The following is a 230,686-nucleotide window of genomic DNA, read 5'->3' on the forward strand; positions in this document are numbered from 1 at the left end:
TCAGCGGCGAGGGGCGCCGCGGTCCAGGCCATCGGCACGGCAGGCAACCCGATCGTCTTCACAACCGGTTGTGTGGTGGTGTCGATGACCTCGACGGCAGGCTCGGGGGGGTCGCCGTGGTAATGCAGCCACACGCCACGCAGTTCGACCGCGGTCGCCGACCGCGACGGTGGTTGCTGGATGACCAGCAGGCCACCGCGACCTCCGGGGAGGTGGGGGACCGCGTCGCCGGGCCGGAGGTCTACGACACGCTTCTCGCTTTCCCACTCGTCGGGTACGACGGTGCCCAGCTGGTCCACCCACCGAAGCGTCCGTTGCAGCTCGGCAGCGTCGGCGATGGTGTGGTCCTCACCGTGGAGGGCGACGTGGAGGATGTCGCGCAGCACTCGCCCGGCGGTGGTGTCGAGTTCTCGTTGGGTCCGGTACCAGAGCGGTGGCCGGCGCACATAGGTGAAGGCGGTCAGCCCTCCGGTGTACCGGTTGCGGACGGTGACGGCGTGGCTGAGCGTGGCCACACGGTCCCCTGACAGTCCGGGCTGGAACCAGTGCTGGTGGATGGTTTTCCACGGGATCACGATCTCGCGCGGGCTGGGGGGATCGGTGTGGATACCGCTGTCCTGTAGGCGGAGTCCGCGTGGGGTCATCAGGACGCCGCGGCCACCGCGGGCATGGCCGTGGGGTTCTTTCGCAAGCTGCCGGAGCAGCTGTGGGTCGGTGCTGGTCAGCGCTTCGATCAGCCGGGAGACGGTGCGGTTGGGAAGACGCTGGATCAGCTCGGCCACTTCGTCACCGGTGAACGGTGCCGCGGCACGGTCGGCTGCCGCACTGGATCGCTGCGGGCCGCTGTCCGCGAGGCTGAACAATCCCGCGGCGGGGCCGACGGCGTCGTCGTCCGGTTCGGGAACACGGTGATCGGCCGGGTTCGTGGCAGGCCTGGTGACCGGGGGCAGAGGGAGCTTCGGCAGGTGGACCGTGGCGACCGGGTCGTGGTCGCGCGAATCGAGCAATGTGGTGTCGGGGGCGCACACGGCCTTGCCGTGCTCGCGGTACAGTCGCAGCCCCTGGAGGTGGACGCCGGAATCGAAGTGCTGCACCTGTTGCACGGCGAACACGCCGCCGGTGAGGTGGCCGACCACGTCCCCGGGTTGCAGCGCGTGTGCCGGTTTCGTCGCCACCCATGCGGCGGGTGCTGTCGCGGCGAGCCGGTCGAGCTGGCCCGCCATCCTGGCGAGGGCTGCGGGGGAGATGAGCGCGGCGTCGCGATGTTGTGCGGCCCGCAGGATGTCGTCGCGGACGTCCTCGGCGATGAGATTCATGTCGCCGACGGCCCGAGCCCAGTACGGCCGCTGGTCGATCAGTTCGAAGGCTTCCAGACCGGTCCTGTAGTGCTGGGACAGCTCGACCGCGCGCAGTAGCAGGGTGCGCCGTTGGTCGGTCAGTCCGGGCCGGATCCAATGGTTGTACAGCTGCGGCCACGCGATAGTGACTTCGCGCTGGATCGGGTGGCCGGCTGCGGCGATGTCGCGGGCTTCGATGCGCAGCCCGGACCGCGCGATTTCGACGGTCACGCCGTGCCGGGAGATCGCGTGCTCGGTGGAGGTGAACTGCGTCAGGGCGTCTCGGCTCGGGTTCACTATCGCTTCGATCAGGCGAGCGAAGGTGGCGGCGTTGAACCGCCGAAGTTGTTCGGCGACTTCGACGGCAGTGAACGGTGCCGCCAGAGCTGCGGTGCGGGGATCGGTCTGCGCTGGCGCGTCGGCGTCGTGGCGGGCCGGTGCAGAGGTCGCGGTGACTGGTTCGGGCGCCGGTGCCGGTGCCGGTGGTGGTGCGGTGCTGGTCGGATCGGGATGTTTCGCCGGGTGATCCGGGCTGGTCGGTGGTGTGCCGGTGGGTGCGGGAACGATCGGTTCGTCGGCGGTGAGATCGAACATCTCCAGCTGAGATGGGTCCTTGCGGCGCGGCGGCCGAGCCTTGGTACCTGGTCCTTTCCGCGTCGAGGGAGACGGCGGCCGCGCCGGTGGCGTGAGAGAGGGGCGCGAGGCGGGCCGGGGCGGGGCTGGTGTTCCCGGTGCCGGGGGTGCCGGGGCGATGGGGCTCGTGCCCGGTGATTCGCCTGGTGACGCTGTGGTGGGTGCCGGTGTGCCGGTGCCGGGGAAGATCTCGGTGCGCTGGCGGCCGTAGGCGCGGATTTCGGGCATGATGTCGGCGGGCTGGTCGACCGATGCCACGGAGCTGGTGATCTCCCAGGACGTCGAGCCGTCCGGGCGGGGGCGAACGGCAGCGGTGTGGATGTGGTAGCCGCGACCATCGGTGAAGTCCGTTTCTTCGACGATGAGGTGGCCGGCGGTGTCGGTGTCGATCAGGTGCCAGGTGGTGCTGGCACCGTGCCCGTGGTATCTCTCCTGCGGGTCCAGCGTGATCGTGACGCGCTGCCACCGGGAGTCGATGACCTGGAACGAGTGTGCCGGTAAGGAGAAGTCGTCGGCTGGTGTCAGTAGCCCGAATTGTTCGGCGATGTCGGTGAGCGTCAGAGGCTGCACGATCTGCGGGCCGTGGTCGCCGGGCCGTTCGAGCATCGACGCCTGGTCATCGAACCAGTAGGCACCGTGGGTGCGGCGCCAGCGCAGCATGAGCGCCGGGGAACCGGGTGCGGACTCGTTGCGCGCGATGATCTGCCGGTGGCCGGTGATCGTGTCGATGTCCTCGTCGAGTGTCCAGCCCGCGGAGCGCGCGTGGTCCAGGAGCAGCTCGTGCGATCTCGGCAGCTGTGGCACGGCAGCGGGGTGGGGTGGGCCTGTGCGGGAGGGTGCACTCGGGTGAGGTGTTGGTGCCGGGTTCTCGGTGCCGATTCCGAGGATCGCTGCGGTCAGGCGCGCGAGGTTCTCCTCGCCGAGGGATTCGTGATTGGCCAGCTGCGCGCGAATGCGGGGATCCAATGCCCGCCGGAACGCTTTGAGCTGGGCTGGGGTGACCAGCACCCCTGCTCCCGGCGGTACTGACCCGTCGGCAGCCGTGAGCCTCACGCCGCTGCGATCTTGGCGGTAGCGGAAGGCGCGCCACTGCGGGCGATGGTCGAAGACCTCCGCGCGCAGGGCGCCGTTGAGGTGCACGAACGCGACGTATCTGATGTACCAGTCGGAATCGGTGCCCAGCGACTTCGCCAGACTCCATGGGCTCTCGGCGCCGAACAGCAGCAGTCGCTGATCCTGGGTGAGGACCGAGGCGGCGGCCGGCGTCAACGCGGGCATCGCGGCGGAGTCTGGCCTGTGGATCAGTGCCGCAGTACCCGTTCGGCTGTCGGTCTCGGAGGTGCCGTCGAGCACGGTGAGGTACCGGCGGATCGCTGCCATGACATCGCCGGTCAGTAAGACTCCCAGCTGCTGCGCGCTGGCTGTGCTGCTGCCGGTGGGGTCGGCGGTGTCGTGGACTTCCCAGCCGTAGTCACCGTCGCGCGGCGGGCGCACGGTGAAGCGGCGGCCACCGGCCTCGATACCCAGCGTGGGGCGTCCGTCCGGGTGGCGGTCGAGCTCGCCGAGCGACCGAGCGTCGGCACCGAGATCGAACAGCGTCGCGGCGTCGGCAGCCGGAACCTCGTTGAGGTCGAATGCTTCACGGATCGCGGCGTCGCGCACTCTCTGATCGGCGTCGGCTGCCCGCTCGAGCAGCTGCACAGACACCGTGCGCAGGAACTGCTCGAGGGTCGCGCCGTTGATGGTCGGTGCGTTGGGTGGCCGAGGATCGAGGCGGTACTCGGTGTAGGTGCGCACTGCCGCATCCCAGTGTGGACGGTGGATGCGGACCCTACTGGGAACCGAGCGGCCATCGATCTGCTCGTGGGTCTTGTCCTTGCGTTCGGCAGCGCCGGGGGATGCCAGGTCGACGATGTCGTGGTCGCGCACCGCGTAGAGCAGCAACCGTTGATCCAGCGTGAGCAGCGCGGTCGTAGCCGCACCGGCCGGCTCGGGCATACCGGTTCCGGGCGTGGCGTCGCCGTGCTCGCGGGGTGCGGCATCGGCGGTGGTCTGGTTGCCGGGGGGTGCGTCATGCGGGGGGTTGGGGATGGTTAGCGTCGGATCGCCTGCGGCCCATCGCTGGAGCGCGTTGCGGGCCTTCGCCACATCGAGCGGGCCACGGGGGCGGATCCGGTCGGCGGTGGCGGCGACTGCGGTCCGCTGGTAGACCGCGTGATCCACGGCGGCGATCTGCCGCAGCGCGGTCTCGGGGTCGACACCGGCGCGGGTGCGGCCGGAAAGCACTGTGGTGACCAGCTTCTTGACGGCCGGGTCACGGCGGTGGCGGCCCAGGACGAATTGTTCGAGCCCGGCGGTGTCGGTGATCGGCGGCACGATCGGGACCGGTGGCGCCAGCGGCACCGGTGCTGCGGTGGCGGCGAGACACCAGGTGTTGTCGTCGGTGCGGAGGAACACCTCCTGCCGCCGGGAGGGGTCGGCGCGGGTGCCCGCGGTGGCCATCGCGGCGGTCGGTGTCGCGGTCAACTGCCACAGCCCAGGTCGGTGAGATGCTTCGACCCATCCGTGCCGGCCCGTTTCGGCCAGCACTTCCCGGAACTCCGCAGCGGTGCTGATCGTCAGCTCGATCTGCTCCCACGGGGTGACGCCGGGCACCGGGTGCGAGTCCTCGTCGAACACGATGGTCTCGTGCTGTAACCACAGCGGAGTGACCAGATTGTCATCGGCGGTCCACGGGATCGCGGCATGCCAGTCGCCGCGATGCCATTCCTCGACGACGGCGCCTTCGCCCGGCTGGTGGTCGCCGCGATGCCACCCCCACTGTGCGGGATCGATTGCCCGGTCGGCTCCCGGCACGGCGACCAGGCCGTAGTCGGCTGGATCGTAACGGTCGCCCTCGTCCTGGTCCGCGACCGGATCACCGGGGACCGGGTCGACGACCGTGTCGCCCGATGGCGCCGCGCCACCGCCGAGGCCCGGATCGACGGTGGTACCGGTGGCCGGCCGCTCCGTTTCGGCACGCTCGCCTACGTCTTCGACCGGCTCCCGCTCCACCTCGATGCCGGGCGCGGCTGCGGGTGTCGTGGCCGGACCCGGTTCGGTGTTTGTGAGGTCGAAGACGTAGGCGAGCGTGCCCGGATCCAGTGCGCGCCGGGCCCTGGTGATCGCGACGTAGGCCAGCCGCAGTTCTTCTGCCGGTGGCACGACCAGTTCACCGCTGTCGGGATCGGTGGCCGGGTTCTTGAAGTCCTCGCCGATGCGTACCGAATCCCATTCCAGGCCTTTGGCTTTGTGCGCGGTGCTGACGACCACGTCCGGTGTGGGTACTGCGGCGAGTTCGCGGGCCCGGTCGAGAGCGGCCTGCCGCTCCGCTGGTGTGCCGAAGGCGATCCATGCCTTCTCCGGTTTGCCCGCGTTGGGGCCTTTCTTGAGGATCCGTCCGCCTGGCAGTTGCTCGTGCAGGAATCCCGCGCGGGCGAGGATATGCCGTGAGCCGTAGGTCTGTCCCTCGGCGACGAGACCGTATGCGGCGTCGCGGAATCGGACGCCGGGCAGGGCTTCGGCACCGAGTTCGTGGATGCTCTGGACCAGTTGATCGAGATTGTCCAGGCCGGTGCGGTCGACGATGCGAGCCAGCATCGCGATTTTCGGATCGTCACCGCGGTCGGCCTGGTCGACGACTTCGTCCCAGGTCCGGTACGGTGCGAGGTCGTCATGGATTCGCGTCGGCAGCGACCGCAGTCCTTTGAGGTAGCGCGCGGTGTCGACCAGTGCGGTGAGATCGCCCTTGGTGCCCTTGGGCACCCCGACGACCCGGCCCGCGCCCAGCTCCCGCGCGATCTCGGTGATCGCGCCGCTGTTGGACCGCACCAGGATCGCGTCCGGCGCCGCCAGCGTGCCGGGTTCGACGATTTCCGACTCCGGGCCGCCGCCTTCGATGCGCATCTCGGTACCGAGTAGTTGCAGGAAGGCGTTGCCCATTGTGGCGATCGCGGGGCCGAACCGGTACGACGTCGTCAGCGGTAGCGTCTGGTCTGCATCCAGCTCGGCGAGGGCGTTGACAGCGCCGGTGAACGCGTAGATGGCCTGGTTCTCGTCGCCGACGATCACCTTCTGCACACCGTGCTGGTCGCTGACCACCTTCTGCAACACCGGTGCGGTGTCTTGTGCTTCGTCGAGAAAAACCACCGTCGCCGGGCGTTGCAGCCCGGCTCCGGGCCGGCTGAAATCCGGTCGAGACAGCGCCCACATCTTCCGGATGTGGTCATGGGTCAATCGCAATCGCCCGTCGTCGGCGACGAGGTCGACCCACACGGCACGGGCGGTCGACAGCAGTTTCTCTCGGCTGGCCGGAGGTAGTCCGGACAACCGCTCCGGCAGGTGCTGACGCCCGATGTCGTCATCGGCGCTGGTGGCGTAGACATCGACGGTGCGCGACGCCGCCAGGGCCTGTTCGGCGGGGGTCAGCGGGGCGTCGCGACCAGCGGCCAGGTTGCTGGTGAGACGGAGGTGGGCGGCGATGTCGGGAGGTTTGCGCAAGGCGGTCTTGTCGTTCAGCCGGGCCTGCCGGTGGCGACCGCCCCACACCACCGCCACGGAATGTCCTGTCCGCGATTCCACGTTCGCGGGCATGTCGCGGTCGGCCTCCAACTGCACTGTCTTGTTGAACGCGAGGTAGATGATGCGGGCATCCGGGTCGGCCTCGCCGATACGGCGCGCACAGCCTCGGAGGGTGCTCGTCTTCCCCGCTCCGGCGCCGGCCTGAATCTTCACGGTGCGGCCGGCCAGTACCGCGTCGTACACGGCCTGCTGCTGCGGCGACGGTGCAAACTTCTCGCCGTCGAGCTTCACTGGTGCCGTGGCACCGGCTACCGGTTCGGTGATGGTGTCGGGGTCGAGGCTGACGGAGACCGGCGGCCGATCGCGGGGTGCATGGTCGGGACCGGCATCGGTGGTGAGGAGGTGGCGCGCCTGGCGGATGGCGGTGTGGAGGAACTCGCTGACCACAGCCGGGTCGCCGTCGTCGGAGTGCGAGTGCCAGATGCCCCGGGGGTACTCGATCTCCCGGTTGGTCAGCACGATCCGCGGCTCGAGCATCCCAGGCGAAGCGCCGACAGTGATCGTGTGGTGGTTGATCACGTGCAGGTCGGCGGGGACATGTCCCCGGCTCCGGAGCTGCGTGAGTAGCGCAGGGGCGAGCAGCTTCCGCAGGTGCTCGACGGCGTCGAATCCGGCGTCGGCCAGTTCGGCCAGCGGTTGAGCCAATGCGGGGATGCCGCCGAGCTGGTCGTAGGCATCGGCGAACGCTGCTTTGGTCAGCGCGGCGTGCAGTGCGCGGTCCAGGATCGGGCGCCCGTCCGGTGCGTCGCGGACAAGGCCCGATCCGGCGACCGCGGCGAGGACTTCGCTGTCGCGCAGCAGCGGCTCGATGGCGGGCCGGATCGGTTGCAGGGCGGCGGTGATCCTGTGCCGCCGCACGTCTTCCGCATACGCGTCTGCCTCGTGGCGGGTGCGCAGAAACGCGCGGATGGCCGCCATCGCGGAACCGGGTTCGTGCCCGCTGCGCCCGGCGGGTGCGGGCACGGCGACGGTCGCACGGTCGGTCAGGTCGCGGGCGGTGATCGACGACAGGTGCTCACCGGTGGCGGTGAGCTGGAAGGAGTAGCCGCCTGCCTCGATCGTGAGCCCGAGCGAGGTGCTTGTCGGCGAGATGTCGGTGAGGTCGCCGATTCGCTCGATCGACGGGTTGATGTCGAATCCGAGGTCGCGCCATTCGTTGTCGTGTAGCCGTCGCGTCGCGGCCTCGGTCTCCGGTGACCAGGTCGCCCGGGACCACCGGTCCCACACCGCCGCCGCGAGCCTGCGGGCGAACTCCTCCTGGACGAAGGGTTCTCGCGCGGCGGAGGCCAGCACGTTGGTGTCGGTGTTACGAAACCGGGGGTCATTGGCCACCGACAGGTACAGCGGTCCGAGCTGGCGGTAGACGGCCATCGGCCCGAATGTCGACAGGAACAGGTCGAGATTGCCCAGGGCCGCCAGCCGGGCCAGCGGGTTGTTCTCATCGATCCGGTCCGCGTAGATACCGACCGCCTGGTTTAGCCAGTGTGGTGCGCTCGCAGCATCGTGGTGGGCGGCGGGTGCGCGCGGGGTGTCGGTGAGGGTGGCTCGGTGGGCACGGATCATCGGCATGATCTGCGTGGTTGTCGCCGCTGTCCCGATCCGCTCGCCGGTACGGTGCCACGACGGCGGGCCGGCCGGGTCGCGGTCGGCCGGACGCTCCACCGTGTAGCGCTCGTCGAGAACCTGACCGCGGCGGTGGACGAAATAGCAGACCTCGCCGACGTCGATGTGGAAGTCGTCGCTGTACCAGGTGCGGCCGCTGGCGACGAACCGTTCCCGAGGCCCCCGCAGGTCGATACCACCAGGCAAGCGGACATCCGTCACGATGTGCTCGAGGGCGTCCGCTGGCTGCACCGGCACGGAATCCGGTGCCGGTGGTGGCTCGTCGCCGGTGGCGGAACCAGTGAAGTCCAGCCCGAGCTGTGATTCGTCGACCGGGTCAGGCGGGCGCTCCCGAGGCCGACCGGGTGTTGGGGGACCGATGTATCCGACGTAGGTTTCGTGCGGCGCGATCAGCCCGAGCGCTCTCTCCAGCTTGGAGGGAGGCCGCCGTGCGGCCGGTGTGTCGTCGAGTTCCGGATCAGACGCGGGGATGACCGGCGTGGTGCCGGATGTGATGGTGTCGGCCGGTTCTTCGTCCTCGGAGTCGGCGGGATCCGGGTCGGTGCGTGGGGTGCGGGGTGTGTGCAGTGCGCGGGCTTTGGCCAGGGCGGCGGCGAAGGATGTCTCGCGGATCGAGTCGTGTCGGCCAGTGGCGTCGACCCATAGGAACACGCCGCGCCGCTGGCCTTTCTCGCGGGCTTGCAATCGCGAGTCGAGTTCGATGTGGTCGCCGTCGGGGTCGCCGACCAGCACCGTGCCGTCCCAGGTCGGATGCAGGTCCGCGCCGAGGGGATCGATGTCGTTGGCGGGCTGCCGGTACCGGTCGACAAGGTCGCGCAGGACGGACTCCAGCACTTGATCGCCGAGGAACCCCGCAGGGTCGATCCCGGTGGCGACGAGATCGTCGATGACCCTGGGAGCCTGCGTCCGTACGTGATCGATGACCTGACGAATCGCAGTGCCGTGCAGCGGGCTGCGGCTCGCGCCCGACAGAGAGGAGCGGCTGAAGCTGTTTCCGATCAGCTCGCTCGAGCGGGCGATGGCATGCATCATCTCGTGCTTGAGCAGCGCGGGGGCTGCCAGGGCCGCCAGCGCTTTCCGGGCCGCGGCGACGCGGGTGTGGACTTCGATCGTGGCAGGCGGGAGGAGATCGCGTCGTCCTGCGCGCAGGCACGCTTCGGCGACCGCGGCGCGGTGGTCCGCGCCCCATCCGTCGTGATAGCCGATCCGATCTTCGATCGTGACAACCCGCCATTCGCCGGCGGTCCTCGCCACCGCGATGTTGCTGTCGGCGATGCGCCAACCCCGGTAGTCCACCGTCCACGAGGGGTCCGGTCGCGTCCCGGCGTGCCGGGCGAACAAGGTGGCGGTGGCGGCCGTGATCCAGTACCGGAGGTAGTCGTCGGTGAGGTCGTCACGCAATTGTGGTGTGTACTCGGCGATGTCGGCGAGGTTGATGTCGATGAGTTCGTCGAGCAGATGCGAATGTGGCTCCGGCCGGTTGCTGGTGTCGCGCAACGACACCAGCGGGTCCGCGTCCATCGCTGCGATGGCCGCGTCTCGCCAGGACCGCAGGTCGGTGTCGCTGCGGAACGGGTGCGGGGGACGGGGATCGGTGTAGGCGTCCGGCGGTGGGGAGGTGGTCCCGGATTCGGTGTCGCGAATCGTGCGGATCAGATCGCGCAGCGTGGCGTAGGTGTCGGGGTGATAGTCGGGCTGGTTACCGATGATCTCGCTGTTGGTCAGCTGCGCCTGATACAGCGCCCGCAATGCGCCGTCGTAGGCGCCGGCGTCCCGCAACGAATGGGCCTGCGCGATCAGTTGATCGGCGCGGGCCCGGCGTGCCTGGGCGCGCTGTTCGATCTTGTCCCAGGCGGTGGTGGGGTATCGCGGATTCGCGGCCAGCAACTCGGCGGTGACGGCATGCACCTGCCGGACTCCGTAGCGGTGTGTCAGGTCGCGGAGGTACGCCGACACGACGCTGGAGGCGATCATATCGGCGTCGGAGACGCCTCCCCAGCAGTTGCGGGACCAGTCAGCAACAGTGCAGTGAATCAGCGAGCGGTCCAACTCGGACACCCCGAAGTACGGCACCAGCGCGGACAGATCGTCCTCTGCCGCCGGTGGTGTGGGCGTCGGGCCGAGCGCCTCCACCGCAAGGGCGTCGGCGCCGGACTGCTCGAAATCCGAGGCGTCGGGACAACGGTCGCCGCCTGCCCGGTCGGTGTCGTTGCCGAGTTCGGGTGCCGTGGTATCAGGATCGGTGATCGTCACCGTCGCGTCGGTGGGCACGGTCGGCTCACCGTCCGATACCGGCTGCGTCTCGGCGGGGACGGTGAAGTTCGTGTCGTCGGCACCGTCCGGTGACATCGGGGGACCGGCGAACAACTCGGCGATCGGTATCTGGTCGGCGACGGGAATCGCGCCGCTATCGGCCGGGACAGCCGGAAGCGTTGGAATCTGTTGTATTCCAGCACTATTCGAGGAGATGAGGTGGCGGCGGGCCCGTGTGATGGCGTCGGTGAGTGTCGCCGGGCTGGGACCGATGTCCGGTGAGGTCGTCCAGCGATCGCCGACGGAGGTGATCCGCACGTGAGCGCCATCGCGATCGCCGACGATGACCGATTCGGTGGTGGTGTCCTCGTACAGATCGGCACCGAGAGGAACCGGCTCGAACAACGAATCGTCACGGCCACCAGCGGCGATGTGTGTGCGGCGCAGATCGTCGACGATGGCACCGGCGACACCGTCACGCAGCCATTCGGCCGCGTCGAGACCCTCGCCTTCCGCTGCGGCCACGAGCACGGGTTCCGCGGTGCGAATGGTGTCCAGCACCGTCCGGACGGCTTCTTTGGTGAGTCTCGAATAGGAGACCCAGCCTTGCGAGCGCGAGGGACGTGCTGCTGCGTGGAGCAATTCGTGGCCGGCCAGCGCGCGCCGTGCCCGGTCGGCCAGCGCGGTGCGCAGCGCATGAACACGCGCATGGGCAGCGCCTTGTTCAGGTGTGATCCGGGCACGTTGCCCAGACAGGATCAGTGCCTGGGCGAAGGCAGCGCGGTGATCGACACCCCAGCAGTCCAGCGAGTTGTCCTCGCTGCGCACGAACCACCGGTCGTCGATCCGGGAGACGGCCACGTCGCGGGTACCCGGGTGCCAGATGCCTCGTCGCTCGTACCACACCGTGTCGCGATCGCTGCTGGTCAGCGACGGGAGTACCTCCCAGAACAGGTCGGCCTTCACCCGGGCCGCGACGTCGGGGTCGCCGAGATCCACGCCCAGGTCCGGGCGCTGGTGCGGCAGTTCGGACAGGATCATGGCGACGACGGTCCGTGTGTCCTCGGCGCGCTGCCGGTCCGGGCGCCACCCGAAGGCCACCGACATCAGCGGATCGGAGGCGAACTGGGCAGCGGCCCAGCGCCGGAACGATGCGAGGTCCTGCTCGGTGGCGAAGGGGCTTGTCCATCCCCGGCGGGCGTGACCGAGGGCGTGGTCGGCGATGTCGGCGGCCAGCCGTTCGAGGGCGAGATCGTGCGGGGTGGTGTAGCAGTAGACGTAGCGAGCGACCCGGATCGCGGCCGCAGCAGCCGGGTCGGCCGCGGCGGCGCGCTGCAACCCGAGATCGACGAGATCGGTGAACTCCGCTGTGACAGCAAGGTATTCCGGCGACATGCCCAGAGTGCGGGCGGCATCGACGATCCGGGGATCGCGTGCCAGGCCATCGCGGATCGTCGTCCAGACCGCACCGGTGACCTCATGGGCGGCGGCGTACCAGCCGTCACGATAGGACTTCTCGATCCATTCGACCGTCCGTCTATGCCGGTGCTGCCGGCGGAGTACGTCGGCGACTTCGGCGTGATCGCGGGGGTTCGGTCCCTGCTGGAGGTGACCGGCGTCGAACTGCGCGCGACCGATCGCCACCCACGGGTTGAGTGTCCCGTCGGCCACTGGGGGCGGCACAGGCGATGGTGGCCAGCGCGCGGCATCGGCGGTGAGTTCCTCGGTGCCGGAGGCGCGGACACCGAGGTGGTCACGGACATCGGCGAGGGTGGAGATGAGGTTGAATGCGGTGGTGTAGCCGGGAATTTGGCGTCGATCACGACGCGTTTCGCGTCGTGATCGACGTCGATCTGATGGTCGAGGCGGGTGTGCCGCGGCGGTGGCAACCGATGCTCGATGCGGTAGCCCACCTGCTGATAGCCGACCACGGCCTGATGAATCCATCCGTCGTTCACCGGTGCCGACTCGGGCTCGGTCGCCGAATACCGGCGTCCGGTCTCCGGGTCGGTAGCGACCAGTCCGGCGAAGGTGGTCCACGCGCTCGGATCGTGGCCACCAACCGCCTGCGCCTTGGCACGTGCTCGACGGGCTTCGGCCACCAGCGCTTCGAGAGCCAAGCCGGCCGCCGGGCGGCGTGACGGTGCGAGCGCCGGTGGATCCTCGTCGGCGGCATCCCGGTCATCGGCTTCATCGGTCTCGGTGGGGGGAGTGGCGTCGGTGTGTGGCCGAATCTTGTTGTTTCGGAGTCTGTTCGGGCTTCTGAAACCGGTGGGAGTGAGGCTGGTGCGGAGCCAGTGTGGGCCGAGGGCGTTGCCGGTGTGGGTGTGGCGCCTACCGGTGTCGACATGTTCGATGACCACTCGGGCGGTCGTGGTGTCGCGGTCGCCTGGGATTGTTGAAGTCTTCAGCACGCGTACGATTTCCGGCTCGCCGCCGGCCTCGGGACTGCGGACGAGGATGTCGCCGACCTTGAGGGTGGTCGCGTCGGTGACGGCGGGACCACGAGCCGTGATCGCCTGCTGCTCGACCGGAGTCAGGCACCGCCATGTCAACGGCATTGCACCCCAGTAATATTCGCGTCGATCTTGGGATGCGAGGTCTTCGACGACCAACGGCGCTACCAGCGCCGTGGCGTCGGTCGGGGCTTCGAGCACCCGCACGAGCACGGGCCTGCGGGAGGCGGCATCGGTGAGCAGCAGAAGCTCACCGGAACCGACCTCGGTCAACGGCGGACGCTCGGCGAGATCGGCGAACGCGGTCCGCGGTGGCGACGAACCTACAGGCTGTAGTGCAGCCTCGGCATGCCCACTCCGGCCCGCCGCCGGTCCTCCTGATCCAGACCCCGGCGCAACTCGGTCATCATCCACTGATGCACCGGATCGCCTGCCGACGCGGGAAGGTCCATCCCCTCGGCCCGCATCGCTTGCAGCAGGTGGACCGCCGGCTCGACCGGGCTCGTCGCCGTGGCCGGGAACAGAATCTGAACCAGATCGAACAGGTCGTCGTCCTCGGCCGGGTCCGCCCACGGCGTCGCCCACCGCTGCATCGGCGGCTTCCGACTCCACACCATGTCGAGCTGCTCCCCGATCACTTGCTCCCGATCGGAGATCGTCGGCTCCGGATCCTGCTCCTCGTACCCCTCGAACAGCTGGCCCAGCGCTATCTGGATCGCCTGCTCCCGGGCCCGGATCCGCAGCCCGGTCACGACCGCGTCGCCAGGCTCGCTGCCATAGGCGTCGCGGTACAGAGTCAGAGCGTGCTCGAACAGCGGCCCGGTCGTTTGCCGGATCTGCTGCTCCAGCTGGTCCGTCTTCGCGGCGAGGAACGTTGCCCGCTGCTGCGGGCTCCACTCTATGGGCAGGTCGTCGCGGTAGCGGCGTTCTACGTCGTCGCGGATCTCGCTCGTCATCATCTGCATCGCCATCGTTGTCGTCGAAGAGAGTCGGCTCGTCCAACAGTAGCCTCTTACGCCTGGGTCGAGGCATCGCCTCGGTCGCGGATGGGACATCACCTGCCTTCCACCCGGGCCGTCGCGACGGCACCGCAACGGCGGTGCACAGCGGCGAAACGGCTTACACGGGCATCGCCATCGCGAAGTGGCTGGAGGACTGGGGATTCGACGCTGTGCCGGAGATCCCTGCCGAGCGCCTCATCCGCTACCGCGAACTCAGGTAGCGGGGGCTTTCCATCGACGGTAACAGCCCGGCTGAGCTGCTGCCAGAAGTTCTGGCTCCCACTCGAGGCTTGGATCCTGGATGCTGCGGCACGACTGGGTGCTGGCCTGCTCGGACGCGGTGGGGCTGTGACAGTCGGCTCGAGGCGTCGGCCATCGAGGACTGCGAGTCGGACAATGGCTCTGCCATCGGATCGTTTCGGTGAACAGCCCTGGAGTGGTTCTCAGGCCCTGGGACCCCGCGGGCCACGAAGGGCGTCGTTCGGGCGGACTCGAACATGTATTGATCGGTCGGTCGCAGCGTCCAATTGTGTTGTACGAGTGTCATTTTCTTCATCCGGCCAGATGTCGCCGATCGAATCGTCGCCGGTTTCCCGTGGCGTTTCCGAGTCGTGACCGCCGTTGGTGGGCACGGCGCGGCGGCGCTGTTCGGTCACGGTGGCGTCCAGGTCGGCCTGTAATTGTGCAAGCTGCTGGTCGAGCTCGATACGGTGTTCGTTCTGGCGGTGAGTTCGTTCGGCGTCTTCGGTGATGGCACGTTGCAGGTCGGCCTGGAGCGCGCCGGCATCGGCGATGCGGCTGGTGATGTGTGCCCATTGGTCAGGGTATGCCCCGAGCGCGATGGCGGCGTCGGTTGCTGTGCGCAACGCTGCTCTGGCTTGGACGTGTTCGGCATGGAAGGCGGCGACGCGGCTGGTGGCTGTGGCGATGTCGTCGTCGAGTTGGTGCCGGGCAGCTTTGCCTCGAACGGCGTTGGTGTTCCGGCGGTGCGTCAGGGCGACCAGATCGGCGCGAGCCTGATGCCAGCGTGTCTCGGTATCCCGCGTGTTTTGCTCGGTTTCGAGCGCGGCGGCGACGATCGGGCCTTGGGTGTGCAGGCGTCGATGGTCTCGGCGTGTCTCGTCGGCCACGGCTGTGGGCGACAGATCGCTACCGGGGGCGCTTGTCTGCCGCATTCGGTGGATGGCGTCAGCGAGACGGGTGATCTCCGTTTCCAGTTCGCTGTCCGGCATCATCTGCAACCGCCCGCCGGTGGTGGTCGATTGTGGTGGACGGGGTTGTGGTGCTGGCGTCCGCACCACGATCGTCTTCGGGCTGATGCCGGGTTCGGATTCGGTCCGGCGGGCGGCGGCGCTTTCGGCGCGCAGGAGCTGGCCTTCGAGCAGTTCCTTATCCGCGTGGGCGGCGGCGACCACGTCACTGTCCATGTCGTCGGCGGCGATCCGGAGCGCGTCGACGTCGCCGGGGGTGACCATTCCCTGGTCGCCGGCATGGTTTTCCCACGCTCGTTGCGCGTGGTCGGCGGCGTTCTTGGCATCGTCGGCTCGGGACCGCGCGGCGGCGGCCTCCATCGCGAGGATCGCCACAGTCGGTTCGTCCGGCGCAGATTCAGCACCGGCGCCTGCGGGCCGGGCGGTTGCGGCAGCGTGCACCGCGGTGGCGTGGGCATGCTCAGCGGCCGTGGCGGCGCGGTCGGCATCCTGCCATGCCCGGTGGGCATCCAACGCGGCGACCCGGAAGGGCGCCTGGACGTCGGCTTGGTGCCGCATGGCGATCACCATGGGATCGGCAGCGCGTCGGTGCTGTCCTGCCCCAGCAAGGTGTATGGCCCACAGGTCCTTGGTGCGTTGCCTCGCGGCAGCCAGGTCCGCGCGTAGCCGCTTCACGCGTTCGTCCGATGTCGCCTCCGGGTAGGGCACGATCGGGGCAGGACCGGTGATGTCGAAATCGATCAGAATCTCGGCATCATCGACCCCGGATCGCGGCTGTGGTGAGGCGTCGGCAGGTTCGTCGGGAGCGTGGGCCAGTACCGCAGAGAGATAGTCCTCGTCGAGTTCGTCCGGGGCGAGTGTGCTGACCGGCCGATCGGAGTCGGCCGAAGAGGTCGGCACGGTATCGGATTCGGGCGGAATGTCACTGTCGGACAATGGTTCCGGCTGTACGTGCGGCGGCATTTCTCCGTCGAGGTGTTCGAGGAGGGCTGGGTCGAGGTGCCGGGTCAGCCTCCACCAGACAGCGGCGGCGGGCAGTTCGTCGGGCAGTGGGTATGCGGTGACCACGGACTCGAACAGCTCTGCGGCGTCGAGGCCTGTGCGCGCTGTGGCGGTGAGCCGGTCGGCGAGCACGGGCCAGTATGCATCGTCGACCAGCCGGGTATCGAGACGGTCGGCCAACGCGGCCCATCGTGCGGCTGCTCGGGTGGGATCGCCCAGAATCGTGGCCACGCGATCGTCCAGGCGCTGTTGGTGGCTGATTTCCCTGGCGAACATGCGATCCGGGCCGGTCGGGCGAGGGTCGACGGTGGGTACTGCGGTTGCGGCGCGCCAGACGGCGACATCGGCGATCAGCGTCGTGGCGTCGGCAGACAGTAGCGGCCGCGCCCAGCCGGGCGCGTTCGCCGGCGTCCATGCCACGGCGTCGGCTGCGATCCGGGCAGCCAGTTCGCTGACGAGCGCGGCGCGGGCTGCCAGGTAGCTGCCGAAGTGGGGGTCGTCGGCGATCGGGTCCGGGATGCCGGTCATCCAGGGCAGGGGGCCGGAACCGGTGGCGCGGGTGACGGTGGCGGTGAGCCGCCAGTCCAGGACTGCGGCGACATCTCGTGCGGTGCCCAGCTCCCGCTGGTTGCGGACGCGAGTCAGTGCCGGAATGGGCTCGATGCCGCACAGCGCCAGTATCGCCAGGTGCTGCCGAAGGGTCGGCCACGCGGCGGCGTCGGTGACTCCGGCCACCACAGTGTCGGCGGTGCGCTCGAGGTGTGCGAGTTCCTCGGTGCCGAGCAGGGTTTCCGCGGCGGTCCCGAGGGCGTGCACGTAGGCGTCGACGGCGGCGGCGAGGCGGGTGCGGGGGTCATGCAGTTCGGAGATCAGCGTGACGACGGCTTTCTGCGCGCCGTCGCGGGCCAGTACCCGGGTGAGCAGTTCCGCCGCGGTCTGCGGATGCATGGCCTTGTCGGTCACGATGGACTGCTCGTCACCGGTCTGCGCGGTGGGCACGTACAGGTGGTTGGTGAGGCTCCCGCGGGTGGCGGCCATGTAGATGTCGTTGCGGGTCTCGTTGCCGGACAGGACGGTATAGCCCGAGTCGGCGGTGATCCCTTGCGAGGTCATGATCGTTGACGCGTAGCCGAGGATGACGTGCTCGGTGACGTATTCGGCGGGCAGCGTCACCGCCAGTGAGGTGCGCAGATGGGTGACCGACAGTGCGCCGTCGGCGTGCACGGTGTCGACCGACCATCGGTCGCCGTTGCGGACCCAGTCGGTGCCCGACAGTGCCAGGCGGCGATCGTTCTGGGTGGTGCGCACGATGTCCCCGGCGCTGGCACGGGTGTCGTCGCGCAGGACCACCTCCGGTCCGGTGGTTCCCCAGACGGTGAGCCGGTCGGCGCGGGCACGCACGTTCAGCGACCGGGTGATCTCGTGGGTCGGGGCGAGCATCACCGCGTCGAGCCCGGCACGGCGGTCGGTGGCCCAGGCGCTGTAGGCGCGGTCTGCCAGTGCAGCCGGGTCGCCGCTGTGGATGCGGCCGTCGAGATAGAACGCGATCGCGGAGGGGTCGCCGTCGCGCAGCGCCAGCGAGGCGGCGGCTTCGTCGGTGCGGGTGTTGCCGTGTTCGTCGCGGAAACGGATGACGCGGCCGAGGCGGTAGGCGTCGTACTCGTCGACGATGGCCCGGACGATTCCGCCGGCCGAGATCGCGGCGAGCTGCCGGTCGTCGGCGGCGAGCTTGACCGAGCCGCCGCGGCCGAGCACGAAAGCGACCACGCGGTCCAGTTGCGCGGTCGACGCCAAGGCTGCCTCGTCGACGATGACCACTGTCGACGGGCCGATGTCGTTGACCCACTGCGGTATCCGTACCGCGCGCCCCGACTCGGCGGCGGCCGCGGAACGGTCCAGACTGTCGAGCAGTTTGGCGATCGTGTCGCAGGTGCCGCCGATCTGGTCACGCAGGACTGCGGCAGCGTTGGCGGTCGGTGCCAAGCCGAGGACGGTGCCGCCGTCGTTGCGCCATGCCCGCGCGAACACGCCCAGGGCCGTGGTCTTGCCGGTGCCCGCTGGTGCGAGGGTGACTTCGACCCGGCCGCCGGAGGTCGAGAATCCCCTGATCATCGCGATCTGATCGGGATTGAGGGGCTTGTCCGGTGCGTTCGCGGCGTACTCCAGCAACGCGAGGTCGACAGCCATGGCACTGACCTGCTGGCCGTCGCGGCGTCCGGCCGCGTCCAGGATGCGCTGTTCGGCGGCCATCACCGGTGCGCTGGAATAGCTTTGGGTACCGACCGGGACGAACACGCTGCTGCCGTCGTGGCGGGTGAGTCCGGGCGGTTCGTGGAACAGATCCGGCACCGGCAGGGCGAAGCAGCGTGACGGCGCCAGAGCGGCGGCCGCGACGGCGTCGGTGACCGGGTCGACGTCGGCGGGGTCGAGTTCGGCCGCCCGCACCAGGCGCAGCGTCTCGGCGGTGACGTGGTGGAGTTGCCAGGTCGCGCGCTCCTCGGAGACTCGTGCGATGACCTCGTCGGCGGCGGCTTCGACCCAGGCCTCGAGCTCATGCCGTGCCGGCGCCGACACCTCCGACGGTCCGGGGTGCAGGGCGGCGTAGATCATGTCGTAGACGGCGGCCGGGGAGCCGAAGAACTCCACCGCCTCGGCGCACCACGCCGCCCGCTGCTCGGCTTCGGAGCGCAGTTCGTGCTTCGCGGGCCGGTTCTCCAGCGCTGCCCGCTCGGCCAGGTCGTACGCCTCCCGCGGGGACGGTTCGCGCCCGTACTTGGCTTGGAACGCGTGGGCCAGCTCACCACGGCGAGCCTCGATGTCGTTGTTGCGCTGGGACCATCGGTCGCACAGTGCCCAATCGACGCCGACGATTTCCCGGGTGCCCCGCTTGTTCGGGTCCTTGTGCGGGCGCTCGACGAACCGCAGGCCCAGGCGGTTCCGCAGATGGGTCTCCAGGCGGATATTGAAATACTCCGACAACGTCACCGCGAACCGGTGCAGAGGGCGGCCGTCGAGAGCCAGCCACCGGCCGTCGTGCGCTCGCACCTTGTTGGAAAAGACGACGTGGCTGTGCAATTGAGGGTCGCCGCAGCGTGAATCGCGATGCGTGAACACCGCCACGATCAACCCCTGTGTGTCGATCTGAGCGACGCCGTTGGTGCCGGACCGCGTGTAGGCGACCAGCTGTTCGGCGCGGCGGATCGTGTCGTCGACGGCGGCGTCGTGGCACTGCCGGTAGACGTCGGCGACCGGGCGCGGTGCCAGCGCCCAGAACGCCGCGCCCGATTTCACCCCCGTCAGCGTGAAGTCGTATCCGGCGCACGCGGTCGTCTGCTGACGGGATTGGCGGGCAATGTAGCTCGACAGCTCCCGGTCGTCGAGCGGGTCGCGGTCGTAGTGGCCGCGGAACATCCGCAGACCGAGCGCGGTCCGCAGACCGGCCCGCACGTCTTCGGGGACAGGGTGATTCCATGGCTTGCCGCGTGTGACGTTGTAATCGCTGTAGGCCGCGGCGAGAGCCTGCCGGAATTGCGTGGGCTGGAACGTTTTGAACGGGGTGCCCAGGCGGCTGGACTTCTGGGCTTCGTCGGCGGCGCGTTGGCTGGCCATCTTCTCCGCGCGGCGCATGCTGTGGCCCCGGGCCAGATACTGCTGCAAGTACACACCGACGAGTGTCTGGAGCGCCTCCTCCTCGATCCGGCGAGCGTCGGGATGACGGCCGAGCCCGTACAGGGCGTGCATCTGCTCCTCGGTGACCATGTCGCCCGCAGTGATGGTGTCGAACGCCACCAGACCGGAGCCCATCCAGCGGCCGGGAGCTTCGCCTTTCGCGGAGTAGTAGTCGCCCAGGGAGGTGGCACCGCGGTCGCTGGCGTCCAAGGCAGCGACCTGCCGACTCAGGTAGAGGTACCCGTCACCGGCGCTCAGTTTGTGGAGATTGCCCGCCACCTCTTCCACCGTACGCGGATGTGATGTAGGTAAAACCGCAGTATTCCAACTGCGACTATTCGACCGTGGGTGCCGCCACTCGCACAACTTCGAGCTTGGCGACGATGACGGCTTCCCGTTGCCGGTCGCCGATGTCCCGGTAGATGTCGAGAGCCTGCTGATACAGATCGGCGGCCACCAGGTAGTTACTGGTGAGCCGATGTGCGTCGCCGAGGTTGTGGAGGGCGGTGGCTTGCCCGTGCCGGTCGCCGAGGTCGCGGAAGATCGCCAGCGCCTGGTGGAACAGGTCGGCGGCCGCCGGGTAGTCGCCGGTGCGCTGCCGTGCGTCGCCGAGGTCGTCGAGGGCGGTGGCTTCCCCGAGCCGGTCACCCAGGTCGCGGAAGATCGCCAGCGCCTGCTGATACAGATCGATAGCGGCGGGGCAGTCGCCCGTCGCTTCGTGACAGCGGCCGAGGTTGTCGAGGGTGGTCGCTTCCCCTTGCCGGTCGCCGAGGTCGCGGTAGATGGTCAAGGCCTGTTCATACAGGTCGGTGGCCGCCAGATAGTCGGTGGTGAGCTGCCGTGCGTTGCCGAGACCGCCGAGAGTGTGGGCTTCGCCGAGCCGGTCACCGAGGTCGCGGAACATCGCCAGCGCCTGCTGGTACAGACCGACAGCCGCTTGGTAGTCGCCGATGCGCTGCCGTGCGTTGCCGAGACCGTCGAGGGTGGTGGCTTCCCCGTGTCGGTGGCCGAGGTCGCGGTAAATAGCCAGCACCTGGTGGTAGAAGTCGATGGCCGCGACGTAGTCGCTGGTACGCTGCCGCGCGTTGCCGAGACCGCCGAGGGTGTGGGCTTCGCCGAGCCGGTCACGGAGGTCGCGGTAGATGGTCAGTGCCTGCTGGTACAGGTCTGTGGCCGCAGGGTAGTTGCCGGTGAGCAGCCGTACGTCGCCGAGACCGCGAAGGGCGCCGGCTTCCCCGAGCCGGTCACCGAGTTGCTGTGCGGCTGCGACTGCACGCTGGTGCATTCGAACTGCCAGTGGCCACGGCCCTTCCAGCTCGACCCTCCGGGCCACCGTTCGAGTGAACGTGACCAATCGCGTCAAATCGTGGTTGGCGGCATGGTCGAGACAGGCCATCAGATTGACCCGTTCGACCCGCAGCCACCGCAACGCCTGGACTCGATCCTCGAACATCGGCTCTACGATGGTGCCGTCGCCGACCCGGCTGGTGCCCGAGTCGAGGATCTGGTTGGCGATCGTCGCGGTGCTTTGGTAGTAGTTCAGCAGCCGGTTGATGGCGTGGTCAGTGTCAGCGGTGCTGCTGGTGGTGAGGGTGCGGGCGTAGTCGCGCAGCAGGTCGTGCAGCCGATACCGGCCGCGAGCTGTCTCGTCGATCAAGTGATCGGTGTAGAGGGCTTCCAACTCGGCCGCCGCCATAGTGCGATCTACGCCTGCCAGCGCAGCGGCAGCGTAGACGTCGAGGTCAGAGCCTGGGTGTAGGCCCAACCGGTGGAATAAGACCTGCCGTGCCGGTGGAAGGCCGCTGTAGGACATGTCGAAGGCGGCGCGCACGACCGGATCGTCGGGTCGGTCGACGGCGGCCAGCCGGTCGGTGGCGGCCGACAGTTCGCTGGCGCGGGTGGAGATGTCGGTGGCTGTCCATCGCGAGTGGTGGGCGATCTGGCCGGCGACCAGCCCGATCGCCAGCGGCAGGCCGCCGCATACGGCCGCCATCTGCGCCGCAGCGTCTCGCTCGCCCGGCGCGTGTGGGTCGCGATGGGTAAGGGCAAGGAACAGGTCGGTGGCCGGCTCTGGGGCAAGGACGTCCAGCGACAGCGGTCGGGTGGCAGCTAACAACAGGCGGTGCCGGCTGGTGATCAGGGTCAGGCATTGCGCACCGCTGGGCAGGAGCGGCTGCACTTGATGGCGGTTGGCGGCGTCATCCAACACCACCAGGGCCCGCTTGTCGGCGAGCACGTGGCGCCACAGGTCCCGCCGCCCGGTCATGGTGTCGGGCATGGTGCGGGGGTCGGTGCCGAGTTCGATCAGTAGCCCACCGAGGACGTCGAACGGATCCGCTGGTGTCTGCCCGGCTGTGTGAGCGTGCAGTTCGATGAAGAATCGGCCATCGGGGTACCGATCGGCCAGGAGGTGGGCGGCGCGGACGGCGAGGGTGGTTTTCCCGACCCCGGCCATGCCGTCGATGGCGTGGATGGCCACGACCTGCTCATGGCGGTCGGCGGCATCGAGGATCTGCTGCAACTCCCGGTCCCGGCCGTGGAACACCCGCGGCATCGGGGGAAGACTGGTGATGACCGCCGTGCGAGGCGGCGCCGGCGCTTCATGGTGGACGACGGTGATGTCGCCGTGGTGGTCGCCGCCGGTCTGCACGACAGCATTCCCGTTCCCGGTCACCTCCGCCGATTGAGACACTCCGATTGTCCGCGGGTCCCCGGTGATGTCGCTTCCCCCACTGCTCACGCCTCAAGTATCGGTCCCAGACCGTCACACGTCACACCCCCGACGGCGCCGGAATCGCGAAAGGCGGGGCAGCAGGTTCGACGGCCGTGGCGCGGTACTCCCCAATGGGATTGTCGTGGTTGAGTTCTCGGCGTTCCGCAGCGCGGTGTATCGGCGCAGCAGCGCCAGCCGCGGCACGATCGTCGCCTCCGCCAGCATCCGCGACTTCTGCTGGTTCGCCCAGCCGGTCAGCATGCCCTCGAACACCGCGGCGGGCTCGTCCAGATGACGCACACCCTCAACGAGAACCAGCCGCGCCGAACCCGGGATCTCGACCAACACCGCTCCCATCCCCGTCAACGGAAAAGCGACAATGCCGCCTTTCCGTAGCGGCGGAACAAGACACATCAACGACCCCGAGGTCACGCCCAGCGTGTCACCCGACCCGGCACCGACAGTCCCCCAGCCGAACTCCCCCAGCTGTCAACTTTCCGTGAATAGTCCAAGTTAAGCGCCGGAATGCAAGAGATTTGATGCAGCCGGGAGAGCGAGACTGTGGTGAGAATACGGCAGGGGATGGGCAGGGAACAACTCGCAGCCAGCAGGGGGACGAACGGGTGGAAGAAGACATGTTGCGGCAGGAGCAAAAGAAGGAGGGCGACGGCGCGAGGAGTGCGAGTCGGCGCAGTCGCGTGTGGCGGCCGGTCCTTCCACCCACCGCGGCTCGGTCGCGCGGCGCAACGCCAGGTGGCGACCGTGACAGCGGACCCGCCGTCGCGGCCGCCGGGAGCGTCGTCCGCTAGGCCTCGCCGGTGGTCTCGGCGGGCCGGCGCCGACGGCGATCGGTGGCCGGATCGGCCGCCACGCCGCGCCCTGGCCGGGCGTTGAGCCAGTCGACGACGACGCGGGTGCGGTAGAGCCGCCGGGCACCTCGGTCCTGGTAGTCCTCGGCCGCCACCGCAGCATCGATCGCCTGACGGTACTGGCTGACAGTTTTACGGTCCAGGCCGAGCATGCTCGCGATCGTTCCCAGCGTGCGGAATTCGTCGGGCCCGTCCAGCATCGAGGTGGTGCCGCGGTGCTCGGGTCGGTGAGCGGCGTAGAACGCGTCCAAGGCGGCTTCGCTGTAGACCTCGGCCTCGAATCGCCCACTGGAAGCAGAGCGGGGATGAGAGCTGGCCGGAGCCGGGAATCCGAGCAGTGGCGTCCAGAAGTTGCGGACGTACTCGGGGCTGTACCCGTGCTTGTCGGCCCACTGCGCCAATGTCACCCAACCGTCCACCGGCTGATTATCCGCCAGCCGGTGAGGAGGGAGCATGTGTGGCACGAGGACTCTGTTTCTCGGTGGACCGCGGCGGGGAAGCCCGCTGCGGCGGATAGGGTGTCGGGGTGCCCCGGAAGCGGGTGGGGCGCGCGGCGGCTGGTGTGTCCGGCCGTGCTCTGTCACGGTGCACCAGCCGCCACCTCGATGGAACGTGTGTGCAGATACGGCCGGGGGCCGGACACGGGAATCCCGCATCCGGCCCCTGGCGCGCGGGCTACCGGCGGTCGATCCGGGCTCCGTTGAGCTGTCCTTCGTCCCAGACGCAGTCCTCGACGTCCAGGTCCATGTCCCACCCGCCGGTCCAGTCATCGGGGTGTCCGGGCGTGCGCGGGCTATGGGGGTCGTCAAGGGGCAGGGTGAGGAAGCTGCGGAGGTTGTCGGTGAGGGTCGCGGCGAACGAGTCATTGGACTCGGGCTCGATGTAGAGCTTCGGGTCACCGCGGTAGCCGTGGCGGTCGAGACGGGGCCAGACCGCGAACAGGCATCGGCCAGTGATGCCGTGGAATTCGCCGGCGATGGCACGTACGCGCTCGGGGGTCACCGTGCCCGCGAGGGCGCCGCGCAACTCGGCCAGGCCGGGATACTCGGCGAGCACCGCGTTCGCGTACTGGCCGAGCCGGTCGGTGATCTGCTGCTCGGTCTGGAGGCTGAGCAGCAGCGCCAACTCGGCGGGCACCCCCTCGGCCTCGGCCGCGAGATGCGCTGCGCTGCGCCCCCATTGGTCCCCGGCGTTCGAGGCGTCGTACAGCGACACGTCACCGAGATAGTCATCGAGCTGGGTGTGGGTGATGCCGAGCGTGGTTACGAGCGCATGCAGTCGCGCTTGAGTGTCGGTGTCGATGATGTGGTTCATGAACGTTCGAGCTCCTGATGCCGGGTGTCCGGCTGAGAAGTGGTGCGGTCGTGCGGATTTCATCGGCCGCGAGCTGGTCCGGCGGCACGGCCGCCGGACCAGGTGTGACGGCCCGGCGGGTGCAAGACCCTGCCGGTTTACGAGCCGGCGGGCGTTCAGAGGCTGCGACCCAGCGTGGTGATCCACTCCCGCATCTGCGCCCGGGTCAGAACGACCGACTCGGAGGTGCCGTGGCGGCTGCCGTTGCGGTCGCACACCCTGATGCACTCCCGGTTCGAGTCGACGTTGATCACCTCGAGCCGGTGGCCCCGGCTGTCGACAACGACGGTGTGGGGTTCCATCTGGACCAGGTCGGGCAGCTCCGCGGGAGCGAGCCCGCCGCACAGGCTGGCGGCCTGCTCGATGGTGAGAGCGGTAGCCAGGGAGAGCTGGTCGGTGAGGCTGCCGCGGTCGATGTATGCGACCGGCACACCGTCGGCATCGTGCAGGTCGGTCCAGCACTCGCTGTCGTATTCGGTGCCCTGCATGGCGTCGTTGGTGACTCTGGCGACGAGGCCGTTGGCCAGTACGGCTTCGATGGCCCAGCCTCGTGGGCTACCGGTGTAGACCACGTGGATCGGTGTCGAGCAGAACTGGCTGACGGTCCGTATTTCGCGGTGGTAGCGGCCGCGGAGATCGGCTGCGTGATTGTGCTCGTTCATGATGTGTCCCTTCGGGGTTGGGGGTGGGGTGATGGTTCGGGGCGGGTGTCCGGTCCCTCCCTGTCCATTCAATAGTTTACCCCTTTTGCGGGGTGGGTCAACCCGGGCGTCGGGAAATATGTTGTCGCGCAGCTATTTTGATCGTCCGTGATGTTGCGGTTCATCGCGGCCAGAGTTTCGATTCGGTGCCGGAGGTACGGTGGTGGAGGGGTGCCGGGTCGACAGGGAGGAACGGTCGTGTCTCGACCCAAGCCACGCGAGGAGGCGCACCGGATGGTGTCGCAGCTCCGTGCTGCGGCGCTGGCCGCGCTGGACGCGACCGAGGAAGACCTCGCCGGCGTCGTCCGGCTCGATCGGCAGATCGAAGATGCCGTGGCGACAAGAGATTCCGCGATCGTCGACGCGGCCACTGCTCGTGACCGTCTGGTCAGCAAAGCGCTCACCGGTTACGGGGCTGCGGTGGTGAAGGCCGTAGCCGGGTCGTCGACGGGCGCAGGCGCCGGAGGTAACGGCGAGCGGGGAAGCGACCGGGTCGCGGCGCTGACGGCGGCGCTTGATAGTGCGCATGCGCGATTCCGGGAGGCGGTCGTCGCAGCGGTGCAGTCGGCGGAATCGGCGGTGGCGGCCGCGCGTCTCGGACAGGGGGCGGCCCTCGGGCGGGTCCGCGATCGAGGTGGTATGCCGGGGCGCGAGCTGGCGGAGATGGTCGGAATGTCGCCTGCGGAGATCTCCGCTCTGATCCGCGGTGCCGAGCGCGCACAAGCCGCTGGCGGCGGGCAAGGAAGCTCCGCAGCCATCTCCTCGTAACTGTGGCTGTCCGCCGGGGCACCCGAATGTTCAACCGACGTGCCGAGAGCGGGTGCGAACAAACGGATTTCACCGGCACCGCTCATGGCACCGCGCGGCGTGCAGGGAGGTCGGCACGGCGTCGGCACGGCGTCGTAGAGTCGGTAACGGACCGAGGGACCAGGCAGACTGCTGCTGTCTGGTCCCTCGGTCCACTGCGGGAAGCGCTAGCGGTCTCTACTCCACGCATCGCCGAATTCGGCGATGTTCTGCTCGATTTCCCTCTCGGCTTCCTCCTTCGTGCCGTGCCGGGTGAATCCGCCGAATTGGTTGGTCGCGTAGAAGTAACCGGACCGTGTTTCGATGTGCCAGAACCGCTTGGCTCGCTTCATCGTGAATCCTCTCGTGGTGTGTCGTGGTGAGCGTGCATCGCTCACGAATTCGATTTGGCTACAGAGGTTTTGATGACGTTGTGGTCGCCGATGAGTGCGGAATTCGTCGCTCTGACCTGATCCGGCCTGGGTCGGCGGCCCATCCATCCGGCCTCCGACATTCGCCCGGCGCGTCACCAGCAGTTGCCGGACGGTGTCAGAAGGGCGCCTCGGCGTGGTACCCGATGGTTTGTATGGCCTCGGCTGCACCGAGCTGCTCCAGAATGAATGTGATCTGCGCGTAGGGCCCCTTGCTGCTGATCGAGTTCGCGAATCGCTGGTGCAGGAGCGTCGTGAGCCAGTGCAGGACGTGCTCCATCGGCTCCGTCTTGGAGGCGGCCTCGATCAGTTCCAGCACTTCCGCGTCGATGCCTTCGACGGCCTCGATCTTCGGCCAGGACCTGAGGCCGGAGGTAGCCTCCTGCACCGCCGTGTGGGCCTGGTCGACAGTCAGTGACGCCGCCTGCACCCGGAGGTCGTGCAGATGACCTCGGATCTCGTTGACGTGTTCCAGGGTCGCCTGGATCGCGTAGAAATCCTCACTGCTCTCGCCGCCTTCGGCGGCAGCGCGGGAGGTGAGGTACAGCAATTTCGCCCGCACGAGTTCGGCGGTGGCGATTTCGTTCGCGATGCGCTCGGCGGGAAGCTGTGTGGTCATGAATTCCTCCATCGGAGTGGGTCGGCTGCGGCGTGCGTGCCGCGGTGACTGCGGAAATCGGTTCGGAACGGTGAAGTGCAGCATTCGGTCGGCTGGGAAGAAGCGGATTTCGCTGTGGGCGCGCCTTTGCGGCGACCCCTGCGGAGTGCGCTTCGCGACCGCCGTGGTGATCAGTGCGCGATCCACCACTTCTCGGCGGTCACGTCCGGGCCGCCGACCATGACGTAGTCGCGCAGGAGGTCGTAGTGCTCCTGGCGGTGGAGCCAGTCGGGATGGGCTGCGGTCCACGTCGTGAATTCGGGCGCCCCGGCGGCACGGATGTCGGTGACATCGGTGTGCCAGCGGCTCCAGCCGGCCGTGGAGGTCCGGTGCTCGCGCGCCACCATCGACACGATGAAATCGCGGTCGGGCTGATCGAGATGCTCCCACAAACCACGCACGACCACTCGCGTCCACTCTTCGCTACCGATCCCGTAATCACTGATCGACCACCCATCGACCTGGCCGTTCTCGAACGCCGTGAGGAACACCTTCCGGGCGTACCGGCCCGGCTTGGGGGCGTTCCAGAACTCCTCGGACCGACGCGGGTCGGTGGTCTGGGTCACCAGCCGGGACTGTCCCCGTTTCACGCCCCTGACCGCGGTCTCGACCCACGACCGCCGGGTACACCGCAGCCGGTAACCCCACGGATAGTCGGTGTCGATATGGGCGGTCTCGGCATCGGTGTGCCCGTACAGCACCTTGACGATGCGGCCGCGGTCTTCGATTTTGCTCATTGAAACTCCAAGATGAAACGGACGAGGGAATTGAGGCAGATGGGTACCTCGTCCGTCGCACCGGCCACCCGATGCGACGGGGCGGAATCCATCCACCGTGACTATGGAGTCGGGGTCCGGTTCAAGGTTGCATTCCCCAGCACAGTCTGCGGCTGACCGCGGAAGGATTTGTGTTTCTTGACCACGGCCCTGGGAATGCGAACCCGATCCCCGGGGTGGCACTGGAACGCCACCTTTTTCCGGGTCACGATCTTGACGATCGAGTTGTCCGGCAGAGTGATGACCAGGGTGCGGCGCTGGTCGCGGCGTTCCTTCGCTTTGTTGAAGTGGCTGGTTGTTGTCGCGAAGGTCACCTCACCGATGAGATGGGAAACGACCTCCCCCGGTTCTGTGGCGAGCATGGCCTTGGATAGGCCGATATTCGACAGCGGATCGGGAGTAGAGCTGAATGCAGACATGCGGGAACTCCGTGAGATGAGGGAAATGGAATGTCCGAATAGAATTCGTTGCGATGACGGCCTGAAAGCCGAATTAGCTAGGGCGATGTATGGGCCCGAATACCTGTCGGCTGAGTGAACCCGAGACGTAGCGCGCTGGTGAGGGTCGGAACTCCATACCGGGGAGTAGGGCATCCTGGTCGGGCTCGTCGTCGAGGCGACCCGAGGCGGTCAAATCGCTGCGGCGTGCCAGCATGCGGAACCGGCACCTGAGCCGCAGGATCTTCTGATCCTCCGTGAAGGATCGAGGTTCTGGTCAGCGGTCGGGCGTGAGTTCGCCCACGGTGACCTGGGAGCGCCCGGAATTCCCGGTGGGCGTCACACGCGCCAGTGGCGGCCACCGGTAGTAATCGCTGGTGGCGTGCGCAGCGCAGAACAGGAATGCCTGACAGACCGGGTGGTCCTCCCCGGGGCACGCGCTCCGCGAATCCACCCTGGCCGCGCCGTGTGTGGCCGGTGCGTGGCAGCGGCCACACACGATCGGCTGAGGGGTGACGAAGGTGCGGACCATCCCGGATTTCGTCCGTTCGCCGTGCCCGGTGGCCATCTTGTCTCCTATCTTTGCTGGTAAAAGTGGCTTGCCACTTAATCTACACCTGCTGCTTGATAGTGGCAAGCCACTTAGCGGAGAATTGTCGGCATGGCGACCAGTCGACACGCGAACCCGCCGCTCAACGTCCGTCCCGACGCTGAGCTGAAGGCGAAGGCCGAGGAGAAGCTGAAGGTCCGGGGACTGGAGATGACCGCGTTCGTAGTCGCGTGCCTCACTGCGGTGGACCAGGATCCCGACGGGTTCCTGGCCACCCTCGAGGCACACTGGCCGCCACAGGCAACGCGGGGCCGGCCGCGCAAGAGTCGCCACCCGACCGGGGAATGAGGCTCTCGTGGAACGGATTGCAATACAGGCCGTCCTCGTCGCGGTGCGCAGCGATCTGGCCGAGCCCGCGATAGCGGCTACCGCGCTCACTACCTGTAACTCGGTTGGCCTGACTGGTGGCATCGCGTCGTAGCCCCCTGGCAGACAGGCGCTATCCACCGTTCCTGGAGTTCCGTCATCGGGTCCAGATCAGACGACAAGGAACGGCATGCTTGAAATGCTCATCACCAGGCGCAAGCGCGGCGATAGACCGGTCCGGGTGTCTCCTCGGTACCGCATGGTGGCTCCTGCTCGCCGCGGGCCTACGGCGCGACACCGCGATCCGCCTCTACGCCGGCCTGGCGCGGTCGGGCACCCGAATTCGCGTCGACGCGCAGGCAGTCCTCGCCTGCACCCGCGGCTCCACGCTCACGAACCCGGCCGACGCCCGCGACCACCAGTAACCGCCGGACCGTGGCGCGACAACCTGTCACCCCGGGGGAAGCCTGGCCACGGACTCCTGGATCACTGGACAGCGACGCGACCGTGATGCACTCCGCGGAACCCACCAGCAGCCAGGTAGCCGTCCAGGTCGGCATGATTTCCCGACCACGCACGGCTCACCCAGTTAGCTAGCGGATCGGGGTTGCCGGTGGCTGGCAACTCCTTGAAAATTGACCCTGGGGTCAGAACTACTGATTCGCCTGGGGTCAGGATCAGCGAGTTGTTGACAACGACGTCCGACCGGGCGCGCTCAGCAGCCGGAACGTGATGGCTCAGAGAGGATCTGGCCGATACCGATGACCGCTCGGGTTCGATCATCGGTTGTCACGCTGGTGATCCGCTGTGCGGCCCGGGCTGGACCGGTGACGTGTCGGTGCGGTGCTGGCGGGCGCGGATGATCGCGGCGGTCTGCCGGAGGGTGGACGACAATGTCGCCGGGCGCAGGCATCCGCGCAGTGATTCCGCCGATCGGTCCGGCCAGCGGATGTCGAGGGTGTAGGCGCAGCGGGTCTGCCCGTCGCCGATCACACGGTCGGTGAGGATCCGGGTCGCCAGTTCGTCCAGGGCCCGCGAGTTCGAAAACCCTGGTCACGTTACGTCTTTCGTCGACGGCGGGGGTGCGTGGTGGCTCTCGCCGGGAGATGGACGAGGACATGCCGAAAAACCACGGCAATCGGCAGCGGCGCGCACGCGAGATCCAGGACTCCACGGGAGCCAAATACACACGTGCCCTGCACCACACCGGTGCACGCACCTCGCCGGCCGGGGAGATCACCCCCGCTACCGGCGGCGCAGTGGCCCCGGTCGACGGGGTGTCTCGGCGGCCATCGAAGGTCCAGATAGAGGGCCAGTGGCGGTATGTGCGCCGCCGCGACGCCGAGGAACTCGGCCAGGACGGTTTGGCCGACCCCGTCGGGGGCGATGTCGTGGCCGCGGCCGACGCGTTGCTGCCGCACCTCAGGGCCGTGTTGTCCGCGCCGATGGATCCGGTCACCGTGCCCGGCCGGGACGGGCGTCCCGGGCAACTGGTGCAGTGCCGGCGGCCCGACGATGTCCGCGAGAAAGTGCAGGGGCTGGTCGCCGATGTCGAGCGGGTACGTGACACCGCCGATATCGCGCACGTAGACGCGGTGACCGTCCGGGCGGCCCGGTGGGTCCGCTCGCGGATCAGCGGGCTGTGGGACGACACCGCCGGTCCGCTGCAGGACCACGTCGACACGGCGCTGACCGCAGCTGCGGATCTGGCCATCGTGGCCGAAGCGGTCTACAACCGGGGTTGTCTGCTCGGTGCCGGGGACAACCGCCCCCGCCGGCAGTGGGGGTATTCCCCGTGTGGCGGCGGCCCGGTGCGGGTGAGGGTGCGGATTTTCGACTTCGACGACACCATCGTCACTGTGCCGGGATGCCCCCGCCACGCCGCTGAGGAGCTGGTCCATTGGGATTATCAAGTCGACGACGGTGACGCTGGGGTGGAGATCATGGGCGGTGACGATCAGGATCTCGACCTGATCTACGCCCTCGCCGAGGAGGTCCGCTTCGAACGCCAGCGGCGCCGGGAAACGCAACCCGCGGGATCCCAGCGGCTGCCGGAACCACCGTGGATGGACCCCGACGCCCGGTGACGGCCGGCCACCGGCCTCGGGCCGCGGCCCGAGTGCTGCGGCTGGAAACGCTTGACGCAGTGGGGCAGTCGCCTCGGTCACCGCGCGACCGACACCACCGGCCCGTCACAGTGACAAAGTCGCCGGGTGCCCGGGATCGCCGGATCGGGGCCGGTGTCGTCGTCCGCTGCGGCGGACGGATGGTTCCAGCATCGCAATTGTTGCCGCGCACTCCTGCGGCGTACGAGATCGCACTACAGATTCGCGGGGGAACTTTGGAATGAGATTCACACAGAGACGGGAAATACTGAATTCATTACATCAGTAGATACGGATTCGAATTACCGATCTACGCTATGGTGGAACCACGCGAACGCAGTGCGGCCCGCCGATCGAACCGGCGGGCCGCACAAGATTAGGGCTAGCGATGCAACGCTTGCACTATCAGAAACGCTGTGACCAGCACGTTCACGTATTGTATGGGGACCTCGGCGGTGATCCTGATCGTCGCCGAGGGCCTTCTACGCCGTGCTCGAGGCACCCTTCACCTCCTTCCAGGGGACAGCGCGGCACCCACGGGATTGCCAGGATTTCCCCCAGGGTGACCACCGGGGAACCGAATACGATCCGGCGGCACCATGCAGGGTATCGTATTAACCCGGCGAAAGGTTCCCCGAAAGTAATTTCCCCTCGAAATAGGCAGTCTCGCGCCCGGCGTTTCGACAGCATCCCGGTCACGGAGAGCGAGCGAACCACCGGAGCAGAGCCGATCTCCGTCCGGGCGAGCCTGGCCCCGCCATGCGTGGCATGCACGGTCCGTGCACGCAGCTCGGGTGCGGAGGTGGTGCTGCAGGGCGTATTCCCGCGTGTGCGGAAATGTCAGGGAAGCGATCCGCAATGACACTGTCGCAGTGCAGGTCTCGGATCACGGATCGACCCGGAGTGGTCCGGCGATCTCGATGCCGCGATGATGACCGGCCGTGACCCTGATCTGACGCACGGTATCGAGAACACCTATCGACATCGGCATTGACGAACAGCCCACAGCGTCCTGGCCCGGTTATATGCTGTCCCGGCACCCATGCTGCGGTCCAGCCGCAACAGCCTCCGGCCGCCACGTTCCCCCTTCGTGGGGGCCGGAGGTGGTGTTCAGGGCAGGTAAACGGATGTATGTAGAGGCTATGCAAGGTGCCGCGATCACTGAATAGATAGGGCTATGCACACGATTTCCCCCGCCGCTGTCGCCCTCATCAACGAGTGGACCGAGACCCACGCGGGCGGCATCAACCCTGTCCACGACGCTCACGATCAGGCCAAGCTCGCCGCCCTCATCGAGGACATGACCGAGAACGGCTGGCAGGGTGCGCCTCTCGTCGTCGACGGCGAGCAAGCCCTCACCGGATCCCATCGCTACTGGGCGGCTATCGCCACCTGTACCGAGATCCCCCGCATCGACGTCACCGATCTGTGTCGCCTGTTCGACGTCGACTGGGACACCCACCGCGACGAGCACTACGAGATATACGACGCGTACCGCATGCTGCCGGATCTGTTTCCGGCAGACGTCGTCGCATACCTGGGCCTCGACCTGCACTGATGCCGGACTTTTGGCGATGGGCCGCTGAGGTGGTCGGTCGTAACCGGTACCTTTCTGGCCACCATCGGCCCTCGCGTGGCCCGTCGCATGGCCGATGATCACCGATTTGAACAGAGGTTCTGATGAATCCCCTTGCTTTGCTCGCTGAACACGCTCCCGGCGGACCGCCGTTTCACCGGCGGCGGGTGTTCCGATGGGAGTTGCGGCTCGACCGTGACGGCCGGGTCGTGGACCTGGCCGACCACCTCGAGAACCCGCTGACGCTGTTCGCTCCGTCGGTGAAACGTACCGTCGGCATCATCGCTCAACCGGCCTGCGACACCGCTGGTTACACGTTCGGCACCGGCGCCCGGGGCGAGAAATGCAAGGCCGCCGCGGCGGCGCAGGCCATCGCATGGGCGGATTCCACCGGCGACCCCGCCGCGGTGGCCGTCGCACGCTTCCATGCCTCCGGTGCGCGACCGCCCCTGCCTGAGACCCTGCAGCGGGATCAGAACGTGCTGATCACCGTCGACGGCACCCCGGCCTGTCTGTCGCCGTCGGCGGCGGGATTCTGGTCGGCGGTGGTCGAGAGACAGAAGGGAGTCGGCACCTGGGGCTTGTGCATCGTCTGCGCAGGGTCCGGCCCGCTGACCCGCACGATGCCGGACTCGGTGCCGGCATCACTGCTGCCCGGCGCGACCGCGCCTGCGGTGCTGTGCCTCGCCGAGGATCTGGCGCAGGCCCCGATCTGCCTGCCGTGCGCGGACGCAGCCACCAGCGGGTTGTCCCGCGCTCTGGCAGACGAGCGGCGTAGCGTCTGCTGTCCCGGGTCACGGTCTCGCACAGCCTGGTGGATCACTGGCGCCGCAGGCGACACTGTGGACCCGATGCAAGCGGTCATGTATCCGGACCGGGACCGGGTGGGCATGCTGATGGACGGTGAGGTCGACGTTCCCGACGGTGCCCGGTTCCGGGCGATCACGGTGAGCGGCAACGTCTCCCGGATATCGATCCGGGAGGTGGTGGATATGCCGCTGTCGCTGCTGGTGGACCGGGTCGCGCAATGGTTCGCCGACATGTCCACGGACACGGTCTTTCCGGACGATCACCCGTGGCCGCAGTTCGCCGGGATGCTGGCCGTGCTCGGGCGGTGGGACGGTCGCCGTTACCAGAATCCGAGAGTGCCGGCGGACGCGCAGGAGCTGTTGCTGCGCAGCATCATTCACGGTGACCCGGTGGCCCCTCGTTTGACCACGCATCTGCTCCGGCAGATGCGGGCGGACGGCCGCGTGTCACACGCGCGAGTCGCGGTGCTTCAAGCGCACGACCGCCGCGCCGCAAGTAGTCGCCAGCCGGAACAGGCCGTCCACTGATGGGCTTTCGGGCCGAGGGGAGGGTCAGGAGGCACCCGGGGACAAGACGTAGCCTGGGTTCGGGGGAGAGCCCGGCGCGCGAGCCGATGCGTGATGCCTCCGGCCATACCGCACCATTGCCTGCTGTCCGAGGTAGGCGAGTCCGCGGGCCCAGAGTCCGGGCAGCTGCCGCGCAGACTGTACGCGTATCCCAGCGCGGTGTGGTCGGTGATGTCTTCGCCGGTGAACGGGGCGTGCGCATGGCTGCCGGCGCTGGCTTCGGTGGTACCGCCGAAGCCCCAGATGTGCACGGCGACATCGGGAGTCCGGTCTGCGGCCCGGGTGATGATGATGCGCAGCAGCAGCGCCTCGATCCGACGGCGTGACCGGTAGCCCGACGCCGGGGTCGTGCCCGGGGTGTTCACCATCGGCGGCTCGTGCGGCTGGTGGTGAGCAGCGACGGCTGGTAGTACATGCCGGTGGCCAGCAGGTGCGTGACGGCGGCGGTGACCCAGTCGCCGAAGGCCTGCCGGTCGACACCGGTGGACAGGCGCAGCGGGATACCGGCGGGGTCGGTGCGCATGCGGGCATCGGTGTCGACGGTGACCGCGACGGTGCCGAAGGTGGTGAACGGGAGTCCGGCGGCGGCGGTCAGCGCCAGCACGGCGGCGGCGGGGTCGCCGGGCAGTTCCTCGGCGAACCAGCGACGGTAACCGGCGGCGATCGGCTGCGCCCACGGCGGCGCCTCGGGTGCGGCCAGCATCCGATAGAGCGGACTACCGGCGGTGACGGTCAGCACGGTGTCGGTGATATTCGAGGTCACCACCTGCACCGTGAGGTCGGGGTCGGTCCACACGGTGGTCGCGGCGGCGGGGTCCAGGCGGGGGTTGTCGGGGACCAGCCGGGGGTGGCGTAGCCGGTCGGCGGGCCCGCCGCCGGTCACCGTGATGTCCAACCGGCGGGTCAGCTCCGGGGCTTGCCGGTGCAGGGCCGCGAGGCCGGTCAGCGGGCCCAGCGCCAGCCACACCGCGCGCTCCTGTTCACGCAGTACCGTCGCCACCGTGTCGCGCAGCGGACCGACCGCCGACATCGACGGGAGCGGGAAACCCGCAGGCGTCGATCCGTCCGCGAGCCACCGATCCCGCCCGTCACCGGTGTCGGCGCCGGGCACGACGACCACACCGGTACGGCCGCACCGGTGCAGCAGGTCCTGCACCAGCCGCGCCCGGACCCCGCCGCCGAATTCACCGCTGGTCACCACCAGCCGTAACGGCAGCATGGCGGCGGCCAGCGCCAGCGCCAGCAGCGAGGCGGGGGTGTACCCGGCATCGAGACAGACACAGACGGGCAGCCGGCTCACCGCCGCCGACGCCGATACGGGACCAGACACCGCGGGTCGCTCCTTTCGTTCGGGTAAGTCGTTGCGCGACTTGGTGATTAACTATTTCTGCTGCGGGGGTGTGGCTGGGAGGGGATCAGGGATGCAGGCGGGCGGGGAGGTCGCGGTGCCCGTTGACGATCAGGCTGGGGACGCGTTGCAGGGTCGCGGGATCGACGGCCAGGCGGCCGTGCGACTGCAGCAACGCCAGCTCGGTCGGAAAGTCGATGCCGGTCGACGTGATCGGTTCGAGGTCGGTGGTCATCGGTGCTGCTGGGCACCTTGCCGGCGGTCCGGATCCCCGATTACCGGACACCACGCCCCGGCGAGGAACTGCCGATTGCTGAGGTGTGATCGCCGGATCTCGGGGGTCCGCCACCGGTGACGGGTGTCCGCTGGCGCTGCGGGCGTGTGGCCGGTCTGTGTGGTTATCGTGGCGGGTTGCCGTCGAGGACGGTGCGGGTGGCGTGCAGGGTGCTGCGTAGCCCGTCGCGCAGGCCGGTGGCGGGTGCCCAGCCCAGGCGGGCGGTGGTCCCGGTGAGGTCGGGCCGGCGGCCTGTGGTCTCGGTGGTGTCGGTGTCGGGGGCGGATACGATGCCGTTGCCGGCGAGGGCGACGATCAGTGCGGCCAGCTCGACGGTGGTGATCGCGGCATGGTCGATGCCGAGGTCGACCGGTTCGGGCATGTCGCTGGCGAGTATCTCGAGCAGGCCTTCGGCGACGTCGTCGATGTGTACGGGATACCAGAGCCGGTGGGGGTCGGTGACGGGCAGGACGTCACCGCGTAGCGCCGCGGTGCAGAACCGGGCGATCAGGCCGCCGTCATCGGATCCGTACACGGTGTACGGCCGTGCGATGACGGCGTCGACACCGCGGTGCTGGTAGGCCGCGGTCACGGTCTCGACGAACCGCAGGCCCTCGGTGCGGGTACCGGCGGTGGCGTGATCGCTGTCGTGATCGAGGCCGTCCGGAAGCGTCGGCGGGTCGTATACGTGGCTGCTGGAGGTGACCACGATCCGTGCACGGTGTCGTCCGGCGAGGTCGAGGGCGTGAAAGGTGCTCAGGGCCGCGGTGCGCAGCTGCGGCGCCGGGCCGTTTTCGACTCTGCCGGTCGGGCCGGGCAGGTGGACGATGCCGGTGACCTCCTGCAGGCCGGTGAACGCGGCCGTGGTCGTGATATCCGCGTGCCGGAACTTGAACCGGGGGTCGGGGCGGAGGGCGGTGAGGTTGGTGCGCCGGTCGTGTGACAGGGTGTCGATGGCGGTGACCCGGGCGCCGTCGTTCAGTAGTGCGGCGCACACCCGGCTGCCGAGGCTCCCGGTGCCGCCGGTGACGACCACATGGCTGCTCATGACTGTCTCCTGTAATCGTGGAAAGTATCGGGCTCGGCAGTGTTTCCGGTGCCGCCGCTGGTGTGCAGCGCGCTGCTCAGTCCCGGTGGGTGAGGACTGCGGCAGGGGATCGTGTCCGGCGGTCGATGGCGCCGCCCAGTGCTGTGGTGGTGGCCGTGACGGTGTGCACGGTGGTGCAGCGGTGGTGGCGTGGCAGGCCGAGGCGCGGCCACACTCCGGTGAGTGCCGCGGTGCGGGTGGTGGTGGGGATGGTGGGGAGGTAGGGGTCGCTGGTGTCGAGCCAGGTGTCGGTGTACTGGTCCAGGGTCCGGGTTTCGGTCCAGGTCGCGGCGGTGGTGACCCGGGTGGGTATGCCGTGGCTGGTCAGCCAGTCGATGTGGTGCCGGTGGCCGGGGTCGACGAATCGCTGCCGCTGGTGCCCGCGGCGGTGCAGTTCGGTGCGGAACGCGGTGTGCAGGCGTGTGAGTGGCTGGGGCCGCCGCTGGTGGGCAAGGACACCGATCAGGAGGCCGCCGGGGCGCAGCACCCGGGCGGCTTCGGTGATCGCGATGGTTGGTGAGTCGGTGACGGCCAGCGCGCCGTGGTCGAGCACGGCGTCGGCGTTGTGGTCGGGGATCCCGGCCAGCCGCATGGGGTCTGCGGCGTGGACGTCGACGGTGTCGGCGAGGTGGGTGGCCAGTGCCTTCCGGGCCGCGGGTGAGGGCTCGGCGATGATGAGCCGGCGGGCGTGCGCGGCGATCAGCGCGGCGACGGTCCCGGTGCCCGCGCCGAGCTGGATGACGTCGCGGCCGGCCAGGTGGGTGGTGGCGAGATCGGTGATCGTGTCGGTGACGTGGCTGGGCGGCTCGTGCCCGGCGAGGCCGGCGGTGGTGTGGTGGCTGTCGTCGATCATGGTGACGATCGACCAGGCTCTGTCGGCCTGGGCCAGCGCGCGGGGGTCGGCGCCGGGGTGGTGCAGGTGGTGGGCGTAGGTGGCCAGCCGGGCCAGGCACCATGCCCCGGCCGAGGGTGCCAGGTGCCGCGGCAGGCTCGTGCCGGTGGCCAGCACCGCGAACACGGGAGGCAGGTGCCGCCGCAGTGGGGACACCGGTGTGTGCTGGACCGCGCGGCGCATCCACAGTGCTTCCATGACCGGCACGATTTCCGTGGCCGCGGCCCACAGCCGGTGCGCGGGCACGTATCCGGGGTCGCGGACCAGCGCGGCCAGCAGTGACCAGGTGTCGCCTCCGACGGCGTCGAGCACACCGGCGAGTACTCGCGGTGTCCACGGCCGCACATGGTCGAACCCGGCGGCGGTGGTGCCGGGAGCGCCCGGCGGGGGTGCGGCGGTGGCACCTACGGTGTGGGCGGTGGTCATGGGAGAGTCCTTTCGGCGGTGACCGCGGTCACGCGCCCAGTACCGACGGTGTCCGGAATCGGGCGGCCTGCTGTGCGGCCGGCAGGTGTGCGATGTCGTTGGCGCGGACCAGTTCCGCGCGCCAGGGCAGCGGTGACCACGACGGGTGGCGCAGGCAGAAGGTGGTGATGCTGGTGTGGCCGACGGCGGGTTTCCACCGGATACGCGCGTCGGCGGGCAGGCCGAGCAGGACGTCGTACACGGCGAGGACGTTCTCGGTCGAACCGGCGAGCACCATGCGCTTGCCGCGATGCCGCCGTAGGAGCTCGGTGATCGCCTGCAGTGTCACAGCACGGACCTGGGCATGGGTTTCGGCGCCGTCGGCGATCGGGTGGTCCGGGGCCAGGGCCGGGTGCCCGGCGGGGTGCCCGGCATATACCTCGGCCCACCCACGTCCTTCGGCGGACCCGTATTCGGGGTAGCGCCAGTGGTCGAGGAACTCGACCTCGAGGCCGAGGGCGTCGGCGATCGGTTGTGCGGTCTGGTGCGCGCGGGCGGGCGGGGTCGAGTAGACGGCGGTCACGGCGGTGTCGGTGTGCTCGGTGCGGATCCGGTCCGCCAGCAGCGCGGCCTGCCCGCGGCCGATGTCGGTCAGTCCCTGGCACAGTCGCGGCCCGTGGATCTTCTGGAGGGAATTGCTGTGGGAGTGTCCGTGGCGGACGAGGTCGATCTGCGTGACGTCGGCAGCGGTGGTGCCGGTGATGGTCATGGGTGTTCCCGTCATGGGCGATGTTTCTCGTGAAGGGTTGTCCGGCAGGGCAATGCGCTGTCGGGAGGGGTTGCGGGTCATGGGCGGGCGGCGGGGCTGAGGTGGTCGTCGAGCCAGCGGTTGAAACTCGGGTAGTCGGCGCCGATGGACAGCCGGACCGGGCCGCCGGCGGGGTCCTCGCGCAGGTGACCGTCGGCGGTGATGGTGACGGTGCGGGGTTCGCACCGCACGAACGGCAGGCCCGCGGCGGCGGTGAGGGTGAGTGGGTCGTGCGGGTGGGTGCCGTCGTGATGACCGGTGTACCAACCGTCCAGGTGTGACCCGAGGATCCGTGCCCACCGTGGTGCGTGTGGGTCGGACAGTCGCCGATACAGCTGATGGTCAGCGGTGATGCGGGTGTCGGGGGTGGCGGTGACGTCGGTGGTCACCAGTGTGAGGGGGTGTGTGAGGTGGTGTGCGTGGTCGAGCACGCGGCGCGCGGCGTCGGGGTCGAGCCGGAGATTGTGTTCCGCGCGTGTGGATTCCGGGTTGGCCACAGTGCCGCCCATCTGGGTGATCACCAGTTGCTGTGCCAGGTCCGGTACGGCGGTGAGGACCTGGTCCAGGTTGGTCACCGGCCCCAGGCCGGCCCAGAGCACGGGCCCGTCGGTGCCCGCGCACACCGCCTGTACCGCGGACACGAGGTCCACCGGTTGCGCGGGGATGTCGGCCGGGATCAGTCCGTCGACGCAGTACCAGCGGGTGTTGCCGAGGTCGGCGCCGGCGACCACGGGCACATGGTGGCATCCGTGCAGATCGAGGACATGCCGTGCGAACCGTGCCCGCTGTCCGGCGTTCTCGTCGGCGGTGAGTACCAGGGCCAACTGCGGGAGCCCGCGCGCGGCGCAGGTGAGTGCGAGCGCATCGTCCGGGTCGCCGCCGATGTCGGTGCAGATGATCAGCGGGGCGTCGCGCAGCGACAGTGCGTCGTAGTGCCGCCGCGCCGCGGTGACCGGCCGCCGGGGGGCCGTGACTGCCGCTGCCGGCCGCCGCAGCACCGCCCGGGCGGCCCCGGCGCCGGTGGTGCCGTTCATGTGTTGCCTGGTTTTCACGTGTTCACCGTCTCCGGGGCCGGGGGTGGCCGAGGATCGCGATGCCGGCGTGCCCGGCGTAGTGGCACGGGTCGGCGGGGTCGCTGAGGTGGTCGGGGTGCCAGTCGGGTAGCCAGGTGACACCGGGTTCGACGAGGCTGAAGCCGTCGAACAGTGCGGTGACCGCGGCACGGTCGCGGAAGGTGATCGAGTCGGCGACCCGTTCGTTGTAGGCGGTGGCGAAACCGGTGGCGGCGCCGGGCAGGTGGTGGTCGAGTTCGGTGGCGGCGTGGCTGATCGCGATGTAGCTGCCCGGTGGTAGCCGGTCGCGCAGCGCGGCCATGATCCGGCGCGGGTGGTCGGTGTCGGGGACGAAGTGCCAGACCGCGACCAGCAGTACCCCGATCGGCGCGGTGAAGTCCAGCAGTGACGTGGTGGTGGGGTGGTCGAGGATGTGATGCGGGCGGCGCAGGTCCTCGGAGATGATCGCGGTGGTGTCCAGGACCTGCTGACCGGCGAGCAGGTCGTGGGAGCGTTCGACGGCGTCGAGGTCGTTGTCGACGTACACGGTGCGGGCTGCCGCGACGATCGTGCGGGCGATCTCGTGGGTGTTGCCGGCGGCGGGGAATCCGGACCCGATGTCGAGGAACTGGCCGATGCCGTGGCGGGCCATGTAGGTGACCGCCCGGGTCAGGAAGGCGCGGTTGGCGTGGGCGATCACGTCGGCGCCGGGGGTGATCTCGATCAGCCGGTCGCCTTCGAGCCGGTCGACACCGAACGGTGCTTCCCCGGTGAGCAGGTAATGGTAGATCCTGGCCGCCGACGGTCGGCTGGCGTCGAGCTCGCGGCCGTGGAAGGTGTTGTCGTCCATGAACTTTCGTGTCCGTCGAGAGGTGGTGGGTGACCGAGCGATCGGCCAGTTCCACACGGTGGTGGCCGGGTCGCTGATTCCGGGACTGTGGTGGTGAGCCGGGGCGCCGGGACACCTGAAGGGCGGCAGGTGTGTGTTCCCGGACCCTGATGCCCCGGCTCTCGAGGGGGGCGGTGCAGGGACACCGGTGGGAGCGCGGCGATACGGCGGAACTTGAGCGGGTTCGCCGCAGCGCCGCGGTGGTCGGTCTCCGGCGAGCTATGGCCAGGGGCAGTCGTCGGGGTCGCCGTAGCGGGCGGTGTGGTCGTCGGCGGCGCCGTCGGCGATGGCGGCGAGGTAGTCGTCGGCGAAGATCGGTGCGCCGGTGATCTCGCCGACGTCGAACGCGGCCAGCAGCGGGGGCAGGTGGTCCAGCAGTTGCTGGTGGAGGTCGACGAGGGTGTCCTCGATGGTGGTGACCTGGTCGGCGCTCTGGTGGCCGCGGCTGGTGTACCAGGCGGCGTCCTCGTAGAGGCAGCGGTGGGCGTAGGCGGCGGCGAGCGTGGTGAGCAGGTCCCGGGCGTGGTCGTCACCGGTGGTGTCGGCGGCGATCAGCAGCGCGGTGGCGGCCAGTCGCTGCCCGGTGGTGACGGCCAGCGCCATCGCGGCGCCGTCGCCTCCGAGGACCGGTCCGGCACCGCGGTACTCGCCGGTGCGCACGGCTTCGCGCAGCGCGTGTTCGCGGTCGGTGAGCGTGGTGATGTAGGGAGGCAGGCCGGTGGGTGTGCCCGGCAGTGTCAGGGGTGCGCCGCGGTGGGTGAGCCGGTAGCCGCCGGTGATGGTGAGGATCTCGTTGTCGCCTTCGGCGGTGACGGAGCAGTCGGCGTTGAGCAGCCACGAGGCGATCAGGTTGGTCAGCAGGGTGCCGTGGATGCCGGTGCGGTACCGGACGGTCGTCAGGGTGCGGGTGGCGGTGTCGACGGTGATCGGTTTGGCGATCATCGGCCACAGGCCCGACCAGTCCGGGTGCCCGTCGGCGCGCATGTCGAGCAGGCGCTGGGACAGCGCACTGGTCGCGTACACCGCCGCCAGCGCGGTCACCAGTTGCTGCTGCACGCAGGGCCGGTCGGACATACGGGTGGTGCCCGGCCGGCGTTGCGGTGCCCAGTTCCCGAGCCCGACCAGTGCGGCGCCGGCGGCTGCGGAGGCGGCCAGCGACAGGTGCAGCCGGCCGTCGTCGAGGACGGCCACCGATCGCCGGAAGCGGTCGGGAACAGGGACGTCGCAGAGCAATTCGCCGTCGGGGGTCAGGCGGGCCCAGTCCCCGCCCAGCATCGCCTCCCGCGGAAGAGGGCAGTGGTCGAAGCTGATGCGGGCGTGGTGCATCCCGGAGCCGGCTTTCGGGCCCAGCGGGGTCACTCGCACACCGTCGGCCAGCCCGGCAGCGGTGCGCAGTGTCAGCAGGAACAGGAACAGGCCCTCGTCGCGTCCGCCGATGCGCAGCCGGGCGCTGACGGCGACGATCTGCGGTCCGTGGTCGGCGACGTTGCCACCGAACTTCTCGGCGGCGACGTCGGGTGTGGTGAGCAGCAGCCGGTCGGTGGCGGGGTCGTAGTCGGCGACGGTGCGGCAGTTGTTGCCGTTGGTTCCCGCGGTTTCGGTGACCAGCAGAACCCCCAGGGCGCCGGTGTCGAGAGCCTCCAGGTACGAGTCGTGGTCCGGGCCGCCCAGTGTCCGGATCGCCTGCTGGACCAGCGGTAGCTGCCCGGACAACAGTGGCATCACCGTCGGCAGGTGCACGGCCGTCTCGCGATACAGGGCAGCCAGCCATCGCGGGCTGGAGGCCAGTTCCCGGCCGGGCAGCGGCAGCCTGGCCAGTACCTGTGGCAGCAGTGCCCGGCCGAGGGCGGCCCGGTCGGCGGGGGAGTCGGTGAGCCGGTGGGTGTCGTTGAATCCGGTCACGACGTCGCGGACCTGCCGTCGCAGAGCGTCGGGGTCGGGTCCGGACAGCGCCGTGCGCAGAGCGGTGATCGTGGAGGTGTGCGTATCACGGAGTGCGGTCATGACACTGCTGCCTTTCTGGCCGCCGGTGCGCCGTGTGCTGGTGCGGAGCGCCGGATCGGGGTGAAACGAGGTGGAGCGGGTGGAGCGGGGAGGAAATGGTCAGGGGCACCGCGGTCCGGTCCGGTCCGGGCACGGGCACAGCCCGACGGTGTGGAGCACCGTCACCGGTTCACCGTCGATGCGATGCCAGGCGCTGATCGCGTCCCGCACCACGAATGCCTCCTGCGGGGCCCACCAGGCACAGGCGGCGGCCAGCGCGTCGAAGTCGCACCCCCAGCGGGCGTTGTGGTGTGGTTGTGCGGCGGCGGCGCGGACCGCCTCGGCCATCGCCGGGCCCGGACCGGTGAAAAACGCGTGATCGCTGGGATCGACAGGGATGGTGAACACGTCGCACAGCGTCAAACCCTCGAAGCGGCCACCGAACGGACTGCGGGCCCGCACCTTCGCCGCATGCACTGCGGCGTGCAGCGTGTCCGTGGCAGCCGGGTCCACACCCGGCGCGACGCCGGGGAATGCCCGGCGGGCCGGGTCCGGGTAGCCGGTGAACAGGATCTCCAGCACAGGGTGCGCGACGTGGGCGCCCAGTGCCAGTTGTGGGGCGGTGGTGGTCATCGGTACTCCCGGAGACGATGGGGAGGAAGCGGGGAGAAGTGCACAGGCAGCGCGGCGAGCTGGCGGGCGAACGGGCCGGCGCGCCAGTGCAGGACCTCGGGGGCGACCGCGAGGGCGGCGTCGGGGAGGGCGTCGAGCAGGGTCTCGACCATAGCCACCGCGGTGATCTTGGTGATGTCGCGGGCGGCGGTGGGACAGCCGTGCGGGCCGGTGGAGAACGCCAGGGTCCCGCTCGTGGTGCCGGGGCCGCCGGCGGCGACAGCGGGGTCGGTGGTCGTGGCGGCGAGGCTGATGACCACCGGGGTGTGCGCGGGCACCCACACGCCCCCGACACGGACCGGGTACAGGGGATAGGAGACGCAGTAGTTGGCCATCGGCGGATCGGTGGACAGGATCGTGTCGTAACTGGCGCTGACCGTCTTTCCCATAATGGTGTGGCCGGTCGCGCTGGTGTGGCTGGTGAGGAACCCGCTGTCGGTGAGGTGCAGCCGCAGCATGAGGGTCACCAGCGAGGTGAGCGGTTCGATCGTGGCGCCGTAGAGGGTGACTAGCTGATGAACCAGCTCGGTGTCGTCCAGGCGTGGCTCGTGCCGGACCAGCCGGGTGGTGATGTCGTCGCCGGGGCTGTCCTTCTTGTCCCAGATCAGTTCCAGCAGTGCGCTGGTGAGGTCGCGGTTGACGCGGTCGGTGTCGGTGGCGTCGAACATCGCCGCCATCGCCGTCTGCACCTTGCTCCCGGTCTCGCTGTTGCACCCCATCATCGTGTTGAGCACCTGGAACACGGTCGGCAGTGCGTAGTCGTTGACGAGGTCGGCGTGCCCGCGCACCCGGTTGGTCAGGCCGCGTCCGCAGAACTCGCGGATCGCCGCGGTGGACCCGGCGATCACCTGACCGCGCAGTCGATGGAGGTTGACACCGGCCAGGGCCGCTTGCGTGGCTAGCCGGTACCGGGTGTGTTCGATGCCGGTGCTGCGCAACGCGTTCGGGCGCCACTCCAGCATCGGCAGTAACGGGCACGATCGCGGCACGGTCTTCTGCCATTCGCGTGGATCGGCCGGGAACGACTCCGGTTTGTTCAGGACTTCCACCGCGGTCCGATAGCCGATCACCAGCGCGGCGGGGACTCCCGGCGACAGCTCCACCAGCACTACCTGCCGCTGTCCCTTACGGCCGCGCATCAGCCGGTAGGACGCGTGCGGATCGTTCGCGAAGTCGGGTGTGTACAGCGGGAAGGAATTGAGGTCGTGCAGGTGCGACGAGGTGGCAGGTGGTGACGGCACAGATCGGTCCTTTGCAGGATCAACAGGCTCTGGGAGCGCTGCGGGGCGGGAAGGTGACGGGCAGGGAGGCGAGGGTGCACCGGGCCGGATCGGCGACCCAGAGCACCTGGGAAGGCCGCACGGCCAGTGCGATGTCGGAGGGTCCGAGGTCCTGCAACTGCGTGACAGCGGCCGCGGCGAGGATCATCGCGAGGTCACGGGCGGGGACGGGACAGGCGTGCACGCCGGCGCCCCACCCCAGGTGATCGCGGCGGTCGAGCGGGTCCTCGTCGCGGGGGAGGGCGGGCACAGCAGCGCTGGGGTCCTCGTCGCCGGTAACTGTGATCGCGGGCGGGCCGGGATCGGTGTTGGCGGCCGCCAGACTGGCCAGGACCGGATACCACGCGGGTACCCGGATCAGGTCGGCACCGGCGGTGGTGTGGAGGAAGTGCTCTCCGGTCGGCCATCGCGGACCGGCGATCGCCACCGGCGGGTGGGTCCGCAGCGTGTACTCGGCGGCATCCTGGGGCAGCAGGCTGCCGCTGAACACCCGCTCGCCGAGGTCGGCGCGGTCGTAACCCAGGATCTGCAACAGCGTGCCCGCGATCAGATCCACCACCGCGGCGGCACCGGTGGAGTAGAGCATCGCCACCTGGTGTGCCACCTCGATGTCGGTCAGCACGGCGGGATGGTCCAGCAGTCGCGAGAGCACATCCGGCCGGCGCGGTGCACCCCGGCGCTCGGCGACGACCTCGAGCGCGATGTCCACCAACCCCTGGTGGGCGGGCTCGGTGGACTCCGCGCCCCGCAGCATCCACAGCTCGTTTTCGAGGCGTGCCCGTGCCTCCGATCCCGGCTCACCGGCGCCGGGCAACCCGATCATCGGCGCGAATATGTCTATGACCAGGGGAAACGCGTACCGCAGGACCAGATCTGCGCCGTCGGCGGGGAAGCCTGAGATCAGTTCGGCTGCCCGCGTCTCGGCGGCGGCCGCTAGTGCGAACTGGTCGACGCCGGTGAGGGCGTCGTGAATCGCACGGCGCAGCCGCTCATGGTGCGCTCCGGAGGTGTGCCGCACATCCGCACGCCAGCGCCGGGCCGGCGCCGGCAACGGATAGCGGTGAACCCACGGCTGGGTGTCCATAGGGTCGGCTGGGAAGCGGCCCTCGTTGTCGAGGACCGCCATCACCGCTGCCCGGCCGGTGACGACGGTCACCGGTAGCCCGGCGGCGGTCACTGCGGCACCCAGCCCGCCGTCGCGCAGGCTCGTGTAGGCGGTCGCGGGGTCCGCGGCGAAGTGCGCACCGGCCAGCGGGCACCGGATGTCCGGCGGTGGGTCGGTCGAAGTCGGGACAGCAGGCGGGAGGGTCACCGATCGGCTCCAGGAAGACAGGTCACTTTCGCGGACCCGGGACGGGTCCGTGCGGGCGAGGGAGGACAGGGTCAGGCCGGCACGATCACGTCGGTGGTGCGCGACAGGCAGGTGTCGTAGGCGCGGGCAGCGGTCACCAGCGCGTTGGCGCAGCCCGGTGCCGCGTGGACGACGAAGTACGCCACCCGGGCGGCCAGGATCCCGGGCCTGCCCGCGATACCCGCGGCCGCCGCCGCACCGTCGATGTCGGCGACCACCTGGAGCTCGGAGTGACCGATGGTGGTGACCGGGCCTGGATCGGGCTGCGCGCAGCGCAGAATCACCGGCGGAGAGCCGTCGCGCACCGCAGCGTCCGCGGCATCGCGGTACTGCACCACCAACCGTGCGATCAGACCCAGCACCGGATGCCCGACCGGGGCATCGGCACCGTCACGCAGTGCCGTCCGGGCTGCCTCGATCACCGCGGACGCGTCCGGCCACGGCGGCACCACCATCGCGCCGGTCACGCCGCTGCATCCGAAATACTGTGCCCTGTACCATGTTCGGAGTAGGTAGGGTGGCGAGTCCGCGCCGCGGCCGTGCCGGCCAGCTTCTGCACACACGCCGGGCCGTGCCCGGCGTGCAACGCTGCCAGCATGCTCGCTGCCGCTCCGGACAGAGATGCCTCCAGCGGTGCCGTGCAGGCACGCTGCCTCAGCAGATCCCGCTCGTCCGGTGACAGCCAACCGGTATCGGGCATCGGCACGCTCCTTCTCGTGGTCCGGGCGCGAGACATCACCGCGTCCCGGCCGGTGCCGCGCCGCAGCGAATTCGGCACCAGGAAGCAACGCGAATAATGTTGGGGTGGAAGAGATTACGATCCGGAGAAGTCGATTCCGGCGTGGTTCCATCTTCGGGCCACTGCATGCGCACGGCAAGACCCGGCACCGTTAATATCGGTTGTCCAAGTTCTTTTCGTGCTGGTCACAGTCGGGAATTCGAGTTCCACAGAGCCTGGAGTGGCTGATTTCCGCTGCACTACGGGGTGTGGGTGAGGGCCCCGATCGCGTGACGCCGTGCGGCCGGTGCCGTGCGCGAGGTCGGTGGGGGAAGTTCAGGCCGAGCGCCAGGTGCCCGTGGGGGCGGTGGGATCGCGGAGGGTATCGAGGCGGTGACGCAGCTCGGTGGCAGCGCGAGTATCGCCGCCGGCGGCGCGGCGCCAGTAGCCGGTGAGGGTGTGCAGGTCCCGGATCCCGAACAGCACCGCGAACCCGGGCCAGGCGTGGAATTCGGCGGCGGGCAGGCCGTAGGTGTCGAGGAAGGCGGCGATCTCGGCCTCGCTGGCGCCGTAGCGTCGTTCGTGGCAGGTGGGGATGAGGTCCAGTTCCCGCGCGCCGAAGCACACTTCGTCCCAGTCGCCGAGGACGACCCGGTCACCGTCGGCCCACAGGCAGTTGCCGGGGTAGGCGTCGGCGTGGATGAGACCGGCGCCCAGAAGCGTGCCGGCCTGCTGGTAGCGCGTCAGCAGGTCGTCGGCGTGGCCTGCCAGCCAGCTCAGGTCCGTGTCCGGCAGTGCCCGCCGGTACAGGGGTGTGTGCAGGGTCGCGGTGAATCCCGCCAGCGGCGGCCAGGGCGGCAGCGTGAACGGCGGGGGCGGCAGTGCGTGCAGCTGCCGCAGGATGACCGCGAGGGCCGCCATCGGCGGCTCGCCACGCCCGTGCTGTGGGTGGTACCGCCAGAACGTGACCGTGGAGGTGCCGATGTCGATCGGCTCGTGCACCGGTTCGGTGACCGGGATACCGTGGCCGGCCAGCCATCCGGTGATCGCGACCGCGGCGTGTGCGCGCAGCCCCAGGTGCTCGTTGCCGCTGATCCGCACGACCACCTGCGGCCCGGCGAGCAGATATACCGCGTTGGAGTGGGCCCGGATCAGCCGGGCACCGGCGGGATCCAGGCCCGCTCGCGCGCACGCGACGGCGAGGACGTCCTCGGTGCCGGGCCCGGACGTCACCGGGTCACCGGCGGACCGGCGAGGTAGCCGGTGACCACGGCGTCGAGATTCTGCGCGGTGGGGGAGCCGGCGTAACGACGGTCCCGCAGCGCGGCGGTGACGATACCCATCCTGCCCATGATGGGGGAGATCCGGTGTTCGGGGGGAAGTTTCAGGACCGGGATGAGGACCTCGGCGGCGTCGTCGGCGTCGCCTGTCGCCAGCAGCGACAAGGCGATCGTCAGCTGTGCCAGTGCTTGGTCACCGTAGGATCGCTGATCGGCGGGCCCGTCGGTGTAACCGGCGACCGCCGCCGACGACCACCGCCGCGCCTGCCGGTGATCACCGATCCCGTGATACGCGTCGCCGAGATAGAACGCCAGCTTCGCGGTCGGAAAGCTCATCACGCCACCGACGGCCAGCTCGGTGCCGGACGCGGATTCCTGTGCCCCGTCCACGGCACGCTCCGCGGCGGCGCGGGCCCGGCCGGTGTCACCGGCACGGGCAGCGGTGCGCGCCTCCAGCGCATACAACCTCACCCGCTGTCCCCGCGGTGCCGTCGCCACGGCGTCGTCGAGCAGCGCCAGCGCCGTGCGCGGTGCCGGCCGCCACTCCTCGATCAGCGCGGCGGTGCCGGCGACCCACGCTTGCAGCGACGGGTCACCGGCTGCTTCCGCCAGCCGGGCGGCGGCGCGGGCGTGGATCATCGCCGCCTCGGAATCGCCGGTGAGATCGTCGGTCAGCTCCGCCAGCAGCTGGACCGCTGCCGCAGCAAGCCAGTACAACTCCCGGCGCCGGAGGGGATGCTGGCACAGCCGCATCGCCACCTGGATACGGTCGCGCACCCGAATCAGCCGTTCCACCAGCGGAAGCGGGGGTCGGTGCACATAATCCCGTGCGATCGCCGCGATCTCGCGGCCCAGTACCTCCGGCGACGCAGTGTCCGGCGGCTCGTCCACCGCCCACTGCGCCAGCTGCGCGGACTGCCGCGCCGCAGCCAGCAGACGCTGCTGCACGGCGGCCTGCGCTGCCGCGGCCAGCAACGACCCCCCGGCCCTGAGCGCCGCGTCCAACGCGGCGGTCACTTCCGACGACGGCAGCCTGCCACCGCGTTCGAGATAGCCCACGTACTCCGGCGAGCAGTGTGCCAGCCGGCCCAGCTCCCGCCGCGACAGGCCCCGCAGCTGCCGCCACCGCGACAACTCGGTGCCGAACACCGTGGTCGTCAACAGCTGTCACCCGTCCGGACCTGCCCGACCCCGGCCAGACAGCACACGTCGTCGTCGGACGTCGGCACGAGGCGCAATCGCGCACCTCGCCAACGGCGCCCGTCGACCGCCCGGCGGGGACCGTCGGGCGCGCGGAGATCCGGCCAGTGGTGCGGGGGGACAAGCCCCGGGGCGAGCATCCGGTAGCCGGACAGCAGGCCTGCGATCTCGCCGGGGAAGCGCGGCCGCATCCTGATCTGCGCGTCGCCGAGCAGCCGCGCCGCTGCCCGGGCGGCCGGTACCGTGTCGTCGTCGGTGATGTGGCTGACCACCAGCCACGACCCGGCAGGCACCGCGACAGCGACGGTGTCGAGTACCGCGGCCGGGTCGGGCAGGAATTCCAGCACCGACGACAGGCACACCGCGACCGGGCCGGCGCCTGCGGTGAGACGTTCGAGCAGATCCCGCAACGTCGGGATGTCGGTCAGGTCGGCGTGCACGATCCGGGTGCGGTGGTCGGCCAGGACCGCCCGGCCGTGCGTGACGACCAGATCGTCGTGATCGACATACACCGTCCGCGTGTCCGCGCGTACCTCCCGGGCGACCTGATGGACATTCGGCTCGCACGGCATCCCGCACCCGAGCTCGACCACCAGCGACACCCCGTGGTCGGCCACCAGGCACCGCACCGCCCGCAGCAGGAACTCCCGCGCCTCACCGACCGCGGTCCGGTACCCCCGCGCCAGCGGGTCCTCGGTTATCCGCCCGGCCACCGCACGATCGGCGGGATAGGCGTCCTTACCCAGCCCCAGCAAGTACCCGTGGACACGGGCACCACAGGCATTCTGGGCATCGAACTCGCCCACGCCCGACACAGCACCCCCGGGACCGGTCCAGTCGTCGCAGACGGTCAGCGCCGTAGCCTCGCCCGGAACCTGTGGCGGTGCAGCGTATTCCGGTGAGACCGCCGCTGGTGCCGCCGTGTGGTCACCGGGCATGCACGCGCTCCCGCCGGTTGGCTCGCGCATGTGCCGCGGCGGCGGCCTCCTCGGACTCGATCGCGGCCGCGATCACTATGGCGGCGTCGCCGGCAGTGATCGTCGACCCGTTCGGTGGTTGCAGCCACCGCCGCCGCGGATCACCGGGATACGGCAGCACGATCGGCGCCCCGCCTCGCACCCACACCACGCCCCGGCACCACAGCCGCCGTTGACGGACTCCGGCCGCCGTATCGACCCTGCCGCTGCGCTGCGGTGTCTCCGCCGCCGTGGAATCGGTCAGCAGCGCGACCACCGACGCGGTGTGGGAGACAGCCGGGACGGGCCGGCCGCTGTCACACAGCGCGGTGACCACCGAGACGCCCAGCGGCCTCGGCATCAGGACCGCCCCGACCGGCCCCGCACACACGACGATCCGGCCACGCGAATCCACCTCGGCGGCAAAGCCATACGCGCAGCGATATCGCCGCGCGCATTCTTCGGCCGTGCACGACCGGTCCATCGCGACCTCGGGTGCGGTCTGCCGATCGCAAGCCCGGACCGCGTCACCCGGCATCGGCCACCTCCGGCCGTGGTGCCCGCGAAACGCTGCCGTTCAATGCGTCGCGGAGGTCACGGACGGCCCTCACGATCTCGGAGATCTGGAACGCGCACAACAGCAACGCCCAGATCACCAGCGCCACCGTGACAAGCCTAACCTTCACGCAATTTCCTTTCTGTTCTGTTGGTGTGCAACAACTTTCATGCTCGTCGCCATCGAAATCGCGACGGCGGGTACTGGTCGATGGGTAGCGGATGTCCGGGGGTGAGGAGGGTGTCGGGGCGGGCGGAGACGTCCTCGGGGTTCTTCGACACCCGGTGGTCGGTCACCAGGGGGCTCCTCCAAATCGGTCAGGTTGCAGTGCAGTGCTTGTGATGTCAGATCCCGAGGCATTCGTGCAGCCAGCCGATCGCGGATCCGTAGTCGATGTGGCCGGTGACTTGGAGCGTCACGCCGAGGGGGCTGCGGCGCAGGGAGGCGTCTTGGGCGACGTGCACCCGCTCGGGTCGGAACGTGACGAACGACTCGCCCAGCGCCGCTCCCAGTACCAGAGGTGCGCGAATGAGACTGCACGCGGTGCTTTCCTGCCTGTCCAGGTACCGGAAGCAGGTGTTGTAGTGCTCGGCGATCTCCTGCGCCCACGAGGGCGCGCCGGGTGCCGACATGCCTGTATACAACGGGGTCCGCTCGGTCACTTGCAGCGCCGGATGATCGGTGTGGTTGCGGAGCAGCAGGCGAGCCCGTGTCAGCCGGATCGCCAGCCCAGTGGAGACCGGGTCCAGATCCAGGGCCTCCGCGGCGGATGCGTGCTCATCGCCTGAGTGGTCGTCGATTCGGCCGCTGAGCTGGGTGACGGTCATTCGGTCGGCGAGGGGTGGTCTGCCGCAGATGATCTCGGCCAGGTCGGTCATCGCGCCGGCGCCGACCCAGTGCACCGGCCCGGCGTGGGTGGCGCAGATCTGGATGATCAGGTCCAGGTCCGCGGAAGCTTCTTGCGGTTCTGCCCGGACCCAGTGGTCCATCAGGAAGCGGTGGTCGTTGCCGGAGTTCGTCGGTATGCCGGCGATGACGGGGACGTCCTCACGGCCGAGCCGCCGCAACAGTTTCCGCGCGAGTTGGGTGCGTCGGCCGTCGGGGTCGTGGGCGGCCAGAACCAGCAGTTGTCCCGGTTCTGTGATCAGGCGTGTGGCCAGGGCCAGAGTCACGGCTGCGTCGGGATTCCACCCGAGGTCGACGACGAGCACGTACACCGGGTCGTCGCTTTTGCGATCGGTGCCGGGGTACGGCTGGGTTCGTTCCGTGATGCCTGTCGGGGGCGTGGCGAGGAGAGGGGGCACAGAGGTCCTCGTTCAGGGCTCGAAGGGGTGGGCTACTTGTGGTGGCCTGTGGCGGAACTCGTCGTGCGGTGTGAGCGAGTTCCGGCCCGGGTGTGTCATGGGTCGGAGGTCACGGCGTCCGGCCTCGCCGGGCCGGGGCCGGAGGCGGCGAGCGAGTCTTCGTAGCGGCCGGTGGTGGCGTCGAGGGAGAGCAGGGTCCAGGCTTCGGCGAGCGTGGCCAGGTGCAGCCAGCAGCGGTGCACGAACTCGCTGCTGGGCTTGCAGACGCGTAGCGCGGTCGTCGCGAGCGCGGAGGTGGCGGCCATCTCGTCGACCAGTGCCCCCAGTGGTTGCGCGGGGCCGCCACCTCCCGGCCACCGCACCTGAGTGGCCGCGAACATGTCGATCGCTGTCATCAACACGCCACGCTGCGCGCCGGAACGCCCTCCGGGTGGGGTGCAGCGGTACAGCAGCCCCAGCTCGGCCGCGCACCAGGTGATGACATCCGTGTCGCTGGCGGCGGTGCGGCCTTGCATGGCCGCGATCAGATCGTGCCAGCCCGGCAGTATGCTCATCCGGTGCCGCCGAACGGTGTGATTGCCGTCGCCGGTGGCCGCAGCATGGTGATGTGTGTCGTCCGGGACAGCGCGGGCCAGCGCCGCGTGCCCGCCGTGACGTCGGCACACAACCTGTCGTAGACCGCGCACCTGTCGTGCAGCAATGATGGCCCCGCGGGATCGTCGCGATCGGTGATGGCCAGCCATGCGGTGACCAGCAAATTCATGTGAATTCCCGGGGAATCGGGGTGAAGGGCCACCCTGCGCGCCCGGTCCGGTGTCGCCAGCTGCACGGCCGCCAGCCTCACCACGGCCATGTCGATATCGGCGACGGTGAGTGCGATCTCGGACATCAGCGCGCTTGTCGACGCTACGGACGATTCCCGCTGCAGCGCGACCAGCGTGCGGAGATGCAGGACGAAGATCGGAGGACATCCCTGCACCACGTTCCCGGACAAGATCGCCACCACCGCGGCCGCGCTGGGCAATTCGGCCACGACTCCGAAATCGACCGTGCGGTGGCACAGCGCAACCTGCTCGGGGCATCGGAGGCCTGCCGGTGCGACACTACTGAACACCACGGCGACCTCCTCGAGGTCGATGTACCGCTGGTGACCTCCGCGGACCCGCGGTGGTGCCGGCTGAGGTCGGTCGACAGCCGATTACGTCCGGGAGATCAGTGACTGCAACCGATTTCGCGGCGACCTGAAAGTGCGTGGCGCAATAACTAGCGGACCACGGAATACCGCACCGGCTATCCGCGGGAAGAATTCGTGCCCGGAACCGGATATGCGGGCCACATCCTCCGGTGCCGTTCAGAGGCGGTATCGGTGGAGCGGTTGGTTGGTTGGGGATGATTCGACGTGCCTCGAACCGGTGCCGGAGAGGTGGTTGCTCTCCGATTCCGGCGAAAGGTGCGGCGAATGAGGTCATGCATCAAGTCAAGCGAGGTAACGCACGGGAAGCCACGGTACGAAAATACGTAATGCACAAGGCAAGTCACCGTGACAAAAGCAGAAAGTTCTACCAGCAGATACGCAATGCACATTACGCGCGCACGTAATGTGGCCTAGCGGTACGGATGCCAGACTGCGGAGGTGTCGCCGGATCGCAGTGACGCCAGTCGGTGCGCGTGCTCGGCAGCGACGCTGGGTCTGTGCCCGAGATCGGGGAGCACGCTGGTCACCATGATCAGTTCACGAATCCGGGCCAGCAACGGCCAGTAGGGTTCGTCGCGGACGTCGGCGCCGTAGGCAGCGGCGAATTCGATGTAGAACGGCATCCGGTCGAAACGGCTGGCGCCGACGGCCTGCGGCACGAGATCCCATGCCAGCGGGCCGATCCCGGTTTCGTCGAGGTCGCAGTAGATCACTCGGCCGGATCCGGTCGACAGCAGGTTCCCGATGTGCGGATCACCGTGAACCACTCCGACGGGGATCTCGGGGCTGTCGTGCCGGTAGGCCTGTTCGACGGCGGCCCACTGGTTCTGCAGCCATTCGAGATCGCTGCCGGTCATCACCGGGTCGGCTGCGGCGAGGCGGTGGTGACCGGTGGTGAACGGATCCCAGGCAGGCAATGCCGGGTCGGCCGCGATGCGGTGCAACTCCCGCAAGGGGGCCGCGAGATCGTGTGCAGTCCAGTCGTTCCGGACTTCTTCCGCGTGCCAGAAGGTGGCGGTGTAGTCGCCGATCGTGACGGGCTGGACGCCGTCGAGCAGCCGGACCGCTGGTGCGTCGTGTTCGGAGAGCCATCGTGCGGCGGCGACGGTGCGCTGCCCGCGTGCTCGGCCGGTTTCGCCGGTGGCGATGCGTACCACCACGGGGGCGTCGAGGCGGTAGACGGCGTTGACGGTGTACGCGATCAGCCGTGCTCCGTCGGACGGCAGCTGCATGCGGGCACAGGCATCGGCCAGCGCTGCTTGGAGGTCCGCGGCGAGGCGCGGCGAAATGGTGGTCGCCACGTCGACATCGTAGGCCGGATCGAAGGCTCTTACGGTGGCGGAGCCGCGGCGACCGGCAGGCTCAGCTGCTGTACGTCCTGGCGGATCGCGCGCACGTCCGGGTGGCGAAGGTACGGGGCGGCGGTGCTGCCCATCGTGTGCAGCCGGTCGATCGCCCGCGCGCTGACGACCCCGTCGGTCATGGTGAGTGCCGCGTGAGCTGCCTCGACGGCCGGGTCGATGTCACCGAGCCGGAAATGACCGGTCGCTGTGTTGATGAGGTCGAACAGGACACTGCGTGCAGGCCGGTCGCCCGGCTGGCGGGCCACCGAGTTCAGGGAGGCGCTGGTCTGTTCCAGCGACCGGATCGTGTACCGCTGGGCCACGGCGGGGGTATCGGTCGACTCGGCGAGCTCGTTGTAGATCACGGCGGCGAGCCCGGCTTGCTCACCGGCGGCGAAATAGACCTGTGTCCAGGGCGCGGGTTCCGTCTCGGTGCTGGCGGCGCGCGCGAGTTCGTGGTCGGCGCGCGCCAGCGCGTCGAGCATCCCGGTCTCACGCCCCATCATGGCGTGCGCCCACGCCTCGTTGGCGTGCAGGCGCGCTGACTCCGCGGAGTCGGCCGCGTCCTGTGCGCTGATCTGGCCCAGCTGGAAGATCTGCAACGCTGCCTGCGGCCGCTGTTGTGCCAGCGCAACCCGGCCCAGCGCATATAACACCGACGCGGCCAGGCTCGGCACGCCCGCGTCGTGGGCGAACTTCAACGCCAGCGCGAGGTAGCTGCGCGCGTGGCTCTGGTCACCGATGTCGTGGTGCGCCCACCCGGCTACCCGCGACAGGTCGGCCAGAGCCCCAGCCAGCGCCATGCCGGTCGCGGGGTTGTCGCACCGGTCGAGTAGCCGGCGTCCCCAGTTCAGCCAATCGGCAGCCCGATCCGCGACAGCGAAACCGCCGTGGCGCTGGTCCATGCCTCGCAGGTTCGCCGTGATCACCCGGACGAACTCCACGTCCGCAGCCCCCACATTGCCCGGCAATGGCATGGAACCAGCGGTGAGGTCGGGTAGCCATGGATCCAGATCCGCAGGGGCACCGACGGTCACGCCGGCAAGCGCAGCCACGAAGCCTGCGCTGTCGACGGCATCCGCTGACAGGGCCGGCGGCGCGGCGGCGGGCAGGGGCGCGCCGATCTCGCGCAGCGCGGCGAGGTATCCGGGTGTGATCTTCTCGACGCGGCCGCATTCCCACAATGAGATGTGCTGCTGGTCGCAGGCGAGGTCCACACCCAGTCGGTGGCCGGCGGCCTTGAGTTCGGTGGCGAATCGGCGCTGGGTCATTCCCTGCCGACGGCGGAATCCACGCAGCTGAGCGCCCCAGTCGAGCGCGGTGTCGACGGCGCTCGACGGATCAGACTGTGCTGCCACGATTTCGACCGCCCTCCACCTCGCCTACGTACTCCCTTTGATCGAGGCATTATCACTCCGAGCTCTCGATAATGCAGCCCAAAACGACTATCCCATCAGACAATTCACGGACAGCGGGCCGGCGCGGATCGCCTTCCGGTGTTCGTGGGAGCTATCGGTAGCTGTGCCACAGCGCCGGGTCGCCGGTGCGCAGGGTATGCAGCCGGTGTGCGTGCTCGGCGGCGATCGCGGGACGGCGGGACAAGTCCGGGACAGCGGAGGTCACCAGCAGCAACTCCCGGATGCGGCTCAGCACAGCCCACTCGGGAGAATCGGTGACCTCGCGACCGTATGCGGCGGCGAAATCCGTATAGAACCCGTTGTCCGCGAACCGCATCGCGTCCGTTGCCTGCACGGCCAGATCCCAGGACACCGGGCCCACACCGGCGGAGTCCAGGTCCGCCAGCACCGGCACAGTACCCTCGACTGCGGGGCACAGCAGGTTTCCCGGGTGCGCATCACCGTGCACGAGGCCGATCGACAGCGGCGGCAGTGCGCGGTACGCCTCGGCGGTCTGGTCCCACTGCGCGCGCAGCCACGCCAGATCTTCGGCCGGTAGTGCCGGATCAGCGGCGGCCAGCCGTGCGCCGGCTGCCTTGAACGGCTCCCACCGGGGTAGGTCGGAATCGGAAACGTCCAGTGAGTGAACAGCTTTGAGCGGCGAAGCCAGATCGGCGCCGGTCCAGGGGACCTCCTCGGCGCGGTGCGGCAGGGCCTGCCAGAACGTCACGGAGAAGTCCTGGCCGACGAACATCGGATTCTCGATCCCGTCGGCCAGCCGCACGGTGGGAGCGTCGCGGTCGGCGAGCCAGCGTGCGACCGCGGCGATGCGCGGCGCCCGGAACCGTCCCAAGCCACCGATGCCGATCCGGACGATCACAGGGACCTCGGCGAGCTGATAGACGGCGTTGTTGACATACTTCAGCAGCGCCGCCTCCGCAGGGTCCACGTGCAGACCGGCCCTCGAACACGCTTCGGCCAGGACGGCACGCAGCTGCCGGGCCCGGTGCGGCGACAATTGAGTCACGACGGTGCTCGGTCAGGTGCCGACGGCCGCGGCCGAATGCTGGACGATCACGTCACGGTAACCATCCATCAGATCGCGCAACGTCGAATTCCGTGCGACGAACGGCAGGGCCGCGGCGACGACCTGCGGCAACCGCTCGACAGCACGCGTGGAGTTCAACACCTTCACCTCGTCGAGCAGTTCTTCCGCGGAGGCCAGTCCGCCACCGACATCGCCAACCCAGAATTGGCAGGTCGTCCTGACTAGCCGGTCATAGACCCGGCTACGCGCCGGCCTGCCAGGATCGGTCGCCGCGAGAGAGCCCGTCGTCAGATCGATTGCGACGGAGGCCAGTCGCTGCGCCTCCACACGATCCTCGATGGTGTCCGCCAGTGTGCTGTAGACCAGAGCCCGATGGCCCTCCCAGTCGCCACGGGAGAAGAACACCTGATGCCACGGTTCGATGCGGTTCGGCTGGATTCTGCCCATCGCATGCTCGGCTCGCGCGAAACACTCCTCCACCTGATCTTGCAGGCCCATCAGCGCGTACATCCAGGCGGCGGTCGCATGGAGCTGAGCTTCCTCGCCGAGGTCGTTGGCATCCTGTGCGGCGATCTGCCCGAGTTGGACGTACCGCAATGCCAACTTCACGTGGTTGTGGTCGAGCTCCTCCGAACGTTCGCGCATGCTGCCCCGCCCACCCTGATATTGGTGAAGCGCAACGCGGCTCAGCCCGAAAAGCACATCCGCGCTCAAGCTATGCGCTTGAGCGGCAACCGTTTTCGACGAACGCAGCCATCCGAGTGCCTGCGCGAAGCAGCCCTCGGCGTGTTCTTGACGACCAGCATCGTGACAGGCCCATGCCGTGGTGTTGGCCAGTTGTGCCGCCGCCACCCGCAACTCGCCCTCCAGCGCTGGCGGGACCCTCTGATCGAGCAGACGCGCTGCCCAACCGAGAGCGCCCTGCGCTGCGTCGACCGATGCGGCCCCGCCGCTATCGCTGGACAGCTGATCGAGTGTCGCGGTCATCATACGAATCCGAGCAACATGATATGGCTCGACCACGGCCGGCACCGGCGCCAGCGGGGCCGGCAACGCGGGCAGCCACCTGTGCAATCCGGTGGTCTCGCCGACCACAGCTGCAGCTACAGCGCCGAGAAACCGTCTGCGTCGCACATCGGCCTCCTCGGGTAGGTCTTCACCAACGCTACCGTCACCCCCACCGACTGCACTCGCGCTCGCATAACGGGCTGATACGAGTGAGGGTTGAGCGTCCACGTGCACCACGGTGGGACCATCCGTGGTGCCGGGCAGCGGTGCACCGATCTTCCTCAGCACCTGCTCGTATTCAGGTGATATGCGCACCACGATGCCGCGTTCCCACAGAGAGATGTGCTGTTGCTCGCAGCCCAGCTCCAGGCCCAGCTCCCGGCCGACCGCTTTGAGTCCGTCGGCGAGGTTCTGCTGGCTTTCTCCACGTCGCCGGCGGAATGCACGCAGTTCAGCACCCCAATCGAGCGCTGTCGTGACGGCACTCGACGGATCTGACTGCATTGCCACGATTCGACCACCCTCTGCCTCATCGACATGTCCCCTCAATGGAGGAATTATCACCCCGAATGTCCAGATTCACAGCCCAAATCGGCTATAGCATTGGATATTTCGAGCCTCGGCGTGTTCCCGCGCTGTACACATCGGCCCGGCGCCCGCGGGAGCAGTCCGGGAGTCCGGGCAGACCGGTTCGCCGTAGCTGAGGACGAAACGACCCTCCCCGAGTCATACTGAGGGCACAGGGGCAATCAGATCAGGGGGAAATCCAATGCGCGCCAACACAATAGCCTGTGCTGTCGCAGCGGCAGCGCTGGCCGTCGGCGGAATGCTGATCGAGGCGCCGGCCGCGCACGCGGCGAAAGCCTGCGGATTCGAGTTCTACCCCTACAGTCGCCCCACCGTGCTCGACCGATTCCAGATCCGCGGCGACGGCCGGGCCGAATGTGACGCCCCACCCCAAGAACACCACCTCACACTCGCACTCCAATACCTACGCGCCGGCCGGTGGGAAACCTCGGTGTCCCGAACATACGACCAGATCCCCAACCCGAGCGCGGACTACACCATCACCGGCAACTGTTACGCAGGGACCTGGCGTCTCGCGATGGGCGTCACCGGCACAATGGACGGCAACCCATTCGTGTTCAGCGACTACTCGAATCCGGTGGACATCGGCCCCGACCGATGCCCCGCCCAATGACAGGAGACACCCCGCATGATGGACGCAACCACCGCCCGCGAGGTACGCGACCGGATCCAACCCCTCTACGAGCAGGTCGTGGCCGCGCTGGGGCGCGAACACCCCTCAGCGGTCGCGCTGGACCAGGCCGCTCGATCGCTGCCCGCCCACATGCCACGCCGGTACGCCGACCACGAGCCGCACTGACCGCCCGTCGCGATCAATGTCCGCGGTGGCCGCCGACATCGCCGCAGCCATAGTTCGGGTGGGCACGAACGTGCCCGAGTCCGGCGCAGATGTCGCAGTGGCCGGGGTAGCCGACGCGACCGCGTTCGGGGTTGGTGCCGACGTAGTCGCGCGTCGGCGGGTAGGCCGGATGGTAGCGGCTGCCGGGTCAAAGACCGGGCATTATGGATACCTAGGCTCGGTCGTCGGAACCCAGTCGGCCGAGCCCGGTTTTGTCGGTTCCGGTTGGTATGTCCCCTGCGCGAATGGAGGACACGGTGCGTTGGACATCGCCGGTGGTGATCGCACTACTCTGACACTCGACCGCTGTCAGCAGGAGAAATTGTCGTGTTGGACCGCGAGACCGTGCGATTGGCGTGGGATGGCGGCCGGTGGATCGTCCTCGCCGGGCCTCCCGTCGATCACACTCGGGCATCTGGAGCGCACCGGGTTATGGTCCGGGAATCCGTCGGTGTGGTGGTCGTTGAGCGCCACCCTGATCCCGGTGGGGGATCGGGCAGTCACCCGAGCCAGGGCTATCCAGCTGGTGATGGAGTACTCCGTGCGGTTCACCGGCACTCCGGTAGCCGACGATCGACACTGAACGAGATCGCGATCGTGCGTGAAGTGTCGAAGGCGAGAAATCTGTGCAGAGCCCTTCACGGACAGGGCAACTCGGTTATGCACACGGAATGCATCGGTTCGAGGGATCCGCAGGAACTCGGACGGGCCCCGCGCGTCAGGTCGGTTCGGGCCGGTGGCCGAGGTCGGTACCAACTGGATCAGCACAGCGCAATTGTGTCGATGGCTGGCAAAAGGCGAATCTTCGGCGAGCAGGCGGTCGGGCTTTCGGTAGCGGAGTCTGGTCTTGTGGGGCTCACCAGCCGTGGACGCTGAAGAACTGATTGCGGGTGATGGCGTGGACGGCGTCGGCGGAGAAGGGTATGGCGTCCGGTGGTGGCTGGTGGAGGGGGTACCAGCGTAGTTCGGAGCATTTGTGTGGTTCGGCGTTGACGATGTCGCCGTCCCAGCGGGTGGTGAGGAAGTGGAAGTCGATGCGGGACAGTCCTTCTGGTGTTCTGCGGTGTTGGACGTGGACGCAGTGGAGGTGGTCGGGGTGTAGCCGGATCCCGATTTCTTCGGCGGACTCGCGGATGGTCGCGGTGAGGACGTCTTCGCCGGCTTCGAGGTGGCCGGCGACGAGGCCGAACCGGCCGTCCATGAATCCGGTGTTGGCGCGGCGGCTCCACAGCAGGTGGCCGTCGAGGATCGGGAGCAGGGCGACGTCGACCACGCTGGTGTGGCGCGGCAGCATGAACGGTCGCGGGTCGTCGGTTCGTTCCATGATCGTCTCCCTCGAACGGGTGTGGTGGCACAGGAGATTGCGTCCCGGTCCGGGTGCGGCCGGTTCTCTACGCGGGATCGGTGTTGGGAGGGCAGCGGGACAGTAGGAGGTCGGTCATGCCGGTGATCGGTGTGGTCAGTGGTGAAGGCGTTGTAGGAGAGCGGATTTCGGTAGGGTAGGTGTGCGGCCGGTAGGAGTTGGCCAGCCGGTAGATGTGGAATCCGGTGTTGCGGAATGGTTGCAGGATCTCGTCGGCGGTGGTGCCGGTGCCGGTGAGCCGGTCGGGGCTGATTTCGACGATCAGTTCGCAGTCTGGTGCGAGCCGGTGGAGATGGCCGGTGAGGTCGGTGAGGGCGGTCGCTTCGGCGCCTTCGATGTCGATTTTGAGGATCCGGGCGTGTTCGAGGGTGCCGGCGGGAAGCAGATCGATCAGGGGTCGTCCCGGTGCGGTGGTGGTGACGGCGGGTGTGTGCGGGTTCGGTTCGAGGACGGTGGTGTTGCCGGTGTTGCTGGTGTCGGGTGTGTAGAGGGTGACGGTGCACGGGTTTTCGGTGATGGCGGCGCGGACGGTGTGGACGTGGCGGCAGTGGTTGCGGGCGAGGTTGGCCAGTAGCTGGTGGTGGGTGGCGGGTGCGGGTTCGACGGCGACGACGCAGCCGGTGGGCCCGACGAGAGTGGCCGCGAGGAGAGTGTGGTAGCCGTGGTGGGCGCCGAGGTCGATGACGGTGTCACCGGGCCGGAGCGTAGTGGTGAGGTAGGCGGTGATCGCCGGTTCCCAGGCGCCGGTCATGTAGAGCATGCGGGGCACGAAATCGCTGGTGTCGTAGTGCATGCGGGCACCGAAGCGGGTGCGGGTGACTCCGGTGCGCGGCCGCTGCCGTAATCCGGCGTCGAGCCAGGGCAGCAGTGTGGTGGCGATGCGGGTTCCCGGGCCGTACCGGGTCCACAGCCGGGCGGCGGTCAGCAGTGTCGGCCACGGCGGCACAGTGCGGGTGGTTTCCGTGGTGGTGATCGGTCGTGCGCTGATCATGGTCGCTGTCCCGGTTGCGGTGTGGCGTGTCGTGGGGGTGTGGCGGGGCTGGTGGCGAGGTGGTGTGCGAGGGCGCTGATCGGTGGCAGGGCGGTGTTGTCGGCTTGGAAGCGACGCACGGCGGCGGCGAGGGCCGGGGAGCGCAGAGCGGTGGTGGCGGCCCCGGTGATGGTCGCGGGGGTGAATCCGGTGTCCCAGTCGAGGATGACAGCGGCGTGGTGGCGGGCGCATTGGGCGGCGACGTGGAAGGTGTCGTTGTGGCGGGGCGCGATGATCGGGACGGCGCCGTGGGCGAGGGCTTCCAGGGTGGAGGTGGCGCTGCCGTGGCACACGAGGATGTCCGCGTGGGCCACGTGGCGGCGTACGTCGAGGTCGCCGGTGACCGTGACGTCGAATCCGGTTCCGGCAGTGAGGTTCTCGGCGTGGGTGGTGAGCGCGGTACGGGTGGGTGCGTGGCGGATCTTCAGGGCGACCGACGCGGCACCGGCGGCGAGCAGGCCGTCGAGGATCGCACGCCATGCCGGTGCGGGGGGTTCGGGCAGGAAGGTGCCGAAGGAGACGAGCGCTCGCGGCCGCGCGGCCGGTGCCGGTGGGTCGATGGCCGGGGGACTGTCGGGCTGGAACCGGTAGCAGGTGAGGGGTTCGGTGGGGGTGCCGGGGAGGAAGAACCAGCGTGGGCCGAAGGCGACCAGGCCGAGGTCGCCGTCCGGTGTGGGGTCCGGGGTGGGGTGGCCGCGGATGAGGGTGCGGCGGTGGGCTTCTGCGGCGCTGCCGGTGGGGGTGGCGGCGTCGGCGCAGGCGACGACCCGCAGGACGGGGATCCGGTGGTCGTGGCCGGCGAGGATGGCGCCGCGAGCGGAGGTGTCGGCGACGATCAGGTCGGGGCGTAACCGGGTGATGAGGGCGCTGGTGTCGGCGTGGGCGCGGCGGCCCATTGCGATGGTGATGTCCTCGCCGGTGGGGTCGTGGCCTGCGGCCGGGTAGGTGTCGTCTCCGGCGTGATGGCAGGTGACCGGCAGCGCTGCCGCGCCGGTGGTGGTGGCGACGGTGCGACTGCCGCACAGATGCACATCGGTATCGGGACGGGCGGCCAGCTGCGCGACCAGCGGCAGCACCGTGTTGCAGTGGCCGGGGCCCGGAGCGTAGGCGGCCAGGACACGGGTGGTCATCGCGGCGCCCGCGGGGACAGCGTGACGCCGCCGAGGACGGAGGTGGCGGTCGCGACGGTGACGGTGGTGTCGAGGATGGTGTCCCCGGACAGGCCGGTGGCGGCCAGCGCGGTGTCCACGGCGCGGGCACGGTCGGTGGCGGGGATGGCGGTGAGGTAGGGGTAGCTGCCGTGGGTCAGCGGGGCGGTGACCTGGTGCAGCGGCAGGGGTTCGGTCCAGGTGGCGACGGTGTCGAGCCGGGTGGTGATGCCGCAGGTGGCGAGCCAGTCGGTGAGCCGGGGGTCGTTGCCGTTGCTGACGATGCGGCCGCGGGGGTGACCGTGGCGGCGCAGGGCGGCGTGGAAGGCGGTGGTGAAGTCGGTGACGATGGGCGGGTGGGTGCGGCGCGACAGCAGACGCAGCAGGATCCCGCCGGGGCGCAGCAGACGGGCGGCTTCGGCGACGGCGTACACCGGTTCGTCGACGAAACACAGGGCAGCGTGTTCGGCGACCGCGTCGCAGCACTGGGCGGGCAGGGTCACGGCCATGCAATCCTCGCCGCGCACACGGACGGCCGTCGTGCCGGTGGTGGCGCGGTGCAGCAGTGCCCGCATCCCGACGGCGGGTTCGATCGCGTGGACAGTGGCGGCGGCGGGTGCGAGCAGGCCGGTGATCGCGCCGGTCCCGGCACCGAATTCGGCGACGACCCGGCCGGTGAGGTGGGTGGCGGCGATGGTGGTGATCGCGTGTGAGAAGTGCGGGGAGTGGGGGCGGTCCTGGTCGTAGCGGCCGGCGAGGTCGGTGGTGTAGAGGTAGCTGCCGTCGTCACCGGTGAGGGTCCGCCAGGCCACTGCCGCGGCGGTGACGGCCGGGTCGTGCCGGCCGCACCTGCAGGCGGCGGCCGTGCCGGTGCGGTGGGCGTAGACGGTCAGCCGGGCCAGGCACCACGCGGCGCCGACACGGCCGGTGCCGTCGCGCCAGGGGCCCGGATCGGTCCCGGTCAGTGCCGTGAACCGGCCCGGGACCTCACGACCGCCCGGGCCGGGTTGCGGGCGGGGAGCGCGGCGCAGCCACAAGGCTTCCATCACCGCCAGCACCTCGGGCACGGCAGCGCGCAGCCGGTGGTCGCTGACGGTGCCCGTGCCGGTGACCAGGTCGCACAGCAGGCACCACAGCGGCGCGGTGACGGCGGCCAGCAGGGCGGCCACCGTGGTGTCGGTCCACCAGGGAATGTAGGTGAAGTCGTCGTCTGTGCGAACTGTGCTGTCCGGCAGGGTGATTCGCGCGACGGTGGCTGGTGGTGTCATGCGGGTCGTTCCGATCGGGTGTGGTCGGGGGTGGTGTGCTCGACGGCGTCGTGGAGCAGGGCTGCCATCTGGTCGAGTTCGCCGGTGGTGGCGGTGAGGGCGGGGGTGAGGACGACGGCGGTGTGCTCGCGGCCGGCGATCAGCCCGCGGGTGAGCGCGGCGGCGGCGATCGCGTCGGCGTGCGCGGCGGTGCCGCAGTCCAGGACTCCGGTCACCCCGTAGGTCCGTGCTTCGCGGATGCCGGGGGCGGCGGCGAACGCGGGCCGGAAACACGTGGTGAACCAGTTGGCGGTGGTCGCGGCGTCGGTGAGGCCGCTGTCGGTGAGCAGGCCGGCGGTGGCCAGTGCGGCGGCGGCGGCGAGGCCGTGGCCGGAGGTGGTGTGCCCGTAGCGCAGGACCGTGTCACCGAACCGGTCGCGGATACCGGCGCGCAGGCAGGTGGCGCCCATGGGGATGGTGCCGCCGGTCATGCCCTTGCTGATGGTCAGGATGTCCGGTGGCCGCGGCAGGGCTGCGGTGGCGAATCCGGTCCCGCCGCAGCGGCCGAATCCGGTGAACACTTCGTCCACTATCAGCAGGCATCCGGCGGTTGTGGTCAGGTGCTGCAGTGCGGTGAGCAATCCCGGCGGCAGGACGATCCCGCCGCCGACGTAGAGGAACGGTTCGACGATCACCGCCGCGACCCGGTCCCGGCCGGCGAGGTCGAGCGCGGTGGCGAACGCATCCGCCAGCGCCCCGGTGGCGCCGGGGTGATCGGGGTGGTGGACAGCAGTGAGGTCGACGTGGTGGACGCGGGGTGCGTGGGCCCAGTCGGTGTGCAGGACCGGCAGCCCGGACAGTGCTTGCGCGGTGGCGGTGCATCCGTGATAGCCGCGGGTGAACGCGATCACGGTGTCCCGGCCGGTGTCGCCGCGGGCGTGCCAGTAGTCCATGGTGATGCGCAACGCTGCCTCGATGGCTTCGGAGCCGGAGCCGGTGAGCACGATGTCGTGCATGCCGGTCAGCGCGCCGAGCGCGGGCATCAACGCGTCGGCGGGCTCGAGGGCGGCGAGGGTTTCGTCCATGTGCGCGATGCGGGTCAGCTGGGTGGTGATCGCGGCGGTCAGGACCGGGTGAGCGTGCCCGAACGGGGTGTTGGCGGCGCCGGCGACGCCGTCGAGGTAGCGGCGGCCGTCGACGTCCCACACGTGGCAGCCGCGGCCGCGGGCGATGACCGGCATCGGTTCCCGGGGGCCGGTGGCGCGGGTCCAGCCGTTCCAGCGATGAGTAGCCATGAGGCGCAGTCCTTTTCAGCGAGGAGGCAGATGGTCGTGCAGCCATGCGACCAGCGGTGCGATGGTGTGCTCGTACGCCCACGTCCCTGCGTCGTGCCGGGGTGGGCTGGCGTCGGGGGTGACCAGCCGGGTCAGCAGGTCGGCCAGGCCCGTGGTGTCGTCGGGGTCGATCGGGATCGCGAGCTCGTCGGCGGCCAGTTCGACGGCGGTGGCGCCGTGCGGGTCGACGATCAGCGGCAGTCCGTACAGGCGGGAATCGCGGGCCCGCAACCGGACACAGGTCTGGTTCTCGATGCCCGGACGTGCCAGGCAGATCAGCGCGGCGGCGTGCGTGAAGGACCGGTCGCGGTCGCGGTGGGCGATCGGGTCGGTGTGCAGGAGCACGTGCTCGGCGACACCGAGGTCGGCAGCTGCGGTGGTGACGGCAGCGGTGGTGGCGGCGGTGTCGGGGTGGGGTGCGGCGTGCAGGAACCGCAGGGTGACCTCGGTGCCGCGGGCGCGGGCGGCCGCGACCGCCCGCACAGCGGCCACGGGATCGGTGAACGCCCACAGCCCGCCGGTCCACAGCACCTCGGTGCGGCGGCGGGCCGTCGACACCGGTAGCAGCCCGGCGGCGGTGGTGTGGCTGAATCCCAGGGGGATGGTGAGGATCCGGTGCGCCAGCAGCCGGGAGGTGGCGATGTCGCGCGCGTCCAGCAGCCCGTAGGCGGCGAGGTTGGCGACCGCGGTGAGGCGTTCGATCGCCGAGCGGGCGACCAGCAGCTGCGAGTGGGTCAGCTGATACCGGTAGGCGTCGACCAGCCGCTGGTAGGCGCCGGTGTCGAAGATCCCGCCCGGTCGCAGCCGCGGATACTCCAATTGTTCGACAGGGGCGGTGTTCTCGCTGAGGATCACCGTGCCCGCGGCCACCGCGTGCTGCATGCGCGGCAGGTCGGGCATGTCGAAGAACATCACCGCGGCGGCGGTGGCGAGCAGCTGCGGCCAGTCGCGGGCTTCGGTGATCAGGACGGCGTCACCGGTGTCGACCGGTTCACGGTTGCCGGTGGCGGGGCTGTAGACGACGACGGGCAGATGGTGGGCGAGGGCGGCGGCGAGTTCGGCCACGCGCAGCCCGATCCCGGAGATGCCGTACTGGGTGAGGGGGTAGTCCCCGGCGTCGAGCACCACGGTCACGGCCACACCTCGCCGGTGGCGAAGCCGCGGGCGTCGGCGGGTTCGTTGAGGTTGCCGAATGCCGGGCCCCACACCACCGCAGCATTCATCAGACAGGCCGGGGCCGGTGTGGCCAGGTCGGCGGCCAGTCTCGGCAACATCGGCTTTCCCACGGCCACCGCCGACCAGCACGCGGTGAAACCGGCGGGATCGCGGGGTTTTTCGGCGGCGGCGGTGACGATGCCGTCGGTGACGGTCAGCGCACCGTCGCGGCGCAACCGGTCCGGGTCGGTGCACGCGGCGGCGATCACCGCGATCGACGCACCGTCCCCGACGGTGGCCAGCGCGGTGGTGAACGCGGGCACCGGGTCCCCGAGATACACCTGGTCGCCCAGGCACACCAGCACCTGGTCGTCGCACCACGGGTACGCGGCAGCGAGACCGGATGCCATGCCGGCCGCGGCCGGGTTGTCGGCGAGCACGAACGCGGTGTCGTGGCGGCGGTAGCGGGCGAGGTGGCCGACCAGGCCCAGTTTCGCCGCCGACACGACCACCACCACGCGCACCGGCTCCGCAAGGGCGCCGATGGCGTGCATGAGCGGATCGATCACCGACACCCCCGGCCGCAGGGCGTGCAGTTCCTTCGGATAGGGGGCGGCGAACCGGGATCCGGCGCCCCCGGCGAGCACGACCACCGTCGCCATCACCGCACCGCCTCGGGCGCGCCGGCCGCGGTCCACCAGGGGCGCCCGCCGACGGCTCGGCGCAACCGGTCCGCGCAGGCCCGCCCGGTGACGGTGTGCCCGTCGCGGGCGTCGGCGAAGATGCCGGCGAGGGTGTGCATGTCGCGGGGCGTGGCGCCCAGCAGTGTCGGTTCCGCGGTGCCGAGCCGCCACATCGGGCCGGGGCAGCCGGGCAGCCCGGATTGCACGTTGACGCGGATACCCCATCCGGCCACCAGGTCCGACAGCCCGGCCGCGTCCCCGGCCCGGACCCACACCTGATGGGTGTCGGTGCTGCCGGCGGCGACGTCGAACCCGTGCCCGGCCAGCCCGGCCGCGAGCGCCCGGGCATTGTCGAGTACCGCGGCCGCGTATCCGCGCCCGTACACCTGGAATTCCAGCGCGGTGACCGCCGCGGCGAGGACGGCCCCGAAGTGGTGACTGGACACCAGGTCGATCTGCGCGGCCGCCAGCAGTGCCGCGGTGTCGCGGTCGCGGGTGACCAGCACGCCGTGGTGCGGGCCCGGGAACGTCTTGTGCAGCGACCCCCCCGCCGAGCCCGCCCCCTGGTCGAGTGGGTTGGGGTGCGCGCCACCGAGCACCAGGCCCATGGTGTGGCTGCAGTCGACGTGCAACCGCGTTCCCGCACCGGTGGCGACCCGGTCCGCGACGGCAGCCACGTCCAGGACGTGCAGCGAGTTCTGCAGATCCAGGTACACCAGCGTCGGCCGCTGCCCCAACGCGGCGCGCAGCTGGTCGTCGTCGACGTGCCCGCCGGTGCAGTCGACCGGCAGCCACCGGTACCCGAGACGGCGGATCATCGCGCCGGTGGCGTAGTGGCCCCCGCACGCCGGTGCCAGCGACACCACCGCCGACCCCGGGGGACCACCGAGCCCGGCCAGCGCGATCAGCATCGCGTTCGCGCCCGACACCGGCCGCAGATTCACCACGCCACCGCCGAAAAGGTCGGAAAATGCCTGACAGCCAAGGTTTTCCACGCCGGCGACGGCTTCGCCGCCACGGAATTCCCACTGCCGTGGCGTTTGCGTGGTGTTGAAGTGGTAACGGTTGCTGTAGTCGGTGGCCAGCATCGCGTGCGCGGCCGGGCTCATCCGGTTCTCGCTGGGCACCAAATTGATCGCGGACGTGGCCTGCTGGTGCCCGCTGGCTACCCGAGCGAGGACTTCGGCCACGCCGGCCGCGGGATCCGGGAACACCACGGGCGCACCGAGGGTCGGAAGTGTCTGCATCGCCACACCTTTCAATCGTGAAACCGGCACGCACGCACTAGCGTCTCGGCCACGGCCACGGCCACGGCCGCACCGGTGCCGTGGTCGGGGCGTGCGCCGCGAGCACCGGCTCCCCGGCCGTGCAGGTCCGGCCGGGTTCGGTGAGCAGCGTGACTCCGCAGGCCGGGCCGTGGACAGCGGCCAGCGCTTGCGCGGCCACACCCATCGGCCGTGCGTCGATCCCGGCGAACACCGCGGTCAGCGCCGCCGCCTCCGTGTCGGAGTGCCTGCTCATCGCCAGGGTGGTCAGCATCGACGCCACCACCGCATCCGGGCGCTGCGGCGCCAACAGCACCGCGAACTCCTCGCGCCCGAACTCGACGCCCCCGTCCCGGCGGCGCGCCAGCAGTGTTGCGGCACTGCTCATCACGCGACCTCGCGGGTGTAGAGACCGCGGATCAGCAGCCGCCCGCCGGGCCCGGCGCAGAACGCGGTACGGCCGTGCGCCACCACGCTGTTGCACAGCACCAGCCCGGTTCGCGACGGGATCGGCAGCTCGTGGCGAAACGGGCTGCCCGGCCGCGACAGTCGCCGCATCGACTCGACCGCCGCCGCCCGGACGGCACCGAGATCGCCTGCCAGCTGCCAGATTTCGGTGCCGTCGTCGGCCCACCGAGTCCGCCACCGCCCGCCGATCTGCGCGAACGCCGGGCCTGTCGCCTTGCGTGGCGGGGTGAACGCGGTCGCCACCCGGGTCAGCGCGTCCATACCGGTCAGCGACTGCGCCAGCGCCGGGTCGGTGGAGCGTAGGTGGGTGTAGGCGGCGACGGCGTCGAAGATCGTGGTGTGCCCGCCGCCGGGTGCGGCACGCTCGAACCACAACAGCGAGGTCGCCACGAGCCCGATCGGCTCTAGTGTGCCGTCGGTGTGGAACCCCTGCGCGGCCCCTGTCCCGAAATACCGGTGACCGTCGGCGGTGACCGTCGGCGCGATCGTGTTGAAACCGTCTGTGCTGTAACCGAACCGGCCCGGCTCGGGCGCATACACCGGTGGGATGTGGATGGCGCCCAGGTCGAGCCGGTCGGCGACCTCGGTGAGGATCTGCCGCGCCGGCGCGGCCGGGTCGGCGACGGTGAACACCGCGAAGCCGTGCGTGCGGCACGCGCTGCGCAGCCGCTGCACCGGAGCACGCGTCCCGGTGTGCCAGGCGGTGATCGGGACTTCGGATGTGCGGGAATCGGTGTGCAGGAAGCTAACTGAGGTCATGAGGGTCTCCGTCGGGTTTGTCGGGTGCCCAGTCGCGGATCGCGTCGGCGATGCGCGCGGCGGTCGCGCGCGGACTCAGTGAGGTGGTGTCGACCACCAGGTCCGCCTCCTCGGCCACCCACTTTTCGCGGGCCCTGGCGAAGGTGGGCAGATGCGCCAGCCGCCAGTCGGCGGCGCGGTGCAGGACTTCGTCCTCGCTGATGCGCCGGCGCAGCACGGCGGGGTCGGCATCGAGCAGGACCAGGCGCACCGTGTGACCGAGGCCGCCGATCCCGTCGGCCAGCTCGGCCCAGTACTCCCGGTTCGTGACCGTCTGCACGATCACGAGGTTGTCGCCGGTGGCCGCGGCGATCTCGTCGGCGACGATCGGGACCAGCCGCCGCCACGACGGGTAATCCTGGAAATCACCGACAGGGACATCGGTGAGCTGGGACCGGAGCATGAACCCGACGAACTCCGGGTCGAACAGCCGCCACCGCGGCCGCTGGGCCACCAGTTCGCCGGCAGCAGAGGTCTTTCCGGATCCGAAGGGGCCGTTCAGCCAGACGCAGAGCAATGTTCCTCCTGTAACAGGTCGTGGACGAGTCGGGACAGCGGTGATCCCGCCGGCAGATGCCGCACCGCCATGCCGATACTGGCCGCGCCGGGCAGGTTCACCGGGAGATCATCGACGACGAGAATCCTCGCCGCAGCCAGATCGAGGACAGCCGCGGCGTGCCGATACAACACCGGCGCCGGCTTGGTCATCCCCAGCTGCGCAGACACGAACACGTGGTCGAAATGCCCGGCGAGGCCGAAGGTTTCGAGGTCGTCGGTGAGGATGTCGGTGCTGTCGCTGAGCAGTGCCACCGCGTACTTCTGCCGCAACCGGTCCAGCAGCACAGCAGCCCCGTCCACGACCCGGCCCCGGTCTGCGCGCCACCGGCGCACCGCTTCGCGTCCACGGCCGTCGAACCGCGCAGCCAAGGCGGCGGCCACCTCCTCGCGCCACTGTCGATCGGAGTAGATGCCGAGTTTGGCGTACTCGTAGGCGTCGGTGCCGTACGCGGCGTGCGCGATCGCGCCGGGCGGCAGGCCTTCGGCGTGTTCACCGTCGCGCTCGCCGCGACCGTCCCAGTGACGCAGCACCCCGTCCCAGTCCAGCACGACCGCGGCGATGCCGTCGCCGCCGGTCACGGCCGGGTCTCCACGGTCACGGTGGTGAAGTCGCGGATCGCCGCATCGACCGCGCCACGGTCATCACCGTCGACCACCGTGAACCCCGCGCGGGAATGCGAATCCCGCGCCTCGCCGAGCCGATCACCGACGTGTGGCAGCGACAATTCGTGTGGATGATGCGTGGCGGCGAACCGCTCGGCCCCGTGCACCGCCACCACCGCACCGGGCGCGGTGTCGAGGAACACCGTCGCCGCGTGCCGACGCGCTACGGCGGTGACCGCGGTGGGTATCCCGCCGAGGCAGCGCAACCACTGCTCGGCCAGATTGATGCCGTACGCGAGTTCGATCAGCCACGCGATCCGATCGCCGGGAAACCGCAACGCGCACTCCAGCGGGTACACCCGCCCCTGGTCGACTCTCCACTCCGAATGCAGCAACCCGCTGTCGACCGCCAGCGCCGCAGCCAGCCGCCGCCCGCTGGCGGTCAGCGCCGCCCCGAGCGGTCCCGGAACAACCGCGGGGACCCGATGCCGCATTTCGGGGAACCACGGCAGCCGGCCCACCGCTTTCTCCGTGATATTGGTGAACACGACCTCGCCACCGGCCACCAGCAGCTCCACCGAGAACTCCGGCCCGGCCAGATACTGCTCGGCCAGATAGGTGAACCACACGGCAATGTCACGGTCGACCGGCTTGTACAGGCCCTCGTCGGCCCCCACCGATTCCGCCCAGGCACGATCGACCTCGCCGGCCGCGCCGATGTACCGGACACCCAGCGACCCGTTGCGATTACGGGGTTTGAGCACCACCGCCCGCCCGCCACCGTCGCGGACGAAGTCGGCGACCTCGCCAGGACCGGTCACCGGCCGGAACCGAGGTGTCGGGAACCCGGCCTGCGCGAGCAGACGACGGAACACCAACTTGTCTGTGCACGCGGCCACCGCGGTGTCGCCGGGGTACCCCAGCCCGGCTGCGGCGGCGATCGCTGCGGCCGCCCGCACCCCGAACTCCTTGCCCGGCAGCACCGCATCGAACCCCACCTCGGCATGCCACGCCAACCCCACCTCGACAGCCTCGTCGTCGAAAATGTAACGGCTCGTGCGGATCTCGGCGACGACCGGATGCTCGAACGCGCCAGGATAGGCAGCCGCCACCGACGGCTCCACCAGCAGGCACACCCGCGCGCCGCCGGTGCCGATGCGTGCCAGCGCGTCCAGCAGCCCCGAATTGTGCCCGATCACCAGCACCGTCGCGCTCACCACCGCTCACCGCCACCCACCGGATACGCCTCAGCGATCCGGGGCCGGCGCGCGCCTGGGAGCGTGCGAAGCATCATCACGAACGGGGATCCGGTGTACCCCGCTGCTCCGGTCACCAGGGCCGGGCTTCGATTTCCTGTCTGCATAGCGGCACCTCGCCGATCGAAAACGGTTGTGCTGCATCCAGTGGACGAGGTGAACCGCGACGTGAACCACGTGAACACCCTGGTTCTCACATCTGCACACCTGTCCGGGCCCGGCAGCGCTACTGTGGACATCCAGCAGATGACACGTGACCAGGGGGCGAGTCGCGATGGACGATCCGGGCGCCTTGGGCGCCGCCTTGAAACGGCTGCGCGACGCATGCGGACGCATGACCCAGGAAGCGCTCGCGCACGCCTGCCAGGTTCACCGCACCTACATCACCCACGTCGAAGCGGGCCGCTTCCATCCGCCCCGCAGTTTCTGGGTCGCCGCCGACAACGCCGTGGCTGCCGGCGGCGCGCTTCTGGCTGCCTACGATGCGATCGTGGTGCAACACCCCGCGGTGGCCGCCGGGCGGGGTATCTTCGCGGGGAGGCCCAGTCCGGTGGCGCCGGTTGCCGCGTTGCTGGGGGCCGAGTTCGACTCCGATCTGGAGAGGTGGCTGTCCGTGAACAGACGGCAGGTGATGCGACTGCTCGGTGTGGCCGGAACACTCCCGGCCGCGTCGCTGCTGGCGGCGCTGGAACAACCCGTCCGTGAACACCTCGTATACGCGCTGGCCAATCGTGCCGACGCCGCGGCGATCGACCGTATCGAGACCGTGCTCGACGCCGTTGCCCGGCAATACGAGGAATTCGGCCCGAAAGCGGTGTTGTCCGTGCGTCAAGGGCAAGCCGACATCATCGAAGCGCTGATGCGCGACTGCCCGGATACGTTACGGCCGCGGCTGTTGAGTGTCCGCGGCGCGCTGTCGCGCACACTGGGCTGGATGGCGTACGACTCCGGCGACTATCCGAAGGCCACCAGCTACTACGAGTCCGCGCGCAAAGATGCTCAGGATGCGGGAAACCCGGCCTTGAAAGCGCTGGTGCTGTGCAACATGTCGTTGGCCGCGACCCGCGACGATGACCCCCATGCGGGACTCGATCACGCTGTGACTGCAGCATATTGGGCCCGGGCACGGGCCGGCGACAAGTACCTCTACGCCTACAGCCGGGACATGGCCGCCGAGGCTCACGCCGAACTCGGTGACACGCGCGAATGCCTGACCGTGCTCGATGACGCCCGCACCGCCCTGGATTCCGCACCGTCAGCGACGCTGCCCAGCTACGTCTACGACCCGGCCTTGTCCGCAGGGTTCGCCGCCGAAAGCCTCACCAAACTCGGGCTCGCAGCCGAAGCGATCGACGCGGGCCAACGCTGCGTCGATCTGTTCGACCCCAGCTACGCGTTGTCGCGGGGATTCGCCGACATCGGCTTGGCCGCCGCACTAACCGCGGGCCGTCAGTACGATCGCGCCACCGACATCGTCCTCGCCACCGCCGCGGTCGCCGACGCGTACGGCTCACCTCGGCTCGCCGGCGAAGTACTCGCCACCGGCAGCAGTATCAGACAGCAGGCACCTCGATCACAGGCTGCACGACTGCTCGCTGATCTTTTCGGCGAATCTGTGTGATGTCTGCCGACAGTGTCGGTTCGGCCTGGGCACGGCTGCTCGTGAACTGGGATGCCCGGATGGGGACAGCAGCTGGCCGGGTCGATGCATATCCCGTCGCCTGTGGCCCGGCCAGGTGGTGCCGGCGTCGCGCCAGCAAACCGACCAAGGCGCAGAAGCTCGGCGTCCAGTTCGTCGACCAGGGTGAGATCTGGCGCCTGCTGATCGAGGCGAAGATCGTGTAGGGCGGCAACGGGCTGTTGTGGTCAGTCACGGGCTCAGGATGCGATCCTGTTGCTCGTGTGGAGGTCGGTGACGCGTTGCTGCAGCCGGATCGCACGGTCCGGTGATGTTGCCGCGATCTCGACACCGTGGCCATCGGATCCGTTGCCTGCGGGGCGCAGGTGCATTCCGGCGTGTCGGTCGTGCATGACCCAGAGTAGCGAATCCTCCTGGATCGTGTGCCTGAGTGATTCATGGTCGGCGACAGTGGGTTTCGGGTAGGAAGGGTCATATGGTCTCGGCATTCGATCAGCACTTGGACGCTTTCCGCGGTTACCAGGCCACGCCGTGGGGGCGGCTGCGTTACGAGCAGGTCACGGCCACTCTCGCCCGCCACCTGCCGGACCGTCCGCTGACGGTGCTGGACGTGGGCGGCGGCAACGGCTTGGACGCGGTGCGCTTGGCCGACCTGGGCCACCATGTCACTGTCGTCGACACGTCGCAGGCCTCGCTCGAGGAGGCCACTGCTCTGGCTGCGGCGCACGGCTGCGTGGAGTTGATCGCGACCCGGTGCGCGGACATCGCCGACCTGGGCGCTGTGACGGCGCGCGACTCCTACGACGTGGTCATGGCCCACAATGTGCTGCAATACGTGCCGGACCGGCCCGAAGCGCTCAGGGCGATGGTGTCAGCGCTGCGGGCGGGCGGACTGCTGTCGGTGCTCGTGCCCAACCCCGCCAGCGACCCGTTGACCGCGGCGGTGCGGCGCGGGGACCTGGACGAGGCGGTGCGGCTGCTGGACGCGGGAACCCGCACGTCGGTCACCTACGACACCGAGATCGACGCCATCACCGCAGCCGAACTGGCCGCCGATATGGTCGCCGCCGGGCTGAGGCGACCGGCCCGTTACGGGGTGCGCACGGTGTGCGATCTGATCAGCGACGACGACGCCAAACACGATCCGCAGTTCTTCGCCCAGCTGTTACGGCTGGAGAATCTGCTCGCCGACCGGGACCCCTATGTCGAAACGGCCCGCTTCGCGCATCTGATCGCGGTGAAACCCGAAGCGGCTCAAACGGACGGCGTTGGTGATCTCGAGGCGCGGCGTGTGCCGATGGATCTGGCCGGCTATGAACGGCGGGTGCGGGCACAGCGGTGTTTCGTGTGCGCGTTCGTGGCTGGAGAGCCCGGCTACGAGCACCACACGGTCTTCGACGACGGCGAGCACGTCGCGTTCTTGAGCCGGTACCCGACGTTGCCCGGCTACGTGCTGGTGGTGCCGCGCCGCCACGTCGAGGACGTGGTGGGTGATCTCACCACCGAGCAGTACCTGCGCCTGCAATCGGTGGTGCACCGGGTCGCCCGCGCTGTCGCCGCGGTGACGAGTCCGGAGCGGACGTATGTGATGTCGCTGGGCGCCAAGCTCGGCAACGCGCATGTCCACTGGCACATCGCCCCGCTGCCGCCGGGGGTGCCCTATGCCCGCCAGCAGCTCTACGCCGTCGACGCGGCGAACGGCATCCTCGACTACAGCGACACCGAGATGAGGCAGTTCGCGGCACGGATCCGTGCAGCGCTGGACGACGAGGCGTGACCGAACGCGATCCCTCACGGTCGCACCGATCCAGCTGCCAACCAGGGAGATCGAATGACCAACCGCGCCACCACCTCATAGTCCTTCAGAGCCTGGTTGAGTTTCCCCCGCCACACGGGACAGGTCCGGTTTCCGTTCCGGGGCACCGCAATGCCGACGATCGGTCGTGCCGGCCTCGGATCGATTCGTCATCGTCTCTTTGTCGGTGCCTACTGCTGTCGGTGAATCCGTTTCCACTGCAACTGGATCCACAGAGCCCAACCGGAGGGCATCGTGGACGTGCGGTGTACACGCTGACGGAGGCGAGCCCAGTCCGCTTCCGGATCGCCGGGATGACGCTGCGCCGCGATCCGTCCGTATGCTTCGAGCGCGTCACCGATGGTGACGCCCGGGATGAGTTCCTCGTCGTCCAATACCCCTCCTCACGATCGAGTCCGCACCGGTCCGCCCAGCCCCGGCAACGACATCCCCGGCGTCCGTTCCGTCCGCACCAGCGCTTGTCCGCGGTGGCTGGCGCCGTGCCATGGACGATACGGTGCATGCTGGCCGTCCTGAACGACAGTCTCGGTGTGTTGGGGGCTGAACTGCGGTGATGGTATGTCCCACTGGTAGGTACGGTGCTGAGTACCGGTGGCCGGGGTTGTTGTCCGGCTGCCACGTGAGGTGTGTTTCTCCGATGATGTTGCGAGCGGGGGACACTCGTGGCTGTGGCGGATATCGGTGGCACCGGTCGGGGCTCGAGTTGAGGGGGCCCGTGCCCGGCGGGTCGGCGCCGAGCTTGTCGGCGACCATGGTGTCGAACTCCCGCCGCCGGCGGTCGGCGCCGTTGCGGCGCGACGGCAGCACGCCCCGGCACACCAGGAACGTGCCGCCGGTCTCGACGTCGCGGACCTCGACGTCGCGGTGGCGCAGCCGGCCCCAGTCGCGGCCCGGGGCCGGGTGATGGTCGGTGCCGCACAGCGCGCACACCGGCGCGGTGTAGCCGTGCTCGGTCAGCAGGGCGGCCTGCGCGCGCGCCTTGTCCACACGCGGGCCGGTGATGTACCCGCACGAGCACACCCCGCAGACTCGCCGCCCGGCCGCGACGTAGCCCCACGGCAGATGGACGAAGCGGGTGAAATCGGCGGTCCGGTCGCCTATCGGCCACCCCTCCTTCTTATCCACTGAGTTTCCGGCCCGGCGGGCACCCCGCCCAATCGACGTCATCCACTGAGATCGGAGGCCATCTCACTGGATAAGACTGGTTATCCACTGAAGTGTCGGCGGCACGGTCACTCCCGCTGCGCGGCGACCGCCGTGGCAAGGTTCTCCCGCACCGTCACCGTCGTCGGATGCGCCTCACCGAGGACCCGCACGCAGTCGGTGAGGGTCTGTTCGTACAGGGTGATGGCGCGGGTGAGGTCCCCGGCGGAGTGGTAGGCGGTGGCGCGGTTGTTGCCGGAGGTGAGGGTGGAGGGGTGGTCGGTGCCGAGGACCCGTTCGCAGTCGGTGAGGGTCTGTTCGTACAGGGCGATGGCGCGGGTGAGGTCCCCGGCGGAGTGGTAGGCGCTGGCGAGGTTGTTGCGGGAGGTGAGGGTGTCGGGGTGGTCGGGTCCGAGGACCCGTTCGCGGTCGGTGAGGGTTTGTTCGTACAGGGGGATCGCGCGGGTGAGGTCCCCGGCGGATTTGTAGGCGCCGGCGAGGCTGTTGCGGGAGAGCAGGGTGTCGCGGTGGTCGTCGCCGAGTACCCGTATCCGGTTGGTGAGGGTCCGCTCGAACAGGGTGATGGCGCGGGTGAGGTCCCCGGCGGATTCGTAGGCGGAGGCGAGGTTGTTGCCGGAGGTGAGGGTGTCGGGGTGGTCGGGTCCGAGGACCCGTTCGCGGTCGGTGAGGGCCTGTTCGTACAGGGGGATCGCGCGGGTGAGGTCCCCGGCGGCTCGGTACGCGTAGGCGAGGTTGTTGCCGGAGGTGAGGGTGTCGGGGTGGTCGGGTCCGAGGACCCGTTCGCGGTCGGTGAGGGCCTGTTCGTACAGGGCGATCGCGCGGGTGAGGTCCCCGGCGGCTCGGTACGCGTAGGCGAGGTTGTTGCCGGAGGTGAGGGTGTCGGGGTGGTCGGGTCCGAGGACCCGTTCGTAGTCGGTGAGGGTCTGTTCGTGCAGGGCGATGGCGCGGGTGAGGTCCCCGGCGTCTTGGTAGGCGGTGGCGAGGTTGTTGCGGGATCCGAGGGTGTCGGGGTGGTCGGGTCCGAGGATGCGTTCGCGGTCGGTGAGGGCTTGTTCGTGCAGGGGGATGGCGCGGCCGGGGAGGCCTTGGCCGGTGAGGAACATCGCGATCTCGTTGAGGAGGGCTGCGGTCTCGGTGGTGCCGGTGCCGACCGCGGTGTGGTCGGCGAGGGCTTCGGTGTGGGGTGCCAGGGTGCGCCATACCGGCCAGGTCGCGGGGTCGTCCAGGGTGGCGGGGAGGGCGGCGGTGAGGGTGGTGGTGGCGCGGTCGCGGGCCTGGTCGATCATGTCGGGGCGGCGGTGGGTGTCGGTGGGGTCGGGGGTGCGGGCGACGGCTTGGACCAGCCGGTGGATCGAGACCGCGGCGCTGCCGGGGTCGATGGTGATCATGGTGTAGGCGGCCAGGATCCCGAGCGCGGCGTTGATCGTCGGTGGGTCGGCCAGCTCGTTGATCAAGGACATAGGGATGGTGTCGGGGGCATACCAGGCCAGGGTGAGCAGCAGATCGACCGCGAAGGGTTCCCGGGCGGTGATCCGGTCGAAGGTGACCCGCCAGATCCGGGCCAGGGTGCGGTGCTCGCCGGTGCCGGCCCCGGCCCGCCGGTACATGGCCGCGGGATACCCGGTGAGCAGGCGCAGGTAGTCGCGGGGGGTGGTGGCGGGGTTGTGGGCGAGGTAGGCGCCGGCCTGTTCCACGGCCAGGGGCAGATGCCCCAGTTCGGTGCACAACTCGGTGGCGCCGTCGAGGTCACGGGGCCCGCCGGTGGTGAGCAGCCCGGACAGTAGGTCCAGTGATTCGGCAGGGGTGAGGATGTCGAGGGAGACGATGGTGGCGTGGCGCCATCCGGTGGCGAGGCGGCTGGTGATCAGGATCCGGCCGCCGGAATCGGTGGTGCGGGCGAGGATCTCGGCGATGTCGGCGGGGTCGTCGACGTTGTCGAGGATCAGCAGCCATCCGGTGTGGGTGGCCAGCCACTGCACTCCCCGCGCCGCGAGTTGCTCCACCGGCAGCACCGTCGCCAGTTCCGGTTCCAGGGCGGTGGCGAGGCCGGCCAGTCCCTGCTGGACCTCGCCGGGGCCGGCGGCGGTGATCCACCGGATCGGGGTACACCCGTGTGGCCGGGTGGCGGCCCACTCGACGGCCAGGGCGCTCTTGCCGATCCCGCCGAGCCCGTGCACCGCATGCACCACCACCGTGGCGCTACCGGTGGTGATCGTGTCGAGGCGATCCAATTCCGTGGCGCGGCCCACGAACCGCTCCGCCCGCAACGGCAGGTTATCCACCCCCGCCGGTGCGCCGACGTCCGCGATCGGCCGTAGGGGGCCACTGTGAAAATGGTTGACCTGCGTGTTGTTGTCACCGATCCCGCCGATCACCGCCCCGGCGGCGTTGACCACGAGATCCCCCCTGCCGGGTTCCCCACCGGCACCATCGATGTCCACGCCCCGAGTATCGACGCTCACGACCGCAACGTCACGACACCCACGAACTGCTCCTCGAACCCCCGCGCATCCACCGCACACGCCGGGCGGGATACCGACCTTCCCGACGCGACAAACACGCTCCACCCGGCTCTCAGTGGACGACGCGGCTCCGGTCCTCGGCCAGCGCGAGTGCCAGGTCGAGGATGAGGCTGCGCTGGGTGTGCTCGCCGATGCCGTGCAGGATCTTCACCGGGATGTCTTGCTGGAACAGGTCGTTGAGCACGAGCAGGCTCGGCGGCCGGCAGGCGCTACGGGTTTGTATCCTGGTGTCATTGATCGACCCTTCGAGGGGCTGCGGTTTCCCCGCTCTCGAAGGAGTCTGTATGTCCGCGCTCGACGTGCCGCGTGCTGGTGACAGCTGGGTGCCTCCCGGCGATCTGCCGCCCGAATCGCAGTGGCGGACCTGGGATCGCATCCGCTGCCTGGAATGCGGGCGGTGGAGGCGGGTGCTGGGGAAGCATCTGCGGGAGCACGGCCTCGATGCCGCAGGTTATCGGGAACGGTGGGGTATGCGGTCGGGGATGCCGTTGTGCTCGGCCGAACTGTCGGAGAAGTGGCGCCGTACGGCCGTGGCCCGAGGTACCGAGAACACCGATCGCCTGGTGCGAATGGCAAGTGAGAACCACGTGGCCGCCACGGAGGTGGTGAGGGGCCGGACGATGCGCCCGCAGGAGTTGCGTGCGCGCGGCGCACGGGCCACGGGGAGAGCGCGGGCACGTGAGGACGCCGCCCGCGCCCGCGTGGGCGATCTGGATCGCTGGGTGCGGGAACGCTATTACGAGGATCTGTGGTCCATCCGCGACATGATGCGGTACCTGGACCTGTCGGAGAAGTCTGTGCGCGCGGCGATGGCCGCGGCCGGGGTGGAACCCCGCGGGCGGGGCCCGGCCCCTCACCGTTCCCGGAATTAACGCATGCGTTTTCATTGACGCCGGTGCACGCCATGCTCCACAATTAACGCATGCGTTATTCGAAGCCGGGGCGTAAGGCGATCGGCGACAAGTACGAAGTCCGACTCGAACCGACGCTGGCCGCCGCCGTCGCCCGATATGGCGAAACCCGCTGGCCCGGCAACAAACACGCCGCCGCGAAGGCGCGGCGGGAACTGATAGAAATCGCCATCCACGCGCACCAGAGGAGCCACCGGATCATGAGCACTGTCCGCCTCGTCGTTCTCGGCTCGCCCACCGACGCCCCCGGGATGGAGTGGGGATCGGCGCTCAACTACGTCCCCGACATCGAGGATGCTCCCGGAGTCGAGGAGTTCCTGAAATCCCACGGGGTCTGGGACAACGAGCAGCCCGACGCGTACGTTCTGGTCGTGCCCGTCGACTTGTGGGACGCCGAGCTGAACGGAAACCCGAACATGGCCGTGGAAGTGCCGCAAACCCAGTGCGACTCACTCACCGCCGAACTGGCCGAAGGACAGCACTCATGAACGAGCCGGAGTTTACCGGCATCCCCGCCGTCGATGCGCTGATCGAGGTCGCCGGCCGGGAATACAGCCAGTTCTGGGCACTTGCGTCGGTGAGCGACGCCGAGGGCACGGTGTCGAAGGTGCGCGGCACCGACCTCACCGAGCAGCAGGCCGCGGCGCGCCGGCGGGGGTCGGCGGCAAAGCGGCGCCTCACCTGGGTGCAGAAAGATGGGGAACGTGGCGAAGATCGCCGAAGCTTGCAAGCGTTGCGATGCTGCGTACGCCGAGTTCGACCGGATCTCCGGGTGGTGATCCAGGAGTTGCGGGGCGTCGTGGCTGCGGGCCTGGACCGCAACGATCAGATGCTCGGCCGGATGCGGCGGTCGTGGGACGCCGGATCCGTGGTGATCGACGCCCTGTCACCGAAGCTTCCCCGACGCCGAACGCCGATAGGGTTCACATCCTAGATAAGTTTCGACGGTCAGGCTGAACGCAGTGCAGCGGCCAGGCCTGTTACGGCCACCTGCGCCACCAAGGCTTCGGCTTCCGTTTGAGCAGGATCGCGAGGTTCGTCATCGCGCCGGTGTCTCCGGTGTCGGCGGAAGTCCTCGATGTGCCGGGCCAGCGGCACCGGCCCGGCGTCGTCGCCGGTCACTCGAACAGGTCCCGCAGGAAGTCGCGGCCGCCGGGTGTCCGCCGCCGCCGGGCTACGCGGCGGGCGGCGAGCTCGTCGACCATGACCGGTCCGGTCCTGCTGGCGGGCCCGGGCCTCGGCGACTTCGGCTTCGAAGACCGCGCGGCGGCGCGCGGTCTCGGCCGGGGAGCGGACCTTGCCGGTGAGGACCCGGCGCTGCATCGACATCTCGCGCCCGCCGGTCAGCGCCAGCCCGTTGGCGGCGCCGCCGTGGGAGATCTTCCCGCCGCACCCGCAGTGGCAGCGCCGGCGGTTGCGGTACCAGCCCGGCAGCTCGTACCTGTACCGGTGATCCCGGATCGCCGACGCCCGCCAGCCGCACCGCTCCAGACTGTCCGCCGACGTGGTCCGCGCCTTGGCCCGGGCCGTCGCTATCTCGAAATCCACCCCACACCGAAGTTGCCCGATAACCAGGAAACGAACGATTCCCGCCGGGTCAGGTCCGGGCAGGTCGTTCCTTCCCTTCTACCGAAAGTTGCCCGATAACAGAGGTTATCGGGCAACCCGATGCACCGTGTCGACGGTGTTGACAAGTCAGTGCCGGATCGGAGACCGATCAGGGGGATGGCTTTGATTCCAACCTTGCGATGGCGACGGCGAGGTTGGCGCGAACGCTCGCCGTATGCGGGTGGCCAGGCCCGAGTACCCGCACCGTGTCGGTGAGGGTCCGCTCGTACAAGGGGATGGCACGGCCCAGGTCCCCGGCCGCCTGGTAGGCGCCGGCGAGGTTGTTGCGGGAGGTCAGGGTGGCGGGGTGGTCGTCGCCGAGGACCCGCGCCCGGTCGGTGAGGGTCCGCTCGTACAAGGGGATGGCACGGCCGAGGTCCCCGGCCGACTCGTAGGCGTAGGCGAGGTTGTTGCGGGAGGTCAGGGTGGCGGGGTGGTCGTCGCCGAGGACCCGCACCTGGTCGGTGAGGGTCCGCTCGTACAAGGGGATGGCACGGCCGAGGTCCCCGGCCGCGTAGTAGGCGCCGGCGAGGTTGTTGCGGGAGGTCAGGGTGCCGGGGTGGTCGTCACCGAGGACCCGCACCCGGTCGGTGAGGGTCCGCTCGAACAGGGGGATGGCCTGGTCGGGTCGCCCTTGGTCGTTGAGGAACCGTGCGGTGTTGTGGAGCAGGGTTGCGGTGGTGCGGGTGTCGGTGTCGAGGCGGGTGTAGGTGGTGAGGGCTTCGATGTGGGGGAGCAGGTTCCGCCAGGCCGGCCAGTCGGCGGGGTTGTCGATGGTGTCGGGGATGGCGGTATACAGGGTGGTGGTGGCGTGGTCGCGGGCCCGGTCGACGGCGTCGGGTGCACGGTGGGGATCGGTACCGGTCGGGTCGGGGGTGCGGGCGACGGCTTGCACGAGCCGGTGCAGCGAGACGGTGGCAGTAACCGGGTCGGTGGTGATCATGCTGTAGGCGGCCAGGATACCGATCGCGGCGTCGAGTGCGGGCGGGTCGGCCACCCCGGCCAGCAGGGTGACGGGGATGGCGTCGGGGGCGTACCACGCCAGCACCCGCAACACCTCGACCGCGGCGGGATGGGTGACGGTGATCCGGTCCAAGGTCACCGACCAGACCCGGGCGATGCTGCGTCCGGTGGCGGTGTCGACCCCGCCCTCGCCGAACATCTGCGCCGGATACCGGGCCAGCAACTCCCGGTAGGTGCGGGGGGTGGTGAGCGGGTTCTGTGCCAGGTAGGCGGCGGCCTGCTCGACCGCCAGCGGCAGCTGCCCCAACTCTGCACACAAATCCACTGCGCCGTCGAGGTCGCGGGGCCCCGCGGCGGTGACGATGCCGGTCAGCAACTCCAGCGACTGGCCCGGGGTGAGGACGTCGAGGCGGATCACCGCGGCGGTCCGCCAGCCGGTCGCGGCCCGGCTGGTGATCACCACCCGGCCCCCGCGCACCGTCACACGGTCGGTCACGGCGGCGACATCACCGGGCCGGGTGACGTTGTCGAGGATCAGCAGCCACCCGGTGTGGGTGGAAAGCCACTGTGCACCCCGCTCGGCCAGCTGTTCTGCCGGTAGTACCCGTGCCAGCAGTGGCTGCACCGCCACCGCCAGATCGGCCAGGCCCTGCTCGACCGCGGCGGGGCTGTCGGCGGTGATCCACCACACCGGTGCACACCCGTGCGGGCGGGTCGCGGCCCAGTGCGTGACCAGCGTGGATTTCCCGATCCCGCCCAGCCCGTGCACCGCCTGCACCACCACTCCACCGGTAGGGACGGGCCCGGACAAGACCGCGTCCAACCGCGCCAATTCTGTTGTGCGCCCGACGAACACCCCCGGCCGTGCCGGCAGATTGCGCAACCCCGGTGGGGCGTCGACCTCGGCGACCGGCTCCAAGGCCTGCGGTAGCACCACCGCGTCACCGCCGGCCTGGATCGTGGTGTTGCCCTTGCCTTTCACCGTGACGCTCTGCGTGACCGGTGGCAAGGCCTGACCGGCCGGTGGGCGTTTGCGGCCGAAGATCATCGCGCCGACCGCCGATCGACGTCACCACCGGCCTGGATCGTGGTATTGCCGTCACCCTTCACTTCGGCGTGCTGGGAGACCACCGGGCCGCCACCCGATGCACGGTCAGCGGGTTTCGGTGTCGTGGTGGTGTTCTGCCGCAGAGACAACCACAGCGACACTGTGGCGCTGACCATCGTCAACGCGGCCACGATCACCCACAACCACCAGCGGGCCGGGCCGGGCCCGGTCGCATAGTTCACCGCCACCGCCGACCCCGTGGTGACCACCGCCGCTGACACCGTCGGCACCACCACCCGCGTCACAGCCCCAGCCATCGACAACCCCCCTTCTCATCCGGCAACACGACTCCCCTGCACTACGCCCAGCCGACCACAGCCGGCCCGGCGACACCGCGACAGTTATATCGGCGCGACTCTTCGATGACACCATCGCCGAGAAGCGGAGCGACGCTACAACTCCAGCATCCACACCACCATCCCAGCCGCACTGGCAACTAGGTCCTCCCCCCTGCTACGCCTTGGGCGGTGCTGTTCCGGTCTGACGGGCCAGAAGCCTGTCGGTCAGCTCGTTCGTCGCCAGGTACCACCAGAAGATCCAATCCAGATAGGCGGCGTCGTAGGCCTTCTTCTGGTCGGCCTTGCGATGGCGGATGCCGAACTTGTTCGCGACCAGGAAGAGGTCGCCTTCGTCAGTGCTGAGCAGCTCCTTTTTGAGTAGACCGCGGCGTTCTTCGAGGAGACCGGCCAGGGTGACACAGGCGCTGCGCTTCTCGTCGATTGTTGCACTGCGACTTCGGAAGAGTGCGATGGCGTGAGCGACGGAATTCTTTCGGGTTGGATCGGGGGCGGTCAGGGCGGCCTCGATCAGATCCGAGCGCGCGTCGTGGGCCTCTCCTACCAGACGCCCGACGTCCTCCCCGCTCTTGGCTAGGCGCAGTTCGATGCCGTTGCGGGCCAGGATGCGGTTGACGGTCCACCTGTAGAGGATCTGGGCGGGCCTCGGCGTGAACACCGAGTAGTGCCAACCACATCCTCCGAAGTTGTGGAGATGACGTCGTCGCGGCCGCGCTACCAGGTCGTGAAAGATTTCGACCAGGTCGAAAAACGCCGCCTCTTCCCAGCTCGGCGGCCGTGGTGACCACAGCCCTCGGCTCCCGATCCGGTCGGCGATCATGGTGTCGAGAACGTCGTCGGGATTCACTCCGGGATAGTCGTCATCGACACACGGGTCCGGCGCTGCTTTTCCCAGATACCCACGGTGCTGGAATTCGTAGATCGCAGCGAGCCACTCGCGTTGCGCCGCATCGATATCCCGCTCCGGCGGGCCGATGGTCACCGCGGTGGCCATCCGCTTCGAGTAGTAGGACCGTGGTGAATGCTGCTCGGGAAACGTCGCCGCCGCAGCGACGAGCTCTTCGAGGAACTCCCGACCGGGAAATGCCGACTTCCGGCTTCCGGAAGGAGCTGTCGCCCACGGATCATCCGCGGGCGCGGCCCAGGCCGTTGATGTCGGCGATCCGGAGTCCACGTTCCTGAAGTCCTGCTCAGGAGTCTCGGAAGCGAAAGCTTCGGACAGCAGAAGGGTGACTTCGTCCGTCCACGTCCCGCTCGTACTGCTTGTTGACGGCGCGGCGGCCAGCAGTGCCTTCGCCTCCAAGACGAAAAGCTCCCGTGGCCAACGCAAGACGTAGTCGGGGCTGCGATCAGCGATGTCGAACACAGCGAAGACAGTAATGAGCCCACGTCACTTCAGAGGCAGAGTCCACAACGGATCGGAGATCTGACCGCTGGAGGCCCATGCGGTCCGGTCGACACGTTTTCCGACACTCAGCCGACCGCGGCGACCGGCTGCAACCCGCCCGCGGTACCCGCCCCGGGTGAGGCGTCGGTAAGGATCTATTGACAACACCCTGCAGTCGACCGCTGCCGGAGGTCGGCCTGCCCGCGGGACAAGCGGAGTCGAGTTCGTCCAGGACGCTTGCCCGTGATGGGGTCCGCGGTGTCACCACCGCGCCGAGAATCACATCGTGGCTGGTGTCGACGAACCAGGTCACCCAGTTATTCACCAGGATCCCGTCGACATCCACGCGCACCGGCGCCTCGATATGATCAGCTTCCCAGGCGTGGATGCGGCGGGTGGCCGGGCGTTGCAGGAACACATCGAACTTCCGGCGCGCCCGCTCCCCCGACCACGACCCCACGTCAGTAGGCGAACGAACTTAAGACAGCGTCCGGGTCGTTGGCCCTGCCTGCGTAGACGGCACCGTGCCATTCGGCGGTGAGTCGCTGCCAGGCACGCCACGCGGCATCGTCGAGGTGGGCGGTTCGGCCGTCGCCGGCGTCGATCCGATCCAACACGGTGAGGGTGTCGCCCGCGGGCGTGGACCCGTCGGTGGGCGGCGTGGGCACCAAGATCCCCTCCGAGTTGTACAGCTGCGTGGGGCGCTCGCCCGTGCGGTCCGGTGCCGTGGCGATCGCGAGTGTCAGCACTTGCACGACGGTCTGCCAGGCCGTCAACGACACGTCGTAGTCGTCTGCTTCGTCGGCTTCGCGCCAGGCCTCGACGAAGTGGGCGACTTCCCGCAGCGCGGGCAGTTGTGGTGACGGCGGGGTGTTCTCGGCCTGGATCATCATGTTCAGCGCGGCGCGCAACAGCGACAGGTCGGTCCTGGTCGCGGTCGCGATGTACAGGCCCATGTGCCCGATCCCGGCATGGGTCACCTCGATCTGGGTGGGTGCCTGGTCGTTGCCGATGTCGAAACGCCAGTCCAGCACGATCGCATTCAGTGCCGCTTCGAGTTCGGGTGCGACGAGCTGATCCGGCAACCGCCACGGTTCCTCGTCTGCGGTCTCGGCGTCGTTGGCGTGGCGCAGGACGGCGCCGAACTCGATGGCGCGGCCGAACTGCCCGGCCAGATCGGGATGGTCGGGGACGAGCACTCGCACGGCTGCTGCGTGCAGGCCGTCCTCGGTCATTCTGTCCATGGTGTTCTCCTGGTTGGACTGGTTGTGATTGCAGGACTGCCGGTTTCGGGCGGCGATGGCGTCGGGGCACCGACGGTGGTCAGTGGTCGGTTCTCGGGGTGGTTCAGCGGTGAGGCCGGGGTGTGCGCTGGGGCGGTGTGTGGTTGCCCGGGGTCGGTGTGGAGGCCGAAGTGCGTGCTCAGCCATGCGTGCCAGAGCATGCGTTGCTGCCGGTGGCGTGCGATGCGGTCGGTCCGAGCGTGGGAGAGACCGTGCGCGGCGGCGATGTCGTCGAGAGTTGCCGGGCCCGCGGTGATGCGGCCGCGCACGTGGCTGATCAGGCCTGCGGTGGCGAGTCTGGCCAATGCGGCGTATCCGCCGCTGCGGCTCATGCCGGCGGCGGCGATCGCGTCGGCGGGGGAGCTCATCTGTTGGATGAGGATGAGTTCGCCGAGGCGACGGCAATGCATCCCGAGCACGGTCCAGGCCGGGTGGACCGGCCGGACCCGGACACGGTCACGGTGCACCGGGTCGACGCGGATGCGTCTGCCGCCGAGGCGTGGTGTGACGAGCGCGAACTGGTCGGCCAGCACGCCCGCGGCGCGGCGGGTGCGCAGGATCGGCGCGCCGGGCAGTTCGCGGAGGTCGCGCAGCACCTGCCACACGGTGGTTTCCGGGATGGATGCCATGAGGGACAGTGACCGGCCGCCGAGTTCGACCACCGGTACGCCCCGGACGGTTCTGCCGGTCAGTGTGCTGGCGTGGGCGAGGGCTTGCAGGACGGCGAGCACGCTCCAGCGCCGCGCGGAGCGGGGCCATTGGGCGTCGACCCAGACCGTCGCGGAAGAAAGCCATCTGGTTTGTTTTTCGTGCCTCCTGCCCCCGTACCCCCCTGTGTGCTCTGTGATCTTGTGCGCGGCGGGAAGGAATTCGGGTGCGTTGCGGGAGGCCCAGTCGCAGGCGGTGTTCCAGTCGCGGCGTAACGCGTCGTCGGCGCCACGGCCGTAACGGTGGTAGGCGGCGGCGAACCCGGTCCAGGCGCCACCGGCGGCCGGGAGGTGAGCACGGATGTCGGCCAGGCTCATGCCACGCAAGACCGCGGCGGTGAGGACGGCCTGGCGGGCGGCCGAGCGATCCAGGCGGCCGTCCGGTGCCCGCCACCGGTCGTCGGGGATGCCGTCGACCGCGAACGCGCGCACCGCGCGCGGAATCGGTGTGCGCTGGCGCAACCGCGCGCGCAACCGCGCACGGTCCCCGGACTCTTCCCACAGGTGAGCGTGGTCCGGTGGTGTCGCGCGCGGCGTGCGCGGCGCGGGGTGCGCGACCGCGCGCGCCGCGCGCGGTTCGTGAACGACCGTGCCGCCGAGGTGATTCGATACGCGGTCGCCGGTGGTGAGCAGTGTGCGCAGGCGGCCGAGAGTGCCGTGGTCTGAGCGCGCGGTGAGGGTGTCGACCGCGTCGTCGAGGGTGCCGCCGGTGAGGTGGCGGACGCCCCCTTCCCGGGTCCGTGACCCCGGCGGTGTCAGGCATCCGGTCGCCACGTTGAGCATCGGGGTGATGTCCAAGGTGGGCAGCCGCTCGGCGAGCAGGCGCAGCAGCGGTTCCAGCTCGGGCCGCCCGAGGCGGGCACCGATCGGCAACGGCAGCAGTACATGCTGCCCGCCGCTGGTGCTGTGGTCGACGACGACGCGTCCACCGCAGTCGCGGATCCAGTCCACACAACGGCGCACGTCCGCGGCGACCGCGGCGGGCCCGGCGTGTTTGGCATCGAAATCCAGGCCGATCAGCCCGGTCGTGCCACCCAGTGCGTAGAGCGGAACAGCGGCCGGCGCGGCGGGTAGCCGGCCAGTCAAGGGCTGGGCGCGTTCGCGGAATACGCCCCGGTCGGGGCACCACAGGCGCATCGACCGGCGTGCCGCCACCAGCGGCGCCAGCCGCGCCCAGACGCGGGCTGCCTCCCGGACCGGATCGGCGGGCAGGGAACGAGTTTCGGGGAGTCCAGGTAGTGCGGGGCCCGTGGATACCGGTGCGGTGCCGTGGCCGGCGGTGGTTGCACCTGTCTCGAGGCGTGCGCTACCGTGGGAGCTGCTAAGTGGCAATTTAGCTGCGCCTTCGGGTGCTCGGGCCTTCAGTTACCGCTGAGGGCCCTCATGTTGTGTTGTGGGTCGTATCCGGGTGGGGCCGTGGACCTTCGGGCATGAAGGCCACGACCCCGCCCGGTGAACGCTCAAGCGGTACGCACAGCGATCACCTCCCCCCGGCCCGGAACACGAAGACCGTACGGTCGGGCCTTGTCGATCACCCGGTCGACCGTCGAGCGGACGATATTGCTGCGGGTGAGGATGCTGGCTTCGGTGGCGACGGTGGCAGGTGCCATCCCCTGCTCGGCCAATTCGAAAATCGTCATCAGTTGCTCAACCCCGAGTTTCGTGACCCGGTGCCGCACCATCTGTTCGGCCATCTGCTGATACCGGCTGCCCGAATCACCGGCCGAGTCCGGCCGGGTGCCTGCACGCACGGAGTCCGGGACTCGTTGCCGGGGCAGAGTCAGATCCGGAGTGTCCTCCGCGTCGAGAGGGACTTCACTGAGTCGCCGCCCGGTCGCCATCGGTGGTGGCGGCAATGCTGTGCGGTCGGGGGCGGCCGCCGATAGGTACGGCGGTGGCATCACCGGCGGGCGGTCCTTCACAGGATCACCGCCGCTGCCGTGTATCTCGGGCGGTCGTGCCTCGCCGGGGTCCGGGATGCCCTCGGCACGGTGCGGGTCCGGGCGGGCGTCGGCGTACAGGCCGTCGAGGAGCATGCCGTAGCGTGCGGCCAGCCAGCTGTGTACCCAGAGGATCACCACGACCATGGTGGGCGCGACGGCGTCTTCGGCGGCGCGCCCGAGATCCCCCGCGGCGATGTGCGGCCCGGCGTTGAGACCGACGGTCACCAGCAGCAGCCCGACCTCGAAGACCAGGATCCCCGTGCGGGGCTGTGCCGCGGTGGTCGTGGTGCGCAGCTGTGCCGCGGTGGTCGACTGGGTCATGATCTCCCGCAGCGGGATCGAGATCATCGCTTCCAGGAAGAAACTCAGCGCCCACAGCACCCACCAGGTCGGGCTGCCGCCGTCGGCGGCGGGGGCCAGGTTGCGGCCGACGTTGATCCCCGACCAGAGCAGCCCGAACGCCACGACGGCCCGCAGATTCCGTGACATCGCCGTCGTCCGCCGCAGGAGGGTGGCCGCTTGCGCGTCCCGGCTCTCACCGCGCTGCCGCGCTGCCGCCGCCCGCGCGTGCCAGCGCTGTTCGTCCGCGTCCTCACGCCGGGCCCGCGCCTGCGCTCTGCGGTCGGCGTATTCCACGGCCAGGTCCCAGCGGAACACCCGCTTCGTCTGTCCACGGCGTTTGGCCCGCATCCATTCGTACACCTTTATTTCCGCGGCCATCTCGGCGTCGGACATCTGCTCGTACAGCGCCGGGTCGTACTGGAGACCGATGGCCGCCTTCGCCTGCGCGACCCGCGCGGCCAGCGGCGTCTCGCTGCCGGCCCGCCCGGCACGGCGCGAGATCCTCGGTGCCCGGTCCGGGGCGGGGTCGGCAGCGGAGGCGGGCTCGGTGGTCATCGGATCCTCGATTCCGGCCGGACCAGCGACGGCAGCAGCGACTGTGACGACAGGCCGCCGGTGCGCCCGGACAGCGGATGTGGTTCGCCGGACAGTGCCACGAGTGCCTCGACGATCTCGTCCATGCCCGCGCGGGTGTAGATCCCGGTGGAGCCGGAGCGGAAGCCGTCGGTGTGCCCGGCGTACGCCTTGGCCACGGCCGGTCCGAAGTTGCGGTCCACCCATCGCAGCGTGGTGTGCCGCAGCCAATGGGTGGTGATGCCCTGTGACTGCACTGTGGGGAAGATCGTCCCGAGCCTGGTCCACCAGTACTGGTACCGGTTCCGGCTCATCGGCGCTCCGTTGCGCAGGCGCAGCAACTGCGCCTGCGGTGGCACGCTGTGGCGGTCACCGTGCTGGCACAGCAGCGTCATCAGCGTCGGCGAGACCGGCTGCCAGCGGAAGACCCCGCCCTTCTCCCGCAACATGATCAGGCATTGGTCGGGGTCGAGATCCTGCGGCCGCAGCCGCCGCGCCGCGGTGAGGCGGCAGGCGGTCTCCAGATGCAGGCGCAGCAGCAGGGAATCCAGCCGGGGATCGTCGCCGGTGTTCGCCGTGGCCTCGACGATACGGGCCAGCAGCTCCTCGGGCAGGGCGCGGCGGTTGGACGGCAGCTGCCGGGGCTTGACGAGCGCGGCGCTGGGATCGTCCTCCGGGAACAGGTACTTCTCCTCGACCGCCCGCGCGTACAGATACCGCAGCGCGGTCACGCAGTGGATCGCCGTGCCCGCGCCGTTGCGGTCGCTGCGGCGCACCGCGCGGGTGGTCCGGCACCATTCGACGAAGGTCCGCAATTCCGTCACCGTCGGCTGGTCGATGCGCCGGTCGCCCCACTCGTAGGCCAGCAGTTTCCGGTAGTACGTCCGGTAGGACACCCGTGTGCTCGGCGCGATCACCATCGCCGCCTCGACCTCGGGAATGTACTGGCCGAAAGTCGGGATCGGCGGCAGGACGACATCGGCGGCCAGCAGATCGGCCGGGGTCAGATCCAGCCTCCGCAGCACCCGCAGCGCCGTCAGGACCCGGCCGGTCGCCTCGCTCGGGCCGGTCGCCGCGATCTCGCCGGGCCGCACGCCGGAGCCGGTCACGGCGCACTTCCTTCCGCTGCCCGGGTGAGGTGGGGGAGCAGGATCTCGTCGAGCGCCCCGAGCGGGACGGCCGCGAGGATCCCTGGCAGCAATCCCGCGACCAGCAGCATCCGGTCGCCGCGCTCGAGCTGCGCGGCGGAGCGGGCCCTGGCGGGCACGTACATCTTCCCGTCGGCGACCAGTCCCGACGACGCGCCCAGGGCCCCGGCGTCACCGGGCGACGAGGTGACCAGCAGCAGGCCGCCGCGGGCATGCCACTGCACCGCATCCCCCCTGCGCCACCCCAGCGCGTCGAGCAGGTGCCGCGCATGCACCCGCATATCGCAGTCGATCTGCCGCACCGAGTACACCGCGGCGCTCTCCCGCGCCGGGCGCATCGACGGCAGCGGCAGCCCGGTCACCCCGGCCGGGACCACCACGGGCATCGGGGGCACCAGCGGCACGAGGCCCCCACGGGAACCAGACGTCATCGCCGCCACCCCCGCCCCGGCACGACGGTACCGATCCGGCGGAACAGCGTGCCAGAGTGACGAACTGACACCTTACGGGGGGCGAATTCGCGGGCAAATGCGGTTGGTCTCGTCGAAGAGGTTTCCGAAATCGTGGTACCAGCTCCTTTCTCGTGCTTGTTCGGCGAGTGTGACCGCGCGACGGGTGTCGCGCGCGCCGACGTGGTAGAGCTCGCACAGCGCGCGAACGTCCTGCTTACGGACCTTCTGGACGCGCCCGGACTCGATCCGTTGCAGCCCTGCGGGACTCAGATCGGCCAGGCCGGACGCCCGCATGATGGTCATTCCCGCTGCTGTGCGCGCATCGCGCAGAAATCGCCCCAGCTGCCGCCGGGGCAGGGTCGACGTGGGGATCTCGTCCCTCTTGACAGCCATGGTGCCCCCTGGAAAGTGAATATTCGAAAATCGGCCCACCGCACAATAAGAATTCATTCCCTAGCTGCAGCAAATCGAGTGGCATCCTGGGGTTTCGCACGACTTCCATCCAATTTCCAATTCCGCTGGTTTTTTCGTCCCGGCCGTGGTCTGCTAGGTACCGGCGGCCGGGTGGTGCTGCAGTGTCGGGGCCTCGAAACACCCTCTGCCACGAAAGGTACGACAACTTCGGCTGCGAGCCAAGGGTTTTCTCCAAAATCTTCTCGTGTCGAGTCGCCTGCCCGCCGGTCACCGAACACTCCGAGGTTGAATATTCAGAACGGGGGATTTCGAATAATGAAGTTTGCCACCGCAATGGCTCCGCTAACGCCGCTCGCGGCCGCCGGAACCGGACCGATCCGGCAGCGCGCGGTCGGTTTCGTGCGCACCGATATATCCGGTACGGACGCCGAACGGCATGCCCTCGAGATTCGGAGATATGCCTGGCGCAATAATTATCGCCTGCTGTATACGGTGCGGCCTCCGATCGATCACGCCGATCCGGTCGGTTACGCGCTGGGCCTCGCCGCCGGACTGGACGCCGCGACGATCGTCGTCTTCGACCTGTCGCACGTGGACAACCGGCCCGAACTCGTCTGCGACGACTTCGATCTGGTGACGGTCTGCCCGCCGCAGACCTGGGCCCGGACCGCCGCGGCGGGGTGGTGACCATGCGACTGCCGGCCAAGGGCCTGGTCATCGCCGCCTGCTGCGGCAGTGTCGATGCCCACGACAGCCATCCGATCCTGCCCGCCGTCGACCGCCTGGCCCGGCTGCACCGGGCCGGACTGGCCGCCGCCCCGCCCGACCTGCCCGCCCTCGAGTACGCCCGGCGCACCCTGATGCGCGAGATAGACCACTGGGTGGCGATCAACTACTCACGCCGCCCGAGCGCCGCCTACCTGCACACCGAATCGCTGAGTTCCGTGCTGGACCGGATGGCCGAGACCCAGGTCCGCGCCTGGCGCCTGCTGCTGTCCGCCACCGCCACCGACCCCCTGGTCCACTCCGCCTGGACCTATCTGGCCGAACTCACCGACGGCTACCACGACCTGGTGACCGAGGTGGAATCCGGCCGCCGTCGCCTACCCCTGGCCCAACCCTGGGAGATCACCGCCGCGGCAGGCGCCCGATCCAGATGCTGGTAGCTCTGGTGGACCGCGGAGCCCCCCGCGATCTTCCTCCCCGACCAGCCCGAACCCCTTGTGCCCGAGTGGAATACAGCCGTGCCCGCCTGGGATCACCAGTGGAGGCCACGCACAGCGCGGCCTCCGGCCGGAGACTCCCGCCGTGACAGTCGCGTCCGGGCCGACAGTCGGGAAACATCGTGTCTCATCGGATGGCGAGGCGGCACCCGGTGTCGATGGTCGTGCCCATGACGACGCCGGAATCCTGCCGGTGGTCGCAGGCCCGGCACCGAGTGCCGGATGCCGTCACGGTTCGGGTGTCATCTCGCCGGATCGGGAAGTTTCCCGTGCGCCACAGCGCTGTTCACAGCACGGCAAGAAATAGCGGATGGGAGGCGTTCTCATCATGCGGTGGAATTTCGCGGTCGCGGTGCTGTTCGCCGCACTCGTCGCCGCTCTCGCGACGACGACGGGCGTTGCTACGGCCGGAACAGGTATGTGTAATTTCGTCGATGTGGCGATCCAGTTCTGCCACACGTAGATCTCGATCCCGGCGGGCGGCGATCGGTAGCCGCACGCCGCCGGTATGCGGGCCGGTGCCGCTCGGCCCGCTAGGCGCTCTGTGACAGCCCGGTCCGGGCGCCGCCGATCACCTCGGTGTAGTGGCCGAGCAGTTCGGTGCAGATCGCGGGCCAGGTCCGGTGCAGGACGGATTTCCTTGCGGCAGCGGCGAACCGGGTGCGCAACTCGGCATCCCGCAGCGCGGAGACCGCACTGGGCAGCAATTCGGAGAAGCGATCCACCGGCAACAGATATCCGTTGCGGCAGTGTGCGATCAGATCGCGCGGGCCCCCGGCGTCGGGGCCGATCACCGGCACCCCGGAGGCCAGCGCCTCCTGCACACCCTGGCAGAACGTCTCATGTTCACCCGCGTGCACCATCACGTCCAGGCTCGCGTAGGCGGCGGCCAGCGCGGCGCCACCGAGCTCCCCGGTGAAGATCGCCGACGGCATCAGCTCGCCCAGCCGGGCCCGCTGCGGTCCGTCGCCCACCACGACCAGCTGCACGCTCGGATCGTCGGCCAGCACCGCCAGCCGCTCCACATGCTTCTCCGGCGCGAGCCGCCCGACGAAACCCACCACCAGCTTGTCCCCGGCGGCCCAGGTCTCGCGTAGCTCCGCCGAGCCCGCCGCCGGGTTGAAGCGAGCGATGTCCACGCCCCGGGCCCAGCGATGCACGCGCGGGATGCCGTGCCGCTGCAAGTCCTCGACCGCCGCCGAGGAGGGCGCCAGCGTCCGGGCCGCGCGCACGTGGATGCGCCGGGTCCAGGCCCAGGCCGCCCGCCGCGCGGCGCCGAGCCCGTAGCTCTGGGCGAAGCCCGCCACATCGGTCTGGTACACCGCGACGGCCGGCAGATCCAGCCGCAATGCCGCCGCGACGCCACCGGCGCCGAGCAGGAAGGGGGAGGCCAGGTGGACGACATCCGCGTCGAACTCGTCGATCGCGGAGGTGATGACCGGTTGCGGCAGGCCCACCGGCAGCGAACTGATCTTCGGCACCATCACCGCGGGTACCCGGATCACCGGGAACCGGCCGTGCTCACGCGGCGCCGGGGGCTGCCCACGTGGCGTGTCCGGTGCGATCACCAGGGCTTCGTGACCGTGACGATCCAGGTGATCCAGCACCTGCAACACGGAGTTCACGACACCGTTCATGTTGGGCAGGAAGGACTCCGCAACGATGGCTACGCGCACGCTTCGAGTGTGATCAGCCAGACACGCCCTGACGTCACGCCGACGTGACACCTACGCGAAAAATCGGCGAACACTCCGGCCCACCGCTTCAGGCTGCCGCCTCCGCGGGCCGGGGCCGCACCGGTAACCGGGAGGCCGGGCTGCCGCGGCGGCCGATCCGGCGCAGCACCCACAGCAGCGGCAGCGCCACCAGCCAGCAGACCACGATCACCGACAGCGCCGGAATGATCGCCACCCGCGCGTCGCGCCCGGCGACCCGGACCAGCTCGGGATCCTTCTTGCTGTACTCGACGTTGATGCGCTCCCCGGCGGTCAGCCGGGTCGGGTACAGCACGCCGGTCTTGGGATTGTGGGTGACGCCGTCGGGGGTCACATAGGTGACCGCGGACCGCAACCGGCCCGCCGAGAGCACCTCGCCACTGGTCACGCCCTTGTCGGAACTGATCAGCGAGTCGTCGCGCCACGCCGCCAGCACCAGCAGCACCGCGAGCACACTCACCGTGACCGCGGCCACCAGAATGCCGATCCGGGTCCGGCGCAGCCGCGTCGGGCCGGACGGCCGCTGATCATCAGACTGGCTGGTTTCCGACACCGCACAAGGCTATTCCATCGTTCCGATAGCGTGTGCGGCCATGTCCCGAAAATTCTGCTTCACCGTGCCCTACAGCGTCCCGGTAGAACAGCTGCACCGGGCGATCATCGATGACGGACTCTGGCGCGCGCGATTCGCGACCGCCCCGACCGCCACCCTCGACCTCTCCCGTCCCGACGGCCCCGGCACCATCCGCATCCGGATGACCGAGCGGGCCCGGCCGGACAAGATCCCGTCGGTCGTCAACCGGGTGCTCAACACCGACCTGGTGCTGGAGCGGATCGACAACTGGGCCGCGGTCACCGGCGACGGCACCGCCATCGGCGTCTTCACCGGCGCCACCACGGGCCTCACCACAGAGATGGACGGCGCCTATCTGCTGCGGCCGACCGCCACCGGCTCGGAGATCGAGGTGACCGGCACGGTCACCGTGAAGGTGCCGCTGGTCGGCGGAATGATCGAGCCGCTGGCCGAACAGATGCTGCACCGCGTGCTCGACAGCGAGCGGAAATTCATCGAACAACAACTGGGCGCCGACGCGGTGGCCTGAACCGCACGGACATAGCCTTCGTAACACTTCTAGGAGCAACCACCCGGCCCCCGGCAGCGCAGACGCGCTCACCGGGGGCCGATGGTTTCCGGACCGGGAGACTCACGCCGAGGCGCCGCCGTCGGGCGTGGCCCAGTCGGTGTTCGACGGATCGAACTCCCGGCGCTCCACCAGCACCAGCCAGTTGCCGGAGTTGTCGCGGCACACGGCCTCGACCCCGTACGGGCGCTCGGCCGGCGGCTGCACGAATTCGACGCCCTTGGCGACCAGTTCCTCGTAGGCCTTCTGGCAGTCCTCGGTGCGCAGGCCCAGCCCACCCATGGTGCCGTTGGCCAGCGCACGGGCGACGGCGGTGGCCATCCCCTCGTCCAGCGGCGGGCCGGGCAGCATCAGCGTCACCTCCAGCTCCGGATGGTCCGGCTGGGCGACGGTGACCCAGCGGAACCCGCTGTCGCCCATGGTCACATCGGAGGTCTCCACGAAGCCGAGCGTGTCGATGTACCACTGCTTGGCGGCGCTCTGATCGGTCACATAGACGGTGACCAAGGACACATTGGTGATGGTTGCCATGTGTTCACGCTAGGCGTGTCCCGGCTCCGGCCGCTTCTCCGAAATTGCGGTGTCCACCGATCGTGACTCCGGCCGGTCCCGGGGTGCGGGTGCGCGGTCCGACAACCCGTGCATGAACACGAAGCAGCCCGGAATGCGCGGCGCCCCCTCGGCTGAGAACTTGGCCTGATAGGCCGACGGCGACATCCCCACCAACTCGGTGAACTTCCGGCTGAACGACCCCAGACTGGAGTAACCGACCAGCATGCACGCCTCGGTCACCGTGATGTTGGTCGCGCGCAACAGATCCTGCGCCCGCTCGATCCGCCGCTCGGCCAGGTAGGCCGCCGGCGTCTTGCCGTACACCGCCGCGAAACACCGCAGAAAGTGATACTTCGACACCCCGGCCGCCGCGGCCAGCCCGGCCAGATCCAGCGGCTCGGCATACTGCCGGTCGGCCAGATCCCGCGCCCGCCGCAGATGCGGCAGCAGATCCTGCGACGGCCTGCCGCTCATGTCCCGCGCACCCGAACGCTCATATCCCGCAACACCTCGGCCACCACGACTTCCGGTGCCGCGACCGTCATTACTCGCGACAGTCCGGCCGCCCTGCTCTGTCGCCGTTCGGACGCCAGGGCCACCATGACTTCCGATGGCTCGGTCGCCATGCCTCGCCGCGGTGTGGCGGTGTCTCGGCGACGAAGTTCGCTGACGGCTCGGTCGACCTGCCCGACAGTGAGGGTGGCTCGGCCGTGCCTCGGCCACACGACAGCCGGGGCTGCGGGTGGTTCGGCCACCCGCCTGATCGGCTCGGTCGTCGGGTTCGACATGGCTCAGGTGAACGGGGGTAGGGCGTCGAGGCGCATCGAGACGCGGCCGGCGGCTCGCCAGGCTCGGGCGGTGAGATCCGTGTCCTCGTCGGTGACCAGATTGCCCATCACGCGGACGGCGATGCGCTGCAACAGCTTCGATCGCATGACCGGTGGACCGCCGACCGGGACCGTGCGCGGGTGGGTGGCCAGGGCCGCCAGCCGCCGGGCCACCGAGAAGGTGCGGCCGTATCGGGCCCGCAACGCCTGTGGCCACACCCGGGTGAGATCCGGTTCGTCCAGCAACTGCGACAGCATGTGCCCGCCCTCGAGGCCGTAGTCGATGCCCTCGCCGTTGAGCGGATTCACGCAGCCGGCCGCATCGCCGATCAGGGCCCAGTTGCGGCCGGCGACCGTCGAGACCGCCCCGCCCATCGGCAGCAGCGCCGACGCCACCTCGCGGGCCTCGCCCGAGAACTGCCACTCGGACCGCCGCTGCGAAACATAGTGTTGCAGTAGCGGTTTCAGTGCGATGTGCGACGGCCGGGCGGCGGTGGCCAGGGATCCGACGCCGATGTTGACCCGGCCGTTGCCGAGCGGGAACACCCAGCCGTAGCCGGGTACCAGGGAGCCGTCGGCATCCCGCAACTCCAGATGTGAGGTGATCCACTCGTCGTCGCTGCGGCCGGAGTCGATGTAGGCCCGCGCCGCGACGCCGTAGGCGAACTGCCGGTGCCAGGTGCGGCCCAGTAGCTTGCCCACCGGCGACCGCACCCCGTCGGCGACGATCAGGAAGCGGCAGTCGACCGGCCGGGCCACCCCGTCGACCTGGACCGTCACCGCCGTGACCCGGTCGCTGTCGCGGGCGATATCGGTCACCCGGGCGCCGTCGACCATGCGGGCCCCGGACAGCACCGCCGTCTCCCGCAGCTTGTCGTCGAGTTCGGTGCGCGCGACCGCGCTGCCGTAACGCGGGAACGACCCGTCCGGCCAGTCGAGCAGGGCCTCGGCACCGAAACCGCACATGCGCAGCCCGCGGTTCACCGTGTGGGTGCGCACCCAGTCGCCGAGGCCCAGCTGCTCCAGCTCGGCCACCGCGCGCGGGGTGAGGCCGTCGCCGCAGGTCTTGTCGCGTGGGAACACCGCCGCATCCAGCAGTAGTACGTCGCGCCCGGCACGAGCCGCCCAGGCCGCCGCCGCCGACCCGGCCGGCCCCGCGCCGACCACCAGCACGTCGACCCGCTCGGGCAGTGTGCGCGCCGGGCTGGCAGCGCGTTCGCGTTCGGCATCCGGGGCACCCATGCGGCCAATCCTTCCAGCCCCGGCGCGCGGGTGTCGACGTGCCCACACCGATCCGCGCATTCCACACGGTGAATCCTGTGTGCAGGACCACCGTGCGGGTCGATTCCACCGCCCCCGGCGCTGTCTGATTCGTCGCAGCACCAAGGTGTTCATCCGGTCGCCGACGGGGACACGCTAGGTTCTGTGGTGTGGGGACGGACGCGGCATTGGGAGACGACATGACTGCATCGGCTGTCAGCGAGGAGAGCACGGTGGTCGCCGGGGTGGATCTCGGCGAACCCGAGCTCGCGGAGACCGTGCGTACCGGCCTCGCCGAGGTCGAGAAGCTGCTGATCAGCGAGCTGTCCGACGGTGAGGAGTTCCTGCAGGAGGCGGCGCTGCACCTGGCCCGCGCCGGCGGCAAGCGGTTCCGCCCGCTGTTCACCATTCTCACCGGGCAGCTGGGCCCGCGCCCCGACGACCCGGCCCTGGTCACCGCCGCCACCGTCGTCGAACTGGTGCATCTGGCCACGCTGTACCACGACGACGTGATGGACGAGGCGTCGATGCGCCGCGGCGCCCCGAGCGTGAACTCCCGCTGGGGCAACAACATCGCGATCCTGGCCGGCGACTACCTGTTCGCACACGCCTCCCGGCTGGTCGCCACCCTCGGTCCCGACGCCGTCCGGGTGATCGCCGAGACCTTCGCCGAGCTGGTCACCGGGCAGATGCGGGAGACCGTGGGCGCCAAGCAGTCCCAGGATCCGGTCGAGCACTACCTGCGGGTGGTGTGGGAGAAGACCGGCTCGCTGATCGCCACCTCCGGCCGGTTCGGCGGCACCTTCTCCGGCGCCGATCTCGACCACGTGGAGCGGCTGGCCCGGCTCGGCGACGCGGTCGGCACCGCCTTCCAGATCTCCGACGACATCATCGACATCGCCTCGGTGTCGGAGCAGTCCGGCAAGACCCCGGGCACCGATCTGCGCGAGGGCGTGCACACCCTGCCGGTGCTGTACGCGCTGCGTGACGAGGGCGCCGAGGGCGACCGGCTGCGCACCCTGCTGGCCCGCCCGCTGGCGACCGACGACGAGGTCACCGAGGCGCTGGAGCTGCTGTCCCGGTCGCGGGGCATGGTGCTGGCGAAGGAGAAGTTGCAGGGCTACGCCGACATCGCGCACGCCGAGCTGTCCGCGCTGCCGTCCGGACCGGCCAACGAGGCGCTGGACCGGCTGGTCCGGTTCACCGTCGACCGGGTCGGCTGACCGCGGAGCGCCGGTCCGGCCGGTCGTCACGGACGCCGCTCGCCGGCGAGAGGAACCCGGCGGCGGCGCATATCGTTGACCTCGTGTAACGCAAACGAGTAAGGGGGCGCGCGCGGCCGACAGAGAGGCGGGTCCGTTTTGCATACACACGGTTTCGGGAACGGGGTCAAGACCTTCGGGCTGATGGTCGGCCTGTCCGCGCTGATCGTCTGTGCCGGGGCGTTGTTCCGCAGCCCGACCATCCTGTGGATCTCGGTGGCCCTGGCCGTCGGCATGAACGCCTACGCGTACTTCAACAGCGACCGGCTGGCCCTGAGGGCGATGCACGCGCAGCCGGTCTCCGAGCCGGAGGCGCCGGCGATGTACCGGATCGTGCGGGAGCTGGCCACGGCCGCGCGGCAGCCGATGCCGCGGCTGTACATCAGCCCCACCAACGCCCCCAACGCGTTCGCCACCGGCCGCAACCCGCGGCACGCGGCCGTCTGCTGCACCACCGGCATCCTGCAGATCCTGGACGAGCGGGAGCTGCGCGCGGTGCTCGGGCACGAGCTCTCGCACGTCTACAACCGCGACATCCTGATCTCGTCGGTGGCCGGGGCGCTGGCGTCGGTGATCTCCGGCCTGGCCAACCTCGCCTATTTCGCGGGCATCTTCGGCGGCGGCAACCGCGACGGCGAGGGCCCCAACATCGTGGGCGTGCTGCTGGTGTCGCTGCTCGGCCCGATCGCCGCCACGTTGATCAAGCTGGCGGTGTCGCGCTCGCGCGAGTACCAGGCCGACCAGGACGGCGCGTCGCTCACCGGCGACCCGCTGGCGCTGGCGTCGGCGCTGCGCAAGCTGGAGCGGGGCGTGCAGGCGGCTCCGCTGCCCGCGGAGCCGCAACTGACCGCCCAGTCGCACCTGATGATCGCCAACCCGTTCCGGGCCGGTGAGCGTGCCGCCCGCTGGTTCTCGACCCACCCGCCGATGGCCGACCGGATCCGGCGGCTGGAGGAGATGGCCGGCGGCACCCGGCGCTACTAGCGGTAGTTCACGAACTGGAGTGCGACGTCGAAATCGCCGCCCTTGAGCAGTGCGATGACCTTCTGCAGATCGTCGCGACTCTTGGCGCTGACCCGCAGCTCCTCGCCCTGGATCTGCGCCTTCACGGCCTTGGGGCCCTCGTCGCGGATCTTCTTGGCGATCTTCTTCGCGTTCTCCGTCGAGATCCCCTGGACCAGGGTTCCGGTGATCTTGTACACCTTTCCGGAGGCGGCCGGCTCGCCGGCGTCGAAGGCCTTCAGCGAGATGTCACGGCGGATCAGCTTCTCCTTGAAGACGTCCAGCGCCGCCTTCACCCGGTCCTCGGAGGCGGCGGTCAGCACGATCTTCTCCTCCCCGGACCATTCGATGCCGGCGTCGGTGCCCCGGAAGTCGTAGCGCGTGTTGAGCTCCTTCGCGGCCTGGTTCAGGGCATTGTCGACCTCTTGGCGATCGACCTTGCTGACGACATCGAATGAGGAATCGGCCACAGTACGCTCCTGTCTGGCGGTCGGCGTTCTAGCAGAATTTCTACCCCGAACGCCGGACGCGGGTCGCCCTGGTACCCCGTATCCGTCCGGAAGGCGGTCGCTGGCCTGGCGGTTTGCAATCGGGCCAGGGGTTCGTTGTATTCTGCTCCAGCGCTACCGCAGCGCACGGCAGGTTGCCCGAGCGGCCAAAGGGAGCTGACTGTAAATCAGCCGCGCAAGCTTCGGAGGTTCGAATCCTTCACCTGCCACCGCGAGCCCCCGTGGAGTTCTCTCCACGGGGGCTCTTCGCTGCTCCGGGGTCGGTGGCACCCGCCACCCGGCCGCGGCGTCTCCGGCCCGCCGCCGGGGATCGTGCCTGCCACGAGCCGAAAAAATGTCCTCTGACCTGACGGTTTGGTATCGGGGCGGCGGAGTGTGTAACCTCGTTCAAGGCTTCAGCGCCCCGGTTTTATCGGAGCGCCAGCGGCCATGCCCCCTTAGCTCAGTCGGCAGAGCGTTTCCATGGTAAGGAAAAGGTCAACGGTTCGATTCCGTTAGGGGGCTCGCCGGATTGCCGGTGTGTGACCGACTCGGCACTCTGAGGCTGTAGAACCACAGGGCCAGGCCGCCACCCGCCGCAGTACCGTGCATATGGCGGTGTAGCTCAGGCGGTAGAGCAAACGACTCATAATCGTTGTGTCGCCGGTTCGAGTCCGGCCATCGCTACCCATATACACACTCGACCCTCGGGTTGACCGGAAAGAAGGCAAATCGTGGCCGCGAAGTCCACCGATGTCCGGCCAAAGATCACCTTGGCCTGCGAAGAGTGCAAGCACCGCAACTACATCACCAAGAAGAACCGGCGCAACGACCCGGATCGGCTGGAGCTGAAGAAGTTCTGCCCGAACTGTGGCTGCCACCGCGCCCACCGCGAATCTCGATAGAACCACCACGCGAACTGCTGCCGCACGCGACGTTCGTGGTGTGTCTGTCGCGAATATCGTCATAGAAGTGCAGAATCTGTGCCGGAGCAGGGTTTGGGCCCGCTCCGGCACTTGGTGTAAGTGCGGTAGTTATCCTCCGCCGATCCCCGGGTAGCGGGGTCAGATAGGGACAGCCTTCCGTGACAATCAACACCGAGGACACTGGCGTCATGACCGACGAGGCGACCGTGTCCGCAGAGTTCGATCCGGCGGCGAACGCGGCAGCCGCGGTCGGTCATCACTATCGGGTCGAGGACCACTACGAGGTCGGCCGGGAGAAGGTGCGCGAGTACGCGCGCGCGGTTCAGGACTACCACCCGGTGCACTGGGACGAGAGCATCGCGCGCGAGTACGGCTACGACGGCCTGCTGGCGCCGCTGAGCTTCATCTCCCTGGTCGGCATCCTGGCCCAGCGGAAGCTGTTCGAGCACGTGGTGACCGGTTACGACCTCAGCCAGATCATGCAGACCGACCAGATCCTGGAGTTCCACCGTCCGATCCGGGTCGGCGACCATCTGCTCTGCGACGTTTATCTACACTCCTTCCGGCAGGCCTTCGGCGGCGACATCATCGTCACCAAGAACATCGTGACCTCCCGCGGCGAGCTGGTGCTCACCACCTACACCACCCTGATCGGGCGCAGCGGCACCGATATCGATCCGAACCTCACCGACGCGGTCCGCAACGTGCTCATGCAGGGCACTCCCGAGGCGCCGGGCGACCCGCACAGCGCGCCGCCGGTCACCGCAGTCATCGAGGATCTGCACGCGCCCGCGCCGGTGATCTCCGGCCACACGCTGCGGTTCGAGGACGTCGCCGCCGGGCAGGAGCTGTCGCCGCGGACCGTCCGGCTGACCCGGGGCGATCTGGTCAACTACGCCGGTGTCTCCGGCGACCCGAACCCGATCCACTGGAGCGACGGCGTCGCGAAGCTGGTCGGCCTGGACGACTGCGTCGCGCACGGCATGCTCACCATGGGCCTCGGCGGTGGTTTCGTGACGTCCTGGCTGGGCGATCCGGGCGCGGTCAAGGAGTACAACGTCCGCTTCACCAGCCCGGTCTACGTGCCCGCCGACGCGGCCGCGGAGATCGAGTACACCGGCAAGGTGAAATCGGTCGATCCCGAGACCCGGACCGCCGTCGTCGCCATCGTCGCCAAGTCGGACGGTCGTAAGATCTTCGGGCGCGCCACCGCGACCGTTCAGCTCAGCTGAGTCCTCGCCTGACCTGCGAATTGCCCCGGGTACGAGCCCGATTGGCCTTTCGCGGGGGCGGTGACGTAGACTCGGGCATCTGGGGTTACCAGCCGCTGCGCGCTGCTCTGAGAGGGGCTGGTTCCAGGCGGACTCGGGAAGTCGAGTTCTGCCGGGGCCGGCAACCGCGGGGCGGCGCGTGTGTTGTGTAACACTGGGAATACAACTGAAAAAGATAGTGCTGGATAACCAAGGACGTCCAGCCGAAGGGGCGTAGCTCAATTGGCAGAGCAGCGGTCTCCAAAACCGCAGGTTGCAGGTTCAAGTCCTGTCGCCCCTGCACTGGATGCCAGCGACGACGAGAAAGGATCGACGTGAGCGACGAGCGGGACATTCGCCACGGCGCGCGTGCGTCGGACGAAGGCGATGGCACCGCCGCGGTGAGTCGTCCGAGCGGTAAGCGATCCGCTCGGCGGTCTCGTACGCAGTCGTCGTCGAGCGTCGACACCGGATCGGTCGCCACTCTCGAACGGACCCGGCCGCAGTCGGCATCCCGGAAGACCTCCACCTCGGCGAGTACCAAGGCCGAGAAGTCGGGAAAGAGCGGTAAGGGCAATCCGCTCAAGCGCCTGGTGAAGTTCATGCGCGAAGTGGTCGCGGAACTCCGCAAGGTGATCTGGCCCAACCGCAAGCAGATGGTCACCTATACGAGCGTGGTGCTGGTGTTCGTGGTCTTCACGATCGCCTACATCAGCGGGTTGGACGTGGCGTTCATCAAGGGTGTCAACTGGCTGTTCGGCTAGCTGACCGTCGACGCCGGCAACCGTCCCGCCGCGAGCGAACGAGGTGGACCATCCGCCGGATTCGCCCCGGCACGCAGAGGATGTACGTGACGACACAGGAAGCGAGTGCCCAGTGAGCACCCCGGAGAACGGCACAACCGACGAATTCCAGGCAGACGACGTGTTCGTCGAGGAATCCGACGACGCCGTGGCGTCCGAGCCGGCCACCGAGCCCGCCCCTGCCGCCGACATCGAGGAAGATCCGGTCGCGGCCATGAAGGCCGCGCTGCGCCGGGCCCCCGGCGACTGGTACGTGATCCACTCCTACGCCGGCTACGAGAACAAGGTGAAGACCAACCTCGAGACCCGCGTGCAGAACCTGGGCCTGGAGGACTACATCTTCCAGGTCGAGGTCCCGACTGAGCAGGTCACCGAGATCAAGAACGGCCAGCGCAAGAACGTGCAACGTAAGGTGCTGCCCGGCTACATCCTGGTCCGGATGGACCTCAACGACGAGTCGTGGGGCGCGGTGCGCAACACCCCGGGCGTCACCGGATTCGTCGGCGCCACCTCGCGCCCCTCGCCGCTGTCGATCGACGACGTGGTGAAGTTCCTGGTCCCGGCCTCGCAGCAGCAGAAGAAGCCCGCCGCCACGGCGGCCTCCGCCGAGAGCACCGGCGAGACCCCGATCGTCAAGCCGACCATCGAGGTCGACTTCGAGGTCGGCGAGTCCGTCACCGTGATGGACGGCCCGTTCGCGACGCTGCCCGCCAGCATCTCCGAGGTCAACGCCGAGCAGCAGAAGCTGAAGGTGCTGGTGTCGATCTTCGGTCGTGAGACCCCGGTCGAGCTGGCATTCACCCAGGTCGCGAAGATCTAGTCCGGCTCCGGGGCCGATTCCGGCCCGCGCGCACGCTGCGACTACACTTGCCCGGTTGCGCTCGCTGTCTCCGTTCGTCGTCGTACGGGCGGGTGCGAGCGCGAATCCAGGAACAGGCTTACGGGAATCCGTGAGGAACCGAACCAAGGAAGAAAGATGCCCCCCAAGAAGAAGAAGGTCTCCGGGCTCATCAAGCTCCAGATCAAGGCCGGCGCGGCCAACCCGGCGCCGCCGGTCGGCCCCGCGCTGGGTCAGCACGGTGTCAACATCATGGAGTTCTGCAAGGCGTACAACGCGGCGACCGAGTCGCAGCGTGGCCAGGTCATCCCGGTCGAGATCACGGTCTACGAGGACCGTTCGTTCGACTTCAAGCTGAAGACCCCGCCTGCCGCCAAGCTGATCCTGGCCGCCGCCGGTGTGCAGAAGGGCTCGGCCGAGCCGCACCGGAACAAGGTCGCGCAGATCACCATGGACCAGGTCCGGGAGATCGCCAAGACCAAGCAGGAAGATCTGAACGCCAACGACATCGACGCCGCGGCGAAGATCATCGCGGGCACCGCTCGCTCGATGGGTATCACCATCGCCGAGTAGTCCACCCGGACTCACTCAGGTGGGAGGGCCGGCCAGGCCCGACAACCACATCTGAACTACTCGAGGACAGAGAATCATGGCAAAACGAAGCAAGGCTTATCTCGAGGCGGCCGCCAAGGTCGACCGCGACCAGCTCTACGCGCCGCTGGCGGCCGCGCGGCTCGCCAAGGAGACCGCGACCACCAAGACCGACGCGACCGTCGAGGTCGCCGTCCGTCTCGGCGTCGACCCCCGCAAGGCCGACCAGATGGTCCGCGGCACCGTGAACCTGCCGCACGGCACCGGTAAGACCGCCCGCGTCATCGTGTTCGCGGCCGGTGAGAAGGCCGCCGAGGCCGAGGCCGCCGGTGCGGACGCCGTGGGCGCCGAGGACCTGATCGAGCGGATCCAGGGCGGCTGGCTCGATTTCGACGCCGCGATCGCCACCCCGGACCAGATGGCCAAGGTCGGCCGCATCGCGCGCGTGCTGGGCCCGCGCGGCCTGATGCCGAACCCGAAGACCGGCACCGTGACCACCGATGTGGTCAAGGCCGTCAACGACATCAAGGGCGGCAAGATCAACTTCCGCGTCGACAAGCAGGCCAACCTGCACTTCGTGATCGGCAAGGCCTCCTTCGACGAGAAGAAGCTGGTGGAGAACTACGGCGCCGCGCTGGACGAGATCCTGCGCGTGAAGCCCTCCACCGCGAAGGGCCGCTACGTCAAGAAGGTGACGATTTCGACGAACACCGGCCCGGGCATCCCGGTGGACCCGAACCGCACCCGCAACCTCACCGAAGAGGACGCGTAGGCAGTAGACCTTCGAGGGCCGGTACGGATTCCGTACCGGCCCTTGTTGTTTCGAAAGCCTGCCGGCCACCGGCTCGTCCGTTGTGTTCCGATCGCTGTTATGTCAACTCATTACCGACCCAGCATGTAAATTGATCGCATGAGCCGCCGTACCGTGCACATTCCCTACGTGCTGGAACGGGACGAAGACGGCGTCTGGTGTGCAAGTGCCACTGTTCGACCAGGGGTGGGGGCGGTCGGTGACGGAGATACCCCGGAAGCTGCGCTGGCAGATTTGCGCGAGGGCTTGCTGGTGCTTTTCGAGGTGATCGACCCTCCGGCCGAGATGGCGCTCGAACTCGACGTGGCGTGATCGGGATGTCCGTCCAGGACTTGATCGACCTGCTCTGACCCGTTTTGGCAGACGGGCAGGGCTCGAGCTATTCTGATCCGTGGTCGTCGACCTGTTCGGTGGCCAACCCCAATCGTTCTACCGAAGACCGTTGGTCGCTGCCGCGAGGTAGCTGAAGGTCCGGCGATATTGCCGGCGGCCCACGCAGGGAGAGCCGAGGTCGGGAAACAGTTGCAGACCGGCACCGTATCGGTGTGGTCGCCACGTTTTCTTCTGCGCCCCGGGATGCCCTGCGTCCGGGGCGTTAGCTTTGTCGCCGGGCAGTCTCCTCCGGTGTCGGTAGGCCGAATACGTACCGACACATCCAGAGAGGAGGCGAAGTATGGCAAAACCCGAGAAGGTCACCGCGGTCGCGGAGATCACCGAGCAGTTCCGCAGCTCCACCGCCACCGTGGTCACGGAATACCGTGGTCTGTCGGTCGGCAAGCTGACCGAGCTGCGCCGGTCGCTGGGCGCGAGCGCCACCTACTCCGTCGCCAAGAACACCCTGGTCAAGCGCGCTGCCGCCGAGGCGGGCGTGGAAGGCCTGGATGAGCTGTTCGTCGGCCCGACCGCCATCACCTTCATCGAGGGTGAGCCGGTCGACGCGGCCAAGACGCTCAAGCAGTTCGCGAAGGACAACAAGGCCCTGATCATCAAGGGCGGGTACATGGACGGCAAAGCGCTGTCCGTGGCCGAGGTCGAGCGGATCGCCGACCTCGACTCGCGCGAGGTGCTGCTGGCCAAGCTGGCCGGCGCCTTCAAGGCCAAGACCGCGCAGGCCGCCGGCCTGTTCAACGCGCCCGCCTCGCAGGTCGCCCGGCTCGCCGCCGCCCTGCAGGAGAAGCTGGCCGCCGGTGCTCCGGCGCCCGCCGACGCCGACGCCGCGACCGACGCTGCCGCCGAATAACCCCCATTACCTCTCCTCGCGCGGCACGCGCCGCGACGGGGATACCCATCGGAAGGAAACATCATGGCCAAGCTGTCCACTGAAGAACTGATCGACGCCTTCAAGGAGCTGACCCTGCTCGAGCTCGCCGAGTTCGTCAAGGTCTTCGAGGACACCTTCGAGGTCACCGCTGCCGCGCCGGTCGCCATCGCCGCCGGCGGTGCCGCCCCGGCCGCCGCCGAGGCCGTCGAGGAGCAGGACGAGTTCGACGTGGTGCTCGAGGGCGCCGGCGACAAGAAGATCCAGGTCATCAAGGTGGTCCGTGAGATCGTCTCGGGCCTGGGCCTGAAGGAGGCCAAGGACCTCGTCGAGAGCGCCCCGAAGCCGATCTTGGAGAAGGTCGCCAAGGAGGCCGCCGAGGCCGCCAAGGCGAAGCTGGAAGAGGCCGGCGCCAAGGTGTCCGTCAAGTAAGGACGCTCGATCGTCGCTGCGGGCGGTTCCCTCCGGGGAGCCGCCCGTTCCGCATTTCCGGCAAAGTCAACGTGCCCGGAAACAGATTCTGCGCGGCGTCGATTGTGGCTTTTACCAGTGCCGACGCCGGAATAAAGAGTAAAACACTAGTACTTACCCGCCGGTCAGGTAGGGATAGGCTTGACGACCGGTATGCGATACAGTGGCCGAACCCAGTGCGGCGCGTCACATCACTCGTTTCGTTCGGTAAGAACGTGCCGAGAGCAGTCGCGCGGGACCGTTGGAACAGTGTGGAGGTTGACGTGGGCGTCGAGGTCAGAACAGAGGGCGTGACCAAGTCGTTCGGTTCACAGCGTATTTGGCAGGATGTCACCCTGACCCTGCCGTCCGGGGAGGTCAGCGCGCTGCTCGGCCCCTCCGGTACCGGTAAGTCCGTCTTCCTGAAATCGTTGATCGGTCTGCTGCGTCCCGAGCGCGGCTCCATCTATATCGATGGCACCGACATCACCACCTGCTCCAACAAGGAGCTGTACGAGATTCGCAAGCTGTTCGGCGTGTTGTTCCAGGACGGCGCCCTGTTCGGCTCGATGAATCTCTTCGACAACGTGGCATTCCCGTTGCGCGAGCACACCAAGAAGAGCGAATCCGACATCAAGAAGATCGTCATGGAGAAGCTCGAGCTGACCGGTCTGCTCGGCGCCGAGGGCAAACTGCCCGGTGAGATCTCCGGCGGTATGCGCAAGCGGGCGGGCCTGGCTCGGGCGCTGGTGCTGGACCCGCAGATCATCCTGGTCGACGAGCCCGACTCCGGTCTGGACCCGGTGCGCACCACCTATCTGAGCCAGTTGCTCATCGATATCAACTCGCAGATCGACGCCACGATCCTGATCGTCACGCACAACATCAACCTGGCTCGTAGCGTCCCCGACAATATCGGCATGTTGTTCCGCCGCCGGTTGGTCATGTTCGGCCCACGCGAGGTGCTGCTCACCTCGGAGGAGCCGGTGGTCAAGCAGTTCCTCAACGGTCGCATGATCGGCCCGATCGGTATGTCCGAGGAGAAGGACGAGGCGCAGATGGCGCGCGAGCAGGCGCTCGCCGACGCCGGCCACTACGACAACGGCCACGAGGAGATCGAGGGCATCGTCCCGCAGATGAAGGCCACGCCCGGGATGCCGCCGCGGCAGGCCGTCGAGCGCCGCCGCGCCCGGGTCCTCGAGATCATGCACACGCTGCCGCATCCGGCTCAGGTCGCGATCCGGGAATCCATGGAGCAGAACGGCGATACGCAGGTACTTCCGGCCTATACGAGCAACCCCTCAGACTATCCGGGAATGATCTAGTAACCCTGGTATGACGTAGGGCAACTAGCGGGTAACATACGCAATCGTGAACAACACCCTGACGCGGCTGCGAACTCCTGTCGAGTCGGGTCTTGCTCAGGCCGGCAACATCTTTGCGCTGATGCTCGACGTTGCGCGCAAGGTTTTCCGCAGGCCGTTCCAGTGGCGCGAATTCATCGAGCAGTCGTGGTTCATCGCGAGCGTCTCGATCCTGCCCGCCGCACTGGTGGCAATCCCGTTCGGCGCGGTGGTCGCATTGCAAACCGGTTCGCTCATCAAGCAGTTGGGCGCCGAGGCGTTCACCGGCGCCACCAGCGTGCTGGCCACCGTGCAGCAAGCCGCACCCGTCGTCACCGCACTGATCATCGCGGGCGCCGCGGGTTCCGCCGTCGCCGCGGACCTCGGTTCGCGTACCATCCGCGAGGAGATCGACGCGATGGAGGTGCTCGGCATCGATCCGGTGCAGCGGCTGGTGGTGCCGCGGGTGCTGGGCATGATGCTGGTCGCCGTCCTGCTCAACGGCCTGGTGGCGGTGGTCGGCATCTGCGGCGGCTATTTCTTCAACGTGTTGCTGCAAGGCGGTACCCCCGGCGCCTACCTCGCCTCGTTCTCGGCGTTGGCGCAGCTGCCGGACCTGTGGATCGGTGAGATCAAGGCCCTCATCTTCGGCCTGCTGGCCGGTGTCATCGCCGCCTACAAGGGGCTGCATCCGCAAGGGGGGCCGAAAGGAGTAGGTGAGGCGGTGAACCAGTCCGTGGTGATCACCTTCCTGGTGCTGTTCTTCGTGAATCTGGTTCTCACGCTGGTGTATCTACAGGTCGTCCCGGCCAAGGGCGGATGAGCATGGTTGTCGCGCAACGCACCCCGGCGGTGGTCAGACAGGCGCAGCGGATCGGCCGCGCCCTGCGGGCCCCGGTCGACGTCATCGATCGCGCCGGCGATCAGATGTCCTTCTATTCCAAGGCGATCGCGTGGATTCCGCGCACGCTGGTGCACTACCGCAAGGAGGTCACGCGGCTGCTGGCCGAGGTGACCTTCGGATCCGGCGCGCTGGCGGTCATCGGCGGCACCATCGGCGTGGTCGTCATGATGTCGGCCTCGGTCGGTGTCGTGGTCGGGCTCCAGGGTTTCAAGGCGCTGGATTCGCTCGGCAGCGGTGTCCTCACCGGTTTTCTCACCGGGTACATCAACACCCGCGAGCTGGCTCCGCTGGTGGCGGCGCTGGCGTTGTCGGCCACGGTCGGCTGTGGTTTCACGGCACAGTTGGGCGCGATGCGGATCTCCGAGGAGATCGACGCGCTCGAGGTGATGGCCGTGCCGGGCGTGCCGTTCCTGGTCAGCACCCGGGTCATCGCCGGGTTCGTGGCGGTGATCCCGCTGTACATCGTGGGCCTGCTGGGTACCTTCGTGGCGTCCCGGCAGATCAGCGTGTGGTTCAACGGGCAGTCGACCGGTTCCTACGACCACTATTTCAACCTGTTCCTACCACCGGAGGATGTGCTTTACTCCTTCCTCAAGGTGCTGGTCTTCGCGTTCGTGGTCATCCTGATCCACTGCTACTACGGCTTCAACGCCAGCGGCGGTCCGGCCGGGGTCGGCATCGCCGTGGGCCGTGCCGTGCGCGCCTCGATCGTGCTGATCAACATCCTCGATTTCTTCCTGAGCCTGGCAATCTGGGGCACCACCACCACGGTTCGAGTGGCCGGATGAGGCGCCAGGGCCGGAGGCGGCAGCGGAGCGTCACCACGGAGGCCCCCGCTCATCCGCCGGAGGTTGCAGCATGAACGGGATTCAGTTGTGGCGGGCCACGGAGAAGTTGCGTGTCCGCACGCTGGGCGTCCTGTTCTTCGTGCTGATGTTCGCCTTCCTGAGCGTCACCGTCGCCATCTACAACAAGGTGTGGACGCCGGTGACGAAGGTCGACCTGATCACCGACACGGTCGGCAACGCCTTGACCCGCAACGCGGATGTGAAGGTCCGCGGGGTCACCGTGGGCGAGGTGCGGTCCAGCGAGTCGACCAACGGCAAGGTCACCCTGCATCTGGCGATCGAGCCGGAGAAGGCCGCGAAGATCCCGGACAACGTCACCGCGCGGCTGCTGCCGAAGACGCTGTTCGGTGAGCGCTACGTGGAACTGGAATGGCCGGACCGGCCCAGCGCCGACATGCTGACCACCGGGACCACCCTGCACCAGGACGCCAGCGGTAACGCGATCGAGGTCAGCCAGCTGCTCGACAGCATCCTGCCGCTGTTGCAGGCGGTGCCGCCGCAGTACCTGTCGTCCACCCTGGGCTCGCTGTCGCAGGCCCTGAGCGGGCAGGGTGTCGCGCTCGGCGACACCATCGACCGGCTGGACCGGATCTTCCGCGGGCTCAACGGCGAACTGCCCACGTTGCAGGATGATCTGCGCCTGTTCGCGAAGGCCGCCGACACCTATGCCGACGCGCTGCCGGAACTGGTCGACGCCTTCGACAACCTGCGCACGCTCAACGCCACGGTGGTGCAGAAGCGATCCCAGATCGACACCCTGTACCAGGTGCTGACGCCGACCTCGGCGCGCACGGCCGATTTCCTGCTCGCCAACCACGACAACATCATCGATATCGCCGCCGATTCGCGAGAGGCGCTGGAACTGCTGGCCACCTACTCGCCGGCCTACGCCTGCACGATGAAGAATTTCGCACAGTTGAAGCCGCGCATCGACGATATCTTCGGCAAGGGCACCGATCTACCCGGCTCCCGGGTCAGCATCGGGCTGGTCAATCCGCGCGGTCGCTATCTGCCCAATCAGGACGAGCCGCGCTGGCTCGACACCCGCGGCCCGTCCTGCTTCCCGGAGTTCCCGCTGGGCACCGATTCCGGCCAGTATCCGGGCGGTTCGGCCAACGACGGGTCGTACCAGCCGCCGACGCGGTATCCGGGCGATCCGAGCGGCGGCGCGATGGCGCCGGCCCAGTTCTCGGTGTACGGAGCCGGGGTCTCGATGGCCGGTTCGCCCGCGGAGCAGCAGGCGCTGGGCGCGATCTACGGTGCGGCCAACGGGGTCTCGCCCGATCAGGTGCCCGGCTGGGTCACTCGGATCGCCGCGCCGGCGCTGCGCGGGAGCGAGGTGAGTGTCCGATGAGAAGCCGCTTACGTGGCCTCGGTGGCCCGCTGGCCAAGCTGATCGCCTTCGTCGTGGTCACGGTGTTCCTGACCACGGTGCTCGGCCTGAGCATCGCCAACTACACCGGCGGCGGCACCGGGTTCAAGGCCCGGTTCAGCGATGTGACCTCGCTGAACACCGGCGACGAGGTGCGGATCGCGGGTGTCCGGGTCGGCAAGGTCACCAAGATCTCGATCGTGGACCGCGACCAGGCCGAGGTGAGTTTCGAACTCAACGATCGCAGTTCGCTGCCCGCCTCGACCACGGCTACCATCCGCTACCGGAACCTGGTGGGCCAGCGCTACATCGCGCTCGAGCAGGGCACCGGCCAGCAGGGCCGGATCATCTCGAAGGGCGCCACCATCCCGCTGGAGCGCACCCGTCCGGCGCTGAACCTGACCACCCTGTTCAACGGATTCCGGCCGCTGTTCCAGACGCTGACCGCCGACGACGTGAACAAGCTGTCCTACGAGATCATCCAGGTCTTCCAGGGCGAGAGCGGCACCATCACCGAATTGGTGTCGAATACCGCCAGCCTGACCAACAAGATCGCCGACAAGGATGCGGTGATCGGTGAGATCGTGACCAATCTGAACCAGGTGCTGGATGTGGTGAGTTCCCGCGAGGGCGAACTCGACGACCTGATCGTCAACACGGAGGCGCTGATCTCCGGCCTGAACGCCGAGCGCGGCACGATCGGCTCGGCGGTGCAGTCGCTGGGCAATCTGGCCTCGGCCACCGCCGATCTGCTGGTGCCCACGGTGCCCACGTTGCAGGGGTCGATCGCCGGGCTGAACCAGCTCACCGGCACGCTGAACGATCGCTCGGTGGAGGTGAACGAGACGCTGGCGAATCTGCCGATCAAGATGGAGAAGCTCGGTCGCGCGGCCAGTTACGGCTCGTGGTTCCAGTTCTACCTCTGCGGTATCGATATCGTGGCCGGTCCGGGCCCGTCCGCGTCCACGGTCAACGTGCCGGAACATCTGCCGACGGTGAATCAGCCGTTGTACACCAACCCCGCGCCGCGCTGCCACGGGAAGGGCGGCCGCTGATGAACGACCGTACGCTACTGGGCCGCCGCAGCCCCGCCTTCATCGGCGGGCTGGGACTGGCGCTGGTCCTGCTGGTGACGATGGCGGTGTTCTTCGTGGACCGGCTGCCGATCCTCGGCGCGGGGACGCAATACACCGCCGAATTCTCCGAGGCCGCCGGTCTGAAGAAGGGTAACGAGGTGCGGATCGCCGGCGTCAAGGTCGGTTCGGTGTCCGATGTCCGGCTCGACGGGGATCGGGTGCTGGTCGGTTTCCGTACCCGGGACGCCTGGATCGGCGACGAGACCACCGCCTCCATCCAGATCAAGACGGTGCTCGGCCAGAAGTATCTGGCGCTGGACCCGCGCGGTTCCGCACCTGCCGATCCCGACAAACGAATCCCGTTGTCGCGCACCGTATCCCCGTACGACGTGGTGGACGCGTTCAGCGATGCGGCGCGGCAGATCCAGAAGACGGACACCGATCAGCTGGCCACCAGCATGCGGGTGCTGTCCGACGCGTTCTCCGGGACGCCACCGGAGATCCGCGGCTCCATCGACGGCGTGGCGCGACTGTCGGAGACGCTGGCCAAGCGGGACGACCAGTTGCGCAAGCTGTTCGCCGCCACCAATACGACCACCAAGGTGCTCGCCGACCGCAACCAGCAGTTCGAGCAGTTGCTCGCCAACGGCGGCCAGTTGCTCGCCGAGTTGAACGTGCGGCAGCAGGCGATCGCGCAGTTGCTGTCCGGCGCCAAGACCGTGGCCGCCGAGCTGAGCACGCTGGTGCACGACAACGAGGACCAGATCGGTCCCGCCCTGACCAACCTGCAGAAGTCGATCCAGATGCTCAACGACAACCAGCAGAACATCTCTCGAACCCTGACGCTGGCCGGGCCGTTCTATCACTTGTACGCCGATGTGCTGGGTACCGGACGCTGGTTCGACGCGGTGATCGTGAATCTGAATCCGCCTGCCCTGCCGGAGATTCCGGGCTATCGGCTGCCGGTGCGAGAGCTGGGAGGCAGGTGATGGCCACCGTGCGCAATCCGTTCCGGCGCGACCTGCGCAGCGCGTTGCGGGCGGCCGGCCGGGTCACGAAGATCCTGCTGGCGCTCGGCATCGTGCTGGTGCTGGTGCTCGCCGGGGCCGGGTGGTGGGCGTTCGGCCACTACAACCGGACCACCATCACCGCGTACTTCGACAAGTCGATCGGCATCTACCAGGGCTCGGACGTGCGGATCCTCGGTGTGCCGGTGGGCAAGGTCGATTCGGTGCAGCCGCAGGGTGAGGTGGTCAAGGTGGTCATGCACGTGGACCGGGGCTACGACGTGCCGGTCGATGTGAAGGCCGCGCAGATCACCCCGTCGGTGGTGTCGGACCGCTACATCCAGCTCGCCCCGGTCTACCGGGGCGGCCCGAAACTGGGCCGCCACGCGACGATTCCGAAGGACCGCACCGCCACCCCGGTGGAGGTGGACCGGCTGTACAAGAGCATCACCGAGCTCTCGGATGCGCTGGGCCCCAACAGCGCCAACAAGGACGGGGCACTCAACGACCTGGTCCGGACCGGGGCGGCGAACCTGAGCGGCAACGGTGACGCGCTGGCGAACAGCCTGACCCAGTTGTCGCGCGCGGCCCGGTATCTGTCCGACGCCCGCGGCGACATCTTCGACACCATCAAGAATCTGCAGGTCTTCGTGCACACCCTGGCGGTCAGCGACGATCAGGTGCGGCAGTTCAACACGCAGCTGGCGAACCTGGCCGGATTCCTCGCCGACGAGCGGTCCGATCTGGGCCAGGCGTTGAACCTGCTCTCGATCGCCCTCGGCGACGTGGCCCGGTTCGTGGACAACAATCGCGATCTGGTGGCCGCCAACGCCGAGTCCCTCACCACGCTGACCAAGACGCTCGCCGATCAGCGCGACGATCTGGCGAAGGCGCTGCCGGTGCTGCCGCTGGCGCTGAGCAATCTGATCAACGTGCACGATGCCGAATCCGGCACGCTCCAGATGCGCGCCAACCTGACCCAGTTGCAGGACCCGTTCGGCACCCTGTGCCAGCTGCTGGATCTGGGCAAACTGGTGCCCGGTGATCCGAAGTTCGACGCGCTCAGCCGGCAGCTGCGCCCGATCCTGGATCAGTGCAAGACGATCGCCGACCAGGTCACCGCGGGTGTGCAGACGCCGTCGCTGGTGCTGCCGTTCGGCATCCTCTCCGGGACCAACGAGCAGCGCAATCCGGTCCCGGGCACGGTGCCGGGCACCCCGTCCGATCAGGCGCCGCCGTCGCAGGGCGGTGGTCAGCGATGAGCCGCCGCAGGGACGGCCGGGTGGTCCGCACGGTCGGCACGGCGACGGTACTGAGCGTGTCCGCGGCGCTGCTGACCTCGTGCGCGGGGAACGGCATCTACAGCATTCCGCTGCCGGGCGGCGCCGATATCGGCGCGCACCCGCTGCACGTCGATGTGAACTTCGACGACGTGCTGGATCTGGTGCCGCAGTCGTCGGTGAAGGTCGACGGCGTGGCCGTCGGCCGGGTGCAGTCCATCGGGGTGGCCGCCGACGGCTGGCACGCGGTGGTGCACACCGTGATCAACTCGTCGGTGCAGTTGCCCGCCAATGCCCGTGCCGAGGTCCGGCAGTCCAATCTGCTGGGTGAGAAGTTCATCGAATTGTCCGCTCCCACAACCGAACCCGCGCAGGGCACGCTGACCGACCGGACCACCATCCCGGTCGAGCGGACGCGGACCGCCACCGAGATCGAGCAGGTGCTCGGCGCGTTGTCGCTGCTGCTCAACGGTGGCGGCGTGGCGCAGTTGCAGCCGGTGGTGGCCGAACTGAACAAGGCGCTGGGCGGGCGTGAGCAGACCGTCCGCTCGCTGCTGGAGCAGGCGAACACCCTGATCGACGGCCTGAACAAGCAGGTCGACGACATCACCCATGCCCTGGACAGCCTGGCCACGCTGTCCACCCGGGTGAGCCGGCAGAGCGATCAGATCGGCGCGATCCTGGACGAACTGCCCGCGGGTATCAAGATCCTGGACGAGCAGCGGCCCGAGCTGGTCGGGTTGCTGGGCCAGCTGGATCGGGTCGGCCGGGCCGGTTTCGACATCCTCGATCGCAGCAAGGACAACCTGATCCGGGATCTGCAGGCGCTGCGCCCGACGTTGCAGGAGCTGGGCCGGTCGGCGCCGGATCTGATCACCGCGTTGCCGCTGATTCCGACCTATCCGTTCTCCGACGAGGCGATCTACTCGGCGTTCGGCGGGTCGGTCAACACCTTCCTGTCGGTGGACCTGCAGATCGGTAATACGCTGTCGAATCTCGGTGTGGGCAAACCGGAACCGGTGTACGTCCCGCCGGTCGGCCCGGAGGTTGCGGTCGATCCGGCCAATCCGTACTACGACGGCAACGGACCGCGGCCGAGCTGGCCGACGGTGTCACTACTGCCGTTGCTGCCACCCGGTGTGGTCCCGCCGCCGCCCGGCGCGCCGCCGCCCGGCCGCAAGGATCCGGTCGGCGCGATCCTGGACCAGTTGGGGGTGCCGCAGAGATGAGTCGCCTGGTACGCAACCAGTTGATCGCGTTCGCGCTGATCGCCGTGCTGGGCGTGGTGTTCGTGGGTGCCAAGTACATCCACGTCGACCACATGCTCGGTATCGGCCAGTACCACGTCCGGGTCAAGATGGCCTGGACCGGCAACCTGTCGACCGGCGCCGAGGTGACCTACCGCGGTGTGCCGGTGGGCCGGGTCGGCAAGCTGGACATCACCGCCGACAGCGCGGTGGTGACCCTCGACATGGATTCCGGCAAGCCGAAGGTGCCCGCGACCGCGAAGGCGGTGGTGGCCGACCGGTCGGCGATCGGTGAACAGTTCGTGGATCTGGTGCCGAGCAGCTCGGGCGGCCCGTATCTGCGTGACGGCTCGCTCATCGACGGCGCCGAGACGCCGGTGCGGGTGGAGGATCTGCTGGCGAAGGTGAACGACTTCGCGAAGTCGACCGATCTGCCGGCGCTCACGACCACCATCACCGAGCTGGGCAAGGCGCTGGACGGGCAGGGCGACAACCTGCGCGTGCTGGTCGATTCGCTGAACAAGTTCAGCCAGACCGGCGTCGATTCGCTGCAACCGACGATCGACCTCATCCGGGACGCGCGGGTCGTGCTCGGCACCCAGGTCGATCAGGACCCGGCGATCCGGCAGTTCAGTACCGGCCTGGATCTGCTGGCACAGCAGTTGCGCACCAGCGATCCGGATATCCGCCGCCTGATCGGCACCGGTACCGACGCGGGCAACCAGCTCGGGCAGCTGCTCGCGACCAGCGGTGGCCCGCTGACCACCGACCTGACCAACCTGCGGCAGGTGCTGCTGGCGATCTCGCCCAAGTACTACGCGCTGCGGCCGCTGCTGCAGATGTTGCCGCTGCTGTCGCTCGGCGGCTCGGCCACCGCGCCCGGCGACCACACCAGCCACTTCGGCCTGGTGCTGGAGGTGAACAACCCGCCCGCCTGCACCCTCGGTTACGAGGGTACGTATCGGACGCTGGACCAGATGAAGGCCCAGAACCCGGATTTCGACGACACCCGCGACGATTTCCCGCTGGATCTGAACGCCGGCTGCCACGCCCCGCAGGGCAGCATCACCGATGTGCGCGGCGGCGACCGGGCCGATCTGGCCGATCCGAGTATCACTCAGCCGTGGGACGGCAAGCCGAAGGTCGACCCGGACAAACTGAACCTGACTCCGCTGGCCCAGCAGCTGGCTCCGCTGGTAGGGGTGACCCCGAAGCAGTGAGCGCAGGGCGAGTCGGCAGAGCCGACGAGATGACGACGCTAGGGTGTTGCTGTGACCGCTGATTTGCCCGATCTGCCCGAAGCACCCCACGGTTCCGCCCCCGCGGCGGAGGAATCGGAGGGCGGCGCGGAGCAGACCGTGGCCGGCGGGCCGGTCGGTGCGTCCGATCGGACCGGTAGCGTTTCCGGCTCGGCATCCGCCGACGCCGAGTCGTCGGAGTCTGTGGTCCGGCACCCCCCGCAGCCCGTCGCCGCGGCCGTGGATGCCCCCGTCGCCGATGCCGAACCGGCGCCGGTCGCCGGAGCCCGGCTGCGCTCGGTGCTGACCGCTGTGCTCGCTGTGTGGTTGCTGGCTGCCGTGGTCGCGGCCGGTTGGTTCGGATTCGGCTGGGTGCGCGCGGCCTACTTCACTGATGCGCCCCGGGCCGAGGCCCGCGACAGCGTGCTGGACTCCGCGCGGCAGGCCGCCGTCAATCTGTCCTCGATGAATCCGAACGACGTGGACGGTTCCATCGATCTGATGCGGTCGTCGATGACCGGCGCCATGCTCGACCAGCTCACCCAGAACCGCGATCGGATCAAGCAGGCCGCTGAGCAGTCCAAGACGAAGATCGAAGCGAAGGTGCTAGGCGCCTCGCTGAGCGCGCTGAACAGCGAGCGGAACAAGGCGACCGCGCTGGTGGTGCTGCAACTCACCCAGACCGCGCCCAGCGTGCCCGTGCAGTCGTTCCGGACCACCTGGTCGCTGGACATGACCAGGGGCGGCGACGGCTGGAAGACCGAACAGGCGAATTCGCTCGGGCAACTGGTGCCCCTGGACACGCCCGGCCCCGCCCAGCCCGCCCCGACCGCGGTGCCCGCGCCGCCGGCATCCCCGCAGGCGCCCGAGCCCAAGCCCGGATCGTAGGAGATCTCGCATGACATCCCGCCGACCGGTCAATCGCGTCTCGCCCCGGCTGCGCCCGTCCGACCGCGGAACGAGCCGTCCCGCGCCCGCCGGGGCCGATCCGGCCCGTTCCGGGGCCGACAAGGCCCGCGGCCGGTCGAAGCCGTCCCGCGGCCGCCCTGCCCCCCAGCCCCGGCCCGCGGCGGCGTCCGGCCCCGCCGCACCCGATCCCGCGGCCGGGCGCGCCCGTGCGCCCCGGCGGCGGTCCCGGGCACCTCGGCAACAGTCCGGTGGGCCCCGGCAGCGGTCCTGGGTGCTGCCGGTGGGCCTGGCGGTCGCGGCGGCGGCGCTCACGGCCTTCGCGGTGGTCGCCGCGTTCCGGCCCGGGGTGAGCGACGGCAACGCGGCCTTCGTGGACACCGAGGCGACCGAGCAGGTCCAGGCCGCCGCCGGCGCGGCGCTGAAGACCGTTTATTCGTACGACGCCGCGGCCATTGCCGGTGACAAGGGTGCGGCCGCTTACAAGGACGCCGTGCACAAAGTCGTGACGGGCACAATGCTCGCCGATTTCGATAAATTCGCCGACACCACGGTCTCGGCGATTCAGCAGGCGCAGTCGACCGCCACGGCGACCGCCGACCCGATCGGCGTGACTTTGCTCACAAATGATCGGGCCGAACTGCTGGTCGACCTGACCGTCAGCGCGAGCCGCAACGGGGTGCCGCAGGAGAGCGCCTCCGGTCCGATCGTGCTCCGGATGCAGAAGATCAACGGGCGCTGGCTCGCCGCTGAAATCACCGATCGGTAATTTTGTCCGGCGGCATCGCCGCAGCTCAGAACCATGATCAACGGCTGCGAGGGGCCCCTCGGGCCGCTGTGGACCCCGGCCGGGCGAGCGCTGCCACTTGACGAGTTTCGTCCGACCAGTCACGCTATTCACAACAGCGGCAGCTGGGACTGCGGTCGAGTATCCGTGTGTCGAGCGACCGCCGAGGCCCTGATCGCAGCCAGCGGAGACGGGTTCGGCGCGCCGGGGGGCCGGAACTCGATTCGGGTGGTACTTTGACACCCCATCTTTATGGGTGTAGGTTTGGACTTTGCGCTGGCTGCCCTCTGTCCATACCTTGATCGCACTACGAAAGTTCCACCGCTGAGGTGTTCTAACCGCTGAGGTGTTACTTCCGTTTTCTGCTGTTCGGGTTTCGTTCGGGGTGTATCCAGCCGGAATCTGAACGCAAGCAGACAAGCGACGGTTTGTCGCGGTGCCACGTACGTACTGGCACCGCGCGCCGCGCGTGAGGTGCTGGAAGGACGCATCTTGGCAGTCTCCACCCAGACCAAGGCCGGTATCCCCGGAGCCCCGAAGCGGGTGTCGTTCGCGAAGATTCGCGAACCCCTCGAGGTCCCAGGACTTCTCGATCTACAAACCGATTCGTTCGCCTGGCTGATCGGTTCACCGGACTGGCGGGAACGGGCGAGCGCGCGCGGCGACGTCAACCCGGTCGGTGGTCTCGAGGAGGTGCTCGAGGAGCTGTCGCCGATCGAGGACTTCTCGGGCTCGATGTCACTGTCCTTCTCCGACCCGCGCTTCGAAGAGGTCAAGGCCTCCATCGAGGAGTGCAAGGACAAGGACATGACCTACGCGGCGCCGCTGTTCGTCACCGCGGAGTTCATCAACAACAACACCGGTGAGATCAAGAGCCAGACGGTCTTCATGGGCGACTTCCCGATGATGACCGACAAGGGCACGTTCATCATCAACGGCACCGAGCGCGTCGTGGTCTCCCAGCTGGTCCGTTCGCCGGGTGTCTACTTCGACGACAGCATCGACAAGACCACCGAGAAGACCCTGCACAGCGTGCGCGTGATCCCCTCGCGCGGCGCGTGGCTGGAGTTCGACGTCGACAAGCGCGACACCGTCGGCGTCCGTATCGATCGCAAGCGGCGGCAGCCGGTCACGGTGCTGCTCAAGGCGCTGGGCCTGACCGCCGAGGAGATCATCGAGCGGTTCGGTTTCTCCGAGATCATGATGTCCACGCTGGAGAAGGACAACACCGCCGGTCAGGACGAGGCGCTGCTGGACATCTACCGCAAGCTGCGTCCGGGCGAGCCGCCGACCAAGGAGTCGGCGCAGACCCTGCTGGAGAACCTGTTCTTCAAGGAGAAGCGCTACGACCTGGCTCGCGTCGGCCGCTACAAGGTCAACAAGAAGCTGGGCCTGAACGCCGGGCAGCCGGTCGTGGGTTCGGTGCTGACCCGCGAGGACATCGTCTCCACCATCGAGTACCTGGTCCGTCTGCACCAGGGCGACAAGTTCATGACCGCGCCGGCCGGCGCCGAGGTCCCGGTCGATGTGGACGACATCGACCACTTCGGCAACCGCCGCCTGCGCACCGTCGGCGAGCTGATCCAGAACCAGATCCGCGTGGGCCTGTCCCGCATGGAGCGGGTCGTGCGTGAGCGCATGACCACCCAGGACGTCGAGGCCATCACGCCGCAGACCCTGATCAACATCCGCCCGGTGGTGGCGGCGATCAAGGAGTTCTTCGGCACCTCGCAGCTGTCGCAGTTCATGGACCAGAACAACCCGCTGTCGGGCCTGACCCACAAGCGCCGCCTGTCGGCGCTGGGCCCGGGTGGTCTGTCCCGGGAGCGTGCGGGCCTGGAGGTCCGCGACGTGCACCCGTCGCACTACGGCCGCATGTGCCCGATCGAGACCCCGGAAGGCCCGAACATCGGCCTGATCGGTTCGCTGTCGGTGTACGCGCGGGTCAACCCGTTCGGCTTCATCGAGACCCCGTACCGGAAGGTCGAGAACGGCCGGGTCACCGATGAGGTCAAGTACCTGACCGCCGACGAGGAAGACCGCCACATCCGCGCCCAGGCGAATTCGCCGGTCGCCGACGACGGCACCTTCCTGGAGGACAAGGTCCTGGCCCGCCGTGGCAACGAGGAGATGGAGTACGTCCCGGCCCGCGAGGTCGACTACATGGACGTCTCGCCGCGCCAGATGGTCTCGGTCGCGACCGCCATGATCCCGTTCCTCGAGCACGACGACGCCAACCGCGCCCTGATGGGTGCGAACATGCAGCGTCAGGCCGTGCCGCTGATCCGTTCCGAGTCGCCGCTGGTCGGCACCGGTATGGAACTGCGCGCCGCGGTGGACGCCGGCGACGTCGTGGTCAACGACAAGCCGGGTGTGGTCGAGGAGGTCTCCGCCGACTACATCACCGTCATGCATGACGACGGCACTCGTCGCAGCTACCGGATGCGCAAGTTCGCCCGCTCCAACCAGGGCACCTGCGCCAACCAGCGGCCGATCGTGGACGAGGGCCAGCGGGTCGAGCGGGGCCAGGTCCTCGCCGACGGGCCGTGCACCGAGAACGGCGAGATGGCGCTGGGCAAGAACCTGCTCGTCGCCGTCATGCCGTGGGAGGGCCACAACTACGAGGACGCGATCATCCTGTCGCAGCGCCTCGTCGAGGAGGACGTGCTCACCTCGATCCACATCGAGGAGCACGAGATCGATGCCCGGGACACCAAGCTCGGCGCCGAGGAGATCACCCGGGACATCCCGAACGTCTCCGACGAGGTGCTGGCCGATCTGGACGAGCGCGGCATCGTGCGCATCGGTGCGGAGGTCCGCGACGGTGACATCCTCGTCGGCAAGGTGACCCCGAAGGGCGAGACCGAGCTGACCCCCGAGGAGCGCCTGCTGCGCGCCATCTTCGGTGAGAAGGCCCGGGAGGTCCGCGACACCTCGCTGAAGGTGCCGCACGGTGAGTCCGGCAAGGTCATCGGCATCCGGGTGTTCTCCCGCGACGACGACGACGATCTGCCCCCGGGTGTGAACGAGCTGGTCCGCGTGTACGTGGCTCAGAAGCGCAAGATCCAGGACGGCGACAAGCTGGCCGGCCGGCACGGCAACAAGGGCGTCATCGGCAAGATCCTCCCCAAGGAGGACATGCCGTTCATGCCCGACGGCACCCCGGTCGACATCATCCTGAACACCCACGGCGTGCCGCGTCGTATGAACATCGGCCAGATCCTGGAGACCCACCTCGGGTGGATCGCCAAGGCGGGCTGGGACGTCACCGACGGCACCGGCACCATCCCCGACTGGGCCTCGTCCCTGCCCGAGGAGATGCTGGGCCAGGAGGCGGACACCAACGTCGCCACCCCGGTGTTCGACGGCGCCCGCGACGCGGAACTGCAGGGCCTGCTCGGCGTGACCCTGCCGAACCGCGACGGTGAGCGCATGGTCAACGAGCACGGCAAGGCGACCCTGTTCGACGGCCGCTCCGGCGAGCCGTTCCCGTATCCGGTCGCGGTGGGCTACATGTACATCCTGAAGTTGCACCACTTGGTCGACGACAAGATCCACGCCCGCTCGACCGGTCCGTACTCGATGATCACCCAGCAGCCGCTCGGTGGTAAGGCGCAGTTCGGTGGCCAGCGCTTCGGTGAGATGGAGTGCTGGGCCATGCAGGCCTACGGCGCCGCCTACACCCTGCAGGAACTGCTGACCATCAAGTCCGACGACGTGGTCGGCCGTGTGAAGGTCTACGAGGCGATCGTCAAGGGCGAGAACATTCCGGAGCCGGGCATTCCGGAGTCGTTCAAGGTTTTGCTCAAGGAACTCCAGTCGCTGTGCCTCAATGTCGAGGTGCTGTCCTCGGACGGCGCCGCGATCGAGTTGCGCGAGGGCGAGGACGAGGATCTCGAGCGGGCAGCGGCGAACCTGGGTATCAACCTGTCGCGCAACGAGGCCGCCACCGTCGACGATCTGGCGCAGTAAGCCGATTCGGTCCCCGGGGGCGATTGCTCCCGGGGACAGCGGTCAGCCGACCGCACTGGACTAGCGAACTTTGCTCGATACTGAACCCGAACAGGGGAAAGGAAGTTACGTGCTAGACGTCAACTTCTTCGACGAACTCCGGATCGGTCTGGCCACCGCCGAGGATATTCGTCAGTGGTCCTACGGCGAGGTCAAGAAGCCGGAGACCATCAACTACCGCACGCTGAAGCCGGAGAAGGACGGCCTGTTCTGCGAGAAGATCTTCGGTCCCACCCGGGACTGGGAGTGCTACTGCGGTAAGTACAAGCGCGTCCGCTTCAAGGGCATCATCTGTGAGCGCTGTGGCGTCGAGGTCACCCGCGCCAAGGTGCGCCGCGAGCGGATGGGCCACATCGAGCTGGCCGCACCGGTCACCCACATCTGGTATTTCAAGGGCGTGCCGTCCCGGCTGGGCTACCTGCTGGATCTGGCCCCCAAGGATCTCGAGAAGATCATCTACTTCGCCGCCTACGTGATCGTCGGCGTCGACGACGAGCTGCGGCACAGCGAGCTGTCCACGCTCGAGGCGGAGATGGAGGTCGAGAAGAAGGCGGTCGCCGACCAGCGTGACGCGGACCTGGAGGCCCGCGCCCAGAAGCTGGAAGCCGACGTGGCCGAGTTGGAGGCCGAGGGCGCCAAGTCCGACGTCCGGCGCAAGGTCAAGGACGGCGGCGAGCGTGAGATGCGCCAGCTGCGCGACCGCGCCCAGCGTGAGCTGGACCGGCTCGACGAGATCTGGACCACCTTCACCAAGCTGTCCACCAAGCAGTTGATCGTGGACGAGGTGCTGTACCGCGAGCTGCAGGACCGCTACGGCGAGTACTTCACCGGTGCGATGGGCGCCGAGGCCATCCAGAAGCTGATGGAGACCTTCGACATCGCGGCCGAGGCCGAGCACCTGCGCGAGGTCATCCGCACCGGCAAGGGTCAGAAGAAGCTGCGGGCGCTCAAGCGCCTGAAGGTCGTCGCCGCATTCCAGACCAACGGCAACTCGCCGATGGGCATGGTCCTGGACGCCGTCCCGGTGATCCCGCCGGAACTGCGCCCGATGGTGCAGCTCGACGGTGGCCGTTTCGCGACCTCCGACCTGAACGACCTGTACCGCCGCGTCATCAACCGCAACAACCGCCTCAAGCGACTGATCGATCTCGGCGCGCCCGAGATCATCGTCAACAACGAGAAGCGGATGCTGCAGGAGTCGGTCGACGCCCTGTTCGACAACGGCCGCCGCGGCCGTCCGGTCACCGGGCCGGGCAACCGTCCGCTCAAGTCGCTGTCCGATCTGCTCAAGGGCAAGCAGGGCCGCTTCCGGCAGAACCTGCTCGGTAAGCGCGTCGACTACTCCGGCCGTTCGGTGATCGTCGTCGGCCCGCAGCTGAAGCTGCACCAGTGCGGTCTGCCGAAGCTGATGGCGCTGGAGCTGTTCAAGCCGTTCGTGATGAAGCGGCTGGTCGACCTGAACCACGCGCAGAACATCAAGTCCGCCAAGCGGATGGTCGAGCGGCAGCGGCCGCAGGTGTGGGATGTCCTCGAAGAGGTCATCGCCGAGCACCCCGTGCTGCTGAACCGCGCGCCCACTCTGCACCGGCTGGGCATCCAGGCCTTCGAACCGCTGCTGGTCGAGGGCAAGGCGATCCAGCTGCACCCGCTCGTCTGTGAGGCGTTCAACGCCGACTTCGACGGTGACCAGATGGCCGTGCACCTGCCGCTGTCCGCGGAGGCGCAGGCCGAGGCCCGCATCCTGATGCTGTCCTCGAACAACATCCTGTCGCCGGCGTCGGGTCGCCCGCTGGCCATGCCCCGTCTGGACATGGTCACCGGCCTGTACTACCTGACCCGCCTGGAAGAGGGCGCGAAGGGCGAGTACCGCGAGGCCACCAACGCCGAGCCGGAGTTCGGTGTGTACTCCTCCCCGGCCGAGGCCCAGATGGCCGTCGACCGTGGTGAGCTCACCGTGCGTTCGCTGATCAAGGTCCGCCTGACCGATCAGCGGCCGCCGCGGGAGATCGAGGCGGTGGAGTTCCCGGAGGGCTGGCAGCGCGGCGACGCGTGGATCACCAAGACCACGCTGGGCCGGGTGCTGTTCAACGAACTGCTCCCGCACGACTACGCGTTCATCAACGAGCAGATGCCGAAGAAGCGGCAGGCGACGATCATCAACGATCTCGCCGAGCGCTACCCGATGATCGTGGTCGCGCAGACCGTCGACAAGCTCAAGGACTCCGGTTTCTACTGGGCCACCCGCTCCGGTGTCACCGTCTCCATGTCGGACGTGCTCGTTCCGCCGGAGAAGGCCGACATCATGGAGCGCTACGAGGCGCAGTCGGAGCAGATCGAGAAGAAGTACCAGCGTGGTGCCCTCGATCACCAGGAGCGCAACAACGCCCTGGTGAAGATCTGGCAGGAGGCCACCGAAGAGGTCGGTAGGGCGCTGCGCGCGCACTACCCGCCGGACAACCCGGTCATCACGATCGTCGACTCGGGCGCCACGGGTAACTTCACCCAGACCCGTACCCTCGCCGGTATGAAGGGCCTGGTGACGAACCCGAAGGGTGAGTTCATCCCGCGGCCGATCAAGTCCTCCTTCCGTGAGGGCCTGACGGTGCTGGAGTACTTCATCAACACCCACGGCGCTCGTAAGGGTCTGGCCGACACCGCGCTGCGTACCGCCGACTCGGGCTACCTGACCCGTCGTCTGGTGGACGTGTCGCAGGACGTCATCGTGCGCGAGACCGACTGTGCCACCGAGCGCGGCATCATCGTGCGGATCGCGGAGAAGCAGCCGGACGGCACGCTGATCCGGGACGCGCACGTGGAGACCAGCACCTACGCCCGGACCGCGGCCACCGACATCCTCGACGCCGCGGGCAACGTGGTGGTCGAGAAGGGCCACGACATCGGCGACCCGGCGATCGAGGCTCTGCTCGAGGCCGGCGTCACCGAGGTCAAGGTCCGGTCGGTGCTGACCTGTACCTCGGGCACCGGCGTGTGCGCGATGTGCTACGGCCGCTCGATGGCCACCGGCAAGCTGGTCGACGTCGGCGAGGCCGTCGGCATCGTCGCCGCCCAGTCCATCGGTGAGCCCGGTACCCAGCTGACCATGCGTACCTTCCACCAGGGTGGTGTCGCCGGAGACGACATCACCGGTGGTCTGCCCCGCGTGCAGGAGCTGTTCGAGGCCCGCGTCCCGAAGGGCAAGGCGCCGATCGCGGAGGTCTCCGGCCGGGTGCGGCTGGAGGACGACGACCGCTTCTACAAGATCACCATCATTCCGGACGACGGCTCGGACGAGGTGCTCTACGACAAGCTGTCGAAGCGTCAGCGGCTGCGGGTGTACAAGCACGACGACGGCTCCGAGCGTCTGCTCTCCGACGGTGACCACGTCGAGGTCGGCCAGCAGCTGCTGGAGGGCTCGGCCGATCCGCACGAGGTGCTGCGCGTGATGGGTCCGCGGCAGGTGCAGATCCACCTGGTCCACGAGGTCCAGGAGGTGTACCGGTCGCAGGGTGTGTCCATCCACGACAAGCACATCGAGGTCATCGTCCGGCAGATGCTGCGGCGCGTCACGATCATCGACTCGGGCGCGACGGAGTTCCTGCCCGGTTCGCTGGTCGAGCGTGCCGAGTTCGAGTCGTCGAACCGGCGGGTCGTCACCGAGGGCGCCGAGCCGGCCGCGGGACGTCCGGTGCTGATGGGTATCACCAAGGCGTCGCTGGCCACCGATTCGTGGCTGTCGGCGGCCTCCTTCCAGGAGACCACCCGAGTGCTGACGGACGCGGCCATCAACTGCCGCTCCGACAAGCTCGTCGGCCTGAAGGAGAACGTGATCATCGGCAAGCTGATCCCGGCCGGTACCGGTATCAACCGGTACCGGAACATCCAGGTGCAGCCGACCGAGGAGGCCCGCGCGGCCGCATACGCCGTGCCGTCCTACGACGACACCTACTACACCCCGGACGGCTTCGGCCAGACCACGGGTGCCGCGGTGCCGCTGGACGACTACGGGTTCAGCGACTACCGGTAGTCCGCGTGTCGCCCTGCCTCGGGTGAGCCGCAATCGGCCCCCGCTCCGAATTCCGGAGCGGGGGCCGATTCGCGTTCGGGGTGAGTATTCGATTTTCCGAATTAGCGAAAATGCGATATTCGAAAACTCTTGTCGCTGAATTGGTTTGTGCGCTCCACAAAAAGGGTGCGAATGCGAATTGAGTGGAGTGTCGTTCTTTGGCGCGTCGCGGGGATGGCCTTTACTGTGGGCATCGCCCGGGCGACCAACCGCCGATTGCGCGATCGGCAACAGGGAACGAGATGGAGGTTTCACCGAATGAGCAATACCAATGTCGACGAGCGACTGGATGCGGTGGAAGCATTCGTGCGATCGACAGCGACCGATGTCAACGAGGCGAAAGGTCAGCTCTGGGTTGTGACCCGTACGCTGTCCGCGCAGACCGGTGATATCGGCGACCTGAAAGCTGTCCAGGCCGTTCATACCCGGGACCTGTCCAAGATCGCGGGCAAGCTGGATGAGCAGTCCGCGGGACTGGCTGCGGTCCAGGTCACTCAGGAGAGTCACGGCCGGGAAATCTCGGAGATCAAGGCCGTGCAGGCGGTGCACACCAAGGACATCGGCGAGATCAAGGCTGTGCAGGCGGTGCACACCAAGGACATCGGCGAGATCAAGGCTGTGCAGGCGGTGCACACCAAGGACATCGGCGAGATCAAGGCTGTGCAGGCGGTGCACACCAAGGACATCGGCGAGATCAAGGCTGTGCAGGCGGTGCACAGCAAAGACATCGGCGAGATCAAGGCTGTGCAGGCGGTGCACAGCAAAGACATCGGCGAGATCAAGGCTGTGCAGGCGGTGCACAGCAAAGAGCTTTCCGATATCAAGGTGACTCAGGAGGATCATTCCGGAAAGCTGGAGTGGCTCAAGGCTGACAGCGATGTGCGGCATAAGCATGTTGTCGCAATGCTTCAGAATGTCCTCGATGGGATCAGCGAGCTCAAGAAGTAGGTAGTCGCCGTCAATGGGTGGCCCGATTCCGTTGCGGGAATGGGCCACCTGAGCGGCGCGGTGGTGAATTTCTCAGACCTGATTCCAGATCAAGCGGAGCACGGCATTGACTACATAGACGGTGGCGAAGATCAGCGCGGGGGTGAGGGCTGCGGCCGAGTAGAGGGCGAGGGCGGCGCCGCCGAACCAGGCGATCTCGAACAGCGCGCGGACGATGCCGTGCAGGGGAAAGGTGGCGTTCGCACCACCGCCGGCGGCGAACAGTGCCCACAGCACCGCCATCACCACCGGGACTCCCAGCCCCGCGACGATCTTGAGCACCCAGTTCGGGCTCACCGTGAAGCCCCAGTAGACGACCGAGCCGAGCGCGCCCAGTTCGAGGAAGAACATCAGGGCGGCATTCGCTCCCTTGGCAACGGTGAGCATCCGAACCTCCGAGTGTGACAGTCGTTCTCTTATGTGAGCAATGCTCTCTAAATCTGCCCGGTTTGTCAAGAGCGGTGCTCTCTCGTCGAATCCCATTCCATCCGTACGGGTTACGGCTGCGAATACGTGGTGATCGACGCTGCCCTGATGAATGGTTCGGTGCTCGGAACGGAGTCGCGGCATGGTTCAGGAAGTGATCGCTGCCCTGGTGGGCGCGCTGATCTCGGTGGTGGTGCTGGTCGCGGGCGACCGGCTGCGCCCGGCCGCATGGCGGCAATCGAGTGACGAGGCGTCGGGCGCGCTGGCGCTGGACGTCATCAAGACGTTCTTCACCGCCGTGGTCGCCTTCATCGTGGTGATCTGCTGGCAGCAGTACCAGAACGCGCACAATCACACCGTCACCGAGGCCAAGGGCCTGGTCGAGACCTATTGGGCCGCACACGGCATGGCCGAGCCCGATCGGGACCGGGTGCAGGGGCTGGTGCGCGACTACACCGAACAGGTCGTCGGCCCGGAGTGGAACACCATGAGCCGCAACGGCCGTCTCAGCCCGGCCGCGCAATCGATGCTCGACACCCTCCGCGACACGGTCTCCCAGCAGCATCCGGTGGACCAGGCGGGGACCGACGCGCGGTCGGCCGCGCAGGCGGCCCTGGTCAAGGTCGCCGACGCCCGTAGCGACCGTGGCGTGGACGCCGCCCAGGGGGTGCCCGGATTCCTCTACGTCGCACTGATTTTCGGCACGGTGCTGCTGTTGTTCAGCCCGGTGCTCTCCGGTAACCGCGTCACCTGGCGCAGCACGCTGATGACCGCCCTGCTCGGCGTGGTGATCGCCTCGGCCCTGTTGCAGATCCACAACTTCGAGCGGCCGTTCTCGCACACGATCAGCGTGCCGCGCGATGCCTTCGAATTCGCGCTGGCGCGCTATCGGCACATCGGCTGACCGTGTCCCCTCGACGAATCAGGTTGATATACATGGGTTTCGGGATCGCACCCGGCGCCGGTCCCCGGGCGGCGCGGATGGTGAGCGGTTGTGCCCTGGCGGTGGCGCTGTCGTCCGGCGGTGTGGCGGCGGCCGATCCAGGGCTTATCGGCGGCGCCTCGACCGGTAGCGCCATCACCGGGTCGGGCGGCACGGGTTCCGGGGTCGGCAGCGCCGATTCGGGCGGCGTGGACACCGGCAGTCAGATGAGCCTGCATCCGCCGCTCTCGGCCGGGGAGACCGCACGCCATCGGGACGAGAGCCTGGCCGTGCCGCCGAAACGCACCCTGATCCGCCTCGACCCCGAGCCGATCGAGGCCGCCGCACCCCCGGCCCTGAACTCCGGCAGTGTCCAGACCGCCTGCGCCGGTAGCGCCGTCACCGGTCTGGGCCTGATCCTGCTCGGCCTGATGACCGGCAGTGGACCGGGCAGCAGCCTGGTCGGTGTCGGCGGCAGCAGCCTGGTCGGCGGCTCTAGCGGCTCCGGCCTGGGCAGCGCCGCTCTGGGGAGCGCGATCACCGGCAGCGCGATCATCACCTGCCTGCTGCCCGGCCCGCCCCCGCCGGCCCCGGAACTGCCTTTGCAGATCGGCCCGCTCCCCGCCGTCCCGGTCTTCGCGCCCCCGGCCCCCACCGCACCCGTCCCGCTCCCGCCGCCCCCGGCACCCGCGCCGCCGCCCCCACCCGCACGGCGATTGCCGCCACCGGTCGCCTCGGAACAAGCGACGGCCGACGGCGTCGCCTGGAACCTGCTGGAGCTCATGGCCGTTCTGGTCTCCACCGTCCTGATCGGCGTCCGCACCCGCACCGCCGACGTCCGCGCCCGCCGACCGATCTGACGACCGCCGGTCGGCCTGCCGACCGGCTTGTTCCGGGCCGGATGCGGTCGGGCGAGTCCCGGCAGCCCGGGCCGGCATCCGAGGCCGACGGTCATGACCCTCGGAACTGTCATCCTCGTGCCGGCCTCGACCACACCGCCGTGACCATCGAGCCCGTGCTGCTCGGTTGACGGGGCCCGGTCGCTGTATCGGTGCCGACAGGGCGTGCGCCGCTCTCCCGGGCCATTGCACACGATCGGTGCGGAAGACGATCCGGCACTGCGCCGCTCGCGCGTGGACAAATCCGCACCCTGCCGGGTAGGAAAGTAGAACACGTTTCATTGTCGGCGGGAGTTGGGATGGACAGCGCAACCATGGGCGAGCTGGTGCTGGCCGGATTCCGGAAGCTCGGGTTCATCCGGTTCGCCGGGATCGAGGGTGTGGAGTACCTGCCCGGCCGCAGTGTATTCGCGCTCGAGCCGAAGCCGGAGCATCTCAACCACAACGGCGATCTGCATGCCGCGATCCTGTTCGGGCTGGCCGAGACGGCGGCAATGGCCGCGTCGATTTCCGGCATCGTCGATCTGATGGGGGAGGCATTCATCGTCGCCCGCGACGGTCGCATCGAGTATCTGGCTCGGGCGAAGGGGACGGCGGGCCCGATCCGCGCCACCTCGGAACTGACTGCGGCGGAACTGGATCGGGCTCGGTCCGCGATCGAGTCGGGGGAGTCGATCGAATTGGCCGTACCGGTCGACATCACCGACAACACCGGCAAGTCGGTGGCCGCGGCGTCGTTCACCGCGGTGATCCGGCCACGCCGGAAGTAGTGCGGGTCAGCGCTCGCTGTCCAGCATCGCCATCTGTGGTCCGGCGTAGCGCTCCCCGGCCACCTGTTCGGCGGGCACCGCGGCCTCGATCTCGGCGATCTCGTCCGCGGTGAGCCGGATGTCCAGGGCCGCGGCGCTCTCGGCCCAGCGCGCGACGGTCCGCGCGCCGATGACGGGCACGATATCGGCGCCGCGGGACAGCACCCAGGCGATCGCCAACTGGGCGACGGTGGCGCCGCGGGATTCGGCGATCGTCGCCAGAGCCTCCACCAGGCGCAGGTTGGCCGTCAGGTTCTCGCCCTGGAAGCGCGGGCTGAAGGCGCGGAAATCACCGCGATCGAAGCTGCGCCGGGTGCGCAGCGAATCGCTGAGCAGACCGCGCGACAGCACGCCGTACGCGGTGATGCCGATGCCGAGTTCGCGTGTGGCAGGCAGGATCTCGCGCTCGATGCCGCGGGAGAGCAGCGAGTACTCGATCTGGAGGTCCACGATCGGGTGCACGGCGGCCGCCCGGCGGATCGTCTCCGCGCCGACCTCGGACAGGCCGATGTGCCGGACGTACCCGGCCTCGACCATCTCGGCGATCGCGCCGATGGTGTCCTCGATCGGCACGGCCGGGTCCAGCCGGGCCGGGCGGTAGATGTCGATGTGGTCGACGCCGAGCCGTTGCAGCGAGTATCCGAGGAAGTTGCGGACGGCGGCTGGGCGCGCATCGGTGCCGCCCCAGCTGTTGTCGGGGCCGCGCAGGGCGCCGAATTTGACGCTGAGGAGGTAGTCCTCCCGCTTGCGGTCGGCCAGCGCCCGGCCGATCAACATCTCGTTGTGACCGAAGCCGTAGAAATCGCCGGTGTCGACGAGGTTCGCACCCGCGTCCAGCGCGGCGTGCACGGTGGCGATCGACTGCGCCTCGTCGGCGGCGCTGTAGGAGCCGGACATGCTCATCCCGCCGAGGCCGAGGCGGCCGACCAGGGGGCCGGTGGCGCCCAGTGGCACGGTGTCCATCGTGGTGGAGTTGGTCATGCCTCCATCCTGATGCCTCGATCCGGGGATCGGCAGAGAGCGTGCATCGGGGGATCGGCGATCCCTGGCTGCGCCGCCGGCCGGGGAGGACAGTGGACCGTATGGACCGCGACGATCTCGCCGATTTCCTGCGTCGCCGGCGTGAGCAGTTGCAGCCGGCCGATGTGGGCCTGCTGCCCGGGGTGCGGCGGCGTACCCCCGGGCTGCGGCGCGACGAGGTGGCGCTGCTGGCCGGGATGTCGACCGACTACTACACCCGGCTGGAGCAGTCGCGCGGGCCGCGGCCGTCGGTGCAGGTGCTCAGCGCGCTGGCGCGCGCCTTGCGGCTGACCGACGACGAGCGGGACCATCTGTTCCACCTCTGTGGCCACACCGCGCCCGCGCGCGGCGGCGATCGGCATGTCGGGCCCGGCCTGTTGTTCCTGCTGAACAAACTCGACGACACCCCGGCCTGTGTGATCTCGGATCTCGGCGAGGTGCTGACCCAGAACCGGATGCACATCATCATGTCCGGCGAGCGAAGCCGGCAGACGGGCATGGACCGCTACATCGCCTGGCGCTGGTTCACCGAGCCCGAAATGCGGACCAGATTTCCCGAGGACGCCGACCGCATCGCGCGCAAGCACGTGTCGGATCTGCGCGCCACCGCCGCCCGCCGGGCCGGGGACGCCGACGTGACCGAACTGGTCACCCGGCTACGGTCGGTGAGCGCCGAATTCGAGCGGTTGTGGAGCGATCACGAGGTCGGGGTGCGGCTGAACGACACGAAGCGCATGCTCGATCCGCGGGTCGGTGTGCTGGACCTGATCTGCGAGACCTTGGTCACGCCCAATGCCACCCAGAAACTGCTGGTGTACTACCCACGGCCGGGCAGTGACGCGCAGGAGAAGCTGGATCTGTTGCGGGTCATCGGAACCCAGTCGCTGTCGTCCGAAAGCGATTCCCCGGAGCGCCTGTTCGAACGCGGCTGACCGGCTGCGAGAGTGGCCGACCGGTCGCGAGCGCGGCTGACCGGCTATGAGCGCGACCGGTCGGTCCGGCGCGCGACCGACCCGGCTCAGCCGGTGATCCGCCGCTTGCGGGGCCGCAGCCGCAGGTTGGGCAGCGGCGGCGCCGGAATACGCTGCTGCGGCGGATGACCGGGGACGTCGCCGAACCGGGTGGTGTCGTGCCCCTCCCAGGCCAGCCGGGCGGCCTCGATCTCGTCGTGGCTGCGAGCGACGAAGTTCCACCACATCACCAGATCCTCGGCGAAGGGTTCGCCGCCGATCAGCACCGCGTGCGCCCCCACGGCCCCCGCGGCCAGGTCCACGCGGTCGCGGCCGGTGCCCAGGTACAGCAGCGGCCCGGGCGTCACCGTCGCGCCGGCGACGGTGAGTTCACCGGAGACCACCAGCAGGGCGTGTTCGAAGCCGGGATCCAGCGGCAGATCGGTGGTGGCGGCCGCGTCGACGGTCAGATCGGCGCCGACCAGCGGGGTGTAGGCGACGGCTGGGGAGGTGACCCCGGCCAGGGCGCCGATCAGCACGGTGGCACGCAGGCCCGGCCGGTCCAGGACCGGCAGTTCGCGGTGCTGTTCGAAGTGCGGGTCTATCCCGGTCCGGTCGCCGGGCAACGCGATCCACAATTGCAGGCCGTGCCCGGCCGGGGCGCCCGGCACGGTGTACTCCGAATGCGCGATCCCGCGCCCGGAGGTCATCAGATTCAGCTGCCCGGGCTCGATCTCGACATCGGAGCCGAGGCTGTCGCGGTGCCGGATGCGGCCGTCGAACGGCCAGGTCACCGTCTGCAATCCGATGTGCGGATGCGGGTCGATATCCGGCGGCAGGTGTTCGGCGGGCGTGATCGAGCCGAAGTGGTCCAGGAAACACCACGCCCCGACGGTGGGCAGATCACGTTGTGGCAGTACGCGTTCCACGCTGACGCCGCGCACCCCACCGAGCGGCACCACGCGGGCGGGATGGAGATCGGCCCGCGGGCCCGGTGCCGGTGTGGCCTCGCACACCGCCTCCGCGGGCGCGGCCTCCAGATCGCTCATCGCTGAATTCCCTTGCCCACCACGTGCGCGTCGTAGTCGGGGTGCTTGTCCAGCCAGCCCTTGATGAACGGGCAGCGCGGCACGATGCCGCGACCGCGGGCGATCACATCCTCGATCGCGTCCTGCGCCAGCGCATTCGCCAGACCTTTGCCGCTGTATTCGATGTCGACCTCGGTGTGGACGAATACGGTGTCGTGCTCGCGCTCGCGGAACTCGGCGAAACCGGCCAGTTTGTCGCCGTACCACACCTCGTAGCGGTGCTGTGCGTCGTTGCGGACGACGGTCGTCGCCACCGCCTGTTCGCTCATGTCTCAGTTCCCCTTCCGTGCCCACCCTGACGACACTGGTCACCTGACTTGTGTTGCCGCGCAAGAGCATACTCACGCACCGGTGTCGCTCCGCCGGACGGTGTGCTGGTGAGACGGCCGGCGCGGTGCTTGCATGGCCGTCGCATAGTAACCATGGGTGCGGGGGTTGCGCGCGTGCTGCGCGGTCGAATTCGGCGGGTTGCGCGGAAAGCTGTGGAACCGGCCGTGTTTCGGATCAGTGCTCCTCGCGTAGCCGGCGGCTCACCTCGCCCAGGGCGGTGGCCATCACCTCGAGTTGCTCGGGAGTCAGCACATCGATGAACAGTTCCCGCACGGTGGCGACGTGGCCGGGTGCGGCCTGCTCCAGTTTCCGCCGGCCGGCGTCGGTGAGTACCGCGTACACCGCGCGCATGTCGCTGTGGCAGGAGCGGCGGCGCACCAGCCCGGCCCGCTCCAGCCGGTCGATCTGGTAGGTGAGTTTGCTCTTGGAGTCGACCAGCGAGTCGGCCAGTTCGCTCATCCGTAGTTCGTGGCCGGTGGCGGCGGCGAGCCGGACCAGGATCTCGTATTGCAGGTGTGACAGGCCCGCATCCAGTTCCAGTTGCCGATCCAACCGGCGGCCGAGCAGTCCGGTGGCGGTGAGGAAGGCGATCCAGGCGCGTTGCTCCCGCTCATCGAGCCAGCGCGGATCAGCGTCCATGATCCGAGATTACCGCCGGTTCCGCGCGGAATAACCCCAGCGGATACCCTGTTGTTCAAATTTGAACTGGTAGGTCTCGCAGCACGGAGCAGTTACATGGAGCCAGCCCACCGCCTCGGCGTCGCGGTACCGGATGCGCGGCCTGCCGTGATTCGCACCCGCGTGCGCATCCCGCTCACCTTCGGCGACGGTTACGCGACCACCGCCGAGGCCGTCACCTTCGACGGGCTCAGCGACGGCAGGGAGCATCTCGCCTTGCTCCTCGGCGAGCCGCGACCCGGGCGCGGCCCGTTGGTGCGGTTGCATTCCGAATGCCTCACCGGCGACGTCTTCGGCTCGGCGCGCTGCGACTGCGGGCCGCAGTTGCGCGAGGCGGTGCAGCGCATCTCCGAGATCGGTGGCGTGCTGCTCTACCTGCGCCAGGAGGGCCGGGACATCGGCCTGTACAACAAGCTCGACGCCTACGCGTTGCAGGACAGTGGCCTGGACACCTATCAGGCCAACACCGCGCTCGGACTCCCCGAGGACGGCCGCGACTACACCGCGGCGGCGCAGATGCTGACCGCGCTGGGCCTCGCCGAGATCGAGCTGCTCACCAACAACCCGGACAAGGCCCGGCAACTGCGGGCGCACGGCATCGGCGTCCGCGCCACGGTGCCCACCGGCGTCCACTCGACCCCGGCCAATCTGCGCTACCTCCGCGCCAAGGTGGAGCACACCGGGCACACCATTCGACTGATCGGCTGAAGGAGAGCACACGCGATGGCCGGAATCGATCGGGCCGGGAGCACCGGCCGAATGCCCGTCGTCTATTTGAGTCACGGCGCTCCACCGCTCGCCGACGACCCGATCTGGCCCGGCCAGCTCGCCGCCTGGTCGGCCGAGTTGCCCCGGCCGCGCGCGATTCTGGTGATCTCCGCGCACTGGGAGGACGCGCCGGTCACCCTCGGCGCCACCACCACGATGCCGCTGGTCTACGACTTCTGGGGTTTCCCGGAGCACTACTACCGGGTGCGCTACCCCGCCCCCGGCGCACCCGATCTCGCCGCGAAAGTCCGTGCGCTGCTGGGTGATTCCGTCCACGAAGCCCCGGATCGCGGCCTCGACCACGGTGCGTATGTGCCACTGGTGGAGATGTTTCCCGCCGCCGACGTCCCGGTGCTCCAGCTGTCGATGCCGACGCTGGACCCGGTCGGCCTGTTCGAGCTCGGCCGCAAGCTGGCGCCGCTGCGCGACGAGGGGGTGCTGATCCTCGGCAGCGGCTTCTTCACCCACAATCTGCGCGACCTGCGACCGGATCACGTGCCCGCCTGGTCGAAGGAGTTCGACGACTGGGGCCGGGAGGTCATCGCCGCCGGCGACATCGACGCGTTGCTGGACTTCCGGCACACCGCCCCCGATCCATTGCTGGCCCACCCGCGTACCGAACATTTCGCCCCGCTGTTCGTCACCCTCGGTGCGGGCGAGGCCGATACCGGCACACTCCGCAGCACCGTCGACGGTTTCTGGCTGGGCCTGTCGAAACGATCGGTCCAACTCGGTTGAGCCGGTGATCGTTTCCTCGGCTCAGGGTCGTTTTCCGCCTACCCTGGATCCATGGCCAAGGAAATCGACCGCATCAGGGCCCGCTCGGCCCTGGAGACGGTCAAGGAGAGTCCGTTCATCGCCACTGTCGCGGTGTTACCGGTGGTGGTCGCGCTCGGCGTGGTGTGGTGGCTGACGAACTGGTTCGTCGCGCTCATCGTGCTGGTCGCGCTCGGCGCGGTCGTCGTCGTGCGGGGGAAGCTGCTGCACTGATCCGGCGGTAGCGCCGGTAACGCCGGACGGGCTCAGCGGGGGACGTGGAAACGCAGCAATTCCCCGGTGCCCGGGTCGGCGTCCGTCCATGCCCGGTCGAATTCCAGCACGGCCAGGGCCGAGGTCGGGAATTTGCGGCTCAGGTCCGCGGCGGCCTCGCTGTCGCGGTTGGCGGCCAGTTCCCAGGCCGTCCACGGCATGCCCGGGGCGTGCCCGACGAGCAGCAGGGTGCCCACCTCGTCGTCGGCGAGCTGGATCAGGTCGATGAGGGTGTGCGGCGTGGCCTCGTAGATCGAGGGCTCGAACTGTGCCGGCGCGGTGATGCCGGTGGCGGCCAGGGTCTCCCTGGTCCGCACCGAGGTCGAGCAGTACACCAGGTCGATCTCCGGCTGCGTGGCACCCAGCCAGTCACCGGCCAGCGCGGCCTCGCGGCGCCCACGGGGCGCCAGCGGTCGTTCGTGGTCGGCGACGCCCGGCGGGTAGCTGGACTTACCGTGCCGCATCAAGATCAATGTGCGTGCCATGGCTCCTACCGTATGCCGGGCAGAGACGCATCTCACTCTCGAGGCACACTGAAGATGGCGTCACACTGGAATCCACCGGATGACAGCGTGGAGCATGCTCCGCACCGACCCCCGGTGCGGTACATCCCCTGAAAGTTTCGAGGATCTGCGAGATATGGCCTATGTGATCACGCAGCGTTGTTGCAACGACGCCAGCTGCGTCCCCGAGTGCCCGGTCGACTGCATTCGACCCACCCCGGAGCAGCCCGAGTTCGCGACGACCGAGCAGCTGTACATCGACCCCGACACCTGTATCGACTGCGGTGCCTGCGTGGATGCCTGCCCGGTGGAGGCCATCTTCTCAGAGGACGATCTGGTGGCTTCGCTGGCGCGGTTCCGCGACATCAACGCCGCATACTTCCAGCGGCATCCGCTCGAGTCGAACTTCGAGCCGATCACGACCCCGCCCCGGCCCCCCAAGGACCTGGGCACCCTGCGGGTCGCGATCGTCGGAGCCGGCCCCGCGGCCTGCTACGCCGCCGACGAACTGCTGCGGCGCGCCGACGTCGAGGTCGAGATGTTCGACCGGCTGCCGACCCCGTGGGGTCTGGTACGCGCCGGCGTCGCCCCCGACCATGCCGGCACCAAACGCGTGTCGACCATGTTCGAGAGCGCGTTCCGCCGCGACACCCTGCAGTACTACCTCAACGTCGAGGTCGGGCAGCACGTCAGCCACGAGGAGCTGGTGGAGCATCACCACGCGGTGATCTACGCCGTCGGCGCCTCCACCGACCGGCGGCTGGGCGTGCCCGGCGAGGATCTGCCCGGCAGCCACTCCGCGACCGAGTTCGTGGCCTGGTACAACGGGCATCCCGACTACGCCGACCGCACCTTCGACCTGAGCGGTGAGCGGGCGGTCATCGTGGGCAACGGCAACGTCGCCCTCGACGTGGCGCGGGTGCTGACGATGAGCCCGGACGACCTGGCGAAGACCGATATCGCCGACCACGCCCTGGACGCGCTGCGCAACAGCAGCATCCGCGAGGTCGTGGTGCTGGGGCGGCGCGGGCCGTTGCAGGCCGCGTACACCACCCCGGAGTTCCTGGCGCTGACCCACATGAAGGGCGTCGACGTCATCGTCGACGAGGCGGATCTGGAACTGGACGCGGAGAGCCGGGCGCTGCTCGACGATCCCGAGGTCGAGCCGACGCTGGCGCTGAAGTACCAGCTGGCGCAGGAGTACGCGGGCGCCCCGCGCAATCCCGGCCACAAGCGCATCGTCTTCCGCTACCTGACTTCGCCGACCGCGATCATCGGCGCCGACAAGGTCGAGGCGATCGAGTTCGCGCACAACGAGCTGGTACCGGACGCGTCCGGCAAGCTCGCGGCGCGCGCCACCGACCGCACGGAGACGCTGCCGGCCTCGCTGGTGCTGCGCTCGATCGGCTACAAGGGCCGTCCGGTGCCGGCGCTGCCGTTCGACGAACAGCACGGTGTGGTGCCCAACGAGCACGGCCGGGTGCTGGCCGACAACGCGCCGCTGACCGGTGTGTACGTGTCGGGCTGGATCAAGCGCGGCCCGCGCGGTGTGATCGGTTCCAACCGGGTCGACGCGACCGAGACGGTGGAGCAGCTGCTCGCCGACTTCGTCCAGGGCAGGCTCCCGGCGCCGCAGAGCGACCGGGCCGCACTGAAGGCGCTGCTGGCCCAGCGGCAGCCCGATCTGGTCGACCGGGAGGGCTGGAAGGCCATCGACGCGGCCGAGCGCACCGCCGGTAAGGCCAGCGGCCGCCCCCGGGTCAAGCTGACCAGTCTGGAGGATCTGCTGAAGGCCGCTCGCGGCTGACACAGAGCCGCCTGCGGCTGACACGGAAACCGAGTTTCGCGCTCCGGTTGTTCCCGGCACCGTCCGGGAACAACCGGAGCGCGACTCAGTTGGGCAGCAGGTTGATCATCAGCCCGTCCTTGGTGCAGACCGAGGGCACCTTGGCGCTGGGTTGTGCCCGGCAGTCCCAGCCGTCGACCGTCTTCTTCAGATCTGACTGCGCCACATAGGCGCCGACTACCCGCATCGCCTGCGCGCAGTCCACCAGGCCGGCGGTCCGGTGCACGGCGATGACAGTGCGGGCGACGCCGCCGGTATCGGTCACGCGGCCGCAGCTCACATCGCCGGGGCCGGTGGGCGGCACGGTCGTCTGCGGGGCCGGGGCCTCGGTCTCGGAGGCGGCCGGCCCGGTGGTCGTCGAATGTGTTGCCGCCGAATCCGATCCGTGCCCGCAGGCGGCCAGCGTCAGCACGCCCGTCGCGGCCAGTAACGCAAGATGTGCCTTCTGCACGCCGAGTTCTCCTCCGTCCGCGGATCTCATCGGCGGTGGAATGCCGCCGCGGTCCATCTTGACAGGCAAACTTCGTGCAAACGGTATTTCGTCAGCCCGGCAGTGGGCCGATGCGCACGGTGGTGGTCACCGCGTCGCCGACGATGAACCACAACCGCAGCACCGGATGACCGGTGGTGCGATCCCCGGGTTCGAAGCGGCTGCGGACGCTGATGTGCTGGCGCGCCAGCACCGGCGCCACATATTCGATGACCGCGCGATGCGGTCCGGCGACCAGTTTCGGGAAATCGACCAGGAAATGTTCCACCGCCTGCCAGTAGGCGGCATTGTTGACGTGGTTGTACTGGTCGATATCGGTGGCACGCACCGGGAACGGCAGATCGGTATCGGAGTCGGGCGGGGTCGGATCGGTGAGGAACGGCCGCCAGCGCAGCCGGTGCTCGGCGGTGGTCCGGGCCAGCAACGCCAGGCCCTCGTCGCTGATCCGGGTGGGCATGTTGGTCGATTCGTTGATGTTGATCCAGAAGCCCTCGGTCTCGATCAGCCCGCCGCCGGCGCTGGTCACCCGCACTCGCATATTCGTCCAGCGGGTCGACATCGCCGAGCACCACCGGCGCAACTCCACCCGATCCGGCCAGACGATCGGGCGGACCACATCGATGACCGTGCGGCGGACGATCCAGTTCGGATCGGTGCGCTCGAAGAATCCCGACTGCAGTTCCTCTTCCGCGATGTCCTGCAGATAGCGCGCCACGGCATCGAACCGCAGCCGGTTGTACGGATCCACATCACCAGCCCGGACAGGCCACGCCGCGGCGAAACCCATGCCCTCCTGGGGAAGCGGGGCGAGTGGCTGATCGAGTGACACTGGAGCTCCTCGCGCTGCACGGTGTGCCGCGTTTTCATGCGTTGCTGTTGCCACATGACTTTACGGGGCGCACGTCACACCGTTACGTTCGCCTCACCCCCGGCCGGGCCGGGTGATCGGCCCGCAAACCCGGACGCCGGCGGCGGCGCGGGTGGCCGGATTTCACGACTGCGGGCGGTAATTGGCCGCGACCCGCTGGGCGATGAAATCGGCCGCGGTGACCGGGGGATAGCCGCCGCCCGGGCCCTGGATCACCGCATCGCGGTCGGCCTGGGCGAAGAAGGCGATGCTGTAGCGGTCGCCCTGGTATTCGTCCGCGCCGGGGCCGCGTACCCGATGGAAATTGGACGGCAGCAGATCATCGCTCCACCGGGTCAGCATGTCGCCGATGTTGCAGGTGATCAGCGCCGAGGACGGGGTGATCGAGGTCCACTGCTGCCCGGTCATCTCACGGCCGGGACAGACCTGGAGACCGCCCTGGCCGTCGCGCTGGAAAAGCAGTGTCAGACAATCGAAATCGGTGTGCGCGCCGGCCCGCCAGCGGCCCGGCGCGCCCCGCAGTTCCGGCGGTACCGCGTAGTAGTGCAGCAGCCGCAGCGTGCTCTGGTACTGCGGGGAGGCCGGATCGTGCGCCGCGGTGAAATGGTCGCGCGCGAAGCCGAGCCGATCCGCGAAGCAGGACAGCACCCGCATCGCCACCGACCAGCACTGCTGCTCGAAATCGAGAAGTTCCGTGGCAAATCCGGGCAGTTCGCCCGCGTCCGGCCACAACTGCGCCATGTGCGGCCGGGTGATCTGGTAGGACTCCTTCTGATCCGGCACCCCGATCGAGGGCCGCACCTGGCTGAGGCTCTCCCAGCCCGCGTTCTTCGCCTTCACCAGAGCGTATTTCGCCTTCACGGCGTCCGGGAGGGCGAAGAAGCGTTCGGTCAGCGCGAACGCCCGGTCGACCCGCTCCGCGGCGATGCCATGCCCGGCCAGCTGGAAGAAGCCGATCTCGGTGGCGGCCGTCCAGAGTTCGTCGGTGATCTCCGCGCGCCGGGTGTCGAAATCGCCGAGGTCGATCACCCGGATCTCGCGCGTGTCGGTCTCGAGGCCGAGTCCGCCCATCTGTTTCTCGCGGTCCACCTCGGACAGGTCGTATTCGGTGGTCATGCTGACTCCCGGTTCGGGCGCGGTGCGCATCGGCTGGTCGGCAATCAGTGTGCGAGGAAATGATTACATGCAATCGGTTCGATGTTTCGGGCAGGTCAATCATGATTGCATGTCATATCGTGCTGTTGTTGCGGTGTCCGCCTCAGACTCGGAGGTCCGCTCCCGCGGGCAGGAATTCGATCGACGGTTCCAGGCCGGGTTCCAGGAAGGCGAGCAGGGCCGCCCCCTCGGCCTCGGCCTCGTCGCGTTCGGCCGCCGTCCAGTCGCGCAGCGGCACGATGCGCAACCGGGCCCGGGTCTGGTCGGTGGCGATCTTGTAGATGCCGGAGAGATATCCGTCGACCAGGATCGGTGACACCTGGGCGGCCAGGTGCCGCAGCGGTGGCGCGGCGCCGTCCGGCACGATGCGCCGGCGGTCCTGATGTGACAGGTACGCGTTGTCGTACCAGCCCAGGAAGCGCACGGGCGCGGGCAGATCCGGATCGGCGAGTTCGGCGTCGGCCGGATCGTAGAGGGTGCGGCCGCGCTCGTCGGTATAGGTGCGCAAGCGGTCGCCGAGTTGTCGCACCGCGTCCTTGATCCCGACCAGCTTCGACCAGGTCTGGATGTCCATGGTGCTCGCGGGCCCGAAGGCGCGCAGGTAGCGCAGCACCAGTTCGGCCAGTGGATAGCCGGGTTGCGGCGGCGCGCCCAGCCAGGGCTCGACCCGGGACCAGGTGGGCCGGCTGTTGTCCCGCCACAGCCCGCGCGGCGGGGTCTGGAGCACCGGCAGCTGATACAGCCAGGTCTGTAGGACGGCGCCCGGATTGCGATCCGGATAGTCGGCGGCGGCCCGAACCCGCAACGCCGCCGCGGTGGTGGGTTCGTCGCCGAGTGCCCGCTCGCCCCGGGCCCGCACCTCCTCCGGATCCAGCCCGACCATGGCGCCGCCGTTGAAACCCTTGCGGAACGGAATCTTCTCCAGCTCGGGCTGGATGTGCGGCGCGATACGCAGCGCGTCCGGTGGGGTGACCAGATGAATGGTGGCTCGCATCAGGGTGATCCGGACCAGGCTGCGCTCGGTGAGCCCGCGCGACACCGCCGCCGGATCGAATCCGGCGATGCGGCCGAACAATCCGATGAACGGCGGTGTCACGTCCTGTGCCTGCAAGCCGACCAGGTGGTCGCACATCTCGGGCACCGACAGGCCGCTCCGGTGCAGCAGATGCTGGCGCTGCAACAGGGTGCGGTTGAGGACTCGATCGGTGAGCGTCATGGTGGCGCCACTGTACGGGCGGGCACCGACAGCTCAGCGCAGCGTCACGACCACCTTGCCCAGCGCACTCCGGTTCTCCAGCGCCGCAACGGCTTCCGCGGTCCGCTCCAGCGGGTACAGCACCGGTTGCGGCGGCGCGATCCGGCCGTCGGCCAGCAGCGGTTCCACCTCGGCCCACTGCTCGGTCAGATAGCCCGGATGCGACAGCACCCAGGCGCCCCAGCCGACGCCGATCACGTCGATGTTGTTGAGCAGCAACCGATTCACCCGGACCGTGGGGATCTCGCCGCCGGTGAATCCGAGCACCAGCAGCCGCCCGGCCGGGGCCAGCGACCGCAGGCTGTCGGTGAACCGGTCGCCGCCGACCGGATCCACCACCACGTCGACCCCGCGACCGCCGGTCAGCTCCTTCACCGCGGCGGCCCAGCCGTCGGTGAGCACCACGTCGGTGGCGCCGTTGGCCCGTGCGACCGCCGCCTTCTCCTCGCTGCTGACCACCGCGACCACCCGGCTCGCGCCGAAGGCCGGGGCCATCCGCAGCGTCGAGGTGCCGATGCCGCCCGCGGCCCCGTGCACCAGCACCGTCTCACCCGCCGCCAACCGGCCGCGGGTGCGCAGCGCGCAGTGCACGGTCAGATCGTTGAACAGCAGGCCCGCACCGGCCGCCAGCGACACCGCGTCCGGCAGCGCGAAGACCTGTCCGGCCGGGACCACCGCGACCTCGGCCAGGGCGTTGCCGAGCATGGTCAGCGCCACCACCCGATCGCCCGGCCGGACGTGCGCCCCGGCGGGCGCCTCGCGCACGATGCCGGCCACCTCGCCGCCGACCACGAACGGCAGTTCCGGCTTGATCTGGTACAGGCCCCGGCTCATCAGTACGTCCGGGAAGGCCACTCCCGCCGCGTGCACGTCGATGACGATGCCGTCGGCGGTCGGCTCCGGCTCGGGGATGTCGACGATCTCGATGGACTCCGGGCCCTCGAGCTTGCTGACCTGGGCTGCGCGCATGAATCGGCCTCTCTTCCGCAATTGACGTCGGATTCAAGTTAGCGGATGCGGGTGCGGGACCATCGCTGGGAAGGCATTCCGTTACCCCGACCGGCCGAATCTTGCTACGCTCAGCCGGCCGAATCGAGCAGCCGCCGCCGTCTGCACCACCGCGTGTGCCGCCGTCTTCGCCCAGGGGGAGTCATGGCCGGTAAGAACGATCCGCCTGCCGCACTGCGGGTCGATACCGTTGCGCTGAATACCTTCGCGAAGACGCTCCGCGACGAGGCCGCCACCGTCGTGGCGCTGCACTCCGGGCTCTCCGATGCCATGGCCGCACTGCCCGGCACCCGCTGGGAGGTCGCCTGCGGGCAGGCGAAGGACACCGTCGACCAGGCACTGAACCGTGTCGGCGAGCGCCTGTCCACGGTCGCCGACAGCATCGAGCACACCGGGAAGGTCGTCGAACTCACCGACGAGCAGTTCCGTGCCAAGCTGACCACGATCGGACTGCACCCATGACCCTCACCATCCCCGATGTCGAGAAATGGGTCCCGGAGGAGCTCACCACCGCCGCCACCGCGGTCGGCAAACTCTCCGGCGATCTCGACCGCACCGTCATGTCCGGCATCGCCAAGACCCAGGCCCTGGCCTGGGACGGCGCCGCCGCCGCGGCCGCCGCCGACCGCCTGACCACCGAGAAGGCCAGATCCTCCGCGGTCAGCGGGGCCCTGCTGCAACTGCAGTCCGCCCTCACCCAGCAGGTCGACAACCTGCTGCACACCAAGCAGACCGTCCTGGACCTGCGCAACCAGGCCGAACACCCCCCGGGCGCCGGCATCCCCGGCTACACCGTCAGCCCCACCGGCGCCGTCTCCGCGGACGCCCGCATCGACTGGATCCGCCGCAGCCGCCGCGGCCCCCACGGCGAGGACCTGTTCACCGAGGCCCGGATGCAGGCCATGATCGGCACCGAATACGGCGAGGCCCTGGCCTGGCAGGTGAAGATCATGCGCGCCCTGCAACAGGCGGAAAACGTTGCCGAACAAGCGATCACCACAGTCAACCAGGCCCAGCAGGCGATCGCCGCCGCCCACCAGGGCCTCGGCGACCCGATCACCGGCGCGGGTGGCGCTCCCGTGGTTCCCACCGCCACTCCCGTCGCCGCCGTCGCACCCGCACCCCCGCCGCCGCCTGCCGCTCCCGTGGCCCACGAGCCCCTCGGCAGTTCCCCCGGCCGCACCACCTTCCACGGCGTCACCGACGGGCACAACGGCGGCGTCAACATCCCCGCGGCCGACACGAACTACCAGACGGTCGCCTACGCGCACAGCCACGGCAACACGCAGGCCGACTGGATCCAGCAGGCCAAGGACGTCCTCATCGGGATGGGATATCCGCCCCATGTGATCGACGAGAATGCGATCGCCACGATCATCAAGTACGAGTCTGGTGGAAATCCGGAGGCGATAAACAATTATGATTCCAATGCGGCCGCCGGACACCCTTCCATCGGTTTGATGCAGACCATCAACAGCACTTTCAACGCATATATGGCCCCTGGTCACGGTGATATCCGGAATCCGGTGGACAACATCATCGCGGCCAGCCGATATGCCATCGCGCGCTACGGGTCGTTGCAGAACGTTCCAGGTGTTGTCGCAGTGGCCCAAGGCCTGCCCTATCGAGGGTATTGAGCTGCGGTCACGAGCTGTTGGCAAGCAGCGCGTACTGGGCCGCGGCCCGTTGCTGTGTCTCCCACAATCGCTGGCCCAGCAATAGAGCCGCATATCTCCCGTACGAGACGAAGCAACGGAATTCACCAGCCGGTACCACATCGAGATCGCGTCGACAGACCGCACCGGGGACCTTGTCCGGGGGATCGACCGGCCGATGGTTCACCGGGTCGCCCAACTCCGCCGAATCGCGGACGAACTGCTGAGCCGCAGCGGCGTCTCGTGTCCGGAATACCAAGGCGGCCGGTGTGACCGCTACTCGGTCGACAACCGCGCGTTGCAACACCGGCAGCCGACTGCCCTGGTCGAGAACGTAATTCGAATAGCCCGGCAGCGTGAATACCAGTTCGCCCTGGCCGTCGGGCGCGGGAATATGCGGGGAGGCGTGCAGGGTACGAATCAGCACGTGGTCGGGATCCTGTTGCAGAGTGCTCAGCTGATCCGGCGGTGTGGGTTCGAAGTGATCGAGTTCCGGTAGCTCCGCGCGCAGATACCGTTGTGTCGTCTGGACGAGTCGATCGAGGTCGGTGGTGCGTGCGTCCGCCAGAATGGCGATCACGAAGGCGTCGTGCGCGAGTGTTGTGCCCAGCGTGGGTACCGACGGTCGCCAGTGCGCGGCGGCGTCGGGGTAGTCAGGCAGTTGGACAGCTGTGTTCTCCGGATTCGCAGCGAAATCGGCGGCATCCATGTCATGTGCAGCCGCTGCCGCATCCTCCGGTCCCGGGAAGCGCAGCACGGTGACCGTCAATCCCTCTCGCTCGCGGGTTCCGTGCACGGCCTTGGTGAGCGGCATGACGGAATCGGCGGAGCCGGTCGAGAATCCGACGAGGAATCCGTGGGCGGTCAGCGCGGGAACCGTGGTCTCGTACAGATAGTCGGTGACGGAGGAGGTATCGGTGTGTGCCTCTGCCGACGCCCCGACGGCGTAGGCGGGATCGACCGAGTACGGACTGAGCACGGCACCGGCCAGTCGTGCGGCCTCGATGCGGAGATATCCGACCCGGTCCACGATGCGCGACATGGTGGGCGGCTGGGCCGAATATCTGCCGGTGTCCAGGGTGTGGACGTCGATCTCCGCCGGTGTGCCGGTTCCCCGGATGGTCGTGCAACCGGTGACGACGACCGCGACGACAGCGAGGAAACCCGTGCACCGGGTGAGTCTCATATCGGCTACCTCCCACCGGGAAGATTCGCGAGGATGTTCTGAACGATCTCCTGCGCGATCGCGCATCGGATCCCCGGTGTCCGCAGTACCGACCGGTTCTCTGCTCGTGCTGTCACAATTTCTGCCGAACCGTCGCCGAGAATTCTGTAGATGCCGGTTCGAGTACAGGTGGGTGAATCCAGTTCCGCTTCGGTGACGAACACATCCTCACCGGGTGGGAGACCGTCGAGCCGGATCGGTCGCGTCACCGGATCCGGGGGCTGTTCCCGGCCGAGATCGATGGTCAGTGTGTTGGCGCCGATCCAGGTGCAGGCGTGTAGTGCTTCCGCGCTACCCGGCACGCGATCACCGACCTTCATATTGATCGCATCGTTGGTCACGAGCGAGCACGGATCCTGCCGAGCGAGTGAGTACCGGATGTCCGGTAACAACGGGGGACCGGCTGTGATCCGGGCCGCGAGGTGGACGACAGCCGAGTCCGCGCGAGCGCATCGGTCCTGTCCCGAGCCGCCGAGGACCCGGACGGTGACACCATATTGCGGGTCGGTCCTGGCCGGCTGTAGTCCGCGGGTGCAGGAATCGGTTTCCGGGGCATCGAGAATCAGAATCGGCACACCCGCTGCGGTGCGGCCTGTGGTGTGAAAGCCGTCGATCCGATCGACGGCCACCTCGAGTCGATACTCACCCGCCTGCGCGTCACAGCTGCCCCATCGGCTGGAGCTCGGCGGTCGGCTCGCGTTGCCCATGGCGGAGGGCTCCTCGATGAGTGCGCACATGTCGAGAGATCGCAGGGTGGTGAGATTCATGTCACCCAAGGGGTTTGCGGTTTCCGTTGGTTCGACGTGGCGGCCCTGCCCCCAGATCACTCCGACTGCCACCGCGACGATCAGCACGGTGACGGCGGCCGTCACTGCGGCCCACCTGCGTCTGCCACCGTGTCCGGCGTGCGGCGGTCCGGCCATTCGGTCGCCGGAGGACGTCCTGACAACCTGGGGTGGGATACCGGTGCCGTCGTCGATGCGGGTGGCTTCCGGATCGGCGAGCGCCGCCGCCTCGTCCGTGTGTCGCCGGATCGCCCGGTGTACATCCGATGACCACGGCGGGCCTTGCGGCATCGGGCCGAGGAAATCGAGAATCTCCTCGACGGTGGGCCGTGATCCGGGATCTTTGCGCAGGCACGGCACGACCAGTTCGCGTACCCGTGGCGGAAGCGCCCGCAAGTCGGGTTCGCCGTGCAGGATCTTGTACAGGGTGTCGGGCATCGTCGACCCGGCGAAGGGACTTCTCCCGGTGGCCGCCATGATCAGCACGACCGCGAGCGAAAAGATGTCGCTGGCGGGTGTCAAGGACTCGGACAGCGCTTGTTCCGGCGACATGAACGCCGGTGAACCGATGATCGAACCGGTTCCGGTCAGATCGGATCCGTCGCCGACGGCGCGAGCGATCCCGAAGTCGATCACCCGGGGCCCGTCCTCGGCAAGGATGACGTTCGCAGGCTTCAGATCTCGATGTACGAGTCCGACCCGATGAACGGCCCGTAGCGCGGCGGCCAAACCGACTGCGAGGGATAGGATCCGGTCTTCACTCAGCGGCCCGAAGTCCGCGACTGCGCGATCCAGCGATACTCCGGGCACGAAGACAGAGGCCAGCCAAGGAGAATCGGAGTCCACCTCGAAATCGACGACCGCTGCGGTGAATGCTCCGGAGACGCGTGCAGAAATTTCTGCTTCGCGGCGGAACCGGGACAGAAAGCCTTCTTCCGCAACGAGATGCGGATGTATCTGTTTGATGGCGACGAACCGGCCGTCCGGCCCCGTCGCGAGCAGCACTCGCCCCATTCCGCCGGTGCCGAGCAGACCGAGAAGCCGGTATCGTCCGATGCGCGCAGGATCCTCGGGGCCCAGGCGTGCCACCATCAGGCGTTCTCCAGCCTATCGATTACGGCCACCAGGACCTTTTCGGTGATCGCGCATGCCGGATCACTGAAGTCGATATTCCTGGGCCGTGCGATCACCTCGATGATCTCGCCGCGATTTCCGGCGGTCGGCTGTTCGACCCGTGCGGTCGAGCATGTTCGGTCCGACGAAACGGCTCGGGCGGCGCTGAAGGAGCCGACTTTGCGGTTGCCGTCGACATTGATCAGCTGATACGTCGGATCGTTGTCCACCCGCTGCGCTTCCATGGTCCGGATGGTGAGCGTCACCGTGCTGCCGGTCCAGGTACAGGTGTGGATATCGGCCTCTTCGGGCCGGGCATCGGCACCCGCCGTGGCGGCGATCACCGACTGGTCCAGCGAATTGCAGGGATCCACCCGCACCACCGAGCGCCGCGGCAGCGACGCCTGAGGCGGCGTGATGAGCAGCCGATGGACCACCGCACGCAATGCCGCCATGGCGAGCGGGCAGGGATCGCCGGCGAAGTTCGTGACCGTAGTAGTGATTCCCAATCCCGGTCCGGTGCGTACGACCAATGTCCGGCCGCAGGATCCCGATGTTCCGGTGGTCCCGAGAACCGCTCCGCCGGCGAGAGTTTCGGTCGCTGTGCGGGACAGCGAGGCGTCGACCGCAGTGCCGACTCCGATCCCGAGTGTGGCCTGCTGGCCGTTGACTGTGCCGAGTCGGGTGGTGCACACGGAGGAATTCACCGGGTCCGCGGTGGCCGGGGTGCCGAGTGCGCCGACGACGTCCGGCCCGAGCAGCGCGCAGGTGTCGATCAGCCGGAGTTGGTCCTCCGACATTGTCAGGGTTCCTCCGGCGAGCGGATCGGGAGATTCGACGGAGCGCCGGTGGTGCATCGAGATCGCGACAGCCGCGCCGCTGATCAGCACGGCCGCGATCGCTACGGCACCGATTCGCCGTGGCCACCGGCGGCGCCCGTGTGCATCGGCCGACCGGATGCCGGACTGCGCCCACCTATCGGCTTCGGCCTGATGATCTGAAATATCCTGTCGCACAGCCGGACTCCAGCTCGAGCGAGCCGCGAGTCGTTCCACCGCTTCGAGTATCTGCCCCGGCTTCGGTCGTACCGCCGGATCTTTCGTCAGACATGCCTCCACCAGCGGCCGGAGCGCGTCGGGCACGCCACTGGTGTCCGCGCGCCGGTGTGTGACGTTGTAGAGAGTCTGCGGGGTGGAGGAACCGAGAAAGGGGCTACGCCCGGTGGCGGCCAGCACCAGAATCGCGCCGACGGCGAAGACGTCACTGGCGGTGGTCGGTTCGCGGCTCTCGGCTTGTTCCGGCGACATGAAAGCGGGAGAGCCGAGTAGCGCGCCGGTGCCGGTCAATTGGAGATCGATGCCCGGGTTGTGGGCGATACCGAAGTCTATGACGCGAGGGCCATCGGCGCTGAGCAGGATGTTGCCGGGTTTGAGGTCGCGATGAATCATGCCTGTGCGATGGATCTCGGTCAGGGCGGCGGCCAGTCCGGCGGTGAGCAGCCGGAGGCTGCCGAGCGGGAGCGGGCCGTGTGCACCGATGACATCGCGCAATGACGGACCGGGCACATAGACCGACGCCAGCCAGGGTTGCGGAGCGTCCGGGTCCGCGTCCATGACGGCGGCGGTATACGCGCCGGTGACCAATACCGAGGCATTCACCTCGCGCCGGAACCGCTCCCGATACTGCGGGTCTTGCGCGAGATGCCGATGGACCACCTTGACCGCCGCGAGCCGTCCGTCCGGCGACCGCCCCAGCAGCACCCGCCCCATCGCGCCCTGGCCGATGACCGCGACGAGGCGGTAGCGGCCCAGCGTGCGGATATCGTGCGGCCCCAACGGTTTCACGGCACAGCCCTCCCCTGCTGTCGTTATGGTACCGGCGCGGGTTGCGGAGTGCGGTCGGATGCGGCGGCCGGCTACCCGTTGCGGTAGGCCGGGGCTCGGGAGGTGCCGGCGGGGGCGAGGGTGTGCAGCAGGGGCAGGGTGCGGCGGCGGACGACGGTGGACAGGACGATCACGCTGTGGGAGCGGACCACGGCGGGGCTGCGGTCGATGCTCAGCAGCACCGATTGCAGGCCGGTGTGCGAGTCGGCGCCGAGGCGGCACAGCACGTCTCCGGAACCGGTGGTGGCGTAGGCCTCCAGGACGCCGGGGATGGCTTCCAGGTCGGTGGCGACCGCGTCGAGGGCGCCCTGGGCGATCTCCAGGGTGACGAAGGCCTGGACGTCGAAGCCGGCGGCGGTGACGTCGACCTGCGGGTCGTAGGAGGTGATCACGCCGGATTCCTCCATGCGGGCGATGCGGGCCTGCACGGTCGCGCGGGCGACCCGGGTGCGGCGGGACAACTCCAGCACGCCCGCCTTCTGGTACTCGTGCATGGCGTCGAGGATCGCGAGGTCCAGTTCGTCCAGTTTGGCGGGCTGGTGCGGCATCGGCGGCTCCCTTCTGTGAACTGTTCAAATTGTCCAGCACATGCCCGGTTTCGGTGGCGCAATTCACCACCGTGTCGAGCGAATTCGGCCGATCTTGCCCAGTCCCGCGCGGTGGAGATTTGCTTGGCTCATGACACTCGACAACCTGCCGAAGGCGGACGATTCCCCCAGCGACAGCGAGTTGCGCCGGCTCGTGGGACTCGTCGACCACGATTGGGCGCGTGATCCCTTCCCGGTGATCGGATGGGACGCGCTGGTCTGGGTGGTCGGCAACGCCACGGTATTCGCACACTATCTGCAATCGGCGTTCGGGATGCGGCTGGAGGCGTATTCGGGACCGGAGACCGGCAACCGTGATCACAAGGGGTTCGTGCTGCGCAGTGGCAGTGCGCGATTCGTGATCACCGGCGCGGTGGATCCGGACAGTCCGCTGGTCGCCCGGCAGGCCCGGCACGGTGACGGGATCGCCGACATCGCGCTCGAGGTGCCCGAGGTGGACCGCTGCGTCGCGCAGGCCCGCGCGCAGGGTGCGACGGTCCTGGTGGCCCCGCACGACGACCGGGACGAGTTCGGCGTCGTCCGCAGCGCCACCCTGGCCACCTACGGCGACACCCGTCACACCCTGGTGGACCGTTCCCGCTACGACGGCCCGTATCTGCCCGGCTACGTGGCCGCCGCCTCGCCCGCGAATCCGGCCCGGCTGTTCCAGGCGGTCGACCACGTGGTCGGCAATGTCGAACTCGGGCGGATGAACGAGTGGGTCGACTTCTACAAGCGGGTGATGGGCTTCCGGAACCTGGCCGAATTCATCGGCGACGACATCGCCACCGAATATTCGGCGCTGATGAGCAAGGTGGTGGCCAGCGGAAACCATCGGGTGAAGTTCCCGCTCAACGAACCCGCCCCCGGTCGCAAACGGTCCCAGATCGATGAATATCTCCTGTTCCATCGCGGGCCGGGGGTGCAGCACATCGCCCTGGCCACCGGCGACATCCTGGCCGCGGTCGACGCATTGCGCGCGGCCGGGGTGGAATTCCTCGCCACGCCGGATGCCTACTATTCGGATCCGGAATTGCGGGCCCGGATCGGGCATGTCCGGGTGCCGGTGGAACAGTTGCGCTCGCGCGGCATCCTGGTCGACCGGGACGAGGACGGCTATCTGTTGCAGATCTTCTGCAAACCGCTCACCGACCGGCCGACGATCTTCTTCGAACTGATCGAGCGGCACGGGTCGCTGGGCTTCGGCAAGGGCAATTTCAAGGCGCTGTTCGAGGCCATCGAACGGGAACAGCAGGCCCGCGGCAACCTGTGAGCGCAGGTCACCGGCCCACAGCTCGGCTGTCTGCTTTCCGTGGCCGCGCCCAGTAGAGTGCCAGGCATGCGGATCACGTCGGCGATCGTCGCGACGACAGCCATCGCAGCCCTGCTCGCGGGGTGTGGGTCGGGTGACAAGTCGGACAGTGACGGCCCCGCGGTGCGTCCCCCGGCGAAGGTGGCGGCGCTGGGACCGTTCACCGGCGAATGCGGCGGCGTCACCGACGACGAGGTGCGGTCACTGGGTGGGCTGGATCAGATCTCCCGCTCGTTCAAGAATTCGGTGGGCTGCAATTGGGAGTCGGCCGGGAGCGGCTCGCCGAGTGTCACCTTCGCCTCCTATCGGGGCAGTCCGATCGGGCGGGAGCGGGCCTGGGTCACCGCGCAGGGCCGCAATCCGGAGGATATCGACGTCGGCGGGCACAAGGGGTTCCAGGACGCCTCGCCCGACGGTTCCATCTGCGATCTGGCGGTGCAACTCGGCGACGATTTCTTCGAATGGTCGACCTCCACCGGATTCCTCCCGGCGCAGACCGGCAATCCGTGCGACAAGAACCGCAAACTGGCCGAACTGACCGTGCAGAGACTGAAGTGAGGCGGCCCATGAGAACTCCGGCCGTGCTGATCGCGGCGCTGGCGGTCGCGGTGGGATTGTCGACGGCCGGCTGTGGCCGGACCGTCACCGGCACGGCGCAACCGGCCGGCGGCAGCGGCGGTGGCGTCAACATGAATTTCGACAAGCTGTTGCGTGAATGCCAGGTGGTGCAGCAGGACGAGATCGCGAAGGCCACCGGGGCCGCCAGCGCCGACTCGTCCTTCAACGGCGCGGTGTGCATGTGGGATCTGACCGGCGCGCCCGGCGGCGACGGCATGGCCACGCTGAACTGGTACGAGATGGGCTCACTGACCAACGAGAAGCAGAACAACGACCGCCTCGGCTATCTGACCTCGGATATCAACGTGCAGGGCCGGCGTTCGCTACAGATCCGCCGCCCGAACGATCCGGATTCCTGCGGTGTCATGGCCCCCGCGGCCGACACCGGCATCATCGGCTGGTGGATCAACTATCGCCCCGGTGGCGGCCATCCGGATCCGTGCGACGGGGCGAAGAAACTGGCGGAATTGACCTTGAACCTCGCCCGATGACATCGGGCGCGCGGCGTAGCACGGGGGCCCCATTTTTGCCCCCCGCCGCGCCGACAGGTATCGTGGATCGCTGTGCCCGGATGCGTGCGGGCAAGTTGTGAGCAGGACATAAGCCAGCGAGAGCGGCCGACGGTTTCAGCGTGCCTCGGAAAAGGCCTCTGAACTGCGCGCGACACGCCCGACCTCGGGACGCGAGGGATGCGGCAACCGAACACAGACATGAAGTTCCAGACACCTGGTTACTAAATAAGGAAAGCCGGTCTATGCCAACCATCAACCAGCTGGTCCGCAAGGGTCGCAGCGACAAGGTCGCCAAGACCAAGACTGCGGCCCTCAAGGGGAGCCCGCAGCGTCGTGGGGTGTGCACTCGCGTGTACACCACGACACCGAAGAAGCCGAACTCCGCGCTGCGTAAGGTCGCGCGCGTTCGCCTGACCAGCTCGGTGGAGGTCACGGCCTACATTCCGGGCGAGGGCCACAACCTGCAGGAGCACTCCATGGTGCTCGTGCGCGGCGGCCGTGTGAAGGACCTGCCGGGTGTGCGCTACAAGATCATCCGCGGCTCGCTCGACACCCAGGGTGTGAAGAACCGCAAGCAGGCCCGCAGCCGCTATGGCGCCAAGAAGGAGAAGAGCTAATGCCGCGCAAGGGCCCCGCTCCCAAGCGTCCCCTGATCAACGATCCGGTCTACGGATCGCCGCTGGTCACTCAGCTGGTCAACAAGATTCTGCTCGACGGCAAGAAGTCGACCGCGGAGCGCATCGTCTACGGCGCGCTGGAGCAGGCCCGCGACAAGACCGGCACCGATCCGGTGGTGACCCTGAAGCGCGCGCTGGACAACGTCAAGCCCGCGCTGGAGGTCAAGCCCCGGCGTGTCGGTGGCGCCACCTACCAGGTGCCGGTCGAGGTGCGGCCGGGCCGCGCCAACACCCTGGCCCTGCGCTGGCTGGTGAACTTCGCGCGGCAGCGTCGTGAGAAGACCATGGTCGAGCGTCTCGCCAACGAGCTGCTGGATGCCAGCAACGGCCTGGGCGCGTCGGTGAAGCGTCGCGAGGACACCCACAAGATGGCCGAATCCAACCGGGCCTTCGCGCACTACCGCTGGTGAATCGGCTCCCGGATCGCCGCGAAACGGCACCGGGAGGCGAGTCACAGTCGGGCGCGTCACGCTGAAGTGCTGGGCACTATAGCGCCGCGCCCGACGTTGAACAAGTGATGGCCTCGGGTCATGGCTGAAAGCCGATACCGGCCGACGTCGTGGTCAGGGTCGTTCCCGATGATCCCTACACAGCTGAACGCCTAAACACAGAGCGGGGAAGATTTCCGTGGCACAGGACGTGCTCACCGACCTCAACAAGGTCCGCAACATCGGCATCATGGCGCACATCGATGCCGGTAAGACCACGACAACCGAACGCATCCTCTTCTACACCGGCATCACCTACAAGATCGGTGAGGTCCACGACGGTGCGGCCACGATGGACTGGATGGCACAGGAGCAGGAGCGGGGTATCACCATCACCTCCGCAGCCACCACCTGCTACTGGAAAGACAACCAGATCAACATCATCGACACGCCCGGCCACGTCGACTTCACCGTCGAGGTGGAGCGGTCGCTGCGCGTGCTCGACGGCGCGGTTGCGGTCTTCGACGGCAAAGAGGGCGTTGAGCCGCAGTCCGAGCAGGTCTGGCGGCAGGCCGACAAGTACGACGTGCCCCGCATCTGCTTCGTCAACAAGATGGACAAGCTCGGCGCGGACTTCTACTTCACCGTGAAGACGATCAAGGAGCGCCTCGGCGCGAAGCCGCTGGTCATCCAGCTGCCGATCGGCGCCGAGGACACCTTCGAGGGCATCGTCGACCTGGTCGAGATGAACGCCAAGGTGTGGCGCGGTGAGACGAAGCTCGGCGAGCAGTACGAGGTCGTCGAGATCCCCGCCGATCTGGCGGACAAGGCGGAGGAGTACCGGCAGGAACTGCTGGAGGCCGTCGCCGAATCCGACGAGGAGCTGCTGGAGAAGTTCCTCGGCGGTGAGGAGCTCTCGATCGAGGAGATCAAGGGCGCCATCCGGAAGCTGACCGTCAACTCGGAGCTCTACCCCGTGCTCTGTGGCTCGGCGTTCAAGAACAAGGGCGTGCAGCCCATGCTCGACGCTGTGATCGACTACCTGCCCAACCCGCTGGACGACGGTGGCACCGACGGCCACGTACCGGGCAAGGAAGAGGAGATCATCCACCGGGACGCGAGTGTCACCGAGCCGTTCTCGGCGCTGGCGTTCAAGATCGCGACCCACCCGTTCTTCGGCAAGCTGACCTACGTCCGGGTGTACTCGGGCAAGGTCGACTCCGGCGCCCAGGTCATCAACTCGACCAAGGGCAAGAAGGAGCGCCTGGGCAAGCTGTTCCAGATGCACTCCAACAAGGAGAACCCGGTCACCGAGGCCCAGGCCGGCCACATCTACGCGGTCATCGGCCTGAAGGACACCACGACCGGCGACACCCTGTGCGATCCGCAGAACCAGATCGTGCTGGAGTCCATGACCTTCCCGGATCCGGTCATCGAGGTGGCCATCGAGCCGAAGACGAAGGCCGACCAGGAGAAGCTGGGCACCGCCATCCAGAAGTTCGCGGAGGAGGATCCGACCTTCAACGTGAAGCTGGATCAGGAGACCGGCCAGACCGTCATCGGCGGTATGGGCGAGCTCCAGCTCGACATCTACGTCGACCGGATGAAGCGCGAATTCAAGGTCGAGGCCAACATCGGCAAGCCGCAGGTGGCCTACCGCGAGACCATCACCAAGAAGGTCGAGAAGCTCGAGTACACGCACAAGAAGCAGACCGGTGGTTCGGGCCAGTTCGCTCGCGTGATCATCGCCCTGGAGCCCTTCAAGGGTGAGGACGGCGCGACCTACGAGTTCGAGAACAAGGTCACCGGTGGCCGCGTGCCGCGCGAGTACATCCCCTCGGTCGACGCCGGCATCCAGGACTCCATGCAGTACGGTGTCCTCGCTGGTTACCCGCTGGTCAATGTGAAGGCCATGCTGCTCGACGGCGCCTACCACGAGGTCGACTCCTCGGAAATGGCGTTCAAGATCGCGGGTTCGATGGCCCTCAAGGAAGCGGCCCGCAAGGCCGGTCCGGTGATTCTCGAGCCGCTGATGGCCGTCGAGGTCACCACGCCCGAGGAGTACATGGGCGACGTGATCGGCGACCTGAACTCCCGCCGTGGCCAGATCCAGGCCATGGAGGAACGCAGTGGTGCCCGTGTCGTCAAGGCGCTGGTTCCGCTCTCGGAGATGTTCGGTTACATCGGTGACCTGCGGTCGAAGACCCAGGGCCGGGCGAACTTCTCCATGGTGTTCGATTCGTACGCGGAGGTTCCGGCCAACGTGTCGAAGGAGATCATCGCCAAGGCGACCGGCGAGTAGTTCATCGGTTTCCTGCACGACCAAGTAAGTACCAACCGCACTGCTGCTAAGTAAGCACCAACAAGTCCAGGAGGACAAAAGTGGCGAAGGCGAAGTTCGAGCGGACGAAGCCCCACGTCAACATCGGCACCATCGGTCACGTCGACCATGGCAAGACCACGCTGACCGCTGCGATCACCAAGGTTCTGGCCGACAAGTACCCGACGCTCAACGCGGCGTTCGCGTTCGACCAGATCGACAAGGCGCCGGAGGAGAAGGCTCGTGGTATCACGATCAACATCTCCCACGTCGAGTACCAGACGGAGAAGCGGCACTACGCCCACGTCGACGCCCCGGGCCACGCCGACTACATCAAGAACATGATCACCGGTGCGGCCCAGATGGACGGCGCCATCCTCGTGGTCGCCGCCACCGACGGCCCGATGCCGCAGACCCGTGAGCACGTGCTGCTCGCTCGTCAGGTCGGTGTGCCCTACATCCTGGTCGCGCTGAACAAGGCCGACATGGTCGACGACGAGGAGATCCTCGAGCTCGTCGAGATGGAGGTCCGCGAACTGCTGGCCGCCCAGGAGTTCGACGAGGACGCCCCGGTCGTGCGCGTCTCCGGCCTGAAGGCGCTCGAGGGCGACCCGCAGTGGACCCAGTCCGTGCTGGACCTGATGGACGCCGTCGACGAGTCGATCCCGGACCCGGTCCGTGAGACCGACAAGCCGTTCCTGATGCCGATCGAGGACGTGTTCACCATCACCGGCCGTGGCACCGTCGTCACCGGTCGTGTCGAGCGTGGCATCGTCAACGTGAACGAGGAAGTGGAGATCGTCGGCATCAAGCCGAAGACCACCAAGACCACGATCACCGGCATCGAGATGTTCCGCAAGCTGCTCGACCAGGGCCAGGCGGGCGACAACGTCGGCCTGCTGGTCCGTGGCATCAAGCGCGAGGATGTGGAGCGCGGCCAGGTCGTCATCAAGCCGGGCACCACCACCCCGCACACCGATTTCGAGGGCCAGGCGTACATCCTGTCGAAGGACGAGGGCGGCCGCCACACCCCGTTCTTCAACAACTACCGCCCGCAGTTCTACTTCCGCACCACCGACGTGACCGGCGTCGTGACCCTCCCCGAGGGCACCGAGATGGTCATGCCGGGCGACAACACCGAGATGAGCGTCAAGCTCATCCAGCCGGTCGCCATGGAAGAGGGCCTGCGCTTCGCGATCCGCGAGGGTGGCCGCACCGTCGGCGCCGGTCGCGTCACGAAGATCATCAAGTGACGTTGTCCCGCAACGTGACTCGACGGTGACGTTCCCCGGAACGTGACAATCGCACAAGGGCCGCTCCCGTCCGGGAGCGGCCCTTGTGTCGTGTGCGAACGCTGCGCCGGTGGTACGGGCCGAGCGGTGGCTCTCGTCGTTCGTTCGTTCGGCCGGCGGCATACGACCGCTCTGCTGATGCGATGACCAGGATTACCTTCGACCCGGGCCGGCTCGGGGGTCGGCCCTGTGTTCGCGGTCTGCGGATCAGGGTGAAGGACGTGCTGGAACTCTTGGCCGCGGGGGAGTCCGAAGACTCGATTCTCGAGGACTACCCCTCCCTCGAGCGCGAGGATATCCGCGCGTGCTTGGCATTCGCCGCCGCTGAGGCCGACCACCCGATTTTGCGGTCGGCATCTTGACGTTTCTGGTCGACGCGCAGTTGCCGCACTTGCGCGCGCCATCGCCACCGAAGGCTACGACGCGATACATGTGTGTGACATCGACCTGACCTCGGCGTCCGATCATGTCGTATGGGACGAAGCCCTGCGGCGGGGAGCAGCCGAGTCGGCACTACTGGCGCGTCGCCTGCCGTCGTGTGGTCGCGGATCGGCAACTGTTCGAGAAAGGCTCTGCTGGAAGCGTTTCTACCGTTGCTGCCGACCGTCGTCGACATGTTGGCGGCCGGCGAGACGGTTGTCGAGGTGCGCTGAGTCAGGGTTCCTCGGTGGCGGCGAGGAGGGCTTCGGCGAAGGCGCGCATCTGGGTGGTGCCGCCGAACCAGGCGGAGACCAGGTCGACGGCCGCGGTGCGGGTACGGTGGGCCGCGCGGACGAAGTCGGCGAGGGAGTAGTCGCCGGATTCGACCTTCTTGGCGATGTTTTCGAGGTTGTGGCTGGCCAGCAGTAGTTGCATCACCAGGTGCACGTCGACGGCGGCGGGGGTGTCGCTGAACGAACCGGAGCCGGTGCCCGTGCCGCGGCTGCGGCGGCCGGTCGGCTCGGCCCCCACTACCGGCTCCGGCCGGGTGATCGGGTCGGCGCCGGGGGCGGCGTGCCGGTCCGGTTGCCCGCGTTGGATATTCGTGTCCGGCGGGATGAAAGGCTCTCGCGGAGTGGATGTTTCACGGGAGACGCCGGGGGTGCGCTGGGCCAGTGGTTCCCGATGTGCGGCGGGCTCCCAGTTGTTGACGGGTTCGCGCTGGGGGAGCGGCTCGCGGTGATTGACCGGTTCGCGCTGGGCCACCGGTTCGCGCTGGGCCACGGGCTCGCGATGATTGACCGGTTCGCGCTGGGGGAGGGGGTCGCGGTGATTGACCGGTTCGCGCTGGGCTATCGGTTCGCGGTGGTTCGCGGGTTCGCGCTGCGCCAGGGGCTCGCGGTGGTTAGCGGGTTCGCGTGGGGCGAGAGGTTCGCGGTGGTTGACGGGTTCCCGCTGAGCGGGGGGTTCGCGGTGATTGACGGGTTCGCGTTGGGCGAGCGGCTTGCGCTCGGGGAGCGGGTCGCGCTGGGTGAGGGGCTGGCGCTGGGCCAGGGGGTCTCGCTGCGGCAGCGGATCGGGTGCGGTGAGCGGATCGCGCTGGGGCAGCGGGTCGCGGGTGGCCGGTGGATTGTGCAGTGCCGACGGCTGTCCGGGCGAGGCCGGATCGGAGGAGTGCCGGGCGGAGTCGCCGGGGGAGATGCGGTGGCGCAGTTCCGGTTGCGAGATCGCGGGTGCGGCGGGCTGCTGGATCGGATCTGGTTGGGGGACGGACAGATCCAGGGGGTTGCCGGGGGCGAAGCCGGTGTGTTGCGCGGATTCGTGGGCCACGCCGTTGGATTGGGCCGCGGCCGCGAGTTCCGCCTTGGCGCGTTCGGTGATCGACTCCAGCATGGCCATCACGGTGGCGCTGTGCGGGCCGGACAACTCGGGGAGGCCGGCGGCGCCGTTGCCGTTGCCGTTCCCGGAGTCGAGAGTGGCCGGTGTCCCGGATATGCCTGGTGTGTCGGAGAAGCCGGCGGCGCTCATCGCGGCGGGGGTACCGGTCGTGCTCAGCGCGCCGGGTGTGCCTGGGGCGCTGGACATTCCGGACATGCCGGGGGTGGACGCGCTCAGGGACGCTGCCGAGACGCCGGGGGTGCCCGGCAGCGGCGTGCCCGGGGTGGCGGGTGTGCCGCCGCCCAGATTCCATTCGATGCCGGAATCGGTTCGGCCCCACTGCACACCGTCGGTGCGGCCGAGAGCGGTCCGTCCGGTCGTGTGGGCGGAGCCGTTGACGCCGGTCGGGTCGGCTCCGGTGAGCCCGCTGGTCGATCCCGGGCTCGAATCGCCGGCCGAGTTGGTCAGACGGTATCCCGCCGGTCGGCCGCGTTGCGGTTCGGCGAAACTTGCGAAATCGGCGTCCGTCATAGTCGCCATTCTTACTCCCCCGGCCGGATCTGGCGACCAGACGGGGCACACGCTGGTGTGATCCCGCCGACCCCCACTCGCCCCCGCTACTGTACTCATCGCCGCGGACTCGGCAGCCAGCGGCCGGAGCGCTGTTTCCCCAGCGCCTGCGCGGCGGCGGTCTCGATTCGCCGGGCCACGAGGCCGGGTTCGTCGAGTTCGTCCCAGGTCCAGCGGGCCACTGCCCAGCCGAGCTCGCGCAGCCTGGTCTCACGATGCTCCGCCGCGGCGGAGCCCGAGCCCGGCGAGCGGCGGGGGAGGGTGCAACCCGGTGGGTCGCCGTCGAATTCGCCGATCACCCCGATGTTCGGGAACAGGAAGTCGACCCGCGCGACGAAGCCTGCCTCGGGCGAGAGGATGCGGGCCTGCAACTCCGGCGGCGGAAATCCGGCCTGGCGCAACACGACCCGGCTGCGTGACTCGCCGACGCTCTCGGCGCGCCGATCCAGGAACCGCACCACCGCCGCCGCGTTGCGGTGACCGGGACGGTTGTCGAGCCGGCGCAGCTGATCCCGCAACTGGGCCCCGGTGGCGCTACCGCGCCGCAGTGCCCCGTCCCCGCACACCACCGACTGTTCGAACGGCTCGGTGCGGGCCAGGTCGATGAGGGTGCGGGCCACGGTGGTACAGCGGACGCCGTCGACGACGGTGATCTCCGCCGGCTCCAGCAGCGCGGAGTGCACCATGAGGCGGGTGCCGCGCCGCCCGCCGTTGCGCCGGTTCCGGGTGAGGTGCGCACGGTCCAGCCGTAACCGCCAGACCGGCAGGCCGTGCAGGACCGCCGCGGAAACATGGCTGACGACAGCCGAATCCGACGCGGATGCGACGGTGGCGTGGACGAGTAACCGATGTCGTTCGGGCGCCGGTACCGCGGCGGCCGGAGCGGGTAGATAGTGCCCGGCTCGCAACCGGTGCCAGAGCCCGTGGCGGCACAGCCGATGCAGATCGGTATCGGACAGGCCGGCGGCGAGGGCGGCACGGCGGGAAATCGACTGCGGGGTGGCCATATGCCGATCATGGCCACCCCGCAGGTCGGATTACTGCCCCGAAGTCCCGGATGTGGACAACTCGGGGGGTGTGAGCAACGAACCGGGTGCGGCTCAGCAGTTCCGCGGCGCCGGTTGCCCGTTCAGGCGGGCCGATACCCAGTCCAGCGCGAGCGGCATGCCGACCACGGCGGTGGTCATGTGCTCCGGAATCGGGATCGGATCGACCTGCAACCGGACGCCGGCGGCACAGTAGCGTCCGTCGGTGTGGTCGATCGCGTCGACCGGGAGCAGCGGATCCGAGGGCGAATGCCATTCGAAGATCGGCATGGTCGGGATGCCGTCGAAGTACTCGAGGCTGTTCTCCTCCAGTACCGCGCGGGCCTCGGGGCTGTCGATCAGTTCCGTGCTGGCGGCGTAGTCCAGGGCGCTGTGCCCGGCGCCGCTGGCGAGGATCTCGTTGGTGCAGCTGTTGGCCATCCGGCGGCCGACCTCGAGGCCGCTGGCGTTCATGCTGTCGCTGACCGGCAGCCGATCCGGGTACTCCCGCTCCATCCCGATCGCGGCCGCCATCGCGAGGCCGAACGCCGGATGCGAATTGGCGCCCAGCGCGGACACCATGGTCACCAGGTTCATCGGCACCCCGCCGTAGGCGGCGCCCGCGATATCCAGATCGGGTGCGTACGTGGGTTGCAGCGCCGCCGCCCAGGCCGTCGCCATGCCGCCGCCGGAATAGCCGGCCATCGCGACCCGGCTGCGCCCGAGCCCGAGCCCGGCCACCTGCTTCACCGCGCGGATGCCGTCCAGGGTGATCTGCCCGCCGAGCCGGGCCGCGCCGTAGGCCAGATTCGGGCCGAGGTGATCGGGCAGCGCCACGCTCCAGCCCTGCATCAGCACCGAGTTCAGCGCGGGCGCCTCCCGGATGACCAGGTTGGGATCGTTGCTGTACAGCTCGTGCGAGACCGCGCACTCGGCGCCCAGCGCGTTGATGATGTGCTGATACGACAGCAGCGGCCCGTCGACCGGATGGTTCACCGGCGTCACGACGGTGGTGGTCGCGGCGATCGGTTCGCCGCGGGAGTTGGTGGAGCGGAACTTCACCAGCGTGACGCTGCTGCCGGGGAAGGTGGTCAGCGGGGGCAGCCCTCGCACGTCCAGGACGTCACCGAGCTGGCGATCGTCGAGGTCCGGCGGGGCGGCGTAGAAGGGATCCGGGTCCGGGGCGTGGAACAGCGGTGTGGCGCCGGCCGTGGCGGCCATTGCCAGCCCGACGGCCGTGCCGCCGAGTGCCGCCAGCACCCGGCGCAGACCGCGCCGAGCGCCCCGGGAGGGGGAAGGAAGAGACGGTTGTGCCTGACGGTTCATCCATGACCTCCACGCGAGTGAAGCAGAATTGGAAAGTCCGGCCAGTCCGCATTCAAATGGCAACCGCACAGTTTTCCGTGCGACACGCCGCTCCGATGTCCGGAAACTCCGGAAAATTCAGTAGAACACGCCGGAAACATCCGACACGCCAGCGACTTTCATCGGCGTGTCCATGTTCATGGATGGTGTTTCAGATCTTCGGGACGAGACGGTTAGCAAACATGAGGCAACACTAGCTAACCGAGCTGGGTCATCCCGGCTGCGACAACCCGGGAGATGCCGAGGATCTCGTCCGCGGTGGGGAGATCGAGACCGTCGAGCGCGTGCAGGCGATCGGTGGTGGCGACGGCGAGCATCGCCGAGACCCAGGCGGCCGCGCACGCGCGCAGGGTGCCGGGCTGCACCGGCCCGGGCGCGCTGGCCTGCAACACCCGGGCCGTGACGTCGAGCAATTGATCGCGCATGCGGCGCAGTTGCTTCCGGACGTCGGGGTGGGTGTCGGCCTCGCGCCACATGATGACCCGCAGCACCGAGGAGTGGTGGTCGCGCAGATTCAGCGCGACGTCGAGGTTCACCAGGCTGGCCGCCGGATCGCCCGGACTGATCAGGGAATTGATGTCGTCCAGCGGATGTTTGGGAACCCGCTCGGCCATCAGCGCCGACAGGATCGAATCCTTGGTGGGGAAATAGTAGAAGACCAGCCCCTTCGGGACCCCGGCGGCCCCGGCGATCGCCGCCGTCGCCGTCGCGTCGAAACCGTGCGCGGCGAACAGGTTTTCGGCGGCGTCCAGGATGAGCTGACGGGCGTCGCCGTCAACCTTGCGGCTGCGGCGACGCCCCACTCGGTCGGGATTCGGCGCATGCATCAATGAGCAGTATGCCGCCGCGCCGTAACCTGCGGAAGAGCTGCGACCGCAACCGCCACGGTCAGCACTCCCACGATCCATGCGGTCCACGAAGCGCCGTTGAACGCATGGAAGTTCATCACCCAGGGGGAGATGAACAGCAGCACGCCGAACAGGCCCATCGCGTAGTCCGCACCGGACTGGGCCGGGTTCGACAGCTGGGCCAGACCGGTCAGGGCGATCAGCACGCCCAGCACGATCAGGGTCCACAGCGCCCGGTTGTTGTGGTCGACCCAGATGGGTGACAGCGCGGTGAAGACGCCGAGCACGACGGCTACGAAGTCCTGCGCGCGACTCTCGGTGAACATCAGTACCTCCTCGAGGATGGCGGATGGTGCCTCTCTCGGTATAACTCTGATTGACCGCCCGATCAATAGTTCTGGGAGGAAAGATTATGCACCGATGTCGGATATGGTGGGCATCACGGAGAGAACGGCACTCTCTTTGGATTAAGGTGAGGTTTCATGCAGCGTACGATCGTCATCGTCGGCGCGGGCCTGGCGGGCCTGCGCGTCGCCGAGGAACTACGACGGGCCGGTTTCACCGGCGAAGTGGTGCTGGTCGGCGACGAGGACCGGCTGCCGTACGACCGGCCACCGCTGTCCAAGCAATTCGTCCGCGGTGAGGTCGACGACACCACCTTCAAGCCGGCCGAATTCTTCACCGAGCAGAACATCGCGCTCCGCCTCGGCGTCGCCGCGACGGCGCTGGACACCGCCACGCGGCAACTGACCCTGAGCGACGGCGAGGTGCTCGGCTACGACGAGCTGATCATCGCCACCGGCCTGCGGCCGCGGCTGATCCTGGGCCTGGCCGACGGCCCGATTCCGGGTGTGCACGTGCTGCGCCGCCACGACGACGCGGTCGGCCTGCGTACCGCGATCCCGGCGGCGACCCGCGCGCTGGTGGTGGGCGCCGGCTTCATCGGTTGCGAGCTCACCGCCAGCTTCCGGTCCGCCGGTCTGGACGTGGTGCTGGTGGAACCGCAGCCCGAACCGCTGGCCGCGGCGCTCGGCGAGCAGGTCGGCGCGCTGGTGGCGCGCATCCACCGGGCCGAGGGTGTCGACGTGCGCGCGGGGGTGGGCGTGACCGAACTGCTCACCGGCGATGCCGGGGTGCGTGGCGCCCAACTCTCCGACGGCACCACCGTGGAGGCGGATCTGGTGGTGGTCGGCGTCGGTTCCGTGCCGGTGACCGACTGGCTCGTGGATTCCGATGTGCCACTGGCGGATCCGCGTGCGGGTGGCGGCGTGCTGGCCGATGCGGTGGGCCGCACCACGATCGACGGTGTCTGGGCGCTCGGCGATGTCGCCGCCTGGCAGCACGACGGCGGTCCGCATCGCCGGATCGAGCACTGGACCAATGCCGGTGAGCAGGCCCGATTGCTGGTCGCCGCGCTGCTCGGTGGTGAGGTGCCGCCCGGCCCGCGGGTGCCCTACGTGTGGAGCGATCAGTACGACGTCAAGATCCAGGTGCTGGGCAGCACCCGTGGCGCCGACGAGGTCCGGATCATCGAGGACGACGGCCGCAAATTCCTGGCGCACTACTTCGTCGACGGGGTGCTCACCGCCGTCGTCGGCGCCGGTCGTCCCGCCCAGGTGATGAAGACGCGCGCCCAGCTGGTCGAGAACGCCAAGGCAGCCGTCCCCGTGCGCTGAACTGTCACACCGGGACGATAGGCTCCCGGTGTGATCGTCTCGCTCATCGATTCGGGGCTGGGATTGCTCTCCACGGGAGCGTGGCTGCGCCGGCTGCGGCCGGAACTCGACCTGGTGCTGCAACTGGATCCCGACGGCGCGCCCTGGGGGCCGAAGCCGGAACAGTGGGTCACCGACCGGGTCCTGGAGGCCACCCGGCGCGCGCTGCGGCTGGGCGCGGAAGTGATCGTGCTGCCGTGCAACACCGCGAGTGTGACCGCGCTGGAACATGTCCGTGCCGAGGTCGGCCCGCAGGTGCCGGTGATCGGCACGGTCCCGGCGATCAAACCGGCGGCCGCCGCGTGCCGCACGGTCGCGGTCTGGGCCACCGCCGCGACCACGGCCAGCCGCTATCAGGCCGGCCTGATCGCCCGCTTCGGCGGCGATGCCGATGTCGTCGGGGTGGCCTGTCACGGCCTGGCCGACGCGATCGATCGCGGTGATCTGCCCGCGATCGAGGAGGCGATCGTGGCGGCCGTCGACCGGACCCCGCCCGGCACCGAGGGCATCGTGCTCGGCTGCACCCACTATCCGCTGGTCCTGGACGCGATCATCGCCGCCCTGCCCGCCGGGGTGCGCTTGTTCGACAGCGCGGAAGCCGTTGCGGCACAGACCCTCCGGCGCATCGACGCACTCGCCCGCCCGCCCGGCGGCACGGGCGCGGTGACGGTGTTCAACAGCGGCCGCGCGGGTGTATTGCCTGCCAGCGCAGCGGCATTCGAGCCGGGCCGGATCCTGGGCGCGGTCGGCGGCCCCGTCACCGGGGCGCGCACACACTAGCCGGACCCACCGGTCGGCGGTGCGGTGCATCGTCCCGAAACGTGTAGCCGCATCGGCCGATACGCGGGGATTCCCGGTCGGCGCGCGTGATCACCCGTGCCTGTATCAGGTCGCCCGCATCGGCAGGCGGCCGCCGGGCACGCGGCGGCGTCGGCTGGCAGCCTCCGTACCGCGTGCCGCATCGGCCGCGCGATAACTGTTGTCAGAACCGGATTTTCAGGTGGTCCGTGACCGGATGGGCCTGGCAGCCGAGGATGTATCCGGCATCGATGTCCTCGGGGTCGAGGATCTCGCAGTTGTCCATCTCCACCTTGCCCTCCAGGACGGTGCAGGCGCACGAGCCGCATTCGCCCTCCTGACAGGAGTACGGCACGTCGATGCCCTTGGACAGCATCAGGTCCACCAGGGTCTGGCGGCGGGGCCAGCGCAGACTGTGCACCTGTCCGTCCAGCTCCACCTCGACGGTCGCCGCGTCGGCGGCCTCCTCGTCGCTCACGTCGACGGGGGTGTCGGCCGAGAACGGGTCGCCGGACAGCGAATTGAAGACCTCGGCATGGGTGCGGGTGCGCGGCACACCCAGTTGGGCGAGCGCGTCGTGCACGCCGTCCATGAACGGTTTCGGCCCGCACATGTAGGCGCGGTACTCGGTGTAGGGGGCCGCCAGCCGGGCCAGCGTCTCGGCGCCGGGCAGGCCCTGCAAACTCTCCAGCCAGTGCACGATCACCAGGCGCTGCGGATGTTTCGCGGCCAGTTCGCGCAGCTCGTCGGCGAAGATGACCGATTCGGCGTCGCGGTTGGCGTAGATCAGTACCGCGCGGCCGGCGCCGCGGGCCAGGGCCGATTTCAGGATGGAGATCACCGGGGTGATCCCGCTGCCGGCGGCGAACAGCAGCAGATCCTCGTCGACGTCCTTGACGGTGAAGGTGCCCGACGGCGGCAGTACCTCCAGGGTGTCGCCCGCGTGCAGGTTGTCGCACACCCAGTTCGAGGCGTACCCGTCGGCGGTCCGCTTGACGGTGACCTTCGGCTGATCGTCGGTGTGCGGCGAACTGGCCAGCGAATAGCAGCGGGCCACCGATCCGGTCAGTTCGCTGGGGATGCGCAGGGTGAGGAACTGCCCGGACTGATAAGCGAATCGCTCACGCAGCTCCTCGGGTACGTCGAAGACCAGCGAACAGGCGTCGGCGGTCTCGGGGATCACCGCGGAGATCCGCAGCACGGCCGAGCGCGAGCTGTGCGGTACGTCGACGGTCGTCATGGTGTCCTCTCGGGGCGGGCCGGTGCGCGGTGACAGGCAAAACTAGAACCTGTTCTATTTTGATGGTACGTGACCCTCGCGCTGCCGGACAAGCTGGACCTCCAGACCGGCCACGAGCACGTCCATCCCGAACTCGTAGCTGTATCGGCCGCGCAGGTCGCCGATGTGCCGCATGGCCCGCTCGACCGGATCCGGCAGCGTGACCCCGGCCGGGGTGGACCGGTCGCGCGGGTTCACCCGGGCCCGCCCGAACAGATAGGTGTGCACGGTGGCGTAGGCGGACAGCACATTGCGATCGTCGAAGCCGGCGTCGAACAGGATCTCCATCACCGCGGCGATCAGATCCAGTTGCTTGCCCAGCATCTGGTCGAGCAGGACGTCACCCAGGCCGGGATGTTTGCGCAATTTCTCATCGATCTGATCGATGAGTTCGCGCAGCCGTTGCTGCCACGGACCTTCCGGCCCGGGGCGGCGCACCCCCGACAGTGCGGCGGTGACCACCAGATCGAGCAGTTCGCGTTTGTCCGCGACGTAGTAATAGGGAGCCATCGGCGAAACCCCGAGTTCGCGGGACAACCGGCGCATGGACAGCTTCTCGAGACCGTCCGTGCGCACCACTCGCAGTGCGGCCTCGACGATCTCGGCTTCCGACAGCGTGTTACCGCCCCCGCTGGTCTGCATACGTCCCGCTCCCATACCACCTCTGAGTGGCGCCCGGCCCGATCGGCCCGGCCGCGACACCGTCGACCACTGTTCACCCGGCTGTTTCCCTCCGAAGTCTAGAGTGTGCGGATTTCACCCGGGCCCGGTGTGGTACGCCCGCGGTCCACGCGGGTCTGCCCGGCATGTCGCGGGCGTTGCCGAGGTGAGGGTGCGAATTCGCGGCGGCATTCCACGGTGCGCGCTCCGAACGGCAATCAGCGCTTAGCATCTCCGGAATGCGCCATGATCGACTGCCCGACGGGTTCGGGGTTCGCATCGATCCCCGGGTGCGCACCTACTCCGGTGGACGGTTTCTCGTCGGCGGTTCGCCGACGCGGTTGCTGCGCCTGGCGCCGGAGGCGGCGGCACTCATCGGCGACGGCTACCTCGAGGTCACCGATACCGAATCGGCGGTGGTCGCCCGCAGGTTGCTCGATTCCGGCGTGGGCAATCCCAGGCCGCGGCTGCTGCCCGCGCTGGAGGATGTCACCGTGGTGGTGCCGCTGCACAACGACGGCGCCGGCCTGCGGCGGCTGCTGGGCACGCTGCGCGGGCACAGTGTGGTGGTGGTCGACGACGGCTCGGATCGTCCGGTACCGCTGCCGGACAGTCGCCATCGCTGCCGGGTGACGGTGTTGCGGCACGATCGCCGCAGGGGCGCCGCGGCTGCTCGGAATGCCGGATTACGTGCGGCCACCACCGAATTCGTCGCCTTCCTGGATTCCGATATGGTGCCCCGCGCGGGCTGGCTCGAGGTGATGCTCGGGCATTTCAGCGATCCCGAGGTGGCGCTGGTGGCGCCGCGCATCGTGCCGCGCGAGCCGGATGCGAGCGTGCTCGGCCGCTACGACCGCACCCGGTTCTCCCTGGATCGCGGCCGCCGCGAGGCCGCGGTGACCCCGTACGGCGCCGTGCCCTCCGTCCCCGGCGCGGCGCTGCTGGTCCGGCGGCGCGCACTGCTGGCCGAGGGCGGTTTCGACGAGGAGATGCGCTCGGCCGCCGATGCCGACCTGTGCTGGCGGCTGGAACGCGCGGGCTGGCGGCTGCGCTACGAACCGGCCGCGCAGGTCGCCGGGGACCATCCGGTCTCGTTACGGGAATGGTTGCGGCGCAGGGTATCCCAGGGTGCGGCGGTGGCGCCGCTGGCCCGCCGCCACGGTGGCCCGGTGGCGCCGCTGGCGGTGCCGCTGTGGCTGGTGGTGGCCTCGGCGCTGCTGGCCAGCCTGTCCCGCTGGGGTCTGATCGGCGGGTTGATCACCGTGGTCGCGGCGCTGGTCCGGCTGCGCCGGGTGTTCGCCGAACTGGACAATCCGACCCGGGTGGCCGCCATCCAGACGGCCCGCGGCTGCGCGGCCGGGCTGTGGCGGATGGTCTCGGCGCTGTGCCGGCACTACTGGCCGATCACCCTGCTCGCGATGCTGACCTCCCGGCGGATCCGCCGCGCCGCGGTCACCCTGGCCGTGGCCGACGGTCTGGCCGACTGGTTCACCCACCGCGATGTCGGCGGTCTGGATCCGGTGCGCTACCTGGCCTGTAAACGGCTCGACGATCTGGCCTACGGGTCCGGGCTGTGGTGGGGCGCGCTCCGGTCGCGCCGGGTGCCGGCACTACGCTCGGCCGCGCCGCCGCGGTAGCGGCTGTGACCTGGCGGACAAACTGGTCACTTGGCCGTGTCCGGTTTCGTTTCGCCGGTACAGTGCAGGGGGGAAGAAAAGGCAAATGGTCAGCAATCCAACCGGCGGCGAAGCCGAGCAGTACCGAGCCGGTCACTACGGAGCCGAGCCGGGATCCCAACTCGGTGCGTTGGAAACCTATGCCGCACAAGCTCATGGCTATCTCGCCCTCGGCGGGGACCGGCTGAATCAGCTCGCCGGTCTGCTGCGCCCGGCAATCCTGGAATCCTGGCTGCGCAGCGTGCGCGGCGGCGTCGATCCGCTGGACGATCTGGACGGCCGCGGACTGCGCGGCGGTGATCTCCAGCGCTACCGCGACGGCCATCCGATCACCGCGGTGATGCCGCTGGTGGACAAGCTGTTGTTGCAGGACATCGCCCGGATCGGGCTGATCGTCGTGGTCGCCGACCAGTTCGGCCGGGTGTTGTCGGTGCACGGCACCCCGGATCGGGTGGCCGCGGTGGCCGGGACCGGGTTGCGCGAGGGCGATGATCTCAGCGAACGCCGGGTCGGGACCAATGCGGTCGGCCTGGTGGTGCGCACCGGCCGGCCGGTGTGGGTGCACGGCCCGGAGCACTTCCTGCAACGAATGCACCAGATCACCGGCGCCGCCGCTCCGGTGCACGATCCGGACGGCCGGCTGGTCGGGGTACTGATGATCGCGGGCGGGGTCCGCGTGGCCCGGCCGGAGATCCTGGCCCTGGTGAAGGCGGCGGCGACCGCCGCGGAACTGGATCTGGCCCTGGCCGCGGCCCGGACGCAGCCGCGTGGCGCCGGTCGCGCGTCGCAGGATTCCGGCGCGGCCGCGCTCGCGGACCGGGCGCCGACCCGGCTCGGCCTGGATGTGCTGGGCCTCGGGCAACCGCAGCTGATCTCCGACGGCGATCGGTTGCCGGTGTCGCAGCGGCAGGCGGAGATCATGCTGCTGCTCGCGGAGCACACCGAGGGGTTGTCCGCCGATCACCTGGCCCTGTTGCTCGACGACACCGACCTGGACAACGCCACCATCCGCGCGGCGATGTCGCGGCTGCGGTCGGTGGTCGGGGCGCACGTGTTCGGCTCGCGGCCGTATCGGCTGCGGGTGCCGCTGGTCACCGATGTGGAGGCGCTGCGCGCGGCGCTGGACTCGGGCGATGTGGATGCGGCGGTCCGCTTGTACACCGGGCCGGTGCTGCCGCGCTCGACCGCGCCGGGGGTGGTGGACATCCGCGACGAACTGCGGGTCCGGCTGCGCACGGCGGTGTTGCGCTCCGGGGACGCGGCGGTGCTGAGCCGCTGGACCGCGGGCGCCGAAGGCCGCGACGACACCCCGGCGTGGGTGGCCTACCGGGCGGCGGTGGATCGCGGTTCGCCACTGTATGCGCAGATCGAGGCCAAGATCCGGGTGCTGGACCGGCGGCTGGGCGCGGATGCAACGCAGATGCAACGTTTCGGCTCGTAGGCTTCGCGACCGGAACGTGTGACGGCCCGATGGTGGCCGCGCGGTTGGTCGCGTGCACGTCGGGGTGGATCCACAATCCTTCTGGACGATTGTCCGAGTCCTATTTGAATGAAAACCTCCCGTTTTATTCTGGCAGCGCCTAGTCTTCGCTGTGCGTGGAGGCGATGCATGGTTCGCATCCATGTAACGCAGGGAACCATCGGCCGGGTCCGGACTCCGCCGGCCGCCACGTTGGAGGACATCACAGGGCTGACACCGCTTTCCGCAGGAGCTGGTTGAGCCACCGCGCCGGCTGCACCGGTCCGCACCACATCGGTGACCACGGTCGCCGAGATTCGTATACCCACAATCAGTTTCGCCGCGCGTCTGCGCGTCCCGTGGATCTCGGGACCCGGATGCCCGCGAGTGGAGCCGAACGTTCGAGGTAGTGCGTCCGCTGCTGCCGGTGCCCCATACAGGTACCGGGGCCTTATTCGTGCTGCCTGAAATCGATTCGGCGACAGTTGATTTCGCCATCGAGGAGGCACCGGTGCAGGATTCGGAGTTGGGTGGGATCACGGCCGGGGGGCCGGGCGGCGGCATGCCGGAGCCCGAACCGTTCCCGCTGGCGCCGGCGCAGCTCGGGGTGTGGTACGCCCAGCTGCTCGACCCGGACGTGCCGATCAACATCGCGCAGTACGTGGATGTCGACGGCGATTTCGATCCTGCTGTGCTGCATGAGATTTCGATCGACGCGGCGCGCGAGTACGAGTCCACCGTGGTGCGCCTGGTCGAGATCGGCGGCCGGCCCTACCAGGTGCTGGATCCGGCGCTGCCGGTGGACATCCCGCTGATCGACCTGCGATCGCACCGCGATCCGGCGGCGGCGGCGCACGAATGGATGCGAGCCGACTACACCGCGCCGGTGAACCTGCTCTCCGATCGGCTGTTCGCGGGCGCCGTGCTGCGTCTCGGTGAGCGGCGCTGGTTCTGGTATCTGCGGGCGCACCACCTGGTCCTGGACGGATACGGGGCGGTCACCAACACCCTGCGGGTGGCGCAGCGCTACATCGCCCGGTTGCAGGGCGTCGAGCCCGAACCGGTCGGCCCCAGCGGCCTGCGCGATCTGGTCGCGGCCGAATACGCCTACCGGGACAGCGAACGCGCCGGGCACGACCGGGACTACTGGGCGGAGCGGATGCGCGGGCTCGATGGCGCCACCACCCTCGACGGGCGCAACGCGCCGCGGGCCGCGGGCAATCTGGTCTACGGCCGGGCCCTGCCGGACACCGTGGTGCAGCATCTCAACGACCTTGCCGCCGCGAACGATTCGACCCCGGCGGTGGTGCTGCTGGCGGCCTTCGCCGGATATCTGGCCCGGCTGACCGATCGCGACGAGGTGGTGCTGAGCCTGCCGGTGACCGCCCGCACCAGCGCGGTGTCCCGGCGTTCCGCGGGCATGCTGTCCAATATCGTGCCGCTGCGGCTCGCCGTCGGCGACGTGACCTGGGCGCAACTGTTGCAGGCGACCCGGGCCGAGGTGTCCGGGGCGCTGCGTAGGCAGCGGTACCGCTACGAGGACATCCGCCGCGACGCCGGGCGCGACACCCACACCGCGCGCCGGGCGCTGTTCGGGCCGATCGCCAATATCATGCTGTTCCAGAGTGATCTGCCGCTCGGCAACGCCGTCGCGCGCTATCACGTGCTGTCCACCGGTCCGGTCGAGGACCTCAGCCTCAACGTGTACTACGGCGACAGCAATTGCGTGCACGTCGATTTCGAGGCCAACCCGAATCTGTACGGCGCCGACGAGATCGCCCGGCACCACGGCCGGTTCCTCGGATTCCTGCAACGGCTGGTCGAACTGGATCCGGCGCGCACCCTGGCCTCGGTGCCGGTGACCACCGATCTGGAACGCGAGATCAGCGTCCGCACCTGGAATTCCACCACGGTGGAACTGCGTCCGGCGGGCGGGCCGGTGCCGACGCTGGCCTCGTTGTTCGCCGACCGGGCGGCGCGGACGCCGGAAGCGGTGGCGCTGCGCTTCGACGGCGCCGCGGATCTGACCTACGGGCAACTGGCCGAGTCGGTGAATCGACTGGCGCGGCACCTGATCTCGCGCGGCATCGGCCCGGAGGACCGGGTCGCGCTGCACCTGCGCCGGTCACCGTGGCTGGTGATCGCGATGTACGCGGTGCTCGCGGCGGGGGCGGCCTATGTGCCGCTGGACCCGGACCACCCGGCGGACCGCACCCGGTACGTCCTGGCCACGGCGCGACCGTCCTGCCTGCTGACCACCACCTCCGACGCACCCGCGGACCGGGCCGGCGCGGTGCTGCTCGACGAACTGGACCTGTCGGGGCTGCCCGGCGGTCCGGTCTGGGATCGCGAGCGCGCCACCGCATTGCGACCCGCGCATCCGGCCTATGTGATCTTCACCTCCGGATCGACGGGACGGCCCAAGGGCGTGGTGGTCTCGCACGCCGCGATCGCGAACCGGCTGCTGTGGATGCAGGCCGCCTATCGACTGCACGAACGGGATGTGGTGTTGCAGAAGACACCCGCCACCTTCGATGTGTCGGTGTGGGAACTGTTCTGGCCCTTGCAGATCGGCGCTACGCTGGTGCTGGCACAGCCGGACGAGCACCGGGATCCGGCGGCCCTGCGCGCGAGCCTGGCCCGATTCGGGGTCACCGTCGTGCATTTCGTGCCGTCCATGCTGGCGGCGTTCCTGGCCGGGGTGGCCGTGAGCGCGGCGGTGCCCCCTTCGGTACGGCTGGTGTTCACCTCCGGTGAGGCGCTGACCGCGCCGCTGGCGCAGCGTCTGCTCGCGGCCGGGCGGCTGACACTGCACAATCTGTACGGTCCCACCGAGACGGCCGTCGATGTCACCGCGCACGAGGTGACGACGGCGGACCGCACCGGGGTCCCGATCGGGGCGCCGGTGTACAATACGCGGCTGTACGTGCTGGATTCACGGCTGCGGCCGGTGCCCGTGGGCGCCGCGGGCGAGCTGTATCTGTCGGGGGTACAGCTCGCCCGGGGGTATATCGCCCGGCCCGATCTGACCGCCGAGCGATTCGTGGCCGATCCGTTCGGTCCGCGCGGGACGCGGCTGTATCGCACCGGCGATCTGGTGCGCTGGACCGCTCACGGTGAGCTGGAGTATCTGGGCCGCACCGACTTCCAGGTGAAACTGCGCGGGCTGCGGATCGAACTGGGCGAGATCGAGACCGTGCTCGGCGCGGTGCCGGGTGTGGCGCGGGCCGTGGTCGTGGTCCGCACCGATGCCGCCGTCGAACAACTGGTGGCCTATGTCGTCGAAACCGCGCCCGGGGCCGTCGATGTCACGCGGCTGCGGGCGGCGGCGGCCCGGGAACTGCCCGGCTACATGGTGCCCACCGCCTTCGAGGTGCTGGACGCGTTGCCGGTCAACGGTTCCGGGAAGCTGGATCGATCGGCGCTGCCCGCGCCGGTCCGGGTGGCCGTCGAGCATCGCGCCCCGGAGACGACGATTCAGCGGACCGTGGCGGGCGTGTTCGGCGAGGTACTCGGCCGCGAATCGGTCGGCCTCGATGACGATTTCCTGGCGCTGGGCGGCAATTCGCTGGTGGCGACGCAGGTGTCGGCGCGGCTGAATGCGGAACTCGGCTGCCGGTTGACCGTTCGCGATCTGTTCGACGCCGGGACCGTGGCCGAGTTGGCGGTGCTGATCGAGGACGACGGGGACAACGCCGAATCCACCGCGCCGGTGCTCGTCGCCGGGGAGCGACCGGCGCGGGTGCCGTTGTCGCCCGCACAGCAACGGATCTGGTTCCTCAACCGGCTCGAGGGCGGGGCCGCCTATCACCTGCCCTTCGTGGTGCGGCTGACCGGCGCGGCCTCGGTACCCGCGCTGTGCCGGGCCGTCGCCGATGTGGCGCAGCGGCACGAGGTGCTGCGCACCGTATTCCCCTGCGACGCCGACGGTGTCGCCTTCCAGCAGCCGCGGCCCGGTGAACCGGTCGAAGTGGTGCGCATCGCCGCCGACGATCTTCCGGCCGAACTGGGCCGATTCGCCACCGCCGGGTTCGACCTGGAATCGCGGCCGCCGTTGCGGGCCCGGGTGTTCGAGACCGGTGCGGAAGTGGTGCTGGCAGTCGTGCTGCACCACATCGCCGCCGACGGACTGTCGCTGCCGGTGCTCGCCCGCGACGTGAGCCACGCCTACCGGGCCCGCCTGGCCGGCGCGGCCCCCGAATGGCCGCCGTTGCCGGTGCAGTACGCGGATTACGCGGTGTGGCACCGGGATCGGCTCGGCAGTGCCGACGACGCCGATTCACTGGCGGCCCGGCAGCTGCGGTACTGGTCCGCGACGTTGACCGGGGCCCCGGACCAACTCGACCTGCCCGCCGACCGCCCCCGCCGCGCGGTGGCGAGCGGCCGGGGCGCGGTCCTGCACCACGAGATCCCCGCCGATCTGCACGCCGCGGTGGCCGCCTACGCCCGGACCCGGTCGGTGTCGGTGTTCATGGTGCTGCACGCCGCCCTGGCCGCGCTGCTGGCCCGGATCTCCGGCGGCGACGACATCGTGATCGGCACCCCCGTCGGCGGCCGCGGTGACCGCGCCCTGGACGACCTCATCGGTATGTTCGTCAACACGCTGGTGCTGCGCACCCGGGTCGACGGCGCGGAGCCGTTCGCCGCGCTGCTGGACCGGGCGCGGACCACGGACCTCGCGGCCTTCGCCCACCCGGACCTTCCGTTCGAGCACCTGGTCGAGGCCCTGAACCCGCCCCGCTCCCAGGCCCGGCACCCGCTGTTCCAGGTGTTGCTGTCGGCGGCGGGCCCGGAGCCCGGACCGCTGGACCTCCCGGATGTGACGGTGCGGACGAGTACCCTGGATACCGGGACGACCAAGTTCGACCTGCAACTCACGGTCGCCGAGCACTTCGCCGGTGCCGCTCCCGGGGAAGGTCCGGCACCGGCGGGGATTCACACCGAATTCACCTACGCCACCGACCTTTTCGACCCGGCCACCATCGCCGGCTACGCCGCCTGGTTCGCCCGGCTGCTGCGCGCCGCCGTCACCGACGACACCACCCCGATCGCCGACCTGCCACTGCTGGACGCCGAGCAGTGGGAGCGAGTACTGGCCACGGCCGCGGCGGCCGGCACGACCGACGACGCGGTCCCGGCTGCCGAGCGTACGGCGGCGGGCCGGCCGGCCCCGTCTGCCGTCCCCGATTCGATCACCCCGGCGGTGGTCGCGGCCGCCAACGCTCGTGTGGTCGATGAGATGAACGATACGGATGCGATGCGGCCGCCGCTGTCCTCGGCCGATCGGCGCCGGGGACGAGGGGCCCGGCAGGATGCGGCGGACAGGGCGTCGACCGGAGATTCGGGGGAGACGGACGGCGGGCTGTTCGAGGCCGCCGCGCCGGGCGATGACGGTGGACCCGCATCGGCGGGTGGGCCGCGGCGGCCGGACGCGGCCGGAACGCACGGTGTGGTGACGGCTTTCGCCGCGCAGGTGGCGCGGACGCCGGATGCGGTGGCGGTGGTGTACGAGGGCGTGGAGCTGTCGTATGCCGAGTTCGCGGCGCGGGTGAATCGGCTGGCGCGGGAGCTCGTTTCGGCCGGGGTGGGGCCGGAGACGGTGGTGGCCCTGCATATTCGGCGGTCGCTGGATCTGGTGGTCGGGGTCTACGCGGTGCTGGTGGCCGGTGGTGCGTATGTGCCGCTGGATCCGGAGCATCCGGCCGAGCGGAATCGGTATGTGGTGAGCACTGCCCGGCCGGTGTGTGTGCTGGTCGGGGTGGACGGCGTGGTGTCCGGGGCGGACGACGAGGTGGCCGGGTGGGGGGTGCCGGTGCTCGCGGTGGACGGGCCGGCGGTGCGGCGGCGGGCGGCGACGCCGGTGGCCGACGGTGAACGGCGTGCCGTATTGCGGCCGGAGCATCCGGCCTATGTCCTGTTCACCTCGGGGTCGACCGGTCGCCCGAAGGGCGTGACGGTGTCGCATGCGGCGGTGGCGAACCAGATCGCCTGGATGATCGGCGAATACGGCATCGCGGCGGACGATGCGGTGCTGTTCCGGACCCCGGCGACCTTCGATGTGTCGGTGTGGGAGTTGTTCGCGCCGTTGTGCGCCGGGGGACGACTGGTGGTGGCGCCGCACGAGGCGCACCGGAATGTCCGGGAGTTGGCCGAACTGGTTGCCGTGCAGCGGATCACGCTGATCTCGTTCGTACCCTCGCAGCTGGCCGTGTTCGCCGCCGGGGTGGCGGCAGTGGAGATTGCCTCGCTGCGTGCGGTATTCGTCGCGGGCGAGGCGCTGGCCGGTGAGGTGGCGGCCGGATTCGCCCGGGTGTCGGATGCGGAGCTGCACAATCTGTACGGGCCCACCGAATTCACGGTGCACGCGACGCATGCGCCGGTGACGGTGGCCGCCGGGCCGGTGCCGATCGGACGGCCGGTGCGCGGTGGCGCCGCGTATGTGCTCGATGCGCGGCTGCGGCCGGTGCCGGATCTGGTGGCCGGTGAACTGTATCTGGCCGGAATCCAGCTGGCCCGGGGGTATCACGGGCGAGCGGGGCTGACCGCCGAGCGGTTCGTGGCCGATCCGTTCGGCGGCGGGCGGCTGTACCGGACCGGCGATCTGGTGCGGCGGCGCCGCGACGGCGTCCTGGAATATCTGGGCCGCACCGATTTCCAGATCAAGTTGCGAGGGCAGCGGATCGAGCTCGGGGAGATAGAGGCGGCGCTGGCGGCGGTGCCGCAGGTGCGGGCCGCCGCGGTGCGGCTGGTCCGGCACGACACCGGTGACCTGCTGGCCGCCTGTGTCGTCACCGACCTCGCGGATCCGGCGGAGGTGCTGCCGCCACGACTACGGGCGCAACTGCCTTCGTACATGGTGCCGACGGTGTACGTGCGCCTGGAGGCGTTGCCGCTGAACGCCTCCGGCAAACTCGATCGCGCGGCGCTGCCGGAACCGGTGGTGGCGGCGGTGGGGTACCGCGCTCCGGTGACGGCCGCCGAACACGCGGTCGCGACCGTCTTCGAGCAGGTGCTCGGAGTGGAACGGGTCGGCGCCGCCGATGATTTCTTCGCCCTCGGCGGCAATTCGCTGGTGGCGACCCGGATTTCGGCCCGGCTGTCGGCATGGTCGGGTGCGGAGGTGCCGTTGCGGGCGCTGTTCGAGCATCCGACCGTGGCGGGGCTGGCCGCCGCGCTGTCGCAGGAGCCGGTCGCGGTGCGGCCGCTGCTCGCGGTCCGGCCCCGGCCGGAGTTCGTGCCGCTGTCCTATGCGCAGCAGCGGATGTGGTTCCTGGAACAGTTCGACGCCGGTTCGGCGGTGAATTCGCTGGTCGCGGCGATCCGGCTGGAGGGCCGTCTCGACGAGGGCGCCTTGCGGGCCGCAGCCGGGGATCTGGTGACCCGGCACGAATCGCTGCGGACGGTCTACCCGGCCCGCGACGGTGTGGGATATCAGCGGGTATTGCCCGCGGCCGCCGTCGAATTCCGGTCCGGCACCATTGCCGAATACGAAATCGAGTGCGCTGTTCAGGAATTCGCGCGCCGTGGTTTCGATGTCGCGGCGGCGGCGCTGATCCGGTTCACCCTGCTGCGGATCGCGGCGGAATCCGACGCGGCCGAATCCGGTTCCGGCCGGTTCGTGCTGGTCGTCGCCGTGCACCATCTGGCGGCGGACGGCTGGTCGATCACCCCGTTGGCGCGGGATCTGTTGCGGTCCTACCGCCGTCGCGTCGAAGGCGACCCGGCGCAGCCGGATCCGCTACCGGTGCAGTACGCCGACTACACACTGTGGCAGCGGGAACTGCTCGGCGCCGAGGACGATCCGGATGCGCGGATCAGTCGCGGGATCCGGTTCTGGACGACCGAACTCGACGGATTGCCGGATCTGCTGCCGTTGCCGGCCGACCGCCCGCGCCCGGCGACGGCCTCGGGACACGGTGACCGCCTGCGGTTCACGCTGGATCCGGCGCTGGTCGCCGATCTGCATCGGCTGGCGCGCGATTCCCGGGCGACCCTGTTCATGGTGGTGCACGCGGCCTTCACCGTATTGCTGGCGACGCTGTCCGGGCAACGCGACATCGCCGTCGGCACCCCGGTCGCGGGGCGCGGTGATCCGCTGCTCGACGACGTGGTCGGGATGTTCGTGAACACCGTCGTGCTGCGCACCGAGATCGCGCCGGAGTGGACCTTCGCCGACCTGCTGGCCGCCGTGCGGGATCGCGACCTGCGCGCGTTCGAGCGGGCCGAACTTCCCTTCGAGCGGCTGGTCGAGGTGCTCGACCCGCCGCGTTCGGCGGCCCGGCACCCGCTGTTCCAGGTGATGCTCGATCTGCCGGCCATCGACCGGACCCCGTTCCGGCTGCCGGCGCTCACCGGCACCTGGGTCGACATCGACACCGGCACCGCGAAATTCGACCTGCAACTGACCCTCGCCGACCAGGAGGACGGGCTCGCCGCGGTCTTCGAGTACGCGACCGATCTGTTCGACCCGCCGACCGTGGCCGGATTCGCCCGCCGGCTGCGGCTGCTGCTGGAAACCGTTGCCGTCGCGCCCGATCGGCGGCTGGACCGGCTGAACCTGCTGTCGGACGCGGAATCCGCACTGGTGTTGCGGGATTGGAACGCCACCGAATGCTCGATCGGCGCGCTGCTGCCACCGGGGCTCGACCCCGCGACCGCGACCCTGCCCGCGTTGCGGGAGGCGCTGGCGGTCCGCGATCCCGGGCTGCCGGCGGTGACCTTCGAGGGAATCACCCTCACCCACGGCGAATTCGCCGCCCGGGTGCGGCGGCTGGCCCGCTGGCTGATCGAACGGGGCGTCGGCCCCGACGTTCCGGTCGCGCTGAGCCTGCCTCGCTCGCTGGACCTGGTGGTCGCCGTGCACGCGGTGGTGGCCGCTGGTGGTGCCTACGTGCCGTTGGATCCGGAGCAGCCGCCGGAACGCCTGCGGCACATCCTCGACACCGCGCAGCCGGTCTGCGTCCTCGCCGCCGAGGCGCAGCCGGGGCTGCCGGAGGCCGGCGTGGTCCGGCTGGACCGGCTCGACCTGTCGGCGTATTCCGCTGCGCCGGTCACGGATACCGAGCGGCCGGCCCCGTTGCGGCCGTCGAACACCGCCTACGTGATCTTCACCTCCGGGTCGACCGGACGGCCGAAGGGCGTCGCGGTGCCGCATGCCGCGATCGTCAACCGGCTGCTGTGGATGCAGCGCGAATACCCGCTCACGGCCTCGGATGTCGTTCTCCAGAAGACGCCCGCCACCTTCGATGTGTCGGTGTGGGAGTTGTTCTGGCCGTTGCAGACCGGCGCACGGCTGGTGGTCGCGGCGCCGGACGCGCATCGGGATCCGGTCGCGCTGACCGCGTTGATCGAGTCCGCCGGGGTCACGGTGCTGCATTTCGTGCCGTCGATGCTCGCGGCATTCCTGACGGCGGGTGACATCGGGGCGTGCGGTTCGCTGCGCCTGGTCTTCACGTCGGGGGAGGCGCTCACCGCGGCTCCCGCGCAGCGGATGCGGGCGACGACCGGTGCGGCCGTCCACAATCTGTACGGGCCCACCGAAGCCGCCGTCGACATCACCCGGCACGAGGTGACCGACACCGAACCCGATCTCGTCCCGATCGGCCGTCCGGTCCTCAACAGTCGCGGCTACGTGCTCGACGACCGGCTGCGGCCGGTGCCGCCCGGCGTCACCGGCGAGTTGTACCTCGCGGGTACGCAATTGGCGCGCGGCTACGCGGGCCGGGCCGATCTGACCGCGGACCGGTTTGTCGCCGATCCGCACCGGCACACCGGCTCCCGCATGTATCGCACCGGCGATCTGGCCCGCTGGAATGCGGACGGTGAGCTGGAATATCTGGGCCGCAACGATTTCCAGGTCAAACTGCGTGGCCTGCGGATCGAACTCGGTGAGATCGAGGCGGCGGCCGCCGAGGTCGCCGGGGTGGCGCGGGCGGTGGCCGTGGTGCGCGCCGAGCGTCACACCGGCGACCGGCTGGTCGCCTACCTGGTCCCCGTCCCCGGCGCGACCGTCGACCTCGACGCGGTGCGCGCCGCGATGGCGCGGCGGCTGCCGTCCTACATGCTGCCCGAGGCGTTCGTGACGCTGGACACGCTCCCGGTCACCAGTTCCGGCAAGCTGGATCGCGCGGCCCTGCCCGCTCCGGCGCTCGAGGAGCGGGCGTTCCGGGCGCCGACGGGTGCGGAGCAGCGCCTGGTGGCGACCGTGTTCGCCGAGGTGCTGGGTGGAATCCCGCACGGCCGCCCGGGAATCGGCCGCGACGACGACTTCTTCGCACTGGGCGGCAATTCGCTGGTCGCCACCCGGGCGGCGGCCCGGCTCGGCGCCGCACTCGATGTCCATGTCCCGGTGCGGATGTTGTTCGAGGCACCGTCGGTCGCGGCACTGGCCGCCCGCTTGCAGGAGCATGCCGGGGCCGCGGCCCGCCCGCCGCTGACCGCCCGCACCCGGCCCGCCCGGTTGCCGCTGTCCCCGGGGCAACAGCGCATGTGGTTCCTCGACCGCTACCGGGCCGGCGCCGCCACGGATACCGCCGCGGCGACCGACAACATTCCACTGGCCCTGCGGCTGCGCGGTGACCTGGATCGGGACGCGCTGGCCGCCGCCCTGACCGATGTGGTCACCCGGCACGAATCGCTGCGCACCGTCTACCACGACGGCCCGGAGGGACCCGAACAGGTCGTACTCCCCGCGGCCCCGGTGGAATTGCCGCTGGAGCCGGTGGTCACGATGGCCCTGCCCGCCCTGCTGGCGGCGCACGCCCGGATCCGATTCGACCTGGCCGCCGCGATCCCGTTGCGCGCGCGCCTGTTCCGGCTCGCCGCCGGCGATCACGTCCTGGCGATCACCGTGCATCACATTGCCGCCGACGGCTTCTCGCTCGGGCCGCTGGCCCGCGATCTGGTCGTGGCGTACACCGCGCGCCGGTCCGGGCACGCGCCGCAGTGGCAGCCGCTGGCCGCGCAGTACGCCGACTACACGCTGTGGCTGCGCGACATTCTGGGCGCCGCCGACGATCCCGGCTCCGAACTGCGTCGGCAGCTGGACTATTGGCGCACCCGGCTGACCGGATCGCCGGAACAGCTGGATCTGCCCGCGGATCGGCCGCGCCCGGCGGCGCCGTCGTATCGCAGCGGCACCCACCGGCTCGGCATCGATTCGGATCTGCACAGTGAACTGGGTGAACTCGCGCGCAAGCACGAGACCACGCTGTTCAGCACGGTGCATGCGGCGCTGGCGGTGCTGCTGGCCCGGCTGTCCGGCACCGGCGACATCGCGCTGGGCACCCCGGTCGCCGGGCGTGGTGACGCCGCGCTCGACGATCTGGTCGGCATGGTGGTCAACACCGTGGTGCTGCGCACCGAGATCGATGTCCGCAGCCGGTTCGACACCGTGCTGGACGCGGTCCGGGCCGACGATCTCGCGGCGCTGTCGCATGCGGACGCCTCATTCGACGCACTGGTCGAACTGCTCGCGCCCGCCCGGGTGGCGCATCGGCATCCGCTGTTCCAGGTGGCCCTGACCTTCCAGAACTTCACCGTCCCGGACTTCGAGACGGCGGGACTCGACATCCGCCCGGTGCCGCTGGCGGCGCCCGCGGCGAAGTTCGACCTCCAGTTCACGGTGGTCGAGCAGTTCGGCTCGGACGGCCGCGCCGGTGGTCTGGATATCGAGATCACCTATGCCACCGATCTTTTCGACGCGCCGACGGTGGCGGTGCTGGCCCGCCGGTTCGAGCAGGTGCTGGCGGCGGTGGCCGCCGATCGCACCGTGGTGGTCGGCGACATCCAGTTGCTGAGCGCCGAGGAACAGCGCCGCGCACTGTACGAGTGGCCGATCACCGGCGCCGACGAGGCCGGAATCGACACGGTGGTGGCGCGTTTCGCGGCCGCGGTGGCGGTGGATCCGGATGCGGTGGCGGTACGGGACGGCGACACCTCGCTCACCTACGCCGAACTGGATGCCTGGTCGAACCGGCTGGCCCGGCGGCTGATCGGGTCGGGAGTGCAGCCGGAAGCGCTGGTGGCGGTGGCCTTGCCGCGTTCGGCGGAGTTGGTGGCGGCGCTGCTGGCAGTGCTCAAGAGCGGCGCCGCGTATCTGCCCGTCGATCCCGCCTATCCCGCCGATCGCATCGAATGGCTGCTCGCGGACGCACTTCCGGTGTGCGCGCTCACCAGTGCCCGGAGCGGACCGGCCCGAGGCTGGTTCGGCGGCCCGGTGATCGATATCGACACGGTGGCCTGGGATCGGCTGGATTCCGGGCCGATCGGTGACCGGGACCGGCGACGGGCGCTGCATCCGGCGCATCCCGCCTACGTCATCTACACCTCCGGGTCCACCGGGCGGCCCAAGGGCGTGATGATCCCGCACCGCAACGTGATCCGGCTGCTCGACAACACCCGGCGGCACTTCGGATTCGGCGCCGACGACGTGTGGACGCTGTTCCATTCGTATGCCTTCGATTTCGCGGTGTGGGAACTGTGGGGTGCGCTGCTGACCGGTGGCACGGCGGTGGTGGTCGACCATGCCGTCACCCGGTCGCCGCAGCAGTTCCGGCAACTGCTCGTCGACGAGCGGGTCACGGTGCTCAACCAGACGCCGTCGGCGTTCCATCAGCTCGCCGCCGCCGATCTGGCGCTGCCGCCCGCGCCGTACCGGCTGCGCCGGGTGATCTTCGGCGGTGAGGCGCTGGATCCCGCGCGCCTGACGAGTTGGTTCGAAAGATATGGCCGCACACCGGAACTGGTGAACATGTACGGCATCACGGAGACCACCGTGCATGTCACCCATCAGGTACTGGATCCGGCGCGACCGGCCGCGCTGATCGGCGGCGCGCTCGCGGGACTGGCCGTGCGGCTGCTGGATTCGCGGTTGCGACCGGTGCCGGTCGGGGTGCCCGGCGAGATCTATGTGTCCGGTGGCCAGGTGGCGCGCGGCTATCTGGGCCGTCCCGCGCTGACCGCGGGCCGGTTCGTCGCGGATCCGTACGGCCCGGCCGGAGCGGTGGCGTATCGCTCCGGCGATGTGGCGCGGTGGACGGCCGCGGGTGCGCTGGAGTATCTGGGCCGGGCCGATCATCAGGTGAACCTGCGCGGTTTCCGGATCGAGCCGGGCGAGATCGAGGCCGTGCTGCTGGCCGCCGACCGGGTGCGCGAGGCGGTCGTGATCGTGCGCCACGACGACACCTTCGAGGACGCCCGCCTGGTGGGGTACGTGGCCGCCGACGGCGCCGTGGATCCGGAGTCGTTGCGCCGCCGGGTCGCGGCGCGGCTGCCCGAGCACATGGTGCCGGTCGCGATCGTGATCGTCGAGCGAATTCCGTTGACGGTCAACGGAAAACTGGATCACGCGGCGCTGCCCGCGCCGCACTTCGAGACCGCTGCGCATCGCCGGCCCGCGACGCCGGCGGAGGATCTGGTGGCCGCGGTCTACGCAGAGGTGCTCGGCGTGGAGGCGGTCGGCGCCGACGACGACTTCTTCCGCCTCGGCGGCGGTTCCCTGGCCGCGGCGCGGGCGGCGGCGCGCATCGGTGCCGCACTCGCGACGGTGGTCCCGGTCCGCTGGGTGTTCGAGGCGCCGCGGGTGGCCGATCTGGCGGCGCTCGCGATCACGGCCGGGCGGGCACGGCCGGTGCTGCGCGCCGGCGACCGGATCGGCCCGATCCCGTTGTCGCCGGCCCAGCAGCGGATGTGGTTCCTCAACCGGTTCGACGATGCCGGTGCGGCGTACCACATTCCGCTGATCCTGCGAATGTCGGGACGATTGCAGGTGGCGGCGCTGCGGGCGGCCGTCGGCGATGTCGTCGCGCGGCACGAATCACTGCGGACGGTCTACCCGGACACCGGTGGCGCACCCGCGCAGGTGATCCTCCCGGTCGGGGAGCCGGTGCTGCCCGCATCGATTGCGGTGTCCGAAGCCGAAGTGGCGCAGCGGATCCAGCAGCTCGTCGGCACTCCGTTCGATGTCACGGCGGAGCCGCCGGTACGGGTGCGGCTGTTCGAGATCGGCACGGCGGGAACCGAACACGTCCTCGTCGCGGTGCTGCACCACATCTCGGCGGACGGCTCCTCGGTGGGACCGTTCGCCCGGGACCTGATGTCCGCCTACAGCGCCCGGCTCGGCGGCAACGCGCCGTCGTGGCCGCCACTGCCGGTGCAGTACGCCGATTACGCGGTGTGGCAACGGGCGCTGCTGGGTGACGAGAACGATCCGCAGTCGTCGGCGGCCGAGCAGATCGCGCACTGGCGCGCCACGCTCGCGGGACTGCCGGATCAACTGGATCTGCCCGGGGATCGACCGCGCCCGCCCCGGCAGAGCCTGCGCGGGAGCCGGGTTGCGCTCGCCGTCGCTCCCGATGTGCATGCCCGCCTGCGGCGGGTCGGCCGGGCAGCGGGCGCCACATTGTTCATGGTCGTGCACGCCGCCTACGCGGCGCTGCTGGCCCGATTGTCGGGCAGCACCGATATCGCCGTCGGCGCCCCGATCGCGGGTCGTGGTGACGCGCTGCTCGAGGATGTCGTCGGCATGTTCGTCAACACCCTGGTGCTGCGCACCCGGGTGCATCCGGAGCAGCGGTTCGGCGCCCTGCTGGCCGGCGTGCGCGCTGCGGACGTCGCCGCCTTCTCGCATGCCGACGTACCGTTCGAAATGCTGGTGGAGGCACTGAATCCGCAGCGCTCGACCGCCCGCCATCCGCTGGTGCAGGTCGGGCTGTCGTTCCAGAACCACGAGCGGACGGTGCCGCGACTACCCGGGCTGACGGTATCCGAATACGAATGGGACACCGGCACCGCGCAATTCGATCTGCACCTGTTCGCCGTCGATCACTACACCGACACCGGCGAGGCGGCCGGCATGGAGCTGGCGCTGGGCTACGCCACCGACCTGTTCAGCGCGGCGACCGCCCAGCGGATCGCGGAGCAGCTGGCGCGAGTGCTGGAGACGATCGCCGGCGGCGAGGATCCGGTGATCGGCGACCTGGATCTGCTGGGGCCGCGGCAGACCGCGCTGCTGCGTACCTGGAACGACACCGCGCACCCGGTCGCCCCGGTGACCCTGCCCGAGCTGTTCGCGCGGCAGGTGCGGAGGTCACCGGAGGCGGTGGCCCTGCTCGACGGGACCGACGAGTCCGGAATCCGGCTCACGTACGCCGAACTCGACGGGCGGGTCAACCGGCTGGCCCGCTATCTGATCGCCATCGGAGTGCGTCCGGAATCGACTGTCGCCCTGCTGTTGCGGCGATCAATCGATCTGGTGGTCGCGATGTACGCGGTCGCCGCGGCGGGTGGCGCCTACGTGCCGATCGATCCGGATCATCCGGCCGAGCGGATCGCGGCCGTCCTCGCCGCCGCCCGGCCGGTGTGCCTGCTCGGCACCGATGACGCTGTCGCGGTGCACGATTCGGCCGAAACGGCCGGCATCCGGCTCGATCGGCTGGAGCTGTCCGGATATTCGGCGGCGCCGGTACGCGACGGCGACCGGCCAGGTCCGCTGTGGCCCGCGCACACCGCCTATCTGATCTTCACCTCCGGCTCGACCGGCACACCGAAGGGCGTGGCCGTCCCGCACAGCGCCGTCGTCAATCAATTGTGCTGGCTGCGGGACGAATTCACGATGAGCGCGGACGACCGGGTGTTGCTCAAGACGCCCGCCACCTTCGACCTGTCGGTGTGGGAGTTCTGGTCGGCGCTCACCTGCGGCGGCAGCCTGGTGGTCACCGCGCCGGGTGCCGAACGTGACCCGGAATTGTTGTGCGACACGATGAATCGATACGGCGTGACGGTGCTGCACACGGTGCCGTCGTTGCTGACGATGCTGCTGGTCGCGGCGCGGCCGTTGCCGCCGACGCTGCGGGCGGTACTCGCCATCGGCGAGGCGCTGCCCCCGGCGACCGCCGCCGAATTCCGCGGCCGCAGTGCGGCACGGTTGTTCAATCTCTACGGCCCCACCGAGACGGCGGTCTCGATCACCTCCTACGAGGTGCGCGCGGATCACGAGCACACCGTGCCGATCGGCGGGCCGGTCCGTAACAGCCGGGTCCAGGTGCTGGACGGCCGGTTGCGGCCGGTGCCGATCGGGGTGCCCGGCGAGCTGTACCTGTCCGGGGACCAGCTCGCCACCGGCTACCGGGATCGGCCCGCGACGACCGCGGCGCGGTTCGTCGCCGACCCCTCCGGCAGCGGCGACCGGATGTACCGCTCCGGCGATATCGTCCGGTGGCGGGCCGACGGCGCCCTGGAATACCTGGACCGGGCCGACTTCCAGGTGAAGATCGGCGGATTCCGGATCGAGCTCGGCGACGTGGAGGCCGCGCTGCTGCGCCTGCCCGGTGTCACCGCCGCCGTGGCGGTGGTGCGCGACGGCAGCCGGCTGGTCGCGTATGCCGCGGTACCGGAATCGAATTCGAGCACCGAGGCGGCGCTGGCCCGCGGATTGGCCGGGGAACTACCGAGATATCTGCTGCCGTCGGCGATCGTGGTCGTGGACGCCCTGCCGCTCACCGCGAACGGCAAGGTGGATCGCGGCCGGTTGCCCGATCCGCCGCGTCCGGAGACGGTGTACCGCGCCCCGGTGTCACCGGCCCAGCGCGCGGTGGCGGCTGGATTCGCCGAACTGCTCGGCCTCGCCGAGCCCGGACTAGACGACGATTTCTTCCGGCTCGGCGGCAATTCGCTGCTGGCCACCCGGCTCGCCGCACGCCTGGGCACCCGGCTGCGGGTGCGCCTGCCCGTCGCCGCGGTGTTCGAGGCGCCGACGGTGGACCAGCTGGCCCGCTGGGCCGAATCGGCCGACGCGGCCGTCGACCGGCCGCCGCTGCGCCGCCGCGACAGCCACGCGCCGGCTCCGCTGTCCCCGGCCCAGGCCCGGATGTGGGTACTGAACCGCCTCGATCCCGGCTCCGCCGCCTACAACGTCCCGGTCGCCCTGCGCCTGTCCGGCACGGTCGACCTCGCGGCGCTGGACGCCGCGATCCGGGATGTGCTGCACCGCCACGAATCCCTGCGCACCCGGTATCCCGACACCGGCGCCGGCCCGGTGCAGGAGGTGCTGTCCGTCGCCGACACGCTGCCGCCGCTGCATCCGATCTCGGTGGGCCGCAGTGAGATTCCGGCCCGCGTCGGTGCACTGGCCGCCGCGGGCTTCGACGTCACCGCCGCCCCGCCACTGCGGTCCGCGCTGTGGCGTTCCGCCCCGGGCGAATACGTCCTGGCGCTGGTCGTGCACCACATCAGCGGGGACGGCTTCTCGCTGGCGCCGCTGACGGCCGACCTGATCACCGCCTACACCGCCCGGCTCGGCGGCGCCGCACCCGGCTGGACGGAGCTGCCGGTGCAGTACGCCGATTACAGTGTCTGGCAGCACGAGATGCTCGGCGCCGACACCGATCCGGACAGCCTCGCGGCCGATCAGCTGGCCTACTGGGTCCGCCGGCTCGGCGAGGCGCCCGACCTGCTGCCGCTGCCCACCGACCGGCCCCGGCCCGCCCGCCGCGACATGCGCGGTGCGACGGTGACTTCCGGTGTGGACGCGGACCTCGGCGGTCGGCTCGCGGCGCTGGCGGACCGGCACGGCGCCACGCTGTTCACGGTGCTGCACACCGCCTTCGCGATACTGCTGGCGAAATCGGCGGGCACCCGGGAGGTCACGATCGGGGTGCCGGTGTCCGGCCGCGGCGAACGGGAGCTGGACGGCCTCATCGGCATGTTCGTCAATACCGTCGCGCTGCACAGTGACATCGACCCGCGGCAGCGTTTCGACGCGCTGCTGCGCCGGGTCCGGGACGAGGATCTCGCCGCGTTCGGCCGGGCCGACGTGCCCTTCGATCGGGTGGTGGAGGCCCTCGGCCGGGCCCGGACCGGTAGCCACACCCCGATCTTCCAGGTGCTGTTCAGCTTCGCGCACCGCCGGCCGGGGCGCGTCGAACTACCCGGCGCCACCGTCGACGTGCTCGACGTGGCGATGCCGGAGGCCAAGTACGACCTCCAGCTCACCGTCGCCGAGCGTCCGGCCGACGCCGGGCTGGAGCTGCGATTCGACTATGCCACCGATATTTTCGACGAGGTCACGGTGCGCCGGTACGCGGCGCGGCTGCTGACCGTGCTGGCCGCGGTGGCGGCCGATCCGGAGCTCACCGTCCGGGCCGTCGACATCCGCACCGACGAGGAACGGCGCCGGCCCGGCCCGCCCGCCGATCCGCTGCCACCGGACGTGGCGGCGCTGCCGGAGTTGATCGCGGCGGCCGCCGCGATCGCCCCGGACACCCTCGCCGTCTCACATGCCGGGCGCGACCTCGGATTCGGCGAACTGCACGGCAAACTCGACGCCGTCACGCGGGCGATGGGTGGCGCGGCCACGCCCGTGGCACTGGTCAACATCGCGCTCGCCGGGCTGCTGCCCGGTATCCAGGCCGCCGTCGGCGCCGCCGGACTCGCGGAACTCCTGCACACCCTGGGCGATCGCGCCCGGGGCTTGATCGCCTCGGAAGGAAGTCACTGATGTCCCAGGCAGATTCGGTTGCCCCGTTCCGTTCCGCCGATCGGGCGGCACTGCGCGACGCCTACGGCATCGCCGACCTTCCGGACCTGATCGAGACCGTGGCCGACCTGGCACCGGGCCGCACGGCTGTCCGGCACGCGGACACCACGATCGACTACGTGACCCTGGCCGGGGAACTGGCCACGCTCGCCGCCGCGACCGGCGGCGTGCTCACCCCCGATGCGCTGGTTCAACTCGCGGTCGCGAATCTGGCGCCGGGCCTGCTGGATTCGACCTCCGGTGCGCTCGCCGCCGCGCTGGACGAACTGCTGGAGGATGCGCTCGACACCGCCGCCGGGGTGCTGTCGCCCGGTCTGGCGCCGCCGGACACCCTGGCGACCCTGTTCGCGGAGCAGGTGCGGTGCACCCCCGACGCGCCGGCCGTGGAATTCCGCGGCCGCACCCTGACCTACGCCGAATTCGACCGGCGCGCCGAACATCTCGCCCGACGGCTGGTCGCGCTCGGGGTCGGCCCGGACCGGCTGGTGGGTATCGCCGTGCGGCGGTCGATCGAGTTGCTGCTCGGCATCTACGCCGTGCACAAGGCGGGCGGCGCCTACGTCCCGCTGGATGTGGACCATCCGGCCGAACGCCTGGAATACGTGCTGGACGTGGCCGCACCGGTCCTGCTGCTCACCACGACCGCCGATCGGCCGGCCTTCGATCCGGGCGTCCCGGTGCTGTGTGTCGACGAGATCGACAGGGCAGCAACGGATACCGCACCGGTGCCGGAGGACGGCCTGCGGCCGGTGGCCCGTCCGGACCACCTGGCCTACGTCCTGTTCACCTCGGGCTCGACCGGACGGCCGAAGGGTGTGGCGGTCTCGCACCGGTCGATCGTCGCCAACCTGCGCTGGCGGCAGCGGCGCTACCCGCTGCACGACGGCGACACCGTGCTCCAGAAGACGCCGGTCACCTTCGACGTCTCGGTCTGGGAACTGTTCTGGCCGTTGCAGATCGGCGCACGACTGGTGATCGCGGAGCCGGACGGGCATCGCGACCCGGGCTATCTGCGCACCGCGATCGCCGGGAACCGGATCACCGTGGCGCATTTCGTGCCGTCCATGCTGGCCGAATTCGTCACGGCCGTCGCGGCCGCCGGTGGGGAGGCCGATCTCGACCCGCTGCGGCTGGTGTTCGCCTCCGGTGAGGCGCTGCCCGCCGCGACCGCCGCGGCCTTCCGCGACGTCAGCGGGGCCGCCCTGCACAATCTGTACGGGCCCACCGAAGCCGCGGTCGATGTGACCGGGCACGAGGTGACGGCTGCCGACGTGGCCGCGGTCCCCATCGGGACGGCAGCCGACGACACCGAGTTGCTCGTCCTCGACGACGCGTTGCGGCCGGTGCCCGACGGCGTGGTCGGCGAACTGTATCTGGCCGGAGTTCAGCTGGCCCGTGGCTATCTCACGCGCCCGGTGCTGACCGCGGAACGCTTCGTCGCCGCCCCGGACGGAGCGCCCGGCGACCGGATGTATCGCACCGGCGATCTGGTGCGCCGGCTGCCCGCCACGCACGGCGGTCCCCGCGCGCTGGAATATCTGGGCCGCACCGACTTCCAGGTGAAGCTGCGCGGACTGCGGATCGAACTCGGCGAGGTGGAGGCCGCGCTGCTGCGGCACGAGCAGATCCGGCAGGCCGCGGTCACCCTGCACCGCCGGGCCTCCGGTGACCACCTCATCGGCTACGTGGTCGCGGAGGTGGGTCTGGACACCCTGGCCGTGCTCGACGACGTGCGCCGCCGGCTCCCGTCGTACATGGTGCCCTCGCAACTGCTGGTGCTCGATCGAATGCCGTTGAATGCCAACGGGAAACTGGATCGCAGGGCGCTGCCCGAGCCCGAGTTCGGCAGTGGGCCGGCCGAATACCTGGCCCCCGCCACCGAGGCGGAGCGCGCGGTCGCCGGCATCTTCGCCGAACTGCTCGGCGTCGAGCAGGTGAGCGCCGACGCGGACTTCTTCCTGCTGGGCGGCAATTCGCTGATCGCCACCCGCGCCATCGCCCGCATCGGGTCGGCGCTGGGCCTCGTGATCGACGTCCGCGACTTCTTCGACCGGCCGACCCCGGCGGCCCTGGCCGCGCTGTCCGGCCGCGGCGGCCGGACGCCCGTGACGGCCGGGCCGCGCCCGCACCGGCTGCCGCTGTCCCCGGCACAGCGCCGCATGTGGTTCCTGAACCGGCTGGCGTGCAGCGGATTTACCGAGTCCGATCCCGCCGCAGGTGCATACGACTCCGCCGGCAGCGCATATGACCTCGGCACGGGCGCATCCGACACCGCCACCGGTGCATCCGATCCGGCCATGGGCGGATTCGATCCGGCGGCGGTGGACAACATCCCGGTGGCGCTGCGGCTGCGCGGCGACCTCGACCCGGACGCGCTGACCGCCGCGGTGGCCGCCGTCCTCGCCCGCCACGAGGTGCTGCGGACGAGCTATCCGCAGGATGCCGACGGCGCCCGCCAGGAGATACGGCCGGGCGCCGCCGTGGCGCTGGAGCCGGTGACCGTGAGCGATCCCGCCGCGGCGGTACAGGTGCTCGCCGCGACGGGATTCGACGTGACGACCGCGGCTCCGATCCGGATCACGCTGTTGCGCAGCGGCCCTCGGGACCACACCCTGGTGCTGGTCGTGCATCACATTGCCGCCGATGGCATGTCGATGGGCCTGCTGCTGCGCGATCTGGTCGCCGCCTACCGGGCGCACCGCCTCGGCACGGTCCCGGACTGGCCGCCGCTGCCGTTGCAGTACGCCGACTACGCCATATGGCAGCAACACTGGCTGGGCGACGACACCGATCCGAGTTCCGAGGCCGCTCGCCAGATCGCCTTCTGGCGGGCCGAACTCGCGGAACTGCCCGCCCAACTCGACCTGCCCGCCGATCGCCCGCGCCCCCGGGAGTCCACCCATCGCGGCGGCGTCGTCGAATTCGAACTCGACGGCGCGCTGCGGGCCGCGATCGACCGGCTGGCCGGTCGGCATCGCGCGACGCCGTTCATGGTGCTGCACGCCGCGCTCGCGGCGTTGCTGGCCCGGCTGTCCGGCACCACCGACATCGCCGTCGGTTCCCCCGACGCCGGTCGCGGCGACCCCGCCCTGGACGACCTGGTCGGTATGTTCGTCAACACCCTGGTGCTGCGCACCCGCGTGGCCGGGCGGCGTTCCTTCGCCGAACTGATCGCCGATACCCGCGAGACCGCGGTGCGGGCCTTCGCACATCGGGACGTGCCGTTCGAGCGGATAGTGGAAGTGCTGGACCCGCCGCGCTCCCGGGCCCGGCATCCGCTGTTCCAGGTGGCGCTGTTCCTCCAGAATCTGGCGCCCGTCGCACCCGAATTCCCGGAGCTGGCCGCCGAATTCGTCGAGGCGGCGACCGTCGTCGCGAAGTTCGATCTGCAACTGACGGTCTCGGAGCCACCGGCCGGTGCGGGCTATCGCGCCGAATTCACCTATGCCACCGACCTGTTCGACGCGCCGACCGTGCAGCAGTTCGCGGCCAAGCTGATCCGCCTGCTCACGGCGGTGACCGCCGATCCGGACCGCCCGATCGGCGATGTGCCGCTGCTGGATCCGGGCGAGCTGGACTACGTCACCGAGAGCTGGAACGCCAGCGGGCACCGGGTGACCGACCGCCTGCTGCACGAGGGTTTCGACGCCCAGGTGCGGCGCACCCCGGACGCTCGCGCCCTGGTCGCCGGTGACCTCGAGCTGACCTACGCCGAACTGTCGGACCGGGTGAACCGGCTCGCGCGCCGGCTCGTCGAACGCGGTGTCGGCCCGGAAACCCTGGTGGTCCTTGCCCTGCCGCGCTCGGTCGAACTCGTGGTCGCGCTGTACGCGGTGCTGCGTGCCGGCGGCGCCTACGTGCCCGTCGATCCGGGCCATCCGGCCGAGCGGATCCGCCATGTGCTCGAAACCGCCCGCCCCCGGCTGGTGCTGACCGCACCGGGCACGCAACTGCCCGCGCTGCCCGACACCCCGATCGAGGAACTGGACGAGCAGGCCCTCGTGGCATATTCGGCCGCCCGGCTCCGGGACGGCGAACTGCGCGCGCCGCTGCATCTCGATCATCCCGCCTATGTGCTGTTCACCTCCGGCTCGACCGGGCGGCCGAAGGGCGTCGCCGTCAGCCATCGGGCCATCGCGAACCAGATGGCCTGGATGCAGGACGAATACGCACTGCATCCGGGGGATGTCTATCTCCAGAAGACGGCCACCACCTTCGACGTCTCGCTGTGGGGCTGGTTCCTGCCGCTGCGGGCCGGTGCGACGCTGGTGCTGGCCGGCCCCGACGGGCATCGCGATCCGCGGCACCTCGCCGAACTGACCGCGCGGCACCGGGTCACCGTCACCGATTTCGTGCCGTCGGTGCTCGCGGTGTTCGCCGCGCACGCCCGGCCGGGCGAATTGCGTTCGCTGCGCGACATCTTCGTGATCGGCGAGGCGTTCCCGCCGGAGACGGCGGCCGCGGTGCGCGCGGTGTGCGGGGCGCGGCTGCACAACCTGTACGGGCCGACCGAGGCCGCGGTGTCGATCACCTACCGCGAGGTCACCGCCGCCGACACCCGGGTGGTGCCGATCGGCGAACCGGAGTGGAACAGCCGCGCCTACGTGCTCGACGCCCGGCTGCATCCGGCCGGGATCGGGGTGCCCGGCGAGTTGTACCTCGGCGGTGCGCAATTGGCGCGCGGCTATCACGGCCGCCCGGACCTGACCGCCGATCGGTTCGTCGCCGATCCGTTCTCGGCGCACGGCGAACGCCTGTATCGCACCGGTGATCTGGCCCGCTGGACCGCCGACGGCGAGCTGGAATACCTCGGGCGCACCGATTTCCAGGTGAAGTTCCGCGGGCAGCGTCTCGAACTCGGCGAGATCGAGGTGGCGCTGCTGGCCGGTCCGGGCGTCGGCCAGGCGGCCGCGCGGGTGATCGGCGCCGAATCCGGTGACCTGCTGGCCGCCTACGTGGTGCCGGTGCCGGGCCACGACCTGGACCTGGACCTGTTGCGCGCCATCGTGGCCGGCCGACTGCCGTCCGGCCTGGTCCCGGCGACCGTCACGGTGCTGACCGCATTGCCGCTGAACAGCAGCGGGAAGCTCGACCGGGGCGCACTGCCGCTCCCGCGGCTGACCACCGCCCCGTACCGGGCGCCTCGCACGGCGACCGAAGTCGCGGTGGCGCAGGTGTTCTCGGAGGTGCTGCGACGCGAGCCGATCGGGCGCGACGACGACTTCTTCACCCTCGGCGGCAATTCGCTGGCCGCCACCCAGGTCACCGCCCGGCTGGGCCGCGCGCTGGGGGCGACGGTCCCGGTGCGTGCGCTGTTCGAGGCGTCGACGGTCGCCGGGCTGGCCGCCGCCGTCGCCGATGCCGCGCCCGCCCGCCGAGCGCTGACGAAACAGGCTCGGCCCGAGCCGATTCCGCTGTCGATGGCACAGCAGCGGATGTGGTTCCTGAACCGCTTCGAGATCGGCGGCCGGGCCGATGCCGCGGCGGCGTACCACATCCCGCTCGCGGTCCGGCTCAGCGGCGAGCTGGACATCGCGGCGCTGCGCCGCGCGGTCGCCGACGTGGTGGCGCGGCACGAGGTGCTGCGCACCTCCTATCCGGATCGCGACGGGATACCCCGGCAGCTGATCCACGCCGAGGCCGAGGTGGTTCCGGAGATCCCCGTCGAGACGACCACGACGGCGGCACTGCCGCAACGCATCATGCGGCTGATCGCGGCCGGATTCGACGTGACGCTCGAGATACCGCTGCGGATCGGGCTGTTCGAGCTCGGCCCGGACGACCATGTGCTGGTCCTGGTCGCCCACCACATCGCCGCCGACGGCTGGTCGACCGGCCCGCTCACCCGCGATCTGATGACGGCGTACGCCGCCAGGTCGGCCGGTGCGGCCCCCGGCTGGCCCGGACTGCCGGTGCAGTATGCCGATTACGCGATCTGGCAGCACGAGGTGCTCGGCGCCGAGGACGACGCGGACAGTGTGATCGCCGCGCAGGTGGCGTTCTGGCGGGCCGAATTGACCGGGGTGCCGGATGAACTGGTGCTGCCCGTGGACCGGCCCCGCCCGGCGCGGCCCTCGTTCGCGGGCGACCGGGTCCGCTGTGTCCTACCGGCCGAGGTCCGGGACGGCTTGCAGCGCTTGGCCGCCGAACAGCAGGCGACGCTGTTCATGACCCTGCACGCGGCACTCGCGGTACTGCTGTCGCGGGTGGCCGCCACCGAGGACGTGGTGGTGGGCTCCGCGGTCGCCGGCCGTGGCGAGGCCGAACTCGACGATCTGGTCGGCATGTTCGTCAACAGCCTGGTGCTGCGGACCCGGGTGCCCGCCGCGGCGACCTTCCGGGAGGTGCTGGCGGCGGTGAAGTCCGCGGACCTGCGGGCATTCGCCCATGCCGATCTGCCGTTCGAGCGCCTGGTCGAAGTGCTGGACGTGCCGCGCTCCACCGCGCGCCACCCGCTGTTCCAGGTGGCGCTGGCGGTCGACGACCTGCCGCTGCCCGCGTTCGAACTGCCCGGAATGACCGCCGGACCGGTCGATCTCGCGGCCGGCGCCACCAAAGTGGATCTGTTCCTCACCGTTCGGACCGCGGGCCCGGAGCCCGTCGCCGAATTCACCTATGCCCGGGACCTGTTCGACGCCCGCACGATCGAGGCCCTGGCCGCGCGCTTCCTGCGCCTGCTCGGTGGCATCGTCGCCGAACCCGATGTGCCGGTGGGGGATCTGCGGCTGATCGAGACCGCGGAATATCGGGCACTGACAACAGATCGCGCCGCGGGCCCGCGTGCGGGCGCGCTGCTGCCGGACCTGCTCACCCGCGGCCTGCTCGCCGGGCGGGACCGGATCGCGATCCGATCCGAGGGCCGTTCCCTGGGCTACGGCGAACTCGACGAGGCGTCGTCACGGCTGGCCCGGGTGCTGATCGGGCGCGGGGTCGGCCCGGAACGGCTGGTGGCGGTCGCACTGCCGCGCTCGGCCGAACTGGTCACGGCGGTGCTGGCCATCGCGAAGGCCGGTGGCGCGCACGTGCCGATCGACCCGACCCATCCGGCGGATCGACTGCGGCACCTGGTCACCGATGCCGCGGCGGTACTCGGCCTGACCACGGCCGCCTGGGCCGACCGGCTGCCCGACGAGGTGCCGTGGCTGGTGCTCGACGACCCGGAGACCCGGCAGCAGTGCGCCGCCGCGGCGGCGACGCCGATCGGCGACGCGGAGCGGCTGTCGCCGGTGCGGCCCACCCACCCGGCCTACGTGCTCTACACGTCGGGTTCCACCGGAACACCCAAGGGCGTCACCGTGACTCACACCGGTCTGGCGGCGCTGGCGGACTACGCCCTGACCACCTACCGGCTGCGGCCCGGTCACCGATTTCTGCAATTGTGTTCGCCGAGTTTCGATCCCTCGGTGCTGGAATGGATTTCGGCGTTGTCCTCGGGTGCGACGCTGGTGATCGTGCCGCCGCGCATCGTCGGCGGTCCGGAACTGGCCGCACTGCTGCGCGACGAGGCGGTCACCCATGCGATCTTCACCCCGGCGGTGCTGAGCACCGTCGATCCGCAGGGCCAGGGGCAACTGGAGGTCGCCATCGTCGGCGGCGATGTCACCACCCCGGAACTGCTGGCGAAATGGCATGCCGGACGACGATATCTGAACACCTACGGGCCGACCGAGGCGACGATCGCGGTATCCAGCGCACAGCTGACCCCGGGCCGTCCGCTGACCATCGGTACCCCGCTGCCCGGGGTCACCGCGCTGGTCCTCGACGCCCGCCTGCATCCGGCGCCGATCGGCGTGGCCGGGGAACTGTACGTGGCCGGATCCGGTGTGGCGCGGGGCTATCGGAACCGTCCCGGCCTGACCGCCGAGCGATTCGTCCCCGATCCGTGGGGGGCGCCCGGCGCTCGGATGTACCGCACCGGTGACGTGGTCCGCTGGATCGAGCACGACGGCCGTCGCGAGCTGGAGTACGTCGGCCGCACCGATTTCCAGGTCAAGATCCGTGGCGTCCGCATCGAACTCGGCGAGATCGACGCGGTGCTGGCCGCGCATCCCGGCGTCGACTTCGTCACCACGCTCGGCCGCGAACACGCTTCGGGCGACACGATTCTCGTGTCCTATGTGCTGCCCCGGCCGGGTGGCGCACCGCAGCCGGAGGAGCTCACCGAATTCGCCGCGCGCAGTCTGCCGTCGCATCTGGTCCCGTCGGCGATCGTGATCCTGGACAAGATTCCGCTGACCCCGGTGGGCAAGCTGGATCGCCGGGCCCTGCCGGAGCCGGTGGTGACGACGGCCGAGTACCGGCCGCCGGTCGGCGCGGCGCAGACGCTGGTGGCCGCGATCTTCGCGGCGGTGCTGGCGGTGGAACGCGTCGGCGCCGACGACGATTTCTTCCTGCTGGGCGGCAATTCGCTGTCCGCGACCCAGGTGTCGGCGCGGCTGGCCCGCGCGACCGGTGCGGTGGTGCCGGTGCGGACCGTGTTCGACGCCTCGACGGTGCGAGCGCTCGCCACCCGGATCACGGTGCCGGACAATGCCGATGCGCGACAGCGCGCACTGCCGGCACTGGCCCGGGCACCGCGCGACCGGGCCGTCCCGGTGTCGATCGCCCAGCAACGGCTGTGGTTCCTCAACCGGTTCGAGGCCGGCGGTGCGGGATACAGCATCCCCTTCGCCCTGCGGCTGACCGGTGCGCTGGATGTCGCCGTACTGCGGGCGGCGCTCGGCGACGTGATCGCCCGGCACGAGACGCTGCGCACCCGGTATCCGGAACGCGGCGGCGAGGCGGTGCAGGAGATCCTCACGGCCGGAACATATTCCGTTCCGCTGACGGAGGCGGCCGTGGCCACCGCGGAACTGCCCGCGGTGTTCGAGGCGACGGTGCGCCGCGGCTTCGACGTCACCGCCGAGGTGCCGTTGCGGATGGTGCTGGTGCGGCCGACCGATGCGGATCGGGTGCACATCCTGCTCGTCGTCGTGCACCACATCGCCGCGGACGGCTGGTCGGCCGGGCCGCTGACCCGCGATCTGGCCGTCGCCTACGCCGCGCGCAGCGCCGGAACCACACCCGGCTGGACCGAACTGCCGATCCAGTACGCCGATTTCGCGATCTGGCAGCGGGCGGCACTGGGCCGCGCCGACGATCCGGGTTCGATTCTGGCGGCGCAACTGGCACATTGGACCGACACCCTGCGCGGTCTGCCCGAGGTCCTGGAGTTGCCGTCGGATCGGCCGCGCCCCCCTGTGGCCTCGCAGCGCGCCGGTGCGGTGAGCGGACGGCTCGATCCCCGGCTGCATCGCGCACTGCTCACGCTGGCCGAGACCCACCGGGTGACGCCGTTCATGGTGCTGCACGGTGCGCTGGCCCTGCTGCTGGCGCGGTTGTCCGGCACCGGCGACATCGTGATCGGTACCCCGGTGGCCGGCCGCGGCGAGGAGGCCCTCGACGATCTGGTCGGCATGTTCGTCAACACCCTGGTGTTGCGCACCGGGATCCGGCCCGGGGCGACCGTGGCCGAACTGCTGAAGTTGGTGCGCGAGACCGATCTCGCGGCCTTCGACCATGCGGCGCTGCCGTTCGAGCAGGTGGTGGAGGCGGTGAATCCCGTTCGCTCCCGGGCTCATGCGCCGCTGTACCAGGTGATGCTGACGCTCCAGAACCAGGCGGCGGTCGATCTGCGCCTGCCCGGCCTGGCCCTCGAACTCGTCGACGCCGCGATCGCGCCCATCGACCTGGATCTGGACTGGACGCTGGCGGCCGCACACGACGATTCCGGCGCTCCCGCCGGAATCGACATCCATCTGCACTATGCGGCCGACCTGTTCGACCCGGCCACCGCCACCGGCTTCCTCACGATGTTCGAGCGGGTACTGACCGCCATGGTGGCCGACACCCGCACGGCGACCGCCGATGTGGCGCTGCTGGGCGCGGACGAGCGCCGGGTGCTGCTGCGGGATCGCAATGCCACGGACCGGGTGCTCGCGCCGGAAACCCTGGCGGATCTGCTGAATCGGCGCGCGGCCGCCACCCCGGCGGCCCCGGCGCTGATCTTCGAGGGTGCGACCGTCACCTACGGTGACCTCGACGCCCGATCGAATCGGCTGGCCCGGCACCTGATCCGGGCGGGCGTCGGCCCCGACACCATCGTGGGTCTCGCGGCCGCGCGTGGCATCGACATGGTGGTCGCCGTCCATGCGATCGTGAAGGCCGGTGGCGCTTACCTGCCGATCGATCTCGACCATCCCGCCGAGCGGGTGGCGCGCACCCTGGCCGCCGCCGGGGTGACCCTGACGCTCACCACCGGAGCTTCGGAAATCACGCTGCCGCAGCATATCCGCCGGATCGACGCGGGCGATCCGATCGTCGCGGAACTGCCCGGCACCGCCGTGCTCGACGCCGATCGGATCCGGACGCTGCGGCCGGGCAACCTCGCGTACGTGTTGTTCACCTCCGGCTCCACCGGCCTGCCGAAGGGTGTCGCGACCGACCACCGCGCGATCGTGAACCAATTGCGCTGGCTGGAACACCGATACGCGGTGACCGCCGGCGACCGGATCATGCAGCGCGCCCCGCTGACCTTCGACGTCTCGGTGTGGGAGTGCTTCCTGCCCGCCGTCGCCGGTGCGCCGCTGGTGCTCCCGCGTCCCGGTGGCCACCTCGATCTCGGCTACCTGGCCGATCTGATCGCCGAACATCGGATCACCATCGCCGAGCACGTGCCGTCGGTGCTGGCCGCGCTGATCGCCGAGGGCCGTGGCCCGGTCCTGCGCTCGTTCCGTCACCTGCACACCGGCGGTGAGGCACTGACGCCGGAATTGCGTTCCGCGCTACGGGAATTGGCGGGCGGTGCGGTGCACAACGCGTATGGGCCCACGGAGGCGGCGATCTCCACCGTCTTCCACGAATTCACCGATGCCGACAGCGAATACGAGGTCGCCATCGGCCGTCCCTGCTGGAACACCCGCGCGTACGTGCTGGACGACCGGCTGCACCCGGTGCCCACCGGCGTCACAGGCGAGTTGTATCTCGCCGGAACGCAATTGGCCCGCGGATATCAGGGTCAGGGCGCGCTCACCGGCGAGCGGTTCGTGGCCGACCCGTTCGGAGCCCCCGGCACCCGCATGTACCGCACCGGTGACCTGGCCCGCTGGAACGCCGCCGGGGACATCGTGTATCTGGGCCGCAACGATTTCCAGGTGAAGTTGCGCGGCCAGCGGATCGAACTCGGTGAGATCGAGGCGGCGCTGACCGGTACGCCCGGCGTCGCCAACGCGGCCGTGCTGGTCGCCCGCGACCGCGCGGGCACCGACGCCCTGGTCGGATACGTCACGGGCACGGGACTGTCCGCCGCCGCCGTGCTCGACTCGCTGCGGGATCGGCTGCCGTCGGCGATGATCCCCGCCCACATCGCGGTGCTCGACGCCATGCCGCTGACCACGGTCGGCAAACTGGATCGCGCCGCCCTGCCGCCGGTCGAATTCACCGCTGCGACCGTGCGGTTCCGCGCGCCGCGAGCGGGCGCGGAAACGGTGCTGGCGGCGCTGGTCACCGATCTGCTGGTGGCGGACGCACCGGTCGGTGCGGACGACGACTTCTTCGGGCGCGGCGGGAATTCCCTGCTCGCGATGCGGCTGGTGGCACGGGCGAATGCCGTACTCGGCTGCGCGCTGACCGTGCGTGAGGTGTTCGAGGCGCCGACGGTGGCCGGGCTGGCCGCCCGCGCCGTACCGGGCGCGGACCGGCTCACCGGCCCGCGCGTGGTGGCCCGGCCCGCGCGTATTCCGTTGTCGGCGGCCCAGACCCGGATGTGGCTGCTGAACCGGCTCGACCCGGATTCGGCCGTCTACAACATCCCGATCACCATGCGGCTGACCGGTGCGCTGGACCCGGTCGCGTTGCGGGCGGCGATCACCGACGTGATCGCCCGGCACGAGACGCTGCGGACCCGCTATCCGGCCGATGACGAGGGCCCGGCCCAGGTGGTGCTGCCGGTGACCGAGGTGGCGCCCGGGATCGTCGAGGTCGTGCCGGTCACCGCGGCCGCCCTGCCGGATGCGGTCGCCGCCGCCGCGGCCGGTGGTTTCGATCTGCGGAACCAGGCGCCACTGCGGATCCGGTTGTTCCGGATCGCGGCCGACGACCATGTGCTGGTCGTGGTGGTGCATCACATTGCCGCGGACGGCGTCTCGGCCGGGCCGCTGGCCCGCGATCTGATGGTCGCCTACGCCGCCCGCGCCGCGGGTGCGGCGCCCGGCTGGCCGGCGCTGCCGGTGCAGTACGCCGATTTCACGCTGTGGCAGCACGAGACGCTCGGCGAGCGGACGGCCGCGGGGTCGGTGCTGTCCCGGCAACTCGCCCACTGGCGGACCGAACTGGCCGGTGCGCCGCCGGTGCTGGAACTGCCGGTTGACCGGCCCCGGCCGGCCGTCGCCTCCGGCCGGGGCGCGGCCGTCGATGTCGACATCGACGCCGACACGACCCGCGCCGTCGCGGAACTGGCACGGCGGCACGGGGTGTCGCCGTTCATGGTGGTGCACGCCGCCTTCGCCGCGCTGCTGTCCCGGCTGACCGGCGCCGCCGACATCGTCGTCGGCACGCCGATCGCCGGCCGGGCCGCCGCCGAACTCGACGATCTGGTCGGCATGTTCGTCAATACCCTGGTCCTGCGCACTCCGGTCCGGTCCGGCGACACCGTCGCCGAACTGCTGGCCGACGTGCGCGAGGCCGACGTACGCGCCTTCGCGCATGCCGACGTGCCCTTCGAGATGCTCATGGACGAGCTCGATCTGGTGCGCTCCCAAGCGCATTCGCCGATCGTGCAGGTGCTGCTGACCTACGAGCACCGCGACGACACGGTGCTGGAGCTGCCGGGGCTGGCGGTCACGGGATACGAATTGCCCATCAGTACAGCACAATTCGATCTCTCGCTGGCGCTGACCGAACGCGTCACCGGCGCGGGCACGGTGCTGCGCGGTGTGCTGGGCTATGCCACCGACCTGTTCGACCCGGCCACCGTCACCGTGTTCGCGACCCGGTTCCGCCGGGTGCTGGCCGCCGCGGTCGCGGACGCCTCGATCACCGTCGGCGACATCGACCTGTTCGATCCCGCCGAACGACTGCTGGTGCTGGCGAACCGGAACGCCACGGCCTACGACGTGGACCGGCTGGTGCTCGGCAAGGCCGCCGGGAACCGGGAACTCACGCTCGCGTCGATGTTCGCCGATCGGGCGCACCGCGATCCGGCGGCCGTGGCCCTCACCTTCGAGGGGACGGAACTGTCCTACGGCGAGTTCGCCGCGCGGGTGAATCGCCTGGCCCGGCACCTGATCGGGATGGGGGTAGGCCCGGAGACGCTGGTGGCGTTGCACATTCGCCGATCGGTGGAGCTGGTGGTCGCCATGTACGCGGTGACCGTCGCCGGGGGCGGCTATGTGCCGCTGGATCCCGATCATCCGGCCGACCGCACCCGCTACGTGCTCGCGGTCGCCGACCCGGTGTGCGTGCTGACCACCGCCGCCGATGCGGCCGAACTCGGCGTGCCCACGCTGCGCGTCGACGAACTCGACCTGTCGGGGGTCGGCGCGGATCCGGTGCCGGACACCGAACGCCGGGCCCCGTTGCGCGGCGGCAACACCGCCTACGTGATCTTCACCTCCGGCTCCACCGGCCGCCCCAAGGGCGTCGCCGTCACCCACCGGGCGATCGTCAACCGCCTGGTGTGGATGCAGGACGAGTACGTCCTCGAGGAGGACGACGTGGTGTTGCAGAAGACACCCGCCACCTTCGACGTCTCGGTGTGGGAGTTCTTCTGGCCGTTGCAGATCGGCGCGCGCCTGGTGCTCGCCGCGCCGGACGGGCATCGGGATCCCCGCTATCTGGCCGAACTGATCGCCGCCGAGCACGTCACCACGGTCCATTTCGTGCCGTCGATGCTGGCGGTGTTCCTCGCGGACGAGACGGCTGCGCGGTGCCCGAGCCTGCGCCACGTGTTCTGTTCCGGTGAGGCGCTGCCCGCGGCGGTGGCGCGGCGGTTGCTGGCCACCGGCGACGCGCAGGTACACAACCTGTACGGCCCCACCGAGGCCGCGGTGGACGTCACCAGCCACGAGGTGACCGCCGCCGACACGGTCTCGATCCCGATCGGCCGCCCGGTCTTCAACACCCGGGTCTACGTCCTGGACGCGCGCCTACGGCCGGTGCCACCGGGCGTACCGGGCGAGTTGTACCTGGCCGGTGCGCAATTGGCGCGCGGCTACGTCGCGCGCCCGGACATCACCGCGGACCGGTTCGTCGCGGATCCGTTCGGCGCCGGCGATCGGCTCTACCGCACCGGCGATCTGGTGAAGTGGACCCCGGCAGGCGATCTGGAGTACCTGGGCCGCACCGATTTCCAGGTGAAGCTGCGCGGCCTGCGCATCGAACTGGGCGAGATCGAATCCGTGCTCACCGCACTGGATTCCGTGGCCCAGGCCGCGGTCGTGGTGCACACCGACCCGCACACCGGCGAACAGCCGGTCGCCTACCTGGTGCCCGTGGCGGGCGCGGAGATCGACGTCGACGCGATCACGGCCGCGGCCGCCGAGCGGCTTCCGGCCTATATGGTCCCGGCGGTGGTGACCGTGCTCGACCGGCTGCCGCTGAACAGCTCCGGCAAACTGGATCGCCGCGCGCTGCCCGCACCGATGTTCCGGGCCAGGCGATTCCGCGCGCCGGGCACCCCGGCCGAGTCGGCGGTCGCCGCCGTCTTCGCGGACCTGCTCGGCCGCGACCGGGTCGGCGCCGACGACGACTTCTTCGAATCGGGCGGCAATTCGCTGCTGGCCACCCGGGCCGCCGCACGGCTGGCCGCGGCCTGGGACGCCGACGTCCCACCTCGAATGTTGTTCGAGCACAGCACCGTTGCCGCACTGGCGCGGGCGGTGGCCGAGCGGGTCGGCACCGCCACCGCGCCGCCGCTGGTCGCGCGGCCGCGTGCGGGGCTGGAGCCGTTGTCGCCCGCGCAGCAACGGTTGTGGTTCCTCAACCGCTTCGACCCCGAGGGCCTCGCACACCACATCGCGGTGGTGCTGCGGCTGCGTGGCGCGCTGGACACCGCCGCCCTGGCGGCGGCCTGGGCCGATGTCGTGGCCCGGCACGAGTCCCTGCGCACGCTGTATCCCGAGATCGACGGCGAGGGCCACCAGCGCATCGGGACCACCGCGGTGGCGCTGACCGGCCTCGCCGGTCCGGACGAGATACCCGAATTCCTTTCCGCGCCTTTCGATGTCACCGCCGCGGCGCCGGTGCGGATCGGGCTGGCGCCGGTGGCCGCCGAGGAACATCTGCTCGCGCTGGTGATCCACCACATCGCCGCCGACGGCTTCTCACTGGGACCGCTGGCCCGCGATCTGGCGGTCGCCTATGCGGCCCGCCGCGCCGGCACCGCCCCCGGGCAGCCGGAATTGGCGGTGCAGTACGCCGATTACGCGCACTGGCAGCGCGCGCTGCTCGGCGCCGAGGCCGATCCGGTCTCGCTCGCGGCCACCCAGTTGGAGTTCTGGCGCAGGCAATTGCACGGGCTCCCTGCCGAACTCGTGCTGCCCGCCGATCGGCCCCGGCCGGACACCCCCTCCCATGCCGTCGCGAGCGTCGCGGTCCCGGTTCCACCGGGGCTGCTCGCGGCGCTGGCGGAACTCGGGAGCCGGGGTGAGGCCACCCCGTTCATGGTGATGCAGGCCGCGTTCGCGGCCCTGCTCGCACGCTGGAGCGGCGTCGCCGACATCGCGGTCGGGACCGCCGTGGCGGGCCGGGGGCGACCGGAACTGGACGAGCTCGTCGGCATGTTCGTGAACACGGTGGTGCTGCGCACCCGCGTCGACGCCGCCGAATCGTTCGAGGCGCTGGTGGATCGGGTCCGCTCCGGCGCCCTCGACGCCTTCGCCCACGCCGACATCCCCTTCGAACGACTGGTGGAGGCCCTCGATCCGCCCCGATCGACCGGCGGGCATCCGCTCGTCCAGGTGCTGCTGGTCTTCCAGAATCTGGCGCCGATCACGCTGGAACTACCGGGCCTGACGGTCTCCGAGACCGGCCTCGAGGTGCCGTCCGGCCAGTTCGACCTGCAACTGACCGTGACCGGCGACGACCTCCGATTCATTTACGCCACCGATCTTTTCGACGCGCCGACCATCGAGACGCTGGCGGCCCGCCTGGTCCGGTTGCTGACGGCGGTGACCGCCGATCCGGCCCGCCCCGTCGGTGACGCCGACCTGTTCGCCGCCGGTGAGCGGGCCCGGCTGCGGGCCCTGGGCGCCGGCCCCCGCCACGACGTGTTCGCGGCGGAACTCGCCCCGGACGAGTTCGAGGCACAAGCGGTCAGTACGCCGGAACGGGTCGCGGTCCGGTACGCCGACCGCACCGATCTCACCTACGCCGAACTCGACGCCCGATCGAATCAGCTTGCCCGATTGCTCATCTCGCAGGGCGTCGGCCCGGAGACCGCGGTGCGGCCGCAGGTCGGCACCGGGCCGGAACTGGCCGTCGCGGTCTACGCCGTGCTGAAAGCCGGTGCCGCCGTGGTGCTCCCCGGCGACGGCCGGGCGACGGCCCGGGCGCTGACCCTCGACGTCGTCGCCACCGCGGACGGGATCGCGCTGGGCGCGGTCGATCTCGCGCGATTCTCCTCGGAGCCGATCGGTGACGCCGACCGGCTGACCACCTTGTACCCCGGCCATCCCGCGCTGGTGCTGCCCGCCGATACGGATACCGGACCCGCCACCATCGTGACTCACGCCGCTCTGGTCGATCAGTTGGCCTGGTGGCAACGCGAATTCGAGCTCGGCGGGTCCGACGTTCAACTGATCCACCCGGACTCGCCCCTGGGCCTGCTCGCGGTGCTGCGAGTGGGCGGCACCGTCGTACTGACCGCTGACACCTCACCGTGGAGCGACCGCGCCGCACTGGCGGCCGTGATCGCGGAACATGCCGTGACGGTGCTGGAGCTACCGTCCGACCTGGCCGGGATCGTCGCCACCGATGACCCGGCGGTATACGCCTCGCTGCGCCGCGTGATCCTCACCGGCACACCGCTCGCCGAGCCCCCCGTGACCGAATTCCTCGTCGACGCCGTCTATTCGCCGCCGGAAGCGGCGGCCGCCCTGACCCGCCGCCTCGGCAGCGACCACCTGCACGGTGATGACCTGCTGCGTCGCGGTGAACCCCGGCACGCTGGTGGCCACCTGCATGGCGGTGATCATCGTGCCGGCGGTGACCATCTGCGTGACGGTGCACCCCGGCCCGGTGGTGACCATGTGCGTGCCGCCGATCGTCGGCTCGACGATGACCACCGTCATCGCGGCGGTTTCCGGCGTGGCAGTGACAGTCTGCGTGGCGGCGACAAGGGACACGTCGGTGCGCACGGATATGGCGGTGCGGCATTGGGCGTCCCGGTCCGCAACAGTCGCGCGTATGTGCTGGACGACCGCCTGCACCCGACCTTGCCCGGTGCGGCAGGTGAACTGTATGTGGCCGGTGACCGAGTGGCGCGCGGCTATCAGGACGGTCCCGGCGTCACCGCGCAGCGCTTCCTGCCCGACCCGTTCGGCCCGCCCGGGGCGCGCATGTTCCGCACCGGGGATCGGGTGCGGTGGCAGAGCGTCAGCGGCACCACGGAATTGGTGACCGTGGCACCCGCCGCGAGCGAGCGGATCGGTGGTGACCGGGCCGCGTCGGCCACGGGCTACCGCGCGCCGGGCACCCGGCTGGAACGGACCGTCGCCGAGGTGTTCCGCGAGGTGCTGGGCCGGGCGCGGGTCGGCGCGGCCGACGACTTCTTCGCCCTGGGCGGGAACTCGCTGGTGGCCACCAGGGTCGCCGCCCGGCTCGGTGATCGGCTCGGCCGGCGCGTGCCGGTCCGGCAGCTGTTCGGCACTCCGGTGGTGCGCGAGCTCGCCGCCGCGCTCGCCGCCGACAGTGCCACCGCGACACCGTATTCCGGCATGCCGCTGCCGGTCGGCGCACGGCCGCAGCGGATTCCGCTGTCGCCGGTGCAGCAGGCGATGTGGCTGGTGAACCGGGTCGACCCGGCCTCACCGGCGCACAACATCCCGGTCGCCGTGCGCATCCTCGGCGAGCTCGACCACGACGCGATGCGCGCCGCCTTCCTCGACGTCGTCAGCCGGCACGAGCCGTTGCGCACCCGGTATCCCGCCGACGCCGATGGCGTCCCGCATCAGCTGATCCTGCCGCCCGCGTGGGTGTCGGACCGGTTCGGCGTGGAAACCACTGCGGCCGTGCCGGATCGGCTCGCCACGTACATCGCCACGGGCTTCGACGTGACCGGCGAGGTCCCGGTGCGCGCGGTGCTGCTGCGGGAGTCGGCGGACGCGCACGTCCTCGTGGTGGTGCTGCACCACATCGCCGCCGACGGTCTGTCGATGCCTCCGCTGCTGCGGGATCTGATCACGGCCTATGTCGCGCGCCGGGACGGGGTGGCGCCCGCCTGGGCGCCGCTGCCGGTGCAGTACGCCGACCACGCCGTCTGGCAGCACCGGAACCTGGCCGCCGACGCCGAGACACAGCTGGCCTACTGGCGTGCGGCCCTGCGGGATCTGCCCGGCGATCCGGCGCTGCCGACCACCCGGCCCCGGCCGGCGGTCGCCTCGAAGCGCGGCGCGACCGTCCGCGGCCGGTTGGGCGACGATATCGGCGCCCGGCTGGCCCGCACGGCGGCCCGGCACAACGTCACCGAGTTCATGGTGCTGCACGCGGCCCTGGCGGTGCTGCTGGCCCGGCTGTCCGGCAGCGGCGACATCGTGATCGGGACGCCGGTCGCGGGCCGCGGCGCGGCCGCGCTCGACGATCTGGTCGGCATGTTCGTCAACACCGTCGCGCTGCGCACCCGGATCGACGCGGCAGCCGATTTCACGGCACTGCTGGCGCAGGTCCGCGAGGTCGACCTGGCCGCCTTCGACCATGCCGCGCTGCCCTTCGAACGGCTCGTCGACGATCTCGGGGTGTCCCGCACCCCGGCCCGCCACCCGCTGTTCACCGTGGCGCTGAGTCATGTGACCGCACAGGGTGTTTCGCCGACACACGCGGTGCCCGGACTGGTGCTCGAACCGGTCTCCTTCGACGAGCCGGTGGCGCGCTTCGACGTGCAGTTCACCATCGGCGGTGAGATCGACGACGACGGCCACCTGCCGATCGAGGTGAACTACGCCACCGATCTGTTCGACGAACCGGCCGCGGCCGCGCTGTTGCGCCGCTTCGGCCGGATCCTGGCCGCGGCCACCGCCGATCCGCGGCGGCCGCTCGGCGAGATCGACCTGCTCGGTCCCGCCGAACGGCGCCGCCTGCTGCGCCCCGGCCCGCGGCCGGTGCCCGGCTTCACCCTGGCCGACCTGATGGCCGCCGCGGTGGCGCCGGATCCCGATGCGGTGGCGATCGTCTGCGCCGGAAGGGAATTCAGCTACCGCGCGATCGACGAGCAGTCCAACCGGCTGGCCCGGCTGCTGCTCGAATCCGGGATCGGCGCCGAGGATTTCGTGGCCGTCGCCATTGCCCGCAGCGCGGAATGGCTGGTCGCGGTGTGGGCGGTCGCCAAGACCGGTGCGGCCTTCGTCCCGGTCGACCCGACCTATCCCGCCGATCGGATCCGGCACATGCTCACCGACTCGGGGGCGGCCGCCGGGCTGACCCTGGACCGTCTGCTCCCCACCCTGCCCGGTGGCGCCGCCTGGCTCGCCGTGGACTCGCCCGCCACCACCGCCCGCCTGGCGGCCGCCCGCGCGGATGCGATCGATCGGGCCGAGCGGCCCCGGCCCGCGCACCCGGCGAATCCGGCCTGGATGATCTACACCTCCGGATCCACCGGGGTGCCCAAGGGCGTCGTCGCCACCCATGCCGGGCTCGCCGGAGTGGCGGTGGCACAGCGGGAACGCTATGCCGTGACCGCCGCGTCCCGGGTACTGCACGTCGCCTCACCGAGTTTCGATGCGGCGATGCTGGAACTGCTGCTGGCGCTGGCCGCCGGCGCGGCCCTGGTGGTCGCGCCCGCCGGGGTGTACGGCGGCGCGGAACTCACCGAACTCGTCCGCGCCGAACGGGTGACGCACGCCTTCCTCACACCCGCGGTGCTCGGCACCCTCGATCCGGATCGGGTGCCGGAGCTGCGCCGGCTGACCGTCGGCGGCGAGCACTTCGGTCCGGAGCTGGTGCGGCGGTGGGCCGCCGACCGGCATTTCCACAACACCTACGGCCCCACCGAGACGACCGTCATCACGCATATCAGCGCGGCGCTGCAACCCGGTGACACACCGGTGCTGGGCAGCCCGATCCACGGTATGTCGGCCCTGGTGCTGGATGCCCGGTTGCAGCCGGTCCCGGCCGGGGTGAGCGGTGAGCTGTATCTGCGCGGGCCGGGCCTGGCCCGGGGCTACCACGCCGGCCCGGGCCTGTCGGCCGGTCGCTTCGTGGCCGATCCGTACGGCACGCCGGGCGAGCGCCTGTACCGCACCGGCGATCTGGCGCGCTGGACCGCCGGCGCTGTCCCGGCGCTGGAATACGTCGGCCGCGCCGACCAGCAGGTGAAGGTGCGCGGGCTGCGCATCGAACTCGGCGAGATCGATGCGGTGCTCGCCGCCCACGAATCGGTCGGCTTCGCGGTCACCGTCGGTCACACCGACGCCGTGGGCACGGTGCGCCTGGTCTCGTATGTGGTTGCGGCGTCCGGACATTCGGTGGACGAGGCCGCCGTGCTCGCGCACGCGGGCCGGTCGCTGGCCGCCTACATGGTGCCGTCGGCGCTGACCGTGCTCGACACCGTCCCGCTCACCCCGGTCGGTAAGCTGGATCGGAAGGCGTTGCCGGAACCGATGTTCCGGTCCGCCGCCTTCCGCGCGCCGGTGACCGCGACCGAACAGGCGGTGGCCACGGCGATCGCCGAACTGCTCGGGATCGACGCGGCAGGGGTCGGCCTGGACGACGATTTCTTCGTCCTGGGCGGCAATTCGCTGACCGCGACCCAGCTGGCCACCCGGTTGAGCGCGCGGCTGACGGCGACCGTCGGCGTGCGCACCGTCTTCGAGAACGCCACGGTGGCCGCGCTGGCCGCCGCGGTGGCGGCGGCCCCGGGCTCCGGATCGGCCCGGCCGGTGCTGGCGTCCCGGCCCGAGGCGGGCCCGGTCCCGCTGTCCCCGGCCCAGCAGCGCATGTGGTTTCTCAACCGCTTCGATCGTCAGTCGACCGCCTACAACGTCCCGCTGGCGGTGCGGCTGACCGGGGACCTGGACCTGCCCGCGCTGCGGGCCGCCGTCGACGCCCTCATCGCCCGGCACGAGACCCTGCGCACCCTGCATCCGCTGACCGAATCCGGTCCGGTGCAGGTGATCCTGCCGCCCGGCGCGGCGGAGATCCCGGCGCCGGCCACCGTCGACGTGCCCGCCGCCCACCTGGCCGTCGCGATCACCGACTTCCTCGGTGACGGATTCGATCTGACCGCATCGGTTCCGTTGCGCGCCAGGCTGTTCCGCGTCGCGCCGGCCGAACACGTGCTGGTGGTGGTGATCCACCACATCGCGGTCGACGGCTCCTCGCTGGCGCCGCTGGCCCGCGATCTGGCCGCCGCCTACGTCGCGCGGCAGGCCGGCGTCGCGCCGCAGTGGCCGCCGCTGCCGGTGCGATACGCCGATTACAGCCGCTGGCAACGGGAACTGCTGGGCGCCGAGGACGATCCGGAGTCGGTGCTCGCCCGGCAACTGCGGTTCTGGACCGAGACCCTGTCCGGTCTCCCCGATCAGCTGGCCCTGCCCGCCGACCGCCCGCGCCCGCCGGTGGCCGACACCCGCGGCGGCCATGTCGATTTCGCCATCGACCCGGCGCTGCACGCGCGGCTGATCGCCCTCGGCCGGGCGCACGGGACCACCCCGTTCATGGTGGTGCAGGCCGTGTTCGCGGTGCTGCTGGCCCGGTTGTCGGGCACCTCCGACATCGTGGTCGGCACCCCGGTCGCCGGTCGCGGCGACCGGGCCCTGGACGACGTGGTCGGCATGTTCGTCAACACCCTGGTGCTGCGGACGCCGGTCGATCCGGCGGACGGGTTCGCGACGCTGCTGGATGCGGTGCGCCGCGCCGATGTGGCGGCCTTCGAACATGCCGAACTGCCGTTCGACCGGCTGGTGGAGACCCTGCAACCGGAACGGTCCACCGCTCGCCACCCGCTGTTCCAGGTCGGCTACTCGTTCCACAACCAGGCCGAGGCCGATTTCACGCTGCCGGGGCTGACCATCGCCACCGTCGACGTCGACACCGAGGTGTCGCAGTTCGATCTGCATCTGGTGGTGACCGATCGTTACGACAGCGCGGGCACACCGCTGGGCGCGGTCGCCACCTTCACCTATGCCACGGCCCTGTTCGACGAGTCGACGGTGGCCGGTTTCGCCGGCCGGCTGCATCGGCTGCTGGCCGAGATCTGCGCGAATCCGATGCTGCCGGTGGGTGATCTGCCGATGCTCGACGATATCGAGGCCCGCCGCCTGCGATCCTGGAGCGTGGCCCCGGCGGTGTCCGCGCCGGCCACGATCACCGCGGCCTTCCAGGCGCGGGCCGCCCGCACCCCGGACGCCGTCGCGATCGTTGACGGCGACACGGCGATCCGGTACCGCGAGTTCGCCGCTCGCGTGCACCGGCTGGCGCGCACGCTGATCCGGCACGGCGTCGGGCCGGAAATCCCTGTGGCCCTGGCTCTGCCGCGCGGGACCGACCTGCTGGTCGCCATCCACGCGGTGGTGGCCGCCGGTGGGTACTACATCCCACTGGATCCGGCGCATCCGGCCGAGCGGACCGCCGCGGTGCTGACCGCCGCCGCACCCCGGCTGGTGCTGGTCTCCGGCCGGACACCGATGGCGATGCCGGGCAATACGACTGCCGCACTGGATATCTCGGCACTCACCGACGAGGCCGACGACGCTCCGATCATCGACGCGGAGCGGCTGTCGCCGCTGCGGCCGGAGCACCCCGCCTATGCGATCTTCACCTCCGGATCGACCGGAACGCCGAAGGGCGTGCTCGTTCCGCATGCCGCGGTGACCCACCAGATCGACTGGGTGCAGGCGGAATACGGGCTCGGCGCCGACGACTCGGTGCTGTGGCACACCTCGGCGGCGTTCGACCTGTCGGTGTGGGAGATCTGGTGGGCGCTGCGCACCGGCGCCCGGATCGTGGTGGCCCCCGCGAATTCCGGGGTGGATCCCGCCGCACTGCTCCGGCTGCTCGCGGCGACCGGGGTCACCACGCTGACGCTGGTGCCCTCGCTGCTGGCGATGCTCACCGAGGTGGCCGGCGGCGACGGCCTGCCGCGGTCGCTGCGGCGGCTGCTGGTGATCGGCGAGCCGCTGCCCGCCGCCACCGCCGCCCGGACCCGGGCCGCGACGTCCGCCCGGGTGGACAACCTGTACGGCCCCACCGAGGCCGCGGTCTCGGTGACCCGGTACCGCCTCGAGGACGCCGACCGGCGGCCCGTGGTCCCGATCGGCGCGCCGGAACCCGGGGTGCGCGCCCACGTGCTCGACGACCGGTTGCATCCCGTGCCCGCCGGCGTGGTCGGCGAGCTCTACCTCGGCGGGGTGCAACTGGCCCGCGGCTATCTCGGCCGGGCCGACCTCACCGCCGAACGGTTCGTCGCCGATCCGTTCTCGACCGGTGGCGAACGGCTCTATCGCACCGGTGATCTGGTGCACTGGACCGCCGCCGGTGCGCTGGTGTACGTGGAGCGCCGGGACTTCCAGGTCAAGATCCGCGGCCACCGCATCGAACTGGCCGAGATCGAACACGCGCTGCGGTCCCAGCCGGAGGTGCTCGAGGCGATCGTCACGGCTCCCCGGGCGGCGATGCTGGTCGGCTATCTGACCGCCACCACCGCCGTCGACCCGGAGCGGATGCGTGCGGCGCTGGCTCGCACGCTGCCCGGCTACATGGTGCCGCAGGTCCTGCTCCAGTTGCAGTCGTTGCCGCGCAATGCCAACGGCAAGGTGGACCGCGCCGCGCTGCCCGCCCCGCAACCGCCGCGCCGGGAATTCCGGTCGCCGGTGACGGATCTGGAGCTGACCGTCTGCATGGCCTTCGCGGCGGCGCTCGACATGCCGCGAATCGGGCTGGACGACAGCTTCTTCGAACAGGGCGGCAATTCGCTGCTGGCCACCCGGCTGGCCGCGCGGCTGACCGAGATGCTGGGCGAACAGATTCCGGTGCCCTGGCTGTTCGCCGCGCCCACCCCCGCGGCGCTGATCGCGCACCTGCACCGCTCGCACGACGATCTCGGCCGCCTCGACGCCTCGGCTGCCTTCGACGTGCTGCTGCCGTTGCGCCCGGTCGGCGGCGACGGCGTGCGCGCGGGCCGGGAACCGCTGTTCTGCGTGCATCCGGTGAGCGGTGTGGCCTGGTCGTTCGCCGGTCTGGCGGCGCATCTGGAGGCCGATCGGCCGCTGTACGGATTGCAGTCGCCCGCACTGGATCCCGCCGGGTCGGTACCCGGCTCGGTCGAGGACTGGGCGGCGCAGTACGTCCGGGAGATCCGCACGGTCCAGTCGGAGGGCCCGTATCACCTGCTGGGCTGGTCGCTCGGCGGTGTGCTGGCGCACGCGATGGCGGTCCGGTTGCAGGCCGAGGGGCAGGTGGTGGCGTTGCTGGCCGTGCTGGACAGCGCGCTCGGCGCGGTCGAGACGCCGACGGCGCTACCGGTCGGCGAACTGCTCGGCGGGCTGTTCGACGCGGACGACCGCCGGGATGCGAACATCATTGCCCCCGAACGGATCGCCGGTGCCCAGGATCGGGTCGCCGCTGCCGGACCACAGCTCACCGCTGCTCCGGAGCAGCACACCGATGTCGCCGCACTGGCGCAACGGCTCGCCGCACTGCCCGAACCGTTCTCGTCGCTGGGCGTCGCGCGGCTGACCGGGTTGATCGGCGCGGCAACGCAATCGCTGCGGCTGCTCGGCGGGTACCGTCCGCGCCCGTTCAAGGGCACCCTGCTGTATTTCACCGCCGCCCTGGACGATCCGACCGGCGCCACCGGCGCGGCGGGCTGGGCCGATGCCGTCGACGGTGTGGTGCGCAACCACGCCGTGCAGGCGACGCACTGGCGGATGACCGGCGATGCCGCCCTGGCCCGCATCGGCCGGGTGCTCACCGCGCGGCTCCAGCGCCGCGAGAACGGTTCCGGCCACGACTGATCCACCCGCCGGGATTTACCCGGCACTCGGACCCGGGGCCCTGTGCGGCCCCGCAACGGCAGCCCGGCGGTTCTCGCCGCGGCCGGCCGCATCTGGAGAAAGAGAAGGAAAATATGACCGCATCCGACATCATCTCGATCATCACCGCGCTGCTCGGCACCGGCTCGAGCCTCAAGTACACCCCGTAGCCGAATCCGCCTCCCAGCATCGAATTCCAGGAAAGGACACCAACCATGACGGGTAGCGCGAGCGCCCTCGCCTCCGCCTTCTCCAGCATCTTCACCGGCAGCGCGACCGGAAGTGCCGGTCTGTCGTCGGTTCTCACCGCACTGGCAAACGTGATCGGCACCGGATCGTCGGTGTCGCTCGGCTGACCCTGCGGGCCTGCGGAATTCGCGGCACCAGCCGGCGAACCGTCCGCATGCGCACCGCGACGTGCCGGCACGATTTCCGCACCCGGTACGTCGCGGTGCCTCCCCGGGCTCCGTTATCGTCAGACTGACGATTACAATCGCGCCCATGGGCAATGCTTTTCGCCTGAATGCCGCGGTAGCGGTCGAGCTGGTGGTGTTGACACTCGGTACACGCACCATGCCGAACGATACCCTCTGCGCGCTGCTCGTCCAGCGGTTGTACGCACCGGCCCGGGGCCGGTGGGCATTGCCCGGCGGATTCGTGGAGCCCGACGAGAGCCTCTCCGGGGCCGCGGTCCGGGCACTGCGCGAGGAGACCAACATCCGCGCCGATCGGATCCATCTGGAGCAGTTGGCCACCTACGGCGAGCCGGGCCGCGACCCGCGCGGGCGCGTGATCAGTGTGGCCTATCTGGCGCTGATCCCGAACCTGCCGGCCCCGTCGGCCGGGGCCGAGGTCAGCGCGGCGGCGATCTGGTCCGTCGATCAGGTGCTCGCCGACCGCGCGCGGCTGGCATTCGACCACCATCGGATCCTCACCGACGGGGTGGAGCGGGCCCGCGCCAAATTCGAATACTCTCCGCTGGCGACCGCGTTCTGTGGTCGCGAATTCACCGTGGCGGATCTGCGCCGGGTGTACGAGGTGGTGTGGGGCACCGATATCGACCCGCGCAATTTCCACCGCAAGGTGACCACCACGCCCGGTTTCGTGGAGCCCACCGGCCGGTCCACCACCCGCGACGGCGGCCGTCCCGCCCGGCTGTACCGGGCCGGTCCGGCACGGGCGCTGCACCCGCCGATGATGCGTCCCTCCTGAGCCACTGCGCCGAGACCAGCCCGAGACTCGGCGTGGCCCCCGCGTGAGCGACCGCCGCGATCGGAAGTCCCGAACGGCCGTGCCAGCACGCCTTTTTCGACGGACAGCACTTCGTTCAGCGTGAAATACCAGCCGTTCCACAGCGGATTCACAGCGTCGGGGTGACGGTCCGGCCGGGCGCGCCCCATACGCTCACCGGGTATCGGGTGATTCGGATGGGAGAGAGGGCGGAGCATGGTGTCGATCTCCGGCGTGGCCGGCGAGGTGGACCGGACGGCAGAGCCTCGGGAGGTGACGCCGATCGGCGCCGAACCACGGTGGGCGCGAACGGGACTCGCCGCACTGCTGGGAGCGACGGCGGTGCTGTACCTGTGGGGGCTGCGCGGCGCGGGCTGGGCGAACCCGTACTACGCCGCGGCGGTGCAGGCGGGCACGCGGAGCTGGAAGGCCCTGCTGTTCGCCGCGCTCGATCCGGGGAACGCCATCACCGTCGACAAACCCCCGGCCGCGTTGTGGCTGATGGCGTTGTCCGGCCGGATATTCGGCTTCGGTTCGTGGTCGATGCTGCTGCCGCAGGCGCTGCTGGGCGTCGCGACCGTGGCGCTGCTGTATGCCACCGTCCGCCGGTGCAGCGGCCCCGCGGCCGGGCTGCTGGCGGGTGCGGCGCTGGCGCTCACCCCGGTCGCGGCGCTGATGTTCCGGTACAACAACCCGGACGCGCTGCTGACCCTGCTGGTGGTGCTGGCCGCCTACGGCGTGGTGCGGGCGCTGGGCTCGCCGGGCACCCGCTGGTGGTCGCCCGCCACCGGCTGGCTGGTGCTCGCGGGCGCGGCCGTCGGCCTGGGCTTCCTCACCAAGATGATGCAGGCGTTCCTGGTGCTGCCCGGTCTGGCGCTGGCGGTGCTGGTGGCCGCGCCCGGTGGTCTCGTCGTGCGGCTGGCCCGGCTGCTGACCGCGGGCGTCGCGGTCGTGGTCGCCGCGGGCTGGTATGTGGCGCTGGTGGAGTTGTGGCCGGCGGATGCCCGGCCGTACATCGGCGGTTCCACCGACAACAGCCTCTGGGAGCTGGCCGTCGACTACAACGGTCTCGGCCGGGTGTTCGGCCACCACGCGGGCCACCCGGCCGCGACCGGGCAGTCCGCACCGCAGGCCCAGTGGCACGCCGGGGCCATGTCCGGCGGCGGGCCGGGACTCACCCGGCTGCTGCGGGACGGCCTGGCGACCGAATTCGGCTGGCTGCTGCCCGTGGCCGTGCTCGGCCTGCTGGCCGGGCTGTGGCTGACCCGTCGCCGCCCGCGCACCGACGCGGATCGGGCCGGGCTGCTGCTGTGGGGCGGCTGGCTGCTGGGTGCGGGCGCGGTGCTCAGCTTCATGAAGCAGTCCTTCCACACCTATTACACCGTCGAACTGGCCCCGGCTGTCGCGGCGCTGGCCGGCGTCGGCGTGGTGCTGCTGTGGCGGGCCCGCGACCGGTCGGCGGCCCGGCTGACCCTGGCGGCGATGACGGTCACCGGCGCCGCCTGGGTCTTCGTCCTGCTCGGCCACACCCCGCACTGGGTGCCCTGGCTGCGTTGGATCCTGCTGATCGTCGCCGCGGCCGCGGCCGTGGCGCTGGTGCCGGGCGGTTCGATCCGCGGCGACGCGTCCGCCGTGCGCGGCAGTGACGATTCGGCCCGCCGCCGGGGCCGCGGCCTGGCGCCCGTGATCGCCGGTGCCGCAGTGCTTTCCGTGCTCGCCGGGCCCGCCGTCTACACCGTGCGGACGGTCGGGTTGCCGCACATCGGCGGCAGCCCGTACTCCGGTCCGTTCCGGCCGGACGCCCGGGGCCGCACCATGGCGGCGGAGGCTCCGCAACTGGACGCCCTGCTGGCCGGCGTGACCGGAAGTCGCTGGGCCGCAGCGGCGGTGGGCTCCTCCGATGTCAGCTCGATCGAATTGCGCACGGGCGCTTCACTGTTGGCGATCGGTGGATTCAGCGGCCGGGACGGCTCGCCGACGCTGCCACAGTTCCGGCAGTACGTCGACGATGGCGCGGTGCGGTACTTCCTGAACCGCCCGCCGAGCCCGGATCGGCGCGGCAACCGGCAGGATCAGGGCGCCACCAGCGGGGCCGAGATCACCGACTGGGTACGCGCCCACTACACCGCCCAGCGGCTCGACGGCGTCGAAGTCTACGACCTGAGCGCCACGCCCCGGGCCTGACCGCTCAGGACTGCGCCGCGGTGACGGCGTCCCGGGGCGCCGGGTGGCCGAAGAGGATCACCTCCATCAGCTGGACCACGCGGTCCGGGGGGCAACCGCCCGCGTCGTCCTCGCCGAAGTACCGGCCCAGGTCGACCACGAGCGCGAATCCGGCCTGGACCAGGATCCGGGCCTGGGCATCGGACAGTTCCGGGCGCACCGCCACCAGCAGGCGCACCCATTCGGCCACGATCAGCCGCTGGACGTTGCGCAGCATGGTGCGCTCCTCGGCGGGGACGTGGCCGAATTCGGCGTAGTACACGTAGGTCAGCGCGCGTTCGGCGAAGGAGCCGGTCACGTACAGGTCGACCAGCTGCACCAGCGCCTCGGCCGGGGTGCTCGACGCGGCGGTGGCCGGGCCGATGACCGCCGACATCCGGTCGGCGGCGCGCCGGAAGGCCGCCGCCAGCAGGTCGCTCTTGCTGCGGTAGTAGCGGTACACCGCCGAGGCCGCCGACAGGTCCGCCGCCTGCGCGATGTCCTCCACGCTGACATTGGGGTAGCCGCGCTCGTGGAACAGCTCGACCGACTTCTTCAGCAGCAGTTCGTGTTTGAAGGACTGCGGGATCTCCACCGTGCGCGGCGGCCGGTGTTCGTCGGCGGTGTCCGGGAGTTCGGCCTCCAGCACCGCCCATGCCGTCGAATTCAGTACGGACGTCAGGGCTTTCACCGGCAGTGCGGCGTGATGATCGCCGATGCTGGAGATCATGCTCATCACCGTCACCGCGCGCACGGTCCGATCGCGGCGGGTCGGTCCGGGGCGCAGCTCGCCGAGCAGATCGCGCAGCACGCCCACGGCGCCGGCGAACTGCCGGTCGAGCACGGCGCGATCGGTGTCGTCGAGGTAGCGCCGCTCCCAGCGGGCCAGCGCCACCGTGGGCCGATTACTGATGGTGTCGGCGATGACCGCGTCGAGCACCTGCTCGAGGCGTTGCCGCACCGGCAGCCCGGCGGCCTCCTCGGGCAGGGTCACCGCCGCGCTGGTCGCCGCCCCCAACCGCAGCAACTCCTCCCGGAACAGCGCGTACTTGCTGGGATAGTGCCGGTACAGGGCCGCCGAGGAGATACCGACACGGGCGGCGATGTCCTCCATGCTGACACCGTGGTACCCCAGCGCGCCGAAGGCGGCCGCGGAGGTCGCCGCGATCTGCGCGCGCCGATTCTTCGGGCGGCGCCGGACCACCCGCTCCGGTGGATCGCTGCCGGGCTGGTCGTCGCGGGAGTTGGCGCCGCGTTGCGCGCGGCTCACGGTGCTGACCTGTCGCTCATGTTCCTGCCATGGTAACCAGCGGTTACCGTGCGGCCGCCCGCGTGCCACCACAGCCGGAGCGGGGCCGCCCCGGTCCGGCTGCGGCGCACCGGCGGCTCGAATCCCCGGAATGAAAGATCAACGGTGGCAAGTGCATTCGAAGTCAGTTCGCGACGGCCGCGGGTATCGAATCGGCATCGTTTCGGTTCGATGTGTGGTCGCGACACCCGGACAGCGCCGTAGTCTGCTGCGGATCCCCTCACCCTGCCGGAACGGAGTGCCGATGCGCACGATGGACATCGAGCGCACCATTGCCGCCCCCATCGACGATGTGTTCGATTGGCTGACCGATGTCACCAACTATCAACGTGTGCCCTTCATCCGCCGGGTCACCCTGGTCCGCCCCGGCGCCGTCGCCGAACACGGGGTGGGCGCGGTACGACTGATCGTCACCCCGCTGTGGCGGGTGACCCAGGAGATCACCGAATACGATCCGCCGAAATGGCTGCGCTACCGGAATCTGAGCTCCTTTCCGCCGCAGTTCCATCAGGACGGGAATCTGACCTTCACCGAACTACCCGGCGGTACCCGGGTCCGGTGGCATACCGAATTCGAAGTCGCCACACCGATTTTCGGCCCGGCGTACACGCTGATGCTGGTGGCCGGTTTCGCGATGGGCCTGCGGCTGGTGCTCGGCACCGCCGACCGCGAACTACGCGGCATCTGAGCCCCGGCGCCTGCGGAATTCGAGCGAGCGCGGCGCCGGCCGGGCGAGCGTCGTCCAGGTCGTCGTCAGGCGAGCGCGGCCCAGGCCATCCGGCGCAGCACCGGCCGCGCCTGACTGGCGAGCGTGGCCGGGGCGCTGTGCGGGGTGGAGTTGATCAATCCGAAGGCGGCGTGCGCCTGCACCCGCGCGGCCGTCTCCGACAGTCCCGGATGCAGCTCGCGCAGGGCCGCGACCCAGATCTCCACGTATTGACGCTGGGTCCGTCGCACCTGGCGTTCGGCGCGCTCGGGCAGATTCTTCAGGTCCCGGTCCTGGATGCGGATCAGCTCCGGCTCGCCGAGGGCGAAGTCCAGGTGGAAGTCGATCAGGCCGGACAGCGCGTCCAGCGGGGAGCCGGCCCCCGCCACCACGGCCCGCCCGCCCGCGAGCAGGCGCTCGCTGATCCCCACCAGCAACTCGACCAGCAGCGCTTCCTTGTTCGGGAAGTGCCGGTACACCGCGGGGCCGCTGATCCCGGCCGCGGCCCCCAGGTCGTCGAGGCGCACCCCGGGAAATCCACGGTCGGCGATCAGCCGGGCGCCCGCTTCCAGCAATTGCTGCCTACGTTGTGCCTTCAGCTGCTCCCGGCGCGTGGGGGCGACGGCGTCGCTGCTGGTCATCGCTCCTCCTTGCGTGTTATCTGGACAACTCAGTTAGTCAAGATTATCTTGGATTCCAGTTATTGGCGACTAACCGATCTGCAAGGTGGCGTGATGACGGTTTCGCAGGAGGCGCGGGTCGGCCATCGGCCGGCGCACCTCGAACTGGTGGACGATCTGCGGGCGCGGCTGGCGGCGGTGGCGCTGGGTGGTCCGGCGCGGGCCCGCGAGCGGCATGTGGCCCGCGGCAAACTGCTGCCGCGGCAGCGTGTGGATCGGCTGCTCGATCCGGGCAGCCCGTTCCTGGAGTTGTCGCCGCTGGCGGCCACCGGCATGTACGACGACGATTCGCCGGGCGCGGGCATCATCACCGGCATCGGCCGGGTGTCCGGCCGAGAGTGTGTGATCGTCGCCAACGATGCCACGGTCAAGGGCGGCACCTACTACCCGATGACGGTCAAGAAGCATCTGCGCGCGCAAGAGGTGGCGTTGCAGAACCGGCTGCCCTGTATCTATCTGGTCGACTCCGGTGGTGCCTTCCTGCCCCGGCAGGACGAGGTGTTCCCGGACCGGGAGCATTTCGGGCGCATCTTCTACAACCAGGCCACCATGAGCGCTCAGGGCATCGCGCAGATCGCGGCCGTGCTCGGATCCTGCACCGCCGGTGGCGCGTACGTGCCCGCGATGAGCGACGAGGCGGTGATCGTCCGCAACCAGGGCACCATCTTCCTCGGCGGCCCGCCGCTGGTGAAGGCCGCGACCGGTGAGGTGGTCACCGCCGAGGAGCTCGGCGGTGGCGAACTGCATTCGCGCGTCTCGGGTGTCACCGACCATCTGGCCGAGGACGACGAGGACGCGCTGCGGATCGTGCGGCGCATCGTCGCCACCCTGGGCCCGAAATCCCCGACGCCCTGGGAGGTGCGGCCGTCGGTGGAACCGCCTGCGGCGCAACAGGAGCTGTACGACGTCGTGCCGGTCGACCTGCGCACCCCCTACGACGTGCGGGAAGTGATCACCCGCACGGTCGATGGCGGTGAATTCCAGGAGTTCAAGGCCGAATACGGCCGCACCCTGGTCACCGCCTTCGCGCGCATCCACGGCCACCCGGTCGGCATCGTGGCCAACAACGGCGTGCTGTTCGGCGAATCCGCGGTCAAGGGTGCGCATTTCATCGAATTGTGCGACAAGCGGCAGATCCCGTTGGTGTTTCTGCAGAACATCACCGGTTTCATGGTGGGTCGTGACTACGAGGCCGGTGGCATCGCCAAGCACGGCGCCAAGATGGTGACGGCCGTCGCCTGCGCCCGGGTCCCGAAACTCACGGTGGTGATCGGCGGGTCGTACGGCGCCGGTAACTACTCGATGTGCGGGCGCGCGTATTCGCCCCGGTTCCTGTGGATGTGGCCGAACGCGCGGATCTCGGTGATGGGCGGTGAGCAGGCCGCCTCGGTGCTGGCCACCGTCCGCGGCGAATCGCTGCGGGAGGGCTGGAGCGAGGAGGATCAGGAGGCGTTCAAGGCGCCGATCCGGGAACAGTACGAGCTGCAAGGTAATCCGTACTACTCGACCGCGCGGCTGTGGGACGACGGTGTGATCGACCCGGCCGATACTCGTACCGTTCTGGGGCTGGCACTGTCGGTCTGCGCGCAGGCACCCCTGGATCCGGTTTCCTACGGCGTCTTCCGGATGTGATGACCATGTTGCACAAATCCCAGCCCGTCCCGTTCGACACCGTGCTGATCGCCAACCGCGGCGAGATCGCCGTCCGGGTCATCCGGACGTTGCGCAGCATGGGAATTCGCTCGGTCGCCGTCTACAGCGACGCCGACGTCGACGCCCGCCACGTGCACGAGGCCGATGCCGCGGTGCGCCTCGGCCCGGCCCCGGCCCGGGAGAGCTATCTCGACATCGACCGGGTGGTCGACGCGGCGCTGCGCTCCGGCGCGCAGGCCGTGCATCCGGGCTACGGCTTCCTGTCCGAGAACCCGGCCTTCGCCGCGGCACTGGCCAAGGCGGGCATCGTCTTCCTCGGCCCGCCGACGCACGCCATCGAGATCATGGGCGACAAGATCGCCGCCAAGACCGAGGTGTCGAAGTTCGGGGTGCCGGTGGTGCCGGGCATCGCGCGCCCCGGGCTCACCGATGCCGAATTGATCGCCGCCGCACCGGAAATCGGCTTCCCGGTGCTGGTGAAGCCGTCCGCCGGTGGCGGCGGCAAGGGTATGCGGCGGGTCGAACGGGCCGAGGACCTGCCCGCCGCGCTGATCAGCGCTCGCCGTGAGGCCGCCGCGTCCTTCGGCGACGACACCCTGTTCCTGGAACGATTCGTCACCCGTCCCCGGCACATCGAGGTGCAGGTGCTCGCCGATCAGCACGGGCACGTGCTGCACCTCGGCGAGCGCGAGTGCAGCCTGCAACGCCGGCATCAGAAGGTGATCGAGGAGGCGCCCTCGCCGCTGCTGGACGCGGCCACCCGGGCCCGCATCGGCGCCGCCGCCTGCAATACCGCGCGCAGCGTCGACTACGTCGGCGTCGGCACCGTGGAATTCATCGTGTCCGCCGACCGGCCGGACGAGTTCTTCTTCATGGAGATGAACACCCGCCTGCAGGTCGAGCATCCGGTGACGGAGCTGATCACCGGCGTCGACCTGGTGGAATGTCAGGTGCGGGTGGCGGCCGGGCAGAAGCTGGCCGCCGCGCAGGAGGACATCCTGCTCACCGGCCACGCCGTGGAGGCCCGGGTGTACGCCGAGGATCCCGGCCGCGACTTCCTGCCCACCGGCGGCACCGTGCTGGCGCTGGCGGAGCCGGGCGATGCCGGTGTGCGGGTGGATTCGGGGCTGCGCGTGGGCAGTGTGGTCGGCAGCGACTACGACCCGATGCTGTCCAAGGTCATCGCGTACGCACCCGAACGGGCCGGGGCGCTCGCGAAACTCGATCAGGCCCTGGCCGAGACGCTGGTGCTCGGCGTGCGCACCAACACCGACTTCCTGCGGTTCCTGCTCGCCGATCCGGATGTGCAGGCCGGGCGGCTGGACACCGGGCTGCTGGATCGCCGCGCGGTCGACTTCCGCGCGGCCGCGGTCACCGACGCGCAGTTCGTCGCGGCGGCGGTGTTCGACTGGATCCGGCGCTGGCCGGATGCGCCGCACGACCCGTGGGCCGAGCCCACGGGCTGGCGACTCGGCGTCCCCGCGCCGGTCACGACGCGACTGACCGGCGGCGACCGGACCGTGCACGTCGCGATCACCGGCCGCCCCGAAGCCGCCGAGGTGCGAGTGGACGAGGAGGAGCCGCGGCCGCTGCGCGCGTCGCTCGACGGCGACGCGCTCACCCTGACCGTCGACGGTGTGCGCGGCGGCTACCGGGTGGCCGCCCACGCCGGTCAGCTGTGGGTCGCCGACACCACCGCGGTGGTGTCCGTGCGCGAGGTCGCCGAGGTCAGCGTGCGGGCCGGGGCCGAACAGGTCGGCGACGCCGAGATCCGCAGTCCCATGCCGGGTTCGGTGATCGCGGTGCCCGCTACCGCCGGCGCCGAGGTCGAAGCCGGGGCCCCGATCGTGGTGGTCGAGGCCATGAAGATGGAGCACACGCTCACCGCGCCGATCGCCGGAACCGTGGAGTTGCTGGTGAATCCGGGTGCGCAGGTCCAGGTCGACCAGGTGCTGGCCCGGATCGTGCCCGCCGCCCCCGATCCCGCTCCGACCGGCGATCCGGCCGTCACCGAACCATCCGCCGCGGACGCCGCGGCCGAGTCCAACGGGAAGGTATCCCAGCCATGACCGAGTTCCTGTCGACGGGCACCCTGCCCGACGAGTATCGCGACCTGGCGCTCACCGTGCGCGACTTCGCCCGTCAGGTGGTCGCCCCGGTGGCCGCGAAACACGATGCGGAGCACAGCTTCCCGTACGAGGTGGTCGCCGGGATGGCCGACATGGGGCTGTTCGGGCTGCCGTTCCCGGAAGAGTACGGCGGCATGGGCGGCGACTACTTCGCGCTGTGCCTGGCGCTGGAGGAACTCGGCAAGGTCGACCAGAGCGTGGCCATCACGCTGGAGGCCGGGGTCTCGCTCGGCGCGATGCCGGTGTACCGCTTCGGCAACGACAAGCAGAAGCTGGAATGGTTGCCGCAGTTGGCATCCGGGCGCGCGCTGGGGGCGTTCGGGCTCACCGAGCCCGGCGCGGGCAGCGATGCCGGCGGCACCCGCACCACGGCCGTGCTCGACGGCGGCGAGTGGATCATCAACGGCAGCAAGCAGTTCATCACCAACTCCGGCACCGACATCACCCGGCTGATCACGGTGACCGCGGTGACCGGGACCTCCCACGGCAAGAAGGAGATCTCCACCATCCTGGTGCCGGCCGACACCCCGGGATTCGTCGCCGAACCCGCCTACAACAAGGTCGGCTGGAACGCCTCCGACACCCACCCGCTGAGCTTCACCGACGTCCGGGTGCCGGAGGAGAACCTGCTCGGTGAGCGCGGCCGCGGCTATGCCAACTTCCTGCGCATCCTCGACGAGGGCCGGATCGCGATCGCGGCGCTGTCGGTGGGCGCGGCGCAGGGCTGTGTCGACGAGAGCGTGCGATACGCGGGGGAGCGGGAAGCGTTCGGGCAGCCCATCGTTCGCAATCAGGCCATCGCCTTCAAGATCGCCCGGATGGAGGCCCGCGCGCACGCCGCCCGCACCGCCTACTACGACGCGGCTGCATTGATGTTGTCCGGCAAGCCCTTCAAGAAGCAGGCGTCGATCGCGAAGCTGGTGGCCAGCGAGGCGGCGATGGACAACGCCCGCGATGCCACCCAGATCTTCGGCGGCTACGGGTTCATGAACGAATACGCTGTCGCCCGGCACTACCGGGACAGCAAGATTCTGGAGATCGGCGAGGGCACCACCGAGGTGCAGTTGCTGCTCATCGGACGGGAGCTGGGGCTGTGAGCCAGGGACAACAGGACGGGACCGTCACCGAACCGCGCCGGGTGGTGCAGCGCGGGCTGTGGTTCGAGGAGTTCGAGACCGGCGTGGTGTACGAGCACCGTCCCGGCCGCACCATCACCGAGGCCGACAATGTGTTGTTCACCACGCTGACGATGAACACCCAGGCATTGCATCTGGACGCGGCCTTCGCCGACGCGCTGCCGCCGTTCAACCAGCGGCTGGTGAACTCCATGTTCACGCTGTCCACCGTGGTGGGCCTGTCGGTCGCGCAGCTCACCCAGGGCACCATCGTCGCCAACCTGGGCTTCTCCGAGATCGCCTTCCCCAAGCCGCTGTTCCACGGCGACACCCTCTACGCGGAGACCCTGATCACCGACAAGCGGGAATCGAAGAGCCGCCCCGGCGAGGGCATTCTGACCTTCGCGCACACCGGCCGGAATCAGCACGGCGATATCGTGGCTACCGCGGTCCGCAAGACCCTGGTCCGCAAACGTCCCGAGAACGGAGATCCATCGTGACCTGGGAGATGCCCGGCCCGGCCTGGTTGTTCTGCCCCGCCGATCGGCCGGAACGCTACGCGAAGGCCGCCGCCGCGGCCGATGTGGTGATCATCGACCTGGAGGACGCGGTCGCCGCGGCCGACAAGGAGGCCGCCCGCGCCGCCCTGGTCGCGACCCCGCTGGATCCGGAGCGCACGGTGGTCCGCGTCAACGGCGCCACCACCGCCGACCATGCCCTCGATCTGGCGGCGCTGGCCCGCACCGGGTACCGGCGCGTCATGCTGCCGAAATGTGAATCGGCGGAACAGATCACGGCGCTGTCGCAGTACCGGGTGATCGCGCTGGTGGAGTCGCCGCTGGGTGTGCTGACCATCCCCGACGCGATCCGCGCCGACAACGCGATCGGCGCCATGCCCGGCGCGGAGGATCTGGTGGCCGGGCTCGGCGGTACCGGCAGCCGGCGCGCCGACGGCAGCTATCGCGATGTGGCGGTGCACCTGCGCTCCACGGTGCTGCTGGTGGCCAAGGCCTACGGCAAGCTCGCGCTGGACCTGGTGTACCTGAACATCCGCGATCTGGACGGTCTGCGCGCCGAGGCCGAGGACGGCGTGGCCAGCGGATTCGACGCCAAGGTCGCCATCCACCCCAGCCAGGTGGCGGTGGTGCGGGATGCCTTCACCCCCGCCGCCGACGAACTGGACTGGGCCCGCCGGGTGCTGGCCGAGGTGCCCAACCACCGTGGCGTGTTCAGCTACGAGGGCCGCATGGTGGACGGCCCGGTCGTCCAGCACGCGCAGCGGATCGTCCGCCGGGCGGCGGCGATCGTCGGCTCCTGATCGCCGCTTCCGCATCGCCTCCCGTCGACTCCGCCCGTGGCGGAAAATGGGCTCGGGCGTGTGCCGTCCGGGACACCGACGCCACCCGGGACCGAGGGCGCACGCCGGGCCCGTGTCGACAGGAAGCGAGCGTGCGATGGGCGTGGAACCACAGTGGGTGCCGTCGGAGCGAGAGATCGCCGCGGCGAAGCTGACGGACTTCGCCCGGTTCGCCGCGGCGCGAACCGGGTCGCCGTTTCCGGACTACCACGCACTGTGGCAATGGTCGGTGGCCGATCCGGTCGCCTTCTGGGGTGCGGTGTGGGCGTACTTCGACCTCGG

Annotated in this window: 172 protein-coding genes and 4 tRNA genes (2 of these 176 only partly in view); 80 read left to right on the forward strand and 96 right to left on the reverse strand. The window is 69.5% G+C overall.

What is annotated here, in order from left to right:
- On the reverse strand, nt 1-12,110 hold the 5' portion of the coding sequence (locus LBW94_RS35725) for a UvrD-helicase domain-containing protein (protein ID WP_266272963.1). Its footprint begins 8,017 nt before the window's first position; only the first 12,110 of its 20,127 coding nucleotides appear in the window; it begins with the start codon at nt 12,108-12,110; its stop codon lies beyond the left edge, outside the window.
- A gap of 194 nt (nt 12,111-12,304) precedes the next feature.
- Between LBW94_RS35725 and LBW94_RS35730 the strand changes: the two genes are divergently transcribed.
- Nucleotides 12,305-12,607 (forward strand): hypothetical protein, encoded by a 303-nt coding sequence (locus tag LBW94_RS35730; RefSeq protein WP_266272965.1) that lies wholly within the window; start codon nt 12,305-12,307, stop codon nt 12,605-12,607.
- A 638-nt stretch (nt 12,608-13,245) separates the two neighbouring features.
- Here the strand turns inward: LBW94_RS35730 and LBW94_RS35735 are convergent.
- From LBW94_RS35735 to LBW94_RS35765, 7 genes are all read right to left on the reverse strand, one after another.
- Entirely contained in the window at nt 13,246-13,887 is a 642-nt protein-coding gene (locus tag LBW94_RS35735) for a hypothetical protein (RefSeq protein WP_266272967.1), read from the reverse strand.
- A 479-nt stretch (nt 13,888-14,366) separates the two neighbouring features.
- Entirely contained in the window at nt 14,367-20,084 is a 5,718-nt protein-coding gene (mobF, locus tag LBW94_RS35740) for a MobF family relaxase (RefSeq protein ID WP_225056971.1), read from the reverse strand.
- Nucleotides 20,085-20,139: 55 nt separating this feature from the next.
- Nucleotides 20,140-22,479: an ATP-binding protein gene (locus LBW94_RS35745; protein ID WP_225056972.1), complete on the reverse strand. Its 2,340-nt coding sequence runs from the start codon at nt 22,477-22,479 to the stop codon at nt 20,140-20,142.
- A 90-nt stretch (nt 22,480-22,569) separates the two neighbouring features.
- On the reverse strand, nt 22,570-22,875 hold the full coding sequence (locus LBW94_RS35750; protein WP_225056973.1) for a hypothetical protein: 306 nt from the start codon (nt 22,873-22,875) through the stop codon (nt 22,570-22,572).
- Nucleotides 22,876-23,323: 448 nt separating this feature from the next.
- A complete protein-coding gene (locus LBW94_RS35755) occupies nt 23,324-23,806 on the reverse strand; it encodes a hypothetical protein (RefSeq protein WP_225056974.1) in 483 nt (160 codons plus the stop codon).
- A gap of 256 nt (nt 23,807-24,062) precedes the next feature.
- Nucleotides 24,063-24,701, reverse strand: a complete 639-nt coding sequence (locus LBW94_RS35760) for a hypothetical protein (RefSeq protein WP_225056975.1) — start codon at nt 24,699-24,701, stop codon at nt 24,063-24,065.
- Nucleotides 24,702-24,856: 155 nt separating this feature from the next.
- Complete coding sequence (locus LBW94_RS35765) at nt 24,857-25,402, reverse strand: hypothetical protein (RefSeq protein WP_225056976.1); 546 nt, start codon at nt 25,400-25,402, stop codon at nt 24,857-24,859.
- A gap of 237 nt (nt 25,403-25,639) precedes the next feature.
- On the opposite strand from LBW94_RS35765, the gene LBW94_RS35770 reads away from it, so the two are divergent.
- A complete protein-coding gene (locus LBW94_RS35770) occupies nt 25,640-26,209 on the forward strand; it encodes a hypothetical protein (protein WP_225056977.1) in 570 nt (189 codons plus the stop codon).
- Between the two features lie 206 nt (nt 26,210-26,415).
- Here LBW94_RS35770 and LBW94_RS35775 read toward each other — a convergent pair whose 3' ends face one another.
- The 4 genes from LBW94_RS35775 to LBW94_RS35790 form a co-directional block, all read right to left on the reverse strand.
- Entirely contained in the window at nt 26,416-26,580 is a 165-nt protein-coding gene (locus LBW94_RS35775; RefSeq protein ID WP_225056978.1) for a hypothetical protein, read from the reverse strand.
- Nucleotides 26,581-26,776: 196 nt separating this feature from the next.
- Nucleotides 26,777-27,463 (reverse strand): hypothetical protein, encoded by a 687-nt coding sequence (locus tag LBW94_RS35780; protein ID WP_225056979.1) that lies wholly within the window; start codon nt 27,461-27,463, stop codon nt 26,777-26,779.
- A complete protein-coding gene (locus tag LBW94_RS35785; protein ID WP_225056980.1) occupies nt 27,448-28,053 on the reverse strand; it encodes a hypothetical protein in 606 nt (201 codons plus the stop codon). The genes LBW94_RS35780 and LBW94_RS35785 overlap by 16 nt, the downstream gene beginning before the upstream one ends.
- 101 nt (nt 28,054-28,154) lie before the next feature.
- Nucleotides 28,155-28,511, reverse strand: a complete 357-nt coding sequence (locus LBW94_RS35790; RefSeq protein ID WP_225056981.1) for a hypothetical protein — start codon at nt 28,509-28,511, stop codon at nt 28,155-28,157.
- Nucleotides 28,512-29,190: 679 nt separating this feature from the next.
- Between LBW94_RS35790 and LBW94_RS35795 the strand changes: the two genes are divergently transcribed.
- Nucleotides 29,191-29,427: a hypothetical protein gene (locus LBW94_RS35795; RefSeq protein ID WP_225056982.1), complete on the forward strand. Its 237-nt coding sequence runs from the start codon at nt 29,191-29,193 to the stop codon at nt 29,425-29,427.
- Between the two features lie 504 nt (nt 29,428-29,931).
- On the opposite strand, the gene LBW94_RS35800 is transcribed toward LBW94_RS35795, so the two are convergent.
- Both LBW94_RS35800 and LBW94_RS35805 read right to left on the reverse strand, forming a co-directional pair.
- Nucleotides 29,932-30,228 carry a hypothetical protein gene (locus LBW94_RS35800; RefSeq protein ID WP_225056983.1) on the reverse strand — a complete coding sequence of 99 codons (297 nt, stop codon included), beginning with the start codon at nt 30,226-30,228 and terminating at the stop codon, nt 29,932-29,934.
- Between the two features lie 6 nt (nt 30,229-30,234).
- Nucleotides 30,235-30,438: a hypothetical protein gene (locus tag LBW94_RS35805; protein WP_225056984.1), complete on the reverse strand. Its 204-nt coding sequence runs from the start codon at nt 30,436-30,438 to the stop codon at nt 30,235-30,237.
- 125 nt (nt 30,439-30,563) lie between these two features.
- On the opposite strand from LBW94_RS35805, the gene LBW94_RS35810 reads away from it, so the two are divergent.
- The 3 genes from LBW94_RS35810 (at nt 30,564) to LBW94_RS35820 (ending at nt 34,463) form a co-directional block, all read left to right on the forward strand.
- Nucleotides 30,564-31,532 carry a hypothetical protein gene (locus LBW94_RS35810; protein ID WP_225056985.1) on the forward strand — a complete coding sequence of 323 codons (969 nt, stop codon included), beginning with the start codon at nt 30,564-30,566 and terminating at the stop codon, nt 31,530-31,532.
- A 1,195-nt stretch (nt 31,533-32,727) separates the two neighbouring features.
- Nucleotides 32,728-33,108, forward strand: coding sequence for a hypothetical protein (locus tag LBW94_RS35815; RefSeq protein ID WP_225056986.1), 381 nt, complete (start codon nt 32,728-32,730; stop codon nt 33,106-33,108).
- A gap of 122 nt (nt 33,109-33,230) precedes the next feature.
- Nucleotides 33,231-34,463: a type I-C CRISPR-associated protein Cas8c/Csd1 gene (locus LBW94_RS35820; protein WP_225056987.1), complete on the forward strand. Its 1,233-nt coding sequence runs from the start codon at nt 33,231-33,233 to the stop codon at nt 34,461-34,463.
- Nucleotides 34,464-34,863: 400 nt separating this feature from the next.
- Here LBW94_RS35820 and LBW94_RS35825 read toward each other — a convergent pair whose 3' ends face one another.
- The 25 genes from LBW94_RS35825 to LBW94_RS35945 form a co-directional block, all read right to left on the reverse strand.
- Nucleotides 34,864-35,832, reverse strand: coding sequence for a nucleoside hydrolase (locus tag LBW94_RS35825; RefSeq protein WP_225056988.1), 969 nt, complete (start codon nt 35,830-35,832; stop codon nt 34,864-34,866).
- Nucleotides 35,833-35,917: 85 nt separating this feature from the next.
- Complete coding sequence (locus LBW94_RS35830; RefSeq protein WP_225056989.1) at nt 35,918-36,085, reverse strand: cytochrome P450; 168 nt, start codon at nt 36,083-36,085, stop codon at nt 35,918-35,920.
- Between the two features lie 163 nt (nt 36,086-36,248).
- Nucleotides 36,249-37,172 carry an NAD-dependent epimerase/dehydratase family protein gene (locus LBW94_RS35835; RefSeq protein WP_225056990.1) on the reverse strand — a complete coding sequence of 308 codons (924 nt, stop codon included), beginning with the start codon at nt 37,170-37,172 and terminating at the stop codon, nt 36,249-36,251.
- A gap of 76 nt (nt 37,173-37,248) precedes the next feature.
- Nucleotides 37,249-38,529 carry a class I SAM-dependent methyltransferase gene (locus LBW94_RS35840; RefSeq protein ID WP_225056991.1) on the reverse strand — a complete coding sequence of 427 codons (1,281 nt, stop codon included), beginning with the start codon at nt 38,527-38,529 and terminating at the stop codon, nt 37,249-37,251.
- Between the two features lie 28 nt (nt 38,530-38,557).
- Complete coding sequence (locus LBW94_RS35845; protein WP_225056992.1) at nt 38,558-39,292, reverse strand: histidine phosphatase family protein; 735 nt, start codon at nt 39,290-39,292, stop codon at nt 38,558-38,560.
- 62 nt (nt 39,293-39,354) lie between these two features.
- Entirely contained in the window at nt 39,355-40,368 is a 1,014-nt protein-coding gene (locus LBW94_RS35850) for a nucleoside hydrolase (protein WP_225056993.1), read from the reverse strand.
- A 4-nt stretch (nt 40,369-40,372) separates the two neighbouring features.
- Nucleotides 40,373-41,218 carry an SAM-dependent methyltransferase gene (locus tag LBW94_RS35855; protein ID WP_225056994.1) on the reverse strand — a complete coding sequence of 282 codons (846 nt, stop codon included), beginning with the start codon at nt 41,216-41,218 and terminating at the stop codon, nt 40,373-40,375.
- A 258-nt stretch (nt 41,219-41,476) separates the two neighbouring features.
- Entirely contained in the window at nt 41,477-43,261 is a 1,785-nt protein-coding gene (locus LBW94_RS35860; RefSeq protein WP_225056995.1) for an acyl-CoA dehydrogenase family protein, read from the reverse strand.
- Between the two features lie 99 nt (nt 43,262-43,360).
- Nucleotides 43,361-43,873 carry a hypothetical protein gene (locus tag LBW94_RS35865; protein ID WP_225056996.1) on the reverse strand — a complete coding sequence of 171 codons (513 nt, stop codon included), beginning with the start codon at nt 43,871-43,873 and terminating at the stop codon, nt 43,361-43,363.
- Entirely contained in the window at nt 43,870-45,153 is a 1,284-nt protein-coding gene (locus LBW94_RS35870) for a cytochrome P450 (protein ID WP_225056997.1), read from the reverse strand. The genes LBW94_RS35865 and LBW94_RS35870 overlap by 4 nt, the downstream gene beginning before the upstream one ends.
- Nucleotides 45,154-45,172: 19 nt before the next feature.
- The gene (locus LBW94_RS35875; protein WP_225056998.1) at nt 45,173-46,504 is read right to left on the reverse strand and encodes a cytochrome P450; all 1,332 of its coding nucleotides are present in this window, start codon (nt 46,502-46,504) and stop codon (nt 45,173-45,175) included.
- 71 nt (nt 46,505-46,575) lie between these two features.
- Nucleotides 46,576-47,010: a hypothetical protein gene (locus tag LBW94_RS35880; RefSeq protein ID WP_225056999.1), complete on the reverse strand. Its 435-nt coding sequence runs from the start codon at nt 47,008-47,010 to the stop codon at nt 46,576-46,578.
- 587 nt (nt 47,011-47,597) lie between these two features.
- A complete protein-coding gene (locus LBW94_RS35885; RefSeq protein WP_225057000.1) occupies nt 47,598-48,494 on the reverse strand; it encodes an aminoglycoside phosphotransferase family protein in 897 nt (298 codons plus the stop codon).
- Nucleotides 48,491-49,702, reverse strand: a complete 1,212-nt coding sequence (locus tag LBW94_RS35890) for a helix-turn-helix domain-containing protein (protein ID WP_225057001.1) — start codon at nt 49,700-49,702, stop codon at nt 48,491-48,493. The genes LBW94_RS35885 and LBW94_RS35890 overlap by 4 nt, the downstream gene beginning before the upstream one ends.
- Nucleotides 49,699-50,547 carry an SAM-dependent methyltransferase gene (locus LBW94_RS35895; protein ID WP_225057002.1) on the reverse strand — a complete coding sequence of 283 codons (849 nt, stop codon included), beginning with the start codon at nt 50,545-50,547 and terminating at the stop codon, nt 49,699-49,701. Before LBW94_RS35895 ends, LBW94_RS35890 begins: the two co-directional genes overlap by 4 nt.
- A 121-nt stretch (nt 50,548-50,668) precedes the next feature.
- Nucleotides 50,669-51,058, reverse strand: a complete 390-nt coding sequence (locus tag LBW94_RS35900; protein ID WP_225057003.1) for a hypothetical protein — start codon at nt 51,056-51,058, stop codon at nt 50,669-50,671.
- Between the two features lie 166 nt (nt 51,059-51,224).
- Complete coding sequence (locus LBW94_RS35905; RefSeq protein ID WP_225057004.1) at nt 51,225-51,383, reverse strand: hypothetical protein; 159 nt, start codon at nt 51,381-51,383, stop codon at nt 51,225-51,227.
- A gap of 37 nt (nt 51,384-51,420) precedes the next feature.
- Nucleotides 51,421-51,549 (reverse strand): hypothetical protein, encoded by a 129-nt coding sequence (locus LBW94_RS35910; protein ID WP_255634056.1) that lies wholly within the window; start codon nt 51,547-51,549, stop codon nt 51,421-51,423.
- Nucleotides 51,550-51,597: 48 nt separating this feature from the next.
- A complete protein-coding gene (locus LBW94_RS35915; RefSeq protein WP_225057005.1) occupies nt 51,598-52,557 on the reverse strand; it encodes a hypothetical protein in 960 nt (319 codons plus the stop codon).
- 95 nt (nt 52,558-52,652) lie between these two features.
- Nucleotides 52,653-53,111: a hypothetical protein gene (locus LBW94_RS35920; RefSeq protein ID WP_225057006.1), complete on the reverse strand. Its 459-nt coding sequence runs from the start codon at nt 53,109-53,111 to the stop codon at nt 52,653-52,655.
- Nucleotides 53,108-53,674, reverse strand: coding sequence for a hypothetical protein (locus LBW94_RS35925; protein ID WP_225057007.1), 567 nt, complete (start codon nt 53,672-53,674; stop codon nt 53,108-53,110). Before LBW94_RS35925 ends, LBW94_RS35920 begins: the two co-directional genes overlap by 4 nt.
- 488 nt (nt 53,675-54,162) lie before the next feature.
- Entirely contained in the window at nt 54,163-55,053 is an 891-nt protein-coding gene (locus tag LBW94_RS35930; RefSeq protein WP_225057008.1) for an aminoglycoside phosphotransferase family protein, read from the reverse strand.
- A 29-nt stretch (nt 55,054-55,082) separates the two neighbouring features.
- Nucleotides 55,083-56,453, reverse strand: coding sequence for a hypothetical protein (locus LBW94_RS35935; protein WP_225057009.1), 1,371 nt, complete (start codon nt 56,451-56,453; stop codon nt 55,083-55,085).
- A gap of 151 nt (nt 56,454-56,604) precedes the next feature.
- Nucleotides 56,605-57,519, reverse strand: coding sequence for an aminoglycoside phosphotransferase family protein (locus LBW94_RS35940; protein ID WP_225057010.1), 915 nt, complete (start codon nt 57,517-57,519; stop codon nt 56,605-56,607).
- 12 nt (nt 57,520-57,531) lie between these two features.
- Nucleotides 57,532-59,052: a hypothetical protein gene (locus tag LBW94_RS35945; protein WP_225057011.1), complete on the reverse strand. Its 1,521-nt coding sequence runs from the start codon at nt 59,050-59,052 to the stop codon at nt 57,532-57,534.
- 265 nt (nt 59,053-59,317) lie between these two features.
- Between LBW94_RS35945 and LBW94_RS35950 the strand changes: the two genes are divergently transcribed.
- Together LBW94_RS35950 and LBW94_RS35955 are read left to right on the forward strand one after the other, a co-directional pair.
- Nucleotides 59,318-59,749: a hypothetical protein gene (locus LBW94_RS35950; RefSeq protein ID WP_225057012.1), complete on the forward strand. Its 432-nt coding sequence runs from the start codon at nt 59,318-59,320 to the stop codon at nt 59,747-59,749.
- Nucleotides 59,750-59,764: 15 nt separating this feature from the next.
- On the forward strand, nt 59,765-59,935 hold the full coding sequence (locus LBW94_RS35955) for a hypothetical protein (protein WP_225057013.1): 171 nt from the start codon (nt 59,765-59,767) through the stop codon (nt 59,933-59,935).
- An 895-nt stretch (nt 59,936-60,830) separates the two neighbouring features.
- On the opposite strand, the gene LBW94_RS35960 is transcribed toward LBW94_RS35955, so the two are convergent.
- From LBW94_RS35960 to LBW94_RS36020, 13 genes are all read right to left on the reverse strand, one after another.
- A complete protein-coding gene (locus tag LBW94_RS35960; protein ID WP_225057014.1) occupies nt 60,831-61,298 on the reverse strand; it encodes an NUDIX hydrolase in 468 nt (155 codons plus the stop codon).
- A 67-nt stretch (nt 61,299-61,365) separates the two neighbouring features.
- Nucleotides 61,366-62,328, reverse strand: a complete 963-nt coding sequence (locus tag LBW94_RS35965) for an FkbM family methyltransferase (protein WP_225057015.1) — start codon at nt 62,326-62,328, stop codon at nt 61,366-61,368.
- Complete coding sequence (locus LBW94_RS35970; RefSeq protein WP_225057016.1) at nt 62,325-63,497, reverse strand: glycosyltransferase; 1,173 nt, start codon at nt 63,495-63,497, stop codon at nt 62,325-62,327. Before LBW94_RS35970 ends, LBW94_RS35965 begins: the two co-directional genes overlap by 4 nt.
- On the reverse strand, nt 63,494-64,783 hold the full coding sequence (locus LBW94_RS35975) for a class I SAM-dependent methyltransferase (protein WP_225057017.1): 1,290 nt from the start codon (nt 64,781-64,783) through the stop codon (nt 63,494-63,496). Before LBW94_RS35975 ends, LBW94_RS35970 begins: the two co-directional genes overlap by 4 nt.
- Complete coding sequence (locus tag LBW94_RS35980) at nt 64,780-66,057, reverse strand: aminotransferase class III-fold pyridoxal phosphate-dependent enzyme (RefSeq protein WP_225057018.1); 1,278 nt, start codon at nt 66,055-66,057, stop codon at nt 64,780-64,782. The genes LBW94_RS35975 and LBW94_RS35980 overlap by 4 nt, the downstream gene beginning before the upstream one ends.
- A gap of 15 nt (nt 66,058-66,072) precedes the next feature.
- A complete protein-coding gene (locus tag LBW94_RS35985; protein ID WP_225057019.1) occupies nt 66,073-67,230 on the reverse strand; it encodes a hypothetical protein in 1,158 nt (385 codons plus the stop codon).
- Nucleotides 67,227-67,913, reverse strand: a complete 687-nt coding sequence (locus LBW94_RS35990) for an NTP transferase domain-containing protein (protein WP_225057020.1) — start codon at nt 67,911-67,913, stop codon at nt 67,227-67,229. The genes LBW94_RS35985 and LBW94_RS35990 overlap by 4 nt, the downstream gene beginning before the upstream one ends.
- Complete coding sequence (locus LBW94_RS35995) at nt 67,913-69,181, reverse strand: hypothetical protein (RefSeq protein WP_225057021.1); 1,269 nt, start codon at nt 69,179-69,181, stop codon at nt 67,913-67,915. Before LBW94_RS35995 ends, LBW94_RS35990 begins: the two co-directional genes overlap by 1 nt.
- 37 nt (nt 69,182-69,218) lie before the next feature.
- Nucleotides 69,219-69,587 (reverse strand): hypothetical protein, encoded by a 369-nt coding sequence (locus tag LBW94_RS36000; RefSeq protein WP_225057022.1) that lies wholly within the window; start codon nt 69,585-69,587, stop codon nt 69,219-69,221.
- Entirely contained in the window at nt 69,587-70,426 is an 840-nt protein-coding gene (locus LBW94_RS36005) for a TauD/TfdA family dioxygenase (RefSeq protein WP_225057023.1), read from the reverse strand. The genes LBW94_RS36000 and LBW94_RS36005 overlap by 1 nt, the downstream gene beginning before the upstream one ends.
- Nucleotides 70,413-70,982, reverse strand: a complete 570-nt coding sequence (locus LBW94_RS36010) for an AAA family ATPase (protein WP_225057024.1) — start codon at nt 70,980-70,982, stop codon at nt 70,413-70,415. Before LBW94_RS36010 ends, LBW94_RS36005 begins: the two co-directional genes overlap by 14 nt.
- Complete coding sequence (locus LBW94_RS36015) at nt 70,964-71,602, reverse strand: HAD family hydrolase (protein ID WP_225057025.1); 639 nt, start codon at nt 71,600-71,602, stop codon at nt 70,964-70,966. Before LBW94_RS36015 ends, LBW94_RS36010 begins: the two co-directional genes overlap by 19 nt.
- On the reverse strand, nt 71,599-72,843 hold the full coding sequence (locus LBW94_RS36020; RefSeq protein ID WP_225057026.1) for an ATP-grasp domain-containing protein: 1,245 nt from the start codon (nt 72,841-72,843) through the stop codon (nt 71,599-71,601). Before LBW94_RS36020 ends, LBW94_RS36015 begins: the two co-directional genes overlap by 4 nt.
- A 313-nt stretch (nt 72,844-73,156) precedes the next feature.
- Here LBW94_RS36020 and LBW94_RS36025 point away from each other — a divergent pair, with 313 nt between their 5' ends.
- The 3 genes from LBW94_RS36025 to LBW94_RS36035 all read left to right on the forward strand — a co-directional run bounded on the left by LBW94_RS36025 (nt 73,157) and on the right by LBW94_RS36035 (nt 76,298).
- Nucleotides 73,157-74,503 carry a helix-turn-helix transcriptional regulator gene (locus tag LBW94_RS36025; RefSeq protein ID WP_225057027.1) on the forward strand — a complete coding sequence of 449 codons (1,347 nt, stop codon included), beginning with the start codon at nt 73,157-73,159 and terminating at the stop codon, nt 74,501-74,503.
- A complete protein-coding gene (locus LBW94_RS36030; protein ID WP_225057028.1) occupies nt 74,503-74,727 on the forward strand; it encodes a hypothetical protein in 225 nt (74 codons plus the stop codon). The genes LBW94_RS36025 and LBW94_RS36030 overlap by 1 nt, the downstream gene beginning before the upstream one ends.
- A gap of 269 nt (nt 74,728-74,996) precedes the next feature.
- Nucleotides 74,997-76,298, forward strand: coding sequence for a methyltransferase domain-containing protein (locus LBW94_RS36035; RefSeq protein WP_225057029.1), 1,302 nt, complete (start codon nt 74,997-74,999; stop codon nt 76,296-76,298).
- Between the two features lie 209 nt (nt 76,299-76,507).
- On the opposite strand, the gene LBW94_RS36040 is transcribed toward LBW94_RS36035, so the two are convergent.
- The 3 genes from LBW94_RS36040 to LBW94_RS36050 form a co-directional block, all read right to left on the reverse strand.
- Nucleotides 76,508-76,711, reverse strand: coding sequence for a hypothetical protein (locus LBW94_RS36040; RefSeq protein ID WP_225057030.1), 204 nt, complete (start codon nt 76,709-76,711; stop codon nt 76,508-76,510).
- An 858-nt stretch (nt 76,712-77,569) separates the two neighbouring features.
- The gene (gene fxsT / locus LBW94_RS36045) at nt 77,570-79,942 is read right to left on the reverse strand and encodes an FxSxx-COOH system tetratricopeptide repeat protein (RefSeq protein WP_266272984.1); all 2,373 of its coding nucleotides are present in this window, start codon (nt 79,940-79,942) and stop codon (nt 77,570-77,572) included.
- Between the two features lie 133 nt (nt 79,943-80,075).
- Nucleotides 80,076-80,207 carry a hypothetical protein gene (locus tag LBW94_RS36050; protein ID WP_255634400.1) on the reverse strand — a complete coding sequence of 44 codons (132 nt, stop codon included), beginning with the start codon at nt 80,205-80,207 and terminating at the stop codon, nt 80,076-80,078.
- 100 nt (nt 80,208-80,307) lie between these two features.
- On the opposite strand from LBW94_RS36050, the gene LBW94_RS36055 reads away from it, so the two are divergent.
- From LBW94_RS36055 to LBW94_RS36065, 3 genes are read left to right on the forward strand one after another with little or no spacing between them, the layout of a single operon-like run.
- Complete coding sequence (locus LBW94_RS36055) at nt 80,308-80,895, forward strand: MucR family transcriptional regulator (protein ID WP_225058436.1); 588 nt, start codon at nt 80,308-80,310, stop codon at nt 80,893-80,895.
- A 50-nt stretch (nt 80,896-80,945) separates the two neighbouring features.
- A complete protein-coding gene (locus LBW94_RS36060) occupies nt 80,946-81,422 on the forward strand; it encodes a hypothetical protein (RefSeq protein ID WP_225058435.1) in 477 nt (158 codons plus the stop codon).
- The gene (locus LBW94_RS36065; RefSeq protein ID WP_225058434.1) at nt 81,419-81,868 is read left to right on the forward strand and encodes a hypothetical protein; all 450 of its coding nucleotides are present in this window, start codon (nt 81,419-81,421) and stop codon (nt 81,866-81,868) included. Before LBW94_RS36060 ends, LBW94_RS36065 begins: the two co-directional genes overlap by 4 nt.
- 14 nt (nt 81,869-81,882) lie before the next feature.
- Here the strand turns inward: LBW94_RS36065 and LBW94_RS36070 are convergent, their stop codons facing one another.
- From LBW94_RS36070 to LBW94_RS36115, 10 genes are all read right to left on the reverse strand, one after another.
- Nucleotides 81,883-82,482 (reverse strand): hypothetical protein, encoded by a 600-nt coding sequence (locus LBW94_RS36070; RefSeq protein ID WP_225058433.1) that lies wholly within the window; start codon nt 82,480-82,482, stop codon nt 81,883-81,885.
- Between the two features lie 169 nt (nt 82,483-82,651).
- Entirely contained in the window at nt 82,652-84,553 is a 1,902-nt protein-coding gene (locus LBW94_RS36075) for a tetratricopeptide repeat protein (RefSeq protein WP_266272988.1), read from the reverse strand.
- On the reverse strand, nt 84,550-84,870 hold the full coding sequence (locus LBW94_RS36080; protein WP_225058432.1) for a hypothetical protein: 321 nt from the start codon (nt 84,868-84,870) through the stop codon (nt 84,550-84,552). Before LBW94_RS36080 ends, LBW94_RS36075 begins: the two co-directional genes overlap by 4 nt.
- Nucleotides 84,871-85,066: 196 nt before the next feature.
- Nucleotides 85,067-86,275 carry a hypothetical protein gene (locus LBW94_RS36085; RefSeq protein ID WP_225058431.1) on the reverse strand — a complete coding sequence of 403 codons (1,209 nt, stop codon included), beginning with the start codon at nt 86,273-86,275 and terminating at the stop codon, nt 85,067-85,069.
- A 482-nt stretch (nt 86,276-86,757) separates the two neighbouring features.
- Nucleotides 86,758-87,540, reverse strand: coding sequence for a hypothetical protein (locus LBW94_RS36090; RefSeq protein WP_225058430.1), 783 nt, complete (start codon nt 87,538-87,540; stop codon nt 86,758-86,760).
- Nucleotides 87,528-89,372, reverse strand: coding sequence for a hypothetical protein (locus LBW94_RS36095; RefSeq protein ID WP_225058429.1), 1,845 nt, complete (start codon nt 89,370-89,372; stop codon nt 87,528-87,530). The genes LBW94_RS36090 and LBW94_RS36095 overlap by 13 nt, the downstream gene beginning before the upstream one ends.
- A 374-nt stretch (nt 89,373-89,746) precedes the next feature.
- A complete protein-coding gene (locus LBW94_RS36100) occupies nt 89,747-91,126 on the reverse strand; it encodes a hypothetical protein (RefSeq protein WP_225058428.1) in 1,380 nt (459 codons plus the stop codon).
- A complete protein-coding gene (locus LBW94_RS36105; RefSeq protein ID WP_225058427.1) occupies nt 91,123-92,253 on the reverse strand; it encodes a tyrosine-type recombinase/integrase in 1,131 nt (376 codons plus the stop codon). The genes LBW94_RS36100 and LBW94_RS36105 overlap by 4 nt, the downstream gene beginning before the upstream one ends.
- Nucleotides 92,250-92,723, reverse strand: a complete 474-nt coding sequence (locus LBW94_RS36110) for a hypothetical protein (protein ID WP_225058426.1) — start codon at nt 92,721-92,723, stop codon at nt 92,250-92,252. The genes LBW94_RS36105 and LBW94_RS36110 overlap by 4 nt, the downstream gene beginning before the upstream one ends.
- 72 nt (nt 92,724-92,795) lie before the next feature.
- Nucleotides 92,796-93,137: a helix-turn-helix domain-containing protein gene (locus LBW94_RS36115; protein WP_225058425.1), complete on the reverse strand. Its 342-nt coding sequence runs from the start codon at nt 93,135-93,137 to the stop codon at nt 92,796-92,798.
- 513 nt (nt 93,138-93,650) lie between these two features.
- Between LBW94_RS36115 and LBW94_RS36120 the strand changes: the two genes are divergently transcribed.
- Together LBW94_RS36120 and LBW94_RS36125 are read left to right on the forward strand one after the other, a co-directional pair.
- A complete protein-coding gene (locus LBW94_RS36120; protein ID WP_225058424.1) occupies nt 93,651-93,845 on the forward strand; it encodes a hypothetical protein in 195 nt (64 codons plus the stop codon).
- Nucleotides 93,846-93,847: 2 nt separating this feature from the next.
- On the forward strand, nt 93,848-94,324 hold the full coding sequence (locus tag LBW94_RS36125; RefSeq protein WP_225058443.1) for a DUF4254 domain-containing protein: 477 nt from the start codon (nt 93,848-93,850) through the stop codon (nt 94,322-94,324).
- A gap of 343 nt (nt 94,325-94,667) precedes the next feature.
- On the opposite strand, the gene LBW94_RS36130 is transcribed toward LBW94_RS36125, so the two are convergent.
- The 3 genes from LBW94_RS36130 to LBW94_RS36140 all read right to left on the reverse strand — a co-directional run bounded on the left by LBW94_RS36130 (nt 94,668) and on the right by LBW94_RS36140 (nt 96,649).
- A complete protein-coding gene (locus LBW94_RS36130) occupies nt 94,668-94,838 on the reverse strand; it encodes a hypothetical protein (protein ID WP_225058423.1) in 171 nt (56 codons plus the stop codon).
- 76 nt (nt 94,839-94,914) lie between these two features.
- Nucleotides 94,915-96,057, reverse strand: a complete 1,143-nt coding sequence (locus LBW94_RS36135; protein WP_225058422.1) for a glycosyltransferase family 4 protein — start codon at nt 96,055-96,057, stop codon at nt 94,915-94,917.
- An 88-nt stretch (nt 96,058-96,145) separates the two neighbouring features.
- Nucleotides 96,146-96,649 (reverse strand): DUF3592 domain-containing protein, encoded by a 504-nt coding sequence (locus tag LBW94_RS36140; protein ID WP_225058421.1) that lies wholly within the window; start codon nt 96,647-96,649, stop codon nt 96,146-96,148.
- 40 nt (nt 96,650-96,689) lie between these two features.
- Here LBW94_RS36140 and LBW94_RS36145 point away from each other — a divergent pair, with 40 nt between their 5' ends.
- Nucleotides 96,690-97,199: a DUF2505 domain-containing protein gene (locus tag LBW94_RS36145; RefSeq protein WP_225058420.1), complete on the forward strand. Its 510-nt coding sequence runs from the start codon at nt 96,690-96,692 to the stop codon at nt 97,197-97,199.
- A gap of 102 nt (nt 97,200-97,301) precedes the next feature.
- On the opposite strand, the gene LBW94_RS36150 is transcribed toward LBW94_RS36145, so the two are convergent.
- From LBW94_RS36150 to LBW94_RS36160, 3 genes are all read right to left on the reverse strand, one after another.
- Nucleotides 97,302-97,769 (reverse strand): VOC family protein, encoded by a 468-nt coding sequence (locus LBW94_RS36150; RefSeq protein WP_225058419.1) that lies wholly within the window; start codon nt 97,767-97,769, stop codon nt 97,302-97,304.
- Nucleotides 97,770-97,778: 9 nt separating this feature from the next.
- The gene (locus LBW94_RS36155; RefSeq protein WP_225058418.1) at nt 97,779-98,264 is read right to left on the reverse strand and encodes a helix-turn-helix transcriptional regulator; all 486 of its coding nucleotides are present in this window, start codon (nt 98,262-98,264) and stop codon (nt 97,779-97,781) included.
- 317 nt (nt 98,265-98,581) lie between these two features.
- On the reverse strand, nt 98,582-99,859 hold the full coding sequence (locus tag LBW94_RS36160) for a geranylgeranyl reductase family protein (RefSeq protein WP_225058417.1): 1,278 nt from the start codon (nt 99,857-99,859) through the stop codon (nt 98,582-98,584).
- Between the two features lie 218 nt (nt 99,860-100,077).
- Here LBW94_RS36160 and LBW94_RS36165 point away from each other — a divergent pair, with 218 nt between their 5' ends.
- Together LBW94_RS36165 and htpX are read left to right on the forward strand one after the other, a co-directional pair.
- Complete coding sequence (locus tag LBW94_RS36165; protein WP_225058416.1) at nt 100,078-101,100, forward strand: polyprenyl synthetase family protein; 1,023 nt, start codon at nt 100,078-100,080, stop codon at nt 101,098-101,100.
- 138 nt (nt 101,101-101,238) lie between these two features.
- Nucleotides 101,239-102,123: a zinc metalloprotease HtpX gene (gene htpX, locus LBW94_RS36170; protein WP_225058415.1), complete on the forward strand. Its 885-nt coding sequence runs from the start codon at nt 101,239-101,241 to the stop codon at nt 102,121-102,123.
- On the opposite strand, the gene LBW94_RS36175 is transcribed toward htpX, so the two are convergent.
- Nucleotides 102,120-102,611: a YajQ family cyclic di-GMP-binding protein gene (locus LBW94_RS36175; protein WP_225058414.1), complete on the reverse strand. Its 492-nt coding sequence runs from the start codon at nt 102,609-102,611 to the stop codon at nt 102,120-102,122. The genes htpX and LBW94_RS36175 overlap by 4 nt on opposite strands.
- A 167-nt stretch (nt 102,612-102,778) precedes the next feature.
- Between LBW94_RS36175 and LBW94_RS36180 the strand changes: the two genes are divergently transcribed.
- The 27 genes from LBW94_RS36180 to LBW94_RS36310 all read left to right on the forward strand — a co-directional run bounded on the left by LBW94_RS36180 (nt 102,779) and on the right by LBW94_RS36310 (nt 130,586).
- A tRNA-Tyr gene (locus LBW94_RS36180) sits at nt 102,779-102,859 on the forward strand.
- A 222-nt stretch (nt 102,860-103,081) separates the two neighbouring features.
- Nucleotides 103,082-103,154 (forward strand) — tRNA-Thr (locus tag LBW94_RS36185).
- Between the two features lie 89 nt (nt 103,155-103,243).
- A tRNA-Met gene (locus LBW94_RS36190) sits at nt 103,244-103,316 on the forward strand.
- Nucleotides 103,317-103,363: 47 nt separating this feature from the next.
- Nucleotides 103,364-103,534 carry a 50S ribosomal protein L33 gene (rpmG, locus tag LBW94_RS36195; RefSeq protein WP_019932641.1) on the forward strand — a complete coding sequence of 57 codons (171 nt, stop codon included), beginning with the start codon at nt 103,364-103,366 and terminating at the stop codon, nt 103,532-103,534.
- Nucleotides 103,535-103,743: 209 nt separating this feature from the next.
- Complete coding sequence (locus LBW94_RS36200) at nt 103,744-104,787, forward strand: fused (3R)-hydroxyacyl-ACP dehydratase subunits HadA/HadB (RefSeq protein WP_225058413.1); 1,044 nt, start codon at nt 103,744-103,746, stop codon at nt 104,785-104,787.
- Nucleotides 104,788-105,033: 246 nt separating this feature from the next.
- A tRNA-Trp gene (locus tag LBW94_RS36205) sits at nt 105,034-105,106 on the forward strand.
- Between the two features lie 34 nt (nt 105,107-105,140).
- Complete coding sequence (gene secE / locus LBW94_RS36210; protein ID WP_225058412.1) at nt 105,141-105,569, forward strand: preprotein translocase subunit SecE; 429 nt, start codon at nt 105,141-105,143, stop codon at nt 105,567-105,569.
- 112 nt (nt 105,570-105,681) lie between these two features.
- Nucleotides 105,682-106,428, forward strand: coding sequence for a transcription termination/antitermination protein NusG (gene nusG / locus LBW94_RS36215; RefSeq protein WP_416277021.1), 747 nt, complete (start codon nt 105,682-105,684; stop codon nt 106,426-106,428).
- Between the two features lie 156 nt (nt 106,429-106,584).
- Entirely contained in the window at nt 106,585-107,019 is a 435-nt protein-coding gene (gene rplK, locus LBW94_RS36220; protein WP_225058411.1) for a 50S ribosomal protein L11, read from the forward strand.
- Between the two features lie 76 nt (nt 107,020-107,095).
- Nucleotides 107,096-107,809 carry a 50S ribosomal protein L1 gene (rplA, locus tag LBW94_RS36225; protein ID WP_153347520.1) on the forward strand — a complete coding sequence of 238 codons (714 nt, stop codon included), beginning with the start codon at nt 107,096-107,098 and terminating at the stop codon, nt 107,807-107,809.
- A 138-nt stretch (nt 107,810-107,947) separates the two neighbouring features.
- Nucleotides 107,948-108,160 carry a hypothetical protein gene (locus tag LBW94_RS36230; protein ID WP_225058410.1) on the forward strand — a complete coding sequence of 71 codons (213 nt, stop codon included), beginning with the start codon at nt 107,948-107,950 and terminating at the stop codon, nt 108,158-108,160.
- A gap of 361 nt (nt 108,161-108,521) precedes the next feature.
- Complete coding sequence (rplJ, locus tag LBW94_RS36235; protein WP_225058409.1) at nt 108,522-109,088, forward strand: 50S ribosomal protein L10; 567 nt, start codon at nt 108,522-108,524, stop codon at nt 109,086-109,088.
- 63 nt (nt 109,089-109,151) lie between these two features.
- Nucleotides 109,152-109,538: a 50S ribosomal protein L7/L12 gene (gene rplL, locus LBW94_RS36240; RefSeq protein WP_225058408.1), complete on the forward strand. Its 387-nt coding sequence runs from the start codon at nt 109,152-109,154 to the stop codon at nt 109,536-109,538.
- Nucleotides 109,539-109,840: 302 nt separating this feature from the next.
- Nucleotides 109,841-110,881, forward strand: coding sequence for an ABC transporter ATP-binding protein (locus tag LBW94_RS36245; RefSeq protein ID WP_225058407.1), 1,041 nt, complete (start codon nt 109,841-109,843; stop codon nt 110,879-110,881).
- A 121-nt stretch (nt 110,882-111,002) separates the two neighbouring features.
- A complete protein-coding gene (locus LBW94_RS36250; protein WP_225058441.1) occupies nt 111,003-111,722 on the forward strand; it encodes an MlaE family ABC transporter permease in 720 nt (239 codons plus the stop codon).
- A 104-nt stretch (nt 111,723-111,826) separates the two neighbouring features.
- Entirely contained in the window at nt 111,827-112,591 is a 765-nt protein-coding gene (locus tag LBW94_RS36255) for an ABC transporter permease (protein WP_416277023.1), read from the forward strand.
- Nucleotides 112,592-112,661: 70 nt separating this feature from the next.
- Nucleotides 112,662-114,005 carry an MCE family protein gene (locus LBW94_RS36260; RefSeq protein WP_225058406.1) on the forward strand — a complete coding sequence of 448 codons (1,344 nt, stop codon included), beginning with the start codon at nt 112,662-112,664 and terminating at the stop codon, nt 114,003-114,005.
- Nucleotides 114,002-115,078: an MCE family protein gene (locus LBW94_RS36265; RefSeq protein ID WP_225058405.1), complete on the forward strand. Its 1,077-nt coding sequence runs from the start codon at nt 114,002-114,004 to the stop codon at nt 115,076-115,078. The genes LBW94_RS36260 and LBW94_RS36265 overlap by 4 nt, the downstream gene beginning before the upstream one ends.
- Complete coding sequence (locus tag LBW94_RS36270) at nt 115,078-116,088, forward strand: MCE family protein (protein ID WP_225058404.1); 1,011 nt, start codon at nt 115,078-115,080, stop codon at nt 116,086-116,088. The genes LBW94_RS36265 and LBW94_RS36270 overlap by 1 nt, the downstream gene beginning before the upstream one ends.
- Nucleotides 116,088-117,368: an MCE family protein gene (locus LBW94_RS36275; RefSeq protein WP_225058403.1), complete on the forward strand. Its 1,281-nt coding sequence runs from the start codon at nt 116,088-116,090 to the stop codon at nt 117,366-117,368. The genes LBW94_RS36270 and LBW94_RS36275 overlap by 1 nt, the downstream gene beginning before the upstream one ends.
- Complete coding sequence (locus LBW94_RS36280; protein ID WP_225058402.1) at nt 117,365-118,615, forward strand: MCE family protein; 1,251 nt, start codon at nt 117,365-117,367, stop codon at nt 118,613-118,615. The genes LBW94_RS36275 and LBW94_RS36280 overlap by 4 nt, the downstream gene beginning before the upstream one ends.
- On the forward strand, nt 118,612-119,853 hold the full coding sequence (locus LBW94_RS36285) for an MCE family protein (RefSeq protein WP_225058401.1): 1,242 nt from the start codon (nt 118,612-118,614) through the stop codon (nt 119,851-119,853). The genes LBW94_RS36280 and LBW94_RS36285 overlap by 4 nt, the downstream gene beginning before the upstream one ends.
- A gap of 51 nt (nt 119,854-119,904) precedes the next feature.
- Nucleotides 119,905-120,759: a hypothetical protein gene (locus tag LBW94_RS36290; protein WP_225058400.1), complete on the forward strand. Its 855-nt coding sequence runs from the start codon at nt 119,905-119,907 to the stop codon at nt 120,757-120,759.
- 10 nt (nt 120,760-120,769) lie between these two features.
- A complete protein-coding gene (locus tag LBW94_RS36295; RefSeq protein WP_266273003.1) occupies nt 120,770-121,546 on the forward strand; it encodes a hypothetical protein in 777 nt (258 codons plus the stop codon).
- Nucleotides 121,547-122,038: 492 nt separating this feature from the next.
- The gene (locus LBW94_RS36300) at nt 122,039-125,536 is read left to right on the forward strand and encodes a DNA-directed RNA polymerase subunit beta (RefSeq protein WP_225058398.1); all 3,498 of its coding nucleotides are present in this window, start codon (nt 122,039-122,041) and stop codon (nt 125,534-125,536) included.
- A gap of 109 nt (nt 125,537-125,645) precedes the next feature.
- Nucleotides 125,646-129,599, forward strand: coding sequence for a DNA-directed RNA polymerase subunit beta' (locus LBW94_RS36305; RefSeq protein WP_225058397.1), 3,954 nt, complete (start codon nt 125,646-125,648; stop codon nt 129,597-129,599).
- A gap of 297 nt (nt 129,600-129,896) precedes the next feature.
- Nucleotides 129,897-130,586, forward strand: a complete 690-nt coding sequence (locus LBW94_RS36310; RefSeq protein WP_266273005.1) for a hypothetical protein — start codon at nt 129,897-129,899, stop codon at nt 130,584-130,586.
- A gap of 72 nt (nt 130,587-130,658) precedes the next feature.
- On the opposite strand, the gene LBW94_RS36315 is transcribed toward LBW94_RS36310, so the two are convergent.
- Entirely contained in the window at nt 130,659-131,012 is a 354-nt protein-coding gene (locus LBW94_RS36315) for a YrdB family protein (RefSeq protein WP_225058395.1), read from the reverse strand.
- 181 nt (nt 131,013-131,193) lie between these two features.
- On the opposite strand from LBW94_RS36315, the gene LBW94_RS36320 reads away from it, so the two are divergent.
- From LBW94_RS36320 to LBW94_RS36330, 3 genes are all read left to right on the forward strand, one after another.
- On the forward strand, nt 131,194-131,955 hold the full coding sequence (locus tag LBW94_RS36320) for a DUF4239 domain-containing protein (RefSeq protein ID WP_225058394.1): 762 nt from the start codon (nt 131,194-131,196) through the stop codon (nt 131,953-131,955).
- A gap of 32 nt (nt 131,956-131,987) precedes the next feature.
- A complete protein-coding gene (locus tag LBW94_RS36325; RefSeq protein WP_225058393.1) occupies nt 131,988-132,833 on the forward strand; it encodes a hypothetical protein in 846 nt (281 codons plus the stop codon).
- 338 nt (nt 132,834-133,171) lie between these two features.
- Nucleotides 133,172-133,642 carry a PaaI family thioesterase gene (locus tag LBW94_RS36330; protein ID WP_225058392.1) on the forward strand — a complete coding sequence of 157 codons (471 nt, stop codon included), beginning with the start codon at nt 133,172-133,174 and terminating at the stop codon, nt 133,640-133,642.
- Nucleotides 133,643-133,648: 6 nt separating this feature from the next.
- On the opposite strand, the gene LBW94_RS36335 is transcribed toward LBW94_RS36330, so the two are convergent.
- A complete protein-coding gene (locus LBW94_RS36335; protein WP_416277024.1) occupies nt 133,649-134,644 on the reverse strand; it encodes an aldo/keto reductase in 996 nt (331 codons plus the stop codon).
- Nucleotides 134,645-134,763: 119 nt separating this feature from the next.
- On the opposite strand from LBW94_RS36335, the gene LBW94_RS36340 reads away from it, so the two are divergent.
- Nucleotides 134,764-135,633, forward strand: coding sequence for a helix-turn-helix transcriptional regulator (locus LBW94_RS36340; RefSeq protein WP_225058390.1), 870 nt, complete (start codon nt 134,764-134,766; stop codon nt 135,631-135,633).
- A gap of 86 nt (nt 135,634-135,719) precedes the next feature.
- On the opposite strand, the gene LBW94_RS36345 is transcribed toward LBW94_RS36340, so the two are convergent.
- The 3 genes from LBW94_RS36345 to LBW94_RS36355 form a co-directional block, all read right to left on the reverse strand.
- Nucleotides 135,720-136,700, reverse strand: coding sequence for a pirin family protein (locus tag LBW94_RS36345; RefSeq protein WP_225058389.1), 981 nt, complete (start codon nt 136,698-136,700; stop codon nt 135,720-135,722).
- Nucleotides 136,697-137,008 (reverse strand): GNAT family N-acetyltransferase, encoded by a 312-nt coding sequence (locus tag LBW94_RS36350; protein WP_225058388.1) that lies wholly within the window; start codon nt 137,006-137,008, stop codon nt 136,697-136,699. Before LBW94_RS36350 ends, LBW94_RS36345 begins: the two co-directional genes overlap by 4 nt.
- Nucleotides 137,009-137,243: 235 nt before the next feature.
- Complete coding sequence (locus LBW94_RS36355; protein WP_225058387.1) at nt 137,244-137,708, reverse strand: MarR family winged helix-turn-helix transcriptional regulator; 465 nt, start codon at nt 137,706-137,708, stop codon at nt 137,244-137,246.
- Between the two features lie 96 nt (nt 137,709-137,804).
- Between LBW94_RS36355 and LBW94_RS36360 the strand changes: the two genes are divergently transcribed.
- From LBW94_RS36360 to LBW94_RS36370, 3 genes are read left to right on the forward strand one after another with little or no spacing between them, the layout of a single operon-like run.
- Entirely contained in the window at nt 137,805-138,455 is a 651-nt protein-coding gene (locus tag LBW94_RS36360; RefSeq protein WP_255634399.1) for a GTP cyclohydrolase II, read from the forward strand.
- A 15-nt stretch (nt 138,456-138,470) separates the two neighbouring features.
- Entirely contained in the window at nt 138,471-139,253 is a 783-nt protein-coding gene (locus tag LBW94_RS36365) for a dioxygenase (protein ID WP_225058386.1), read from the forward strand.
- A gap of 51 nt (nt 139,254-139,304) precedes the next feature.
- Nucleotides 139,305-139,505 (forward strand): hypothetical protein, encoded by a 201-nt coding sequence (locus LBW94_RS36370; RefSeq protein ID WP_225058385.1) that lies wholly within the window; start codon nt 139,305-139,307, stop codon nt 139,503-139,505.
- A 32-nt stretch (nt 139,506-139,537) separates the two neighbouring features.
- On the opposite strand, the gene LBW94_RS36375 is transcribed toward LBW94_RS36370, so the two are convergent.
- Entirely contained in the window at nt 139,538-140,029 is a 492-nt protein-coding gene (locus LBW94_RS36375) for a SixA phosphatase family protein (protein ID WP_225058384.1), read from the reverse strand.
- Nucleotides 140,030-140,183: 154 nt separating this feature from the next.
- Between LBW94_RS36375 and LBW94_RS36380 the strand changes: the two genes are divergently transcribed.
- Nucleotides 140,184-141,854 carry an FAD-dependent oxidoreductase gene (locus LBW94_RS36380; RefSeq protein ID WP_225058383.1) on the forward strand — a complete coding sequence of 557 codons (1,671 nt, stop codon included), beginning with the start codon at nt 140,184-140,186 and terminating at the stop codon, nt 141,852-141,854.
- A gap of 85 nt (nt 141,855-141,939) precedes the next feature.
- Here LBW94_RS36380 and LBW94_RS36385 read toward each other — a convergent pair whose 3' ends face one another.
- From LBW94_RS36385 to LBW94_RS36405, 5 genes are all read right to left on the reverse strand, one after another.
- Nucleotides 141,940-142,344 carry a DUF3558 domain-containing protein gene (locus LBW94_RS36385; protein ID WP_225058382.1) on the reverse strand — a complete coding sequence of 135 codons (405 nt, stop codon included), beginning with the start codon at nt 142,342-142,344 and terminating at the stop codon, nt 141,940-141,942.
- A gap of 91 nt (nt 142,345-142,435) precedes the next feature.
- Nucleotides 142,436-143,212 carry an acyl-[acyl-carrier-protein] thioesterase gene (locus LBW94_RS36390; protein WP_225058381.1) on the reverse strand — a complete coding sequence of 259 codons (777 nt, stop codon included), beginning with the start codon at nt 143,210-143,212 and terminating at the stop codon, nt 142,436-142,438.
- Between the two features lie 162 nt (nt 143,213-143,374).
- Nucleotides 143,375-144,367 carry an isopenicillin N synthase family dioxygenase gene (locus LBW94_RS36395; RefSeq protein WP_225058380.1) on the reverse strand — a complete coding sequence of 331 codons (993 nt, stop codon included), beginning with the start codon at nt 144,365-144,367 and terminating at the stop codon, nt 143,375-143,377.
- 142 nt (nt 144,368-144,509) lie between these two features.
- A complete protein-coding gene (locus LBW94_RS36400) occupies nt 144,510-145,622 on the reverse strand; it encodes a winged helix DNA-binding domain-containing protein (protein WP_225058379.1) in 1,113 nt (370 codons plus the stop codon).
- A gap of 33 nt (nt 145,623-145,655) precedes the next feature.
- Nucleotides 145,656-146,630, reverse strand: a complete 975-nt coding sequence (locus tag LBW94_RS36405; protein WP_225058378.1) for an NADPH:quinone oxidoreductase family protein — start codon at nt 146,628-146,630, stop codon at nt 145,656-145,658.
- 183 nt (nt 146,631-146,813) lie between these two features.
- On the opposite strand from LBW94_RS36405, the gene LBW94_RS36410 reads away from it, so the two are divergent.
- Nucleotides 146,814-147,131: a WXG100 family type VII secretion target gene (locus LBW94_RS36410; protein ID WP_225058377.1), complete on the forward strand. Its 318-nt coding sequence runs from the start codon at nt 146,814-146,816 to the stop codon at nt 147,129-147,131.
- Nucleotides 147,128-148,306, forward strand: a complete 1,179-nt coding sequence (locus LBW94_RS36415) for a transglycosylase SLT domain-containing protein (protein WP_225058376.1) — start codon at nt 147,128-147,130, stop codon at nt 148,304-148,306. Before LBW94_RS36410 ends, LBW94_RS36415 begins: the two co-directional genes overlap by 4 nt.
- A gap of 7 nt (nt 148,307-148,313) precedes the next feature.
- On the opposite strand, the gene LBW94_RS36420 is transcribed toward LBW94_RS36415, so the two are convergent.
- The 4 genes from LBW94_RS36420 to LBW94_RS36435 form a co-directional block, all read right to left on the reverse strand.
- A complete protein-coding gene (locus LBW94_RS36420) occupies nt 148,314-149,510 on the reverse strand; it encodes a hypothetical protein (RefSeq protein ID WP_225058375.1) in 1,197 nt (398 codons plus the stop codon).
- Nucleotides 149,511-149,515: 5 nt separating this feature from the next.
- Nucleotides 149,516-151,426, reverse strand: a complete 1,911-nt coding sequence (locus LBW94_RS36425) for a serine/threonine-protein kinase (RefSeq protein WP_225058374.1) — start codon at nt 151,424-151,426, stop codon at nt 149,516-149,518.
- Complete coding sequence (locus tag LBW94_RS36430; RefSeq protein ID WP_225058373.1) at nt 151,426-153,291, reverse strand: serine/threonine-protein kinase; 1,866 nt, start codon at nt 153,289-153,291, stop codon at nt 151,426-151,428. The genes LBW94_RS36425 and LBW94_RS36430 overlap by 1 nt, the downstream gene beginning before the upstream one ends.
- Before the next feature lie 71 nt (nt 153,292-153,362).
- Entirely contained in the window at nt 153,363-153,878 is a 516-nt protein-coding gene (locus tag LBW94_RS36435; protein ID WP_225058372.1) for an Lrp/AsnC family transcriptional regulator, read from the reverse strand.
- A gap of 130 nt (nt 153,879-154,008) precedes the next feature.
- Between LBW94_RS36435 and hppD the strand changes: the two genes are divergently transcribed.
- The 8 genes from hppD (at nt 154,009) to LBW94_RS36475 (ending at nt 161,438) form a co-directional block, all read left to right on the forward strand.
- Nucleotides 154,009-155,190 carry a 4-hydroxyphenylpyruvate dioxygenase gene (hppD, locus tag LBW94_RS36440; protein ID WP_225058371.1) on the forward strand — a complete coding sequence of 394 codons (1,182 nt, stop codon included), beginning with the start codon at nt 154,009-154,011 and terminating at the stop codon, nt 155,188-155,190.
- Nucleotides 155,191-155,256: 66 nt separating this feature from the next.
- The gene (locus LBW94_RS36445) at nt 155,257-155,787 is read left to right on the forward strand and encodes a DUF3558 domain-containing protein (RefSeq protein WP_225058370.1); all 531 of its coding nucleotides are present in this window, start codon (nt 155,257-155,259) and stop codon (nt 155,785-155,787) included.
- A gap of 8 nt (nt 155,788-155,795) precedes the next feature.
- Nucleotides 155,796-156,338, forward strand: a complete 543-nt coding sequence (locus LBW94_RS36450) for a DUF3558 domain-containing protein (protein ID WP_225058369.1) — start codon at nt 155,796-155,798, stop codon at nt 156,336-156,338.
- A gap of 263 nt (nt 156,339-156,601) precedes the next feature.
- Nucleotides 156,602-156,976, forward strand: a complete 375-nt coding sequence (gene rpsL, locus LBW94_RS36455) for a 30S ribosomal protein S12 (protein WP_019932691.1) — start codon at nt 156,602-156,604, stop codon at nt 156,974-156,976.
- On the forward strand, nt 156,976-157,446 hold the full coding sequence (gene rpsG / locus LBW94_RS36460; RefSeq protein WP_225058368.1) for a 30S ribosomal protein S7: 471 nt from the start codon (nt 156,976-156,978) through the stop codon (nt 157,444-157,446). The genes rpsL and rpsG overlap by 1 nt, the downstream gene beginning before the upstream one ends.
- 217 nt (nt 157,447-157,663) lie before the next feature.
- Nucleotides 157,664-159,766, forward strand: coding sequence for an elongation factor G (fusA, locus tag LBW94_RS36465; RefSeq protein ID WP_225058367.1), 2,103 nt, complete (start codon nt 157,664-157,666; stop codon nt 159,764-159,766).
- Nucleotides 159,767-159,846: 80 nt separating this feature from the next.
- Nucleotides 159,847-161,037, forward strand: a complete 1,191-nt coding sequence (gene tuf, locus LBW94_RS36470) for an elongation factor Tu (RefSeq protein WP_225058366.1) — start codon at nt 159,847-159,849, stop codon at nt 161,035-161,037.
- A 182-nt stretch (nt 161,038-161,219) separates the two neighbouring features.
- Nucleotides 161,220-161,438: a DUF433 domain-containing protein gene (locus LBW94_RS36475; RefSeq protein ID WP_225058365.1), complete on the forward strand. Its 219-nt coding sequence runs from the start codon at nt 161,220-161,222 to the stop codon at nt 161,436-161,438.
- Between the two features lie 292 nt (nt 161,439-161,730).
- Here LBW94_RS36475 and LBW94_RS36480 read toward each other — a convergent pair whose 3' ends face one another.
- From LBW94_RS36480 to LBW94_RS36500, 5 genes are all read right to left on the reverse strand, one after another.
- Nucleotides 161,731-163,413, reverse strand: coding sequence for a hypothetical protein (locus LBW94_RS36480; protein ID WP_225058364.1), 1,683 nt, complete (start codon nt 163,411-163,413; stop codon nt 161,731-161,733).
- An 86-nt stretch (nt 163,414-163,499) separates the two neighbouring features.
- Nucleotides 163,500-164,450: a type IV toxin-antitoxin system AbiEi family antitoxin domain-containing protein gene (locus LBW94_RS36485; RefSeq protein ID WP_225058363.1), complete on the reverse strand. Its 951-nt coding sequence runs from the start codon at nt 164,448-164,450 to the stop codon at nt 163,500-163,502.
- 93 nt (nt 164,451-164,543) lie between these two features.
- The gene (locus tag LBW94_RS36490) at nt 164,544-165,689 is read right to left on the reverse strand and encodes a lipase family protein (protein ID WP_225058439.1); all 1,146 of its coding nucleotides are present in this window, start codon (nt 165,687-165,689) and stop codon (nt 164,544-164,546) included.
- A gap of 341 nt (nt 165,690-166,030) precedes the next feature.
- Nucleotides 166,031-166,660 carry a TetR/AcrR family transcriptional regulator gene (locus LBW94_RS36495; protein ID WP_225058362.1) on the reverse strand — a complete coding sequence of 210 codons (630 nt, stop codon included), beginning with the start codon at nt 166,658-166,660 and terminating at the stop codon, nt 166,031-166,033.
- Nucleotides 166,660-167,007, reverse strand: coding sequence for an SPW repeat protein (locus LBW94_RS36500; RefSeq protein WP_225058361.1), 348 nt, complete (start codon nt 167,005-167,007; stop codon nt 166,660-166,662). The genes LBW94_RS36495 and LBW94_RS36500 overlap by 1 nt, the downstream gene beginning before the upstream one ends.
- 156 nt (nt 167,008-167,163) lie before the next feature.
- Here LBW94_RS36500 and LBW94_RS36505 point away from each other — a divergent pair, with 156 nt between their 5' ends.
- Nucleotides 167,164-168,357: an NAD(P)/FAD-dependent oxidoreductase gene (locus LBW94_RS36505; RefSeq protein WP_225058360.1), complete on the forward strand. Its 1,194-nt coding sequence runs from the start codon at nt 167,164-167,166 to the stop codon at nt 168,355-168,357.
- Nucleotides 168,358-168,387: 30 nt separating this feature from the next.
- Complete coding sequence (locus LBW94_RS36510; protein WP_225058359.1) at nt 168,388-169,176, forward strand: glutamate racemase; 789 nt, start codon at nt 168,388-168,390, stop codon at nt 169,174-169,176.
- A gap of 202 nt (nt 169,177-169,378) precedes the next feature.
- Here the strand turns inward: LBW94_RS36510 and LBW94_RS36515 are convergent, their stop codons facing one another.
- Both LBW94_RS36515 and mftR2 read right to left on the reverse strand, forming a co-directional pair.
- Complete coding sequence (locus tag LBW94_RS36515) at nt 169,379-170,434, reverse strand: ferredoxin--NADP reductase (protein WP_225058358.1); 1,056 nt, start codon at nt 170,432-170,434, stop codon at nt 169,379-169,381.
- A gap of 54 nt (nt 170,435-170,488) precedes the next feature.
- Nucleotides 170,489-171,130 carry a mycofactocin system transcriptional regulator MftR2 gene (gene mftR2, locus LBW94_RS36520; RefSeq protein WP_225058357.1) on the reverse strand — a complete coding sequence of 214 codons (642 nt, stop codon included), beginning with the start codon at nt 171,128-171,130 and terminating at the stop codon, nt 170,489-170,491.
- A 242-nt stretch (nt 171,131-171,372) separates the two neighbouring features.
- On the opposite strand from mftR2, the gene mftF reads away from it, so the two are divergent.
- The 7 genes from mftF (at nt 171,373) to LBW94_RS36555 (ending at nt 221,437) form a co-directional block, all read left to right on the forward strand.
- The gene (gene mftF, locus LBW94_RS36525; protein WP_225058356.1) at nt 171,373-172,770 is read left to right on the forward strand and encodes a mycofactocin biosynthesis glycosyltransferase MftF; all 1,398 of its coding nucleotides are present in this window, start codon (nt 171,373-171,375) and stop codon (nt 172,768-172,770) included.
- 85 nt (nt 172,771-172,855) lie between these two features.
- Nucleotides 172,856-174,250: a GAF domain-containing protein gene (locus tag LBW94_RS36530; protein ID WP_225058355.1), complete on the forward strand. Its 1,395-nt coding sequence runs from the start codon at nt 172,856-172,858 to the stop codon at nt 174,248-174,250.
- A 580-nt stretch (nt 174,251-174,830) separates the two neighbouring features.
- Nucleotides 174,831-192,764: a non-ribosomal peptide synthase/polyketide synthase gene (locus tag LBW94_RS36535; RefSeq protein WP_225058438.1), complete on the forward strand. Its 17,934-nt coding sequence runs from the start codon at nt 174,831-174,833 to the stop codon at nt 192,762-192,764.
- Nucleotides 192,764-218,005 carry a non-ribosomal peptide synthetase gene (locus LBW94_RS36540; protein WP_225058354.1) on the forward strand — a complete coding sequence of 8,414 codons (25,242 nt, stop codon included), beginning with the start codon at nt 192,764-192,766 and terminating at the stop codon, nt 218,003-218,005. The genes LBW94_RS36535 and LBW94_RS36540 overlap by 1 nt, the downstream gene beginning before the upstream one ends.
- A gap of 233 nt (nt 218,006-218,238) precedes the next feature.
- Nucleotides 218,239-218,379 (forward strand): hypothetical protein, encoded by a 141-nt coding sequence (locus LBW94_RS36545; RefSeq protein ID WP_225058353.1) that lies wholly within the window; start codon nt 218,239-218,241, stop codon nt 218,377-218,379.
- A 145-nt stretch (nt 218,380-218,524) separates the two neighbouring features.
- Entirely contained in the window at nt 218,525-219,235 is a 711-nt protein-coding gene (locus tag LBW94_RS36550; RefSeq protein ID WP_225058352.1) for an NUDIX hydrolase, read from the forward strand.
- A gap of 234 nt (nt 219,236-219,469) precedes the next feature.
- A complete protein-coding gene (locus LBW94_RS36555) occupies nt 219,470-221,437 on the forward strand; it encodes an ArnT family glycosyltransferase (RefSeq protein WP_225058351.1) in 1,968 nt (655 codons plus the stop codon).
- Nucleotides 221,438-221,441: 4 nt separating this feature from the next.
- Here the strand turns inward: LBW94_RS36555 and LBW94_RS36560 are convergent, their stop codons facing one another.
- A complete protein-coding gene (locus tag LBW94_RS36560) occupies nt 221,442-222,725 on the reverse strand; it encodes a TetR/AcrR family transcriptional regulator (RefSeq protein ID WP_225058350.1) in 1,284 nt (427 codons plus the stop codon).
- A 283-nt stretch (nt 222,726-223,008) separates the two neighbouring features.
- Here LBW94_RS36560 and LBW94_RS36565 point away from each other — a divergent pair, with 283 nt between their 5' ends.
- Nucleotides 223,009-223,452 carry an SRPBCC family protein gene (locus tag LBW94_RS36565; RefSeq protein ID WP_225058349.1) on the forward strand — a complete coding sequence of 148 codons (444 nt, stop codon included), beginning with the start codon at nt 223,009-223,011 and terminating at the stop codon, nt 223,450-223,452.
- Between the two features lie 65 nt (nt 223,453-223,517).
- Here LBW94_RS36565 and LBW94_RS36570 read toward each other — a convergent pair whose 3' ends face one another.
- Nucleotides 223,518-224,111, reverse strand: coding sequence for a TetR/AcrR family transcriptional regulator (locus tag LBW94_RS36570; protein ID WP_225058348.1), 594 nt, complete (start codon nt 224,109-224,111; stop codon nt 223,518-223,520).
- Nucleotides 224,112-224,204: 93 nt separating this feature from the next.
- Here LBW94_RS36570 and LBW94_RS36575 point away from each other — a divergent pair, with 93 nt between their 5' ends.
- The 6 genes from LBW94_RS36575 to LBW94_RS36600 form a co-directional block, all read left to right on the forward strand.
- Entirely contained in the window at nt 224,205-225,782 is a 1,578-nt protein-coding gene (locus tag LBW94_RS36575) for a carboxyl transferase domain-containing protein (RefSeq protein WP_225058347.1), read from the forward strand.
- Nucleotides 225,783-225,787: 5 nt separating this feature from the next.
- Nucleotides 225,788-227,872, forward strand: a complete 2,085-nt coding sequence (locus tag LBW94_RS36580; RefSeq protein WP_225058346.1) for an acetyl-CoA carboxylase biotin carboxylase subunit — start codon at nt 225,788-225,790, stop codon at nt 227,870-227,872.
- The gene (locus tag LBW94_RS36585) at nt 227,869-229,029 is read left to right on the forward strand and encodes an acyl-CoA dehydrogenase family protein (protein ID WP_225058345.1); all 1,161 of its coding nucleotides are present in this window, start codon (nt 227,869-227,871) and stop codon (nt 229,027-229,029) included. The genes LBW94_RS36580 and LBW94_RS36585 overlap by 4 nt, the downstream gene beginning before the upstream one ends.
- On the forward strand, nt 229,026-229,547 hold the full coding sequence (locus tag LBW94_RS36590; RefSeq protein WP_225058344.1) for a MaoC family dehydratase: 522 nt from the start codon (nt 229,026-229,028) through the stop codon (nt 229,545-229,547). Before LBW94_RS36585 ends, LBW94_RS36590 begins: the two co-directional genes overlap by 4 nt.
- Nucleotides 229,544-230,365 carry a CoA ester lyase gene (locus LBW94_RS36595; protein WP_323138023.1) on the forward strand — a complete coding sequence of 274 codons (822 nt, stop codon included), beginning with the start codon at nt 229,544-229,546 and terminating at the stop codon, nt 230,363-230,365. Before LBW94_RS36590 ends, LBW94_RS36595 begins: the two co-directional genes overlap by 4 nt.
- 136 nt (nt 230,366-230,501) lie before the next feature.
- A protein-coding gene (locus LBW94_RS36600; protein WP_225058343.1) for an acetoacetate--CoA ligase crosses the window boundary here: on the forward strand, nt 230,502-230,686 show its 5' portion. Its footprint extends 1,831 nt past the window's final position; only the first 185 of its 2,016 coding nucleotides appear in the window; the start codon lies at nt 230,502-230,504; the stop codon falls past the right edge of the window.

Origin of the sequence: Nocardia sp. alder85J, assembly GCF_020176955.2 — a bacterium.
In the GTDB taxonomy this organism is placed as follows: domain Bacteria; phylum Actinomycetota; class Actinomycetes; order Mycobacteriales; family Mycobacteriaceae; genus Nocardia.

Excerpts from the sequence above, each read along its gene's own strand:
- LBW94_RS35735 (WP_266272967.1), bottom strand. The coding sequence starts at position 13,887 with ATGCAGATGATGACGAGCGAGATCCGCGACGACGTAGAACGCCGCTAC.
- LBW94_RS35750 (WP_225056973.1), bottom strand. The coding sequence starts at position 22,875 with ATGGGAGCGGTGTTGGTCGAGATCCCGGGTTCGGCGCGGCTGGTTCTC.
- LBW94_RS35760 (WP_225056975.1), bottom strand. The coding sequence starts at position 24,701 with ATGAACCACATCATCGACACCGACACTCAAGCGCGACTGCATGCGCTC.
- LBW94_RS35765 (WP_225056976.1), bottom strand. The coding sequence starts at position 25,402 with ATGAACGAGCACAATCACGCAGCCGATCTCCGCGGCCGCTACCACCGC.
- LBW94_RS35775 (WP_225056978.1), bottom strand. The coding sequence starts at position 26,580 with ATGAAGCGAGCCAAGCGGTTCTGGCACATCGAAACACGGTCCGGTTAC.
- LBW94_RS35785 (WP_225056980.1), bottom strand. The coding sequence starts at position 28,053 with ATGAGCAAAATCGAAGACCGCGGCCGCATCGTCAAGGTGCTGTACGGG.
- LBW94_RS35790 (WP_225056981.1), bottom strand. The coding sequence starts at position 28,511 with ATGTCTGCATTCAGCTCTACTCCCGATCCGCTGTCGAATATCGGCCTA.
- LBW94_RS35795 (WP_225056982.1), top strand. The coding sequence starts at position 29,191 with ATGGCGACCAGTCGACACGCGAACCCGCCGCTCAACGTCCGTCCCGAC.
- LBW94_RS35800 (WP_225056983.1), bottom strand. The coding sequence starts at position 30,228 with ATGATCGAACCCGAGCGGTCATCGGTATCGGCCAGATCCTCTCTGAGC.
- LBW94_RS35810 (WP_225056985.1), top strand. The coding sequence starts at position 30,564 with ATGCCGAAAAACCACGGCAATCGGCAGCGGCGCGCACGCGAGATCCAG.
- LBW94_RS35815 (WP_225056986.1), top strand. The coding sequence starts at position 32,728 with ATGCACACGATTTCCCCCGCCGCTGTCGCCCTCATCAACGAGTGGACC.
- LBW94_RS35820 (WP_225056987.1), top strand. The coding sequence starts at position 33,231 with ATGAATCCCCTTGCTTTGCTCGCTGAACACGCTCCCGGCGGACCGCCG.
- LBW94_RS35830 (WP_225056989.1), bottom strand. The coding sequence starts at position 36,085 with ATGACCACCGACCTCGAACCGATCACGTCGACCGGCATCGACTTTCCG.
- LBW94_RS35835 (WP_225056990.1), bottom strand. The coding sequence starts at position 37,172 with ATGAGCAGCCATGTGGTCGTCACCGGCGGCACCGGGAGCCTCGGCAGC.
- LBW94_RS35840 (WP_225056991.1), bottom strand. The coding sequence starts at position 38,529 with ATGACCACCGCCCACACCGTAGGTGCCACCGCCGCACCCCCGCCGGGC.
- LBW94_RS35845 (WP_225056992.1), bottom strand. The coding sequence starts at position 39,292 with ATGACGGGAACACCCATGACCATCACCGGCACCACCGCTGCCGACGTC.
- LBW94_RS35855 (WP_225056994.1), bottom strand. The coding sequence starts at position 41,218 with ATGGACGACAACACCTTCCACGGCCGCGAGCTCGACGCCAGCCGACCG.
- LBW94_RS35860 (WP_225056995.1), bottom strand. The coding sequence starts at position 43,261 with ATGACCGCACTCCGTGATACGCACACCTCCACGATCACCGCTCTGCGC.
- LBW94_RS35865 (WP_225056996.1), bottom strand. The coding sequence starts at position 43,873 with ATGACCACCACCGCCCCACAACTGGCACTGGGCGCCCACGTCGCGCAC.
- LBW94_RS35900 (WP_225057003.1), bottom strand. The coding sequence starts at position 51,058 with ATGCCGAGGCCGCTGGGCGTCTCGGTGGTCACCGCGCTGTGTGACAGC.
- LBW94_RS35920 (WP_225057006.1), bottom strand. The coding sequence starts at position 53,111 with ATGAGCATACTGCCGGGCTGGCACGATCTGATCGCGGCCATGCAAGGC.
- LBW94_RS35945 (WP_225057011.1), bottom strand. The coding sequence starts at position 59,052 with ATGCAGTCAGATCCGTCGAGTGCCGTCACGACAGCGCTCGATTGGGGT.
- LBW94_RS35950 (WP_225057012.1), top strand. The coding sequence starts at position 59,318 with ATGCGCGCCAACACAATAGCCTGTGCTGTCGCAGCGGCAGCGCTGGCC.
- LBW94_RS35955 (WP_225057013.1), top strand. The coding sequence starts at position 59,765 with ATGATGGACGCAACCACCGCCCGCGAGGTACGCGACCGGATCCAACCC.
- LBW94_RS35960 (WP_225057014.1), bottom strand. The coding sequence starts at position 61,298 with ATGGAACGAACCGACGACCCGCGACCGTTCATGCTGCCGCGCCACACC.
- LBW94_RS35965 (WP_225057015.1), bottom strand. The coding sequence starts at position 62,328 with ATGATCAGCGCACGACCGATCACCACCACGGAAACCACCCGCACTGTG.
- LBW94_RS35970 (WP_225057016.1), bottom strand. The coding sequence starts at position 63,497 with ATGACCACCCGTGTCCTGGCCGCCTACGCTCCGGGCCCCGGCCACTGC.
- LBW94_RS35975 (WP_225057017.1), bottom strand. The coding sequence starts at position 64,783 with ATGACACCACCAGCCACCGTCGCGCGAATCACCCTGCCGGACAGCACA.
- LBW94_RS35980 (WP_225057018.1), bottom strand. The coding sequence starts at position 66,057 with ATGGCTACTCATCGCTGGAACGGCTGGACCCGCGCCACCGGCCCCCGG.
- LBW94_RS35990 (WP_225057020.1), bottom strand. The coding sequence starts at position 67,913 with ATGGCGACGGTGGTCGTGCTCGCCGGGGGCGCCGGATCCCGGTTCGCC.
- LBW94_RS35995 (WP_225057021.1), bottom strand. The coding sequence starts at position 69,181 with ATGCAGACACTTCCGACCCTCGGTGCGCCCGTGGTGTTCCCGGATCCC.
- LBW94_RS36000 (WP_225057022.1), bottom strand. The coding sequence starts at position 69,587 with ATGAGCAGTGCCGCAACACTGCTGGCGCGCCGCCGGGACGGGGGCGTC.
- LBW94_RS36005 (WP_225057023.1), bottom strand. The coding sequence starts at position 70,426 with ATGACCTCAGTTAGCTTCCTGCACACCGATTCCCGCACATCCGAAGTC.
- LBW94_RS36025 (WP_225057027.1), top strand. The coding sequence starts at position 73,157 with ATGGACGATCCGGGCGCCTTGGGCGCCGCCTTGAAACGGCTGCGCGAC.
- LBW94_RS36030 (WP_225057028.1), top strand. The coding sequence starts at position 74,503 with ATGTCTGCCGACAGTGTCGGTTCGGCCTGGGCACGGCTGCTCGTGAAC.
- LBW94_RS36035 (WP_225057029.1), top strand. The coding sequence starts at position 74,997 with ATGGTCTCGGCATTCGATCAGCACTTGGACGCTTTCCGCGGTTACCAG.
- LBW94_RS36055 (WP_225058436.1), top strand. The coding sequence starts at position 80,308 with ATGTCCGCGCTCGACGTGCCGCGTGCTGGTGACAGCTGGGTGCCTCCC.
- LBW94_RS36060 (WP_225058435.1), top strand. The coding sequence starts at position 80,946 with ATGCGTTATTCGAAGCCGGGGCGTAAGGCGATCGGCGACAAGTACGAA.
- LBW94_RS36065 (WP_225058434.1), top strand. The coding sequence starts at position 81,419 with ATGAACGAGCCGGAGTTTACCGGCATCCCCGCCGTCGATGCGCTGATC.
- LBW94_RS36075 (WP_266272988.1), bottom strand. The coding sequence starts at position 84,553 with ATGATCTTCGGCCGCAAACGCCCACCGGCCGGTCAGGCCTTGCCACCG.
- LBW94_RS36080 (WP_225058432.1), bottom strand. The coding sequence starts at position 84,870 with ATGGCTGGGGCTGTGACGCGGGTGGTGGTGCCGACGGTGTCAGCGGCG.
- LBW94_RS36090 (WP_225058430.1), bottom strand. The coding sequence starts at position 87,540 with ATGGACAGAATGACCGAGGACGGCCTGCACGCAGCAGCCGTGCGAGTG.
- LBW94_RS36100 (WP_225058428.1), bottom strand. The coding sequence starts at position 91,126 with ATGACCACCGAGCCCGCCTCCGCTGCCGACCCCGCCCCGGACCGGGCA.
- LBW94_RS36110 (WP_225058426.1), bottom strand. The coding sequence starts at position 92,723 with ATGACGTCTGGTTCCCGTGGGGGCCTCGTGCCGCTGGTGCCCCCGATG.
- LBW94_RS36115 (WP_225058425.1), bottom strand. The coding sequence starts at position 93,137 with ATGGCTGTCAAGAGGGACGAGATCCCCACGTCGACCCTGCCCCGGCGG.
- LBW94_RS36125 (WP_225058443.1), top strand. The coding sequence starts at position 93,848 with ATGCGACTGCCGGCCAAGGGCCTGGTCATCGCCGCCTGCTGCGGCAGT.
- LBW94_RS36145 (WP_225058420.1), top strand. The coding sequence starts at position 96,690 with ATGTCCCGAAAATTCTGCTTCACCGTGCCCTACAGCGTCCCGGTAGAA.
- LBW94_RS36150 (WP_225058419.1), bottom strand. The coding sequence starts at position 97,769 with ATGGCAACCATCACCAATGTGTCCTTGGTCACCGTCTATGTGACCGAT.
- LBW94_RS36155 (WP_225058418.1), bottom strand. The coding sequence starts at position 98,264 with ATGAGCGGCAGGCCGTCGCAGGATCTGCTGCCGCATCTGCGGCGGGCG.
- LBW94_RS36160 (WP_225058417.1), bottom strand. The coding sequence starts at position 99,859 with ATGGGTGCCCCGGATGCCGAACGCGAACGCGCTGCCAGCCCGGCGCGC.
- LBW94_RS36165 (WP_225058416.1), top strand. The coding sequence starts at position 100,078 with ATGACTGCATCGGCTGTCAGCGAGGAGAGCACGGTGGTCGCCGGGGTG.
- LBW94_RS36200 (WP_225058413.1), top strand. The coding sequence starts at position 103,744 with ATGACCGACGAGGCGACCGTGTCCGCAGAGTTCGATCCGGCGGCGAAC.
- rplK (WP_225058411.1), top strand. The coding sequence starts at position 106,585 with ATGCCCCCCAAGAAGAAGAAGGTCTCCGGGCTCATCAAGCTCCAGATC.
- rplA (WP_153347520.1), top strand. The coding sequence starts at position 107,096 with ATGGCAAAACGAAGCAAGGCTTATCTCGAGGCGGCCGCCAAGGTCGAC.
- LBW94_RS36230 (WP_225058410.1), top strand. The coding sequence starts at position 107,948 with ATGAGCCGCCGTACCGTGCACATTCCCTACGTGCTGGAACGGGACGAA.
- rplJ (WP_225058409.1), top strand. The coding sequence starts at position 108,522 with ATGGCAAAACCCGAGAAGGTCACCGCGGTCGCGGAGATCACCGAGCAG.
- rplL (WP_225058408.1), top strand. The coding sequence starts at position 109,152 with ATGGCCAAGCTGTCCACTGAAGAACTGATCGACGCCTTCAAGGAGCTG.
- LBW94_RS36250 (WP_225058441.1), top strand. The coding sequence starts at position 111,003 with ATGCTCGACGTTGCGCGCAAGGTTTTCCGCAGGCCGTTCCAGTGGCGC.
- LBW94_RS36255 (WP_416277023.1), top strand. The coding sequence starts at position 111,827 with ATGTCCTTCTATTCCAAGGCGATCGCGTGGATTCCGCGCACGCTGGTG.
- LBW94_RS36260 (WP_225058406.1), top strand. The coding sequence starts at position 112,662 with ATGAACGGGATTCAGTTGTGGCGGGCCACGGAGAAGTTGCGTGTCCGC.
- LBW94_RS36265 (WP_225058405.1), top strand. The coding sequence starts at position 114,002 with ATGAGAAGCCGCTTACGTGGCCTCGGTGGCCCGCTGGCCAAGCTGATC.
- LBW94_RS36270 (WP_225058404.1), top strand. The coding sequence starts at position 115,078 with ATGAACGACCGTACGCTACTGGGCCGCCGCAGCCCCGCCTTCATCGGC.
- LBW94_RS36275 (WP_225058403.1), top strand. The coding sequence starts at position 116,088 with ATGGCCACCGTGCGCAATCCGTTCCGGCGCGACCTGCGCAGCGCGTTG.
- LBW94_RS36280 (WP_225058402.1), top strand. The coding sequence starts at position 117,365 with ATGAGCCGCCGCAGGGACGGCCGGGTGGTCCGCACGGTCGGCACGGCG.
- LBW94_RS36285 (WP_225058401.1), top strand. The coding sequence starts at position 118,612 with ATGAGTCGCCTGGTACGCAACCAGTTGATCGCGTTCGCGCTGATCGCC.
- LBW94_RS36295 (WP_266273003.1), top strand. The coding sequence starts at position 120,770 with ATGACATCCCGCCGACCGGTCAATCGCGTCTCGCCCCGGCTGCGCCCG.
- LBW94_RS36310 (WP_266273005.1), top strand. The coding sequence starts at position 129,897 with ATGAGCAATACCAATGTCGACGAGCGACTGGATGCGGTGGAAGCATTC.
- LBW94_RS36315 (WP_225058395.1), bottom strand. The coding sequence starts at position 131,012 with ATGCTCACCGTTGCCAAGGGAGCGAATGCCGCCCTGATGTTCTTCCTC.
- LBW94_RS36320 (WP_225058394.1), top strand. The coding sequence starts at position 131,194 with ATGGTTCAGGAAGTGATCGCTGCCCTGGTGGGCGCGCTGATCTCGGTG.
- LBW94_RS36325 (WP_225058393.1), top strand. The coding sequence starts at position 131,988 with ATGGGTTTCGGGATCGCACCCGGCGCCGGTCCCCGGGCGGCGCGGATG.
- LBW94_RS36330 (WP_225058392.1), top strand. The coding sequence starts at position 133,172 with ATGGACAGCGCAACCATGGGCGAGCTGGTGCTGGCCGGATTCCGGAAG.
- LBW94_RS36335 (WP_416277024.1), bottom strand. The coding sequence starts at position 134,644 with ATGGACACCGTGCCACTGGGCGCCACCGGCCCCCTGGTCGGCCGCCTC.
- LBW94_RS36340 (WP_225058390.1), top strand. The coding sequence starts at position 134,764 with ATGGACCGCGACGATCTCGCCGATTTCCTGCGTCGCCGGCGTGAGCAG.
- LBW94_RS36345 (WP_225058389.1), bottom strand. The coding sequence starts at position 136,700 with ATGAGCGATCTGGAGGCCGCGCCCGCGGAGGCGGTGTGCGAGGCCACA.
- LBW94_RS36350 (WP_225058388.1), bottom strand. The coding sequence starts at position 137,008 with ATGAGCGAACAGGCGGTGGCGACGACCGTCGTCCGCAACGACGCACAG.
- LBW94_RS36355 (WP_225058387.1), bottom strand. The coding sequence starts at position 137,708 with ATGGACGCTGATCCGCGCTGGCTCGATGAGCGGGAGCAACGCGCCTGG.
- LBW94_RS36360 (WP_255634399.1), top strand. The coding sequence starts at position 137,805 with ATGGAGCCAGCCCACCGCCTCGGCGTCGCGGTACCGGATGCGCGGCCT.
- LBW94_RS36365 (WP_225058386.1), top strand. The coding sequence starts at position 138,471 with ATGGCCGGAATCGATCGGGCCGGGAGCACCGGCCGAATGCCCGTCGTC.
- LBW94_RS36370 (WP_225058385.1), top strand. The coding sequence starts at position 139,305 with ATGGCCAAGGAAATCGACCGCATCAGGGCCCGCTCGGCCCTGGAGACG.
- LBW94_RS36375 (WP_225058384.1), bottom strand. The coding sequence starts at position 140,029 with ATGGCACGCACATTGATCTTGATGCGGCACGGTAAGTCCAGCTACCCG.
- LBW94_RS36380 (WP_225058383.1), top strand. The coding sequence starts at position 140,184 with ATGGCCTATGTGATCACGCAGCGTTGTTGCAACGACGCCAGCTGCGTC.
- LBW94_RS36395 (WP_225058380.1), bottom strand. The coding sequence starts at position 144,367 with ATGACCACCGAATACGACCTGTCCGAGGTGGACCGCGAGAAACAGATG.
- LBW94_RS36400 (WP_225058379.1), bottom strand. The coding sequence starts at position 145,622 with ATGACGCTCACCGATCGAGTCCTCAACCGCACCCTGTTGCAGCGCCAG.
- LBW94_RS36405 (WP_225058378.1), bottom strand. The coding sequence starts at position 146,630 with ATGCGCGCAGCCCAGGTCAGCAAGCTCGAGGGCCCGGAGTCCATCGAG.
- LBW94_RS36410 (WP_225058377.1), top strand. The coding sequence starts at position 146,814 with ATGGCCGGTAAGAACGATCCGCCTGCCGCACTGCGGGTCGATACCGTT.
- LBW94_RS36415 (WP_225058376.1), top strand. The coding sequence starts at position 147,128 with ATGACCCTCACCATCCCCGATGTCGAGAAATGGGTCCCGGAGGAGCTC.
- LBW94_RS36420 (WP_225058375.1), bottom strand. The coding sequence starts at position 149,510 with ATGAGACTCACCCGGTGCACGGGTTTCCTCGCTGTCGTCGCGGTCGTC.
- LBW94_RS36425 (WP_225058374.1), bottom strand. The coding sequence starts at position 151,426 with ATGGTGGCACGCCTGGGCCCCGAGGATCCTGCGCGCATCGGACGATAC.
- LBW94_RS36435 (WP_225058372.1), bottom strand. The coding sequence starts at position 153,878 with ATGCCGCACCAGCCCGCCAAACTGGACGAACTGGACCTCGCGATCCTC.
- hppD (WP_225058371.1), top strand. The coding sequence starts at position 154,009 with ATGACACTCGACAACCTGCCGAAGGCGGACGATTCCCCCAGCGACAGC.
- LBW94_RS36445 (WP_225058370.1), top strand. The coding sequence starts at position 155,257 with ATGCGGATCACGTCGGCGATCGTCGCGACGACAGCCATCGCAGCCCTG.
- LBW94_RS36450 (WP_225058369.1), top strand. The coding sequence starts at position 155,796 with ATGAGAACTCCGGCCGTGCTGATCGCGGCGCTGGCGGTCGCGGTGGGA.
- rpsL (WP_019932691.1), top strand. The coding sequence starts at position 156,602 with ATGCCAACCATCAACCAGCTGGTCCGCAAGGGTCGCAGCGACAAGGTC.
- rpsG (WP_225058368.1), top strand. The coding sequence starts at position 156,976 with ATGCCGCGCAAGGGCCCCGCTCCCAAGCGTCCCCTGATCAACGATCCG.
- LBW94_RS36475 (WP_225058365.1), top strand. The coding sequence starts at position 161,220 with ATGACCAGGATTACCTTCGACCCGGGCCGGCTCGGGGGTCGGCCCTGT.
- LBW94_RS36480 (WP_225058364.1), bottom strand. The coding sequence starts at position 163,413 with ATGGCGACTATGACGGACGCCGATTTCGCAAGTTTCGCCGAACCGCAA.
- LBW94_RS36485 (WP_225058363.1), bottom strand. The coding sequence starts at position 164,450 with ATGGCCACCCCGCAGTCGATTTCCCGCCGTGCCGCCCTCGCCGCCGGC.
- LBW94_RS36490 (WP_225058439.1), bottom strand. The coding sequence starts at position 165,689 with ATGGCCGCCACGGCCGGCGCCACACCGCTGTTCCACGCCCCGGACCCG.
- LBW94_RS36495 (WP_225058362.1), bottom strand. The coding sequence starts at position 166,660 with ATGCATGCGCCGAATCCCGACCGAGTGGGGCGTCGCCGCAGCCGCAAG.
- LBW94_RS36500 (WP_225058361.1), bottom strand. The coding sequence starts at position 167,007 with ATGTTCACCGAGAGTCGCGCGCAGGACTTCGTAGCCGTCGTGCTCGGC.
- LBW94_RS36505 (WP_225058360.1), top strand. The coding sequence starts at position 167,164 with ATGCAGCGTACGATCGTCATCGTCGGCGCGGGCCTGGCGGGCCTGCGC.
- LBW94_RS36515 (WP_225058358.1), bottom strand. The coding sequence starts at position 170,434 with ATGACGACCGTCGACGTACCGCACAGCTCGCGCTCGGCCGTGCTGCGG.
- mftR2 (WP_225058357.1), bottom strand. The coding sequence starts at position 171,130 with ATGGGAGCGGGACGTATGCAGACCAGCGGGGGCGGTAACACGCTGTCG.
- mftF (WP_225058356.1), top strand. The coding sequence starts at position 171,373 with ATGCGCCATGATCGACTGCCCGACGGGTTCGGGGTTCGCATCGATCCC.
- LBW94_RS36530 (WP_225058355.1), top strand. The coding sequence starts at position 172,856 with ATGGTCAGCAATCCAACCGGCGGCGAAGCCGAGCAGTACCGAGCCGGT.
- LBW94_RS36535 (WP_225058438.1), top strand. The coding sequence starts at position 174,831 with ATGCCGGAGCCCGAACCGTTCCCGCTGGCGCCGGCGCAGCTCGGGGTG.
- LBW94_RS36540 (WP_225058354.1), top strand. The coding sequence starts at position 192,764 with ATGTCCCAGGCAGATTCGGTTGCCCCGTTCCGTTCCGCCGATCGGGCG.
- LBW94_RS36545 (WP_225058353.1), top strand. The coding sequence starts at position 218,239 with ATGACGGGTAGCGCGAGCGCCCTCGCCTCCGCCTTCTCCAGCATCTTC.
- LBW94_RS36550 (WP_225058352.1), top strand. The coding sequence starts at position 218,525 with ATGGGCAATGCTTTTCGCCTGAATGCCGCGGTAGCGGTCGAGCTGGTG.
- LBW94_RS36555 (WP_225058351.1), top strand. The coding sequence starts at position 219,470 with ATGGTGTCGATCTCCGGCGTGGCCGGCGAGGTGGACCGGACGGCAGAG.
- LBW94_RS36565 (WP_225058349.1), top strand. The coding sequence starts at position 223,009 with ATGCGCACGATGGACATCGAGCGCACCATTGCCGCCCCCATCGACGAT.
- LBW94_RS36570 (WP_225058348.1), bottom strand. The coding sequence starts at position 224,111 with ATGACCAGCAGCGACGCCGTCGCCCCCACGCGCCGGGAGCAGCTGAAG.
- LBW94_RS36575 (WP_225058347.1), top strand. The coding sequence starts at position 224,205 with ATGACGGTTTCGCAGGAGGCGCGGGTCGGCCATCGGCCGGCGCACCTC.
- LBW94_RS36580 (WP_225058346.1), top strand. The coding sequence starts at position 225,788 with ATGTTGCACAAATCCCAGCCCGTCCCGTTCGACACCGTGCTGATCGCC.
- LBW94_RS36585 (WP_225058345.1), top strand. The coding sequence starts at position 227,869 with ATGACCGAGTTCCTGTCGACGGGCACCCTGCCCGACGAGTATCGCGAC.